200 protein-coding genes, 11 tRNA genes, 3 rRNA genes and 1 pseudogene (2 of these 215 cut by a window edge) are annotated in these 230,686 nt (G+C 35.9%); 85 read left to right on the forward strand and 130 right to left on the reverse strand.

What is annotated here, in order from left to right; translation table 11 throughout:
- From ACPF63_RS15505 to ACPF63_RS15670, 34 genes are all read right to left on the reverse strand, one after another.
- Positions 1 to 579 carry the 5' portion of a hypothetical protein gene (locus ACPF63_RS15505; RefSeq protein ID WP_426480524.1) on the reverse strand. It extends 522 nt beyond the left edge of the window, so 579 of the gene's 1,101 nt are visible here — the first part of the coding sequence; it begins with the start codon at positions 577 to 579; the stop codon falls past the left edge of the window.
- Complete coding sequence (locus ACPF63_RS15510) at positions 563 to 1,480, reverse strand: glycosyltransferase (RefSeq protein WP_426480525.1); 918 nt, start codon at positions 1,478 to 1,480, stop codon at positions 563 to 565. Before ACPF63_RS15510 ends, ACPF63_RS15505 begins: the two co-directional genes overlap by 17 nt.
- Positions 1,470 to 2,672 carry an O-antigen ligase family protein gene (locus ACPF63_RS15515; protein ID WP_426480526.1) on the reverse strand — a complete coding sequence of 401 codons (1,203 nt, stop codon included), beginning with the start codon at positions 2,670 to 2,672 and terminating at the stop codon, positions 1,470 to 1,472. Before ACPF63_RS15515 ends, ACPF63_RS15510 begins: the two co-directional genes overlap by 11 nt.
- Positions 2,669 to 3,655, reverse strand: coding sequence for a glycosyltransferase (locus tag ACPF63_RS15520; RefSeq protein WP_426480527.1), 987 nt, complete (start codon positions 3,653 to 3,655; stop codon positions 2,669 to 2,671). The genes ACPF63_RS15515 and ACPF63_RS15520 overlap by 4 nt, the downstream gene beginning before the upstream one ends.
- Positions 3,648 to 4,712 (reverse strand): polysaccharide pyruvyl transferase family protein, encoded by a 1,065-nt coding sequence (locus ACPF63_RS15525; RefSeq protein WP_426480528.1) that lies wholly within the window; start codon positions 4,710 to 4,712, stop codon positions 3,648 to 3,650. The genes ACPF63_RS15520 and ACPF63_RS15525 overlap by 8 nt, the downstream gene beginning before the upstream one ends.
- Positions 4,699 to 6,234: an oligosaccharide flippase family protein gene (locus ACPF63_RS15530; RefSeq protein ID WP_426480529.1), complete on the reverse strand. Its 1,536-nt coding sequence runs from the start codon at positions 6,232 to 6,234 to the stop codon at positions 4,699 to 4,701. Before ACPF63_RS15530 ends, ACPF63_RS15525 begins: the two co-directional genes overlap by 14 nt.
- An 11-nt stretch (positions 6,235 to 6,245) precedes the next feature.
- On the reverse strand, positions 6,246 to 7,412 hold the full coding sequence (locus ACPF63_RS15535) for a nucleotide sugar dehydrogenase (protein WP_426480530.1): 1,167 nt from the start codon (positions 7,410 to 7,412) through the stop codon (positions 6,246 to 6,248).
- 11 nt (positions 7,413 to 7,423) lie between these two features.
- On the reverse strand, positions 7,424 to 8,719 hold the full coding sequence (locus ACPF63_RS15540) for a nucleotide sugar dehydrogenase (protein ID WP_426480531.1): 1,296 nt from the start codon (positions 8,717 to 8,719) through the stop codon (positions 7,424 to 7,426).
- Positions 8,720 to 8,773: 54 nt separating this feature from the next.
- Complete coding sequence (locus ACPF63_RS15545) at positions 8,774 to 11,119, reverse strand: GumC family protein (RefSeq protein ID WP_426480532.1); 2,346 nt, start codon at positions 11,117 to 11,119, stop codon at positions 8,774 to 8,776.
- A gap of 3 nt (positions 11,120 to 11,122) precedes the next feature.
- Positions 11,123 to 11,842: a polysaccharide biosynthesis/export family protein gene (locus ACPF63_RS15550; RefSeq protein WP_426480533.1), complete on the reverse strand. Its 720-nt coding sequence runs from the start codon at positions 11,840 to 11,842 to the stop codon at positions 11,123 to 11,125.
- 287 nt (positions 11,843 to 12,129) lie between these two features.
- Entirely contained in the window at positions 12,130 to 14,031 is a 1,902-nt protein-coding gene (locus ACPF63_RS15555; RefSeq protein ID WP_426480534.1) for a polysaccharide biosynthesis protein, read from the reverse strand.
- Positions 14,032 to 14,349: 318 nt separating this feature from the next.
- A tRNA-Asp gene (locus ACPF63_RS15560) sits at positions 14,350 to 14,423 on the reverse strand.
- A 32-nt stretch (positions 14,424 to 14,455) separates the two neighbouring features.
- A tRNA-Asp gene (locus tag ACPF63_RS15565) sits at positions 14,456 to 14,529 on the reverse strand.
- A 32-nt stretch (positions 14,530 to 14,561) separates the two neighbouring features.
- Positions 14,562 to 14,635: transfer RNA gene (locus ACPF63_RS15570), tRNA-Asp, on the reverse strand.
- Between the two features lie 32 nt (positions 14,636 to 14,667).
- Positions 14,668 to 14,741: transfer RNA gene (locus ACPF63_RS15575), tRNA-Asp, on the reverse strand.
- Between the two features lie 124 nt (positions 14,742 to 14,865).
- Positions 14,866 to 15,183 carry a thioredoxin gene (trxA, locus tag ACPF63_RS15580; protein ID WP_047380983.1) on the reverse strand — a complete coding sequence of 106 codons (318 nt, stop codon included), beginning with the start codon at positions 15,181 to 15,183 and terminating at the stop codon, positions 14,866 to 14,868.
- Positions 15,184 to 15,266: 83 nt separating this feature from the next.
- Positions 15,267 to 16,442: a cysteine desulfurase family protein gene (locus ACPF63_RS15585; RefSeq protein ID WP_426480535.1), complete on the reverse strand. Its 1,176-nt coding sequence runs from the start codon at positions 16,440 to 16,442 to the stop codon at positions 15,267 to 15,269.
- 2 nt (positions 16,443 to 16,444) lie between these two features.
- Entirely contained in the window at positions 16,445 to 16,912 is a 468-nt protein-coding gene (locus ACPF63_RS15590; protein ID WP_077415685.1) for a hypothetical protein, read from the reverse strand.
- Between the two features lie 24 nt (positions 16,913 to 16,936).
- On the reverse strand, positions 16,937 to 17,524 hold the full coding sequence (locus tag ACPF63_RS15595) for an HAD family hydrolase (RefSeq protein WP_142719025.1): 588 nt from the start codon (positions 17,522 to 17,524) through the stop codon (positions 16,937 to 16,939).
- A gap of 6 nt (positions 17,525 to 17,530) precedes the next feature.
- Positions 17,531 to 18,256 (reverse strand): SDR family NAD(P)-dependent oxidoreductase, encoded by a 726-nt coding sequence (locus ACPF63_RS15600; RefSeq protein WP_077415689.1) that lies wholly within the window; start codon positions 18,254 to 18,256, stop codon positions 17,531 to 17,533.
- Positions 18,256 to 19,575, reverse strand: a complete 1,320-nt coding sequence (locus ACPF63_RS15605) for an FAD-binding oxidoreductase (protein ID WP_077415691.1) — start codon at positions 19,573 to 19,575, stop codon at positions 18,256 to 18,258. The genes ACPF63_RS15600 and ACPF63_RS15605 overlap by 1 nt, the downstream gene beginning before the upstream one ends.
- On the reverse strand, positions 19,572 to 20,459 hold the full coding sequence (locus ACPF63_RS15610) for a decaprenyl-phosphate phosphoribosyltransferase (protein ID WP_426480536.1): 888 nt from the start codon (positions 20,457 to 20,459) through the stop codon (positions 19,572 to 19,574). The genes ACPF63_RS15605 and ACPF63_RS15610 overlap by 4 nt, the downstream gene beginning before the upstream one ends.
- 107 nt (positions 20,460 to 20,566) lie before the next feature.
- Positions 20,567 to 21,256 (reverse strand): OmpA family protein, encoded by a 690-nt coding sequence (locus ACPF63_RS15615; RefSeq protein ID WP_426480537.1) that lies wholly within the window; start codon positions 21,254 to 21,256, stop codon positions 20,567 to 20,569.
- 25 nt (positions 21,257 to 21,281) lie between these two features.
- Positions 21,282 to 21,773: a hypothetical protein gene (locus tag ACPF63_RS15620; RefSeq protein WP_426480538.1), complete on the reverse strand. Its 492-nt coding sequence runs from the start codon at positions 21,771 to 21,773 to the stop codon at positions 21,282 to 21,284.
- A gap of 125 nt (positions 21,774 to 21,898) precedes the next feature.
- A complete protein-coding gene (locus ACPF63_RS15625) occupies positions 21,899 to 23,581 on the reverse strand; it encodes a S8 family serine peptidase (protein WP_426480539.1) in 1,683 nt (560 codons plus the stop codon).
- 77 nt (positions 23,582 to 23,658) lie between these two features.
- Positions 23,659 to 24,282 (reverse strand): WbqC family protein, encoded by a 624-nt coding sequence (locus tag ACPF63_RS15630; RefSeq protein WP_410493597.1) that lies wholly within the window; start codon positions 24,280 to 24,282, stop codon positions 23,659 to 23,661.
- A gap of 59 nt (positions 24,283 to 24,341) precedes the next feature.
- Complete coding sequence (gene lepB / locus ACPF63_RS15635; protein ID WP_426480540.1) at positions 24,342 to 25,988, reverse strand: signal peptidase I; 1,647 nt, start codon at positions 25,986 to 25,988, stop codon at positions 24,342 to 24,344.
- A gap of 127 nt (positions 25,989 to 26,115) precedes the next feature.
- Positions 26,116 to 26,817: a 4-hydroxy-tetrahydrodipicolinate reductase gene (gene dapB, locus ACPF63_RS15640; RefSeq protein ID WP_180565311.1), complete on the reverse strand. Its 702-nt coding sequence runs from the start codon at positions 26,815 to 26,817 to the stop codon at positions 26,116 to 26,118.
- 61 nt (positions 26,818 to 26,878) lie between these two features.
- Complete coding sequence (locus ACPF63_RS15645; RefSeq protein WP_213278357.1) at positions 26,879 to 27,517, reverse strand: DUF5683 domain-containing protein; 639 nt, start codon at positions 27,515 to 27,517, stop codon at positions 26,879 to 26,881.
- Entirely contained in the window at positions 27,517 to 28,407 is an 891-nt protein-coding gene (locus ACPF63_RS15650; protein ID WP_047380955.1) for a ParB/RepB/Spo0J family partition protein, read from the reverse strand. Before ACPF63_RS15650 ends, ACPF63_RS15645 begins: the two co-directional genes overlap by 1 nt.
- Positions 28,408 to 28,476: 69 nt before the next feature.
- Positions 28,477 to 29,250: a ParA family protein gene (locus tag ACPF63_RS15655; protein ID WP_047374161.1), complete on the reverse strand. Its 774-nt coding sequence runs from the start codon at positions 29,248 to 29,250 to the stop codon at positions 28,477 to 28,479.
- A 164-nt stretch (positions 29,251 to 29,414) separates the two neighbouring features.
- The gene (locus ACPF63_RS15660) at positions 29,415 to 30,260 is read right to left on the reverse strand and encodes an energy transducer TonB (RefSeq protein WP_426480541.1); all 846 of its coding nucleotides are present in this window, start codon (positions 30,258 to 30,260) and stop codon (positions 29,415 to 29,417) included.
- Between the two features lie 251 nt (positions 30,261 to 30,511).
- Positions 30,512 to 30,799 carry a hypothetical protein gene (locus tag ACPF63_RS15665; protein ID WP_426480542.1) on the reverse strand — a complete coding sequence of 96 codons (288 nt, stop codon included), beginning with the start codon at positions 30,797 to 30,799 and terminating at the stop codon, positions 30,512 to 30,514.
- A gap of 207 nt (positions 30,800 to 31,006) precedes the next feature.
- Positions 31,007 to 32,293 (reverse strand): adenylosuccinate synthase, encoded by a 1,287-nt coding sequence (locus tag ACPF63_RS15670; RefSeq protein ID WP_077415708.1) that lies wholly within the window; start codon positions 32,291 to 32,293, stop codon positions 31,007 to 31,009.
- Positions 32,294 to 32,478: 185 nt separating this feature from the next.
- Here ACPF63_RS15670 and ACPF63_RS15675 point away from each other — a divergent pair, with 185 nt between their 5' ends.
- From ACPF63_RS15675 to ACPF63_RS15690, 4 genes are all read left to right on the forward strand, one after another.
- Positions 32,479 to 33,261, forward strand: coding sequence for a hypothetical protein (locus tag ACPF63_RS15675; protein ID WP_426480543.1), 783 nt, complete (start codon positions 32,479 to 32,481; stop codon positions 33,259 to 33,261).
- Entirely contained in the window at positions 33,251 to 33,733 is a 483-nt protein-coding gene (locus tag ACPF63_RS15680; protein ID WP_426480544.1) for a type II toxin-antitoxin system VapC family toxin, read from the forward strand. The genes ACPF63_RS15675 and ACPF63_RS15680 overlap by 11 nt, the downstream gene beginning before the upstream one ends.
- A gap of 200 nt (positions 33,734 to 33,933) precedes the next feature.
- Positions 33,934 to 34,860, forward strand: a complete 927-nt coding sequence (locus ACPF63_RS15685; RefSeq protein ID WP_426480545.1) for an alpha/beta fold hydrolase — start codon at positions 33,934 to 33,936, stop codon at positions 34,858 to 34,860.
- Positions 34,861 to 34,911: 51 nt separating this feature from the next.
- A complete protein-coding gene (locus ACPF63_RS15690) occupies positions 34,912 to 35,469 on the forward strand; it encodes an AAA family ATPase (protein WP_426480546.1) in 558 nt (185 codons plus the stop codon).
- A gap of 183 nt (positions 35,470 to 35,652) precedes the next feature.
- On the opposite strand, the gene ACPF63_RS15695 is transcribed toward ACPF63_RS15690, so the two are convergent.
- Complete coding sequence (locus tag ACPF63_RS15695; protein ID WP_426480547.1) at positions 35,653 to 37,242, reverse strand: ABC-F family ATP-binding cassette domain-containing protein; 1,590 nt, start codon at positions 37,240 to 37,242, stop codon at positions 35,653 to 35,655.
- 400 nt (positions 37,243 to 37,642) lie between these two features.
- Here ACPF63_RS15695 and hpt point away from each other — a divergent pair, with 400 nt between their 5' ends.
- The 6 genes from hpt to ACPF63_RS15725 all read left to right on the forward strand — a co-directional run bounded on the left by hpt (position 37,643) and on the right by ACPF63_RS15725 (position 42,990).
- Positions 37,643 to 38,197, forward strand: coding sequence for a hypoxanthine phosphoribosyltransferase (gene hpt, locus ACPF63_RS15700; RefSeq protein ID WP_077415717.1), 555 nt, complete (start codon positions 37,643 to 37,645; stop codon positions 38,195 to 38,197).
- Between the two features lie 127 nt (positions 38,198 to 38,324).
- Positions 38,325 to 38,903: an adenylate kinase gene (locus ACPF63_RS15705; protein ID WP_077415719.1), complete on the forward strand. Its 579-nt coding sequence runs from the start codon at positions 38,325 to 38,327 to the stop codon at positions 38,901 to 38,903.
- A 63-nt stretch (positions 38,904 to 38,966) separates the two neighbouring features.
- Positions 38,967 to 39,950, forward strand: coding sequence for a GTPase ObgE (gene obgE, locus ACPF63_RS15710; RefSeq protein WP_077415721.1), 984 nt, complete (start codon positions 38,967 to 38,969; stop codon positions 39,948 to 39,950).
- A 332-nt stretch (positions 39,951 to 40,282) separates the two neighbouring features.
- A complete protein-coding gene (locus tag ACPF63_RS15715) occupies positions 40,283 to 40,771 on the forward strand; it encodes a DUF6438 domain-containing protein (protein WP_077415915.1) in 489 nt (162 codons plus the stop codon).
- Positions 40,772 to 40,866: 95 nt separating this feature from the next.
- On the forward strand, positions 40,867 to 41,505 hold the full coding sequence (locus ACPF63_RS15720) for a porin family protein (protein WP_426480548.1): 639 nt from the start codon (positions 40,867 to 40,869) through the stop codon (positions 41,503 to 41,505).
- Between the two features lie 177 nt (positions 41,506 to 41,682).
- Positions 41,683 to 42,990, forward strand: coding sequence for a DEAD/DEAH box helicase (locus ACPF63_RS15725; RefSeq protein ID WP_077415725.1), 1,308 nt, complete (start codon positions 41,683 to 41,685; stop codon positions 42,988 to 42,990).
- Between the two features lie 57 nt (positions 42,991 to 43,047).
- Here the strand turns inward: ACPF63_RS15725 and ACPF63_RS15730 are convergent, their stop codons facing one another.
- The 7 genes from ACPF63_RS15730 to ACPF63_RS15760 all read right to left on the reverse strand — a co-directional run bounded on the left by ACPF63_RS15730 (position 43,048) and on the right by ACPF63_RS15760 (position 50,092).
- Positions 43,048 to 43,812 (reverse strand): TatD family hydrolase, encoded by a 765-nt coding sequence (locus tag ACPF63_RS15730; RefSeq protein ID WP_077415727.1) that lies wholly within the window; start codon positions 43,810 to 43,812, stop codon positions 43,048 to 43,050.
- A gap of 5 nt (positions 43,813 to 43,817) precedes the next feature.
- The gene (locus ACPF63_RS15735) at positions 43,818 to 44,339 is read right to left on the reverse strand and encodes a DUF4269 domain-containing protein (protein WP_426480549.1); all 522 of its coding nucleotides are present in this window, start codon (positions 44,337 to 44,339) and stop codon (positions 43,818 to 43,820) included.
- Positions 44,340 to 45,290: a GSCFA domain-containing protein gene (locus ACPF63_RS15740; RefSeq protein ID WP_426480550.1), complete on the reverse strand. Its 951-nt coding sequence runs from the start codon at positions 45,288 to 45,290 to the stop codon at positions 44,340 to 44,342.
- A 69-nt stretch (positions 45,291 to 45,359) separates the two neighbouring features.
- Positions 45,360 to 46,331: a polyprenyl synthetase family protein gene (locus ACPF63_RS15745; RefSeq protein WP_077415733.1), complete on the reverse strand. Its 972-nt coding sequence runs from the start codon at positions 46,329 to 46,331 to the stop codon at positions 45,360 to 45,362.
- 101 nt (positions 46,332 to 46,432) lie between these two features.
- Positions 46,433 to 47,575: an inorganic phosphate transporter gene (locus tag ACPF63_RS15750; RefSeq protein ID WP_077415735.1), complete on the reverse strand. Its 1,143-nt coding sequence runs from the start codon at positions 47,573 to 47,575 to the stop codon at positions 46,433 to 46,435.
- A 13-nt stretch (positions 47,576 to 47,588) separates the two neighbouring features.
- Entirely contained in the window at positions 47,589 to 48,227 is a 639-nt protein-coding gene (locus ACPF63_RS15755) for a DUF47 domain-containing protein (RefSeq protein ID WP_047374124.1), read from the reverse strand.
- 152 nt (positions 48,228 to 48,379) lie between these two features.
- Positions 48,380 to 50,092: a DEAD/DEAH box helicase gene (locus ACPF63_RS15760; RefSeq protein ID WP_077415737.1), complete on the reverse strand. Its 1,713-nt coding sequence runs from the start codon at positions 50,090 to 50,092 to the stop codon at positions 48,380 to 48,382.
- 226 nt (positions 50,093 to 50,318) lie between these two features.
- Between ACPF63_RS15760 and ACPF63_RS15765 the strand changes: the two genes are divergently transcribed.
- The 7 genes from ACPF63_RS15765 (at position 50,319) to ACPF63_RS15795 (ending at position 58,271) form a co-directional block, all read left to right on the forward strand.
- Positions 50,319 to 51,629: a TolC family protein gene (locus ACPF63_RS15765; protein WP_426480551.1), complete on the forward strand. Its 1,311-nt coding sequence runs from the start codon at positions 50,319 to 50,321 to the stop codon at positions 51,627 to 51,629.
- Between the two features lie 3 nt (positions 51,630 to 51,632).
- Positions 51,633 to 52,892, forward strand: a complete 1,260-nt coding sequence (locus ACPF63_RS15770) for an efflux RND transporter periplasmic adaptor subunit (protein ID WP_426480552.1) — start codon at positions 51,633 to 51,635, stop codon at positions 52,890 to 52,892.
- Positions 52,893 to 52,941: 49 nt separating this feature from the next.
- Positions 52,942 to 53,691 carry an ABC transporter ATP-binding protein gene (locus tag ACPF63_RS15775; protein ID WP_149389340.1) on the forward strand — a complete coding sequence of 250 codons (750 nt, stop codon included), beginning with the start codon at positions 52,942 to 52,944 and terminating at the stop codon, positions 53,689 to 53,691.
- Between the two features lie 23 nt (positions 53,692 to 53,714).
- Positions 53,715 to 54,944, forward strand: a complete 1,230-nt coding sequence (locus tag ACPF63_RS15780) for an ABC transporter permease (protein ID WP_047380899.1) — start codon at positions 53,715 to 53,717, stop codon at positions 54,942 to 54,944.
- Positions 54,945 to 55,036: 92 nt separating this feature from the next.
- Positions 55,037 to 55,702 (forward strand): DUF2461 domain-containing protein, encoded by a 666-nt coding sequence (locus ACPF63_RS15785; RefSeq protein ID WP_077415745.1) that lies wholly within the window; start codon positions 55,037 to 55,039, stop codon positions 55,700 to 55,702.
- A 265-nt stretch (positions 55,703 to 55,967) separates the two neighbouring features.
- Positions 55,968 to 56,762: an FkbM family methyltransferase gene (locus tag ACPF63_RS15790; protein ID WP_426480553.1), complete on the forward strand. Its 795-nt coding sequence runs from the start codon at positions 55,968 to 55,970 to the stop codon at positions 56,760 to 56,762.
- Between the two features lie 9 nt (positions 56,763 to 56,771).
- Positions 56,772 to 58,271 carry a lipopolysaccharide biosynthesis protein gene (locus tag ACPF63_RS15795; RefSeq protein ID WP_219072320.1) on the forward strand — a complete coding sequence of 500 codons (1,500 nt, stop codon included), beginning with the start codon at positions 56,772 to 56,774 and terminating at the stop codon, positions 58,269 to 58,271.
- A 62-nt stretch (positions 58,272 to 58,333) separates the two neighbouring features.
- On the opposite strand, the gene ACPF63_RS15800 is transcribed toward ACPF63_RS15795, so the two are convergent.
- The 4 genes from ACPF63_RS15800 to ACPF63_RS15815 form a co-directional block, all read right to left on the reverse strand.
- The gene (locus ACPF63_RS15800) at positions 58,334 to 59,374 is read right to left on the reverse strand and encodes a hypothetical protein (protein WP_426480554.1); all 1,041 of its coding nucleotides are present in this window, start codon (positions 59,372 to 59,374) and stop codon (positions 58,334 to 58,336) included.
- 121 nt (positions 59,375 to 59,495) lie between these two features.
- Positions 59,496 to 60,350, reverse strand: a complete 855-nt coding sequence (locus tag ACPF63_RS15805) for a glycosyltransferase (protein WP_077415753.1) — start codon at positions 60,348 to 60,350, stop codon at positions 59,496 to 59,498.
- Positions 60,351 to 60,436: 86 nt separating this feature from the next.
- Positions 60,437 to 61,837, reverse strand: coding sequence for an aspartate ammonia-lyase (gene aspA / locus ACPF63_RS15810; RefSeq protein WP_077415755.1), 1,401 nt, complete (start codon positions 61,835 to 61,837; stop codon positions 60,437 to 60,439).
- A 72-nt stretch (positions 61,838 to 61,909) separates the two neighbouring features.
- The gene (locus tag ACPF63_RS15815) at positions 61,910 to 62,935 is read right to left on the reverse strand and encodes an N-acetylmuramoyl-L-alanine amidase (RefSeq protein WP_426480555.1); all 1,026 of its coding nucleotides are present in this window, start codon (positions 62,933 to 62,935) and stop codon (positions 61,910 to 61,912) included.
- A 135-nt stretch (positions 62,936 to 63,070) separates the two neighbouring features.
- On the opposite strand from ACPF63_RS15815, the gene ACPF63_RS15820 reads away from it, so the two are divergent.
- The 3 genes from ACPF63_RS15820 to ACPF63_RS15830 all read left to right on the forward strand — a co-directional run bounded on the left by ACPF63_RS15820 (position 63,071) and on the right by ACPF63_RS15830 (position 63,350).
- Positions 63,071 to 63,155, forward strand: a tRNA-Ser gene (locus ACPF63_RS15820).
- Positions 63,156 to 63,169: 14 nt separating this feature from the next.
- Positions 63,170 to 63,244: transfer RNA gene (locus ACPF63_RS15825), tRNA-Pro, on the forward strand.
- Between the two features lie 32 nt (positions 63,245 to 63,276).
- A tRNA-Arg gene (locus tag ACPF63_RS15830) sits at positions 63,277 to 63,350 on the forward strand.
- Between the two features lie 566 nt (positions 63,351 to 63,916).
- Here the strand turns inward: ACPF63_RS15830 and ACPF63_RS15835 are convergent.
- From ACPF63_RS15835 to ACPF63_RS15845, 3 genes are read right to left on the reverse strand one after another with little or no spacing between them, the layout of a single operon-like run.
- Complete coding sequence (locus tag ACPF63_RS15835) at positions 63,917 to 64,228, reverse strand: hypothetical protein (RefSeq protein WP_077415759.1); 312 nt, start codon at positions 64,226 to 64,228, stop codon at positions 63,917 to 63,919.
- Positions 64,229 to 64,258: 30 nt separating this feature from the next.
- On the reverse strand, positions 64,259 to 64,681 hold the full coding sequence (locus ACPF63_RS15840) for a transposase (RefSeq protein WP_426480556.1): 423 nt from the start codon (positions 64,679 to 64,681) through the stop codon (positions 64,259 to 64,261).
- Between the two features lie 40 nt (positions 64,682 to 64,721).
- Positions 64,722 to 66,149: a hypothetical protein gene (locus ACPF63_RS15845; protein WP_426480557.1), complete on the reverse strand. Its 1,428-nt coding sequence runs from the start codon at positions 66,147 to 66,149 to the stop codon at positions 64,722 to 64,724.
- A 548-nt stretch (positions 66,150 to 66,697) separates the two neighbouring features.
- On the opposite strand from ACPF63_RS15845, the gene ACPF63_RS15850 reads away from it, so the two are divergent.
- Positions 66,698 to 67,702 carry a helix-turn-helix domain-containing protein gene (locus tag ACPF63_RS15850; RefSeq protein ID WP_426480558.1) on the forward strand — a complete coding sequence of 335 codons (1,005 nt, stop codon included), beginning with the start codon at positions 66,698 to 66,700 and terminating at the stop codon, positions 67,700 to 67,702.
- 722 nt (positions 67,703 to 68,424) lie between these two features.
- Here the strand turns inward: ACPF63_RS15850 and ACPF63_RS15855 are convergent.
- The gene (locus ACPF63_RS15855; protein ID WP_426480559.1) at positions 68,425 to 69,108 is read right to left on the reverse strand and encodes an MBL fold metallo-hydrolase; all 684 of its coding nucleotides are present in this window, start codon (positions 69,106 to 69,108) and stop codon (positions 68,425 to 68,427) included.
- 54 nt (positions 69,109 to 69,162) lie between these two features.
- Complete coding sequence (locus tag ACPF63_RS15860) at positions 69,163 to 69,750, reverse strand: Crp/Fnr family transcriptional regulator (protein ID WP_426480560.1); 588 nt, start codon at positions 69,748 to 69,750, stop codon at positions 69,163 to 69,165.
- A 475-nt stretch (positions 69,751 to 70,225) separates the two neighbouring features.
- Here ACPF63_RS15860 and ACPF63_RS15865 point away from each other — a divergent pair, with 475 nt between their 5' ends.
- From ACPF63_RS15865 to ACPF63_RS15875, 3 genes are read left to right on the forward strand one after another with little or no spacing between them, the layout of a single operon-like run.
- Positions 70,226 to 71,500, forward strand: a complete 1,275-nt coding sequence (locus tag ACPF63_RS15865; RefSeq protein WP_426480561.1) for an erythromycin esterase family protein — start codon at positions 70,226 to 70,228, stop codon at positions 71,498 to 71,500.
- Positions 71,500 to 72,402 carry an ABC transporter ATP-binding protein gene (locus tag ACPF63_RS15870; protein WP_426480562.1) on the forward strand — a complete coding sequence of 301 codons (903 nt, stop codon included), beginning with the start codon at positions 71,500 to 71,502 and terminating at the stop codon, positions 72,400 to 72,402. The genes ACPF63_RS15865 and ACPF63_RS15870 overlap by 1 nt, the downstream gene beginning before the upstream one ends.
- Positions 72,395 to 73,177, forward strand: coding sequence for an ABC transporter permease (locus tag ACPF63_RS15875; protein ID WP_426480563.1), 783 nt, complete (start codon positions 72,395 to 72,397; stop codon positions 73,175 to 73,177). The genes ACPF63_RS15870 and ACPF63_RS15875 overlap by 8 nt, the downstream gene beginning before the upstream one ends.
- A 91-nt stretch (positions 73,178 to 73,268) precedes the next feature.
- On the opposite strand, the gene ACPF63_RS15880 is transcribed toward ACPF63_RS15875, so the two are convergent.
- The 13 genes from ACPF63_RS15880 to ACPF63_RS15940 form a co-directional block, all read right to left on the reverse strand.
- On the reverse strand, positions 73,269 to 73,793 hold the full coding sequence (locus ACPF63_RS15880) for a thermonuclease family protein (RefSeq protein WP_426480564.1): 525 nt from the start codon (positions 73,791 to 73,793) through the stop codon (positions 73,269 to 73,271).
- Positions 73,794 to 73,938: 145 nt separating this feature from the next.
- Positions 73,939 to 74,283 (reverse strand): hypothetical protein, encoded by a 345-nt coding sequence (locus tag ACPF63_RS15885; protein ID WP_426480565.1) that lies wholly within the window; start codon positions 74,281 to 74,283, stop codon positions 73,939 to 73,941.
- Between the two features lie 382 nt (positions 74,284 to 74,665).
- Entirely contained in the window at positions 74,666 to 75,421 is a 756-nt protein-coding gene (locus ACPF63_RS15890; RefSeq protein ID WP_219072311.1) for a hypothetical protein, read from the reverse strand.
- A 1-nt stretch (position 75,422) separates the two neighbouring features.
- Entirely contained in the window at positions 75,423 to 76,343 is a 921-nt protein-coding gene (locus tag ACPF63_RS15895; RefSeq protein WP_426480566.1) for a Hint domain-containing protein, read from the reverse strand.
- Positions 76,325 to 76,753 carry an RHS repeat-associated core domain-containing protein gene (locus ACPF63_RS15900; protein ID WP_426480567.1) on the reverse strand — a complete coding sequence of 143 codons (429 nt, stop codon included), beginning with the start codon at positions 76,751 to 76,753 and terminating at the stop codon, positions 76,325 to 76,327. The genes ACPF63_RS15895 and ACPF63_RS15900 overlap by 19 nt, the downstream gene beginning before the upstream one ends.
- A gap of 112 nt (positions 76,754 to 76,865) precedes the next feature.
- Positions 76,866 to 77,057: a hypothetical protein gene (locus ACPF63_RS15905; protein ID WP_426480568.1), complete on the reverse strand. Its 192-nt coding sequence runs from the start codon at positions 77,055 to 77,057 to the stop codon at positions 76,866 to 76,868.
- Between the two features lie 73 nt (positions 77,058 to 77,130).
- Entirely contained in the window at positions 77,131 to 77,469 is a 339-nt protein-coding gene (locus ACPF63_RS15910; RefSeq protein ID WP_426480569.1) for a hypothetical protein, read from the reverse strand.
- Positions 77,469 to 78,326, reverse strand: a complete 858-nt coding sequence (locus tag ACPF63_RS15915) for a polymorphic toxin-type HINT domain-containing protein (RefSeq protein ID WP_426480570.1) — start codon at positions 78,324 to 78,326, stop codon at positions 77,469 to 77,471. Before ACPF63_RS15915 ends, ACPF63_RS15910 begins: the two co-directional genes overlap by 1 nt.
- Complete coding sequence (locus ACPF63_RS15920) at positions 78,308 to 78,829, reverse strand: RHS repeat domain-containing protein (protein ID WP_426480571.1); 522 nt, start codon at positions 78,827 to 78,829, stop codon at positions 78,308 to 78,310. Before ACPF63_RS15920 ends, ACPF63_RS15915 begins: the two co-directional genes overlap by 19 nt.
- 105 nt (positions 78,830 to 78,934) lie before the next feature.
- Positions 78,935 to 79,057: a hypothetical protein gene (locus ACPF63_RS15925; RefSeq protein WP_426480572.1), complete on the reverse strand. Its 123-nt coding sequence runs from the start codon at positions 79,055 to 79,057 to the stop codon at positions 78,935 to 78,937.
- Between the two features lie 165 nt (positions 79,058 to 79,222).
- Positions 79,223 to 79,936, reverse strand: a complete 714-nt coding sequence (locus tag ACPF63_RS15930) for a hypothetical protein (protein WP_426480573.1) — start codon at positions 79,934 to 79,936, stop codon at positions 79,223 to 79,225.
- An 8-nt stretch (positions 79,937 to 79,944) separates the two neighbouring features.
- Entirely contained in the window at positions 79,945 to 90,639 is a 10,695-nt protein-coding gene (locus ACPF63_RS15935; protein WP_426480574.1) for a polymorphic toxin-type HINT domain-containing protein, read from the reverse strand.
- 8 nt (positions 90,640 to 90,647) lie between these two features.
- Entirely contained in the window at positions 90,648 to 91,976 is a 1,329-nt protein-coding gene (locus tag ACPF63_RS15940; RefSeq protein WP_426480575.1) for a T9SS type A sorting domain-containing protein, read from the reverse strand.
- A gap of 561 nt (positions 91,977 to 92,537) precedes the next feature.
- On the opposite strand from ACPF63_RS15940, the gene ACPF63_RS15945 reads away from it, so the two are divergent.
- Together ACPF63_RS15945 and ACPF63_RS15950 are read left to right on the forward strand one after the other, a co-directional pair.
- Positions 92,538 to 92,612, forward strand: a tRNA-Pro gene (locus ACPF63_RS15945).
- A 32-nt stretch (positions 92,613 to 92,644) separates the two neighbouring features.
- Positions 92,645 to 92,718 (forward strand) — tRNA-Arg (locus tag ACPF63_RS15950).
- A gap of 424 nt (positions 92,719 to 93,142) precedes the next feature.
- Here ACPF63_RS15950 and ACPF63_RS15955 read toward each other — a convergent pair.
- Entirely contained in the window at positions 93,143 to 94,720 is a 1,578-nt protein-coding gene (locus ACPF63_RS15955; protein ID WP_426480576.1) for a recombinase family protein, read from the reverse strand.
- Positions 94,721 to 95,078: 358 nt separating this feature from the next.
- Positions 95,079 to 96,014 carry an aromatic alcohol reductase gene (locus ACPF63_RS15960; RefSeq protein ID WP_426480577.1) on the reverse strand — a complete coding sequence of 312 codons (936 nt, stop codon included), beginning with the start codon at positions 96,012 to 96,014 and terminating at the stop codon, positions 95,079 to 95,081.
- Between the two features lie 258 nt (positions 96,015 to 96,272).
- Here ACPF63_RS15960 and ACPF63_RS15965 point away from each other — a divergent pair, with 258 nt between their 5' ends.
- Positions 96,273 to 96,677, forward strand: coding sequence for a winged helix-turn-helix transcriptional regulator (locus tag ACPF63_RS15965; RefSeq protein WP_426480578.1), 405 nt, complete (start codon positions 96,273 to 96,275; stop codon positions 96,675 to 96,677).
- 67 nt (positions 96,678 to 96,744) lie between these two features.
- On the opposite strand, the gene ACPF63_RS15970 is transcribed toward ACPF63_RS15965, so the two are convergent.
- On the reverse strand, positions 96,745 to 97,737 hold the full coding sequence (locus ACPF63_RS15970; protein ID WP_426480579.1) for a YhdH/YhfP family quinone oxidoreductase: 993 nt from the start codon (positions 97,735 to 97,737) through the stop codon (positions 96,745 to 96,747).
- Between the two features lie 110 nt (positions 97,738 to 97,847).
- Here ACPF63_RS15970 and ACPF63_RS15975 point away from each other — a divergent pair, with 110 nt between their 5' ends.
- The 10 genes and pseudogenes from ACPF63_RS15975 (at position 97,848) to ACPF63_RS16020 (ending at position 107,431) form a co-directional block, all read left to right on the forward strand.
- Entirely contained in the window at positions 97,848 to 98,234 is a 387-nt protein-coding gene (locus ACPF63_RS15975; RefSeq protein WP_426480580.1) for a winged helix-turn-helix transcriptional regulator, read from the forward strand.
- A 473-nt stretch (positions 98,235 to 98,707) separates the two neighbouring features.
- Complete coding sequence (locus ACPF63_RS15980) at positions 98,708 to 99,310, forward strand: NAD(P)H-dependent oxidoreductase (RefSeq protein ID WP_426480581.1); 603 nt, start codon at positions 98,708 to 98,710, stop codon at positions 99,308 to 99,310.
- 336 nt (positions 99,311 to 99,646) lie between these two features.
- Positions 99,647 to 100,378: a hypothetical protein gene (locus ACPF63_RS15985; RefSeq protein WP_426480582.1), complete on the forward strand. Its 732-nt coding sequence runs from the start codon at positions 99,647 to 99,649 to the stop codon at positions 100,376 to 100,378.
- A gap of 273 nt (positions 100,379 to 100,651) precedes the next feature.
- Positions 100,652 to 100,747, forward strand: a pseudogene (locus tag ACPF63_RS15990) (helix-turn-helix domain-containing protein); the annotation flags it as partial.
- Positions 100,748 to 100,847: 100 nt separating this feature from the next.
- Positions 100,848 to 102,338 carry a serine hydrolase gene (locus ACPF63_RS15995; protein WP_426480583.1) on the forward strand — a complete coding sequence of 497 codons (1,491 nt, stop codon included), beginning with the start codon at positions 100,848 to 100,850 and terminating at the stop codon, positions 102,336 to 102,338.
- Between the two features lie 65 nt (positions 102,339 to 102,403).
- Entirely contained in the window at positions 102,404 to 103,870 is a 1,467-nt protein-coding gene (locus ACPF63_RS16000) for a serine hydrolase (protein ID WP_426480584.1), read from the forward strand.
- A 142-nt stretch (positions 103,871 to 104,012) separates the two neighbouring features.
- Complete coding sequence (locus ACPF63_RS16005; RefSeq protein WP_426480585.1) at positions 104,013 to 104,651, forward strand: NAD(P)H-binding protein; 639 nt, start codon at positions 104,013 to 104,015, stop codon at positions 104,649 to 104,651.
- A gap of 279 nt (positions 104,652 to 104,930) precedes the next feature.
- Complete coding sequence (locus ACPF63_RS16010) at positions 104,931 to 105,530, forward strand: TetR/AcrR family transcriptional regulator (RefSeq protein ID WP_180565285.1); 600 nt, start codon at positions 104,931 to 104,933, stop codon at positions 105,528 to 105,530.
- 63 nt (positions 105,531 to 105,593) lie between these two features.
- Positions 105,594 to 106,874: an MFS transporter gene (locus ACPF63_RS16015; RefSeq protein WP_426480586.1), complete on the forward strand. Its 1,281-nt coding sequence runs from the start codon at positions 105,594 to 105,596 to the stop codon at positions 106,872 to 106,874.
- A gap of 5 nt (positions 106,875 to 106,879) precedes the next feature.
- On the forward strand, positions 106,880 to 107,431 hold the full coding sequence (locus ACPF63_RS16020; protein ID WP_426480587.1) for a cysteine hydrolase family protein: 552 nt from the start codon (positions 106,880 to 106,882) through the stop codon (positions 107,429 to 107,431).
- Positions 107,432 to 107,808: 377 nt separating this feature from the next.
- On the opposite strand, the gene ACPF63_RS16025 is transcribed toward ACPF63_RS16020, so the two are convergent.
- The 8 genes from ACPF63_RS16025 to ACPF63_RS16060 form a co-directional block, all read right to left on the reverse strand.
- Complete coding sequence (locus tag ACPF63_RS16025; RefSeq protein WP_426480588.1) at positions 107,809 to 108,648, reverse strand: SH3 domain-containing protein; 840 nt, start codon at positions 108,646 to 108,648, stop codon at positions 107,809 to 107,811.
- Positions 108,649 to 108,671: 23 nt separating this feature from the next.
- On the reverse strand, positions 108,672 to 109,499 hold the full coding sequence (gene prmA, locus ACPF63_RS16030; protein WP_426480589.1) for a 50S ribosomal protein L11 methyltransferase: 828 nt from the start codon (positions 109,497 to 109,499) through the stop codon (positions 108,672 to 108,674).
- Positions 109,500 to 109,803: 304 nt separating this feature from the next.
- Positions 109,804 to 110,517 (reverse strand): 3-ketoacyl-ACP reductase, encoded by a 714-nt coding sequence (locus ACPF63_RS16035; protein WP_077415804.1) that lies wholly within the window; start codon positions 110,515 to 110,517, stop codon positions 109,804 to 109,806.
- Positions 110,518 to 110,896: 379 nt separating this feature from the next.
- On the reverse strand, positions 110,897 to 112,459 hold the full coding sequence (locus tag ACPF63_RS16040) for a calcineurin-like phosphoesterase C-terminal domain-containing protein (RefSeq protein WP_426483227.1): 1,563 nt from the start codon (positions 112,457 to 112,459) through the stop codon (positions 110,897 to 110,899).
- Between the two features lie 67 nt (positions 112,460 to 112,526).
- Positions 112,527 to 113,975, reverse strand: a complete 1,449-nt coding sequence (locus ACPF63_RS16045) for a SusD/RagB family nutrient-binding outer membrane lipoprotein (RefSeq protein ID WP_077415806.1) — start codon at positions 113,973 to 113,975, stop codon at positions 112,527 to 112,529.
- An 11-nt stretch (positions 113,976 to 113,986) separates the two neighbouring features.
- Complete coding sequence (locus tag ACPF63_RS16050; RefSeq protein ID WP_426480590.1) at positions 113,987 to 116,950, reverse strand: SusC/RagA family TonB-linked outer membrane protein; 2,964 nt, start codon at positions 116,948 to 116,950, stop codon at positions 113,987 to 113,989.
- Positions 116,951 to 117,417: 467 nt separating this feature from the next.
- Positions 117,418 to 118,164, reverse strand: coding sequence for a glycerophosphodiester phosphodiesterase family protein (locus ACPF63_RS16055; RefSeq protein WP_426480591.1), 747 nt, complete (start codon positions 118,162 to 118,164; stop codon positions 117,418 to 117,420).
- Positions 118,165 to 118,320: 156 nt separating this feature from the next.
- Positions 118,321 to 121,404, reverse strand: a complete 3,084-nt coding sequence (locus ACPF63_RS16060) for a carboxypeptidase regulatory-like domain-containing protein (RefSeq protein WP_426480592.1) — start codon at positions 121,402 to 121,404, stop codon at positions 118,321 to 118,323.
- Positions 121,405 to 121,727: 323 nt separating this feature from the next.
- On the opposite strand from ACPF63_RS16060, the gene ligA reads away from it, so the two are divergent.
- Together ligA and ACPF63_RS16070 are read left to right on the forward strand one after the other, a co-directional pair.
- Complete coding sequence (ligA, locus tag ACPF63_RS16065; RefSeq protein ID WP_426480593.1) at positions 121,728 to 123,731, forward strand: NAD-dependent DNA ligase LigA; 2,004 nt, start codon at positions 121,728 to 121,730, stop codon at positions 123,729 to 123,731.
- 100 nt (positions 123,732 to 123,831) lie between these two features.
- Entirely contained in the window at positions 123,832 to 126,330 is a 2,499-nt protein-coding gene (locus tag ACPF63_RS16070) for a DUF7619 domain-containing protein (protein ID WP_426480594.1), read from the forward strand.
- A 136-nt stretch (positions 126,331 to 126,466) separates the two neighbouring features.
- On the opposite strand, the gene ACPF63_RS16075 is transcribed toward ACPF63_RS16070, so the two are convergent.
- The 16 genes from ACPF63_RS16075 to ACPF63_RS16150 form a co-directional block, all read right to left on the reverse strand.
- Entirely contained in the window at positions 126,467 to 126,703 is a 237-nt protein-coding gene (locus ACPF63_RS16075; RefSeq protein ID WP_077415818.1) for a hypothetical protein, read from the reverse strand.
- Positions 126,704 to 126,809: 106 nt separating this feature from the next.
- The gene (locus tag ACPF63_RS16080; protein ID WP_426480595.1) at positions 126,810 to 127,271 is read right to left on the reverse strand and encodes a hypothetical protein; all 462 of its coding nucleotides are present in this window, start codon (positions 127,269 to 127,271) and stop codon (positions 126,810 to 126,812) included.
- Positions 127,272 to 127,303: 32 nt separating this feature from the next.
- The gene (locus ACPF63_RS16085; protein ID WP_426480596.1) at positions 127,304 to 127,771 is read right to left on the reverse strand and encodes a hypothetical protein; all 468 of its coding nucleotides are present in this window, start codon (positions 127,769 to 127,771) and stop codon (positions 127,304 to 127,306) included.
- 74 nt (positions 127,772 to 127,845) lie between these two features.
- Positions 127,846 to 129,561: an ATP-binding protein gene (locus ACPF63_RS16090; protein ID WP_077415824.1), complete on the reverse strand. Its 1,716-nt coding sequence runs from the start codon at positions 129,559 to 129,561 to the stop codon at positions 127,846 to 127,848.
- 6 nt (positions 129,562 to 129,567) lie between these two features.
- Positions 129,568 to 130,677, reverse strand: coding sequence for a histidine kinase (locus tag ACPF63_RS16095; RefSeq protein WP_047383121.1), 1,110 nt, complete (start codon positions 130,675 to 130,677; stop codon positions 129,568 to 129,570).
- A 57-nt stretch (positions 130,678 to 130,734) separates the two neighbouring features.
- Entirely contained in the window at positions 130,735 to 131,820 is a 1,086-nt protein-coding gene (locus tag ACPF63_RS16100) for a porin (protein WP_426480597.1), read from the reverse strand.
- Positions 131,821 to 131,887: 67 nt separating this feature from the next.
- Entirely contained in the window at positions 131,888 to 132,445 is a 558-nt protein-coding gene (gene kdpC / locus ACPF63_RS16105; RefSeq protein WP_077415826.1) for a potassium-transporting ATPase subunit KdpC, read from the reverse strand.
- Between the two features lie 10 nt (positions 132,446 to 132,455).
- A complete protein-coding gene (gene kdpB, locus ACPF63_RS16110) occupies positions 132,456 to 134,495 on the reverse strand; it encodes a potassium-transporting ATPase subunit KdpB (RefSeq protein ID WP_426480598.1) in 2,040 nt (679 codons plus the stop codon).
- A gap of 174 nt (positions 134,496 to 134,669) precedes the next feature.
- A complete protein-coding gene (gene kdpA, locus ACPF63_RS16115; RefSeq protein ID WP_180565276.1) occupies positions 134,670 to 136,364 on the reverse strand; it encodes a potassium-transporting ATPase subunit KdpA in 1,695 nt (564 codons plus the stop codon).
- Between the two features lie 6 nt (positions 136,365 to 136,370).
- Positions 136,371 to 136,448, reverse strand: coding sequence for a potassium-transporting ATPase subunit F (locus ACPF63_RS16120; RefSeq protein ID WP_077415921.1), 78 nt, complete (start codon positions 136,446 to 136,448; stop codon positions 136,371 to 136,373).
- Between the two features lie 353 nt (positions 136,449 to 136,801).
- Positions 136,802 to 138,124, reverse strand: coding sequence for a sigma-54-dependent transcriptional regulator (locus tag ACPF63_RS16125; protein ID WP_426480599.1), 1,323 nt, complete (start codon positions 138,122 to 138,124; stop codon positions 136,802 to 136,804).
- 591 nt (positions 138,125 to 138,715) lie between these two features.
- A 5S ribosomal RNA gene (gene rrf, locus ACPF63_RS16130) occupies positions 138,716 to 138,823 on the reverse strand.
- Positions 138,824 to 138,966: 143 nt separating this feature from the next.
- Positions 138,967 to 141,725, reverse strand: a 23S ribosomal RNA gene (locus ACPF63_RS16135).
- Positions 141,726 to 141,928: 203 nt separating this feature from the next.
- Positions 141,929 to 142,002: transfer RNA gene (locus ACPF63_RS16140), tRNA-Ala, on the reverse strand.
- Between the two features lie 83 nt (positions 142,003 to 142,085).
- Positions 142,086 to 142,159, reverse strand: a tRNA-Ile gene (locus tag ACPF63_RS16145).
- A 197-nt stretch (positions 142,160 to 142,356) separates the two neighbouring features.
- Positions 142,357 to 143,873, reverse strand: a 16S ribosomal RNA gene (locus ACPF63_RS16150).
- The 16S, 23S and 5S rRNA genes sit together here with 2 tRNA genes alongside, the layout of an rRNA operon.
- A gap of 1,250 nt (positions 143,874 to 145,123) precedes the next feature.
- Between ACPF63_RS16150 and ACPF63_RS16155 the strand changes: the two genes are divergently transcribed.
- Positions 145,124 to 147,991, forward strand: coding sequence for a M16 family metallopeptidase (locus ACPF63_RS16155; RefSeq protein WP_426480600.1), 2,868 nt, complete (start codon positions 145,124 to 145,126; stop codon positions 147,989 to 147,991).
- Between the two features lie 93 nt (positions 147,992 to 148,084).
- Here ACPF63_RS16155 and ACPF63_RS16160 read toward each other — a convergent pair whose 3' ends face one another.
- The 3 genes from ACPF63_RS16160 to ACPF63_RS16170 all read right to left on the reverse strand — a co-directional run bounded on the left by ACPF63_RS16160 (position 148,085) and on the right by ACPF63_RS16170 (position 152,370).
- A complete protein-coding gene (locus ACPF63_RS16160; RefSeq protein WP_426480601.1) occupies positions 148,085 to 149,161 on the reverse strand; it encodes a GNAT family N-acetyltransferase in 1,077 nt (358 codons plus the stop codon).
- Positions 149,158 to 150,159, reverse strand: a complete 1,002-nt coding sequence (locus ACPF63_RS16165; protein WP_426480602.1) for a polysaccharide deacetylase family protein — start codon at positions 150,157 to 150,159, stop codon at positions 149,158 to 149,160. The genes ACPF63_RS16160 and ACPF63_RS16165 overlap by 4 nt, the downstream gene beginning before the upstream one ends.
- 72 nt (positions 150,160 to 150,231) lie before the next feature.
- A complete protein-coding gene (locus tag ACPF63_RS16170; protein ID WP_426480603.1) occupies positions 150,232 to 152,370 on the reverse strand; it encodes a S46 family peptidase in 2,139 nt (712 codons plus the stop codon).
- A gap of 263 nt (positions 152,371 to 152,633) precedes the next feature.
- On the opposite strand from ACPF63_RS16170, the gene ACPF63_RS16175 reads away from it, so the two are divergent.
- Positions 152,634 to 153,122, forward strand: a complete 489-nt coding sequence (locus ACPF63_RS16175) for a copper resistance protein NlpE (RefSeq protein WP_426480604.1) — start codon at positions 152,634 to 152,636, stop codon at positions 153,120 to 153,122.
- 41 nt (positions 153,123 to 153,163) lie between these two features.
- Here the strand turns inward: ACPF63_RS16175 and ACPF63_RS16180 are convergent, their stop codons facing one another.
- On the reverse strand, positions 153,164 to 153,811 hold the full coding sequence (locus tag ACPF63_RS16180) for an MgtC/SapB family protein (protein WP_077414199.1): 648 nt from the start codon (positions 153,809 to 153,811) through the stop codon (positions 153,164 to 153,166).
- Between the two features lie 148 nt (positions 153,812 to 153,959).
- On the opposite strand from ACPF63_RS16180, the gene ACPF63_RS16185 reads away from it, so the two are divergent.
- From ACPF63_RS16185 to ACPF63_RS16195, 3 genes are all read left to right on the forward strand, one after another.
- Positions 153,960 to 154,517 (forward strand): YdeI/OmpD-associated family protein, encoded by a 558-nt coding sequence (locus tag ACPF63_RS16185; RefSeq protein ID WP_426480605.1) that lies wholly within the window; start codon positions 153,960 to 153,962, stop codon positions 154,515 to 154,517.
- Between the two features lie 10 nt (positions 154,518 to 154,527).
- Positions 154,528 to 154,926, forward strand: a complete 399-nt coding sequence (locus ACPF63_RS16190; RefSeq protein WP_426480606.1) for an immunity 22 family protein — start codon at positions 154,528 to 154,530, stop codon at positions 154,924 to 154,926.
- A 92-nt stretch (positions 154,927 to 155,018) separates the two neighbouring features.
- Positions 155,019 to 155,753, forward strand: coding sequence for a protein phosphatase 2C domain-containing protein (locus tag ACPF63_RS16195; RefSeq protein WP_426480607.1), 735 nt, complete (start codon positions 155,019 to 155,021; stop codon positions 155,751 to 155,753).
- Between the two features lie 627 nt (positions 155,754 to 156,380).
- Here the strand turns inward: ACPF63_RS16195 and polA are convergent.
- The 15 genes from polA to tssO all read right to left on the reverse strand — a co-directional run bounded on the left by polA (position 156,381) and on the right by tssO (position 175,761).
- Positions 156,381 to 159,215 (reverse strand): DNA polymerase I, encoded by a 2,835-nt coding sequence (polA, locus tag ACPF63_RS16200; RefSeq protein ID WP_426480608.1) that lies wholly within the window; start codon positions 159,213 to 159,215, stop codon positions 156,381 to 156,383.
- Positions 159,216 to 159,495: 280 nt separating this feature from the next.
- Positions 159,496 to 159,903: a type VI secretion system tube protein TssD gene (gene tssD, locus ACPF63_RS16205; protein WP_047382792.1), complete on the reverse strand. Its 408-nt coding sequence runs from the start codon at positions 159,901 to 159,903 to the stop codon at positions 159,496 to 159,498.
- 464 nt (positions 159,904 to 160,367) lie between these two features.
- Positions 160,368 to 160,784: a type VI secretion system tube protein TssD gene (gene tssD / locus ACPF63_RS16210; RefSeq protein WP_077414280.1), complete on the reverse strand. Its 417-nt coding sequence runs from the start codon at positions 160,782 to 160,784 to the stop codon at positions 160,368 to 160,370.
- Positions 160,785 to 161,133: 349 nt separating this feature from the next.
- Positions 161,134 to 162,000: a lytic transglycosylase domain-containing protein gene (locus ACPF63_RS16215; protein WP_426480609.1), complete on the reverse strand. Its 867-nt coding sequence runs from the start codon at positions 161,998 to 162,000 to the stop codon at positions 161,134 to 161,136.
- Positions 162,001 to 162,057: 57 nt separating this feature from the next.
- Positions 162,058 to 164,553, reverse strand: a complete 2,496-nt coding sequence (locus tag ACPF63_RS16220) for an ATP-dependent Clp protease ATP-binding subunit (protein ID WP_426480610.1) — start codon at positions 164,551 to 164,553, stop codon at positions 162,058 to 162,060.
- A gap of 296 nt (positions 164,554 to 164,849) precedes the next feature.
- Positions 164,850 to 165,371 (reverse strand): hypothetical protein, encoded by a 522-nt coding sequence (locus ACPF63_RS16225; protein ID WP_426480611.1) that lies wholly within the window; start codon positions 165,369 to 165,371, stop codon positions 164,850 to 164,852.
- A gap of 159 nt (positions 165,372 to 165,530) precedes the next feature.
- Positions 165,531 to 166,211 (reverse strand): hypothetical protein, encoded by a 681-nt coding sequence (locus tag ACPF63_RS16230; RefSeq protein WP_426480612.1) that lies wholly within the window; start codon positions 166,209 to 166,211, stop codon positions 165,531 to 165,533.
- Positions 166,212 to 166,311: 100 nt separating this feature from the next.
- Positions 166,312 to 166,779, reverse strand: a complete 468-nt coding sequence (locus ACPF63_RS16235; protein ID WP_142719330.1) for a hypothetical protein — start codon at positions 166,777 to 166,779, stop codon at positions 166,312 to 166,314.
- An 86-nt stretch (positions 166,780 to 166,865) separates the two neighbouring features.
- Positions 166,866 to 168,320 (reverse strand): hypothetical protein, encoded by a 1,455-nt coding sequence (locus ACPF63_RS16240; protein WP_142719329.1) that lies wholly within the window; start codon positions 168,318 to 168,320, stop codon positions 166,866 to 166,868.
- Positions 168,321 to 168,337: 17 nt separating this feature from the next.
- Positions 168,338 to 170,272, reverse strand: a complete 1,935-nt coding sequence (locus ACPF63_RS16245; protein WP_426480613.1) for a type VI secretion system Vgr family protein — start codon at positions 170,270 to 170,272, stop codon at positions 168,338 to 168,340.
- A gap of 172 nt (positions 170,273 to 170,444) precedes the next feature.
- The gene (gene tssD, locus ACPF63_RS16250; protein WP_034697144.1) at positions 170,445 to 170,852 is read right to left on the reverse strand and encodes a type VI secretion system tube protein TssD; all 408 of its coding nucleotides are present in this window, start codon (positions 170,850 to 170,852) and stop codon (positions 170,445 to 170,447) included.
- 424 nt (positions 170,853 to 171,276) lie between these two features.
- Positions 171,277 to 173,682 carry a type VI secretion system protein TssR domain-containing protein gene (tssR, locus tag ACPF63_RS16255; RefSeq protein WP_426480614.1) on the reverse strand — a complete coding sequence of 802 codons (2,406 nt, stop codon included), beginning with the start codon at positions 173,680 to 173,682 and terminating at the stop codon, positions 171,277 to 171,279.
- Positions 173,683 to 173,728: 46 nt separating this feature from the next.
- Complete coding sequence (locus ACPF63_RS16260) at positions 173,729 to 174,640, reverse strand: PKD domain-containing protein (protein ID WP_077414173.1); 912 nt, start codon at positions 174,638 to 174,640, stop codon at positions 173,729 to 173,731.
- Positions 174,641 to 174,688: 48 nt separating this feature from the next.
- Positions 174,689 to 175,213 (reverse strand): type VI secretion system transmembrane protein TssO, encoded by a 525-nt coding sequence (locus tag ACPF63_RS16265; RefSeq protein WP_077414171.1) that lies wholly within the window; start codon positions 175,211 to 175,213, stop codon positions 174,689 to 174,691.
- A gap of 11 nt (positions 175,214 to 175,224) precedes the next feature.
- On the reverse strand, positions 175,225 to 175,761 hold the full coding sequence (tssO, locus tag ACPF63_RS16270) for a type VI secretion system TssO (protein WP_077414169.1): 537 nt from the start codon (positions 175,759 to 175,761) through the stop codon (positions 175,225 to 175,227).
- A 179-nt stretch (positions 175,762 to 175,940) separates the two neighbouring features.
- Here tssO and ACPF63_RS16275 point away from each other — a divergent pair, with 179 nt between their 5' ends.
- The 6 genes from ACPF63_RS16275 to ACPF63_RS16300 all read left to right on the forward strand — a co-directional run bounded on the left by ACPF63_RS16275 (position 175,941) and on the right by ACPF63_RS16300 (position 182,065).
- On the forward strand, positions 175,941 to 176,612 hold the full coding sequence (locus tag ACPF63_RS16275; RefSeq protein WP_077414167.1) for a response regulator transcription factor: 672 nt from the start codon (positions 175,941 to 175,943) through the stop codon (positions 176,610 to 176,612).
- A gap of 319 nt (positions 176,613 to 176,931) precedes the next feature.
- Positions 176,932 to 177,222, forward strand: a complete 291-nt coding sequence (locus ACPF63_RS16280) for an HU family DNA-binding protein (RefSeq protein ID WP_002984212.1) — start codon at positions 176,932 to 176,934, stop codon at positions 177,220 to 177,222.
- Positions 177,223 to 177,588: 366 nt separating this feature from the next.
- Positions 177,589 to 179,148 carry an Rne/Rng family ribonuclease gene (locus tag ACPF63_RS16285; protein WP_077414165.1) on the forward strand — a complete coding sequence of 520 codons (1,560 nt, stop codon included), beginning with the start codon at positions 177,589 to 177,591 and terminating at the stop codon, positions 179,146 to 179,148.
- A 75-nt stretch (positions 179,149 to 179,223) separates the two neighbouring features.
- Positions 179,224 to 180,654, forward strand: a complete 1,431-nt coding sequence (locus tag ACPF63_RS16290) for a T9SS type A sorting domain-containing protein (protein ID WP_426480615.1) — start codon at positions 179,224 to 179,226, stop codon at positions 180,652 to 180,654.
- A gap of 74 nt (positions 180,655 to 180,728) precedes the next feature.
- Entirely contained in the window at positions 180,729 to 181,199 is a 471-nt protein-coding gene (locus ACPF63_RS16295) for an OsmC family protein (RefSeq protein WP_426480616.1), read from the forward strand.
- A gap of 215 nt (positions 181,200 to 181,414) precedes the next feature.
- Positions 181,415 to 182,065: a response regulator transcription factor gene (locus ACPF63_RS16300; protein ID WP_228408650.1), complete on the forward strand. Its 651-nt coding sequence runs from the start codon at positions 181,415 to 181,417 to the stop codon at positions 182,063 to 182,065.
- A 278-nt stretch (positions 182,066 to 182,343) separates the two neighbouring features.
- On the opposite strand, the gene ACPF63_RS16305 is transcribed toward ACPF63_RS16300, so the two are convergent.
- The 6 genes from ACPF63_RS16305 to ACPF63_RS16330 all read right to left on the reverse strand — a co-directional run bounded on the left by ACPF63_RS16305 (position 182,344) and on the right by ACPF63_RS16330 (position 187,751).
- Positions 182,344 to 183,855, reverse strand: a complete 1,512-nt coding sequence (locus tag ACPF63_RS16305; protein ID WP_426480617.1) for a carboxypeptidase-like regulatory domain-containing protein — start codon at positions 183,853 to 183,855, stop codon at positions 182,344 to 182,346.
- Between the two features lie 11 nt (positions 183,856 to 183,866).
- The gene (locus ACPF63_RS16310) at positions 183,867 to 185,231 is read right to left on the reverse strand and encodes a CsgG/HfaB family protein (RefSeq protein ID WP_426480618.1); all 1,365 of its coding nucleotides are present in this window, start codon (positions 185,229 to 185,231) and stop codon (positions 183,867 to 183,869) included.
- Positions 185,232 to 185,254: 23 nt separating this feature from the next.
- Positions 185,255 to 185,665, reverse strand: a complete 411-nt coding sequence (locus ACPF63_RS16315; RefSeq protein ID WP_077414270.1) for a curli production assembly/transport component CsgF — start codon at positions 185,663 to 185,665, stop codon at positions 185,255 to 185,257.
- Positions 185,666 to 185,676: 11 nt separating this feature from the next.
- Positions 185,677 to 186,411: a CsgE family curli-type amyloid fiber assembly protein gene (locus ACPF63_RS16320; RefSeq protein WP_426480619.1), complete on the reverse strand. Its 735-nt coding sequence runs from the start codon at positions 186,409 to 186,411 to the stop codon at positions 185,677 to 185,679.
- A gap of 7 nt (positions 186,412 to 186,418) precedes the next feature.
- Complete coding sequence (locus ACPF63_RS16325) at positions 186,419 to 186,817, reverse strand: hypothetical protein (RefSeq protein WP_180565259.1); 399 nt, start codon at positions 186,815 to 186,817, stop codon at positions 186,419 to 186,421.
- Between the two features lie 115 nt (positions 186,818 to 186,932).
- Positions 186,933 to 187,751, reverse strand: coding sequence for a hypothetical protein (locus tag ACPF63_RS16330; RefSeq protein WP_426480620.1), 819 nt, complete (start codon positions 187,749 to 187,751; stop codon positions 186,933 to 186,935).
- A gap of 426 nt (positions 187,752 to 188,177) precedes the next feature.
- Here ACPF63_RS16330 and ACPF63_RS16335 point away from each other — a divergent pair, with 426 nt between their 5' ends.
- The 4 genes from ACPF63_RS16335 to ACPF63_RS16350 are packed head-to-tail and all read left to right on the forward strand — an operon-like array spanning position 188,178 to position 191,439.
- Complete coding sequence (locus ACPF63_RS16335) at positions 188,178 to 188,807, forward strand: NUDIX hydrolase (RefSeq protein WP_077414149.1); 630 nt, start codon at positions 188,178 to 188,180, stop codon at positions 188,805 to 188,807.
- A 27-nt stretch (positions 188,808 to 188,834) separates the two neighbouring features.
- Entirely contained in the window at positions 188,835 to 189,641 is an 807-nt protein-coding gene (locus ACPF63_RS16340; protein WP_047373745.1) for a lysophospholipid acyltransferase family protein, read from the forward strand.
- 16 nt (positions 189,642 to 189,657) lie between these two features.
- Positions 189,658 to 190,095, forward strand: a complete 438-nt coding sequence (locus ACPF63_RS16345; protein WP_077414268.1) for a hypothetical protein — start codon at positions 189,658 to 189,660, stop codon at positions 190,093 to 190,095.
- Between the two features lie 6 nt (positions 190,096 to 190,101).
- Entirely contained in the window at positions 190,102 to 191,439 is a 1,338-nt protein-coding gene (locus ACPF63_RS16350; protein WP_426480621.1) for a UDP-N-acetylmuramate--L-alanine ligase, read from the forward strand.
- Between the two features lie 50 nt (positions 191,440 to 191,489).
- Here the strand turns inward: ACPF63_RS16350 and ACPF63_RS16355 are convergent, their stop codons facing one another.
- The 4 genes from ACPF63_RS16355 to ACPF63_RS16370 form a co-directional block, all read right to left on the reverse strand.
- The gene (locus ACPF63_RS16355) at positions 191,490 to 192,101 is read right to left on the reverse strand and encodes a hypothetical protein (RefSeq protein WP_077414145.1); all 612 of its coding nucleotides are present in this window, start codon (positions 192,099 to 192,101) and stop codon (positions 191,490 to 191,492) included.
- 74 nt (positions 192,102 to 192,175) lie between these two features.
- Positions 192,176 to 193,234 carry an NAD(P)H-dependent flavin oxidoreductase gene (locus tag ACPF63_RS16360; protein ID WP_426480622.1) on the reverse strand — a complete coding sequence of 353 codons (1,059 nt, stop codon included), beginning with the start codon at positions 193,232 to 193,234 and terminating at the stop codon, positions 192,176 to 192,178.
- 150 nt (positions 193,235 to 193,384) lie between these two features.
- Entirely contained in the window at positions 193,385 to 194,089 is a 705-nt protein-coding gene (locus ACPF63_RS16365) for a DNA alkylation repair protein (protein WP_426480623.1), read from the reverse strand.
- Positions 194,090 to 194,190: 101 nt separating this feature from the next.
- Entirely contained in the window at positions 194,191 to 195,066 is an 876-nt protein-coding gene (locus tag ACPF63_RS16370) for an aldo/keto reductase (RefSeq protein WP_426480624.1), read from the reverse strand.
- Between the two features lie 222 nt (positions 195,067 to 195,288).
- On the opposite strand from ACPF63_RS16370, the gene ACPF63_RS16375 reads away from it, so the two are divergent.
- Both ACPF63_RS16375 and ACPF63_RS16380 read left to right on the forward strand, forming a co-directional pair.
- Positions 195,289 to 195,723 (forward strand): GNAT family N-acetyltransferase, encoded by a 435-nt coding sequence (locus ACPF63_RS16375; RefSeq protein ID WP_426480625.1) that lies wholly within the window; start codon positions 195,289 to 195,291, stop codon positions 195,721 to 195,723.
- On the forward strand, positions 195,724 to 196,191 hold the full coding sequence (locus tag ACPF63_RS16380; protein WP_426480626.1) for a GNAT family N-acetyltransferase: 468 nt from the start codon (positions 195,724 to 195,726) through the stop codon (positions 196,189 to 196,191).
- Here the strand turns inward: ACPF63_RS16380 and ACPF63_RS16385 are convergent.
- Both ACPF63_RS16385 and ACPF63_RS16390 read right to left on the reverse strand, forming a co-directional pair.
- Positions 196,168 to 197,064: a LysR family transcriptional regulator gene (locus tag ACPF63_RS16385; protein WP_426480627.1), complete on the reverse strand. Its 897-nt coding sequence runs from the start codon at positions 197,062 to 197,064 to the stop codon at positions 196,168 to 196,170. The genes ACPF63_RS16380 and ACPF63_RS16385 overlap by 24 nt on opposite strands.
- A 40-nt stretch (positions 197,065 to 197,104) precedes the next feature.
- The gene (locus tag ACPF63_RS16390; protein WP_426480628.1) at positions 197,105 to 197,851 is read right to left on the reverse strand and encodes a metallophosphoesterase family protein; all 747 of its coding nucleotides are present in this window, start codon (positions 197,849 to 197,851) and stop codon (positions 197,105 to 197,107) included.
- Positions 197,852 to 198,166: 315 nt separating this feature from the next.
- On the opposite strand from ACPF63_RS16390, the gene ACPF63_RS16395 reads away from it, so the two are divergent.
- The 7 genes from ACPF63_RS16395 to ACPF63_RS16425 all read left to right on the forward strand — a co-directional run bounded on the left by ACPF63_RS16395 (position 198,167) and on the right by ACPF63_RS16425 (position 203,090).
- On the forward strand, positions 198,167 to 198,784 hold the full coding sequence (locus tag ACPF63_RS16395; protein WP_180565252.1) for an NAD(P)H-dependent oxidoreductase: 618 nt from the start codon (positions 198,167 to 198,169) through the stop codon (positions 198,782 to 198,784).
- The gene (locus tag ACPF63_RS16400) at positions 198,781 to 199,665 is read left to right on the forward strand and encodes an NAD-dependent epimerase/dehydratase family protein (RefSeq protein WP_426480629.1); all 885 of its coding nucleotides are present in this window, start codon (positions 198,781 to 198,783) and stop codon (positions 199,663 to 199,665) included. The genes ACPF63_RS16395 and ACPF63_RS16400 overlap by 4 nt, the downstream gene beginning before the upstream one ends.
- Before the next feature lies 1 nt (position 199,666).
- A complete protein-coding gene (locus ACPF63_RS16405) occupies positions 199,667 to 199,954 on the forward strand; it encodes a putative quinol monooxygenase (protein WP_047382718.1) in 288 nt (95 codons plus the stop codon).
- A 2-nt stretch (positions 199,955 to 199,956) separates the two neighbouring features.
- Positions 199,957 to 200,133, forward strand: a complete 177-nt coding sequence (locus ACPF63_RS16410) for a hypothetical protein (RefSeq protein ID WP_426480630.1) — start codon at positions 199,957 to 199,959, stop codon at positions 200,131 to 200,133.
- Between the two features lie 27 nt (positions 200,134 to 200,160).
- Positions 200,161 to 200,709, forward strand: a complete 549-nt coding sequence (locus tag ACPF63_RS16415; protein ID WP_426483228.1) for a type 1 glutamine amidotransferase domain-containing protein — start codon at positions 200,161 to 200,163, stop codon at positions 200,707 to 200,709.
- A 215-nt stretch (positions 200,710 to 200,924) separates the two neighbouring features.
- Positions 200,925 to 201,908: an aldo/keto reductase gene (locus tag ACPF63_RS16420; protein WP_426480631.1), complete on the forward strand. Its 984-nt coding sequence runs from the start codon at positions 200,925 to 200,927 to the stop codon at positions 201,906 to 201,908.
- 213 nt (positions 201,909 to 202,121) lie between these two features.
- The gene (locus ACPF63_RS16425) at positions 202,122 to 203,090 is read left to right on the forward strand and encodes a cyclase family protein (RefSeq protein ID WP_426480632.1); all 969 of its coding nucleotides are present in this window, start codon (positions 202,122 to 202,124) and stop codon (positions 203,088 to 203,090) included.
- Positions 203,091 to 203,323: 233 nt separating this feature from the next.
- Here ACPF63_RS16425 and ACPF63_RS16430 read toward each other — a convergent pair whose 3' ends face one another.
- The 3 genes from ACPF63_RS16430 to ACPF63_RS16440 all read right to left on the reverse strand — a co-directional run bounded on the left by ACPF63_RS16430 (position 203,324) and on the right by ACPF63_RS16440 (position 204,842).
- Complete coding sequence (locus tag ACPF63_RS16430; RefSeq protein ID WP_077414119.1) at positions 203,324 to 203,767, reverse strand: carboxymuconolactone decarboxylase family protein; 444 nt, start codon at positions 203,765 to 203,767, stop codon at positions 203,324 to 203,326.
- 4 nt (positions 203,768 to 203,771) lie between these two features.
- Positions 203,772 to 204,206, reverse strand: a complete 435-nt coding sequence (locus ACPF63_RS16435) for a DoxX family protein (RefSeq protein ID WP_426480633.1) — start codon at positions 204,204 to 204,206, stop codon at positions 203,772 to 203,774.
- A 63-nt stretch (positions 204,207 to 204,269) separates the two neighbouring features.
- Entirely contained in the window at positions 204,270 to 204,842 is a 573-nt protein-coding gene (locus tag ACPF63_RS16440) for a Crp/Fnr family transcriptional regulator (protein ID WP_426480634.1), read from the reverse strand.
- 66 nt (positions 204,843 to 204,908) lie between these two features.
- Between ACPF63_RS16440 and ACPF63_RS16445 the strand changes: the two genes are divergently transcribed.
- From ACPF63_RS16445 to ACPF63_RS16460, 4 genes are all read left to right on the forward strand, one after another.
- Positions 204,909 to 205,274, forward strand: a complete 366-nt coding sequence (locus tag ACPF63_RS16445) for a DUF1304 domain-containing protein (protein WP_047382705.1) — start codon at positions 204,909 to 204,911, stop codon at positions 205,272 to 205,274.
- A gap of 544 nt (positions 205,275 to 205,818) precedes the next feature.
- Positions 205,819 to 207,069 (forward strand): quaternary amine ABC transporter ATP-binding protein, encoded by a 1,251-nt coding sequence (locus tag ACPF63_RS16450; RefSeq protein WP_077414111.1) that lies wholly within the window; start codon positions 205,819 to 205,821, stop codon positions 207,067 to 207,069.
- Position 207,070: 1 nt separating this feature from the next.
- Positions 207,071 to 207,898: an ABC transporter permease gene (locus ACPF63_RS16455; RefSeq protein ID WP_077414110.1), complete on the forward strand. Its 828-nt coding sequence runs from the start codon at positions 207,071 to 207,073 to the stop codon at positions 207,896 to 207,898.
- Position 207,899: 1 nt separating this feature from the next.
- Positions 207,900 to 208,754: a glycine betaine ABC transporter substrate-binding protein gene (locus ACPF63_RS16460; RefSeq protein WP_426480635.1), complete on the forward strand. Its 855-nt coding sequence runs from the start codon at positions 207,900 to 207,902 to the stop codon at positions 208,752 to 208,754.
- Positions 208,755 to 209,067: 313 nt separating this feature from the next.
- On the opposite strand, the gene ACPF63_RS16465 is transcribed toward ACPF63_RS16460, so the two are convergent.
- A complete protein-coding gene (locus ACPF63_RS16465) occupies positions 209,068 to 209,445 on the reverse strand; it encodes a winged helix-turn-helix transcriptional regulator (RefSeq protein WP_426483229.1) in 378 nt (125 codons plus the stop codon).
- Between the two features lie 129 nt (positions 209,446 to 209,574).
- Between ACPF63_RS16465 and ACPF63_RS16470 the strand changes: the two genes are divergently transcribed.
- Both ACPF63_RS16470 and ACPF63_RS16475 read left to right on the forward strand, forming a co-directional pair.
- Positions 209,575 to 210,564: an NADP-dependent oxidoreductase gene (locus tag ACPF63_RS16470; protein ID WP_426480636.1), complete on the forward strand. Its 990-nt coding sequence runs from the start codon at positions 209,575 to 209,577 to the stop codon at positions 210,562 to 210,564.
- A gap of 3 nt (positions 210,565 to 210,567) precedes the next feature.
- The gene (locus ACPF63_RS16475) at positions 210,568 to 211,044 is read left to right on the forward strand and encodes a cupin domain-containing protein (RefSeq protein WP_426480637.1); all 477 of its coding nucleotides are present in this window, start codon (positions 210,568 to 210,570) and stop codon (positions 211,042 to 211,044) included.
- 309 nt (positions 211,045 to 211,353) lie between these two features.
- Here ACPF63_RS16475 and ACPF63_RS16480 read toward each other — a convergent pair whose 3' ends face one another.
- Positions 211,354 to 211,815 carry a thioredoxin family protein gene (locus ACPF63_RS16480; RefSeq protein WP_426480638.1) on the reverse strand — a complete coding sequence of 154 codons (462 nt, stop codon included), beginning with the start codon at positions 211,813 to 211,815 and terminating at the stop codon, positions 211,354 to 211,356.
- On the reverse strand, positions 211,812 to 213,881 hold the full coding sequence (locus tag ACPF63_RS16485; RefSeq protein WP_426480639.1) for a TonB-dependent receptor plug domain-containing protein: 2,070 nt from the start codon (positions 213,879 to 213,881) through the stop codon (positions 211,812 to 211,814). Before ACPF63_RS16485 ends, ACPF63_RS16480 begins: the two co-directional genes overlap by 4 nt.
- A 124-nt stretch (positions 213,882 to 214,005) precedes the next feature.
- On the opposite strand from ACPF63_RS16485, the gene ACPF63_RS16490 reads away from it, so the two are divergent.
- From ACPF63_RS16490 to ACPF63_RS16540, 11 genes are all read left to right on the forward strand, one after another.
- Positions 214,006 to 215,157: a homogentisate 1,2-dioxygenase gene (locus ACPF63_RS16490; protein WP_077414097.1), complete on the forward strand. Its 1,152-nt coding sequence runs from the start codon at positions 214,006 to 214,008 to the stop codon at positions 215,155 to 215,157.
- A gap of 427 nt (positions 215,158 to 215,584) precedes the next feature.
- The gene (locus ACPF63_RS16495; protein ID WP_077414095.1) at positions 215,585 to 217,096 is read left to right on the forward strand and encodes a succinate CoA transferase; all 1,512 of its coding nucleotides are present in this window, start codon (positions 215,585 to 215,587) and stop codon (positions 217,094 to 217,096) included.
- A 219-nt stretch (positions 217,097 to 217,315) separates the two neighbouring features.
- Complete coding sequence (locus ACPF63_RS16500) at positions 217,316 to 218,590, forward strand: acetyl-CoA hydrolase/transferase family protein (RefSeq protein WP_047382678.1); 1,275 nt, start codon at positions 217,316 to 217,318, stop codon at positions 218,588 to 218,590.
- A 140-nt stretch (positions 218,591 to 218,730) separates the two neighbouring features.
- Positions 218,731 to 219,000, forward strand: a complete 270-nt coding sequence (locus ACPF63_RS16505) for a hypothetical protein (RefSeq protein WP_426480640.1) — start codon at positions 218,731 to 218,733, stop codon at positions 218,998 to 219,000.
- 110 nt (positions 219,001 to 219,110) lie between these two features.
- Positions 219,111 to 219,521 (forward strand): hypothetical protein, encoded by a 411-nt coding sequence (locus tag ACPF63_RS16510; protein ID WP_426480641.1) that lies wholly within the window; start codon positions 219,111 to 219,113, stop codon positions 219,519 to 219,521.
- 235 nt (positions 219,522 to 219,756) lie between these two features.
- A complete protein-coding gene (gene hppD / locus ACPF63_RS16515; protein WP_077414091.1) occupies positions 219,757 to 220,887 on the forward strand; it encodes a 4-hydroxyphenylpyruvate dioxygenase in 1,131 nt (376 codons plus the stop codon).
- A 70-nt stretch (positions 220,888 to 220,957) separates the two neighbouring features.
- Positions 220,958 to 221,419, forward strand: coding sequence for a hypothetical protein (locus tag ACPF63_RS16520; protein ID WP_077414259.1), 462 nt, complete (start codon positions 220,958 to 220,960; stop codon positions 221,417 to 221,419).
- Between the two features lie 52 nt (positions 221,420 to 221,471).
- Entirely contained in the window at positions 221,472 to 222,719 is a 1,248-nt protein-coding gene (gene fahA / locus ACPF63_RS16525) for a fumarylacetoacetase (RefSeq protein WP_077414089.1), read from the forward strand.
- Positions 222,720 to 222,749: 30 nt separating this feature from the next.
- Positions 222,750 to 223,157, forward strand: coding sequence for a GxxExxY protein (locus ACPF63_RS16530; RefSeq protein ID WP_426480642.1), 408 nt, complete (start codon positions 222,750 to 222,752; stop codon positions 223,155 to 223,157).
- A gap of 61 nt (positions 223,158 to 223,218) precedes the next feature.
- The gene (locus ACPF63_RS16535; RefSeq protein ID WP_426480643.1) at positions 223,219 to 224,040 is read left to right on the forward strand and encodes a flavin reductase family protein; all 822 of its coding nucleotides are present in this window, start codon (positions 223,219 to 223,221) and stop codon (positions 224,038 to 224,040) included.
- Positions 224,041 to 224,053: 13 nt separating this feature from the next.
- The gene (locus ACPF63_RS16540) at positions 224,054 to 224,653 is read left to right on the forward strand and encodes a hypothetical protein (protein WP_426480644.1); all 600 of its coding nucleotides are present in this window, start codon (positions 224,054 to 224,056) and stop codon (positions 224,651 to 224,653) included.
- A gap of 58 nt (positions 224,654 to 224,711) precedes the next feature.
- Here the strand turns inward: ACPF63_RS16540 and ACPF63_RS16545 are convergent, their stop codons facing one another.
- On the reverse strand, positions 224,712 to 225,224 hold the full coding sequence (locus tag ACPF63_RS16545) for a hypothetical protein (RefSeq protein WP_426480645.1): 513 nt from the start codon (positions 225,222 to 225,224) through the stop codon (positions 224,712 to 224,714).
- 49 nt (positions 225,225 to 225,273) lie between these two features.
- A complete protein-coding gene (locus ACPF63_RS16550; RefSeq protein ID WP_426480646.1) occupies positions 225,274 to 226,116 on the reverse strand; it encodes an alpha/beta hydrolase family protein in 843 nt (280 codons plus the stop codon).
- Between the two features lie 61 nt (positions 226,117 to 226,177).
- Here ACPF63_RS16550 and ACPF63_RS16555 point away from each other — a divergent pair, with 61 nt between their 5' ends.
- From ACPF63_RS16555 to ACPF63_RS16575, 5 genes are all read left to right on the forward strand, one after another.
- On the forward strand, positions 226,178 to 227,434 hold the full coding sequence (locus ACPF63_RS16555) for a T9SS type A sorting domain-containing protein (RefSeq protein WP_426480647.1): 1,257 nt from the start codon (positions 226,178 to 226,180) through the stop codon (positions 227,432 to 227,434).
- Positions 227,435 to 227,449: 15 nt separating this feature from the next.
- Positions 227,450 to 228,223 (forward strand): HipA family kinase, encoded by a 774-nt coding sequence (locus tag ACPF63_RS16560; RefSeq protein WP_426480648.1) that lies wholly within the window; start codon positions 227,450 to 227,452, stop codon positions 228,221 to 228,223.
- Positions 228,210 to 228,593 (forward strand): DUF3037 domain-containing protein, encoded by a 384-nt coding sequence (locus tag ACPF63_RS16565; RefSeq protein ID WP_077414077.1) that lies wholly within the window; start codon positions 228,210 to 228,212, stop codon positions 228,591 to 228,593. The genes ACPF63_RS16560 and ACPF63_RS16565 overlap by 14 nt, the downstream gene beginning before the upstream one ends.
- 119 nt (positions 228,594 to 228,712) lie before the next feature.
- A complete protein-coding gene (locus ACPF63_RS16570) occupies positions 228,713 to 229,648 on the forward strand; it encodes an alpha/beta hydrolase fold domain-containing protein (protein ID WP_426480649.1) in 936 nt (311 codons plus the stop codon).
- A gap of 194 nt (positions 229,649 to 229,842) precedes the next feature.
- On the forward strand, positions 229,843 to 230,686 hold the 5' portion of the coding sequence (locus ACPF63_RS16575) for a carbon starvation CstA family protein (protein WP_426480650.1). It continues 998 nt past the right edge of the window; only the first 844 of its 1,842 coding nucleotides appear in the window; the start codon lies at positions 229,843 to 229,845; its stop codon lies beyond the right edge, outside the window.

A 230,686-nucleotide genomic window follows, 5' to 3' on the forward strand; every position in this document is an offset into this window, starting at 1 on the left:
TGCAACAACAGCCCAGTTTGCTCCTGTATGAAGCCTTTGATGAAACAATAATGAATAATCTCCATATTGGCTGAAGCTTCTGGCTTTCCATTTATCGAAGGAGTATTTTAAACCACTTTCTATCGCCGGTTGATAATTCGTATATAATTTATTCTTGGCTAGAATATCCAAAAACTCACCGATGTATCTGAAAAAATATCCCTCTGAAATTAAATGTTCCTGCCCGTTCACTGCTGCATTCTGATTTCCTTTTGCTACATTCATCACCCAGCCATTTTTTTGGTATGAGGTATTTGAATTGGTATCAATCAGGATTGGTTTTATGACAGAAATATTAGTATCAATATATTTTTTATCTTTTGTTTTAAGATACATATTGTTATTTGCATTGATAAAATATCCTAATGCCATGAAATCGTAAGTATTTTTACTCTTCGATGACAGTTCCATTTTCTGCAAACCATAACTTTTGGATGCCTGCATATCTGCATTATACCTGCTTATTCTGTTTTGCTGAGCAAAAGAAAAGCTAAATAATAATAACGCACTAAGCTTTATAAAATCACTTAAATATTTCATAATTATTAATATTATAATTTTGAATCAGATTCTGTAACTGCTTATCATTACCTCCATCCGCCACGTTTTCCTGACTTAGCTTAAAGAGGGAATTTTTATTTTCAATGGGAATTAAGTTTGAAAAATAATTGGATTTCACGGTCTTTGTCTTATTCAACTGAGCCATCGTATTCAGCCAGACATCGTCTGCCATAAAACATAAGCTGACAAAAGCATTTTTGTTTAAAACTTCTTCACTAAAAAAGTTAGTCTTATACAAAGTTCCTCCCCCACTTGTGTGAAATAGATCAAATGCCGGTCCAAAATTTCCAAAAACTTTTTTCCAGTTGGAATATTTGCTTATTGTATTATCATCATTTCTTACGATTTTATGGGCTCTATGACAACAAATTACATCAGGAAATTTTGCATGTAAATCCATTAAGTCTTTAATGATATTTGACGGATAAAAAATATCATCATCTATTGTTATGATAACATCATTTTGATATTCCTTAAAGGCATAGTAATATTTTTTATGAGACCTTAAATCTTCATCTACAAATTTTATTTCCAATTGCTTCTTATTATAATAACCTATCAAATTATCCGGTATATCTTTTAACTCATTCGGAAACTGATCTTTTGCCAAATACAAAACAATTTTGTTTGGGAGCAGACTTTGCCGTAACATACATTCTATAACCATCCATAATTTGGATATCCTTCCTGGAAATGTTGTAAGTGACACGATAATATTTTCCGACACTTTTTCGGGTAGTACTACTTCTTTTATAGTATTTTTAAGATATATCGGGAAGACAAAATTTGAAAACTTCCTTATAGAAAATCTTGCTAAAGACTGAGCTTTAGAAATTTTTCTTAACGATGAATACTTTCTATCTATATAATCAATTAACATTTTTAGTTGTCGTTTTATAAAATGATGATATACAATAAAGACTTGCCAGCCAAATCCACATGTACGGATTATTTAAATAAACACTATTAATTGTAAATGCTAATGGCATTACTAGTAATGATCCTAATAAAATATAGTTTGGAATTTCACGCTTTTTAAAAATCTTTTTTGGATTAAAAATTTTAAATAACAATAAAAGAAATGTAAAGAATACAACAATCCCGTATTGAGAAAGTAATTCTATAAATAAATTATGGGGTACCAGGATAGGATTATTTGTCATTTTACTAGCTGTATCAGAAAAGTTTCCAGCTCCTACACCCAAAAATTTTGAGTCCACAAACATGTCGATACCCACATTAATCATTTCCTTTCTAGAATTATCTTCCAGTCCTTTTTGTTCTATTCTTGTCTTTAAATAGGAAAATGATGCATTATTCATTACATATATATACCCTGCAACAGATGCTATTATTGAAATGAATGTGTACATAATGGTTTTGCTGATTGACTTGCTGGAATAAAAAATAATATATATAATAGTAGATATTAATAAGCACAGCATAGTACCACGACTTGCATTAGTTAATACAACCCAAACAATAGCTAAAATAAAAAGGATATAAAATATTTTAAATAATTTGCTTGAAATAAATTTAAGTTTAGCTAAAATAAATGGAAATGAAATCGCCAAAAGGTGATTATACAAATTATAATTTCCAAAAGTAATAGCTGCATATTTTCTAAGAGTTCCCACACCTCCTAATACCGTATCATCTCCAAACTTTGAATTAGAAAAATGTAAATTGAAATTAATTTCTATAATTGCAATTGGAATACTTAGTAATACAAATATAACCCAGCCATTTATCAGCTTATTTAAACTTATATACTTGCTAAAATTTACTATTTCAACGAAAATGATAAAATTTATCAGCGCATATGCAAACTCTTTTAATGATTGGTCATTATTAAATGTTAAAAATAACATTGACAATACACAATACATAATAAAAGAAAAGAAAAACAATAAATACTCTTTCCCTTTAATAAGCTTTTTATTTAAATCCTGTATCAGTAATGGTAAAAATAAAATAGCAAGAAGTCTCGGTGCCTGTAGCATACCACCGTATAAACCAAATATTTGTGAAATGACTAATATTGGGGTTATATTTTTCTTTAAGTAATTCATCTATTAATCAAATTATCCAACCTTATCAGAAGGAAAATAAAATTCCAGTTCTTATAAATAAAAATCGATTGGGAAGGAAATAGTTTTCTTTTAATATATTTCACAATAAAAGAATCATACTGCCTTGTAAAAACAAAAAAGTTTTTGGTACTAATATTATTCAAGAGATCCATAATTTCATCTTTTTTCATATTACTCTTATGTAAAAAAATGAATAACAGGCTAAAATAATAGTGATGTCTATTTATTATGAACTTTTTTGGAAAAAAATCTATTATATCTTTCTTATTATAGAGTTCTAAAATTTTTAATACTGATTCTATATTTTTTATAGTTTGTTTTTTCTTCATAATTGACTCTCCCCTCTGTACATAATTTACAAAGATGTTGTCAATAACCTGCAGAACAGGATTTTTACTATATACTTGTGTATTAAATAATACATCCTCATATATTGCCCCTTTTTCAAATATAATCTGATGTTTATCTAAGAATTTTTTTGAATAGATCTGTGTCCACGCCTGAATACCATAGTTATTATATTTTAACAACAAATCGTGACCATTGATTTTTTCTTCATTTTCAAATTTTTCAAATTTGACAATTTTATTTTCATAAATTTCCTGATAATTAAATAATAAAATATCTGTTTCTGTATTAATTTTTTTTAAAAAGACGTCAATACTTTCACTTTCAATATAATCATCTCCATCCACAAACCAAATATATTCCCCTTTCGCTATTTTATATCCCGCATTTCTGGCATCAGAAAGCCCTCCGTTTTCTTTTTCCAGGACGACAATTCTTTTATCTACATTTTTATATTTATTACAAATACTGATACTATTATCTGGAGAGCCATCAATTACCAGGATCAATTCAAAATTAGCAGAAGTATTTTGCACTATACTGGCAATGCATTTTTCTATATAATTTTCAACATTATATATTGGGACAATAATTGATAAAAAAACATCATTCATTTATATTCTCTATTAATGGTAGGTAAAACTTCCTTATCTCCTGAGGATTATATTTTTCATAGTTATCATTACTTAATAACTCATCTATTGCTTTGTTTGCTTCATCTATATTTTTAACAAACTTTATATATTTTAAATACTTAATCCAATTATAAGTTCCTATAACTTTTTGATTATAATTTGAAAAAACGACGCACGGTGTTCCTGTAATGATGCAAAGAACCATTCCGTGTAATCTATCAGTGACAACTATTTTTGCCTTAGAAAATTGTAATAACTTATTAGTCAATACTTTTTTTCTCACTGACTCTATATCTAAATCTGTTATTTTATCACAATGCATATCAGATTTAATTATTTTGTCAAATTTTCCTTCTAAAATTTGGGTAATTTTATCTTTATCGTTTGCTGTTAGTATTGATTCCTGATCATTTCTGATTACTTCTAATGCGTACTCTCTTTCATTTTCAAAACTATATTCAGTGTATAGAACAATATCGGGTGTCAGAATTATTTTATTTTTTGGAAAATATTTTTGCATTAATTCAAATGACTTTTCTTCCCTTGCGGTCAAAATCAAATTTTTATGTGTTTCAAAAATATCCTGTGTTCTTTTTAATTCAGATTCACCAATCTGATCATTGGAATAATAGATTGTTTGCGGAAACAGTATAGTTTTATTTTCAGGAAAGTTTTGAATTACCATTCTTCTTAAATTTTCTTCCCTCATATATTCATTTCCAAAATTACCCCCGCCATGAATGAATATTAAATCATCAGGATGAATAGTATGTCTGTACTTTTCAATAAAATACTTCATCTGAGACTGATTGATCTCAAAAATATGATGCCCGGGTAAGTTTTCCTGAAAAAATTTTAGCTGTCCTTCAGCAATAGCATGATCTCCAATATTAGTATGGGTAGGAGTCTGAAATAAAAATAACCGCTTTGATCTGCAATTAGTAATCTCATCAGCAATTTTATCTACTCTGGCATTATTATTTATGTTATTAATAATTGAATTTGCTTTATTTTTTATTCTGTTAAATAAATCCATATTTATTTCCTATTTTTTTAATGATTTTTTTCTTAACCTGTAAATACTCTTCCCGCTTAATGCCAATAAGAATAATTAATACAAACAAAATAATCTCAGCACCAATAGTTGAAGATATTGCAAAAAAATAACTGTTAAAATGTACTTTTTTTATGAGCCATACCAGAATAAAACAAGAGAAAATAACCAGGAAGGTCTGTTTTAAATAAAGTAGTACATCTGGCAAATCATATTTCAGTTTATGATTAACATAAAGAAAACGAAACACAAAGGTGCATAAATTCAAAATAACGTTTAAACTCATAATATATACAGGAGAAAAACCTAATTTTAAGAATATATATGCCAGTGGGAGATTTAATAATAATATTAATGAAACACCCAACTGATAATTTCTAATATTTCCAATGGCATTAGCAGACATCCAAAATGGCCCAACTATAGCATTAATAATAGAGCCTATAATAACGATCTGAGTGAAACTTACAAGATATTGCGGTAAATTGACACCCAGCCATAATTTTAAAATAAATTCTGTATGTAATAAAATCGGTATTGATAAAACTAAAAATAGAAATACTGAATATTTTGAAGTATTCAATACTAATTTTTTATGTGTTTCTAAATCTTTTGATGCATAACTCTGTGTAATTTGTGGATTAAATGCTACCTGCATATTGGAAACAAAACTATACAAAACACTGTTGACCTGATTCGCAATACCTAAGGCTGCATTCACTGTAACACCGATGAATATATTCATAATCATATTCAATCCTTGTGTTGAGCTTAAAACGGCCACTTGTCCAAATAAGCTCCAGCCAGAAAAAGATAATAACTCTCTGAATAGTTTTTTGTCCGAAAAATAATGGTAAGCAGTTTCTTCCTTAAAGTTCTTATAGCAATAAATTTTATAAATTATATTAACTATAAGATTAACCAGTAATAACAAAAATGAATAAACGACCAGCTGATCATATTCAACAAAAAGCGATAATAAAAATACAATAGCTAGTTTCAGTATAGTCTCTACTATCCCAAGATAGGCATAGAATGACATCCTTTCATTCGCAAGTATGGTAGCATTGAAAGGTATTCTAATGATATTAATGATTGTTGTAATAATAGAAAACTGAAATACAAAATTCGCTGCATTAAGCCGGTTGACAGGAATATTTAATTTGTAATTTAAAAACCACAATCCAATAGTCTCCGACAAAACCAATACGATAATTGAAATAATTATATGAATATTGAGACTCATACAAAAAACTCTATTAACTTTTTCTTTACTATTTGAAGCTAATTCAATATTCAAAAATCGTTGAGTAGCACTTGTCATTGCATTATTTAAAAAAGAAAATAATACAACTACACCTGCTACTAAATTATATATTCCAAAATCCTCTACACCTAACTTCTGTAAAATAATCCGTGAAGTATATAAGGAGATCCCCATATTGATGATCATCCTTATGTAGAGTAATATTGTATTTTTTGCGATCTTTTTTGTACTTGACAATTTATTTACTTTTAATCATTACCAAATAGATCCCTTGTGTACACCTTTTCCAGTACATCAGAAAGTTCCGATGCTTTACGATTAGAAATAATTACATCGCATTCTTTCTTGAAAAGTTCTAAATCTTTTACCACTTTGGAACCGAAAAAATTATCTTCCTTAAGTGCCGGTTCAAATACTTCCACTTCCACTCCTTTAGCTTTAATCCTTTTCATTACTCCCTGTATGGCAGATGCTCTGAAGTTGTCGGAGCCTGCTTTCATGATCAGACGGTAAACACCTACCTTTTTGGGTTTTTTGGCTAATACAGAGTCTGCTATAAAATCCTTACGGGTCCTGTTTGCATCTACAATTGCCTGAATAATATTATTGGGAACAGCGTTATAATTTGCCAAAAGCTGTTTGGTATCCTTAGGTAAGCAGTATCCTCCGTATCCAAAAGATGGATTATTATAGTGAGAACCAATTCTTGGGTCCAGCCCAACACCTTCTACAATCTGGCGGGTATCCAGCTCATGAATCTGCGCATAGCTGTCTAATTCGTTGAAATAAGCAACACGCAATGCTAGGTAGGTATTTGAAAACAATTTAATTGCTTCTGCTTCGGTAGGATTTGTAAATAAAACCGGAATATCCTTTTTTACAGCACCTTCTTTCAGTAATTCTGCAAAAATCCTTGCTCTCTCGCTCTGCTCCCCAACAATAATTCGGGAAGGATATAAATTATCATATAAAGCTTTGCCTTCTCTCAAAAATTCAGGAGAAAACACAATGTTATTTACATTCAGTCTGCTTTTTAACTCTGCAGTATATCCTACAGGAACTGTAGATTTAATAATAATTACAGCTTCAGAATTATATTCTGCAATTTCCTTTATTACATTTTCAACACTGCTTGTGTCGAAGTAGTTAGTAGTAGGGTCATAATCTGTTGGAGTGGCAACAATAATATATTCGGCTTTATCATAAGCCTCTTTTTTATCTAAAGTAGCTTTGAAATTAAGTGGTTTCGTGCTTAGAAAAGTACTGATCTCTTCATCTTCAATAGGAGATTTTTTAGAATTAAGCAATTTTACTCTTTCCTGAATAATATCTAAAGCTATAACTTCATTTTTTTGGGCCAATAAGACGGCATTAGACAAACCTACATATCCTGTTCCTACTACTGCTATTTTCATTTTCTAATTTTTTATAAACGATTATCGTATTTCTCTAAAATTCCTTTAACATCATATACAACTCCATCTTCTTTCAGATAACTGGAAAGATCGATATTAAGGAATTCATCATGAGAAACCGTGAGAACAACTGCATCAAACTTCTCTTTTACATCTTCCAGAGAATTTGTAGATTTTATACCATACTCATGCTTCACTTCTTCTGGGTCTGCCCACGGATCGTAGGTTGTCACCTCGATAGAATAATCTTCCAGTGCATTGATAACATCTGCAGCTTTGGTATTTCTTACATCCGGACAGTTTTCCTTAAAGGTAATTCCAAGATTCAGCACTTTGGCATCCGTAATGTTGATTCTTTTCTTTATCATTGTTTTCACAACCTCAGAGGCTACAAACTGCCCCATAGAATCATTCAGTCTTCTTGCTGTAAGGATCAGCTCAGAGTAATATCCTACGTCCTGCGCTTTCTGCGCAAGATAGAAAGGATCTACCCCGATGCAATGCCCTCCTACCAATCCGGGCTTGAATTTCAGGAAATTCCACTTGGTTCCTGCTGCTTCCAACACTGCGTGTGTATCAATATCCAGAAGATTAAATATTTTTGCAAGCTCATTCACAAAAGCAATATTGATATCACGCTGTGAATTTTCGATCACCTTTGATGCTTCAGCTACTTTGATGGTTGGTGCCAAATGTGTACCCGCAGCAATCACAGATTTATATAATTCGTCTACTTTTTTACCAATTTCCGGTGTAGAACCTGAAGTTACCTTTAAAATCTTCTCTACAGTACGTTCTTTATCTCCCGGGTTGATTCTTTCAGGAGAATATCCTGCAAAAAAATCTTCGTTAAATTTCAATCCTGAAACTTTTTCCAGCACAGGGATACATTCTTCTTCTGTAACGCCAGGATAAACAGTAGATTCATAAATAACAATATCTCCTTTTTTCAATACTTTCCCCACTGTTTCAGACGCTTTATATAAAGGCGTTAGATCCGGACGATTATGTTTGTCTACTGGTGTAGGAACAGTTACAATATAGATGTTAGCATCTTTAATATCTTCCAGATTAGATGAGCAAAGCAATCCTTTTGATGAATTTGAAAATGGATTCTCTTTTACTAAAACCGGCTGCAATACCTCATCTTCTACCTCCAAAGTAGAGTCTTTTCCGCTATTAAGCTCTGCAATTCTGGACTTATTGATATCAAAACCAACTACGGCGTATTCTGTTGCAAATAAACGGGCAAGCGGTAATCCTACATACCCCAATCCGATTACCCCAATTTTATTCTGTATATTCATATTATATGTGATGTTCTTACTTTATTTTTTGTTTATTTTTTGAAGATAAATTGACTATTTATTAAAAAGTTTTTGCCACCATTTTTTCTTCTCATCAGCTGTATATCCGTAACCGTAACCATAGTTGTATCCATAGCCATAACCACCAACATTTTTAGAAACATCGTTGATCACGAAAGAAACGTTTGATATTTTTGATTCTTTAACCAGTTTATTTGCAAAATCTATTAATATTTTTCTTGATACTCCCGATCTCACAACGTATAAAGAAGCGTCGGCTGTATCAGAAATACTCAATGTATCTGAAACAAGCATCAGCGGAGCAGAGTCAATCACAATATATTCGTAACGGGACGACATCTCACTGATAAGCTTCTGATAACGGCCGTTGGAAAGAAGCTCCTGAGGATTTGGAGGGATAGATCCCGCATAAATTACATCACATTCAGGATTGGTATCGGAAGTATGTATAAGATCTTCTACTTCTGTCGTTTCATCATATAAATATTCCGTAAGACCAGCATTCTTAACACGCTCATCATCATATCTCTGTATCTGCGGATTTCTAACATCCGAACCAATTAGTAATGATCTTCCGTTTTTGCTGCCCAACGTCAGCGCAAGATTCACTGAAACCAATGTTTTTCCTTCTCCTTTCACTGAAGAAGTTACCAGTATGACTTTCGCCGAATCTTTCTTAGGAAGTAGAAATTTAAGATTGGAAACCAATATTCTGAATGCTTCAGCCAATTCTGAGAAATCATTTTTCTGTACAAGGTGATTCTGATTATCTTTAAGAGCAGGAATATCTGCCAGTACTCCAAGTGATGAATTTTCTGAAATATCTGTTCGATTGTAAATTTTATCATCCCACATAAAGAAAAGATAGAGCACCCCAAATGGTATCATCAATCCTAATAAAACAGCAGCCAAAAGAATAATATTCTTCTTAGGAGATACAGGTGCATCAATCGTATACGCAGGGTTTACAATCTTAGCTTTTGGTACATTAACTGAAAGGTTAATTGCATTTTCTTCTCTTTTCTGTAATAGGAAAAGGAAAAGCTGTTCTTTAAGATTCTGCTGACGTTCAATACCTCTATAAACTTTCGACTGTCCCGGAACTTTTTCTATCATTCCCGTATTAGCAGAAATCTGGTTGTTTAATTGAGCAATAGATGTCTGAATGGTTGCCTTTTGCTGGTTTATATTATCTCTTACAATTTCTTTCAGGGAAGAAATTTCCTTATTCATTTCTATTACCGCAGGGTTTTCATTAGTTGCCTGTTTTAAAGTCTTATTTCTGGTGATAACAAGAGTATTGTATTGCGAGATCGCTTGTTCCAAAGAAGGACTCAGTCCTAAATTAGAAGGCATAAGCTGATTAGCGCCCTTTGAAGCTTCAGATTGAAGAGAATTAAGAAGATCCAGCTGTGTCTGTTGCTGAAGCAATGCTTTAGTGTTATCATTCGTATTTTGAAGAGCCAGCTGTGCCTGTGCTTCTAAGTCTACAATACGATTACGGTTTTGGAAATCCTCTTTCTGATTTTCAACTCCTGAAAGATCACGAGAGATCACCTCCAATCTTTTATCAATAAACTCCTGAGTGTTCTGTGCCTGTAAATTTTTATCTTTAAGCCCGTCCAGATTATACTGTTTCGTTATTTCGTTAAGAATTGCTTCTGATTTTTCAGGTACGGTACCTATAATACTAATATCCATCAGCATTGCTTTCTGGTCAGGAAGTTCAACCAAAAGCTTTTTTTCCAAAGATTTCACTTTCTCTATAGGATTCCAGAAGACAATTTTATATTTATCTTTAAAAATATGTCCCGGAACTTTTTGAAGAACTACAGTTCCGAAATTAAGAACCAGATTTTTATTGAAACTACCTTTTACTGTTTTCTTATCTTTATCCTCTAAAACAAAATCATTTCCATTGACTTCTTTCACAAGATATTCTGATGAAACAAATTTCTTGACATCAGTTTTATAAGATATAATTTTAGCTTCAATAGGTACTTTTGTGAATAATTCAGAATCCCTGATTTCACCGGAATTATAATATTGTACGTTGAGATTAAGGTTTTCAACAACATTCATCAGAATAGGTCTTGAACTTACTACGGCAACCTCACTTTTAAGCTCATCTGCATTTCCCAAGCCAAGCCCAAGGTTGTCGAGATCAATCAAAGCACCAGTTAAATCCGATTGTTTTTTATCAAATTTTAGAGTTGTGGTAGACTGATACTGAGGTACAGCGTACCGAAGATATACCAAAGCTGCAATAATAAATAATATGACAGATGCTATAAACCAAGGCCATTTGCCTAAATATTTTCCAATGATCTTTCTTAAATTCAAAGATTCTTCATTTTCCTGAAATTCTATCTTCTGCATATTTTATCTTCGTGTTAAAGCAATAATAAGCGTACCCGCCGTTAATAATGCACCAATAATCTGGAATGTCAGCGCTCTGTTTGGATTCGAGTTGGCCTGAACCTGTTTATTTTTATCCGGCTGTACATACAATATGTCATTTTGTTTCATATAATAGTACGGAGAGCTTACAATATCAGATCTGGTAAGGTCTACATTAACAATCTGATCAGTACCATCTTCTCCTGCACGGATAAGCTTTACATTGGTACGGTCTCCGAAATCTGTCATATCACCTGCAAGACCTAGTGCCTGAAAGATGTTAATCTTTTGAGAAACACTTTCTTTCTGCCCCGGGTCTTTTACTTCACCTAAGATACTCACATTGAAATTTTTCAAAGTAATGCTCACCATAGGATCTGTAAGATATCTCTTAAGTCGAGCCTCCAGATCTTCTTTAAGCTGCACCTGCGTCATTCCTTTAGTATATACATTTCCTAAAACCGGAAAAGAGATATAACCTTCTTCATTTACAATATATTGACTTGGTTCTACATATTGGTTAATTCCCCTACTATTATCCCCCCCTACTTTGTTTGCAGTATTAAGGTTAAAAGGTTTCACAGCAATTTCATCCAGTGCAGAAACAAGAATTAAAAGTACATCCCCTTCCTGAATATGTAAGCCCTGGAACTTTGCTTTTGCAACTTCCTCTTCCATATTATGTTTTGATATATATACCATATTTTGCTTCGGTCTACATGATAATAAAGTAACCGATAACAGTATTATATACGCAATAATAGTTTTATTCATATGTTTTTTTGTTCTAGTCTACTTGAGTTAACTTCAATTTTATTTAAGATACTATGTTATAAGAAGTTTTTACTTATGTGAGGCGTATTTTAATCCCTATATTTAGATTATTTCTTTTTCTAGCAATTTTCATTCCGTTTGAAAACAAAATAACGAAAATTATTATTTTCCACTATTTTTTTTATTAATTTCATTCATATAATTCACTCATATACTTAATGTTCAGATATTTTATCTAAAACTTCAAATTCCGAATTATTGCTTATAAATTCTGGTACAATGACTTTTAATGTTTTTACAATTTGTAAACTATCCTTATTCACTGCCAACATAATAATCCGTTGACACAAAGCTTCTATATCTTCAAACTCCATCACCGGATCTCTGGATATCATAATTTTCTCATGATGCGTAGGAATAGTCGTAGAATGATCTGTTAAAAGTTCTTCATATAACTTTTCACCTGGTCGTAAGCCTATAAAATCAATTTTAATATCAATACCTGGCGTATATCCTGATAATCTAATCATTCTTTCTGCTAAATCCAATATTTTGACAGGTTTACCCATATCAAAAACATAAATCTCACCCCCTTCTCCCATTGTTGCTGCCTGAAGTACCAATTCGCAGGCTTCCGGGATAGTCATAAAATAACGAATAATATCAGGATGAGTAATTGTAACCGGACCTCCTTTTTCAATTTGTTTTTTGAAATGCGGTATTACAGAACCGTTGGAACCTAGTACATTTCCAAAACGTGTTGTAATAAATTTTGTTGTATTCTCAGAAGAATTTTGTAAAGATTGTACAAAAAGTTCAGCAGCTCTTTTAGAAGCTCCCATTACGTTAGTTGGGTTTACAGCTTTATCTGTAGATACCATCACAAAACGATTTACACTATATTTTTTTGATAAAAGAGCTAAATTTTTAGTTCCTCCGATGTTTACAAAAATAGCTTCATGCGGATTATCTTCTATTAAAGGAACATGTTTGTACGCAGCCGCATGATAGACAATTGAAAACTTATAATCTTCAAACAGTTTTTCCATCCTTGGATAGTTTGAAATATCTGCCAATACAAATTTGAATCTTTGGTTCGGGAATCTCTCTAATAATTCAAGCTGCAGTTCGTATAAAGGAGATTCCGCCTGATCAACCACCACAATAAGTGATGAATTCAATTGAGCAACCTGCCTTACAATTTCGCTTCCTATAGACCCGGCGCCTCCGGTTACTAAAATAGTTTTATTAACATGAAAACTCTTTACCTCGTCCCCTTCTATTTTAATGGCCGGACGATTAAGCAAATCTTCAATCTTAAGCGGACGGATGCCTTTTACAACATCATCTTCTTTTATTATACTGGCTACAGGTGCTTTTAATACTTTCAATCCATTATCCAATGCAAGAGCAGTCCATTCTTCCATTTCCCGCTTTGTCATCATATCTTTGATTAAAACCGCATCAAACTGTTCTCTCAGATTATTGCTTTTAAGAAACTGTTTTTTATTATAAATCTTATGACCTAGCAGCATTGCTTTCTTAGAATCTGATCTGGCACTAAGAAATCCTGCCAGCTGATAGGGATGATCAGGATGATGAATAATAGCATTCGCTAATGAAACAGAAGCATCACTTATTCCTACAACAGCAACCCTTTCCTTAGATGAAATATCCTTAACATCCATAAATATAGAAAAAAACTGTTTGGTTATCATTCTGAAAAAGAACATCAGAAAAATAGAAATAAAGAAAAATAAAAACAGAACCGGATATAAAAAAAGAGGTTTACCCAATGCCAGTCCCGATATAAAATTCAGTCCCAGTAATGCAATAAGAGCACTACCCGAAGACCACAAAATTTTACAAAAATCTAAAAAAGTAGAGTGTCTTATGATTCCTGCATATGTTTTGAACAGGAGTATAAACAGAATATTAACAATAATTACTGAAAATATTTTTTCATTTTGGTACTCAATAAAGTTCAGTTTTACCTCCAGACTTTTTAAGAACAAATATGAAACTAAAACAGAAAAGAAAATAACTGAAATGTCGATAAAAAAAACCGACCATCTGGGTATATACCTTAACTCCCTGATTTTAAAAATATCCCCCATATACAAATAAACCTAAAATATCATTTTCATTAATTCAACACTCAGTGGCTTTTATTATTGGGCGAAGGTAACAATTATTATTAATATTTTTAGTACTACATGCTAATTTTTATTTAAATTATAAATTAACATTTTGAAACAAAATTCCAAAAACAGATTATTAAAAAGACCCATAAACCCACCGAGATATACGGATATTATTTCCATCCAGCTTTTGTACCTGATCCGTTCTCATTTTTTTAAAATACACATAAAACAAAAAAAATACTGTAAAACATATATTTTACAGTATTCTATACAAATTTCATATTGTATTTGCGATCCGGACGGGACTCGAACCCGCGACCTCCGCCGTGACAGGGCGGCATTCTAACCAGCTGAACTACCGGATCAATTTTTTTAAAAGAAATTGAGAAAACTTCTGCGATCCGGACGGGACTCGAACCCGCGACCTCCGCCGTGACAGGGCGGCATTCTAACCAGCTGAACTACCGGATCAATTTTTTTAAAAGAAATTGAGAAAACTTCCGCGATCCGGACGGGACTCGAACCCGCGACCTCCGCCGTGACAGGGCGGCATTCTAACCAGCTGAACTACCGGATCAATTTTTTTAAAAGAAATTGAGAAAACTTCTGCGATCCGGACGGGACTCGAACCCGCGACCTCCGCCGTGACAGGGCGGCATTCTAACCAGCTGAACTACCGGATCATTTTTTAAAGAACGTCGTTTCTTTTTCGTGGTTGCAAAATTACACCTTTTTTTGTTATCTGCAAATTATTTTAAAAAAAATGCCTCCCAATACTGGAAGGCATTCATTATCAAACTTATTTTTTTATAAGTGAGCGCTTAATTTTTCAGCGATTACCTCTTTTGGAGCCACACCTACTAATTTATCTACCACTTCCCCATTCTTAAAAATAAGAACTGTAGGGATATTTCTGATACCATACTGCATAGAAATCTCTTGGTTGTTGTCTACATCTACTTTCCCAACGATTGCTTTACCTTCAAAATCTGATGCTACTTCTTCGATGATTGGTCCTAAAGTTCTGCATGGTCCACACCACACTGCCCAAAAGTCCACTAATACCGGTTTGTCAGATTTTAAAACCGTATCCTGAAATGAGCTGTCTGTAATTTCTAAAGCCATTTTTGTTTCTTTTATTTTAATTAATATTATTTTCTTTTAATCCTCTATCGGATGTTCAAAATTACGATTTTTAAAGCATAAGACTATCTATGCTCAACATTAGTTTTTTCTATAGTATAGTCGCTTGAAATTTCTTTCAGAGCCTTCACTAATGTATCGATATCCGCTTTGGTTGTCATATGGCTGAAAGAGATACGCAATGGTGTACAATGATCCATTTCGTCTTCAGAAAGCACCATCATCATAACCATTGAAGGTTTTGAAGCTCCTGATGAGCATGCACTTCCCTGAGAGATTGCAATTCCTTTCATATCCAACTGAAGTCCTATCAATGGATTTTTATAAGGTAGTAAAGCACTTAAAACCGTATAAAGGCTGTTTTCTTTTTCAGCACTTCTTCCGTTGAACTTAATTCCTTCAATTTCAGCAGAAAGTTTTTCAATTGCGTAATTTTTAATATCCTGCATATGGTGGGTATATTCATCCATATGATTCAGAGAAAGCTCTAACGCTTTACCCAGTCCTACGATGCCGCTAACATTTTCAGTTCCGGCTCTAAGGCTTCTTTCCTGAGGTCCTCCGGTAATAATTCCTTTTAAGCCCGTTGCTTTTCTGATAAATGCAAATCCTGCTCCTTTCGGCCCGTGAAACTTGTGGGCACTGCATGAAGCAAAATCTACAGGAATATCAGAGAAATCAAGGTTCATATGAGCCATGGTCTGTACCGTATCTGAATGGAAAAGTGTATGATGCTCTTTGCACAGCTGGGCAACATGTTTAAGATTAATGATATTTCCGATTTCGTTGTTGGCATGCATTAAGCTTACCAATGTTTTTTTATCTGAAGCTTTTAAAAGTTCTTCTAATTTTGTAAGGTCAATATCTCCTTTTTCATTCGGACGGATGTAGTTTACTTCTACTCCTTTTCTGTTTTTCATGTCCAGAATACTTTCAGAAACACATTTATGTTCCAGAGGAGAGCTGATGATTCTTTCTACTCCAAGGTGTTCTACCGAGGATTTAATGATCATATTATTGGATTCGGTTCCACAGGAAGTAAAAATGATCTCAGCAGGAGTTACATGAAGATAGTCTGCAACCTGTCTTCTTACATTTTCAATAAGGATTTTTGCTTCCTGGCCAAAGCTGTGCGTTGAAGACGGGTTTCCGAAATTCATCTTCATAGTGCCCACCATTGCATCTATAACTTCTTCTGCAAGCGGAGTGGTTGCGGCATTATCTAAATATACTTTATCCATTATTATTTTGAATATTTTAATTCTACGGAGGTAAACTTGTAATCTGTGGGAACAGTAAAAATAAACCATGGACTGGAGATCACCTGAATTTCCATTCCACCGGAAGGTTCTCCTGCCGGAACTTCTACATAGAGAATCTGATTTTTTACAGAGATACTTTTGATTTCTTCAATTTTGTGACTTCCTGATCTGAAGGTTCCCAAATTGTATATAACAACTTTTTTATTTTTCGGAAATTTCGGATAGCTGACATAAGAATCTTTTCCCAGATCTGCGGTACCAAAACTTCCACTGATAATGTTACGAAACTCTTTTTCGTCTTCAATTATCTTAAAGCCTGGTTTATCAGTTCCTCCCTGAGATTCAGAAACAAGGAGCTCAGTATTTCCCTGCATAGCAGAAGACTTCTGAGATGAAGTGCTTGCACAGCTCATCAATATTACTGTACATGCAATTATCAGGCTTTTCATTTTTTACAATTTTATCTCCCAAAATTAGTGAAAAAATTGATAATGTCCTTCATTTGCCCATTTCAACATTGCCCGATCCCCTGAAGTATCCCCAAATGCAATAATTTTATCGTATTTAGAATTGTTTATTTCTTCTTTAATTCTTACCAGTTTTTCTTTTCCATTACAGTTTTTCCCTACAAAGTTTCCTGTGAAAATCCCGTTCTTAAACTCTGCCCGCGTAGAAACAAGCTCCATTTTAAGTTCCTCAGCGAAAGGCTTTACCCAAATATCCAAGGATGCGGTCACCAATAAACTTTGTGTATTATTCCTATCGATATTTTTTATAAAGTCTAATGCATTTTCCCTTACAATTTTAGGATAGTGAAGTTCAAAAAATTGTTTAGATTTCATTTCGATCTTTTCTTGAGTCTGTCCTTTTAAAATAGACCCGATAAAACTTTTTTTCACTTTTTCCGTTTCAGCCAGTTTCAGCTTCAGCAGAATAAAGAGAGGTACATGTCTTAAAAATTGTATCCGGTATTTTGTAGAATCGTAGAATTTAAGATACATAAACATAGTATCCTTGTAGGTCAAAGTTCCGTCAAAATCAAAACAATACAATTTTTTCATTTCTCTTTAAAGCTTTAATTTTTTGAATATAAATTCAGGGATATTCCTGATAATCATCATAATAATACTCCAAACCGGCAAAACATATGCCACGTTTTTCTCCTTTTTAAAGGCTTTATAAATACAGGCAGCCGCTTGTTTCGGCGTTGCGGTCAGTTTTGGATTTAAAGGCAGACCTTCAGTCATTTTGGTTGCCATAAACCCAGGTTTTATCGTAAGAACGTGTACTTTTTTATCAAAGAGATAGTTTCTCAAACCACTCAGATAGGCTGTAAACGCAGCTTTTGCACTTCCATAGATAAAATTACTCTGTCTTCCCCTGTCTCCTGCTACTGATGAAAGCCCAATGATCGTTCCGGATCTTCTGTTTTCAAATTTATGAGCAAAATAGTTCATTACGGGAACCAGTTTTGAATAATTAATATCTATAATGCGTTCCGTATTCCTGTTATCATACAGTCCTTCTTCTGTTCCTTCTCCTAAATACCCTACGGCACAAAATAATACATTTGAATTGATATTATCAAATCTGTTGTAATCAATTTCTTTCGTCAGATCCAGTTCAATAACTTCTGCCTGCTGCAGAAATTTCACATCAATATGTCTTGCAAACCGTTCTGTAGTTTCTTTATTTGAGGTAAAAAGATAGATTTTTTCAAACTTTTCTCCTTCCTGAAGTGCTTTTTCCACAAAAGCCTGTGCCACTTCAGATGTGCTTCCCAGAACTATCATTATGAGTTGTTGTTTATGATTCTTTTGTGCTGTAAAGACACAAATTTAGGATTTTGAATATTTTTCAGATAATTGGTAAGTGATGATCTGCTCATACTGTCTTTGGTAAGGTAAATTCTTCCTCCGAACTCCTGAACAATTGCATCAAGCTGGTCTACCAGTTTTTTCAGTTTTGAATTCACTTTAAAATCCAAGGCCAGTGTATACCCTTCCACCGGAAATGAGTTATAAGCCTCCGGATTATGTTTTCCAAAAAGTTTTAAAACTGCTAAGAATGATCCATTCCCACTATTGGCAATCGTTTCAAGGATTTTTTTCATCCCTTCTTTTCCCGCTTCTTTAGGAATGACCATCTGATATTGTATAAAACCGGATTTCCCGTAGATTTTATTCCAATCATTAATAGCATCCAAAGGATAGAAAAATGTTTCGTAATCAATAAAGTTCTTGACTTCCTTCTTAGACTGTTTTTTATAATATAGCCAGTTGAATATTTTTACCGTAAGTGCATTCAGTACAAATCCCGGAAAATAAAAAGGAACTGTAGGCTGTAATTTTTTCTTTAATCTTAAAGGAGTTTTCGAAAGACTCTGGGGAAGCTCATGTTGGAAGGCATGCTCACCTCTCATCAGGATACTTCTTCCAATATTTTTTCCTTTCTGAAGGCAATCGATCCAGGCAACGGTATAAGTCCAGTTTTCACTTTCATCAAACAGTTTAAAGATTTCATCCAGGTTTTCTGCTTTGATACTTTCCTGGCGAATGTATGCAGATTCTATATTTTTAAGCTTAAATTTTGCTGTAAGAATAATCCCTGTAAGTCCCATTCCACCAATAGTAGCCCAGAATTTCTCTGAATTTTCTTCTCTGGAACAGGTAATAATTTGTCCGCTCTCAGTCATGAGCTTAAATTCAATCACGTATTCTGAAAAACATCCTTCTGCATGGTGGTTTTTCCCATGAACATCGGAAGCAATAGCTCCTCCCACCGATATAAACTTTGTCCCGGGAGTAACGTATAGAAAATATCCCTGCGGAACAGCAATTTCCAGAACATCTGAAAGCAGTACTCCGGATTCGCATTCTATCACCCCGTTTAAACGGTCAAAATTGATAAACTTATTTAATTTTTTTGTTGAAAATATAGATTCTCCCAACGAAGCATCTCCATAGCATCTTCCGTTTCCTCTGGCAATAATCTCGTTGTGATTGAGTACAAATTCTTTTATTTTTTTGAAACTGTCCTCTGATCTCATTTCTTTCTCCACTACCGGGTAATTACCCCAGTTTGTAACTTTCTGTGTGAAATTCGGCTTCATTTCTTAAAATAAATTTGAATTAAAAATGCAGCAACCCAAAGTAATAGGGTAACCTGTATATAGCGGTCCCGGTACACAATTTTTGTAGGAGATTCCGTTCTGTTGTAGACCAATGTCTGCTGAAGATATCTTAATAAGGCAAAAACCACGAAGATTACCGTATAAAAAACCCTTTCATGGAATCTTTCCTGAACTTCCGGTGACAGGGTAAACATCAGGTAACATACAATAGCCAGCGTAATAGAAATAGATAATGCAATATCTGCAAACTGAACGTTATACCCGTCCAATGCCCGTCTTGTTTTTCCTGAAACCTGTGCATTGATCAATTCTCCTCTTCTTTTTCCAATGGCAAGCACGAGTGCCAATACAAACGTTAAAAGAATCGCCCATTGTGAAATACTGATTCCAGTAATATACCCTCCAGCCAATACACGAAGTACAAATCCTATAGCAATAATAAAAATATCGATAATGGGAACATGTTTAAGTCTAAATGTATATGCCAGATTCATCACTACATAGAATCCTATTATGATCGCAAACTTCCATAGCAACTCATGGAAATAGAGCTGTGTGAAAAATACGAGAATAATATCTGTAATAACCAAACCGATAAGAATTCCTATAGCCCTTGCTTTTGAAATAGCACCACTCGCCAGAGGTCTTCTCCTTTTTTCAGGATGTTTTCTGTCTGCTTCAATATCATTATAATCATTCAGAATATATACTACGCTTGCGGCAAGCGAAAATATTACAAATGCGAAAATGCTTTTAGTAAGCAGATCTATGTTGGTAATGTTACCTGAAAAAAAGAGCGGGACAAATACAAAAAGGTTTTTCACCCATTGCTCTACGCGGAGCAGCTTTAAATATTTCTTCATTTATGTTGTTTCAAGTACAAAAGTAATCAATTCAAAATTTCTAGCATAAAAATACAAAAAAAACCGCCGGGGCGGTCTTTTACGAAAATATTTATATGTAAAATTAATTACTGCCCTTGCTTGGCATCATTAATCATTTTTTCATTTGCAGTGATCGCAAACTCAACTCTTCTGTTTTTAGCTCTTCCTTCATCAGTATCATTGCTTGCAACCGGCATATTTTTACCTTCACCTTTTGTGAACATTCTGCTTGATGCAACTCCTTTTCCTGCTAAATAAGATTTTACAGCATCCGCTCTTCTTTGAGAAAGTGCTATGTTGTAAGCGTCTTTACCTACGCTGTCTGTATGTCCGTAGATATTGATATTAGTATCAGGGTTATTCGCTAATACCTCAGCTAACTTATCCAGGTTAGTCTGTGCAACAGAAGTAAGGTTTGAAGAGTCGAATGCAAAATTAACGATGCTTTCGTTCATTGTTACTTTAATACCATCTCCTACTCTTTCTACCTGAGCTCCCGGTAAAGTTTCTTTAATATCTTTAGCCTGCTTGTCCATTTTGTTACCGATAACATTACCAGCTACACCACCGATAATACCACCTAATACAGCACCAATAGCTCCATTTCCTCCTTTTCCTACATTGTTACCCAAGATACCTCCAAGTACTGCTCCTGAAGCAACACCTACTGCTGTACCTCTTTGTTGGTGATTTGAATTCTGAACCGCCTCACAGCTTGTCAATAATAATGCTGATGACAAGAAAAGGGCTCCTACGTATGTTTTATTAAAATTCATTTTTTTGATCTTTTATGTTGATAAATTATTTCATTCCTGCTCTCTGGAAGTTGTAAACTACTTTTACATTGCCTCCTTCAAAAGGAACATCTTGCTGAAGAGAAAACTGATCTGTAGTCTGGCTGATTAACGTCATTGTATAACCGGCTGTATTTTGTTTTGCTTTAGTACCTTGAGCAATTTTTTTAAACATAAACGTGTTACCGTCTTTTACTTCAAACTTGATAGGTTGTGTAATTGCCGGGCAATCTCCACCTCCGTTCAAAGTATACGCTCCTGTCCAGTTGTTAGGAATCAGTCTCCAGTGGCTTCCTACGAAACACTGTGCATCTGCACCTTCGTCAAAAGGTTTAATTTTATAACCTTTATCATAATCTATGCTCACAATCTGCCAGTCTCCTTTCATTTTCAGGAAGTCTGCTCTTTGATTTTGAGATGTAGCTGCTTTGTTAACAGAGGAACACGACACTGCAAAAAGTGATGTTCCCAACATCCCTGCAAGTAGTAACTTTTTCATTTTGTTGTTTATTATTTTGTTATTATAAAGTTACAAAAAACCGTGCCAAAATTTAAAATAAAAAATAAAAAGTCCGAAAAAAATCCGGACTTTCTATGGTTTCTCCTTAAACACAGGGAGATAAATTATTTTTTAACAGCCTTTTTTACGGATTTCGAAGGCTTAGCAGTACTTGACGGCTTTCCTTTGTAGAAATTGGTATAGGCATATTCCGCAGCTTTTTTCAGGTCGATAACACCACCTGCCTGCGATTGATCTGTGAATCCGTTTGCAGTACTTGGATTGCTGCTTTTCACAAGCGCTTCAATAATCTGGTAAGGTTTCAGATCCGGCATATATGCTAATAAAACAGCAGCTCCTCCAGCTACTACAGGGGAAGCCATAGAAGTTCCCTGAAGGTATTTGTATTCGTTTTTAGGAACGGTAGAATAAATTTCTTCTCCAGGAGCGAAAACATTCACCATTTTTTTATTGTAATTAGAAAAGTCGGCTCTCAAAGCATTATTCTTATTGGTACTTGCTCCTACCACGAGAACATTGCTTACAAATGGTTTTTCATCAGTAACATTTTTAAAGTTGGTAGGATATGCCAGATGTTCTGCTACATCTTCATTTTCATTACCTGCAGCTTTTACCAAAAGCACCCCTTTATCTTCGGCATATTTAAAAGCATCCCAAACTACATTTTTACCTGGGGAAACAGGTTTTCCGAAGCTCATATTTAAAACTTTCGCTCCGTTATCTACTGCATATCTGATGGCATTGGCAACATCCTTATCTCTTTCATCACCATTTGGAACTGTTCTTACAGACATGATTTTAGCAACTTTTGAAGCTACCCCGTGCTGAATCTCTTTTCCCTGGGGAAGTCCTGCAATGATTCCTGCTACGTGAGTTCCATGTTCTGCATCCGGTCCTTCGTAATGATTGTTACCATAGCTTTTTTCAGAATAATCATCATAGTTATCACCTACAATCTCTTTTCTAGGATCATAGGAAAGATCATATTGTTTTGCTGCCGGAGCAAAATGGTCTATTGCCTCCTTCATCTCTTCCTTCATCTTTTTTTCAAATTCAGTGGAAGATTTTCCTTTGAATTCAGGACTTTGAGAGATTTGTCCCAAGAAATCCAGTGCGATTGCATCTTTTTGATCTGTAGGGGCTTTAATTGCTGAAAGTGTTTCAGCTGTTACAGGCTTACCTCCTAATAATTTAACCATATTAGGAATCAGCTCATTCAGCATAGAATAGGTCCTAAAATTCTGTTGAGCCTCGATACTTTTTGTATTGAACATATCTTTGGCCTTCATATACATTTCAAACTCTTCTTTCATTTGAGCCTGATTTGCTTTATTCTTAGTAGAATCACTTCCTTCAAAAACAGGTTTGTATTTGGCAACGACTCTTGTCACTTCCATATTGTCGATATCAATATCACCGTTTTTACCTCCAATGAAGTTCCAACCGTGTACATCATCAATATATCCGTTTCCGTCATCATCTTTACCATTTCCGGGAATTTCATTAGGGTTTGACCACAGGTTATTTACCAATCCGGGGTGGTCTACCTGTACTCCACTATCCAAAACTCCTACCACAACGGTTTTAGGCTTCAGTCCTTTAGATTCTAAGTATTTATAAGCATTTGCCGTATTTACCCCATATACTTTTGAAGTTATAAAATCCTTATGATACCATGTCATCAGATCTTTGTCTTCGTTTGGATCAATACTTTTAGCTTTAGATTCCTGTGCAAAAGAAAAACTAAAACCTGCTAAAAAAACTGCAGCTAATAATACCTTTTTCATATGTTGAAATTTATTTTTTAAAAAGATATACCAATCGCCTGCTGTATGCTGAAAATTCCATTAATAGCGATGGTATGCTAATATGCTTGTTTTATATTTTTTATATACATAAGCGATTCCGGACCTTTATTGCATAGAAGATCAAGAACCGACAAATCCTCCAAAAATCCGAATTTATCAGAAAACGTCTGGTAATATTCTTCCATCTGAAACTCTGAAGGAAGCTTTGCCGAAAACTTTTCTCTGAAATTAATACTCTCAGGATTTTTGATATATTCTTCATTCAAAGAGTGTGCCTTTTCTGTTTTAAGTATCTGTTGGATGACTTCTATCCCTTTAAGGTTAAAATCAAGAAGATACTTTTCCTGAAGCTCAAATATTTTTCTGAACTTATCTTCATAGTATTCAAAATAAGGAGAACTCTGATATGCTGTTTTGATTGATTTCCAATGAAGGGCTCTCCAATCTTCACGGTAAGAAATTTCAACATCTTTAAATTCTCTTTTTCCGTTATGATGGATAGGGATTATTAAAGACAGTTTTCCGTTAGCTCCATAGATGTTCGCTCTGTTTCTATAAGTCTGCTTGGGAAAGCTCTCAAATTGTTCCAATGTAATTTCATTCTCAGGATTTAATAATACTGAAAACCATGAAATTGGGGGCAAATAAAATGCCGGCAATAATACATTCTTCATATTCATAATGCAAAAATGAAGTATTTTTTCAAATACTTCATTCTATTTTAAGTTTAATTTTTCTATTAGTCGTCTTCAGTTTTTTTCTTTCTGAACAATTTCACGAAATATTCCCATCCGAAGAACAGGATCAGGATCATCGCTGCAATCCACCAGTAAGAGGTTTTATTGGCTTCTCCTGTATTGGTTGCTTTGAACATTCTTTCCCAACGGATTTTGAAAGGTGCCTGATAAGTAGAGCTGCTGTCTGCAAAAGCACCCTGAAGGCTCATCCACGTAAACATTGGCTTTCCTACGATATTTTCTTCCGGAACAAAACCAAAGAATCTTGCATCTAGTGAAGCATCTCTGTTGTCTCCCACCATCATATAATAATCCTGCTGAATGGTATACTGAGTAGCTTCTTTTCCGTTGATAAAGATTTTCCCGTTCTTTTTCTCTAAACTGTTGTGCTCATATTCAGAAATGATCCACTGATAGGTTGGAAGTGTTTCCTGGTTGATAGCTACCACATCTCCTTTTTTAGGAATTCTAAGCGGACCGTACCAATCCTGATTCCAAGGTTTGTTGATCGGGAAAATAGATTGTGTAGTATCAATCTTTGTTTTGGCTTCATCTCTGTAATATACTGCAGCTTCACCTTTTGCTGAAACTTCTTCCTTCATATCAAGAACATGAGGAAGTTCTTTAATTTCTTTAGCCGTCTTATCCGTTAACCCCTGAAAGCCATAAATAAATCCTCCGTTATCCTGTTGAAACTCCTGAACCGGTAAAAATCCATAAGCTTTATATAAGGTTGGGATATCTAATTGAGCATCGGTTGTTACAATATATCTGTGCTGTACTTCCTGATCTCCTAAAACAACTTCCGGCTTTCCGTTAACGAAAAGTCTTCCAGCTCTCATTTCAAAAGTATCACCTGCTGTAGCAACACAACGTTTTACGTAAGGATCTTTTCTGTCGATCGCTGTATGTACAGAATCCTGAGGATAGTTGAAAACCACCACGTCATTTTTCTGAGGCTTGTTGAATTGTAAAATTCTTGTGTAAGGAAGCTTTATTCCGTCTACGTAAGACTTCGGATCATCCTTCGGGTTACCTTTCTGTCCTGTATCCATAATGGTCCCCTGAAGAAAAGGTATTGCTACCGGACGCATCGGAAGTCTGTAACCATAGCTCCATTTGTTTACAAAAAGGAAGTCACCCACCAATAATGTTCTTTCCATAGATCCTGTAGGAATCCCGAAAGGCTGTGTTACAAAAACGTGGATAATGGTTGCAAAAACTACCGCGAAGGTAATAGAACCTACGAATGTATCTTTCTTTTTATCATTCTTTTCTTCGTCTGTAAGAAACAGGTCGTTTGCATTTTCATCTTCTAACTCTACATCTTTAGAATAGTTGATCACAGCCATGTAAATAAACGGCAGGATCACGGTAAGAATCTGATCTTTGAAAAGGGTTTTCCCGAACTTTTTCACCAGATAAAGGTGGAAAACAGACATCATGATTGGCCCTACAATCGGAAGATAAGACAGGATCGCCCACCATTTCGGATGTTTTGTTTCTTTCAGAATGATGAAATAGTTGTAGAAAGGGATAAAAGCAAATAAAGGGCTATAGCCCATTTTCTTGAACAGTTTCCAAGATGAAACGCCCATCAATACGGATAGTATGAGGACATATACTGTATAAGTTAAAAAATAATTCATAAATTTTTTGTGCCTATTCTTATGATAAAAATGATGAGTAATAAATGATAAAAGCAGTCCGCTGTTTACAATTCACTATTCATCATTTTCTGTTTATTTGTCTGCAATTTACAGAATTTGTTACAAATTAAAGTCCCAAAACGTCTTTCATTGCGAAGTTTCCTTTTTTATCTTTGATCCATTCGGCAGCTACTACTGCTCCCAGTGCAAAACCGTTTCTGTTGAAAGCAGTGTGCTTGATCTCGATTTCGTCTACTTCACTTCTGTAATACACGCTGTGAGTTCCCGGAACTTCATCTTCACGTACTGCAAAAATCCCTAATTGTTTACCTTCTGTTTCTTCCAGCTTCCAGGCATCAAATTTAGGATTGTTTTGGATGATTCCTTCTGCAATAGAAATAGCAGTTCCACTTGGAGCATCTTTTTTATGGATATGGTGAATCTCTTCCAACTGGCAAGAGTATTCATCTACATTTTTCATCAGATCTGCAAGCTTTTCGTTTAAAGCAAAAAATAAATTGACTCCTAAACTAAAGTTGGAACCATATAGGAATGCAGAGTCGTTTTCTACAGCCAGTTTTTCTATTTCTTCTTTTTGATCCAGCCAGCCTGTAGTTCCACAGATCACCGGAATTTTATTTTCAAGACAAGCTTTGATGTTTTCAAATGCTACTTCCGGCAATGAGAATTCAATCACAACATCCGGATTATTAAGATTCTCAGCAGTTGGGGTTTCCTTAAGACGGGCAACTACTTCATGACCTCGTTTCTGTGCGATCTCATCAATGATCTTACCCATTTTACCATAACCAACTAATGCTATTTTCATATAATCTTTTTTATTTTTAAATACTGCTTTCAACCGAAGTCTTTAGCAGATATGTTGTCTTCTAAAATCTATAACTTAAACTGAACCCTGTTTTGGGAGCACTGTACCCATACTGATCCTGAATAACCGATGGTTTAAAAACCAAATCCGGGTCATGACGGCTTTCGTAAAGGTGAGCATCTACTACGGCATCTACAATATTCAGAATATAAATAAGTCCTGTAATTGCAATAGCATAATCTCTTTGTCTCTTCGCTCTGTCCTGGGCGTTCCCCAATGCTCTTTTATCTAAAAACGGGTGGCTGTCCACAAACTCATTGGGTGTTCCATTAAGTTTCGCGATGTAGTATTCACGATATTTTTTATACTGGTTATCATTCCATACAGCAATCCCCACTCCGGCTCCTACTGCTCCCCAAACAATGGGAATTTTCCAGTATTTTTTGTTATAAAACTGTCCCAATCCCGGTAAAACAGCAGAATATAATCCTGCTCTGGTGGGATTCAATTTTATAGTTTTTACTGTGGGACCATTGGCTTTTTCCAGATCTTCAATGATCTTTGCTTCTGTTTTACCTGGTTTTACCACACGGGATTCCTCTTTCGGAGGAGTCTGCATCCGAACGGTATCAATAGGTTTTACTTGTGAATAGGCCAATGCAGCGATACACAAGAAAAATGTGAAAAATATTTTCTTCATTATTTAATATGGGATAAAATATATTCCAGCTCTTCTTCATTTTTGAAGTCCAGGACAATTTTACCTTTTTTACCATTTCCAGAAGATTTGATTTCCACTTTTACTTCCAAGATATCAGCGATTGTCTTCTGGGCTTTTTTATAGTTATTGGAAAGCTCCACTTTTGCTTTTTTTGCAGCAGGAGATTTTGGATTTTTCAATGCAGCAGCAGCCTGCTCTGCCTGACGAACGTTTAATTTTTCTTTGATAATAAGCTCGAACAAAACCTGCTGATCTTCTTCACTTTCAAGACTGATGATTGCTCTGCCGTGTCCTGCAGAAATTTCACCGCTTCTGATAGCATTCTGAATATCCGGGTTTAGTCTTAACAGCCTGATAGAATTGGTAATGGTACTTCTGTCCTTTCCTATTCTCTGGCTCAGATTTTCCTGTGTAAGTCCTATTTCCTCTAAAAGCCTATGATAAGTCAATGCAATTTCGATGGCATCAAGATCTTCTCTCTGGATATTTTCAACAAGAGCCATCTCAAGAAGTTCCTGATCATTTACTAAACGGATATAGGCAGGAATAGTCGTTAACCCTGCAATTTTAGTTGCTCTGTAACGTCTTTCCCCGGAAATGATTTCAAACTTTTCACCATCTTTTCTCAGGGTAATCGGCTGGATTACACCTAGGTTTTCAATTGACTGTGCAAGCTCGTTTAATGCTTTTTCATCAAAATAAGTTCTCGGCTGCGTCGGGTTCGGATAGATATCTTCAAGCGAAACTTCTACAATATTTCCCACAAACTTATCTGCTCCTTCATCAGTAGCTGAATTGACAGTTGCTTTAGATTCTGCACTTAAAATAGCGCCCAAACCGCGTCCCATAGCTCTTTTTTTGTCCTTCATAGATATAATTGATAAATGATGTTTAACAAGTGATGACCAGCATACACTTATTGGCCATTTATTATTAATTTAATTCTTTATTAAGTTTTCGTTCCTCAAAAGAACTTCTTCAGCTAACTGAATATACTGAACAGCTCCTTTACTTTCTGCATCATAATTCAGGATACTTTCTCCAAAACTTGGTGCTTCACTCAATCTTACGTTTCTGCTGATAATGGTTTCAAAAACCATTTCCGGGAAGTGCAGATTTACTTCTTCCACTACCTGATTGGATAATCTCAATCGGCTGTCATACATCGTAAGAAGAAGACCTTCTATCCCAAGATCTTTATTATGGATCTTCTGAACGTTTTTAACGGTATTCAAAAGTTTCCCCAGTCCTTCTAATGCAAAATACTCACACTGGATCGGAATAATTACAGAATCTGCCGCAGTAAGAGCATTTACTGTAATAAGACCTAAACTCGGTGCACAGTCGATGATGATATAGTCATAATCGTCTCTTACACTGGCCAGTGCTTTTCTCAGCATATACTCACGATCCTCCTTGTCTACCAATTCAATTTCCGCAGCTACCAGGTCGATATGCGACGGAATAATATCCAGGTTCGGAGTCGCAGTTCTTTTGATGCAAACTCTTGTTTCTGCACTATGCTCCAAAAGATTATAAGTAGAATACTGAACATCTTCAACACCCAGACCGGATGTAGCATTCGCCTGAGGATCAGCATCAATGATTAATATTCTTTTTTCCAATACTCCTAATGCTGCCGCCAAGTTGACAGCGGTGGTAGTTTTACCAACGCCTCCTTTTTGATTAGCAATACCTATGATTTTTGCCATTATTAGAACTTTAAGTTTCAAAAATACACTTTTTTCTTTGCTCTCAATGAGTGGGGAAAATCAAAATTGAGTTAAAATATTGTTAATAAGCAATTTAGCAATAAAAAAAATTATCCACAAAAAAAAATCTTTGTGGATAACTATTTGAAATGTGTTTTTCCGTATTAATTATCAAACTTCATTGAGATAGGAAATTTAAAATAACTTCTTACGAATTCTCCTTTTTTGTTTTTGGCTGGAATCCATTTTCCTTTGCTTGAGATATTTTTGATTGTTCTCATAGCTTCACTGTTAAAGTCGGCGTTGGTTCCATTAGCTTTTACCCCTGAGATGGTTCCGTCCATTTCTACAATAAAGGTAACTGTCGTTTTTACTACATCTTCTGATTCAAATCCTGAACCATCGAAGTTGTTCATTACTTTATTTCTGAAGGAGTCTATTCCTCCTGTGAAATTAGCTTCTACACCAAGTTCTCCAGATTCTGCAATTTTATTTTTATCCACCGGATCAGAAATTACCGGTGGCAGAGTATTAATTACAGGACCTGTTCCTACTGATACTGGAACATTTGGCGTGTTAGGTGCCACCGGATCTCCTTTAAAATTGTTGACAAAACCTGCTACAGCATCATCCGGTATAGGATCTTTTTTTACATCATCTTTAGCATCACTTGATGGTGTAGGCACTGTACTGTCAAACGTTTTCGTGTTTGGAGGTGCAACAGTTTTTACAATCTGGGCAGGAGGATCTTTTTCAGGTGGTTCAACAATTTTAATTATTCTTCTTTCACCATTATCCTTAATTCTATCTATCATTACATCTGATTTCATTGCAGAAATCACAAACGGAGTAATAGATACTGCGGCCATTAAACTTGCTCCGATAAAAAGCGCTTTGGTTAATATTCGATCTGATTCGTTTCTTAATGCATAGGCACCATATTCTTTATTGCGGTGCTCAAAGAGAACTTCGTTAAAACGAAATTCCTGGTTTTGATTATGTTGTTTCATCACTACTACTTTTTAAACTGTTAAAAATTTTGATTATTAGTTTGGTTAGCTCTTATCGATAAGCAATGTTGTAATATCAAAACATCTGCCAAAATTTTAGCAAAACAACATAATATTAGAAAATTTTATGATAATGTTTGAATTTTAACATTTTTAAATAGAAAGTTGCACAGAAAAACAGCTCTATTTCTCATAAAAGTAAATAAAAACAACAAGCCACAAATACCATAGCCTTAGCGTAGTAGAAAAGATTATATAAGCAGTAAAAGAAGAGTTAGCGGTATTAATAATCCCAAAGCATTAATAATAATGAGAATAACAGAACTGATCTTTGTTTTTGAATAACTTTTAGCAGCAAAATAGATTGCTCCTATGCTAAAAATCAAACTGCAGACAATAAACAGAATCAGTAAGAAATCTGAACTTATACTGAATGGTAAGCCTAAGTAAACAATAATCAAAACAGCATATGTAATGGTAAGATATAAACTGATCACAATATTATCCAGAAAACGCTGGGGTATTTTATTTTCTTCCATTAGATTAAAATTAATATTAAATATAAGAGGATTTCAATAAATGAAGATCTTAAAATCAAATATTCTCTTTTAAGCTGCACCCATGTCAAGGTTTAGAACCTTGACATGGGGTGACTAATTCAGGTAAAAAACGAAATTCATTAATTTTTAAACAAAAAAAAGAGACCATCCAATGATAGTCTCTCTGTTATTTTATAGTCTAAGAAATTAGAATAATTCTTTTCTGATGATATTCTGACTTCTTTCAGGACCTACAGAAACTAAGTATACATTGATTCCTAAGTATTTCTCAATAAACTCGATGTATTTCTGAGCAGTGTCAGGAAGTTCATCATAGCTTCTTGCTTTTGTAATATCTTCGCTCCAACCTGGTAAATCCTGATAGATTGGCTCGTAATTGTATAGCTTTTCTGTTGAAGAAGTGAAATAATCAATAATTTTCCCGTCTTCAGTTTTGTAATGTGTTACTACTTTCAGGTTTTCAATTCCTGTAAGAACGTCAAGCTTAGTGATCACAAGGTTATTGATTCCGTTGATCATACAAGCGTGCTTTAAAGAAACAAGGTCTAACCAACCTGTTCTTCTCGGTCTACCTGTAGTAGCTCCGAATTCACCACCGATCTGTCTGATTTTCTCACCTAGTTCGTTATCTAATTCAGAAGGGAAAGGTCCGTTTCCAACTCTTGTACAGTATGCTTTTGCCACACCGATTAAGTTCTGAAGCGAAGTTGGCGGAACACCAGCTCCTGTACAAACTCCTCCTGTAGACGGAGAAGATGAAGTTACATATGGATAAGTACCGAAGTCGATATCCAACATCAACGCCTGTGCTCCTTCGAATAATACGTTTTTACCGTCTCTGATCGCTTCGTTCAGCTCTAATTCAGTATCAACGATTCTGTCCTGAAGCTGTTTTCCGATTGCTAAATATTCGTTGTAGATTTCTTCAACGTCTAATGTTGGTTTTCCGTAATATTTTTCAAAAAGAGAATTCTTAACTTTTAAGTTTTTCTCAATTTTATCTCTTAAAATTTCTGGATTTAAAAGATCTACCATTCTGATCCCGATTCTTGCAATTTTATCTTCATAACAAGGTCCGATTCCTTTTTTGGTAGTTCCAATCTGAGTTCCTCCGTGTTCCTCTTCACGGTAAGTATCCAAAAGGATGTGGTAAGGCATGATCACATGCGCTCTTCTGCTGATAAAGATGTGATCTGTTCTCAAGCCTTTGCTCTCGATCTGACCAACTTCTCTAATAAAAGACTTAGGGTTTACCACTACTCCGTTCGCAATGATACATTTCCCTTTGCATTGAAGAACTCCTGAAGGAAGAAGGTGCAAAACGAATTTCTCTTCACCCACATAAACCGTGTGACCAGCGTTGTCTCCACCCTGGAAACGTACTACATAGTCCGATTTTGCTGATAAAACATCCGTGATTTTTCCTTTGCCTTCATCTCCGTACTGAAGACCTACAACTACATAAGTTGACATATTTTACTTTTGTTTTTAGATTCGTGCAAAATTACTTTTAAAAAAAATGACGACCAAATTCTAGAGGATATTTATTTTGGGTTGGGTGAAAATCATGAGGTTGAAGGTATTAAAATTATTTAGTCTAAAATAATAAAGTCATGTCGTATAATTTTTTGAAATAAAATTTTGTTTACTTTTGTTTTGTGGAAAAACATGGTCAAATAGAAATAAAAGTTTCTGGAAAAATTGGAAACGTAGATATAAATCCTGATAACTTTGATATCAAGGAAATAGTTTCTATATTAAACAATGTTGATGACTTGTTATATTCTGGAGATAAAAAAAATAGACCTTTAATTTCTTATGATATTAAAGAAGGCTCTGTTAGAAATATTTTTAAAACCGGAATACAATATATAGTTAGTTTTAATGCCATATTAGGTTTAATTTCCCAAACTAATACAATTGATTATTTGGATTTAGCAACAGCTAAAGCTATTGAAAGCCTTCAAGATTTAGCAAAGAAAAAGGATTTTGCTCTTGATATAACAACATCACTTGAAGGTTCTAATAATATTCGAATTGATAAATTTTCTGATTTTAAAAGAACAGAAGCAATTTGGGCTGAAGCAGAATTTTATTTTTATGGAAAAATAACTAATGCAGGGGGTAAAGATAAAGCTAATATTCATTTATTGACTGATGAATATGGAACAGTTAGAATTCAAACTCCAATTTCATTCTTAGAACAACAAGAAGAAAATATTCTATATAAATCTTTAGGTATAAGAGCTAAAGGTAACCAACATTCCGAAAACGGAGAAATTGATTTTACAAATTTAGAATTCATTGAGTTAATCGATTACAATCCCATTTTTGACGAAAATTATTTGAAAAAACTAAGAGATAAGGCAAAACAATCTTGGCTTTCAAATATTAATCCTGATGAATGGTTAAGACAAATAAGAGGAAGCTATGAAAGTTAATGGAGTTTTACTAGACACAAGTTTCTTTATTAGATTTTTAAATGATGCTGATCCATTATTTAGAAATGCTTTAGAATATTATAAATACTTTTTAAGCAATGATATCAAAATGTATATTTCAACAATTTCAATCGCTGAATATTGTGTTGGAGGTTCAATATCAGAATTACCTTTAAGAAATTTAGCTATTCTTCCATTTAATTTGAATCACGCTACTAAAACAGGTGAAATTGCTAAAATAGTTTTTACAAAAAAAGGAAAATTAAAACTAGCTGAAAGAAATATAATTCCAAATGACTCAAAATTATTTTCTCAAGCAGATGTAGAGAAAAATATCATTTATTATTTGTCTTCAGACACTGAGAGTATTAAAATTTATAACCTTCTCCAAGAAGAAGGACTAAAGCCTAGTTTTAATTTTATAGATTTAAATATTCCTCCTAATGAATATTTTGGTTATTTAGATTTATAAATACTTTTAAGTTTTGATTAAAACAAAGCTAAAGTATAATAATCACCAATTAACCACTCTACTCACCCTCATTTCCAACAAACATAGACACACCATCCAAAGCCGAAACCACCAACAAAGTCCCATGATAATCTTTAGTGGAATTTTTGAAATTATTAACTTTATGATATCGAGATAAATAATACAAAATAAAATTTATCATGCCATTATCCCAAAAACCAGCCTACCTCCCATCAAAAATAAACAGCAGCTCACAACTTTTCTACACTCTATTCTCTCCACAAACAGCAAAAGCCACCCTTCTCATTGTTCACGGCATGCAGGAACACAGTGGAAGGTATGCGGAAATTGCAGAATATTTTGCCAGTCATGGCATTGCTGTACTGACCTATGATCATTTGGGACACGGAAAATCTGTCAAAGAGAAAAAAGACATTGGTTTCTTTCAGCTTGAAAAACCGGATGAAAGACTTGTTGCAGATGCAGAAATGATGGCAGATTATCTCGCAGAGCAATATCCGGATGTTCCGCATTTTATTTGGGGGCATTCTATGGGATCTTTTATTACACGATGTCTTCTTCAAAAGGCAAGCAGTAAGTTTGCAGGAGCTATTATTACAGGAACCGGCGGGCCTTTACCAGGAATAGATGTATTAAGAGTTTATTTATCATTAACCAATGCCATCGCCCCTCGTCATCGTACTTTTTTGAATTCTGTTTTTACGAGTGCCAATAACAAGCATTTTAAAAACGATAAAGATTTCAGTGACACCAGCTGGCTCAGTGTAAATCCTAACAATAGAAAAGCTTTTGAACAGGACGAACTTTGTGGGATTCCGTTCACTCATAATGCTTTTTATACTTTATTTACTATTTATAAAAAGGCTACAGCGAGAAACTGGGCTGCCACTATTTCTCAGTCATTTCCTTTTCTGTTTGTAAGCGGACAGAATGATCCGATAGGTGATTTTGGAAAAGGCGTAATGCATACAGTCAACAATTTAAAAACAGATGGTTTTCAGAATGTGGAAGTAAAGATCTATCCGGAAATGCGTCATGAGATTTTAAATGAATCTATAAGAGAAGAAGTCCTGAATGAGATCTATAACTGGATTTTAAAATCGTAAAGACTCTCGCAGGTCATTCAATTTCCGCAGCTTTAATAAACTTAAAAAGTCATGAGAATACATATTTTCGGAGCTTCAGGTTCCGGGGTTACCACTTTAGGAAAAGCATTATCTGAGGAACTCAATGTTGAATACTTTGACAGTGATGATTTTTTCTGGCTTCCAACACCAATCCCTTTTACAGAAAGACAAAACCCTGAAACAAGAAATTCAATTGTTTCGGACCAACTTCATACTGCTGAAAACTGGATTTTTGGAGGCTCAATCATTCATTGGGGTGAAAATGTATTTCCTGCATTTGATCTGATTATTTTCCTCTATCTTCCTCCTGAAGTACGACTGGAAAGACTGAGAAAAAGAGAGTATGAAAGATATGGCGAAGAAATCATAATCAATCCGGAAAGAGCAGAAAAATTCCAGGAGTTTATGGATTGGGCTAAAGATTATGATCACAATACAGGTGTTGCCAACAGAACACTAAAAGCCCATCTGGAATGGCTGTCCGGGATGAATACTCCTTTGATTGAGCTTTCAGGTGATTATGACCTGCCTCAAAAGATGGATATTATTCTGAATAAAATAAAACAGGGAAATTTACAGGCTGGATAGAGATTGCTTCGCTTTGCCCGCAATAAAAAAGGTTATGTTACTTAAAATTTATATAAAGAAAACCTGGAAATTAATTTCCAGGTTTTCTTATGATAAGGTTTGGCTAAAGCCAATGGAATTGTTTTAATATTGAAGGCGGGCTAAAGCCCTATTGAATATCTCCCATGTTATACAAATAATCACTTAGCCAAGCATCAATTCCCGATCAATCCCAATCTCTTCCAGAAAAACTTCATCATGCGAGATAACTAACAGCGTTCCATGATAATCTTTAATGGAATGGGTGAGAATTTCCACATTCTGAAGATCCAGGTTATTCGTGGGTTCATCAAGAATGATCATATCCGGAGCTTTATTGCTGATGGAAAGTCCGCATAGAAGCAAGCGCAAACGCTCCCCTCCACTCAGCATCCCACATTTTTTGTCCCAGGTATCTTTACCGAATAAAAATCTGGACAGTAATGTTTTCACCTCAAATTCCTGCAGTGCATGATCATTAAAGGTCTGGACAAAATCATAAAGAGTAGAGTCATTATCAATCAGCGAATATTCCTGATCAATATAGATGCTGTTAAACTCCGCTCTGTCTATTATTCCTTCGGAAGGTTCAGTATTTCCCAACAGAAGTTTTATCAGACTTGTTTTTCCTGAGCCATTCGAACCTTTGATAGAAATTCTTTCCCCGCTTCGGATCTCAAGGTTGACATTTTCTTTCCATAAATTTCCATTTCCATAATTGAAATTAATATCTTCAGCCGTAATTAAAATCTTCCCTGAATGCAGATTGGAATCATTAAAATTCACTTTCATCTGTTCAGAATTCTTTAAGGAGGAACGCAGGTCTCTCAAACCATCTGAAATCCCGCTGATTTTCTCTGCGTGCACACTTTTCAGCTTTGAACTATTTTTTTCAGCATTATTCCGAAGCGTGTTCATCATAATTCGTGCAACACCGGATTTTTCCTGCTTTTGCTTTCCTTTTGCATCCAGTTTCTGTTTCCGTTCCAGTGTTTCCCTTTCTTTTTCTTTCGCCTTTTTCAAGGCCCGTTCTTTTGCATGGATATCATTATGTAAAGCTTCTTCCTCTACTTCTTTTTGCTCTGCAAAGAAATCATAGTTTCCTCCATACGTGGCAATTCCCTGATTGCTTAATTCAAAGATGGTATCAACAAGATTAAGCAAAGTCCGGTCGTGGCTTACAATAACTACTGTTGCATCTGTTTTATCAATAAGATCATACAGGATCTTCCTTCCATCAAGATCCAAATGGTTGGTAGGTTCATCCAATATGATGATATCAGGTTGACTGATCTGAATTCCGGCAAGAAAGACCTTGGTTTTCTGACCGCCGCTCAGGTCTTCCAGTTTTTGAGACAGTTCAAAATTGTCAAGTCCCCAATGTTCCAATGCCTGCTGACAACGCTCTTCAATATCCCAATCGTCATTGAGAATTTCAAAATAAATTTCATCCACCTCTCCATTGGTAATTTTTTGGAGCGCATTCAGTTTCTGATCTATTTTAAGACATTCAGCAATAGTAAGATGATTAAAGTTCCCAAACATCTGAGGAATATAAAAAACAGAACCTGAAATAGTAATATTTCCGCTTAAAGGCTGTATTTCACCCGCGATCATTTTCAGCAGAGTTGATTTTCCCATGCCGTTACTTCCCACCAATGCAAATTTGGTGTGAGAAGGTACCGTTAAATGGGTATAATTAAATAGAAGATCTCCTCCCGGAAACCCAAAGGATATATTTTGTAGTAAAATCATGATTTCTTTCTTAAAAAATGGTTGAACACCAGTAACATCTTCGTTACTGTTTTTATTGAATCTGAAAGAAATGATATCCTACATGTCCGTATTTTGGGTTTTGAGGGAACAAAGATACTCATTTTCCACAATATTCATTTTTTCATAAAATTACCAGGATATTTATCATCTCTTTTTTCTTCCACACTTAAACACCGGTTATTTATTCTCTTCCAAAGAATTCATTTTTCTAAGGCTATAGCTTCCTATGTTGTTCAATGACTTATACTTATTCTGATTTAAACAGGCTTCATCATAATCCCTCACTTTGTCATCCCGAAACCATCAAACTGTCAAACTAATAAAAACAGGAAAGTATTTTAATCAAAAATCCGTAACTTTGCCTCCTACTAAAAATTTTATGGAAAGCATTAAAGTTCACGACAAAACTTTCGTTCCTTATTTAAAGGATGCCGAAATTCAGGAAATTGTAAAAGAGACAGCGTTAAGAATTTATGAAGATTACAAAGATGAAGTGCCTGTTTTCATTGGCGTTTTAAATGGGGTGGTGATGTTCTTCTCAGATCTTTTAAAATATTACCCGGGGGAATGTGAAATTGCCTTCATTCAAATGAGTTCTTATGTAGGAACTGAATCTACAGGGATTGTTTATCAGAAAATGGAACTTACCAAAGATGTAAGAGACCGCCACATTATTATCGTAGAAGATATTGTAGATACAGGAAACACTGTTGAGAGTCTTTTCAAATATTTTAAGGAAACACAACGTCCTAAATCTGTAAAGCTGGCTAGTTTCTTACTGAAACCTGAGATTTACAAGAAAGATTTCAAGCTGGATTATATCGGAATGGAAATTCCAAACAAATTTGTACTTGGATATGGACTTGATTATGATGAATTGGGAAGAAACCTACCTAATTTATATCAATTGGAAGACGGACAAATCAACCATTAATTATTGTCATTAGCTACTGGCTATTGGCTGTTAGCTTTAAAACTTAATCGAAATAAAAGTAAAATATTAACTTAAAAAAGCTAAAAGCCAACAGTGTATTACTAATGGCTGGAAGCGTATCAACATTATGATAAACATTGTTCTGTTCGGCCCTCCAGGAAGTGGAAAAGGAACACAAGCTCAGAATCTAATCGAGAAATTCAATTTAAAACAGGTTTCAACAGGTGATCTTTTCAGATACAATATGAAAAATGACACTGAACTTGGAAAGCTGGCTAAGTCATACATCGATAAGGGAGAATTGGTTCCGGATCAGGTAACAACAGATATGCTGATCGATGAGATCAAAAAACCTACTGATACCAATGGTTTTATTTTTGACGGATATCCAAGAACAACTGCACAGACAGAAGCTTTGGAAACCATCGTTAAGGAAGTACTGAATGACAATATTGACATCTGTCTTTCATTGGTAGTAGAGGATAAAATTTTGGTTGAAAGACTTCTGAAAAGAGGTGAAACCAGTGGAAGATCAGACGACAGCAATGTAGAGATCATCGAAAACAGAATTAAAGAATATTATACTAAAACAGCAGAAGTTGCCGAGCTTTATAAGCAGCAGGGTAAATATGTAGAGGTAAACGGTGTTGGAGAAATTGATGAAATTTCCCAAAAACTTTTCGCTGAAGTAGAGAAAATTAAATAATCGGGATACGGGTGCGGGATAGAAAATTTCGTCCCGTAGCCTGCAACTCGCAACACAAACTATATGTCTAACTTTGTAGATTACGTAAAGATCCATTGTAAAAGCGGACACGGAGGTGCTGGTTCTGCCCACCTTCGCCGTGAAAAGTATATCCCTAAAGGTGGTCCTGACGGTGGCGACGGAGGTCGTGGCGGACACGTCATCATGAGAGGAAATGCTAATGAATGGACTTTGCTTCCACTTCGATACACCCGTCACATAAAAGCAGAACGAGGTGAAAACGGAGCGAAAAACCAGCTTACAGGAGCTGACGGTTCTGATATTTATATTGATGTTCCCATTGGGACTATCGCTAAAAATGAAGAAGGTGAAATTATCGGAGAAATCCTTGATGACAAGCAGGAAATAATTTTGATGCTGGGTGGAAAAGGAGGAAGAGGAAATGAATTTTTCAAATCTTCTACTAATCAGACTCCAAGATTTGCTCAGCCCGGAATGGATGGCGAAGAAGGCTATGTTGTCTTCGAGCTTAAAATTTTGGCCGATGTAGGACTTGTTGGATTTCCAAACGCTGGAAAATCTACACTTTTAGCATCTGTTTCTGCAGCAAAACCAAAAATTGCCAATTACGCCTTCACTACTCTGACTCCTAACCTTGGTATTGTAGATTACAGAAATTACAAATCTTTTGTAATGGCTGATATTCCGGGAATTATTGAAGGAGCAGCAGAAGGAAAAGGCTTAGGACACAGATTCCTGAGACATATTGAAAGAAACTCTATCTTGTTATTTTTAATTCCTTCTGATTCTGAAGATCACTACCAGGAATTTAAAATTCTGGAGAATGAATTAAAAGAATACAATCCTGAACTTTTAGATAAAGACTTTATTATTTCTGTATCAAAATCTGACCTTTTGGATGATGAACTGAAAAAAGAAATTGCAGCAGAGTTTCCTGAAAACAAGCAGCCTTTGTTCTTCTCAGGAGTTACCGGAGAAGGCCTTATGGAACTTAAAGACGCCATCTGGAAACAATTGCACGGATAGAAAAAACATTGATTCACCAGTTTTATTTTAGAATGGAACTGCAACATACAAAACAGCCTTAGAAAAATCTGAGGCTGTTTTTTAATAAAATTAATTCTATTTCTTTTAGACAATATTTTAAACCATTAAGAAGGATTTAAGAAATAAAGTATAGTTAAGTAAATCATTCTGATTTTTAAGCGTAAAGCGAAGCTTATCTTAACATCTTAATACAATCTTAATGGTTAAAATAAAAGGTTAAGCAGGTTTTCCATATATATTTAACATAAAAACAAAGGAAGATTTTGTCTTTTGGAACAATTATTGGGAGAATCTCCGAAATTGAAAAAACTATGAAATATTTACTGGGCCTTTGCGCATTTGTATTTTTATTTTCGTGTACTTCTCAGAAAGTAAATTCCAAATATTCTGCTATTGAATATGAGGCAACTCCCTGTTTTGGATTCTGTCCTGTTTTTAAAATGACTATCAGTCCGGACAGAACAGCAGTTTTTGAAGCAGAACATTTTAATTTTAATGATAAACCTTCAAAAGATGAATTTTCCAAGCCTCGCGAAGGAACTTTTAAAGGAACAATCAAGGAAGAGGATTACAATAAACTAATCAGTTTGCTGGATGGGCTCAATGCAAAAAGCTTAAACGACAAATATGGTGAGCGAAACATTACCGATCTTCCAACCTCGTATTTAAGAATCAAATTCGCTGACGGTACTTCAAAAAATATTGAAGACTATGGAAAACACGGAAGTGAAAAGCTTTCAGAAGTCTATCAGTTTTTTGAAAACTTAAGAAAAAACCAGGAATGGACTAAAGTGAAATAGTTTCACTAAAAAAATATTTAAATTATCTTTGTACAGTAATTCCTTCAATTGAAGGAATTATTTTTTTGTAAAATTAGTAACCATTTAAAATAAACATGAAGAAAAACTTTTTTTTCCTTGCAGTATTTGCTTTCTCAGCACTATTTAATGCACAAGAAAATACAAAAGACCAGACATCTATGAGCTTTGGTGTAAAAGGAGGATATTCCTTATCCAATATGAAATTTTTTGGAACTGGGCTGGATTCAAAATCCTATTTCTATGCAGGTATCGTAGCAGAACAACCTTTATCTTCTAAATTTGGTTTGCAGGCTGAATTGCTGTATACTCAATTGGGTGGTAAAGATGCTTATCCCTGGTATCAGTTGGTTGGCAGTGAAGTGGTAAGCATGGGTAATATGAACTTTGATTACAAATTCAATCAGATACAGGTTCCTATTTCAGTAAAATACTATATTATTCCAGAACTTTCTGCATCTGCAGGAATCAACTTAGGGTTTAACATATCATCCAAGGTAAAAATGGATAATCTCTTTGATGAGGCAGAAACCCACAATTATGAATCTTTAAAAACCTTGAATTTATTTCCTTTCCTGGGTGCAGAATATAAGATTAATGAGAAGTTTTTTGTTGATGCCAGATATAATTTCAATTTTATAGAAATGAATAAAAGCAATGCAGTTCCTATTAAAATTGGATTTCTGCAGGCTGGTGTAGGATATAGATTTAAATAAACTTCAGACATTTAATAGAAAAAATGGCGGCTCATATTTGGGTGGCCATTTCTTTTTTCCAATAGTCAATAAGTCTAAAAAAGTGGAATAAGATACTTAAAAATATTTAGACTACCTTTGTAGAATGTAATTCTTTCAGACTGAAGGAATTTTTATTTAAATTTTAAAATAATTCATTTGAATTTTACAGACTTAAACTTAATAGAACCTATTGCAAAAGCAATTCAGGAACAGGGATACACGACTCCTACTCCTATCCAGGAAAGATCGATCCCTGATATATTAGACGGCAGAGACTTTTTAGGCTGCGCGCAGACAGGAACTGGTAAAACAGCTGCTTTTTCTATTCCTATTCTACAGAATTTATCCAAAAATAAAATTCCCAATAAACATATAAAAGCATTAATCCTTACACCAACCAGAGAACTGGCCATTCAGATTGAGGAAAACATTAACGCTTATGGTAAATATCTTCCATTAAAACAACTTGTTATTTTTGGAGGGGTAAAACAAGGAAACCAGGAAGCTGCTTTGAGAAAAGGAATTGATATTCTGGTAGCAACACCAGGAAGACTTCTTGACTTTATTGCTCAAGGCATCATCAGCTTAAAAAACCTTGAGATCTTTGTTCTTGATGAAGCAGACAGAATGCTGGATATGGGATTTGTACATGATGTAAAAAGAATCATCAAACTTTTACCTCAGAGAAGACAGACTTTATTCTTTTCTGCAACAATGCCGGCTGAAATCCAGAAACTGGCTAATTCTATCCTGAATAATCCGGTAAAAGTAGAAGTAACTCCGGTTTCTTCTACAGCAGATACCATTAAACAATCTGTATATTTTGTAGAAAAAGATAACAAACTGAATTTGCTTTCTCACATTCTTCAAAATGATATTTCAGATTCTGTATTGGTATTTGCAAGAACAAAACACGGTGCAGATAAGATTTCGAGAAAACTTCAGAAAGACGATATTTCTGCTGAAGCCATTCATGGTAATAAATCTCAGAATGCGAGACAAAATGCTTTGAATAACTTTAAATCCGGAAAAACAAGAGTTCTTGTTGCCACGGATATTGCAGCAAGAGGAATTGATATTGATGAATTGAAATTCGTGATCAATTTTGAACTTTCCGATGTTTCTGAAACCTATGTACACAGAATCGGAAGAACAGGTAGAGCCGGAGCTGAAGGTAATTCTATATCTTTTGTAGACGGACTTGATCTTTTGAATTTAAAGAATACTGAAAAATTGATTGGGAAGAAAATTCCTGTGATCAAAGACCATCCGTTCCATACTGATGATTTGATTGCCCAGAAAAGGGATTCTAACAACAAACCTTTTCATGCAGGTGGTGAGAAACCTAAAACAACAGGAAACAGTAATAATTCAAGGCCAAATAATAACCGTAAGAAGCCTTCTACAGGAGCTTCAGTAGGTTTCAAAAAGCCTAAAAACAAGAATTTTACCAGAAAGAAATAAAAATAAAACCCTTTTCAAAATTGAAGAGGGTTTTGTTTATCTTAAAGTTGAGAACCTTTATGACTGAAAAAGATTCTTTGCATTTTCTGTAGTGATGCGGTCTATCTCAGAGAAATCTTTCCCATAGATATCCACCAGCTTACCGGCTACCAGATCAAGGTAGGAGCTTTCATTTCTTTTTCCTCTGTGGGGAACCGGCGCCAGATAAGGAGAGTCTGTTTCCAGAACAATCTTATCCAGTGGAATTTCATTCAGAAACTGGTCTATTTTCCCGTTTTTGAACGTTACTACTCCACCAATTCCTAAAATGAAATTAAGGTCAACAGCGTGCTGTGCCTGTTCCAGATTTCCTGAAAAGCAATGGAAAATTCCTCTCAGCTTCGGGTGTTTTTTTCTTTCCAGCACTTCAAATGTCTCATCAAAGCTTTCTCTTGTATGAATCACAATCGGAAGATCCTTTTCTATAGCCCAGTCAATCTGCTGTTCAAAAGCTTTCACCTGAATATCCAAAGTTGTTTTATCCCAATACAGATCAATCCCGATTTCCCCAATTGCAGGAAAATGTCTCTGATCGAGATAATTTTTTACAATTTCAAGTTCTTTTTCCCACGATTCCGGTTTTACATAACAAGGGTGTAACCCCATCATTGAGAAAATTTGTCCCGGATATTCTGTTTCCAGCTGCAACATCTTCCCATGAGATTCAGAATCGATAGCAGGAAGATAGAATTCTGTAATTCCTTTATCTAAAGCCCTTTGAATAGCTTCTTTTCTGTCTTCATCAAATTCTTCTGCGTATAGATGTGTATGTGTATCAATCATTTTATTTAAAATTTCAATAGATCTTCATAAGGATTTTCAAGCCCCAGCAACATTCCGAAAGCCGGCTCTGTTTTTATTCCCTGCTTTTTAAGTTCTATTATTTTTTGTTTAAATTCTTCTCCTTTTTCCTTTAATATTTTATATTCAGCCACCATATGGAGATAAGCATTTTGCTTTTTTGTTGGCTTATTCTGTCCAAAAATTTCGATGGGAAACCCTTCCAGTACAAAATTCAATGTAATGCATTTTTCGCCGTTTACAATGGGATGCTCCACGTCCACATCGTAAGGAATAAACCTGCTAACCATTAAATCATTCAGAAAGTCTTCTTCAAATCTTAAATCAATCTCAAAAATAAGATCCAGATCACTTCCTTCTATATCAATTTCAATAGGAACAGTTCCTGCTAAAATGGGTGAATAATTCTTTAATTTTTCAAAAATCTGATATTTTTCAAGAACTTCATAAGCCCTTTTCTGTCTCTCATTCCCACTTTTCAGATAGTCAATTCCAGTAAAATCAAGCATTTAAAAAATTTTATGTTTTACCTTTTTACGCTGAATTTCAATTTTTTGATCTAATTTCTCTCTGAATTCTATAAACTTAGGGTCTTTCTTATCACTGGTTTTATGTTCCAGTGCCTTAATAATCTTAAAGTTTTCTTTAATAAAATTCTGGGTATCAACTGAAAAATAGGCATTTCCAAATTTTTCAAAAATATAATTAACCGCCTGTGTGCTTGGATGAATCATATCTTCTTTATAAAAACGGTAATCCCGGAGGTCATCCATTAAAATCTCATAGACCGGCAGATAATGACAGTCTTCAAAGAGAGAAATAGACTCGTGGATGGCTGTAATTAATTTGGATTTACTTAGCTGGTTTTCTACCATTCCATCTTTAGTATGTCTTACTGGGGAAACGGTAAACAGGATCTGTATTCCCTCTTTGCAAATATCTTTAAGGTCAAGAATCGTCTGGTAAATAGAACTTGTCAGCTCCTGATGGGAAAGCAGTCTTTTCTCAAAAAACTTTTGTGGAATTTTGTGACAGTTGGCCACCAGTTTGTTCTTGGGAAGAAACTCATAGATAAATGAGGATCCGTAGGTAATGATAATCCAGTCAGCTTCCTGAAGAAAGGAATTTCCTGCTTCAATAGCTCCATTAATTTTATCTAAGGTCTGATGAATATACCGGGTATCAAAACTGGTGTGATGATCCAGAGAAATATATTCTTCATTATAGGTAATCAGTTCCTCTTCTTCATAAAACACAGAATCATGTAATCTGTTGATAGCGTTATTGATTGAAAAAGGGTTAAATATCGTCCCAAAAGGATTGTTAAGGGTCTGAAGTTGCCCATCATGGAGTAAATCAGTCATTTCAGAGGCAAAGCATGAGCCTATTGAAAATATTTTATCTTCAATCTCAATCTTCTTATCTGAGGCAGGAATATCAACTTCTGTTCTGAATTTCATTTATAAGGAATTAGGATTTAGGTATTAGGGCTCAGACTAATTCCTAAGCCCTAATTCCTATAACCTCATTTAACTTTCTCTTCTCAACAAATAATTTGCCAGTTCGATAAAAGGTTTTTTCTTTTCTTCAGGAACATCTATTTTCTGAAGATAGCTTTGTCCGATTTCATTATGTTTTTCGATCAGACGTAACGCTTTTTCATCTACTTTTGTTCTTCTGAATATCTTTTCTACGCCATAGACTTTATCAACATTTTCCGTCTTTTTAGAGTACCAGTAATCCAGCTCTTTTCTTTCTTCATCGGTAGCATGTTCTCTTGCCAACAAATACAGAACGGTTTTCTTGTTTTCGTAAATATCTCCGGCATGTTTTTTCCCAAACTGTGCCTGATCACCGAATACATCAAGATAATCATCCATAATCTGGAATGCAATTCCGATATGTTTTCCGAAATTGAAAATAGCTTTGGCATCTTTAAAATCTGCTCTTGCAATCAAAGCGCCAATCTCAAATGAAGAAGCACTCAAAACTCCTGTTTTATAAGTAATCATTCTGATGTAGTCATCAAAAGTAACGTCTTTCTGAGTTTCAAAGTTGATATCATATTGCTGCCCTTCACAAAGCAGAAGCCCGGTATGGGTAAATATTCTGATACATGCTTTAAAGATTTCAGGCTCCAGATCCTCAAAAAACTTATAGGCTTTAAGCATCAATCCGTCTCCGGAAAGAATTCCCACATTAAGACCGTGTAAAGTATGAATGGTAGGCTTATTTCTTCTTAAAGGAGCTTCATCCATAATATCATCATGGATCAGCGTGAAATTATGGAAAAACTCGATAGCCAAAGCGGGCTTAATTGCCTGCGTAAGATCTCCTCCGAACATCTCACAAGCCATCAGCACCATAATAGGACGAAGACGCTTTCCACCATGGGAAATAATATAATTCATCGGGTCATACAGCTCCGAAGGTTTATCTTTAAAAGTATATTTAGTGATGGCGTCTGCAACAATCTGCTGGTATCTGTCTAAAAATTCCATAAAATCTTTTAATTTGAACAAAAATACAATTTTTCGGGGCTTTATAAAACAAAAAACTTTGCCCAAATGGACAAAGTTTATATAATTATATGATTTGTTTTTTAGAAAAGGAAGGTTACCACAAGATAGGTAATTGCTGCCACTATTGCAGAGATTGGAATGGTAAGTACCCAAGCCCAAAGAAGACTTACTGTAATCCCCCATCTTACTGCTGAAATTCTTTTCGTTAATCCTACCCCGATGATAGAACCTGTGATCGTATGTGTAGTAGATACAGGAATACCAAAGTGATCTGTAATGAACAGGGTAATAGCCCCTGCAGTTTCTGCACTTACACCTTCTAATGAAGTTACTTTCGTAATCTTGGTACCCATTGTTTTGATGATCTTCCAACCACCACTCATTGTCCCTAAGGCAATTGCAATAAATGATACTAAAGGAACCCAAATATAATGTTGAGCAAAATAATCAAAACGTTCGGCAGAAGGAATATTCAAATATTGAGCATCCTGAAGCATGTTAACATGATAATAAATTACCGCTGCCCCAATGATTCCCATTACTTTCTGAGCATCATTCAAGCCGTGTCCTAAACTGAACAATGCTGACGATGCCAACTGTAATCTTTTGAAAGATTTGTCTGCTTTGTGCGGGTTTGATTTTTTATAAAGGTGTACAATAATCAATGTAATAATGATGGAGATAATCATCCCTATGATCGGTGCCATGAAAATGAACAGGAAGATAGGAATCACTTTGTCAAACTTCACCACACCCTGATGGGTTACCTGAACGAAAGCCTCCTTAGTGGTCTCCCATATCCCAAGCTCCGGCTGTGCTGCAGCCACGGCATGATAATCCATCATGAAAGCATGCATAAGAGCTGCCCCCAAGAAACCTCCGATCAGCGTATGTGATGATGATGAAGGGATTCCGAACCACCATGTAAGAAGGTTCCAGGCAATAGCCGCTATAAGACCGGAAAATATAACCTCAAGAGTAATAAAATTCTCATTAACTGTTTTGGCAATTGTATTACCAATTTTGAATTCTCCAATAATATAAGCAGCAATAAAGAACGCTGCAAAGTTCCAAAGTGCTGCCCAAAGTACAGCCTGGAATGGAGTTAAAACTTTTGTAGAAACAATAGTTGCAATTGAGTTGGCTGCATCATGGAAACCATTGATATAATCGAAGATCAGGGCCAACACAACAATAACTACAAGTAAAATCGGAAATTCCATTTTTTGCTATGTATTAGGCGTATTTAATCATGATGTTCTCAATTGTATTGGCAACATCTTCTGCTTTATCCGTTACAATTTCAAGGTAGTTCAATACAGATGAAACTTTAATAATGTTGATCGCATCATTGGTTTCAAATAAGTCTACCATTGAATTGGAAAGCAAATCGTCAGCAATATTCTCAATAGAGTTCACCTTAATACAAGCTTCTTTCACCTGTTCCATATTTTTGAACCCTTTAAGGTTTTTCATTGCATTCTGAATTTCAAGACATGCTTTATGGATCAATAAAGAGAAGTCTGAATAAGCCTTCATCTCAGGTGATTTGTAAAGGAAAATATATTTTGTGGAAGCGTAGATATAATCAGCGATATCATCCAGTCCTGTTGCCAATGTGTGGATATCCTCACGGTCAAAAGGTGTAATGAAGTTTTTCCCTAATTCTACGAAAATTTCGTGAGTAAGTTCATCATTCTTGTGTTCGAAGTCACTCATTTTCTTCAGCATAGAATCATCATTAAGATCGAAATCCTTGATTCCTGTGTTGAAATCTTCTGACATTGCAACTAGATTTTCAGTTACTTTTTCGAAAAGTACAAAGAAGATTTTATCTTTTGGTTGAAAAGCGTGGAAAATATTACCAATTCCCATTTTTTAGTATTTATAATTCGAGTGCAAATTTCCTAAAAAAGGATTGTACGTGAAACTATATGACATTAAGTTTTGTTAACATTCGCTTAACTCCTGATTATCAAATAAAAAAACCGGCATTAACGCCGGTTTTATATAGTAATTGATGAGATTTAGTTTGCAACTTCAGCTCTCATATCTTTTCCTTTGAACTTCATTGATTGAATATTGCTCAAGACATTGTCTTTAAACGATTTTTCAACCTCAAAGAAAGAGAATTTTTCTAAGATTTCGATATCTCCAATCTCAGCTCTTTTCTTGGATTTTCCATCACCTGTAGCCTTATTGATAATATCCAAAACATCAAGCTTCTTCAACTGGTCTTTTTTTCCAAGATTAAAGAAGAATCTTACCATATTCTCATCTCTTCTTCTTGGCTTTCCACCACGATCTCTGTCTCTTCCACCTCGATCTCTGTCTCGGCTGTTTTCTCTGTCACGGCCTCTATCTCTGTCTCTATCACGTCCACGGTCTCTTCTTGAGTAATCGTCATCTCTGCTGCTAAACTTCTGCTCAGCAAGATCGTGTTTATCTTTGTAATATAAAGCAAGATCCTTCAATTGGAACTGTAGCAGCTGGTGCACCAATTCTTCTTTTGTAAATTTGCTTAGATCAGGAATTAAGCTATCATCAAATTCGAAAAGATCCTCGTGCTCCGTCAATAATTTTTCGAATACACCTCCTACCTGAGCTTTGATAATATCTTCACCTGTAGGAATGAATTTTTCGTTGATTTCAATTTTTGTTGCAGATTTGATCTGTTTCAGTTTTCTGCTTTCTTCAGGCTTTATCAAAGCCATAGAAATACCGTCTTTTCCAGCTCTACCTGTTCTTCCGCTTCTGTGAACGAATACTTCAGGATCATCTGGTAAAGAGAAGTGAATAACGTGTGTAAGAGAGTTTACATCCAATCCTCTTGCTGCAACGTCTGTCGCTACAAGAATATCAATGTTTTTCAATCTGAATTTCTTCATTACCGTATCTCTCTGCGCCTGAGAAAGATCACCATGAAGAGCATCAGCTGCATAACCGTTCTGCATTAAGAAATCTGCTACCTCCTGAGTTTCCATTCTCGTTCTACAGAAAATAATGGAGTACTGATTAGGATTAGCATCGATCAATCTCTTCAACGCTTCTTTTTTCTGACGGTACCCTACTACATAGTATTCGTGAGTAATGTTCTTCTTCACTTCGTTGATAGAACCTACTGAAATACGGTGTGGTTTTGTAAGGTAATTTTTGGAAATTCTTTCCACCTCTTTATTCATCGTTGCAGAGAATAAGAAAGTTTGTTTAGTTTCCGGAGTTTCGCTTAGAATGGTTTCCAATTCGTCTTTGAATCCCATAGAAAGCATTTCATCAGCTTCGTCTAATACTAACCAATGAATCGCAGAAAAGTCTAATGCCTTTCTGTTGATAAGATCAATTACTCTTCCCGGAGTTCCCACAATAATCTGTGGTTTATCCTTCAAAGATCTCATCTGATCTACAATACTACTTCCACCATAAACTGCAGTAGTTTTGATGTCTTTCATGTACTTAGAGTAATTCTTTATGTCCTTCGAAATCTGAAGACATAATTCCCGTGTCGGACAAAGCACCAATAATTGGATTTTGCGACTCGTATCGTCAATCATATCCAAAATCGGAAGCGAAAACGCTGCTGTCTTGCCTGTCCCTGTTTGCGCAAGTGCGATCAAGTCGCGAATATCTGAAAGAATAAAAGGGATAGTCTGTTTTTGGATTTCTGTTGGGCTTTCGTAGCCCAGTTCGCCAATTGCCTTAAGGATATCAGGACTTAAATTGGTTTCCGTAAATAAATTCATTAACTATTTTAAAATTTTTGCAAAGATACAATAAATATTTGACTTGTTTTTGAATAAAGTTTTAAATATACAATCTTAAATTCAGAATCTTTTAATATATTTTTAATTTTTTGAAAATTAAATGTAAAAAACCAGCTTTAGGTTAAAAACTTGTTAAACATTATTTTTTTTTATTAAATTGGATTGATTTTTTCTGTGTTATTTATGAATTTTCAAAAATAAAACCATGGAACGCAAATTTTTCTTTTTGATATTCTTATGCATGGCCTTGGAAATATTTTCCCAAACACCCAATTATCCGGCCGCCTGGACTCTGGAAAACTGCATTGAATATGCAAAAGCCAATAATATTTCCATTAATTCTCTAAGACTTTCAAAAAATGCTGCCCAACAGGATCTCCTTCAGGCAAAAGATGCAAAATATCCCAATTTAAGCGGAACCGTTTCACAAGGACTTTTTGCTGTCAACGGAAGTGACGGTCTTCATATGGCAGGTGCACAATCTCAAAGTATCGGGGCCAATTCTTCCATGACCCTTTATCATGCCAATTATATTAAAAACAATGAAGCCTCAAAAAATCTGCTGGTTCAGATGGCAGACTTATCCGTCCAGGAAGCACAAAACAATATTACCCTCACGATCACCCAGGCTTATCTGAATATTCTGATGAATCAGGAAAATATCATTTCTCTTGAAAATGTTCTGAAAACAACCCAAACTCAATTGAAACAAGGTGACCAGCTGTATAAAGCCGGAAGCCTTTCCAAATTAAACTATCTACAGATCCAGTCACAACTTGCTCAGGATCAGTATAACCTGACAGCTACTCAAAACAATCTGCGCACGAATACTGTTAATTTAAAACAAATCCTGCAGCTTCCCTCAGGGTATGATTTTCAGGTTGTAAAACCCGACAGCATTATTGTAGACAATCAGCTAAAAACCTTACAGGATGTTCAAAATCTGGCACAAAATCAACGTCCGGAAATAAAATACGGGGAACTTAACGTAGAAAATTCCAATACAAATCTCAAAATGACCAAAGCTTCCATTCAGCCTACCCTGAGTCTGACAGGAAATATTTCCACCAACTATTCCAATGGAAATGGAAATTACTTTAATCAGTTGGGAAATAACTTTTATATGCCCATTGGATTAAGCCTTGGAATTCCGATTTACAACAACAGAATTTACAAAACACAGATTGAGAAGTCGAAAATAGCGATTGAACAGGCCAATCTTGATTTACTGAATACAAAAACGGTCCTTAATCAGCAGGTAGAACAATCTTACATTAATCTCCAGAATGCGCTGTCCCAGTACGACTCTGCCTACAAGCAAATGGACATCAGCAAACAGAGTTATGATATTGTGAATGCTCAGATGAAAATCGGAAGCATTGATTATGTACAGCTTCAGCAGCAAAGATTGCTTTATATACAGTCTGTCCAGAATTATCTTCAGGCAAAATACACTGCAATTCTCAATAAACAGATCTACGAATTTTACGCAGGTAACCCTATAAATCTAAAGTAAGCTATGAAAACAAAGAATAAAAAATGGTTGTACTGGGTTGTGGGCGGCATCATTGCAATAGGTGCAGCCTGGTTTTTCTTCATCAGAGAAAAAGAAATAAAAATCCAGCTGGAAACAGCAAAGCCTGAAATGGGACAAATTTCAAATTCCATTACTGCTACAGGAACCATTCAGCCTGTAGATACCGTTGCAGTAGGTACTCAGGTATCAGGAATCATTAAAAATATTTATGTTGACTTTAATTCTACAGTGAAAAAAGGCCAACTGCTGGCTACTTTAGATCCGGATCTGCTTCAGTTCCAGTCACAGCAGATCAAAGCCAACCTGCAAAATGCAAAAAGCAATCTTGCTTACAACGAAATTAACATCAACAGACAGTCACAACTGTACAAAGTGGGAGCTATCAGTAAAGCAGATTATGATAATGCAACCAATCAGTACAATGCCGCGAAAGCACAGGTAGGATCTGTAAATGCTCAGCTTTCTACTGCCAACAAAAATCTGTCTCTTACTAATATCTATTCCCCTATTGACGGAACTGTTCTCAACAGAAATGTGAGTGAGGGGCAGACCGTAGCTTCAAGCTTCAGTACTCCTACCCTGTTCAGTATTGCTAAAGATCTTACCAAAATGAGGGTACGTGCCTCTGTAGATGAAGCTGATATCGGAAATGTAAAAGTAGGTCAGAAAGCAACATTTACGGTAGATGCCTTTCCGGATGAAACCTTTGATGGTGAGGTTTCAGAAGTCCGTCTTCACCCTACCGTTTCATCAAATGTGGTGAATTATACCACCATCATCAACGCAGATAATTCGGGTTTAAAACTGAAGCCGGGAATGACGGCAAATATTACAATTTATACGCAGGTTTTAGACAATATCATGAAAATTCCGGTAGCAGCAACCAGCTTCAGACCAGACAGTTTGATTATCAAAAAATATAAAATAAATTCTCCCTTTGCCAATGGTAAAAAACATGAAAAAGGACAATGGAAGAAACAGGGTAAAGAAACAGAGAATAAAAGTGAGGCAGCTGTCTGGATCATTGCTAAAGACAGTACTATTTCCCGCAAAAAAATAAAAACCGGAATGGATAATGACACCGAAATACAGGTTGTTTCAGGGTTAAATAAAAACGACAATATCATCACCGGCTATAAAGTTCTTTCAAAAAAATCATCCGGCGGACAGGCTAAAAGTCCATTTATGCCTCAAAGAAGAGGGGGCGGAAACAATAGAAACAGTGGCGGCGGACCAAGATAATTCAACCCAAGTCTAAGCAAATCAACTAGCAAACCTAAAAACAAAAGTCATGGCAGAAAAAATTCTGGAGATCACAGATCTGAAAAGAGAATTCAAGATGGGTGAAGAAGTTGTTCATGCACTGAAAGGCGTCACATTCACAGTAGAGAAAGGTGAATTCGTTACCATTATGGGAAGCAGCGGTTCCGGAAAATCTACCCTGCTTAATATTATTGGCTGCCTGGATAAACCCTCTGGAGGTGATTATAGCCTGGATGGGGTTAATATTAAGAATCTTGACCGCGATGAGCTTGCTGTTCTCAGAAATCAAAAAATAGGTTTTGTATTTCAGTCTTACAACCTTCTTCCAAGAACCACAGCAAAAGAAAATGTAGAGCTTCCGCTTCTTTATAACTCAAAAATATCTACTGAAGAACGTCACAAAAGAGCTATACAGGCTCTGACTGCGGTAAAACTTGAAAGCAGGATTGATCATCTTCCCAATCAGATGTCCGGAGGGCAGCAGCAAAGAGTTGCCATTGCCAGAGCTTTGGTAAACGAACCTGTAATGATCCTTGCAGATGAAGCCACCGGAAATCTGGATACCAGAACTTCCTATGAAATCATGGCACTCATGCAGGATCTGCATAAACAGGGACGAACCATCGTTTTTGTAACTCATGAACCTGATATTGCCACTTTCAGCAGCAGAACAGTAACTCTTCGGGATGGAAAAGTCATTAAAGATGTCAATAATGATCACATCAAATCTGCCAGAGAAGCCCTCGAAAACCTTCCGGTAAATGATGATTACAAATAGTTTTAAACTGAAAATTTATTACAATGAACCTCTCAAACCTTTTTAGAATTGCCTGGAAAGCCCTTTTACGGAATAAACTTCGTGCATTTTTAACCATGCTCGGTATTATTATCGGTGTGGCTTCGGTAATTGCAATGACTGCCATTGGAGAAGGTTCAAAAAAAAGCATCAGTGATCAGCTTTCTTCTATGGGCTCCAATATGATTACCATACGTCCGTCCAGTAATGTGAATGTTTCCGGAGGGGCCAGAATCGGGGCTTCTGGATTACAGACACTGAGACCGCAGGATGCAGACGCTATTTCAAAAGGAGCTCCTGATGTTTCTTATGTCTCCCCTGCTGTACAAACTAATGGACAGTCTATCAACGGGCCTAATAACTGGCCTACTCAATTACAAGGTGTGAATGAAGAATATTTCAGCATCAGAGACTGGAGCATTGCGAATGGCAACTCTTTCACCAGAAAAGATGTGTCATCTTCCAATAAGGTCTGTCTTTTAGGGCAAACGGTTTACAATAATTTATTTCCCAATGGTGAAGATCCCGTAGGAGCCGTTATCAGGTTCAATAAAGTTCCCATGAAAGTTATCGGAATCCTGGCTCCAAAAGGCTCCAATGCATTTGGGCAGGATCAGGACGATGTCATTATTGCACCATTCAACACTGTTCAGAGAAGATTTTTAGGAATCACCTATGTTCAGACCATTTATGCAGCTTCTTCCAGTGAAAATACTTCACAGCAGGCTACCGATCAGGTTTCAGAAATTTTGAGAAAGCAACATAAACTTCCTGTCGACGGAAGCAATGATGATTTCAGTGTGAGAACTCAGGCTGAGCTTATCTCTACCATGAGTTCCACCAGCCAGCTTCTGACAGTTCTGTTATCTGCTATTGCCGGTATTTCGCTTATTGTAGGCGGAATCGGAATTATGAATATTATGTATGTATCCGTTACGGAACGAACCAAAGAAATCGGGCTGAGAATGTCTATTGGTGCCAGAGGAAAAGATATCCTGTACCAGTTTCTTATTGAAGCTGTGCTTATCAGTATTACCGGTGGAATTCTTGGAGTACTTTTAGGTATTCTGTCTTCAGAACTGGTTACTTTTTTCCTTTCGTGGCCTACTTTCATTACGGAATCTTCCATTATTGTTTCCTTTATCGTATGTGCCGTGACGGGAGTATTTTTCGGGTATTATCCCGCGCTGAAAGCTTCAAAACTTGATCCTATTGAGGCATTGAGATATGAATAGTTTTTGTAAATTTGAGTTGTGAGATTCGGGATTCGGGGTTGAGAAGCCTTTATAAATCTCACTTAACAACAATAAAAAACACCTAACACAATATGTCTGCAAGTATTTCTTCCAAAACATTTGATTTTTTAAACAAATTAAATAAAAACAATAACCGAGAATGGTTTAATGAAAATAAAAACCTGTATACTGAATCTCAGCAAAACGTTGTTTCATTTCTGGATGAACTGATTAAAGAGATGTCAGGTTTTGATGAAGAACTTGCTAAAATTGACAGTAAAAAAGCCCTGTTCAGAATTTACAGAGACACAAGATTTTCAAAAGACAAATCTCCTTACAAAACCAATTTCGGAGCATCTCTGGGAATGGGAAAAGGAAATCAGAAAGGAGGTTACTATCTTCATATGGAACCTGGAAAATCCTTTTTAGCCGGAGGCATCTATATGCCCGAATCTTCAGTTCTGAAAGAAGTACGTAAAGAAATATCGTTGTATGGTGATGATTTCCTTAAAATTCTCAATAATAAGGATTTTAAAAAGCACTTCCCGGAACTTGACCAGGACGACAAACTGAAAAAGATCCCGCAAGGTTTCGAGAAAGAGGATCCTATGGGAGAATATCTGAAACTTAAAAATTTCATTGTAGTATACTCTTTAAAAGATGAGGAAGTACTGGATAAAAATGCTGTGAAAAACATGAATAAAGTTTTCAAACTGATGAAACCATTCAATGATTTCCTGAACACTCCTTTTCTTTAATTTATCCTGAAACACAGATGTTTTTTACCAGCAGGTAACACAAGTTTTCACAGATAACTGGTAATAAACTTTCTATTTCTGAATCTTTTACAAACATTCAGGGTATAGAGATGTTTCTGTGACAAATTTAAAATCCATTAAAAAACAACTGATTACAAAACAGAAACAAAAGATAATTATTGAGAATCAATCTATTATATTTAACATTTTTTAAGAAAAGTTTTACATTTTTGCTTATCTTTGCTGTTCGTCAAAACGCTTACGAATGTCTTTATACCAAAAAATCGCAGAAAAACTACAGTATATAAGTCCGAATTTCTATAAAAAAAGATATTTTAAAACGTTAAATAATCTTAATAAAAATAATTTTTCGGAACGTAATGTAGAGCCGGAACTGGTATGGATCAAAGAATACCTTTCTAAGAATGCTGTTATATTGGACATTGGTGCTAATGTGGGAACTTTCCTATATCAATTGGAAAACACTTTGAACCACGATAACATTTATGGTTTTGAACCTAATAAAAAGCTTTACCGTAGATTAAAGAGACTGTTTCCTGCAATGCATATTTTTCCTCTGGCTCTTTCTGACGAAAACATAATGGCCGAGTTCAAAGTACCTATTATTAACGGAAAAACAATTGCTTCTCGCGGTACTTTAAACACTTCATACAAGGAAAAAGGAGAAGAAAAAAGCTATACGGAAAAAGTAAAAGTGATCAAACTGGATGAATGGGCTGCACTGGAACATTTCAAAAGGCTTGATTTTATCAAAATAGACGTTGAAGGAAACGAAATAAAAACACTTTTAGGAGCAAGAGAAACCATCCGACAGTTCACACCGACATTAATGGTTGAGATGGAACAAAGACACCACCAGACTCCTATATGGAATGAAATATCTGAAGTAATAAGCTGGGGATATGAAGCGAAATATCTGAACAGAAACAGCTTTACCCTGGAAAGTCTTACAGAGGATATCATAACACAAAATACAAACGACGAAAAAAATAAAACTCAGTACATCAACAATATTATTTTTATACCTAAAAACATTTAAAACAACTTTATGAGTGTAGTAGCAAGACAAGGCTTCAAATATTCCATTATCGGTTATATTGGGTTTTTGCTGGGCACAGTTTCCGCAATATTCATATTTCCGAATGATTTTGAATTTTATGGAAAGCTGCGCTACATTCTTCCTACTGCAGAAATGCTGGTTCCTTTTGTTGTCTTGGGAATTTCCTATTCAAACGTAAAATTTTTTCACACGGTAGAAAAAGACGGTAAAAAACAAAACATGCTATCATTGTCGCTGCTCACTGTTTTTATCAACTTTCTTATTTTCACGGTTGTATTTTTTATACTTCCCTATTTTTATCCAAAATTCAGGCACTCGGAAGCATGGAAAATCAAAGAAATGATTCTTCCTCTGATTTTAATCCTTTCATTTTGTGCTATTTTCAATAAATATACTTCCAATTATAAAAGAATTGTGGTTTCCAATATTTTCGACAATCTGTTTCCGAAAATTGCAAATTTGGGAGCTTTCTGCCTCTTTTTCTTTGCTTTATCACAGAATCTTACTGCTGTAACATCGCAGAAAATTGCTTTTGCATTCTTTTTTGGAATATTCTTTTTAATGCTTTTGGGGTATATCTATTATACCAATAAACTGGAGAAAATCAAACTTGATTTTAATACGGATTATTTTAAGAAAAACAATTTCTGGAAAGATTTTTTCAATTACAGTTTCTTCGGATTCCTGGGAACTTTTGGAAATTATCTGGCAATCAACAGCTTTATGATCGGGGAATTCATGGGAATGGAAGAGGTAGGAATCTATTCTGTTTTATATGCCCTGATCTCATTAATCTCTATTCCACAGCTTGGATTATTTAATATTTCTGCTCCTATCATCAACAAGACGCTGGCAGACGGAGATATGGAAGAGCTAGACAGGTTTCACAAGAAAACATCTTTAACATTATATTTCCTTGGTGCTGTTTTATTCTCGTGCATCATGGTTGGATTCCCGTATCTGACCCAATTTATGCCCAAGAACGGAACTATGCTCAGAGAATATGAACCTGTAGTCTGGATCTGGGGTTCTGCCGTGTTGATAGATCTTGCAACAGGTTTCAACGGAAACATTATTTCTCTTTCAAAATATTACAGATTTAATATTCTGGTGATGCTTTTACTGGCGGGGCTGACAATTGGGCTTAATTATTATTTCATTAAAAATACAGATCTGAAACTGATCGGAATTGCTTTATCTACAGCCATTTCTCTTACGATTTACAATGTTGTAAAAATCGTTTTCAACTATATTGTATTCAAGGTTTCACCTTTAAGCATTGAAATGATTTTTGTCTCCATTATCTGTACTTTAGCGATTACAGTAGCTATTGTTCTTCCCAACTTCAACAGCAATCTGCTTAATCTTGTTTATAAGCCGGCAGTTGTTCTGATACTGATTTATATTGGAAATTATTTCACCAAAATATTCCCGGTTGAAGACTATCTGAATATGAGGTTCATCAAGAGTGTATTTAAGATTAAATAGACTTTTTAAAGCGAAAACACGGAGAAGGTAAGGTATTATTTATTGAAGTATGTTGATTTTACTTACATCAGACTATGTAAAAATTGAAACAGTTTTTTCTGCACCACTTCTTTACTGTAAGTATTATAAAAGTCAAATGGAGTCTCTGATAAAGTCTTTAACTGATCAAGAATATTTTCTTTTTCAGGAATGATAAATTCAAGTTTTGAAGGATAATCCTCAGGGAAAACGGCCAATTTTCCGTAAGCTACTGCATCCCCAAGATTTCCTGTCATTTTAGTCACGCCATACATCTCTTTCATGCTGAAAAACTCTGTTTCCTGCTGAATAGGGCACCATAGGACATCCGCCTTCTGCATCCATTTTCCGAAATTTTCAGAAGAAACTCTTTCGGAGAAATAAGTAATACTGATATTTTCAGGCAGTCTTTGCGACAGCTGTTCAAGCTCTTTTAATTCATGATCCTTTGCTTTTCCAAGGAATACAAACTCACAATGCTTATCTGTCTTTACATTCTGAATTGTTTTAAAAATATAAGCATAATCTCTTCTCTTCTGAGAAACTCCCCCCGGAATAACCACAATAAGATTATCATTTTTAATGGTATCAAAATCTCTGGTATAAAACAGTGGCAAAAACTGATGTCTTCCTGAAACCAAAGCCTCATCAAGCACCAAAAGCGATCGGGATGTCTGATACACTTTCGAGTTATAAAATAATCCTTCTTTGAGCCACAATTTCAGTCTGAAAATAATATCTCCTTTGAAAATACTTTTAATCAGATTCAGTTTTGAAGCTTTTGCAAAATTAAGATTATGGGTAATGATTGCTGTATTGTACTTTTTTGTTATCGCCAAAAATGTATTAAAATAACGATGTACAGTTCCAATGACAACCAAATCATATCCTTTCTCTTTTAACTGATCCAGAATCATAGAACTGTCTGATAAAAAAACAGCTTCATTACGATGATTGATATGATCTTTAATCCTTTTTGAAAAATAATAATCTACCGTAAAATCCTGAGAACCTTCCATAACATCTATAAAAGCCTGAGCAATTTCTGCGTGCGTGTCTATTTCTATGTAAGCTATTTTTTTCACAGGGTTAGCGGGAGTTAAGTCTTATAAATTTTGGCTAAAGCTAGTGGATTTTTTATTTTTTTAATTAAACGGGCTAAAGCCCATTCCTATTGATCAATATTAAATTTTACAAATTATTCCCTTACATCTTCAGCCATTTCTTCTTCAGCATTCTCCAACGCTGATCATTAATTGCTTTTTGCTCTTCTTTTGTAATTTTAAGCTCCATTTTTTTTGATCTGCAATTTTCATAGGAATTTATAATATCAAAGAAAAATGATGGAGACTTGCTTTTCATCGCTTCTTTTGAGGAGGCAATATATGCCAGAAACCTGTTCAGGCCCAAGAAATAAAAGTACCTGCCATAATAATCCGCAGGCCGTATTGTGTAATCAGCTCCTTTTACTTTAATCAGCTTCACATGAAGTTCCGGAAGAACAATTTCCTTCCACCCCAGATTTTCCAACAGTATGGAATCAATATTATCCCAGCCTAAAGTTTCCCTTAAGCCTCCGATCTGAGTAAAACACTCTTTACGGTAAGCTTTCATAGGACCTCTTACGTGATGTTTATTAGAATTTCCTTCATAGATCCACTTTCCGTCTTTTTCTATGTACAAAAGACCTCCTACGAGCCCATATTCCGGATTGTTTGTAAAAGCTGTTTCTACTGCTGTCAGATAGTTTTCCGGAAGGATGATATCGGCATCAAATTTACAGATGATATCAAATTCATCCATCGATTGAGTCCGGAGGCCATTTTTAAAAGCATGAACAACTTTAGAACCGGGCTGATGTGCAGATTTCTGAAGATTGACCGTTTCAAAACGGGAATCAGTCTTTGTATATTTCCTGATGATTTCAGGGGTTCTATCTACAGAACCGTCATTCACTACCACTACTTTAAAATCTTTGCTGCTTTGCTTTTGTAAAGAATCCAGTGTAAAGGAGAGGTTGTCTTCTTCGTTATGAGCAGGAATTATAATTAAAAACCTCACGAATTATCAATGATTAATGATCAATGATCAATGATAAGAAGATTTTAGGATATCAATTATCATTGATCATTCATCGTTTATAGAATTTATTTATTATGCGGTTTCAGCATATTTTTCGGATCAAGGATTTCGTCCAGTTTCTCCTGGGAAAGAATTCCCTTTTCAAGAACAAGATTGTAAACACTTTTCCCGGTTTCCAATGCTTCTTTGGCAATCTGTGTAGACTGTTTGTACCCGATATAAGGGTTAAGCGCTGTTACAATACCGATGCTGTGCTTCACCATATTCAGACAGATCTCTTTATTGGCCGTAATTCCAACCACACATTTCTCGCGAAGGGTATCCAAAGCATTGCAAAGGAAGTTGATATTTTCCATGATTGCATGGGAAAGTACCGGCTCCATTACATTAAGCTGCAGTTGTCCTGCTTCTGCTGCAAAAGTTACGGTAAGATCATTCCCAAACACTTTGAAACAAACCTGGTTTACCACTTCGGGAATTACCGGATTTACTTTACCTGGCATGATAGAAGATCCCGGCTGCATTGGCGGAAGGTTGATTTCAAAAAGCCCAGCTCTCGGACCTGATGACAGTAATCTTAAATCGTTACAGATCTTTGATAATTTCACAGCAAGACGCTTCGTTGCTGAAGAGTAGATGACATAAGATCCTGTATCTGGTGTTGCTTCCACTAAATCCGGTGCTGAAACAATTGGGTATCCTGTAATCTGAGCCAAGTTTTTAGCACAAAGTGTAGCATAACCTACCGGAGCATTTAATCCTGTTCCGATAGCTGTTGCCCCCATGTTTACTTCAACAAAAAGATTTGCATTGTTATTCAGCTTGGAGATATCTTCTTCTAATGTAGCTGCATACGCTTCAAACTCCTGCCCCAACGTCATTGGAACGGCATCCTGAAGCTGTGTACGGCCCATTTTGATGACATCATGAAACTCCTTTCCTTTTGCACGGAATGCAGCAATAATTTTTTCAAGCTTTTCTACCAGTCCGATGTTCATCTGCAGCAATCCCATTTTGATGGCTGTAGGATAAGCATCATTGGTTGACTGGGAAAGGTTGATATGATCATTAGGTGAACAGAATTCGTATTCTCCTTTATTTTTTCCTAATTTCTCCAATACGATATTGGCAATTACTTCATTGGCATTCATGTTGATGGAGGTTCCTGCGCCACCCTGAATCATATCTACCGGAAACTGGTCATGATATTTCCCGTCTACAATTTCATCACACGCTTCTGCTATTTTAAAATAGAGGCTTTCATCTAAAAGTCCTAGTTCATAATTGGTTTTTGCTGCCGCTTTTTTTACAAAAGCCAACCCTTTTATGAAATCCGGATATGAAGACAAAAGCTGTCCTGAAATTTTAAAATTATCAATAGCTCTTTGTGTCTGAACCCCATAATAAGCATCTAAAGGCACATTCAGTTCGCCTAATAGATCACTTTCTTTCCTGAAATTTTCCATTACAGATATTTTACTGTTTTTGATCGTTTAAAGATAGCAAAAACGCATCTAACCGATGCGCTTTAATTTGAATTATTTTACTGGATATTTTTGATTTAAAGCTTGCAGTATTGCCCATGTTTCGGCATCCATGATTCCGTCATAATTCTGCGGACGGAAATGGTACTGGAATGCTTCAATTGTCTTCTTGGTGGCATCATCCCAGGTTCCGCTAGGCTCCAATCCGTATCCAAATTTCTGCAATGAAGTCTGAATAAGGAAAATAAAGCTGGATTCATTATATCTTGCCGTAATGTCTGCCTGCGCTGCCTCAAGATAAGTTTGCTTGGCTGCTTCATCATACCACATCCCAATCTGGTATTCATCATACAGTTTTTTCCATGGGAACATTGGTCCCGGATCCTGTTTTCTTGTAGGAGCAATATCTGAATGGGCAAGTACATAATTAGGCTGAATCTGATATCTTGTTACAATATCTTTAACCAATGCTGCCACTTTTTTCACCTGATCATCACTAAAAGGAGCAAATGTTCTTTTACCTGTAGCATCTGTAGTATAGCCGGCATTTACAATTTCAATCCCAATAGAAGTATCATTAAGATTTTTGTCATTTCTCCATGAACTGATTCCTGCATGGTATGCTCTTTTGTTTTCGTCTACCAACTGATAGATCTCGTTGTCTCCCGTATTGTTTACCAGATAGTGGGCACTCACCGCCTGCTGGGTAAGAACGGTAATAGATTTGTCATCTGCAAGAGCTGTATAATGTAATATTAAGTAACGTTGTCTGAAGTTTTGGGCTACTGCAGGGAAATAAGTCTTTACAACTTTATATCCTCCCGGCTTTGCAGATACAATAGAACCATAACTTATCGTATTATCATTTTTTGTTGGGTCTGCTATATTAGTAGTAAAAAAGTCAACTCCACGATCGGATACTACTTTTGGTTTCGGAGCAACCGGAGATGTTGTCTGAACCTTCGGTTTCGCCTGTGTTATTGGGGTTTTCGGTTTGTAAGTATTTTTTTTCACATTTTGCTGAGAAGTACATGAAAAAACAAAAGTGCTTAATCCGATGATATATAATGTCTTACGCATCAGTTTGGTTTTTGGATGATTTATTACTTCAAAAATACACAAAATTTTCTTGAATTTTATTTGGTAAATAAGGAAATCTGTTCTATATTTGCACTCGCAATAACGGAACAACGATCATTAAAAAATAAACAAAAAGGAGGGTTGCCAGAGTGGTTAATGGAGCAGTTTGCTAAACTGTCGACGCGAAAGTGTCGCAAGGGTTCGAATCCCTTACCCTCCGCTCTTTTATATATTCGGGGCGTAGCGTAGTCCGGTCATCGCGCCTGGTTTGGGACCAGGAGGTCGCAGGTTCGAATCCTGCCGCCCCGACTGTTTTAGTAGTTTTCTCAAAACTACTTAATGGGTGCGTAGCTCAGCTGGATAGAGCATCTGCCTTCTAAGCAGACGGTCAAAGGTTCGAATCCTTTCGCGCTCACATAAAGACTTACTGGAAACAGTAAGTCTTTTTTGTTTCTATATCACCCTGTTTATAACGCTTTGAGATACTTTGAAATAGTATTTAAGGTATTATCAAGCCTGGCTTGAATGTCATATACTTTGGTTTCTGAAACCAATTATTTCAGTTCTTCTTCCAGCTTATCAGCCTCTAATTTTCCACTGCTCTTTATTTCCCTATAATCTTCTTTAAAGGTCATATTCTTCAAAATAAACGAGCCATAGAAATACTATAAAAACTTCTAGCCTCTAAACTGAATTAGCTACGATTTAGTCTGGAAATTAGGATCAATTAACGATACTTTTAATGAGACTATTAAAACTAACAGAAACGAATATAGTAGCTATAACAAGCAAAGTAGGCCAACTCAGATTTGGCTGAAAACTTGTAACTGTACACATATAGTTAATTAATAAGACTGGATATTTTAAAACTAAAAAATCGAGGCATTTACTCCTCGATTTTTTTTATATAGATTGTTGTGAGATAGTATTAATATAATAAAACATGATTTAGAATCTATTATAGCAATTAAAAATACATTTTCACCAAACTATTCTCTTCCATTTCGTTAATGTATTTCTACTTAACTTAAAATGCCTTGCTGTTTGGGTATTGTTTAAATTATTATCTTTTTGATAATTAAGAACCATTAATATGGTTGTCTTATCATAAGATTTAAATTTTGCATTTTCATTATTGCTATCTTCCACCAGTAATTGGTTAATTTTTATAACATCTAATACCGTAAAATTCGTCTTTACGAGAGTTCCTATTGCACTTTCCATTTTATGAGGATATTTTCTAACAATCATATCGTAAAATATTTTCTTATAATTAGGTGAAGAAGCTTTCATATCTTGTTATAACAATTAAAATTACATAAACTACTGATTTACACCGTATTTAACAACCCATTTATAAAGGGTAGTCTTTGGAATATTATATTCTTCAATAATCTCATTTTTACTTTTTTCTCCAGAATTTATTAACTCTAAGAAAAAATCAATTATCTCTTTGGTATAGATATTTTTTTTAAATCTTGGAAGGGTCGTTGATGAAGCTTTAACATTACTCTCAGTAGCTGGAGAATATAAAATTAAATGTTGTGTGTATATTCTAAAAAAATCATACTCAGTTAATTTACTCCAACGAAGAATAATTTCTGAATCCATACTTTTCAGGTGATACATTCTATAGACCTCCTCAGTACTACACATAAAGAAACTACAGATTCTTTCCAAATCTAATTCACATTCCAAAACTCTTTTTTCAATTAAACGACCAATATGAATATCTTTAAATTCCATATTTCCTTAACCATTTTTACGATTTAGTTAATTAACTTAATTAATATGTAGCATATGTTAAGTTTTGAACATCTCCAGTTGCCGGAGTAGTACCTAAACTTTTAAAACCATTATATCCTGCAACCAATAATCGGCTTCCACCTTCTGTAACACCACTTCCCATCGCAATCATCACCCCATAATACCCCATATCCACAGCTGTTAATGTTACCTCACCATCAAGCAATGAAGTAGAATGCAATGTCCAGTTTACGCTTTGGCCAACACCACCATTTCCAAATCTATAATTATAAGAGAAACCTGTATACCATATAAAATGATTGGTAATCACTACAGCTCCGTCCATATCCATATCAAAATCAACAATTGTCTCACCAGAAGCTAAGGAAATACTGTCAGAAAGCAACATTAAATTACTGTTGGTGGCATTTGCATTTCCTTTACCTATCCTATATAGTGGAAATCCTTGTGCTACAGACCCCCATAATGTATTATTATCCATCAGCGCAATCAAAGAGTAATACCCAATCATTACTTTAACCACTTTAGCACCTGATGCAGTTGCCGGAGCAAAAAAACTGGTTATATCCTGAGGGGTAGAAATAAATGTTGCAGTGGCTCCCCAAGGTCCTGCATAGAAATTATATCCCCAGGCAAATACTTTACCCGTTGCATCGATAGCAGTAAACATATTGTAAGGAGTTCTTTCTTGTTCACTCCAAATAGATTTGATATTACTCAATGTTGGTATTTTAGTATAAGTTAAAGTATTTCCTACTGTAGTTCCTAGTCCGGTTTGCCCTCTTGCATTTTCACCCGCAGCATATACATTACCAAGATTTGTTAATATGATTGTATTATAAGCACTCTGCTGAACCTGAATTGGATTTTCCCCAGCTGCCAAACCTGCTATAGTAACTTTCGTCCAGCTGCTTATCACATCTCCATTACCTCCGGTGCCAAGTTTCCCACCATAATTATATCCGGTAACAAAGATATCCCCGGAAGTGGTAATGACAGTTCTAGACTCTAAACCACTATTTGTTGTAAGTGCCGATTTTGCCATCAATCTGGTAGCCGGACTTTGGGTTCCGGCAGGGGAAAGACCTAAACCATACGATGTATAACCAGCCCCCGTAAGAAAGTTCTTATCTGTAATACTATTGAAGGCACTAGTATAATATGAATAATCAAATCTTTTTTGCATAAGCGGACTAGTAGTACTAGAATATTTGCTAACCATCCAAAACCTATCTCCTAGAACAGATGTTGATATCAATCCCTCTACTGCTGACTTATCCAGAAGGCAATCTGACCATCCTGCAGATGTATTCAGTCGTAAACATTGCTTTATAGAATCATATACAACTGTAGCTTCCACTGGAACAGCACCTGCTGGAGTAACTGTTGAGGGAGCAGAATCCACAATAGGCATCACTACACCTAATTTCTTTGTTACGTTTTTCATGTGAAGTATACCCTGAGGGTTTGTTGTGTTTATACCTACTTGACAAAAAACATTCGATACTGTTAAAATGGTAATTAGTAAGGGTAATAAATTTTTTTTCATGATTGTAAATGTATTTGATTTGTTTTTTAGGGAAACTGCCTCACTTGGCACAAGACAAATGTATTTATAAACAAACAGGATATTTACAACACCATTAATTCATTTATACAATATGATTTAAAATAACCTTTTTATTATTTCAATAGATTAAAACACATTTAATATATGAATTGTTATTTACAAAGAGTAATTAAAAAACTTAATATATTGATATAAAGATTATTAACGAAGACAATATTAAAATTTACTTTAGTTTAAACACTCGCGAATGTTTTGATATAGAAATAAAATAGTAATTGATTTATTTTTTCTTTTATTTTGCTAACAGAATTTTCTTTAGAAGATTGAAAAACATATTTGATAATTGTTATAAAACTATCATTTAAAAAAGCAATTGTTTTTTAAATGGTAAAATCATAATCCTTATAATGAAAAATGTCAGTTAAATGAAACTAGTTAGGAACACCCAAAATATGACGAGTGATCAATTAAAAAGAGATCTTATAGCCAAATATGTCTTGATTATAACAATCGTTTTAAGCTTTTATTCTATTTATTTATACTTTTTTGCTTCAACAACTTTTTTCTCATATTATATTTTGGGATTTCTATTTCTTGTTTTATATACCTGGGTAATTATTCTTCCAAAATATGATATCAATAAAATTGTCCATATCTATATAATTTCTGTTTCGATATTTCTTACTTATATAATGCTTAATGTCTGGAAAAACAATACACTTGTTTCAATGTGGTTTTTACCGATAATTGTGGCCGCTGACACATTCTTTTCAAAAAAATATGTATACATATATACTATATATGTAACTCTATTAATTATTACCATATTTTTATTAAATCAAATATATAACTTCAATGAATTGACACTTGTATCTGAATCATCAAGAAAAGCATCTGAAGTGATTATATTTTTTTCAAATTTATTTATACTAATACTGTTAATGCATTATAATCGTTTGATAAAAAAAAAGGAAAGTGAAGAAAAATATAGCAGTGGTAACTTAGAAAACAAAGATAGTTTTCCCAATATCAATTCATTAGATCTCGAGAAAAAGGAAGATAAAGATATTGAAAAGTATATGATTTTATATGCTAGTATTAAAAAAATCATTGAGGATGAACGTTACTTTGCAAATTCGAATTTTAGTTTATCAGACTTATCTTCACTTATTAATTCAAATGTGATATATATATCAACAGCAATAAAATTAAATGGTTATGACAATTACACTCACTATTTAAACTTCTGCAGAATACAAAATGTAAAAAAAATGCTTAAAGAAGAAGATTTGAATAAAGTTAATTTTATGTATATTTATACCGCTTCAGGATTTTCCAACCAAGTTACGTTCAATAGAGCTTTCAAAAGAATTGAAGGAATTACACCTTCAGAATATATTAAAAATCTTAATGTTGACACTATAGATTAATCATTTATTACTAGATGGTTTTTACAGGAAATGAGGTAAAACGGCCATCTCTTTAAAACTTCTTAATCATAAATTTTTCTTTATTTAAAATTAATTATTTTTCAAGAAACATCTACTTTTAATGGATGCTATTTTCTCATCTTCGGTCACGGAAATGCTGTTGAATCAGAAGCGAAGCTTGATACTTTTGATAAGAATAGTGAACCAACTATGACCTTTTTAAATAATTCAGAAGATGCCACTAGATATCCATTTTATACCTCTATAAATGATACTCAGAAAGTAATAAAAATACATTTATCATATTCTGATAAACTCAAAAATATTGATTCTCTATATATTTCTTTCCCAATAACATCCCCCACTAGAATTCTCAAATGAACCAATAAAAACACCTGTAGTCGCTGGATTATTTTGATAATCAGCTTCATTTGAGAAACCAATCAATCCATATTACCGTCCGGTGATAAAATAAAGCCTCCATGAGTAATATTATAACTACCTCCCATTGTGTTTAATTCATCAAATAACAGACTATATCATATACCCGTTGTGCATTTTAAATTATATTTGATTTTACATTCTTGATGTTTCTGTTGAAGTAATTTTCATTGATGAACTGAACAATGAGTCTTTTTTGTTTATATTAGTTCCATGTATATAATAAAAGAAGATTTCTAAATGCGTCTTCTTTTAAACCACAATCACAGTACGATTTACCTTTAGATAGCCGTACTGCATTTAGCCACAAATTGTTCAAACTTCCGATCGGTATTTTGCATAATCGGCCCATGACCGAAACAGATAATGGCAGGGTTCAGTTCTGCTAACTTCTGGAGCGATTTGATATTACGCTTCTGATCCGAAGTGAATATGCCTGGTGGAAGCCGCAGACCAGTCGCTGTTGTGAGCAGGTTCATATTTACCGCCGCATCTCCGATGATCAGTACACCATCTCGCTCACGAAATAAAGAAATATGACCTGCCGAATGCCCGGGCGTTTCTATTACCCGAAAGTTTCCGATCTTATCGTTTTCAATGATTGTCTGTTCGACTTTATGTCCCTGACCTGCCCAGTACTTTTGCTGCAACTTTGCTACCCAATGTTGTGGAGTTGGGTAATCGTTGGTCACCATACCCGTTTCAGTCCTAAAAACTTCGTCGGGATGACAGAGCAAAGGGATTTCAAACTCAGCACAAATCTGATCACTACAGCCCTGATGGTCTGCATGCGCATGCGTCAGTACATGTTGATAAACAGGAATTTTCTGGAGAGTTTTTTTTACAGTGGTATATGAACTGCGTATTCCGGAGTCTACCAATACGCCTTCGATAATATAACAGTTGATACTATTTCGGGGCATCAGTGAAATCTGGAACACTTCAGGAGCAATTTGACGTAACATTGTTTTTTTGTGCAAATCTACTTCACTGACAAGGACTTCATAAGGACATTTGTCCTATAATACATTGGGTCTGTGTATTTGTCCTTTCGCGCGTGTAAGTGATCGCTGCGTGATACCCAGATATGATGCAAGATCCTGTGTCGTTACGCGCTGGACGAGCTTGGGTTCGTTAGACAATACATGACGGTACTTATCCAGAGCGGACCTATTATTATAGTTCAGCAGATAACGTTCCTTTTGGTTGTACTCCTGCTCCATCACCGATTTTATAACACTATTCCAGGCAGCCACCTGACAAAGCAGATGCTGATAGTCCGGATAATTTATCCTATAGATTATGCTATCTTCTATAGCTCTGATACTCCTTCTGGATTTTTCCTGGGTTATAAACTCTGAAAACGAGGTGACAAATTCATTTTCAAATTTAAAGCAGGTTATATTTTCCTTTCCTTCTTTGTCGATAGCGTATGCTTTTACAGCACCGCTAACTATAAATCCAACATAACGGCAGGATTCATCTTCGCGAATAAAAAAATCACCTTTTTTTAAGCGGACTGATTTGAAGAACTGAGCAGAAAAGTTGATTTCCCCAGCTGATAGTTCTCCTGTAGAGGATAGATAATTTTCAAATATGTCAGTCATTTCTCAATCTTTTCAGCCTTTTATTTCTTTTTAACCATCTATGGATTACATATCAAATCCAGCATCCAAATCTAAGAATTATTGTATATTCCAAACGAACGGTTATTGTATATTCAAAAAAGTTGCAGCTTTTTTCTTTTGTTCAAGTCTTAGTAAAGATACGGTATGTGAACAGTAAAGGACCTCGAATTCTCTTAATAAAATTGAAATTCCAGGTTTATAAGCATTTATTCTTATCTAAAAAAACATTGAAACTACCAGCTAAACGTGCAGCTATTTTTGAGACAGTTTTTATCCTTACCACTAAGGTATTTCCCAACATCAGGAAAAATATGACGAATTGACATTATTTTTCTCTTGGCATTATTTTCGACTAAATGATAAATAGTTTTCATAAAAGGCTTTTATTTTTTATTAAATTTAAAATCAAATAAGAAAGTGAATAGGCATTTAGCAACTGTATAATTTTAAATGGATGAAAAAAATACTTTACACTTTTATAGTTTCTGTAATTGCAGTTTTAATCCTGAATAAAATTGTTTTTAAAGATATCCCTGAAAAAGAAAAACAGGAACTCCTGAACGATGTCCAGCGGTATAAACACCCTATAAAAAGTATTTCTATGGAATATCCGGATAACAGCGACCTGAAGATTCTGGATTATGTGCTCAAAGACAACAGGATTGTAATGCTGGGAGAAAACATTCATTATGACGGCGCTACCATGAAAGCCAAAAGCAGACTCATCAAATATCTCCATGAGAATCTGGGGTATCATGTTCTATTGTATGAAGCCGGCCAGTATGATACCTGGATGATGAATGAGGAAATGAAAAACCACAGCCTTAAAATTCCCTCGGCTTCTATAGGAGGATTGGGACTTTTCGATTTCTGGTGGAACAACAGAGAAACCCAGCCTCTGATCAGCTATTATCAGAAAACGAAAGCTTCAAATCACCCCATAGAACTGGGCGGGTTTGATATACAGTTTTCCGGAGAGGAACTTTATGACAGACGCAGTAAGCTTTTGAAGGATTTTTTAAGCAAAAATTCGATTGACCTTAAGCCATTTCCTCTTTTAAATAAACACATCAATCAGATTTCCAATTTTATGTACAAGGGATTTGCCGGAAAAATTTTATCCGGAAATCAGAAAAAGGACTTTCTCAATGAAATAAGCCGACTTGAACAGATAGTTTCAAAACTGAAAAAAACACCTGAAAACAGAATATATACCCGGTATTTACATGATATGAGAAACAATTTTGATAAAATATGGAAATATGAAGCAGGATCTACGCAGAGTATGCAGTTCAGGGATTCTCTGATGGCTAAAAACCTTATTTATCAGATTGATTCTGTGTATCAGGGACAAAAAATCATTGTGTGGTGTTCAAACCTTCATACTTTTGCAAGCCGGTACAGCAAAAATTATTTACCTCTGGGCGCTCATCTCAAAAGTAAATACGGAAAGGCTTCTTATATGATTGATTTTTCATCCTATACCAAATACAATAAAACCGGAACTCCCATGGATAAGCCTGGAAAGCTCGCCATCGAAAATACATTTCATGCAACAAAGACTCCTTATTTCTTTATCAATCTCAGAAGTATCCCGGAAAGTTCTGTACTGAAGAAAGAGTTTATATCCACCATCAATCAGGGAACAGATCAGAAAAAGGTCTGGAGCCAGTTTTTTGACGGAATATTTTATATAGACACCAATACTTTTTTAACCTCTCACGAATAATGGAAAGCATTACTACTAAAAACCTCAGTTATACCATAGGTTCTAAAACCATTCTGAACAATATCAACCTCAATATTCCTGAAGGCAGTGTTTATGGCTATCTTGGAAGGAACGGAGCGGGAAAATCGACTACGATTAAACTTCTTTTAGGGCTTCTGGAATCATCGGCCGACAATATTTTCATTCAAAATAAAAGCTTACAAGAGAACCGGACAGAGATTCTTGCCAGTACAGGAAACCTGATTGAATCCCCTTGTTTTTATACAAAACTTACTGTTTTTGAAAACCTAAAGTATCTGGATATCATCTATGGCAAAGGAAATAAAAGAATTGATGAAGTTCTGGAACTGGTAGATCTGCATAACGAGAAGAAAAAAAAGGCAACAGCTCTATCCATGGGAATGAAGCAGCGCCTGGGAATTGCAATGGCTATTTTTCATGATCCGAAACTTCTGATTCTGGATGAACCTCTCAACGGACTTGATCCTCAGGGAATTTTTGAAATGAGAAAACTCTTCCAGCATCTGAATGAACAAGGGAAAACCATTTTCCTTTCGAGCCATATTTTGAGTGAGCTTGAAAAAACAGCTACCCATATCGGAATTATTGAAGGCGGGCAAATAATTTTCCAGGGAACAAAGAATGAACTTTTAAGCAAAGTCGAAAAAGAAGTTGTTTTAAAAGTCAATCCTGTTGAAAAAGCATTATCTCTACTCCAAGACACTTATTCCGCAACACTGAATAATATGAACAAAATTTCAGTGAAAATCAATGATGACAAAGAATTCAATGATCTTCTTACCATGTTAATCCAAAATGGAATTGAGATTTATGACATAGAGTCTCAAAGCACTAATCTTGAGCAGATCTTCATTAATTTAATTTCTAAAAACCATGACTAATACCAATACTTTTTTAAAGGCATTTTCATCCGAACAGTATAAACTTTCCAAAAACAAAGAAATTTTCGGAATTCTGCTCGTTCCTGTCCTGATTATCTTCGCGGTTGATCTGTATATGGTTTATGATGTACTCCGCTCCGGAATAGAAGAATCTGAGGGAACAATAAATCCATGGAAAGCTTCATTGGGAAAAATCGTATTTATGTTTTTTTATCTGTTGCTTCCTATACTCGTTTCTCTTTTTGTGCATGCCTGCTGCGATGTGGAATACAGAAATAATAATTATAAAATTCTCTTCACGCTTCCGGTTTCCAAGACTAAAATATTTTTCTCGAAAGCTATATTCATCCAGATCACTGTTTTATTCTCAGTGCTTTTCTCTTATCTGGCTTTATTGTTAAGCGGATATTTGCTAAGTATTGCTTTTCCACAGCTGGGCTTCCAGAATTATGACTTCAGAGAAGTGATATTTTATGTCTTTGTGAAATTCTTCATTACTCTTTCTGCTATTGCCATGGTGCAGCTAACTTTGAGTCTTCTTTTTAAAAACTTCATTTACCCTATCGGTTTTGGCGTATTCATGCTGCTTTTCACGACGATTATCTATCAGAAAAAATTCTCCGATTTTTTGATTTATACCGGAGGCTACAAATCAATGGATAACTTCATGAGTGAAAATATCGCTTTTGAAAGAATAGATTACTGTAATATCGCCTCCGTTTTTATCTTCATGGCTGCGAGTTTTTACCTTTTTGTAAGGAAGAAAGGGGGATAGATAAAATGTTGGAAGCAGGGAGCTTGAAGATGGGAGTTACTGTCAGCCTACATATTAATTAATTTCCAGCTTCAGGCGTTCCAACAAAGGCTTATGCTACTCCTTTTATTTTTACACTAGTTTTAGCGGCCTCGATTTTCTTATTATTTCTAAGCTCACGCTTCATTTTACGGTAATCCCAGGGTGCAACAGCATTTACATCCTTCCAGAGACCGACTTTTCTATATTGTGCATTTTCCTGAATTTTACCTAAAGAAGCATCTTTGGAGTAAGCAAAATACCACCATCCCATTCCTGCTTTGATAAGTTCTTTGGAAAGGTATTTGCCGTCATCATAATAAACCTTTGCAATAGATCTCCCATAACGGTCCGTGTTCGTCTCAACAAAGCTTACTGTTTTCCCAAATACCTGGGCAGAAGTAAACTGTTTTGCATTTTTCCCAAATGCCTGTCCACTTTCAGGACAATCGACTTCAGCCAGTCTGAGTTTTTTTTGCTGGTTCCCTTTTAACAGTAAAGTAATGGTATCTCCGTCTGAAATTTTGATCACTTTTCCGGTAGTCTGTGAGAATAAGAATACAGGGAAAAGTAAGTACGCCAACATTAATCGTTTCATGAGGCAAATATAGGGATTAGTAGAGCTTTTTAATGAAAAAACCTCGCGTTTTGCGAGGTTTTTTTTAATATTGAATTAAGTTATTTGATTTTTTTCACCTCAAAGTTGGGAGACTTTGCGAAGCGGAATATTAAACAAGAAATTATTATTTATCTAAACCAAATTTATCTTCATAATTAAATCTTTCAATTTTATCAGAATTTTTAATAACTACCTCTAAAGAGCCTTTTGATTTTAATATCGAATCTCCAACAGAAACCTTATCCCACCAGTCTCTATAAACCACTATACTATCTTTATTGCCATACACCAAGAATGGTATATTGTGATTTTCATGATTTACATACTTTTTGCTAACTCTTGATTTTATTTCCTTATCTCTAATTTCATCTAAAAAACTACCTTTGTCTTTTGACGAAAATATCAATTTATATAAAAAGACTAATACAGCAACGATTAAAATCATTAATAAATTTTTATTTCTACTCATTATTTCGAACTTTTTGTAACCTCTTTAACAAACCTTGTTTCGGTTCTTGACAATGAAACCCCAAATCACTGCCTATTTTTCTGGACAATCGACTTCAGCCAGTCTTAGCTTTTTTGATGATTGTCTTTTAAACAATAAAGGTTATCTCCCTCTGAAATTTTGATTACTTTTCCGGTAGTCTGTGAGAATAGAAATATCGGAAAAAGTACGTACAGCAGCATTAATCGTGGGGCAAATATAGGGATTAGTGGGGCTTGTTTAATTAAAAAACCTCGCGTTTTGCGAGGTTTTTTTTAAATATTGAATTAAGTTATTTGATTTTTTTCACCTCAAAGTTGGGAGACTTTGCGGAACAGAAGCAAATATTAAGTAATCTTAATTATTAAATGCTATTATTTATTTTAAAGACTAAATCATCTATATAAATATTAATACCAGTTCTTTTTAAAATTTCTAAAGACCTAAAAAAATAACTATTTCCCAATGTTTTTTCTAAAGCGTCTGCTGAATTTATATACAAATGAAATTCCTGCATATTATTATTCTTACTTACATCTATAGTATGGTCATGAAGTGAATCTAATCCCAGTCCCATAAAACCTCTTTTTCCAAAGAACAATTCACCTAAATAACAGAAAAAATCTTCTTCATCTCTAACAATATTTCCATCCATTTTCATGATGTTATTCTCAGCACTTATTTTATAAAAACCTTTATTCCAAATAAAACAAGCCAGAAGATAAGAGCTTTTGACTTCTTTATTTTCATACTTTTCCCAGCTAAAATCTGAATGATTAAACCAATCGTAAAAAATTTTAATGAGATATTGAGCATATCCTCTTCCCGTAATACTCATTTTATTAATCATAGTTCCATAAAGAATAATTCCGTCTGGCTCATTATAATCATACTCTGTTAAAACATAGTCTACAAGAAATCGGGTTTCATACAAAGCTTTTTTTATACCAGCTCTATTATCAATATTTATGACCAGTCTAATTTCAGATTTTTCTAATTCTTCTAAAATAATGAATTTAGCCTCAGGTTTAACCTTTAGCAATAATTTATCATTGATAATTTTCCTATCTCTAGTAAGATCTAAATAATCTATTTTAATATTATTTAAAAATATCTCCATTTTATTTACTCACTTGTTTTATTTCATGAATTACGTTATAATCAGATTCCATACTATATCCATATTTTACTGTACCATCTCTTTCAACCCTTCTTAAAATTCTATCATGTGCATTAGTTGATTTGGATACCTCGAATTCTTCAGCACCAATCCATTTTTTTTGAGACCCATAGCCTATTTTCCCTTGTTTATACTGATCTCCTCTAAAAATCTTAACACTTCCATCTGCTTCCAATTGTGGTTTTCCTCGGCCAGCTGCAACTTCAATTACTTCTTTATTAACAAATCCATTCTTGGTTGCCATAAACCCACAGCCATCATTGTGTACAAGAATTTTATGTTCAGAAACAAAATAATTATGATTTCCATCAATCTCTAAATTATAAACATTTTCTATCTTGTCTATAATTTTAATATCATCTACTTTTATTAAGTGCCCCTTATCATTGACAACAAGGTCTCCTCTTTTTAAATCTTTAGCATGAACCCAATTTCCTTTAATATAAAAAGGATGTTCTGGTGTGCATATAATTTTAGAGTTATTTATAGATAGTTCTAATAATTGCTTAGTAATATTACGTGAAAGTGAAAGAACTTTTTTTAACTCATTTTGCTTCTTAATTTCATCGTAAGACCACACCTTGTCTCCAATCTCAATATCTTCTATAGGTTTCAGACCATCTGAAGTATAGACCAAGGTTCCTTTCACGAAACAAAGTAACATTCTTGTATACATGCTCTTAGCGATACTACCTACAGCCGATACACCCCCAAAAATAAATAATTCTTTAGTAGCTTCTGCTCCTTCCTGTTCATATTTTTTTGCCTGAGCCTCATTGCCTTTATCTCGCCAATGAGTCTGCATCTGCATACTATGAGCTGCTTCTCCACTAGCGTAAGCAATCATAATCTTAGTTCCCAACCTCTGGTTAAGAATGTGTCTACCAACGCAAAGGAAGCCATATTAATATTTTTAGACAATTCTAGATACTCACCAGCAACCTGAGATCTTGTCTGAGGATTATCTCCATAAATATTCCAGCTTAGTGTCTGTTTACCATTAGGATCAACATATTTAATCGGATTCTGATAAGTATAAATATAAGGATTTAGGTTACCACAATAAAATACTCCTCCATTATGCTGTCCTTCACCGTAAAACTCAGTCTCCATCGCCGGATTGTAAACAGCCAACGGATCTACCCCATACCAGATACTCGCTCTCGGGTTATAATATCTCGCTCCGTAATAATACAGCCCTGTTTCTCTATCCAGTTCTTTTGCATTGAACTTGTATGGGTTATCATATACTCCTGTTCTCTGCTCCAACATCGTCTCTCCGAATGGTAAATTTAAGAAAAACTGAGACGTCTAATCACCCGTATTGTTATATAATTAACTGTTCGTAAATGATCACCAAGCAATATAATTCTAACACTCATTATTATTTTTTACGAAGCAAAGCTCCTTTTCTCTTTTCCGAACAATCGACTTCGGCCAGTCTGATTTTTTTTTGCTGATTACCTTTTAGCAATAAAGCAATGGTATCTCCGTCTGAAATTTTGATCACTTTTCCGGTAATCTGTGAGAATACGAATACAGGGAAAAGCACGTACAACACCATTAATCGTTCCATGGGGCAAATATAGGAATTAGCCGTTATTAAAAATGAAAAAACCTCGCGTTTGCGAGGTTTTTATAAGACCTACTTATATTTGCCAGTGACCAATACTTATTGGCAATGAAGGGTAAGCTTTCATAAAATTACTATACTCAAAATATTGGAAATAGAAATGTTCAATATTAATTTCAATTCTATCAATACTTATCGTAAGATTTAAAAAAAAAGTTACAAATTCTTTAATAAAATCATTAATATTAATTATAATATTTTTATCAGCATACACCCCCCCATTTATCTCATTACTACTATAACCTCCTCCCCAGTAAATAGAATGCTCTTCTACAAAAGCAATAAAACTATTTATTTCATAAGTATCAAATTTATGTCCATTAATTAAAATTTTAAATTCAAATATATCTTTCATTATTTTTTAATTTCTTTCTTAGTAACATCATCAATTATACTATTAACCTGTTTCTTGATATTTGATAGAGTGCCTTTTGGAATGTCTTTTTTACCATGGTCAGCAACAGTAACGTATAGTTCTGAACCTGGATATTTAAATTTCTTATGACTTCCTGCTTGGGCAACTTCTTCAAATCCATTTTTTTCCAATTGTTTAATAACTTCTTTAGAATTCATAACTTTTTTCCAAGCAATATCACATGGTCCACCATTATGCACTAAAATAGATGAATTAGTAACAAAATAATTATGGTTATCTTCTACTATAAAATTATAGACATAATTTAATTTTTTTACTTTTTTTATTGAAGTTACTTGAATATATTCACCTTTATAATTCGATAATAAATTGCCTGGTTTAATATCTGAAGCCTTAACCCATTTTGCTGCAATATAAAAGGGGTGTTCAGGAGTTGATAAAATTATCTCATTATGAGTAGTAATTTCCATCAAGTCACGTGATAAATTTTCACTTACTTCATTTACTTTTTTAAATTCAGTTTTCTTTGTTTGTAGATTATAAGATAGAACTTCATCTCCAATCTTTATATCTTCGATCTTTTTATATCCTCCTGACACTTTAATCAATGTTCCTTTTACAAAACATAGAATTTGTCCGAAAGACTGCATACTTTTTGCAATTTTTCCTACAGCAGATACTCCCCCAAAAACCACTAATTCTTTAGTAGCTTCTGCTCCTTCCTGTTCATATTTTTTTGCCTGAGCCTCATTGCCTTTATCTCGCCAATGAGTCTGCATCTGCATACTATGAGCTGCTTCTCCACTAGCGTAAGCAATCATAATCTTAGTTCCCAACCTCTGGTTAAAAATGTGTCTGCTAACGCAAAGGAAGCCATATTAATATTTTTAGACAATTCTAAATACTCACCAGCAACCTGAGATCTTGTCTGAGGATTATCTCCATAAATATTCCAGCTTAGTGTCTGTTTACCATTAGGATCAACATACTTAATCGGATTCTGATATGTATAAATATAAGGATTTAGGTTACCCCAATAAAATACTCCTCCATTATGCTGTCCTTCACCGTAAAACTCAGTCTCCATCGCCGGATTGTAAACAGCCAACGGATCTACCCCATACCATATACTCGCTCTCGGGTTATAATATCTCGCTCCGTAATAATACAGCCCTGTTTCTCTATCCAGTTCTTTTGCATTGAACTTGTATGGGTTATCATATACTCCTGTTCTCTGCTCCAACATCGTCTCTCCGAATGGTAAATTTAAGAAAAACTGCATACTCTGAGCACTTGAATTGGTAACAAATGTTGCTGTTCCTAAATGGTCATTATGCAAATAGTATAATCCTAATAGTCATTATTATTTTCTACAAAACATAGCATTTTTACCAAATGCCTGACCATTTTCCGGACAATCGCCTTCAGCTAACCTCAGCTTTTTTTACTGATTTCCTTTTAACAGTAAAGTAATGGTATCTTCGTCTGAAATTTTGATTACTTTTCCGGTAGTCTGTGAGAATAGAAATATAGGGAAAAGTAAGTACGCCAACATTAATCGTTTCATGCGGCAAATATAGGAATTAGTGGGGCTTTTTAATTAAAAAACCTCGCATTTTGCGAGGTTTTTTATTGAGGTTAGTTTTATTCTCAGTTTTATTTTTGCATTAAAGTTGGGAATTTACCTTAATAAAAGAAATATTACTAAAATCAAAATTATATTCAAATAATTTCAAGATATTATTTCAAACTTTATATTACGATACTCTTTTCTTATAATTTTATCAATATATAACTTGTCTTGAAACTTAATATCCAAATATTTTTTTAATTCTATTGTAATCTTTTGTTCTGAATTTCTAATAATATTATTAAAAGAGTCTTGAAAAGAATATGAATCATGTCCAATATACCCCCTATCTCCGAAAAAAGAATTTCCAACAACGTTATAAAAATCGGCGTTTGATTTTACTAATTCTAAATTAATCTCATAAAAAGTTTTATTCAATTTACTTGGAACACCGCTCCACATTAAACATGAATAATTATATGAATTTTTACATTTAGCACTTAAATCTAAAAAAGAAATTATTTCCCCATTTCCCCATTTCATAAAAAAGTCCACTACATTTTGATCATAATCCCTTGCATCAAAATCAATAATAGGAATCCCTAATAATTGGACATTTTCTTGATTAATACTGAAGTCTTCAATCCTAAAATTAAATGTATATAATATATCTTTTTCATTATATTTATTTATAATCTCAATAACAAAGTAGACAAAATCAGAATCAATAAAAATTTGCTCTATATTATTTTTAGAGTAAACACAATTTGTAAGGATAAATTTTTTTGAAAATTTATCCTTAATTGAATTCATTTTAATATTAAATGATTCCAATATTTTTATATTGTTGTTTTTAACTTGTACATTAATAAGCATTCAATTAATCATTTTGTTTTAAATTCATGTATATTTTCGTAATGATCTGTAGTATATCCATACGTTTTCGTACCGTCTGAATTTGTTCTTTCTAATATTCTCAGTTTATTTCCTGAAGGTTGATCTCGAACATTATACTCCACTGAACCAGCCCACTTTCTTTGCATTTTACTATTATCCCTATTTTGAAATATTGTTGGAAGCCCCGTTGATTCATCTATTCTTGGAATACCGCGACCTGCTGTTACTTCAGAAATTTCCTTATTTATATATTTATTACCGGTTGCCATAAATCCACAGCCATCATTATGTACAAGAATTTTATGTTCAGAAACAAAATAATTATGATTTCCATCAATTTCTAAATTATAAACATTTTCTATCTTGTCTATAATTTTAATATCATCTACTTTTATTAAGTGTCCTTTATCATTGACAACAAAATCTCCTCTTTTTAAATCTTTAGCATGAACCCAATTTCCTTTAATATAAAAAGGATGTTCTGGTGTGCATATAATTTTAGAGTTATTTATAGATAGTTCTAATAATTGCTTAGTAGTATTACGTGAAAGTGAAAGAACTTTTTTCAACTCATTTTGCTTCTCAATTTCATCGTAAGACCACACCGCATCTCCAACTTCAATGTCTTCTATAGGTTTTAAACCATCTGAAGTATAAACTAGAGTTCCTTTTACAAAGCATAACATTTTTACAAACATGTTTTTAGCAATGTTCCCCACAGCCGATACTCCCCCAAAAATCACTAATTCTTTAGTAGCTTCAGCCCCTTCTGCTTCATATTTCTGGGCTGCTGCTTCATTTCCTCTATCTCTCCAATAAGACTGCATTTCAGCACTATGATAGGCTTCTCCAGCAGTATAAGCAATCATGGCTCGGGTTGCCCACCCTTTAGTAACATAAGCATCTAAAATACCTGCGCCAACAAAACCTCCCACAATCACACCTTTTGAGTGTACCTGATTTATTCCTTGAATAACACCATTTTGTTGATTATTAGGAACTCCCATTAATGCCCCTGCCCATGATTGTTTACCGTTGGGATCTACATACATTATTGGATTTTGATAAGTATAAATATAAGGATTTAGATTTCCCCAGAAATATACACCCTCATTATGCTGCCCATCACCATAAAACTGGTTTTCCATCACAGGATTATACACTGCCAGTGGATCTACCCCATACCAGATACTCGCTCTCGGGTTATAATATCTCGCTCCGTAATAATACAGCCCTGTTTCTCTATCCAGTTCTTTTGCATTGAACTTATATGGGTTATCATATACTCCTGTTCTCTGCTCCAACATTGTCTCCCCGAATGGTAAATTTAAGAAAAACTGCGTACTCTGAGCACTTGAATTGGTAACAAATGTTGCTGTTCCTAAATGGTCATTATGTAAATAGTATAATCCTAACTGGCTGGTTGGTCCGTTTAAAGTATTCAGCTCTGCTGAAATATCGCCTACTCCTGCTTTTTCAAGATATGTTTTAAAATCAACAGAAGGATCATGTTCTCTCATTGTTGTTCCCTGATCCGATGTTCTTAGATTTAGGGGAACAAAAATATTGCTTCCATCCATCACCCTGCTGGCAAAACGGGTTGATCCTTCAAAATAATGTTTGGTATACTGCCCGTTTAAGGATACCGTTACATAAGGATTAGGATACAATGTATAATCTGTTAAACTTAAGCTCCCCGGATCTACTAACTCTCCGTTCTGATATAGCTGAGAACTTCCATGAAGATTGTACTTTATCGTTCTTTCTCCTTTGTCGTCGTATGTATAATATTGGTATACACCAGAATCATCACTGTAAAAAGCTTTTAAACGATCCTGCTCATCCCAGAACATATGCTTAGAACCAAATTCATCAACATGCTCAATAGTATTCCCATTTTCATCATAGGCGAAAAGCTGTTGTGCCCCGCTAATATTACCGTCAATAATTGACTTTACTTTATGGGTTTCCGGAATATACTTATAGTTATTAGAGTAGGTATTCAGTGGTTCCGGCTGCTGATCAATCTGATGCACCTGCTCTTTCAATACAATTCCTCCACTTTCGTTATACATTACCTTCCTAAGCTCAAAATGTGAGTTACTTTGCGCATATGGAGAAGTATTGGGTGTTGTAGGAGTTCCTCCTTTATCATTAAGTCCCATATCACTTTCTGTACCAATCAATCTGTTTAAAGTATCATACCCATATTTGAAAGCATAGGTACCTCCCATTTGATTCGGAGTTACGCCTACATCATTGGCAAGGCGGATAATATTTCCTCTCTTATCATACTCGTAGCTGTTGGATAAAAACGCATTGGAATTGCTCCATAACCCAAAGTGATCTAACCTTCTGTTGGTAGCAATATATGAATAATCTGTTCTTGTTCCATTTCCATAGTTGGCTGCTGTTCTCTGCTCATAAAGGTCATATTTGATATTCTGAATATAATTATAACTTCCGTTGGTTACCGTTTTAAGGTTTCCTCCCAGGTCATAACTGTAAGTAAGCTGCTCTCCATCAGGATATGTCAGTTTTTTAAGACGGTTCCAACTGTCATAGACATAATCCGTTTTGAACTCCATCGTTGGAATACTGTATCCGAATATCCTGCGGGTTTCCGATATTACTTCACCCAGCTTACCATAATTGTAGGTAGTATACCCTGTTCCATCTGTTTTTGTTGTAATCCTTCCTGAATTATTTCCTGAATTGGCAGGCATATAATCATAATGAACATTATTAGGGTTGACTGCTCCACTTGGAAGATTAGGAAGCGTAATATCAATAAGTCTGTTCTTATCATATCGATAATGGATAAAATGACTCTGTATATTAGGATCATTAACAAGATTTGGAGTTACAAATCTGATCAGATGTCCAGCGGCATCATATTCATAAGTAGTCTGCCCTTTATCAGGGTGCAACATTTCTGTTCTTCTTCCGGCAAGGTTATACTTATAGGTCGTCTTAATACCTTGAGGATCTGTTACCATAAGCAGTTCACCTACTGTATTGTATTCAAATTTTGTAGACAGTGGGTTACTACTCAGATAATTTATTTTCTCAACAATCTGTCCCTCTGCATTGGTGAAAGTCTCTGTCCTGGTAACATCCAATTCTTCAATACTTTTAAACAGATTCCCTTCTATCTCATAGCTAATTGATTTTTCAACGCCGTCTTCATATTTAACATTCGTAATCCTATCAGAGTGATCATACGTGTTTGACAACATAAACTGGCTGAGATTCAGATTCAGATTATTATCCTGAAGGTCTCCTTCCTGAGGCTGATATTGATATAGCTGTCTTCCGAATACATCAAATATTGGCCTTCCTGAAACTGATCTTTTTTCCACACCACTTACATCAATATCTTTCTTCACCTGTATTACTCTTCCCATAAAATCTGAATAAGAGTCTGTATTAATCAGGTTATTCGGATGGTCTGCATCATAATGAGAGGTTCTGGCACGGAATATTTTAATATTCTGATCCGAACTCGGCATACCATAATGGTCATAATAATAAGAGTGAGTTATTGTAGAAACATTTGCAGGACTATAAGGTTCAATGATGGATATAGGCCTTCCATAGTCATCATATCCATATTGTATTACATTTCCTGTTATATCTGTACTTTTTATTAAAACATCCAAATAAAGATTATACTGTCCAAAGGAAATATATCCAAATGCATCGGTTGTTCTTATTACATACTTACCTGTTTCATCATCATATTCGTAGGATATGGAATATCTGTTCTGTGATTCATCAGGTGGATAAGTTACTGTTTTAACATTACCTGATGGTTCATAAGTATAATCTGTTATGATATCCTGAGAACCATCAAATACGATATATTTTCCGACATCTCCTGTATTAACGTTTATATCCTGGGTTTTTCTCTTCCTTAAAAGAGTAGAACCTGTTCCGTCATATACATTGATCTCTTTTGGTATCTCAATCATATTTTTATTCAGCCCGGTCCAATAAGTGATGACAGATTTATAGGAATTGGTAGGGCTGGTATAGATATAATTTGAAATCAATCCGGTATTATAATCATACTCCATTTTTTCCGTAGTCTCTATTTCACCACCATTTTCAAATCTCGTATTGATCTTTGTATTCAACAGAACGGTAGCCATTCTTCTACCTTCTGTTCCTCCGGTATCAAAACTTTCCGCTAAGTAATTAGGGTCTATTTTGGTTGTATTATCTTTAAATTTATATAAACGATAGTTATAGATCACTTTGGAAATTAACTCATCATTTCCCGAAAGGATTTTACTTTGTTTAATTAATCCGTTTAAGAAATAACTTGTGTTGTAATACGTATCCTCAATTTTACGATAAGGATTTCCATCGATATTTATTTCTTCACGTGTTACTTTTCCAAAACCAAAATTATCTCTTTCTCTTCTGTCATATCTGGAATTTTCAAATTTATATTGGGTTACAATATCTTTTTCTGTACTGGAAAGCGTATAGTCTGTACTAAAGACATCCGGATTTAATATTTTAACCTCTTTAACCACCAGTTTTGCATGCGGATCCTCATAGTTCGGCTGTGTAAACTGATAGTCTATAGTGTACTTCCCTTTGGTTATGTTTTGAGTAACAGATTTCAGTTTATTGGTTTTCCCAATCAGCGAGTAATTGACTATAAATCCATTACTGTTATCTACAACAAGATCTACAAATCCATCTCCGTTCATATCTCTGAAAGCCTTTTGGGTATCAGAAACATTGATTCCCAGATTGGCAGTTGCCCCTGCTCCTACTTTTATGAAAAGATTCAGAATCGGAACAGGAGGAATAATCGGGATAGGTCCTATATTTACCATAAAGCTTCCTCCGAAAGAGAAATAGCCATTATATGAGCCACTTTCTTCAGTAAAATCTACATTTCCTACTGTTTTAAGCAATGGGACAGCTGTATCAAATTTATGTCCTAAATTATAGCGAACATTAGTCCATTTAGTACAACCTGGCAATAGATCGCAATTTTTCACCTCAAGAATATCAATTAAACCATCTCCGTTGATATCTTCATATACAACATCTGCAGTTCCCTTTGAAGCTGAACCGCCTAAGCTTGCACTGATACCAAATCCAAAGCTGCTCAAAGCACCCATATTTGCTGAAGAACCTAACCCTCCACCTATAGAAATATTTTCACTTCCTATCGGGTGAGATCTGTAAGTAAGCATATTTTCAACAGGCTTCATGCCCGATAATTTTTTTCCTAAGTTGAGCATTACTCCCATGTTTATTGCTCCTCCGTTTACCACTCTGTCAGGAAGTCCATCACCATTAATATCCATCCAAAAGTTATTTCCTGAATCAAATGAGTTAAAATATTTGGTAACTCCTGCACTAGCAGATCCGGACCCAGACCATGGCATAGAAGAATCCCCTTTTGAAGTAGTACCCAACAGACCATTTACACTAATTCTTCCGCTAGCGGAAAAAAGATTATAAGAGAATCCCAGAGAATTCATCTTCTGATAGGTATTGGAATCCGTAGGAAAACCTCCCGATGGTACCAGGTTTATATCATCTAAACTTCCGACTGAGTTTGTCATCTGAATAGACTCAGGATATACCATATCAGGATATCCGTCTCCATTTATATCAGAGAATGTCTGAGTTTCAATACTTCCTTTCCCCCAAGGTACAGTTTCTGATTCGGCTTCAGATATTCCTACACCTCCTACTGATACATTTAGTGTATTTGTTGTATTACGGGTGTAGCTGCTTTGTTTTCTACTGATAGCCTTCATTGTGGTATCCAATGAAAGAGCCCCTGTTACCAGAGTAGTAGGCGTTACCGATGGTGTATTAGGTATAGGATTATTGAAATAATTGACAGTTTCATCATCCTTGAAAGAACTTGCAGAAGCGAACTGATTCTCTCCTGCTCCCACCCAAATGCTTTTAACAGTATAGTTAGTACCTCCTGTATTTACCAGCGAACTATGTGGTTTCATTGGAGAAACAAATTGGGAAACTGTATTGTTTCCTGTGTTAGGATTCGCATTAGGTAAGTTATCAATACACTTAGCCAATTCCTCTGCAGATAAAGGAGGCTGCTGAATACATTGTGGATAAGTATTTTGAGCTACATTACCCGGAGTCATAGTTTCTGCTTCAATTGGTTTCCCATAGGTGTAACCTTCTATAATTCCCGGATTGTATAAAAATTGTCCCCAGTTATTATAGACAGCAGTTTTTGGGTTATACATTGCTGTATTTACCGAAGTTGGCGGCACAGAGGTAATCAGCTCACCACTTCCGTAAATTTTGAATGGTTTCCCCTGAAAGTATTGAGAATATTTATTGAATAAAGCGTAATCACCGTCTGTTTTACAGTATACCTGAATATTTACAAGATGGGGTTGACCAAATTCCGGTATTGTTAAATCTCCTTTATAAAAACTGATAGGACTTATTCCCGGAACATCAAATGCACCAATCATATCCTCTTCTTTAATCACGGAGTTGGCTCCGTTAGCTGCTACAGTTACTTTTCTTTTTCCCATCACTGTAGATCCGGTTTTGATTACGTAATAAAACGATCCGGTTGAAAGAGTAGAAAAGTTTGTCACACCTTTGTCTATCTGAACACCATAAGCTCTTTTCCCACTAACGATATTAGGATTATCCTGTGTACTTCTAATGTCTATCCTTGCTCTTAGTTGTGTTACTGCATATGAAGGATATTGAGCAACGGGATACAAATCTAAGTTAACTGATGCATTATTATTTGAAACAGCATTATAATGTACTTTGATTTTATCTTTCCAGTTGCTGTTGAAGAATGATGTATGAGAATCAGATTCTATAATAAATTTCAAATAAACAGGCTCACTTGAATTCACATTCAAAGTACCTGTATAAGCTTCAGTATTAAAAGGATCATATGACTGAATGTATTCAGAAGAATGAAGCACTGTAGCTGTGCCAGTATTTGCATTTTCTGCAATTACTTTAAAGGTAAAGCTATCTGTACTATTAGGAAAATTAACACTTTCCACTGTAATATTTGCTGTCCCCGTACCATCCAGATATGCTGATGATAATAAATTATTGGTAAGGAAGTTACTTCCATAATTTCCATTATTCAACTTAAACTGATCCTGAAATATAAACTTGCTTGACAAAGGGGATCCTGTTGTGGGATCAACATAAATAACTTCCGGATTAGAGTTTACCTCTAAATTCTTATTCTGGCTTTTATGCAATCTTATGTATACTTTCTCACCACTTTTTACAAAAATCCTGTTGGAACTATTAACAGCTCCTACCTGATTGGATACTGTATTATTTCCCGGTGAAATGGCATTCATTTCTGTATAATAATCATTATACTTCGAGATCGAAATATTTTTCGCAAGGCCTCCGGGGTTTAGTTCAGTAAGATAAACTCTTGTGTTAACAGAAGCACCCGAAGACGCGTAAGGAGCTTCCACCGAATAATACATTTTTATGGGTAAATCATTCGGATCTCCAGTATAAGGAGGTACGGATATATTATCTTTAATCGTGATATAACCATCCTGTGAAGCTATCCATACTTTTACAACATCAGTAATTGGTGCTGCCGGAATATCTGGAGTAACAATAGGATCGTCCGGTGGTAAGACCGGAGGTGCAATTGGCTTGTCCTTCACTACCATATTTTCTGTAAATTCAGAATGTTTGGTCATTTCAGGTTGTTGCAAACCTTTATTATACTTGTTAAACCATACCTGTCCATTATTGACAATATCAACTAATCCGTCAGAGTTAGCATCAATCAGATAGGTAGATGTGGTTCCTCTGGATGTAGATTTAATCTGGGATTTACTATATACAACAGCTCCCATATCCCATCCTGAATTGTTGGTCTTGGTTTCGGTATAGGTAAAGTTATTATTATAATTTAATAAGGGTTTGGCTGGTAAAAAAGATAAATGACCGTCCTGATCCAATTTTCCCTGACTGAATTTCAGTTCAGAAGAAGTTCTGTAGATCATATCCTGAATACCGTCTCCATTAAAATCAATAAGCTGCTGTGCATTCTTTGCTTCAGCAGTAGAATATCCAAAAGGAAATCCAAACATCAGGTGCCCATATGCATCATTGGAAGAATAAAAGAAATTCAATCCGGCAGCAGGTCTGAAGTTTAATCCATTTTCAGAGGAAATATTTCCATTGATTTTGGATGGTTTCAGAATATTTTCGATCAGTCCATTATAGACATTTTCAGAATTCTGTACCTGCACCTGAGTATCAGGTCCAAATATCTGATTATTTTCTACCTGGTTATAGTATTCAAAAGAATAGTCATCAACAATAGGAAGCGGATTCACAATCTTAATGTTGTATACCTGACTATATAATCTTTTTAACCTTGTTTTATTAAATTGTCCATCTTCGTATTCTACACCATATGTTCGTATTTTTTCTGTCTTATGTTTTATATCAATAGCTTTTAAAAGATATGATTCTACTCTTTTCAATCCTTGCTTTGCATTGATACTGATATCTTTTCTGCTAATCCCGGTTTCAGCAATAAAGTTGACACTATAATCCTGATTTTTTCCGTAAGTTATTTTTTGAATATGAAAATAAACTCCTCCGGTTAGGGCATTAGTTGATCCAAGATCCAATATATTTTTCTGATAGGTAAACATCATTTTATTACCATGACTGTCTTCTACCATTCTTAATCCCCAATGAACAATCTGGCCTTCGTCATTTTTTATAACAGAATTATCACTTCCGCCATAATAGCTTTTAGTACCATTTGTAGAAGTTACTATCCATGCATAATTAGCAGGAGTAGCTCCTTCCCTTTCTATAAGAGTAAAATCATGATTTTTTCTGAGATAAAATTGCTTTTTTCCTGTCGAATTACGAGCCTGTCTTGCTGTCGTAATATCTGTAGAGGTCTCACTTGTATTATTATGTCTGTGTGGTAGATAACCATTAGGATAAACAAGCATTTCACCATCTAAAGTATACAATTCCGTTTCCTGGCTACCGAACTTAGGCGTTCCCCATCTGGTATCCACTGTAATCGCAGATAATCCCTGAAGATCCCATCCTTCACCCATCCATCCGTTACCGACACCACTGTTGTATCCTATTGCTAAAGAAGGCTGTAATCCTCCCAATCCTGCAGGAACTTTAATAGGATAATTCATATTGGCATCTCCTTTTTGGTTTGCTGTAGGAACATTCATCAGCTGCATTCCTGCCATAGGATCTGCAGCTTTCAATCCACTGATACTTGTTGGTGAAAAAGCTGTTGTCTGAGGAGATTCAGGAGCGGAAATAATTCCGTTGATATAATCATGGTCACCATCTCCTTCTACCATTACCGTTTTATTTTTCTCATCAACAACTGATTTGTCTGCTACCCATTGTTTCTTGACATAATCAAAATGGAAAATTTTGATATCCTTAGGAGAGAACAATCCCAGTCTTTTGGTATCGTAAGGAATAGTAATCTTTGCCTTTTTCTCCAGCTTTCCGCCCGTTACTGAAAATCTGTAAGCGGCATTATTCAACGTTACATTTTTAAGTCCCTGAGATACTGCCGGTATATCTTTTTCTCTTAATTTCAGTACTTCAATGTAAGCCGATTCTGATGTTCCTTTTTCTATAGAAACATTCATATTTTCATAGCTTATACTGAATTCTTTATCTTTTGAAATTTCAACACCTTTTGGTTTTGCATAGTAATGGTCAACTACTTTAAAGGCTTTTGTTGAAGCCGGAATTTTGTAAGCATTAGTTATACCTCCTGCAATAACAGAGAATGAACCCTCTGCCTTATTTTTTTCTGAAAGTTTGACAACTTTTTCAAACTCACCATTTTTTACAGCAACAACTTCATTATTAACTACCACATCTGTTAACGATGCTGTCTTTCCTTTTACATACAACTGATCTCCTGACAGTGCAGAACTTATGATTAGATCATTATCATACTTTTTATCTTTTTCAAAAACAATACGTAAGTTTTTTACTTTGTATTTTACCCCGGCTGAAGGTGAAGTAAATAATATGGAATTAGAACCTGTTTTTATAAGTTCAGAATTGATTTCCTCTTTTTGATGGCTCCATTTTGCGCTTGGAACAATAATTCCTCCTCCTATCGCAATATTATGATTAATAGATCTGGATACTGACTCATGAGAAGCCAATCCAAACAGATCGTATTCAAGATATGCTACAGTGTTTTTTTCCGCAGATGGAATGTCAATGGTAAAGAAGTTATCAGAAACTTCATCTTCTTCCTGATCCGTGAAAGCACCAATAGTTCCTTCTTTTTCCTTTGATGGATAAAAATTCTTATTGTCGACAGCAACATCATTTTTAAACTCAGAGAATTCTAAATTTTCCTTTGCTGAATTTAAAAATACAGAATGATTTTCATCTAAAATATTCTTTTCAAGTAATTTTTCAGATTGTGTTAATTGATTAGAAGGATTTTCTTTTACATCCTGATCAATTAAATCAACTTTTTTATCAGTCCATTTACTTATCAGCTCTTTTTTGAATACCTGTAACTTCTGCCTGTCTTCTTTGGTAAAGCTCGCAAAGACAAACATCAACGCAAAGAAGCCTATCAGTAAACAAGACTTCTTGGTAACAGGAAATTGATCCGTATTTATTTTCATGGTATAGTTTAATCAACGATTAATTTGAACGTTTTTATGATTTTTTTATCTTGAATAAGATTAATAATGTAAGCACTTTGAACTTCCAACTGACCAGTGTAATGATTTGATTTTCGGTCAATATTATCAAATTTGACCAATCTTCCTGATCCATCATAAATGGAAATTCCAAGTCCTTCCATAGGAGGGAAAGTAACTGTAAAAGTTTGTCCTTTTTTAACTGGATTCGGATAAAGATTAATTTTAGTCAGATTCAGTGATAAGTCCCCGTTAATTAATAATCCGGAATCTGGATTTTGATTTGCTTGTTCATTCTTAGCACTTTTCAATGGACTTACTGCAAAAGTGAAATGAGCTGTATCACCACTATCAAAATCATTAAGGAAATCAACTTTATTAAAAATGATATAATTTGCAGCTTCAGATCCTTGAACTTTCAGAATACTTCCGTCAGGTTTTTTCAGGAACATCCAATAAGCAATAGGTAAAGACCTTGGATTCACCGTTTCTTTCAATATTCTTACACTATAATCGGTTTTAGGAACTTTATTACCTATAAAGTTGATTTCCCAGTTTTTTTGCAAAACATCAAAGGTACCATCGTTTTTTAAAGTCAGTTCATTATTATCATCAGACCAAATAACAAACTGATTATTCTCAAAAACAGATTGATTCTCAACATTTGTTCTTTCAATAGAATTTTTCCCAATTGTTAAAAATAGATCAGCCTGGTTGGACGACTGTTTTTGGTAGAGTTCATTACCATTGTCTCTTCCTAATCCAGTAGGTTTGTATCTAAATTCTTTATGTTTTTCCGGATCCCAGATTATCTTTCCATCACTGCTATAATATTTCCCCTTTTCCAGTGAAATTCCGTATTTAATAGAGAGATAGGAGTGTATTTTACCAAGATCTGAAGATTTTGCTTTTCTTGGAAAAAATATCATCTCATAAAGATTCTGATCTTCAAATTTAATTTTCAAGCTATCAGATTTATCACGGTTCGGATCTGCAACTGCTACAAACGAAAAAATACTTGGCCTTTTTCTAATTTCAACAGTTTTTTCTCCACCAGTTTTAAAGTTGTTATTTCCCAAGGAAATCTTTTTTTCAGTATTTTCCCATATCAATTCATCTTCCTTCGATCGGTGGACCGCTGTAAGAGTATGGCTCTTATTTTTACTGTATTTAATATATTTTTTGAAAAGCTTATCCTTGATACCACAATGAAAATTGAGTAAATTTTCATCTTTGCACTTTGTTACTTCGCGAAGTGTTGGATTGGCTTTTTCCCATAATTGGGCATCAGATCCCACCAGTTGAGAATAAACAGACACAGAACACGATAAACAAATTATCGCGAATGCCCTAGAATAAAAAGGGTTATACATATTAGATATTTTTTGCCAAATAAATAGTCAGCAATAGCCAACTGAAGTTTAGTTTGAAAATTAACCGAAAAAAGAAAACTATCTTAAAAATTCAGAATATAATAGTAGATAGAGATGGAAATGGCTGATTTCTTCATAGTATTATTATGGTATTAATTTTTTTTTGCAAATTTATAAAAGAAACAGATACCACAAGTTTTTTTTTAACAATTTTTAACAATGACAGAAACCTATAATTCTTTCATTTGACTGAATGATCAATGAAATCATTTATTAAAGCAGAAACCATGAACAAGCGGGTTCAAATAAAAAAGTAAAAAAAAAATGAAATTTTTTCATCTTTTTTCAAATACGATAAGTCAATGGTTATTAATCATGTAAAGTTTATAAAATCCCATTCACAAAAATTTAATTGAAAATTATTCTTCATTTTATTTTTTTATTTGAAAAAATATTATACCTTTGCAACCGCAAAAACGAAGTAAATATCGTTACTGATGACACCCTCGGGGCGTAGCGTAGTCCGGTCATCGCGCCTGGTTTGGGACCAGGAGGTCGCAGGTTCGAATCCTGCCGCCCCGACTGTTTTAGTAGTTTTCTCAAAATTACTTAATGGGTGCGTAGCTCAGCTGGATAGAGCATCTGCCTTCTAAGCAGACGGTCAAAGGTTCGAATCCTTTCGCGCTCACTTAATGACACCATTAGGACAATTTAGGCCAAATGGTGTCATTTTATTTATAAATACTTGTAATTCAGTTTATTTAGAGTATTTTTCACCCTTTTACCTTATTTTCTAAAGCAAAAATTTTTTCTTAAAAAACCAATATTTCATCTTTTTTAGTCGATTTTTCGATTAAAGCTCCATATTATTGTCACGAACCTGACAGGACTCGAACCTTATCTAAAAATTAAACAACTGAAAATCAATTAAATACCTAAAGCGTTCTTTTTATGTAGAACAAAAAGTTCGAAAAGACATGACCATCAAGTTATCTGTACAGGATTTCGAACACTTCAAAAATCATTCAAAACACTGTTTTCCAGTATTTTATATAAATATAATTTAATAAATCAGCTTTACTCTGAAAAATCAAAAACTAATCAATCAATTTTTAGATATTTTTTAAGTTTTGTTCATACCCTAAAAAATATAATTCTTTAAAAAATTCAACTATTGCTTGCTCTGTCTGCTGACCATGGATTTCTTTTATTTTCGAAGCTAAAGCAGTTAATCCAAATATAGTCTTAACACTTTCTGATAGCATTTTTTCAATATTCCCTTCTATTACTTTAACTTTCTCTGGAAAAAACAACCTGATAATTCTCTGTTTGGTTATAGTATCTGAATTTTCATAAAACTCCCCTAAGTGGTTAATTATGTAATCAGTTCCCTTTTCTGTATGTTTTTCAGCCACTATTTTTAAAGCCTGCTGTCTCAATTTATCAGTATTATCTTTTAAAGATTCTTGACAACGACTTCTTATTAGTATATAATCATCATAGTCAATATTCCCATTTGAAAATAGCTTTTGTGCATTGAATCCCCTATCAATCAATTTTTCCATTTCTTTCTTTATCTCCTCTTTTTTCTGAATATAATCATGATGTTCTTCACCGTAAATTTCCTTTGAGATACTATTGGCAAGTTCTAAAAATGGTTCTACCACTCTATTCTTCTTAAGGAATGAAAGAAAACTCAAATTGATAAGGTCGGCTCTTACCCGATACGAACAACGTCCCATACAGTGATAATAATAATATTTTTTAGTATGTCCCTGCGACCCACTTCCTGTAAGTGTATTTCCACAATTAGGACATTGTAGGACACCTCTAAAAATTAAATTTTCATTGACTATCCTTTTTGAAGTTAGTTTCATAGGATGGTTTAAATCTGCGTCTTTTATTATTCTTTGAACCTGATCAAATAAAACGACAGGTATAAGACGATCATGAGTACCTTCAACAATTTTTCCAGGTTTACCTTCAAATGCGGGAATTTTTATTTTACCACAATAAATAGGATTTCTTACCAGCCGGTAAAAAGCACTTCTACTACAATTAAGCCCATTTGATACCGCATCCTTGTATATTTCAGTTAAACAATATTTATTTTGTCTCACTATAGCTGTAAAAGCCTCACGGATAATACATGCTTCCGGTTCGTAGATGGCTATATATTTTTTCCCATCAGATGTGATTTTATTTCTATATCCTAGAGGAGCTTTATTGATCCATCTTCCTTCCAGTCTTGCTTTTTGCATTCCCAAACGTACATTACGGCTTCTTTTATCGTTTTCTACTTCAGAAGTAGCCCAATACATTGCCAACATAATTTTACTTTCCGGGATTGAGAAGTCTATCTGCTGTTCAATTGCCTGAATGGAGACTTTCATATTCTGCAATCTTTCTAACATCTTGTAAGCGTCCATAATATTGCGGCTGAATCGATCCCAATAAGTAAAGAGAATAAGTGAAGATTGGTTCTTAATGAGCTTAAGTTCAGCGAACAGCTTGTTCCACTCCGGTCGGTTAAATGTTTTTGCAGAATAGTCTTCGAAAATAGTTTTGGTAACAATAAGATTGTGATCTTTACAATAATGCACAAGTCGATCCAACTGGCTGCGTTGGGAATATCCTTTTACAGCCTGTTCATCAGTACTGACTCGTATGTACAGATAAACGGCTTGCATGGTGTAGGTATTAATTAAAGTACTTTAGTTAAAGCTACTTTATATTCAAACGAAAAATAGAACAATTTATTTGACGAGTTTATATACATGTTTTTACAAAATGGCTTTTATGCTATTTTGAAAAGACTGCTTCGGATATGCTTAGATTTCGGCACCAGGGATTTTTTTAAGGAGATTTTAATCTATACAACTCCAGTGAAAGTTGGAATCAGCCATTTATGAGTTTCAGTGAATCAATAATGTAACTTTGCATTTATTACGATACAGCATAAAAATAAATGACCGAAAAAAGTACGTATCGTCCCTTTTCGGTCATCTTTCTTTAATTATGATTATTTGATCATCTATACTCTGATTACTATCTACTGTAAGATTCCCAGTCAATATTATCTTTTGCCCATTGTTTAGCGGAGGTTGTCGGAATTCCTTTCTTGCCATTGAAGGTATTCTCCAGCGGCCAGGAAACACCTCTTCCAGCTCCGAATATAGAACGGTACTTTTTAACGAAATTGGATGGATCATTTTTAAGATCATTTGTAATCTCTTCCATATCAGAAAGCGTACGCAAATACTTCCGCCCTGATAATGATTCTGCGATATCAGCCAGATCTCGGTAGGTAATCGTATCACCGGCGATATACACGATCTCATTTTCCATCTGTGGTTCTGTAAAGAAAATCTCAGCGGTAAGCCGCCCAATATCATCCGGTGTGGTCAATGTAACTGCCGTATCCCATCCGCCAATGGCATTGACCGATCTATTTTCCAGATCTAAAATGCCGAAGAACGGTTCAAAAAGATAACTGGTAAACATACCTGTGGAAATAATAACCCATTTTGTGACACTTTGTGATCTCAAAATCTCTCTTACATCAAGCTGCTCATCAAAAAGATCCTGCGCACTTCCCCGCCCTATCACTTCAAAGTCCACTCCGAACTGCCAGGGAAAATATCTTTTGACGCCGGCTTCAATAACTGCATTGGCCAACTTCAGCTGAAAACCTCCAGCGCCTGTACCATAACCTGTACATGAAACAATAGCGTCGTAATTTCTGAAAATATCAATAAGCTCAGAAGAGGGAGCGGACAGATCACCTGCGAGCAATTCCACACCCAATTTCCGGATCTCTGTAACATTCTTTTTCTTATCCGGATCTTCAGAGTTGATCGTTGCTTCTCTCAGCAGTACGGTTACTGTGACGTTATTATAGTTTTTAGCCTTTTTTGATATATTTCGGATAACAGGCATACCTAACTCACCTGCACCCAAAATTAAAACTGATGTATTTTCCATATTAAAATAATTAAAATATGAATCCATTATCCTAATGAATTCTTTTTCATATGCAAAATTACCACCTTCAAATCCCAAAAACAATAAGACACCTCATTGTGAGCTACTTACATCGATGTTAGTTTTTTGAGTTTTAGTCACATTAATTTTAAATGAAGGTCAAATTTTATTTTCTAAATGCATCTTTATTATAAAGTTCCTTTTGGCAAAAGTTTTTTCATTAGAAAAATCTATCTTTATTAGCATTAAATATACTTTATGGAAAGACTGATGACGGACGAAGAAATCGTAAACGCCTGGGACGACATTTGCAAGGTACTGAACAAAGAACAGGATCAGCTCAAACATGATGTACTAAATCATGTCGGCAACAAATGGTCACTCTTTGTCATTCACGCGTTGGGAATAGATGGTAAAATGCGTTTTACAAACCTGGAGAACCACATTAAGGGTATCAGTCAACGGATGTTGACCAAATGCCTGCGCGAACTGGAGAGAGACGGTCTCATTTTAAGGACCGTCCATCCCGAAGTTCCGCCAAAAGTAGAATACGAATTAACAACTTTAGGTCGTGGCTTATTGGTGCAGGTTACTCCACTTTGGTTATGGATTGCCCGTAACAGCAATGAGCTAAACCAGGCAAGAGAAAACTACACGAAGTAGACTAAGCGAATCGAAATTTCTGAAACAAAGTAAACTTTAATGTATTAGCCTATGAGGATTTTATCAGTTAATGTTTTACTACAAAACGCTTTTCAGCACTTCCTTTAAGGATTATCTTCAGTGCCTCCGGCAGATTGTCAATTGAAATGACCTGTACCATTTCTGATAAAAAATCCGGTTTGAAATCATCGGCAAGAAAGCTCCATATTTCCTCTTTAAATGATAATGGCTGCTCCACGGAATCTATGCCAATCAATCTGACCCCTCTCAAAATAAAGGGATAAATGCTTGTAGCCAAGTCCCCGGATGCCACATTGCCGCAACAAGTTATTGCACCTCCGTATTTGAGAGACTTTATCATTCCAGACAGTATGTTTCCGCCAACGCAATCGATACCTCCTACGAAATCGGTGGCTGACATTGCCCGTGCATCATATTTTGAGGTAAACTCTTCCCTGGAAATCACTTCTGATGCTCCCAGTGTATTCTGTATATAATCATTATTGTTCTTTCCGGAGATTGCAACTACATCATATCCGATTTTTGAAAGGATAGCGGTAGAGATACTGCCTACACCTCCCGTAGCACCGCTCACTACGATTTTCCCCTTATCCGGAGTTAGTCCTGATTTAATCAGGTTAAATACGGAAATACCAGCGGTTAAACCCGCAGTACCGTAACACATTGCTTCAAACGACGTTAATCCCTGAGGCAATCTGATGACCCACCCGGCAGGAACACTAATATATTGTCCGAAGCCACCCCAGGTATTCATCCCAAGGTCATATCCCGTGACAATAACAGACTCTCCCTCTATGAAGAAGCCTGACTTTGAAGAAACCACTTTTCCGGCTGCATCGATTCCCGGTATATGAGGAAATTTTCTCGTTACCCCCTTGTTTCCGGAAGCAGACAAAGCATCTTTATAATTCACGGATGAATATTCCACTTCTATCAATACATCATTTTCGTTGAGTTCGCCGAATGTTACCTCTTCAACAGCGGTATTGTAAACACCTTCACTTTCTCTCACCATCAAGGCTCTGAATGTTCTGCTCATAAGAATTATTTTTAGTAAATTTGATAATTAAATTATTAATAAACAATAACTTACAAAAAATACATATACTGCATAAAAGTTTAGTTTATTGATTACCAGACGATAAAGTTATGCCAGAGATAGAAAAAACTGAAACGGTCTGCCCATCGGATGTTTTCCTGCAGGTCATCAAAGGAAAATGCAAAACAACTATTATTGTCCTGATCAAGAAAAAAAGGAACCGCTTTACTGAGATGAAAAAAACACTCCCCACCATCAGCGAGCGGACAATCGCCAAACAATTGAAAGAACTGGAAAGCGATGGCATTATTACCCGCAAGGTTTTTAATGAAGTTCCCCTGAGGGTCGAATATTATTTGACAGAATACGGGGAAAGTATTTATCCCATCGTTCGGGAAATGCGTAAATGGGGGTATATGCATCTCCAACATCTAAAGGGAGATAATGAAAAAGAGCTAAAAAGGTATTTGGCAACGGACGTAAATTCCTTTCCATAGCCATCTTTTATGCAACTGGTGCGCTTACCTGCTTTCCAGATACCTTAACCTGCATTTCAGTACGTATAACTAAAAATTGCCACGGAATAAATTTCTGGCGGCATTTTTACCGGTATCTCCCAGATCATAAGACGATTTTATATAGTCCTGATTTTCAAATCATTTACTTACCTTTCACACAGCCATCCTCAGATGGTCGCCTTGAACTCTGTTGGTCTCAGATCGGTCAGCTGCAAAAAGGTATTACTAAAGGCTGTTAAACTTTAATAGCCTACCGTATAGGAAATCTCACTCATCCCCATATCCAAATCCTTTTTGAGGTCAATCATCAATAAGGTCGTCTTCAGGCTGAGAAAATAAAACCTCCGGTTCCTTATTGATATAATTTCTTATCATAGATTAAGATGGGATTAAGTAAAAACCAAGACCTTTGCCAACAGAACGAAAATGTAATTTTAAATATTATAAACAACATGAATAATAAGAAAGTATTGTTGATCAACACCCATTTAACCTATCCGAATTGGTCTGAAGGTCAATTGAATGCAGCATTTCAACAGAAGGCCAAGTCATTTTTCCTTTCAAAAGGTTTTGAAGTTTTGGAAACAAAGGTCGAAGAGGGTTATAATGTGGAAGAAGAGGTAGAAAAGCATCTTGAAGCAGATTTCATCATCCTGCAGACCCCTATCAACTGGTTCGGTGCGCCCTGGATCTACAAGAAATATGTCGATGAGGTCTTCAATGGCGGATTTCACAACGAAACCTTCCTGAAAAGCGATGGCAGAACCCGTGAGAATCCAGATGCGCAGTACGGAACAGGCGGAAAAATGACAGCCAAGAAATTTATGGTCAGCTGTACATGGAATGCTCCGAAGGAAAGTTTTGACGATCCCGGGCAATATCTATACAGAGGCAGAAGTACGGAAGATGCATTGATTCACATCACCAGCAACTACAGATTCTGCGGAGTGGAAATCGTACCTGATCATAACTGCTTCAACATCTATAAGGGAGGAAATAATGAAGCTGTTTTGGAGGAGTATCCTGCTCACCTGGAGAAAGTATTTAAGATTTAGGTAATCGTCTGCCTATCACCCGATTAGCGGCTTCACATCATCTCCGGAAGATGTAGCCGCAGATTTTTAAAATATGCACATCGAATTCACGTTATTTTAATAATAAAAACTTGAATTCAGAAGTAGAAACATTCACTATTCTAGTCTAAAATAACCTTGTTATTAATAACTTCCGTTTTTAAGTTACCTTATAATCTTCTCCAAAAACCGGAATTTTTAAAAGCATAATTTTTCAATTTAAACCAAAAAATAAATTGATCAATGATGGCAAAAGCCAGATTGGTGATGCATCCGTTCATAATGCTCTGTACCTTTCACTTTATTTTGATAAAAAATATGCCTATTTGGCCTTGGACAATACACTCAGAGTCTCCCACAGAAGTTCCCAAGACCTTGAAACAGCAAGTAAGCAAGGGTATCCTAGAAAAGCTCTATAACGATAAATATGACAACGAACTGTATTTTTGGAATGGTGTTCTGTTCGGTCATAAAAAGCTTATATTCGAATATCCCACAAAATCCGGAACAGGTTTTGAGTTCCAGATAAGTGCCAACACAGCGTATAGTGAAATTGATGTACTGGATAGTAAGTACCGTCCTTATACTCCACAAAACTACAACGGAAAACAGACTCAATTTCGCGGAGTCCAGTTTCTGGAGCCACAGCTAATCTTTAAAAATACCTCAAGTAACAATGATTTTAGGGACTTCCATCCTATGCGCGGTCTCATCAATAACCGTCCTTATGATGTTAATATTAATGGCATTATAAATTCCAACGAGATAAATTTATCGGTGATCTGTGGCTCTAAATACGCACAGCTATTTTTTAGCTTTCTTTCGGGTTTGAATTCCAAACATCCAACCCAAGGAATTAACACAGACTATCTCATCGATTATCCCGGATTTTTCGCAGCCTACAACATCCCCATAAATATTCCCATTGCTCAGGACAGTTCATCATGGATGGACATCAACTTTGTTGGTGACAATTCAAAACAGACACATGAAAATGCGGTTGCACTGGCGCAAATAATAAAGGACCGCATTCAGAAAATATCTGCTTAAGATGTGTGGAAATTCTGGAATCGCAAGTAATAAAAAATACACATGTTGTAAAGATGTATCAGTTTCTCATTGACCTATTTAAAATAAGTAATAATCCTGATAATTTTAAAATTTATAATGATAAGCTTGAATCATTAATAAGACAGAATTAAGAAAGATGTTGCACTCTCTACTTCATAAATAAACGCAGGAGATACATAAATTATTCTTAATGTTTAGTACTCAGTTTAACCCTTTCAAGCTGACATTTTTTTATATAAAATTTAATTTGATTATCAAGTTGGTTTTAATTCTAAATCATCATTCAATACGTCTTTCAAAAAATATACAGGAAAAACACCAACAGATTTTAGAAAAAATTCATTCTAACACGAATTTTATCCGGAAAATGCGTTCGACTTTTTTTAATCGGTCGTATATGAAGACAGTTCGGAGCATCTTTGCGGAAATTTTAAAAAATCAATCATATATGAAACCTATCTTGTTTGTCTGTTCTCTGCTTTTATCAATTAGTGGCTTTTGCCAACAAAACATCCGAAAATCAGAACAGGGAAAAGTTGAAAAAATAAATTTGATCCTTGAAAAATATCATCAATTTGATCTTTTTAACGGAAGTGCGCTGGTTGCTCAAAATGGCAAGATCATTCTAAAGAAAAATTATGGAAAAGCCGATATGAGCTGGAATATTGCTGCTGCTTCTGATACTAAATTCAGAATAGGCTCCATTACAAAACAGTTCACGGGAATCCTGATTATGCAGCTCAAACAAGAAGGAAAGATTAACCTTGATGATAAAATAAGCCAGTATTTACCTTGGTATAACAAATCTGTCGGGGATAGAATTACCATTCAGCATCTTCTGACCCATACTTCAGGATTGCCCAATTACACTGATTTCCCTGATTTTAAAACAAAAATGGTTTTCGAAAACTTATCCAACAAAGACTTTGCGGTCAAATATTTCAAAGATAATCTGGGATTCGAACCAGGAACTAAACAGAACTATTGTAACACAGGCTATTATTTACTCGGTTTGATTATCGAAGAAATTACCGGAAAGCCTTATGAAGAAGTTCTCAAGGAAAGAATATTTGATGTGATTGGAATGAAAAACACAGGCATTGAAAACCCGAAAGAAATCATTTCAAATTACGCTCAAGGTTATGATTTTGATTACGATGGCTACCAAAAAACAGATTACATCAATATGAAAACTGCTGTGTTTTCTGCCGGCGGAATGTACAGTACAGCGAATGATATGAAGAAATGGGATGATGCTTTGTACACCAATATTTTATTAAATGAAGAGAACAAAAAAATCTATTTCACACCCCACACTGGTAATTATGCTTATGGCTTGAATATTGAGAAACATCAGAATTTTTTAGGTTCAGGGAAAGATATTACAGTAATGGCTCATAGTGGCGGAATCAATGGGTTTTCCTGTAATATAGCCAGAATCCCGGAGGATAGAATATATGTTGTGTTGCTGGATAATACCAGAGCAGGGAAAAGGGGTGGACAATTGGAAGCGGTTATTGATGATATTTTCGGGGTTCTTTATAATGACAAAGTGAATTTACCTAAGCCTTTGGTCATCTATGAAGTGCATAAAAAAATAAAAGCATCCTCGGTAGAGGAAGGAATTCTTTATTTAAAAGATATTAAAAAGAATAAGTTTGACTCCTACAATTTCAACGGTTTTGAAAATGAGCTGAACAAATTAGCCTATAAATTTTTAGGTGAAAACAAGACAGATTCTGCATTGAAGGTTATTGATTATGCAGTCTCAGAATTCCCGAATTCCTTTAATGTATATGATACACGTGGAGAAATTTATTATATAAGAAAAGATTACCCTGAATCGAAAAAGAATTATCACAAAACATTGGAACTAAATCCCAATAATGATAATGCGAAAGAAATGCTTTTAAAAATTGAAAAGGAAATTGGGAAATAATGCGTTCCCGAAATGTAACAAACACTTTTCTGAGTTGTCATATTAATTAGAAATCAATATCCCAAATGAAAAAACTACTTTGCATTGTCCTGCTCATCTCTGGATTTTATGCTTTTGCACAAAAAATACTAACCGAAAAGCAAATTTTTACTTCGATGGATGCTCAGGCAGAAATATTTTTAAAAGCGACAAAAGCGAATTCTTTCTCCATCGGAATCGTGAAAGATGGAAAAACCTACACCAAACATTACGGCGAAATCGACAAAGGAAAAGGGAATAAAGCCAATAATTCTACCTTATTTGAAATCGCTTCCATCACTAAATTATTTACCGGAACATTGATGGCTAAAGCTGTTTTGGATGGAAAAGTAAGTTTGGATGATGACATTAGAAAATATATCACAGGTTCTTATCCCAATCTTCAATTTAATGGAACGCCTGTAAAGATTAAAGGTTTGGTTTCATTAAAATCCGGTTTCAACAAAGATTTGCCGGACAAAAGTGAATTGTTGAAAGAAAGGAATGACAGCACTGCTTTCAAGATTGAAAAATTGGAAAAAGCATATACAAAAGAACAGTTTTTTAAGGATCTAAAATCAATAAAAGTGGAGACTTTGCCAGGGACAGTTTATAATTATAATAATGGAACTTTACAACTGACAGCACATATTCTTGAAAATGTTTATGGTAAAAGTTACGAAACTTTGCTGAAGGAAAATATCTTAATTCCATTAAAATTAAATAACACAACGCTTCATATCAATAAAAATGAAACCATCGCAAATGGTTATGATGGAAATGGCAATTTGATGCCATTTTTGCCATACTCGCTTTGGGGCTCTCAAAGTTATTTGAAATCAACCCTAACAGATTTAACCACATTTTTAAAATTTGAACTTGATAAAAAAAATTCGCTTGTTCAGGAATCACAAAGGGATTTGCTCAACAATAAAAATTACTGGAACGCTTATTTTTGGGATGAAGTGACCATAAATCACAATGGACGAAATGCCAGAAAACACGGCGGAGCTTTTGGAACACAGAATCTGTTTTGGGTTTTCCCAGATTATAACATTGGGATTTCTGTGATTACAAATCAGGGAGGAGAAAATACTTATGGGAATTTATACAATGCTGTCCAATATCTGGTAGATGATTTGAAACCGTTTGGGAAGAAATTAATAGGAAGAGAAATCGAGAAAAAATGTTTTGAAAACATCGATTCGGGAATCGCTTATTACAAAGAATTAAAGAAAAGCAAACCAGACTCTTACAACTTTTCTGATGAATCTGAATTGAATACGCTAGGTTATAAATTGATGAGAAGTGGCAACGTAATTTCTTCCATCAAACTTTTTAAACTCTATGTTTCCGAATTCCCCAACTCCGGAAATCCTTACGACAGTTTGGCAGAAGCCTATTTTAATAATGGACAATTTGAATTATCAAAACAAAATTATCAGAAATCTTTGGATTTAAATTCTAAAAATACAAACGCCAAAGAAATGCTTTTGAAATTGGATAAACATTGAAAATAAAAAGGCAACGTATACAGAAAAAGAAATCGAAGCAATGGGGTTTGTCTCTACGCAGCAGGAATATTTTACAGGAAAAGCGTGGTTAAAAAACGATGTATTTTCCAGATAAATACTATAACGAAGGCAAAACATAAAAATGAAAACAATAAAAGCATTGGTATTAGGTGCAAACGGAGCAATTGCACAACACGTTATCACATTTCTTTCCGCCAAAGAGAATATAGAATTAACCTTGTTTGCAAGAAATGCCGACCCTATAAAACATTTTGAAACATCGGCAACCATCATTGAAGGCGATGTGTTCAGTACAAATGATTTGAACGAAGCAATCAAAGGGCAGGATATTGTTTATGCCAACCTTGCGGGAGCAGTAGATAAAATGGCAGGAGAAATTGTGTCGGCAATGAATGCCAATAATGTGAAGCGTTTAATATCCGTAACCTCATTGGGCATTTATAAAGAAGTGGCTGGTAAGTTCGGTCAGTGGAATGAAAGAATGATTGGTTCTGATTTAGCTCCTTACCGAAAAGCAGCTGATATTATCGAAAAATCGGATTTAGACTATACGATTGTTCGTCCGTCTTGGCTGACCAACAATGATGAAACAGATTATGCAACCATCCTAAAAGGCGAACCATTCATAGGTACAGAAGTGGCAAGAATGGCAGTAGCAGCCTATATTACTGACATTATTGAGCATCCTGAAAAAGATATAAAATCAAGCGTGGGTGTGAATAAACCTGGTGTTTATGGTGATAAACCGGCTTTTTATTAACTTCAATATGAAGCTTGTTCAATGCCATACCACTCTAAAATACCCGTAATTTCCAATTAAGATCAGCAGCCAAAGAGTTTGAAGATCATCACAAAAAGACTTACTGGAAACAGTGAGTCCTTTTGTGTATTTATTCTTATCAAAAATTATAAGTATTCAAGAGTCATTGCGAATACAATTTACCTCAATTGATTTATCGCATTGTACGATTTGACAAAATTTGTTTTTTTGTCAAAAATATTTTATTTTTGTATTCCTATTTCAGATAATTTTCAGACAATGTCATCTCACACAGAACAAGATCAGCTTTCACAACAAATCCTGGAGACCGCTTCAGGGCTGTATTTGAAGTATGGTTTAAAGAAGGTGACAATGGATGATATTTCAAAAGCAGTTGGTAAAAGCAGAACTTCAATTTATTATTATTATAAAAATCGGGAGGAAGTATTTCAGGCGGTTTTGGAAAATCTGATCAAGGAAGTTATTTCTGAGATTGATTCCAAGATGAAGAAGAAAAGAACTTTCGAAGGAAAAATACAGGAGTTTTGTCTTGCTAAAGTAAAAACATCGGAAGAAAGATCTTCTTTTTTCAGAGCTATAGAAGCAGGAATGGACAATGAAGAGAAGTCAAAACACATCACCGATGCTCACAACAGAATGATGGAAGCGGAAAAAAATCTCCTGTTGAATTTATTTTCAACAAACATTATCAAAGGTTCAATTCCAGAAGTTGCCATTGAAGAACAGGAAACCATCATCTTTATTCTACAGAGCAGTATCAGGGGAATAAGGCGTGAGATGAGTTTAAAAAACAATTTCGAAAACTTAAACAGTACAGTAAGCACTCTAACCTCTATGGTTATTAAACATATTGGGTAAAAATTTTTTATCCAAATTTTGACACTTTTACATTATTTGTCAAATAGTCTATTTTAAAAAAAAATGAACAAACTAAGTAATATCAGTACATTCCGGGCTTTCAGAAGCACCAATTATACATTGTATTTTTTCGGGCGTTCTGTCTCTCAATTTGGGACGTGGATGCAGCGTACAGCGGTAGTATGGGTTGTATACAGCATGACAGAGTCTGCTTTTATGCTGGGGCTCACCATTTTTGCAGAACAATTCCCTTCATTTTTATTTTCAGCATTCGGCGGAGTTGCTGCAGATCGGTATAACCGGTATAAAATTATACAGATCACTCAAATTTTATCATTAATACAGGCATCTATTCTAGCTTTCCTGGTAATGACGGGACATCAGAATATATGGAGTTTCATTATACTCAGCATTTTTCTCGGCATTATCAATGCTTATGACATTCCGGCCCGTCAGGCTATGATTAATGAAGTGGTAACGGATGATGAAGACCTTCCAAGTGCTCTTTCTCTGAGTGCTGCCATGGCAAGTATCGCTAAATTGGCGGGCCCTGCCCTTTCCGGAATTATCCTCCAAAAATTCGGAGCGGGAACATGTTTTCTTATCAACGCAGCCAGTTTTGCAGCGGTAATGCTTTCGATTTCTTTGATGAAAATAAAGATCATTCCGAAAAAAACAACTAAAAAAGGAACTTTCACAGAATTGGCTGAGGGTTTCAGGTATCTGAAAAAAGAACCATCCATCAGTCTGGTTATTATTATGCTGAGTATTACAGGTTTGCTGATTTTACCTTACGATACGTTAATTCCTGTTTATGCAAAGGAAATCTTCAAAGGTGATGCTAAGACATTCGGTTATATTTCCAGTTTCATTGGGATTGGGGCGGTTCTCGGAACAGTATTTCTGGCTTCTCTGAAGAAAGGAGCATCTATGAGGAATATTCTCATCCTGAGTACAGTTATTCTGAGTATTGGATTGATATGCTTTTCATATGCCGCCAATTTCTATTGGTCTATGTTCTTTGCAGCGCTCACAGGATTGGGTGGTGTCGCGCAATTTACCACCTGTAATATTATTGTCCAGTCTGAGGTGATCCCTGAGATGCGCTCAAGAGCGATCAGTATTTTGCTAACCGCCATATTCGGGATGCTGCCTTTGGGAAGTGTACTTATTGGGTTTATCTCGGAAAAAATAGGAGCACCCAAAACCTTATTACTGGAAGGAATTGCGGGAGTTTTAGTTGCTGTTGTCTTCAGACGCTTACTATTTAAAAATAATAAGACAAAAGCAGTGAACAACCAACTTTTAGAAGAATCTGAGGAACAATTTATTAATAAAGTGTAATTAAAATGGAAAACATAAAAACAGCATTATTGGTGATGGACATGCAGTCATCAATATTAAGCAACTTACCTGACACACAAGAATTGATATCTAATGTCAACAAGGTCATTAAAGCCGCCAGAAATCGCCAAATTCCGGTTATTTATATCACAGTAGGGTTCAGACAGGGAATGCCGGAAATAAACTCTAATAACAAAGTATTTTCAGGAATTAAACAACATATGGCAGATGTCAATATGAAAGAATGGGTCGCTATTCATCCTGAGCTTAGCCCTGAAGAGGAGGACATTGTTATTACCAAAAGAAGGTTCAGTGCTTTTACAGGAAGTGATCTTGAAGTAGTTCTGCGTGGTCAGAATATTCAACATTTGGTACTGACAGGAGTATCTACAAGCGGTGTTGTTTTATCTACAGTGAGAGAAGCCTCAGATAAAGATTACAAACTCACAGTGATTGAAGATTGCTGTAAAGACGGAGATGAAGAAGTACATCATGTGCTGATGAGAAAAGTTTTCCCAAGACAGGCTGATGTCATTAAAGTAAACGACTGGACATAGTAAGGAATGAATTAGTACAACGGGAACATTATAAATCTTCAAAATACGTTTCATTTGCTGAAAATTCCGTTTCACCTATCTATTTTGCTGAATCAGTTTATCTTTTAATTTGAGAGATGGGAAGACGTATTACTTTTACATGGTAAACGTAGCCGAAAGGTCACTTAGTTAGTTTTAATTAGTATCAAGGAAACATTGATTAAGGATCAATAAAAATCTTTTTGTGCTTAATTCCTTATAGCTATTTATGGCTCAACTATACACTTAATCATGTTTGGGTAGGATTGGTTTGTTCCAGTCCTATTTTTTATACCCTTTTTATACAATAAAAAAACCGCTGCTGCTACAACGGTTTAATTTATTTTAAGGAAATAGTATTATTTTAACTTATAAGAACTTCCGTTCCAAAGATAAGTTTTAGAAGAGCTTTTCTTCTTCTCTCTGTCTTTCTCATCCACTTCCATGTCTTCCACTTTTAGGATAAATGCGTTGGAAATTCCTCCTTTATCATTAGGAAAAACATATTCTTCACTGTGATAAAAAGCTCCGGCATCACCTACATTCATTAATTGTGGAAGGGTAATCAGTTTTTTATCCTTAAAAAGAACATACTGATCATAGCTTGCGATTCCGCAGGCTTCTCCGGAAACCATTGCTTTCAGGGTAAATTCAACGTTCTGCAATTTGTGACTGCTTTCTATATTGAATGCCGCTGAACTCAACTCCTCTCCTCTTCCTGTATCAAAATATACCTCATCAATGAGTGTATTTCCTTCCATTACTTTTATTCCGGCAATGTTCTGTTTTTCGGTCTCATTGGATTCTTTATTCTTCCTGTCAATCGTTTTGGAAAGTCCAAAGAGAAAATCATATCCGTTTTTATTACGGTACCCTACACAAAGATTACCACCCCAGATATATCCTTCCAATATATTCTCTCCTTTCTGATAAGAGATTTTATACCAATTGGCCGCTCTTTCTCCCAATTTCAGGACAGTTTCTTCTTTTTTAAGAATCATCACCTGCTGATTGGTCTGCAATGAGTCTACCATCTGAGTATTGACTCCTGGATACAGCCTCACGCGGGTCCAGTCTGTAAAGATTTTTTGCGTCTTATTTTCTTCAAAACCAAAGATTCCATCTGCATATACTTCATTTTCCTGCGCTGTAAAAAACTGCAGCATCAGTAAAAATAAAGCTGTCCATAAAGTTTTCATATTCGTATTTTGTTTTTTGTGTGTTATTTTTCAAGCAGAAGACTTACCCATTCTTCACGCTGTAGCTGTTTTTTCAGTTCCAGTCCGCTTTCTTTACATACTTCAAGAATATCATCTACGTCAAAGAAACACAGTCCTGAAAGTAATAGTTTTCCACCGTCATTCAATACTGAAACATAAGTCGGGATATCTGAAATAAGGATATTTCTGTTGATATTGGCTAAAATAACATCAAAATTTTCTTTTCCTAAATTTTCAGCAGTTCCCTGTTCAATATCTAATTCAACACTGTTTCTTACTGCATTTTCTTTTGAGTTTTCTACCGACCATTCATCAATATCGATCGCTTTTGTATCTCCTGCTCCCTGCTGTTTCGCATAGATTGCCAGAACAGAAGTTCCACATCCCATATCCAATACCTTTTTACCATGGAAGTCAATATCCATCATTTGCTGGATCATCAGGTGGGTGGTAGGGTGATGTCCTGTTCCGAAAGACATTTTAGGCTGAATGATAATTTCATGCATTCCAGATACCGATTCATGGAATTCGGCTCTGATCAATACTTTATCATCAATATTGATTGGAGAGAAATTCTTTTCCCATTCTTCATTCCAGTTGATATTAGGCATTTCTTCGAAAGAATATTCGATTTTTACGTTTTCATTTTCAAAAATCGGAAGTGCTTTCAACTGCTCTTCCTGAAACAATTCTGTCTGGATATATCCTAAAATTCCGTCAATTTCTTCTGTAAAGCTGTCAAAACCTATTTCTATAAGTTCCGCCATTAAAATTTCATTCCAAGGCTGCAATGGAGAAATTTTGAAATTGAATTCTAAATAATTTTGCATGTGACTAATTTGCTGCAAAAATACTAATGTTATTACGGTTAAAAAAACGATAGCGTAATTTTTGGCTGAAACCGGAGATTTTTATGTTTTTTATCCCGCAGATGATACAGATTTTTTGAATTGCAGGGAAATTGTAAGTTTTGACTAAGGCATAAAATGGAAACGTAAAAAGAGAAAGCGGGCTCCCTTCGTCTACGCTCAGGATAATAGCCCGCTCCTATTGATTTTTATTATTCAAGGTAGACTAACAATTCTCTGCTGATAACATTAAACTCTAAACCTTGAACTTTAAATTTTTAACCTCTTATGGATTCGTAGAGAAAATTGATCCGTTTGCAATCAGTGCTCTTCTGTTCATTTTAAGAATATCTCTTACCCATTCTGCGAAGTCTTCCGGCTGTAATACTTTATCAGGATTTCCGTCTGTAAGACCTCCCTGGATGCTCATATCTGAAGCGATGGTACTTGGAGTCAAAGTGATTACACGGATGTTTTGTTTTCTCCATTCTGCCATCATAGATTGTGATAAAGATACTACTGCAGCCTTTGAAGCGGCGTATGCAGACATATTCGGACCTCCTTTCAGACCTGCTGTAGAAGCTACATTTACGATATCACCTTCTCCTTTAGCTTTCATAAACGGATGAGCTGCTTTCGCTGCGTAATATACTCCGAAAAGATTAGTTTTAATCACCTGCTCCCATGTTTCAGAAGGCATTTCTTCAATACTTCCGAAGTCTCCGATCCCTGCATTGTTGATTAGGATATCAATACCACCCAATTGTTCTGCTAAAGATTCAATTCCAGCTTTTACCTGAATTTCATTGTCTACAGAAAAAACTGCGTATGCTGAGTTTACGCCCAGTTTTTTGATTTCTTCAACCGTCATTTTTAGGTTTTCCTCATTTCTTCCTGTAATGGCAACGTTTACTCCTTCATTGGCCAAAGCAAGTGCTACAGCTTTCCCCAATCCTCTTCCACCACCTGTTACGATGGCATTTTTTCCGTTTATATTCATAGTAATAATACTTTTCTTTATACAAAGTTACGAAAGAACATTTTTATGAAATGGTTAAAACACAGATTTAATAGTTTTTTAATGGTTGGGAAGGGCAATTGAAACTTATATCTTCTTAAACCACAAAAGTCACAAATGTTTTTAGACACTTGAATTTTTTAAGCTATTAGCTTTAAGTATAAGAAGTACACTTAAGTTTTATGAAAATCTACGATTTTCATTTTATATAACTTTTATGCAGGATCATTACACTTTTAAAATATTTTATAACTAATAACCTTTTGTGACTTTTGTGGTTTCCATGAACCTCAAAAATAGAAGCCGATCTGTTGGATCGGCTTCAAAATCTAAAAAAAGGTATAGTAAAAAAAATAAAAATTTAAGGAATCTGAATTGAATTCTGAACTTCAAATTCTTCTGAAGCTGTGAATTCGTTTCCATACATATCAACAGCCTTCACCTCAACTTTATGTTTTCCTAATGATAATTTTTTAGGAAAGTCTGCTTCCCAGATGTGCTTTGACATTTCAGGATTGGAAGGTCTTCTTCCCGGAAGAATTTTCTCCGTAGAATCCCATTTGAAAACAGAAAGTGCAAAATTCGGGTCTATGGTTTCATCATATTCCATTTCTTCCCATTTTCCATTATCTATTCTGTATTCTACTTTGTCTTTCTTGCTTCCTATAAAGAAATTAGCCAACACTTTTGCAGAAGTTCTTGAGGAAGGAATCACTTTTGGGATATATAACTTAATTTGATAGTCTTCCGGTTTTCCGGCTGTTCTGTATTTAACTTTATATTGATTGTCTGTAAAACTGATGAATGAATATCCTTTTGCTGTTCCGTCTCTCATGGTAGAAGTAGGAAGGCCGGCATCATCCGGTGTTCCAGAATACCAATCGCCGCAAGTAGTTCCTACGTTATATTCATGCAATTCCTTGATTCCATTCCAGCCTGCTTTTTTCCCATAGAAAATCTGCTGTTGGATGTGCGTATGTGCTGATAGAAGCAATACATTCTGGAAAGGATTTAAGAAATCAAATAGTTTCTGACGGTCCGCATTTCTGAAGCTGTCTTCATTGCTATGTTCCAACGGAATATGGAAAGAAATGACAATCAGTTTACTTTTATCAACCAGTTTCAGATCGTTTTCAATGAACTGAAGCTGATCTTCACGGAATCCTCCCCAATATCCTTTTCCATCTCTCGGATCCGGATAAAGAATATCATCCAGAATGATGAAATGTACATTACCATAGTTGAAAGAGTAATTGGCCGGACCAAAATTCGACTCAAATGTTTCATCAGAAAGACGGTCTTCTTTCGCATCATAATTCATGTCATGATTTCCCATTACATTATACCAAGGAAGTCCGACTTCTTTCATAACGTCTGCATAAGGTTTCTGAAGACTTAAATTATCTCCTACCAAATCTCCAAGACTGATTCCCAACACTGCATTTTTCTTAGTGTTCTTCACTTCATTTACAATTCCTCTTTTGAAGTAATCCAGTTCTTTTTCTGTGTAAGGCTGTGGATCTCCAAAAACAAGGATATCAAAGTTCTTATTTTCGTTTTGTTTATAAAGTGGGAAGTTCAGTTCTTTGGGAAGATCTCCTGTAGCAGCTACTCCTTTGTATTTGAAATCTGCAGGAGAACCTTTTGGTTTATGATGGTTATAAAACTGAGGTAAGTTGTTCGCATTTAAAGCAGTCTGATACCCTGAAGGTTTGATCACAAAAATAGTCTGATCTTCCTGAACCGGCAGGCTGTATCGTCCGTTTTTATCCGTAAGAACTACCTGAACTCCGTTAGAAACGGCTACGCCTTCAATTCCTTTTTCGCGGTTTTCTTTCTTTTGATTTTTGTTACTGTCTTCGTATACATATCCGGAAACAGAAGTTTGTGAGAATGCCATTGCTGAAACCAGGATGCAAGGCATTAAAAATTTTATATTGATACTCATTATCTTTTTAATTTTTAAATTATTTTAATCTTTAAATCTCAAATTATTTATTCCACCACATTTTTACGTTGATATTGTCACCTCCCATAGATTGTACGGCTGCGTTATAATTATCCGTATTCATCACTTTTGTGGTGGTAGGGTACATAAATCTTACAGGCATCTGCCCTCCGTTCTGAAGTCCTCCGTTGTTAGGAAGTACCGGCAGTTTTGTACGTCTGTATTCGTACCATTGCTGATGGTCTACAAAAAACAGGGAAATATATTTCTGAAGCATTAGCTTTTGTAAAGAACCGTCGTAAGCTACGTTTGCATTACTGAAGTAATTGGCTGGAACTGTTGCTCCCCACTGTTCAATAATAGATTTTACTCCGGTTTCATAATAGGTCTGCTGATTTCCTGCAATAATTCCTTTGTTAACCAATTCTGCCAGAATAAACTGAACCTCAGAATAGGTCATGATTAATATTTTTAAAGGTGCTTTCGCCAGATTCTGATTAAGGTTAGAAGGCTGGTAGTTGAAAGCTGTTCCTAAAGCATATCCTGACGGAGCTCCTTTATATCCTAGATCTTCCCCGGTAGTTGCTTTCGCTTTCGTAAAAAACATACTCAGCCTTGGATCATTATTATCTTTCATAGCATTTACAAAAAACTCACCTGCTGATCTGTAAGCTGTAAAATCCTGAGGGCGGGCAATTGGCGGCAAATATGGAGATACTCCTGAAAGTGGCAGCACTGCACTATCCGTATTATTTTGAAAAACAGGATATTGTGCAGGATTATTGATAATCTCCTGAATTCTTTCATGCACATTTACTTCACCGTTTCTGCTTAAAATTCTCGTTAATAATCTCAATGAAAGAGAATTACAGAATTTCTTCCATCCTAAGATACCGGTCTGGCTGTTGGTATTGGCATTGTAAAACAAATCTGTTTCTGCTAATGCCTGGTTTGTGTTGAATAGTGAATTTGCTGTTTTCAGATCATTTAAGAGTTGAATGTAGATGTCCTTCTGCTTATCATATTTCGGTCTTAAAATATTTTCTTCAATCTTCACTGCTTCAGATAAAGGTACATCACCGAAAGCATCAGTGAGGTTGGAAGCAATCCATGCATTCAGGACCATTGATATGGCCAGATAATTATTATTCTGTTCTTTCTCAGCATATTTCCTAAGATCACTTACCTGCTTAAGCCATTTATAAGAGGTATTCCAGTATCCGTTACCACTTTTTTCGTCCATATAATATCTGCTGTAGGTATTTCCTTCATTCGGAAAGTCTAAAGCAATCTGCATGATATCAAAAGTGAAATCATCTGCTCTGTTATAGCCATAGCTTCCCATTTCATACTGGATGGGAGCAAGAAGACTTCCCACAGAAGGATCTTTTATTTTGCTGGTATCTGTATTGATTTCTTCAAATGTTCTGTCGCAGGACTGAAGCATAAAAACAGAAACAGCCAATGTCAGATTTATGATTATTTTTTTCATTTTTAACGATTTTAGAATTTAAGATTTAACTGAAACCCAACTGTTCTTGCAGTTGGAAGCTGCCCCATCTCTACTCCCGGAGTAATGGTTGCATTATCCAGCGTAGCGACTTCAGGGTCAAACAATGGGAACTTCGTCCACATCCACAGATTTTTTCCGAAAATAGCAAGAGTAAGATCATCCAGACCCAGAGATTTTATGGTCTCTTTCGGGAATGAATAGGCAATTCTTGCATCTCTCAGCTTAATAAAATCTGTGCTGAAACTGTTGGTTTCCACATTGGCTCTTCTATAGTAATCTCCATAATAAGAAGATACCAGTACTCCTTTTATATTCGGGCTGAAAGATCCGTCAGGATTCTGAACAACACCGTCTCCTACAATCATTCCACCAGGATTATCTCTTCCCGGAAGAGTAGATTTCAGTTTACCCTGTTCGGACATTTTATGATGCGACTGAGAATAAGCAATTCCACCATACTGACCGTCAAACGAGAAGCTGATCGTAAAGTTTTTGATCTTGAAATCATTCTGAAGACCGGCTCTCCATTTCGGGAATGCATTTCCTACTTTTTCAATATCTGCAGGTCTTCCCGGAAGTCCGTTGTCTCCGTAAATTACTTTTCCGTCCGGAGTTCTTAATAATTTAAATCCATACATGTCTCCAAGAGAACCACCCACTTCCATTTTATAGAAGACAACATCTCCTACGTTGGACACGATTCCGTCAAATCCTTCAGGTAAAGTCATCACCCTGTTTTCGTTGGTAGACCAGTTCCCGCCTACTTTCCATGAGAAGCTTTCACCTTTCACAGCTAAGATATCAGCTGAAAGTTCAAGTCCTCTGTTTCTGATTTTCCCTGCATTGATCACTCTTTTGGAATATCCGCTTTCAGAAGGCAGTGAAACAGGAATAATCTGGTTTTCACTCATGTTCTGATAAGCGGTAAGATTAAGATTCAACCTATTCTTGAAAAGGCTGAAATCCATACCTGCTTCAATATTGGTATTTTTTTCAGGTTTAAGGGAAGGGTTATTGAAAGTAGTAGGCGCCACCACACTTCCGGTAATATTACTTGCTGTATAGTAGTTATCCAAAAGATAAGGATCACTGTCTATCCCTACTTTCGCCCATGAAGCTCTTAGCTTCCATAAGTTCAGGTTATTACTTTTCAGGTTAAAAATATCTGATAGAATGAAACTGGTACTCACTGAAGGATAAAAGAAGGATCTGTTTTGCTTCGGAAGTGTAGAACTCCAGTCATTTCTTCCGGTAACGTCCACAAATATTTTATTGTCATATCCCAGCGTTAGTAATCCATAAACACTGTCTACATGTTTGTCTCTTGGTGCCGGATATTTAACCGGAATAGAAAGCGCATTGGTAAGGCTGTATTCGCCGGCTGTTTTCAATCCTATTGCCTGATAATCTGTCATCAGGTATTCATTATAACGGATACTTCCTCCTGCAGAGGCAGAAATACTGAATTTATTCCAATCTGCTTTGTAAGAGAATAAAAGGTCGTTGTTATATTCCTGATTTTTGATAAACTGTTCTCTATAGAACCCTTTCAGGTAATTTGCAGAACTCCATGGTCTTTTGGTTGTTCTTTTTTCATTCAGAATTTCAATACCTGACCTCAGCATTACACTGAAATTCTTATTAAACTGATAATCTGCCGTAATGTTTCCTGTAATGGTCTTTTTTCTGACCCCATTCAACATTTCGTAAGCAATCATATAAGGATTGTCAATAAATGAGCTGAAAGGATGGATTTGGTCAACCTGTTCCTGACCCGGTTTCCAGATGGGCTTATACCATTCCAGATCCACATTGGGATTTTGGAAGATCATGAAATAGGAAATCGACTGGTTGTTATATCCCGTCGCAGGAAGGTTATCACTGGAAGTAGTATTATAAGCAAATTTTGTAGAGATTTTTAATTTTTGGGTAAGCTGATGGGCAAAAGACAGGGCAAAATTGAATCTGTCAAAGCCTGTATTCGGCATCATCCACTCGTTATTAAGATAGGTAAGTGAAGATCTGAAGCTTGTTTTTTCATTTGAGCTTTCTACTGAAATACTGTTTGAGTAGGTAGAACCTGTTCTCCAGAAACCTTTAATATTATTTTCATAAGGTCTCCACAATTGTCTTTCCTTACTTTGTCCCAGTACATTGGGATCATATTGAAAATAATACTGTTCGGCGAATTTAGGTCCGAAAGCACTACTTGTACCTCCTGTACTTGGTCCGTCTGCGGAAAGGCCATAAGAATAGTAAAAATTTCCTGCTGTATTGGTTGCCAGAGTTCCCTGTCCGTATTCATACTGCCAGTCCGGCCATTTCAATACGGAATCAAAGCTTGAGGAAGAATTGAAGGTTACTCTCAGTTTTCCGTTTTTCGTTTTTCCGGATTTTGTAGTGATCATTAAGGCTCCGTTGGCGGCACGGGATCCGTATAATGCGGCGGCAGAAGCTCCTTTCAATACGGTTACAGATTCAATGTCATCCGGATTGATGCTGTTTAATCCGTTTCCAAGATCAATTGGAACATCACCTCCGGAACCTGCTCCATAGGCTGTCGTACCGGAACCTGTGGTAGAATTCCCCAATGGAACGCCATCCACTACAATAAGAGCATAGTTATGATCCATCATAATGGATTTCTCTCCTCTCAAAGTAATTCTGGAAGTTCCAAGCGGCCCTGCTCCGGCAGTCTGAATTTTAAGACCTGCCACTTTCCCTTCCATAGATTGTGCCCAGTTGTTATTTTGGGTTTCTTCAAATGTTTTGGCATCTACTTTCTCGGCAACATACCCCAAAGCTCTGTCATGTCTCTTGATTCCCAAAGCAGTTACTACTACTTCATCAAGTCCTTTAACTGTGTCTTTTTTAGCTTTCTGCTGAGCTGCCAGATTAACACTGACGAATCCCAACAGTGACAAAACTAACAGTTTTTGTGTCTCTTTACGCATTTCCTTTTTGTTTGCGCAAAATTAAAACGACATTATAAGGATGATCTTAACACAGTTTTAACGTTTCTTAAAAAAACATTAAACCATATATTAATTCAGCCTTAATAACATTACATAAGAATCTAATTAACAAACACTTAAGTAATTAAGTTTTTTTAATACCAGTTTACAAGCCTATTTACGTATCTTTATTGTCTTTCCTTGAGATAATACCACACAAAATACATATTTATTTGATTTACAATATAATAAATCAAATTTAATCATACTGTTTTTTATTTACCCCTTAAAAAAGAACAGTCTGTCTCTTTATAAGGGACAGACTGTTTAAATTGTTGATTACTGGCGAATGGTTGAGAAGGTTTTGTAAACCACCCCTTCAAAAATTCTTTGAATTTTCACCACCCCTCCGGAAGAGGGGAATATTTTGCCCTTCATTTGTACTATTTGTGAAGGATTTTCAATTACTATTTATTCTTTAACTGATCAGGAATATTGGTTGTTACAAACCCGATTCCTTGTTTTTTCAATTCATCGTATACGGCAACATCATTTACCGTCCATGAATTGGTAATTAATCCTAATGCCTTTGCTTCAACAATCCAGGTAGGGTTTTTCTGGAAAACACTATAGTGATAATCCATACCATCCAATCCTTCTTTTTTGATCTGTTCAGGAGACAGCTCACCGTTCAGGTATTGTACTTTAAAGGAAGGTGCCAGCTTTTTGATCTCTTTACAGATATTAAGGCTGAAAGAAATAAACTCACTCTGAGATTCCAGCTTCATATCCTTGATCATCTTGATTGTTTTCTGTGTGATCTCATTTTCAATTTCCGGAGTCTTGGCTGGTTTGATCTCAACGATCAGCTTCAGAGCTTTATCTTTTTTCCCCTGTTTCAAATAATCTTTTAACGTAGGAAACTTTTCTCCATTGGATAATTTCAATGCTTCCAATTCTTTGAACGTAGCTTCTGAAATTTCCATCTTACCATGATGTTCATCGTGATTGATCACCAATACACCATCTTTTGTCATTCTTACATCAAATTCAGACCCATAAATTTTTAATTTCTGAGCATTTTCCAATGATTGAAGCGAGTTCTCAGTTGTAGGAGGCTGTGTCTGGAAATATCCTCTATGGGCAATGATCTGGGTTTGTGCTTTCATCATAACTGTACTTAAAACTGCTAACCCTAAGATAAAATTTTTCATAATATAATTTAGATAATTTAAAAAAGTCCTGAAACTTTCTGATAAAGGTAGGTATTAAAATATGGAAACCACAAAGACATAAAAGATTTTAAACTAATAGTAAGAAGAGTCATTTATATTTCTTTTATGTCTTCAGTGGTTAAAAAAGATAATTGTTTAGAAGGAATACTTCGCACCAATCTGGATCTGATATGGATTTCCGGACATAGGAACCAAACCACCTCCACTTACGTTTTTGGCATACTCATACTGCATGGTATCCTTATTAAACCTGGTTACTTTATACAAAGATGTGTTTGTGTATGAATTGTTGACTCCCCATTCTTTGTTAAGTAGGTTCGCCACATTGAAGATATCTACAGAAAGTTCAAAAGCTCCTACTTTATCAAGTTTTATTTTCTTCGCTACACGAACATCCCAAACTCCATAGAAACCATTCTTACCTCCGTTACGTTCTGCAATTTTACCATTATACTCGTTGATATAATCTTTCAGAGCCTGTCCTACCTGCGGATCATCCAAAATAGATTTGGTAAGATTCGGGAAAATAAAAGCAAGGTCATTGGAATCTACAAAGTCACCATTGATATTTCCTCCTGTTGTAGCAGAAAAACGGGTACCTCCAATTCCTGAATATCTGATTCCTAATGTAAATCCGGCAATGGTAGGAGAGTTACCATAGATCACCACTTTATTACGAAACTGGTTGTCAGAATAAGTCATTCTTAAGTCTCTCGGATCACTCTGAATCATCGTAGATAATGTTGCAGAGTTCGCTACATTTCCGTTGTAAGAAGTATTGTCTTTGATGTCGGACCATGTATAACTTGCCGTGATTTCTCCATCTTTCCAGTAACGGTAACTTGTATCTATCACGAATGAGAACTGGTTTACTTTACCATCACTTGCCAATTCCAATACTCTTCCAAAGTTGTTATTGATTCTTCCTTGTTTCCAGTCGAAACTTACACTGTTATTGGCATTATTGGTAATAGCACCTGTAGGAATGAATACACCTCTTCCTCCCTCATTAGCTAATGTAAAGAACGGATTCGCCACCATGTTTCTGTCATAGTAATAGTAATTATTTCTACCTAATGCCATATATCCTGCAATTCCGGCTCTGAATCTTTCATTGAAGAAATGGGTATAAGAGATATTCGCTTTATAAACGATTGGAATTTTAGCATCTTTACCGGTATAGTTGATGGTTGGAATCTGCTTCTGAGAAAGTGAAGGCACCGAATTGTAATCGTTTCTATAACTGTTGAAATCCGGGAACGGAACATCTTTACCCGTTACATCCACTGTAGCCAAATGTTTCCCATCAAATACAAGATTGTTGATGATCATGTAATTGTTGATATCCGAAGAGAAAATTCCGGCTCCGAATTTAAGGAAGTCTTTATTTCCTTCATTGATATTCCAGTCAAACTGGAATCTTGGCTGGATTACAAATGACTTGATCTGATTATCAGTTCTGATTCCCATTTCATCAAACAGTTTCTGATTGAATTCCGCTTTCGGGTAACCTCCGTAATCTAACCTCAAACCGGCCATTAAATCAAGACCTTTTGCCACTTTCGTCTGAAACTGCCCATAGACACCAAGATTCCAGATATTTGATCTTACAGACGGATCTTCCATCAAAGGAACTTCTCTGTAGAATCGGTAAGGAGTCATCGCATCAAAGTTACCCATTCCCTGGAAATGGAATCTTCCGTTCACTTCACTTCCGTACACAGATTTTGCGGTTGTATACATCAAATCAGCTCCGAAAGTATATTTTACTTTATCTGTATTGTAGTATAAGTTGTCAACAATCTGGAATACATTATTTCTAAAGCTTTCCTGTGCAAAACGGTGCCCTCCAATCTGAATATTGGTAGATCCGGCACTTGAAGCTACACCCTCAACAATCGCCCTAGGAACAGGTTTACCCAATTGATTGTTTTGATAACTGTCCTGAAAAGTATAAAGATACTGCGCCTTTAATTCATTGGTTAAATTAGGCTGCAGGTTTGATCTTAAGGTTAATAATAAACTGTTATCAAGGTTTTTGTCGTTTCCGTAAGATTCAAAGAAATTGATATTGGTATTATCACCCAAACCATTTTTATTAAGGTCGTAGGTGAAGTTATTTCTCAGGGTTAATAAGTGCTTTTCATTGATCTGCCAGTCTAAACGTACAAATCCTGCATCCGAGTTTCTTACTTTGTCAAAACTTCCAAACTGAGGACCGCTTCCCACTCCATATTTTGCTCTTGCAATATCTACAAACTGATTAAGAGTCTGCGTTGTTGTATTGAATCTCTTCTCATCATCCGGAGATTTGATATCGGCAATTATCAAAGGTCTTGAATCCAGCTGATGATCCCAGGCTACGAAGAAATGTAATTTATTTTTAATGATCGGTCCTCCCAATGAAAATCCGAACTGAGAAGTAGAGAAATCGTTATCTCTTTTGTTTCCTCTGATGTCATATGGGCTGGAAAGCCAGTTGGTTCTTAAATATTCCCAGGCACTTCCTGAAAATTTATTGGTTCCTGATTTGGTAACAGCACTTACCGTTCCTCCTCCACTCCTTCCTAATGTCACATCATATTGGTTGGTCGTAATTTTGAATTCACGTACCGCTTCAATGGAGATCGAGAAAGGTGCACCACTTCGGCTGGTGGTAGCTCCTGCAGAAGTAGGGTTTTTCGCCGTCATCCCATCAATGGTAAAATTGGTGGAAGATCCTAGCTGTCCGGAAAGGTTTCCGCCTTTTCCGCTTAGTGGTGACAGTTCAGCAAGGTTGGTAAAGTTTCTTCCGTTCACCGGAAGCATACTGATATTTTTTGCTGAAATTGCTGTAGCGGCACCAAGGTTTCCGATCTTGTTTTTAAGATTTCCGGTAATCTTTACTTCTTCAATTTGTTTCTCGCTACCAAGATCCATATTTACGGTAACCTGATCTCCGAAGTTCACATTGTAACCTTCTTTTTTATCATCATTTACAATAACTGTATAAGGCCCACCCAAAGGAATTTCCTTAAAAATATACTCTCCTTTTGAGTTTGTTTCTGTTTCCGTTTTGAATCCTGTAGACTCATTCACGATCGTTACTTTCACTTTTTCCTGAGCTGTACTTCCCGGTCCGGTAACTTTCCCTACAATAGAAGCCTGCGTGGTCTGTGCATACGCCATTGTCCCAAGCCCTAAAAACAATAATCCCAGTACAATCTTTACTTTTTTCATTTCTTCCGAAGATCTTTATGATTAATTTTTTGATGTTCGCCAGGAAACCTCTTTGATTTTCATGTTAATAGATCACGTTGAGGTTTCTTTCAATCAGATGTGCAAAGGTATTTTGACTTTAATGGCAGGGTGTTTAAGAAAGCTTTAACATTTTTTTAATTAAATCAGAACGTTATGTTAAATTACTTTAAACAAATGTTTTATTTCCTACAAAACCAATCTGTTAAGGCATATTACGTATTTTTAATTTTCCTGTACTATTTAATTCTGTTATTTTTTAAATGCAATTACTTTAGTTATTTTTGCTCAAAAGATAGAAACCAATGTCTGAAAACATTCAACAAAAGATAGAACAGCTCCGCAAAGAGCTTCACCAGCATAACGACAACTATTATCAACTGGATACTCCTACTATTACGGATTTTGAATTCGACATGCTTCTGCAGGAACTTCAGGATCTGGAGGCCAAGTACCCGGAATTTTATGATGAGAACTCGCCTACGGTACGTGTAGGGGGTGGTGTTACCAAAGTCTTCCCTACCATTCAGCATAAATTCAGAATGTATTCTCTGGACAATTCTTATGATTTTGACGACCTGGAAGACTGGGAAAAAAGAATCATCAAAACCATTGAAGATCCGGTAGAGTTTGTTACTGAACTAAAGTATGACGGTGCATCCATTTCTATTCTTTATGAAAACGGAAAACTGTCACAGGCAGTTACCCGTGGAGATGGTTTCCAAGGGGATGAAATCACTCCGAATGTACGTACCATTTCAGACATTCCTCTGACTTTAAAAGGTGATTTTCCGGGTCAGTTTTTTATGCGCGGAGAAATTTATCTGACCAGAAAAAACTTTGATAAAATTAATAAGCTTCGTGAGGAAGAAGGTCTTGATCCTTTCATGAATCCCAGAAATACAGCCAGCGGAAGTTTGAAAATGCAGGATAGCGCTGAGGTAAGAAAGCGCGGACTTTCTTCTGTACTGTACCAGTTCATTTCTGATGAAGTTCCTGCAGAAACACATTGGGAACTCCTTCAGAAAGCACAGAGCTGGGGCTTCAAAACTTCTCAGCAGGCAAAATTATGTAAAACCATGGCTGAGGTACAGGAGTTTATCACATTCTGGGATACAGAACGTCATAATCTGCCTTTTGAAATTGATGGTATTGTTTTAAAGGTTAATTCATTACAGCAGCAAAGACAGCTTGGTTATACTGCTAAATCTCCCCGCTGGGCAATGGCTTATAAATTTAAAGCAGAAAAGGTAGAGACAGAGCTTCAAAGTGTATCTTATCAGGTGGGAAGAACGGGTGCCATTACGCCTGTTGCTAATCTTAAACCTGTTTTACTGGCCGGAACTATCGTTAAGAGAGCTTCTCTGCATAATGAGGATATCATCAAGAAACTGGATCTTCATGAACATGATTTCGTCTATGTAGAAAAAGGAGGTGAAATTATTCCAAAGATTGTAGGGATAAACACTGATAAAAGAACTGAAGATAGCAAAGAAGTTGACTACATCAAACATTGCCCGGAATGTGGAACAGAATTAGTAAAAATTGAAGATCAGGCCATCCATTTCTGTCCGAACGAACTTCACTGCCCGCCACAGGTGGTTGGAAGAATGATTCACTATGTTTCCAGAAAAGCTTTGAATATTGACAACCTTGGAAGTGAAACCATAGAACAGCTATACAGAGAAAAACTGATTGAAAATCCTGCCGATTTCTATGTTTTAACGAAAGAGCAGCTTCTTCCATTGGAAAGAATGGCTGAAAAATCTGCCCAAAATATTATTTCAGGAATTAAGAAATCTAAAGAAATTCCTTTTGAGAAAGTATTATATGGAATCGGGATCAAGCATGTGGGAGAAACAGTTGCCAAGAAACTGGTCAAAAACTTCCCAACTATTGAGGAATTAAAGAATGCAACTGTTGAAGAGCTTTGCCAGGTAGAAGATATCGGGAGCAAGATTGCAGTAAGCATTGTTGAGTTCTTCCAGAATTCTGAAAATGTACTGATGATCGAGCGTTTAAAATCTTATGGTGTGCAGCTTGTAAAAGGAGAAAGCACGAATGAAGTACTATCCAATGTTCTGGAAGGAAAAACTTTCCTTTTCACCGGAAAATTATCATTATTCACCAGAGAATCTGCTGAGGAAATGGTAGAAAAGCACGGTGGAAAAAATATTTCTGCTGTATCCAAGAACCTCAACTATCTTGTAGTAGGTGAAAAAGCCGGAAGTAAGCTGAAAAAAGCTCAGGAAATCGGAACAATTACGATTCTGGATGAGCAGCAATTTCTGGATCTGATTGAGAAATAACAATTATTTTTAATAATTATTTACTAAACCATTAAGATATTCCTCTTAATGGTTTATTTTTGTTTTCAAATCACAACAAATAACCATTAACTAATAATACATGAAAAAAATTTACCTCATCATTTCTATGATCATTTTTGCGATGTTTCAGGCACAAAATGTGAATATCCCTGATCCGGCTTTCAAAAACTTTTTATTAACGGCTGATTACAGCAATGGCTATGCAAAAGATCAGTATGGAAGCAGTATTCCCGTTGATACCAATAATGACGGTATTATACAGCAAAGTGAAGCTAATAATATTGTAAAGCTGTCTGATCTTTATTATGGAAACAGAGTATATATTCAGTCTATCGAAGGGATTAAAAGCTTTACTAATTTAACAGATCTGTATCTATTCGGGACTTCTGTATCTGCGGTTGACGTAAGTACGATGACTAATCTCATTGCTTTAGCAATTAACTATAATTCACAATTAACTTCTCTGAATATTGCAGGTTGTACATCTTTAGCAACGATGTCTTCCGAGCATAATAATATTACGAGCTACAACCTGCAGAGCAATTCATTAAAAAGTCTGCTCATTAACAATTTGAATTCTACTCAGCCTATCAATGCTATTAATGTAAGTCTTTGTCCTAATTTGAAATCTTTGGAGATCAATAAAACTAATGTTCAATCATTAGATTTTAGTAATATGAGTAATCTGGAGTGGCTTCAAATCAGAAACAGCTCTTCAACCAATAATATAAATTTGACCGGTTGTACGAATTTGAATAATCTGGGAATTTATAGCTGCAATGCTTTAACAACACTTCAGTTACATAATTTACAAAATTTAGATACGGTATATCTTTCACAAAGTCCGATTTCCACATTATCTCTGGTCGGTACAACGAACATAGAATCTCTCGGTTTACAGTCTACAGGTTTAACAGCTATAGATCTTTCCATTTTTCCGGCTTTAAGACAGTTTAGTACTTTAAATAATAGTCTTACAACACTGGATTTAAGTATGAATCCTTTATTGGAAAATATAACGATTTATGACAATTCACTTCTGAAAAATATTAACCTGAAAAGCGGAGGAACTGTACTGAACGTCACATCTTGGTTTCATATTAATAATAACAATCCTAATCTTAAATATATCTGTTGTGACAATGATGATTTAGCACCGATCAGTAATTATCTAACTTCTTATTCACTCAACAATATCAATTTGAATTCCTACTGTTCATTCACACCGGGCGGTACTTACTATAAAGTTATCGGTAATACAAAGTATGATATTAACAACAATGGCTGTGACTCCAATGATGTTAATAAACCGTTCCAAAAATTTTCAATTACAAGTGGATCTGTTTCCGGAAATATAATCGCTGATTCGTCAGGGAATTATTCTATTCCTTTACAGGCGGGTACACATACGATTACCCCTATTTCAGAAAATCCGGCCTATTGGACATTGTCTCCGAGTACTTTGACAGTCAACTTTCCGGCACAAACAAGTCCACTAACTCAAAATTTCTGTTTAACGGCCAACGGAAATCACAATGATCTTGAAGTCCTGATTATTCCTGTTACGGCTGCTATTCCGGGATTTGACACCAAATATAAAATCGTTTATAAAAACAAAGGAACGGTTGCCCAATCAGGAAATATTGCTTTCAATTTCAATGATAACCTGATGAATTTCCTGAATGCAACAGTTTCTCCCGATATACAGTCTACAGGAATGTTAACCTGGAATTTCACCAATCTTCTTCCTCTGGAAACCAGAGAAATCACTGTAAAATTGAAATTAAATACACCAACACAGGCTCCACCGTTAAACAGCGGGGACATTCTGCATTACATGGCACAAATCAACGGAGCTACTGATGAAACACCTGCTGACAATAAGTTTATGTTGAACCAATCGGCTGTGAATTCTTTTGATCCGAATGATAAGACCTGTCTTGAAGGAACTACTATTACGCAAACCCAGGTGGGAGATTATGTACATTACCTGATCAGATTTGAAAATACAGGAACCGCAAATGCACAGAATATTGTTGTAAAAGATGTTATTGATACTTCTAAATTTGATATATCAAGTTTAGTTGCATTGAACGGAAGTCACAATTTTGTAACAAGAATTACCAATCCAAATACGGTAGAATTCATCTTTGAAAATATCCAACTACCTTTTGATGATGCGAATAATGACGGATATATTTCGTTCAAAATCAAAACAAAATCTACCTTAAATCTTGGAGACAGCTTCAGTAATACAGCGAGAATCTATTTTGATTACAACCACCCTATTGTAACCAATACTTACACAACAAGCGTTCAAAATGTATTGGCAACAGCAGAAATTGATAAGGAAAACCAGAGTATTTCTGTTTATCCTAATCCTGCAAAAGATGTTTTAAATATCAGATCCAAGCAGGAAATTATCAAAGCTGAAATCTATGATGCGACTGGAAGAATTATCAGATCAACAAATGTAACTGAAAATTTAATTTCTGTTTCAGAACTTTCCAAAGGAAATTATATTCTAAAAGCTTTCACAAAGGACAAAGTACTTGTACAAAAGTTTATTAAAGATTAAGCTTATAAAAATTTCATATAAAAAGGCTGTGATCAATTTCACAGCCTTTTTTATTATCGTAAAGTTGAGCTTTTAGATTTTATTTCATAGCGTTCAAGGATATCTTTTCTTTCTTGATGGGTTTTAACAGTCCAGATTATTTTTCTTTTAGCCATTCTTCAATATCCTGGTTGGCTTCGTCTTCAGTAAGGTATGCTTTATTCTTATATTCTTTTCTTCCTTCAGCAACTCTTTCTTTTTGCTCATCATTAAGAATATATTCATTCTGGTCCAATTCAAAATCAAGAATTTTTTGAATTTCTTCAATAATTCTGGCTTCCTTTAATTGGGTGATCCTGTTGATCAAATTAATTTTTAAATCTGACGTATTCATCTTGTGCGATTTAAATTCAAATTTAGAAATTTTATTTAAAACTATTTACTCAAATCATAAAATCTACAGTCTTTGCATCATATTACTTCAGCTTATATGTGCAATCCTATTTACTTGAAAACAATAATAGTATATGAGAACTTTCTCCAGGCTTTGGCAGAATCAGCCTGATATGTTCCTTATTCCTGTAGTAGTCTCTGTATGGTTCTTTAGTAATAATCTTTCCTTTCCCGGTTTCTTTATATCCGGCTGCCAATATCAGTTTAAGGTAATGATCATATTCTTTCTTTTCTTTAAACTCAAATTCAATTCTATCTTCTGATTTTTCTTCAGTATATTCAAACTTTCCGATTTTTGAGGTATAGTCTGGGGCTTCGTATTCAGTTAAAAGAAAACCTAAACCTTCAGTTCTGTCATAAAACTTGAACTTTTGCTGTTTCATTTCCTTTTTAAACTCATCCATTGTCAGTTTGTTGAAGCCGTTAAGTTGTTCTAATGTAAATGTCTGAGCAGAGATCTGGATACTGAATAGCAGTGAAAATAACAAGAATGCTAACGTTTTTCTCATTTTTATTTTAGCGTAAATATAAGAATATCTGTTTATGCTTCCTTCAGTAAAGCTTTCCTGAACAGTAAAATTTCTTCCTTGTTTAATCCTTCCAAAGAAATTGTGCGTTTTGTATTGGGCATCCAGTCAGGATAAAGAATCAGTTCAACATAATTGTCATGTATATGAAATTCTCTCAGAACTTCTGGCTTTCTTGTATTTCTTCTATCTGATCCAAATCTCAGATTAATACACTTACCGGGAACAATGTAAAAATCTTTTGGAAACAAAAACATAGAATTCTGATTCATGAAAATTTCAAAACTACACCATCGAAATTTTTTACTATAGCTAAGACCTCCTTTAGTTACTGAAACAATGGTGCCATGGATATTTTTAAAAACTAATGCATCCGGCTGCTGATATTTTTCAATAATTTTATTTTTCTGGGTATAAAAGAAAACTCTTGAAATGATAAAAAATACTACACCTGCCAATGGCAAATAGAAAAAAGGATCCATGAATTTAAAAGAATAGAATTACAATTTTTAAGTAAGAAAATATATTTTCTGAGTCAAATATATAACAATAACTCTTATGAAACCGGCAGTCTGAAGTAAAATGTACTCCCGTTATTCAAAGAGCTCTTCACTCCTATTTCTCCATGCTGTTTTTCAATGAAATTCTTGGAGATTGCTAATCCCAGCCCTGTTCCGTTCTGATGTTCTCCGGGAACCTGGAAATAACGGTCAAAGATCTGACGGTGGTATTTTTCATCAATTCCGCTTCCGGTATCAACAATACTGAACTGAATGAACGAGTTCTGTTTTTCTACTACAATCTGAATATTTTCATCCTGAAAAGAGTGTTTCACAGCATTGGTAAGAAAGTTATTCATCACCCAGACTGTTTTATCAAAATCGGCAGTTACCGCATCACTTTCTTCTAAAAGATATTCTGTACTAATGGTGATATTTTTCTGTTCGGCAAGTTTTTCAACATTCTTTACAGCAGTCTGTACAATTTCTTTAGGAGAACATTTTTCCACGGTCAGTCTGATATTTCCCGATTCTACCTGAGAAAGATTAAGCAATTCTCCTGTGATATCCAGTAAACGCTGCCCATCTTCATTGATGCTTTTCAATAATTCCTGCTGCTGCTCATTCAGTTCCCCAAACTTTTGATTTCCAAGGAGCTGAACGCCCATTTTAATAGCAGAAATCGGAGTTTTCAATTCATGGGAAATCGTTGCAATGAAATTGGTTTTAGCAAAATCCAGTTCTTTAAAAGGGGTAATATTTCTCAGCAAAATTACCTTTCCGATATATTTTTTCTCCTTTTCACCTGTTTTTACAATATTGATGGGAACAATATCCTGTTCAAAATAGTTTTCTTTATTATCACGGACAATCTTAATCGGGTCTTTTACCGGATGGTCAATATTTTTCAGCAGTTCGCGCATCAGATCGTTGTTGATGGCTACTTCATGAGCCGTTTTACCAATGATTTCTTCTTTATGAAGATTGGTGATCTTCAATGCTTCATCATTGATCATGTAGATAAAATGATTCTCATCCAGGCCAATCACCGCATCATGCATATTGTTCACCAGTGTTTCGATCCGTTTTTTATCCATCAATTGCTTGGAAAGTGTACTGCTTTCGTACTCCTGAAGTTTCTCCGCCATCGTATTGAATGAATCTGCCAGACTGCTGAACTCTTCACTTCCTTTGAAATGCACCCTCTCATTATAGTTTTTATCAGCAATCTGTTTGATACTGAAGGTTAACTGATTGATTGGCTCTGCAATAGTTTGTGGTAAATTGAAAAGCAGAATAAAAGCAATCAGGAAGCACACTGTTCCTAAACTTACGATCCAGAACGTGGCATTTTCTGCTGTAATGATGGCGATATCACTCTTCCGTTCTATGCCTTTCATATTTAAAGACATGATCTTCGCCAGATCCTCGCGGATTAGTTTTTCTTTATGGATGTCCGGTGCTTTCAGATAGCTGCTGAAATGCATATTGAGGTTCTGGGTAGCTTCTTTTTCTCCAAATTCTGTAAGATTCTTTTCCTGTAATTTATTATTTTTCCTAAAATCTGCTATTGCAACGGTACTGTCTGTACTGATATTATCCAGGGCCAGAAGCATATTCTTGGAAAATTCCAGACTGTTGTAATTGGCAGTAAGAATCTTTTCAGTATCAGATTTTAATTTATTGATGTATACAGAACCTATCACTGAAAGCAGAACGATCAGCAGAAATAAAAGGCCAACGCCTAAGGTAAGTTTCGTTTTAAGTTTCATTATTTTTTAAGATAAAATAATAATATCTATCTGTCTCTCATTCAGCCTGTTCATAAGGGTATAGATCCAGCTGTAGCCCAGCATTCGCTGCCAGAAACTGGCATGAGGTTTACCAATGCAGACCGTTGTGATATTATGGGCAATCACATATTCCAGGATTCCGTTATGAACACTGCTTTCTTTGATCCGGACTACTTTGGCGCCTAATTCCTGTGCTAAATTAAAATTATTAATTAAATACCGCTGCTTATCGAGTGCAATTTTTTCCGGATTTTCAGAAGGTTTCTGAACGTACAAAACAGTCCATGGACTGTTATAGTAACTGGCTAATCTCGCTGTTTTCCTGATAATTGTTTTGGCAATTTTCTCGTTGCTGCTGATACAGGCAAGGAATTTTATGGGTTTAAAATTTTCAGTTTTGATTTCTGTTTCTACCTTCCTTTCCACATGGGTAGCCACTTCTTTTAAAGCCAGCTCACGAAGCTGGAGAATATGCCCACTTTGGAAGAAATTGCTCAGAGCGGTCTGAATTTTTTCCTTTTTATAGATTTTTCCTTCCTTTAAACGGGTCAGCAGTTCATCAGCTGTAAGGTCAATGTTCACCACTTCATCTGCCAATGCCAGAATTTTATCGGGAACACGTTCTGCCACTTCTACTCCTGTGATTTTCTTTACTTCTTCATTCAGGCTTTCGATATGCTGGATATTCATGGCACTAATAACGTTGATCCCATTATCAAGGATTTCCAGGACATCCTGCCATCTTTTTTTATTTTTAGATCCTTCTACATTGGTATGGGCCAGCTCGTCTACCAAAACGACTTCAGGATGTTCATTAATGATAGCCTGAAGATCCATTTCTTCAAGATTTTTTCCTTTATAAAAAACCGATTTTCTTTCAATTTCAGGAAGTCCTTCTACCAGTGCCACGGTTTCTTCCCGACCATGGGTTTCTATATAACCAACCTTTACATCAATGCCATTTCGTAAAAGAGAATGCGCTTCCTGAAGCATACGGAAAGTCTTTCCTACACCTGCACTCATCCCGATATAAATTTTGAATTTTCCTTTACGGGATTTCTGGATAAGTTCTAAAAAATCTTTTGCTGATGACATTGATTTTATTCTTTTTAATTTTATTTTAAACACGTTCAACTGTGGTTAAACTGATCACTAAAACCAGGCTGCAAGACTTGTTGTGATGAAGAAATTTCCTTTTCTAAATTCATCATTTTTTGCAAAAATGGCATCTTTAGCAGTAAAACCTCTTGCCTCTGTACGGAAAACCACATTTTTAAAGATTGCATAATCTACATTGAGAGAATATCCGAAAGTCTGAAATCCATTGGGAGTTTCTGTACTGATAATCACACCGTTTTTATCATTGTAATATTCTAACCTTCCTGCCAGTGCCCATTTGTTGTCTAATTGATATTTCATTAATACATTGGGGCTGTACCAGATATTATACTGCTCGCTTCCTTTTGACTTCTGCTCTGCTCCGATATCAAATCCTAATACCGCTGAAAACTGATCTGTCAGCTGAAAACTTCCATACAAATCATGGAAATAGCGCATTCTTTTATCATCCTTTGCTTTATCATTCCCGATGAACGAGCTGCTGTTCAGGGTAATTTTATCATTGGGTTTATAGGTCACCTGATGTCCGAAAGAAATACTCTGATTTCCTTCAGGCTTGGCAATTCTCTGCCAGCCATTCAAGACCAATCCGCTTAAAAACCATTTCCCATTATCTGAGGTAAAAGAAATTTTGGCACCCGTTTCAAAATAAGGAGAATTTTCTGCTGCAAAACTTCGGGTCAGATTAATATTATCCTTTCCTATGGCACTTTCCCAGCCGATATGAGACGGCATGATCCCTGCATCAATCCACAGGTTTTTATTTTTAGAAATTTTGATTCCGATATTCGCTTCATTTACATAGCGCAGAGCATCTTGTTCAGCTGCCATATTATCCTGGGCATAAGTTCCGGCCATTAAAGCTACATTGGCACGGAGATTTTCACTCTGATAGTTGGCTTTAACCAATCCCAGATTAAGATTTACTTCATTATGTCTGTTATATGAGTATAAAAAGTTTTGACGCATATGATTGCCCGGCTCATTAAAATCATAGGTATAAAAGAGTTCTGCATAAGCGGAAAATGTCACTTTATTCCCTGTTTTTAATGAATCTGATGATTGGGCTTTTGAGAAAAACATTCCCAATATGGCACCTATAGCTAAATATTTTTTCACTTTTATTAAGGTATGTTAATCATGTCAGGGTTTAAATCCTTGACATGATTATCGGTTATTAAATTTATTATTTTAATTGATCCAAAGCGATATTAAGCTTCAGAACATTTACTTTGGATGGTCCGAAAAGTCCTAAAAACGGCTTTTCAGTTTGATTATTGATTAAATTTTTGATCTGTTCTTCAGAAAGGCTTCTCACTTTTGCGATTCTCTTTGCCTGGTACAAAGCTCCTTCTTCAGAAATATCAGGATCCAGACCGCTACCACTTGCCGTAACAAGTTCTACAGGAACTTTAGTATTTCCCATTTCAGGGTTCTTCATTTTTAAAGTATCTATTCTTTTTTGTACAGTTTCCAGATATTCTTCATTGCTTGGCCCTTTGTTGCTGCCACCACTTCCTGCTGCATTATAATTGACAGAAGAAGGACGCCCATGAAAGTATTTTTCAGATTTGAATTCCTGTCCGATATTGGCATAAAATTTCTGCCCTTTATTGTAAACAATTTCTCCGTTTCCTTTGTTGGGAAGTATTTTAGAACCTCCGTATACAATTGCCAGATAAATACCTGTAACCACCAGCATTACAAGAGTTAATCTGAATGCTGAAACAATATGATTTTTCATTTTTAAAATTTTAATAAAATAAACTGATTACCAGATCAATCATTTTGATCCCAATGAACGGAACTATGACTCCGCCCAGACCGTAGATCAAAAGATTTCTTCTCAATAAGGCACTTGCACCAATTGGCTTATAAGCTACCCCTTTCAACGCCAGCGGGATCAGAAATGGAATGATCACAGCATTGAAAATAACCGCTGATAATATGGCTGTTTCGGGACTGTGAAGATTCATAATATTCAGCTTCTGAAGCGAAGGAATAAAAGTGATAAAGAGCGCCGGAATAATGGCAAAATACTTTGCTACATCGTTTGCAATACTGAAAGTCGTCAATGTTCCTCTTGTCATCAGCAGCTGCTTCCCGATTTCCACAATTTCGATCAGCTTTGTAGGGTCATTATCGAGATCTACCATGTTTCCGGCTTCTTTAGCTGCCTGTGTTCCGCTGTTCATTGCTACTCCTACATCGGCCTGTGCCAGTGCCGGAGCATCATTCGTACCGTCACCCATCATGGCTACCAGCTTCCCTTCCTGCTGTTCTTTTTTGATGTAATTCATCTTATCTTCAGGCTTGGCTTCAGCAATAAAGTCGTCTACTCCAGCTTTTTCTGCAATAAATTTTGCTGTTAAAGGATTATCTCCGGTTACCATTACCGTTTTTACGCCCATTTTTCTCAGTCTCTGGAAACGCTCCTGAATTCCTGTTTTGATGATATCCTGAAGTTCAATTACACCCCATACTTTTTCATTAACGGCTACCACCAGAGGAGTTCCTCCATTTTCAGAAATTTTGGTCACCGCATCCTGGGTTTCTTTTGGGAAGATATTCCCGGCTTTTTCAGTCAGTTTTTTTATGGTATCATAAGCTCCTTTACGGATTCTTGTTTCTTCAAAATCGATCCCTGAAGTTCTGGTTTCTGCTGTAAAATCAATATAAGTAGGATTAGGAACCAATAAATCTTCAGGTTTCAAAGCACTTAATTCAATGATTGATTTTCCTTCCGGTGTTTCATCAGCTACAGAACTTAGTGCAGAAGCTTTAATAAATTCTTCAAGCTGAATTCCGTTTGCAGGATGAAACTGGGTTGCTTTACGGTTTCCGATAGTAATTGTTCCTGTTTTATCCAGCAGCAGAACATCAATATCTCCCGCTGTTTCTACAGCTTTACCACTTTTGGTAATCACATTCGCTCTCAATGCTCTGTCCATCCCTGCAATCCCGATTGCAGAAAGCAGACCTCCGATTGTTGTTGGAATAAGACAAACGAAAAGAGATATAAATGCCGCAATGGTAATCGGAGTCTGCGCGTAATCTGCAAAAGGCTTTAAAGTGAGGGTAACAATAATAAATGTAAGGGTAAATCCTGCCAAAAGTATAGTTAATGCGATTTCGTTAGGTGTTTTCTGTCTTGATGCTCCTTCTACAAGAGCAATCATTTTATCAAGGAAGGATTCTCCCGGTTTTGTTGTTACTTTTACTTTAATTCTGTCTGAAAGAACTTTTGTGCCTCCTGTTACAGAGCTTTTATCTCCTCCTGATTCACGGATTACAGGCGCACTTTCCCCGGTAATGGCAGACTCATCAATGGTTGCAAGACCTTCAATAATCTCACCATCCATCGGAATCTGATCTCCGGCTTCACAAAGGAAAATATCACCTAAAGTCATTTCAGCAGACATTTTCAACACTGTTTCTACCTGAAACCCGGGTTTATTATCAACCACTAATTTGGCTGGAGTTTCTTCTCTTGTCTTTCTGAGAGTATCAGCCTGCGCTTTTCCTCTTGCTTCTGCTATAGCTTCTGCAAAATTCGCAAACAGAACGGTGAAAAATAAAATAATAAATACTAAAAAATTGTAGGAAAAACTTCCCTGGCTTTTATCACCAGTAAGACTGAACATGCTCACAATGAACATGACAACTGTTCCGACTTCCACCAGGAACATTACTGGATTTTTAAACATAATTTTCGGATTCAGCTTTACGAAGGACTGCTTGATCGCTTCATTTACCAAATCTCTCTGAAACAATGTTTGTGACTGATTTTTCATTTTTTGAAAGAGTTTATATCATTGTAAATCAATAATCACCATTAAGGTCTGCCAAATAATAAGGATAGATATGGATAATATTAAGTGAACGTTTCAGTAAGTGTCAGACTAGCTTCCTCAAACTTTTCAGCATCCTTAATGGTTAATATTGATTGTAATTTTTAATGTTCACATTTATTTTGAGAAATACTGAATCTGCTCTGCAATAGGGCCCAAGGTCAATGCAGGGAAGAAAGACAGTGCTGCAATCAGTAGAATCACTGCCAGTGTCATAAATCCGAAAGTAGCCGTATCTGTTTTCAGCGTTCCTGAGCTTTCAGGGATATATTTCTTCTGTGCCAATAGTCCTGCAATCGCTACCGGTCCTATAATCGGGATGAATCTTGATAGTAACAGCACAATTCCTGTTGAGATATTCCACCAAGGGGTATTATCTCCAAGTCCTTCGAATCCGGATCCGTTATTTGCTGCAGAAGAGGTAAATTCATAAAGCATTTCACTGAAACCATGGAAACCGGGATTATTCAATGTTTTTGTTCCAAATTCCGGTAAATAAGCCGTTAAAGCTGTTCCTGCAAGAATTAAGAAAGGATGGAATAAAGCTACAATCATCGCGATCTTCATTTCTTTGGCTTCAATCTTTTTGCCCATAAATTCCGGGGTTCGCCCTACCATCAAACCGCTTATGAATACCGCCAGAATGATAAAGATGAAATAGTTCAGAATTCCGACTCCACAGCCTCCGTAGAAACAGTTGATCATCATCGCAAGCAGCTCATTCATCCCTGAAAGCGGCATTGTACTGTCATGCATAGAATTCACAGACCCTGTGGAAATAACTGTAGTTGCGATACTCCAATAACCAGATGAAGCACTTCCGAAGCGTATTTCTTTGCCTTCCATTGCTCCCAGACTGTTGTCTGTTCCCATTTGTGTAATCAGAGGATTTCCTCCTGTTTCATTCACAACATTCGGAATGGTAAGAGCAAGAAAACCGACTGTCATTACGGTAAAGATCACCCATGAAAGCTTTCTTTTCTTCAGATAAAAACCCAGTGCAAATACCAATGCAAAAGGAATGATCATTTGAGTGACCATCTCTGTCATATTGGTTATATAATTAGGATTTTCAAGCGGATGTGCTGAGTTGGCTCCAAAAAAACCACCTCCATTAGTGCCTAAATGTTTAATGGCAACAAATGCAGATACAGGACCTCTGGAAACATCAGCCTTCTGACCTTCCAATGTAATCATATGATCCTTTCCTTCAAAAGTCATCGGACTTCCATTGATAGAAAGAATGAAAGCTACAATTATACTTATTGGAACCAGAATTCTGATCATTGATTTTGTGAAAAAATCGTAGAAATTCCCTAATTCTGTGCTTGTTTTTTCTTTAAAAGCTTTGAAAAGAACCGCCATTGCCGCCATCCCTGTTGCTGCTGTTACAAACTGTAAAAACATCAGATAAAGCTGGCTCAGATAGCTTACTCCCGTTTCTCCCGAATAATGCTGTAAATTACAATTGACTAAAAACGAAATAGTTGTATTAAAAGCCAGATCGGGTGACATATTCGGATTTCCATCAGGATTTAAAGGAAGCCAGGCCTGGTTCATTAAAAGAAGAAAACCAATGATAAACCAGATCAGATTGATCGCCAGCATGGCATACATATTCTGTTTCCAATTCATCTGACGGGAAGGATTGATTCCCGATATTTTATAAATTAACTTTTCAATGGGTTCAAAAACCGGATCAAGGAAAGTTTTTTTGTATCCATAAACATTAGCTATGTATTTACCTAAAAATATTCCGATAACTAACGTGACAGCAAACATTGCTATAATGCCTAAAATTTCTGTATTCATGACCAATTAAAATTTTTCAGGTTTAATTAAAACATAACAGATATACACAAAGGCAAGTATTGAGAGGAAAAATAAACTCCACATAATTTATATTCTATCAAAAAATTCAACTGATTTATATAAAAGCCAAAACAACACTGCAAAAAGCAGAATTAAACTTATAAGCATCATATCTTAATCATTAGGGTTAAAAGAGTCAGTAATACATACGATACAATCAGCAGACTAAAAGTTGAATGCTCCCGTTTTTTAAACGTTTTTCTTGAAATTGTCATTTTAAAATATTTTATTCAGAGACTATATGCCAAAAGAAAGTCCATTCTGGAAAACAATCGAGTAAAAATCTATATATCAATACATTAACCTAAATAACCAAACTATATAAAAACAGAAAAGCCTATCAAAATGATAGGCTCTTTATTAAAATGATAAAAGATTTATTTCAATCCATATTCTTCAAGCTTTCTGTACAGCGTAGCAATACCGATCTCTAGTAAACGGGCAGCTTCTGCTTTATTTCCTTTTGTGTACTGTAATACTTTTTGGATATGTATTTTTTCCAGTGAACGAATGCTTAGTGAATCACTTTCCGGAACTGCTTTCTCGGAATAATGAGGAAGGCTTTCAGCATCAAGAATATTGTTATCCATTAAAATCAAACTCCGCTCTACAGCGTTTCTCAACTCACGAATATTTCCTTTCCAGTCATTTATTTCTAACGCTTTATAATAGTCTGAGCTCACCTGAACAGAGGACAAGTGAAGTTTATGAGAAAAAAGATCAATGAAGTTCTTCGCAAGTACTTTCAGATCTTCTTTTCTATTGCGCAGAGACGGAAGACTGATTTCAAATACATTCAGTCTGAAATAGAGATCTTCTCTGAAGTTTCCCTGCTTTATTTCAACCTCCAGATCTCTGTTGGTAGCCGCAATCAATCTAAAATCAGACTTTGAAACTTTCGTCTCACCCATTTTGATAAATTCCCTGGTTTCCAGAACTCTGAGCAGCTTAGCCTGAAGTTCAATCGGCATCTCACCAATTTCGTCCAGAAATAATGTCCCTCCATTTGCTTCTTCAATCAACCCTTTTTTATCCTTTATCGCCCCTGTAAAAGCCCCCTGTTTATGGCCAAAAAGCTCACTTTCCAAAATCTCTTTACTAAATGCTGAACAGTTGATTGCCACAAAGCTGTTTTTATTTCTGTCACTTCCTTCATGAATAGCACTGGCAAAGACTTCCTTACCCGTTCCTGTTTCTCCTGTAAGAAGCACAGCAGCATCCGTTAAAGCCACTTTTTCTGCTAATTTCTTAGCCTGCAGAATTAAAGGTGATTTACCCAGGATCTGATCAAAACCTTTCGTAACAACCTGCTGGACCATTCTAGATTTATTATCCTTTACCTTTTCAAGGGCTTTATACACCAATGGTATAATTTTCTCATTATCATCTCCTTTCACCAGATAATCGTAAGCGCCATTCTTCATGGCTTGTACGGCATCCGTGATATTTCCAAATGCAGTCATTAGAATAATTTCCAGCTGAGGATATTTGCTTTTAATAGACTTTATCAGTTCTACTCCAAAAGCATCAGGCAGACGGACATCGCTTAAAACAACATCAAAATCATATTGCTCCAGCATTGTCATCGCTGAACGTGCTGTAGAAGCTTCTTTTACATTAAAATTTTCTTGGGAGAGGATCATTCCCAGTAACTTAAGGAGTTTGATCTCATCATCGATGATCAGAATGTTTCCTGACATTATAATTATTTTTGGAAAACTAATACAAACTTATTGAATTTATTCGAGTAAAACTGGTTTCTACAAGGAAATAGTTTAGTGAACAACTGGTGATATTTTTGGAGCCTTCTCCCGCTATCCATTCATACTCCTCGCGCCAGGCTGCCCTGCGCTGCATCCCACTGGCTCTCTCAGGCATGCTGCGGGGTAACCATTACTATCGGGGCTAGGGAGGAAGCTAATTATGAATTATAAGCTATGAATGATGAGTTGTGAGATTCGGCTCGAATTGATCAAATTTTAAACCTTGAATTGTAAATATCTACCCTATTCCAATTATGTCATTCCTTAGGAATCAAGGCTTATTTATCAGAATCTTCAGGTTTCTTGTAATTCAGACGATTTGGATTGTTGAGACTCCTGCGGAGTGACAATTGGAGTGGGTGCTGTCCATCATAAGTGATAAGTAATCAATGATAATTGATGCATTATCTGTTACTGATTATTCATCAGTATATATATATATTGATTTTCGGGATGGGGATGGGATAGGTATACAGCAAAAAAAAATCCTTTATCATAAGATAAAGGATTTTTTAAAAATAAAATAAAAACTGGCGGCGGCCTACTCTCCCGCTTTCGCAGTACCATCGGCGCTGGTGGGCTTAACTTCTGTGTTCGGAATGGGAACAGGTGAGCCCCACCGCTAAAACCACCCTAAAGAAGGTATATAAGGTTGCACGGTATAGATAAAAGGATACAGGTTTTACCTGATTCCCAATAGCTACCATCTGCTACCTGGTTATTTTCGATAAAAACTTTCACAAAGAGGTAACCTTGCTGCACTTCCGTGCGCCATATTAGGCTATAAATCTACGGGTAATTAGTACTACTCGGCTATGACATTACTGTCTTTACACCTGTAGCCTATCAACGTCGTCATCTCCAACGACCCTTAAAAGATGTCTCATCTTGAGGCGAGTTTCGCACTTATATGCTTTCAGTGCTTATCTCTTCCAAACGTAGCTACTCAGCAGTGCACCTGGCGGTACAACTGATACACCAGAGGTTTGTTCAATTCGGTCCTCTCGTACTAGAATCAAGCCCTCTCAAACATCTAACGCCCGCAATAGATAGAGACCGAACTGTCTCACGACGTTCTGAACCCAGCTCGCGTGCCACTTTAATGGGCGAACAGCCCAACCCTTGGGACCTTCTCCAGCCCCAGGATGTGACGAGCCGACATCGAGGTGCCGAACCTCCCCGTCGATGTGAGCTCTTGGGGGAGACTAGCCTGTTATCCCCGGAGTACCTTTTATCCTATGAGCGATGGCCCTTCCATACGGAACCACCGGATCACTATGTCCTGCTTTCGCACCTGATCGACTTGTAGGTCTCACAGTCAAGCACCCTTATGCCATTACACTCTACGCACGGTTACCAAGCGTGCTGAGGGTACCTTTGAAAGCCTCCGTTACTCTTTTGGAGGCGACCACCCCAGTCAAACTACCCACCACGCAATGTCCTTCCATTAAGAAGTTAGGCTCCAAGTAAGTAAAGGGTGGTATTTCAACGTTGGCTCCACCTACACTAGCGTGCAAGCTTCAAAGCCTCCCACCTATCCTACACATTACTTACTCAAAGTCAATACGAAGTTATAGTAAAGGTTCACAGGGTCTTTTCGTCCCATTGCGGGTAATCGGCATCTTCACCGATACTACAATTTCACAGAGCTCATGGTTGAGACAGTGCCCAGATCGTTACACCATTCGTGCAGGTCGGAACTTACCCGACAAGGAATTTCGCTACCTTAGGACCGTTATAGTTACGGCCGCCGTTTACTGGGGCTTCAGTCAATGCCTTCGGTTTAACCCTAAGCACCTTCCTTAACCTTCCAGCACCGGGCAGGTGTCAGACCCTATACTGCATCTTTCGATTTTGCAGAGTCCTGTGTTTTTGATAAACAGTCGCCTGGGCCTCTTTACTGCGGCCACCATTGCTGATGGCGTCTCTTCTCCCGAAGTTACGAGACTATTTTGCCTAGTTCCTTAACCATGATTCACTCTAGCACCTTAGGATTCTCTCCTCGACTACCTGTGTCGGTTTTGGTACGGGTTGCTTCACTTCGGCTTTTCTTGGAAGCACTTTCCCTACAGCAGCTTCGCCCGAAGGCTAGGCCTTGACTATTCCGTCAGTCTCCAGTAAGTACGGCACTCCGTCCCCTTTTTAGTGTGAGCAAGTATGGGAATATTAACCCATTGTCCATCCACTACCCCTTTCGGGTTCGCGTTAGGTCCCGACTAACCCTCAGCTGATTAGCATGGCTGAGGAAACCTTAGTCTTTCGGTGAGCGGGTTTCTCGCCCGCTTTATCGTTACTTATGCCTACATTTTCTTTTCTATCCGCTCCACAATACCTCACAGTACTGCTTCAGCGCAAATAGAATGCTCTCCTACCAGATGTACATAAAGTACAAATCCATAGCTTCGGTAATATGTTTATGCCCGATTATTATCCATGCCGGACCGCTCGACTAGTGAGCTGTTACGCACTCTTTAAATGAATGGCTGCTTCCAAGCCAACATCCTAGCTGTCAATGCAGTCCAACCGCGTTGCTTCAACTTAACATATATTTGGGGACCTTAGCTGTTGGTCTGGGTTCTTTCCCTCTCGGACATGGACCTTAGCACCCATGCCCTCACTGCCGTAGAACATTTATTAGCATTCGGAGTTTGTCAGGAATTGGTAGGCGATGAAACCCCCGCATCCAATCAGTAGCTCTACCTCTAATAAACTTATATACGACGCTGCACCTAAATGCATTTCGGAGAGTACGAGCTATCTCCCAGTTTGATTGGCCTTTCACCCCTACCCACAGGTCATCCGAAGACTTTTCAACGTCAACCGGTTCGGTCCTCCACTCTGTGTTACCAGAGCTTCAACCTGCCCATGGGTAGATCACAAGGTTTCGCGTCTAATCCTACTAACTATACGCCCTATTCAGACTCGCTTTCGCTCCGGCTCCGGTACTTAATACCTTAACCTCGCTAGTAAAATTAACTCGTAGGCTCATTATGCAAAAGGCACGCCGTCACAGCTTAATGCTGCTCCGACCGCTTGTAGGCGTACGGTTTCAGGTTCTATTTCACCCTTCTATTCGAAGTGCTTTTCACCTTTCCTTCACAGTACTTGTTCACTATCGGTCTTTCAGGAGTATTTAGCCTTGGAGGATGGTCCCCCCATATTCAGACAGGATTTCACGTGTCCCGCCCTACTCATTTATCACTCAAATATGCCTTTCATATACGGGGCTATCACCCTCTACGGCCGTTCTTTCCAGAACATTCTATTAAACATATATCAGCTTTTGGGCTAATCCGCTTTCGCTCGCCACTACTTACGGAATCTCTTCGATTTCTTTTCCTCCGGGTACTTAGATGTTTCAGTTCTCCGGGTTTGCTCCTCCTTAGAGGTGACTGGTCTTCAACCAGCCGGGTTGCCCCATTCGGACATCTGCGGATCAATTCGTGTGTGCCAATCCCCGCAGCTTTTCGCAGCTTACCACGTCCTTCGTCGCCTCTGAAAGCCTAGGCATCCGCCATACGCCCTTAACGATTTCTTTCCTAATAATTATATTAGTTCAGTATTTTTTGATAAATTTAATTTATCGATATTTTTATAAACTCGGCACTCGAAAGTGCTCGGTTATCTCTTTGTGATGTCTTTACCGTTAATGTCAATGATCTTAATTTCTTTTTATCCAACTGATGAACAGATATTGTTTTTGGCTCTATCCGTAACTTTTAAATCAGTCTTCTAAAACTGTGGAGAATAAGGGAGTCGAACCCTTGACCTCCTGCGTGCAAGGCAGGCGCTCTAGCCAGCTGAGCTAATTCCCCCTCTAGTTGCTGTTGGCTATTTGCTTCTGGCTTCTGGCATTTTTGCCATAAGCTATAAGCTATTTGCCAGCCGCTTTAATTAGTAGTCTCGGGCAGGCTCGAACTGCCGACCTCTACATTATCAGTGTAGCGCTCTAACCAGCTGAGCTACGAGACTTTATATGAGTTATGGGGATGAGTAAGTAAGTTATACTTTTCCTCTTCTTCATTTCTCAATCTCTTTCCCTATACTAATTTCTAGTGGGTGTTGTATTTTTAATATAACCAACCAAACAAAAAACTAAAGCTTTACTTTGAAGTAAGTGCATGGTACATTTAAGTACCTTTGTTTTTTTATCGTCTTTAGACGCTCTAAAATGAGATGTTCCAGCCGCACCTTCCGGTACGGCTACCTTGTTACGACTTAGCCCTAGTTACCTGTTTTACCCTAGGCAGCTCCTTTTACGGTCACCGACTTCAGGTACCCCAGACTTCCATGGCTTGACGGGCGGTGTGTACAAGGCCCGGGAACGTATTCACCGCGCCATGGCTGATGCGCGATTACTAGCGATTCCAGCTTCATAGAGTCGAGTTGCAGACTCCAATCCGAACTGAGACCAGCTTTCGAGATTTGCATCACGTCACCGTGTAGCTGCCCTCTGTACTGGCCATTGTATTACGTGTGTGGCCCAAGGCGTAAGGGCCGTGATGATTTGACGTCATCCCCACCTTCCTCTCTACTTGCGTAGGCAGTCTCACTAGAGTCCCCAACTTAATGATGGCAACTAGTGACAGGGGTTGCGCTCGTTGCAGGACTTAACCTAACACCTCACGGCACGAGCTGACGACAACCATGCAGCACCTTGAAAAATGTCCGAAGAAAAGTCTATTTCTAAACCTGTCATTTCCCATTTAAGCCTTGGTAAGGTTCCTCGCGTATCATCGAATTAAACCACATAATCCACCGCTTGTGCGGGCCCCCGTCAATTCCTTTGAGTTTCATTCTTGCGAACGTACTCCCCAGGTGGCTAACTTATCACTTTCGCTTAGTCTCTGAACCCGAAAGCCCAAAAACGAGTTAGCATCGTTTACGGCGTGGACTACCAGGGTATCTAATCCTGTTCGCTCCCCACGCTTTCGTCCATCAGCGTCAGTTGTTGCTTAGTAACCTGCCTTCGCAATTGGTGTTCTAAGTAATATCTATGCATTTCACCGCTACACTACTTATTCCAGCTACTTCAACAACACTCAAGACCTGCAGTATCAATGGCAGTTTCACAGTTAAGCTGTGAGATTTCACCACTGACTTACAGATCCGCCTACGGACCCTTTAAACCCAATAAATCCGGATAACGCTTGCACCCTCCGTATTACCGCGGCTGCTGGCACGGAGTTAGCCGGTGCTTATTCGTATAGTACCTTCAGCTACCCTCACGAGGGTAGGTTTATCCCTATACAAAAGAAGTTTACAACCCATAGGGCCGTCGTCCTTCACGCGGGATGGCTGGATCAGGCTCTCACCCATTGTCCAATATTCCTCACTGCTGCCTCCCGTAGGAGTCTGGTCCGTGTCTCAGTACCAGTGTGGGGGATCACCCTCTCAGGCCCCCTAAAGATCGTTGACTTGGTGAGCCGTTACCTCACCAACTATCTAATCTTGCGCGTGCCCATCTCTATCCACCGGAGTTTTCAATTTAAAATGATGCCATTCTAAATATTATGGGGTATTAATCTCCCTTTCGAAAGGCTATCCCCCAGATAAAGGCAGGTTGCACACGTGTTCCGCACCCGTACGCCGCTCTCTCATTTCCGAAGAAACAATACCGCTCGGCTTGCATGTGTTAGGCCTCCCGCTAGCGTTCATCCTGAGCCAGGATCAAACTCTCCATTGTATGTTTGTCTGACTCACTCAAAGTTTTTTTACGCTTTAGTTTTTCCTTACTTGGTTGTTATATTGTATGTCAATGATCTTTATATCTTTCGCTTTGTAACGAAACACTCTCTTCTGTCAGTGGCGCTCCGTATTTGCGAGTGCAAAAGTAAAACTTTATTTCTTAATGACCAAATGTTTTGAAAGAAAATTTTAAAGTTTTTTAAGTAACCTTAATCCCTCTCCTAAACCTTAATCACCCTACTCCTGCGCTCCCTTTATTTGGGACTGCAAAGATACAAACTCTTTTTAAACTCGCAACTTTTTTTTGATAAAAAAAATTAAAGTTTTTTGTCTGCCTCTTGTTGAAGTATCATAATGTCTATGCTTATCTAAAAGTTCTCCTGCGCTACTGTATTACTCTCGTTTTTCAGTGGGGCAAAGATAACAACTTATTGCAACGCAAAACAACTTTATTTAACATAAATTTTACACCACCGTAATATTTAACCCTAATACACTGGAACGCAGGGAGAAAAATTTTAAACATTTGTTTGGGATTCCAAGTGGAAGGTTGGAGGGTGGGAGAATTTGAGGGGTTGAGGGTTGGAGCGTGAAAGGGGAATCATGGGTAATGAGTAATGAGTAATGAGTAATGAGTAATGAGTAATGAAAGATACATTCTATTATATATAAGATAAAGGGAAGTTTGGGGGAAAGGTGCAGGGGGAAGCTTTTATAAAACAGGCTCCCTTCGTCTACGCTCAGGATAATAGTGCGTTCTTATGGAATGAGTATTGGGGTAACCACAGATCACACAGATTTGCACAGATGATGATGTATATTTAGTATAGGGTATTTCATTCGGGGGAATTCATAATTTATAATTTATAATTCATCATTAACCTCACCCCTAGCCCTGATAGGAATGGGTACCCCGCAGCATGCGTTGGAGAGCAGGCGGATTTGAGAATCGCACAGCCCGGGCGCGAGGAGTATGAATGGATAGCAGGAAATAGCTCCTGAAAAAGATCATATATAATAATGGACAGTAAAGGGTATACCTATTATTATATAGTATAAAAGATATTCTATAAAAATAAATTACCAGTAGCAGCCTTTATTTCCTTTCTACAATGGGTATTTCATTCTCATGATTTACCTTTTCAACTACAACAATAGATGTAATAGTGATAAAAAGCGGCTAACATTTTTTTTGATTTCATACATTTGTAGTGCATTCCGGATTCTAAGGAGTGAAATGAGTTTTATATGACAGACAGAAAATATAAGGAAACGGTTCATACTGATAAAAACCACTACGAATATATTACGATAACACATGACGAAAATAACGTCAGAATTTATACTTTGAAAAATGGGTTGAAAGTTTTTCTTGCTCAAAATTTTGATGCTCCGAGGATACAGACTTTTATTCCTGTAAGAACCGGAAGCAATAATGATCCGTCTGATAATACAGGACTGGCCCATTACCTTGAGCATATGATGTTTAAAGGGACTTCACAAATCGGGACTCAAAACTGGGAAAAGGAAAAAATACTTCTGGACCAGATCTCAGCGCTGTATGAAGAGCATAAAGCAGAACAGGATCCTGAAAAGAAAAAGGAGATCTATAAAAAAATTGATGAAGTTTCTCAGGAAGCCAGTCAATATGCTATTGCCAATGAATATGACAAAGCCATTTCTTCTTTGGGAGCTACCGGAACGAATGCGCATACCTGGTTTGATGAAACAGTATATAAGAACAATATCCCGAACAACGAACTTGAAAAGTGGCTGAAAATAGAAAAGGAAAGATTTTCTGAGATTGTACTTCGTCTTTTTCATACGGAACTGGAATCTGTATATGAAGAGTTCAACAGAGCTCAGGATAATGATACAAGACTTGTAAGCTATGAATTGATGGATGCTCTTTTCCCTACGCATCCTAACGGCCAACAGACAACACTTGGAAGAGCCGAGCATTTGAAAAACCCTTCTATGAAGGCTATTCACAAGTACTTTGATGAGTATTATGTTCCTAATAACTACGCTATGGTGCTGGTTGGTGATCTTGATTTTGAAGAGACCATTCAATTAGTTGATCAATATTTTGGCACCTTGCCTTATAAAGAGCTTCCGCAAAAGACACCGATTATTGAACAGCCCATTACAGAAATTGTAACAAGAACAGTGAAAAGCCCTACTACTCCACGCACTCAGTTGGCATGGAGAACAGAAAGCTATGGAACAAGGGACGCTATGCTTGCAGATGTTGTTGCCAATATCCTCAGCAACAGGGGTGAAGCAGGATTACTGGATCTGCATATCAATCAGACTCAAAAAATGCTTTGGGCTCAGGCATTTTCTGTAGGGTTAAGACAATATGGATATTTTTCTATTGTAGCTGTACCTAAGGAAAACCAAACTCTTGAGGAAGCAAAGAACATGGTGCTGGAGGAAATTGAACTGATAAAGAAAGGCGATTTCCCAGACTGGATGCTGCCAGCAATCATTAATGATTTCAAAATTCAGAGAATGAAAGGCCTTGAAACAGCAGAAGGGCTTGCTACCACCCTGTACGATTCTTATATAAAAGGGATAACGTGGGAGCAGGAACTGAATGAGATGGATGAATATACTGCTTTTACGAAGGAAGATATAGTGAATTTTGCCAAGGATTTTTTCAAAGAAAATTATGTTGTTGTCAATAAAGAAAAAGGTGTCAATGACATGTTGATCAGAGTTGAAAATCCAGGTATTACCCCTGTTAAAATCAACAGAGATACTCAGTCTGAGTTTTTAAAAGAGATTTTAATGGATAAGACAGAGGATATTAAGCCGGAATTTATCGACTATCAGAAAGAAATTGCCACTGATCAGCTTAACGGAAAGAAATTAAGTTTTGTAAAGAACAACTATAATGATATTGCACAGCTTCATTTCATTTTTCCTTTTGGAAGTGACAATGACAGAGATTTGGGAATTTCCACTCAGTTGCTGCAATACCTGGGTACGGATACTCTTTCGCCTGAAGATTTAAAAAAGGAATTTTTCAAAATCGGAATCAGCAATGATTTCAAAACCACAAATAATCAGTTGATCATTTCTCTAAGCGGATTGGAAGAAAATATAGAAAAGGGAATTGCTCTTCTGCAGCACTGGATGCATGATGTAAAACCAGACCAGGAAATCTATAATCAGTTTGTGGGAACTGTACTGGAAAACAGAGAGGCCATTAAGAAAGATAAAAACCGTATTATGACAGCGCTGACCAATTATACAAAATTGGGTGCTCACTCACGTTTTACGGATATTATTTCCCAAGAGGAACTTGAAGGCAGCAATTCTGAAGTTTTCACTGACAGAATAAAAAAGCTTTTCAAATATCCATATCAGGTATTCTTCTATGGTAAAAGCTTTGAAAATTTCAAGGGATATATTGGTCAGCATATAGAAACTGAGAGTCTTCAGATTCCGGAAGCTAAACAATATCCAGAGCCTGCCACCGGAGGAAATGTAAATTTCATCAATTATGATATGGTTCAGATGGAAATGAGCAAAATCGGAAAAGGAAATCTGGTGAATCCACTTCATTTTGGAAAGATCAATGTATTTAACGAATATTTTGGACGGGGATTATCATCAATTGTTTTCCAGGAAATCCGGGAAAGTAAGAGTCTTGCTTACTCTGCTTACGTTTCTTATGCAGCGAACTCGGAACTCAACCATCCGGATTATGTAACGACTTATATCGGAACTCAGCCTGACAAGCTTATGATTGCTGTGGATACGATGAATGAACTGATGAATGAACTTCCTGAAGTGCCTATTCAGTTTGAGAACGCCAGAAATGCTGCTCTGAAACAGATCGCCTCAACAAGGATTACCCGAAATAATATATTTTTCAATACATTAAGATTGAAGAAACTGAATATTTATCATGATTTCAGAAAAGATATTTACAAGCAGATTCAGGATCTGAAATTTGAAGATATCAGACATTTTTATCAGACAGAAGTTAAATCCATAGATTTTAACACCGCCATTATCGGTAAAAAAGAAAATCTGAATATGGAAGCCGTCAATAAAATGGGAACATTTAAAGAAGTAAGTCTGAAAGATATTTTCGGACATTAAAAAACAAACCGCCCGATAGAATTATCGGGCGGTTTGTTTTTTATAAATGATCAATGATAATTGATCAGTGATCATTTATAATTCATAATTCTATTACGTCATCATGCAATCCCCGTCCCCGTCCTGATAATTGGGATTAAAATTATTGGGAAGTAATTCCAATAGCTGTTGATGAAACAGATATTCTCTTTTAAAATCACGGTCATAGATATGGGAAAATACTTTTGACTGCTGTATTGTTTCGTTCAGCCTGGTCTGATAACTTGTAAATCCTTTTACTTTATTGGTAATTATGAAATAATTTAAAAACCTGACAACCTCAGCCAGATCAGAAGTTGAAAAAAGGTAGGGAATTTTAAGGTATCCGTCGCGGAGCTGCAACAGGAAGCAAGCCTTGAGTTGATTATTCTGATCGAAAATCTTAATCCAAAAGTATGTAAATGTATCCGCAAAACTTGAAAAGAAATATTTCACGTCTCTTTTTCCTTCCAAAATCCATGGATAATCTATAAAAGTATTGATTTCATCTGCATTCCGTACCCCGGAAAATCCAGTCATAAAATCAGCACTTTCTTTGTCAATACGAGGAAGAACCTCATATTTGAAGTCCGGTTTCTGTACCGGTAAGTTCTTTATTGAGATTAATAAATTGGCGGCAGCATCCAGAGACTGAAAAAGCGGCTTCAAAGGTTGTGTTCCCGGTTTTTTTTCAGGAATCATTTTAGCAGCATCAGTTCTGAAGTAATATCTCTTCCCTTCTTTAGGAAAGACATATTCAAAAACACCCATAATATTATAGAGGGCTTCTGCTTCTTTGGTAAATTCTGTAATGGCAATTCTGCCTTCGTATTCTTCAAAAACCTTTTTCAATAATGCTTTTGCAGGTCTTCTTTTTCTGTAATCAGGGTTTGCATATAAAGTGCTTAGCCAGGCATAGCGGATTTCCTTTCCATCAATCTCAAAGCAATCCGGGAAACACCCAACATATCCAATAAGTTTTTCTTCAAAGAATGCCAGAATAAGAAGGGTATCTTCCTCTGATGCTTTAGGATTGTGAATATGCGACAATGCACGATGTTTTGTAATAGGAAGAAAATCATACTGCAGAAATGCTCCGGATGATATAAAATCTTCCAGTTCTTTTCTGTTGAATGTTTTCAGCGCTATCATTTTCTCAGAATGGTATTTTTGTTAATCAGTCTTTTCAGTTTGAAGTAAGCCGTTTCTTTTTTCAGTATTTGTTCCCCGCTCTCACCCATTTCCATTGGAATTCTTTGAAAATTTCTCTTTACACTATCCAGTTTTACCCCTGCACATCCAAAACTACAATAGATTTCCTCATTTTTAAAGAGCTCATCAAAAAAGTTTTTCTGAACTTCAAAATCAGTAAACGGAAATGCAAAACTTTCATAGAGGAAATCATTTTCTTTCAAATAAGCAAAAGTTTTATTCGTAGTTTCCATCTGTTCTTTCAAAGATAAATCTCCATATTTAGGGTGATCCCAGCTGTGAGAAGAGATTCCGAAACCTTTCCTTGTAAGTTCTTTTAGCTCTTCTGTACTTAAATAGGGTTTACATTCTTTTGAATAAGCATTAAAATCCACTTCAAGCTTTTCAGCAAGCCCCTCCAGAATATCTTTCCCCTGATAATTAACCTGTAAAATATTCTTTTGTAAAACACCTTTGTCTGCATGGCTGTCAAGAGAAAATATACGATAAACCTCGGGATTTATAGTTTTATTCTTCTCAACTGCATCTGCAAGAAGGCTGGCTTTGCATCTGAACATCATATCTTTATTATCAATAAAAGCAGGGTTTACGAAATTGCAGGCATAAATTCCCTTTCGTTCCAAAACCGGTGCTACTATATCATAAAATTCTCTGAAACCGTCATCAAAAGTAAGCAGGGCAATTTTTTTCTTAGATTTAAAATCCCCGGACATACACTCTTTGAACTCCTGCCAGTTGACAAACCGGAAATTCTTCGCAAGATGATCAAGATCTTCTTCAAACTGTTTTGTATTCTTATAACGGATCACATGTTTTATATGGGGAAGTTCTCTGTCGGAGACACTGTGATAAAGTGGCAAACAGTAATCCAGCGGAAAAGATTTCCCGATATTACCAGATTCGAAAGCTGCCAAAACATTGATGATCCTGTCTTTCATCTTATTTAAAATAAAAAAGAATCTATTCAAAACTCAGTTTAAATAGATTCTTAAAGGTATAACTTTTAAAAATTATTTTATAATCTTCATTTCATCAACAAGCCACTTTGAGTCAGCGAACTTCTCGATGATGAAAAGGATATATTTTGTATCTACCATGATATTTCTGCTAAAGCGTGGATCATAGTTGATATCACTCATTGTTCCTTCCCACTGTCTGTCAAAATTCAATCCTACAAGATTTCCGTTGGCATCAAGAGCAGGGCTTCCAGAGTTTCCTCCTGTTGTATGGTTTGTTGCAGTGAATCCTACAGGAACATCACCTGTTTTATCTTTATAGTTTCCGAAATCTTTTTTGTTATAAAGATCAATCAGTTTCTTTGGAACATCAAATTCGTAATCTCCGGGAACATATTTTTCCATTACTCCTGTCAGGTGAGTCTGATATCCGTAAGAAACTGCATCTCTAGGTGTAGATCCTTTTACTTTACCATATGTCACACGAAGCGTTGAGTTAGCATCCGGGAAGAATTTTCTGTCTTTATCTGTCTGCATCTGCTGTGCCATGAACTTTTTCTGTAAAGCATCAATTTTTGCCTGCATTGAGGTATATTGCGGATCTGCAGTTTTCATATATGTTTCTTTCATAGAAACATACAGCTGATAAATAGGATCTTTCTTTAAAGTTTTGATCAATTTATCCTGATTAGAAAACGCTTTATCAATATCTGCAGTTAATGTTCCTCCATTCACAGCAGTTCTTCCTGTGATGATAGAGTTTTTAGACATATCTTCTATTACAGGGATATTCGGGCTTTCATCTTTGTATTTACTGAACCCTGCTGGTAAAAACTGTGGCGCTGTTTTATTAACGTATAAAGCCAATAATTTTGCGGTTACTTTAGCATCAAGCTCTGCACTGTAATCTTTGTAGAAAGAGGTTAATTTTGTTTTTAACTTTGTAAGTTCCTTTTCATCCATTCTTCCCGCCTCTACAGAAGCTACAAAGTCATAATAATCACCAGCAAGCTTCAAAGTCTCAGCATTTCTTACCACTTCTGTAAAATAAGCATTATTTAATGCATAAGGAGCCTGGTCATTGTATAGTTTATTCAACTGATCCAATGTATTTTTGATCTCAGGATTTTTAGCCACCAAAGAACCTTCATACATTACTTTCTTTTCTACAGCATTAGATTTTTTCAATCCTTCTACTTCACCGATCCATTTTTTCCAGTAGTTCGCTACAGAAGCATATTTTGAAGCATATTTGATACGTGTTTCATTGTCAGCACGCATTTTCTCGTCTAAGGTTTTTAAAGCAACATCACGTACCGCAATTCTTGCAGGATCAATATCCTTCATGATTTTCTCTACCCCTACCGCAGGAAGATATTCTGTAGTTTTTCCAGGGAAACCAAATACAAAAGTAAAATCATTTTCGTTTTTATCTTTTATAGAAACAGGTAAGTAGTGTTTCGGAACGTAAGGAACATTATCTTTTGAATATTCCGCAGGTCTGTTGTTCTTATCTGCATAGATTCTGAACATAGAGAAATCTCCGGTATGTCTAGGCCAAACCCAGTTGTCTGTATCACTTCCGAATTTTCCGATGCTTTGAGGGGGAGCCCCCACAAGACGGATATCTTTATAAGTTTCGATGGTGTAAGCATAGTATTTGTTTCCATAATACATAGGCTTTACCATGATCGATTGGTAAGATTCAATTTTCTGAGAGTTTTTGTAAACCTCAATATTGTTGTTGATCCTTTTAGTAAGTTCCGGCTCCGTTAGGTTGTCTGTACCTTCCAAAATCTGATCAGTAACTTCTTTTATATCTACAATAAAATCTACTTTTACTCCCGGATTAGGAAGTTCTCCCTGGGTATTTTTTGCCCAGAATCCGTTTGAAAGAAGGTCATTCTGAACGGTAGAATGCGCCTGAATCTGACCGAAACCACAGTGATGATTGGTTAAAAGCAGTCCTTTAGGCGAAATAATTTCTGCAGTACATCCGCCGTTAAACTGTACTACCGCATCCTTTATGCTTGGTTTCTGAGGGTTGAAAATATCTTTTGCAGAAATCTTCATTCCCAAATCCTTCATTTCCTTTTCATTCAGCTCAGTAGGAATCCACATTCCACCATATTGTTGTGCAAATGCCATTGCAGCTGGCAAAAGAAATACAGATAAAAGTATCTTTTTTGTCATAATCAAAATTTTGCCCGAATTTACAAAGAAAAATAAGAATAGGCCTTATAAAACGCGTGGAAAAGTTGTTAAGAATTAGTTTTTGCAAAATGTAAAAAATAAAATGTATTGATAACAGGGAAAGCAGGAAATTTATTTAGGAATCTATCAATTTAAACCCGGAACCATATACTGACAACTATCGGTCAGCAACATTAAACTCTCCTCCCTCTGGCTTAGTTTTTGTTGATTGGAAGTAACTCTATTACATTAAATTTATTATTATGATGAAAAGCAAAATGCTCATGTTGGGAATCGGAGCTGCTCTGTTCCTTGCCTCATGTTCTAAAAAAGAAGCAACTGAAACAACCGGTACAACCACAGATTCTGCAACAGCTGTTCAACACGTTACTACAGACAGTATCACTAAAGCTACCCCTACAGCAGCTGGTGACACTTCTGAAAATGCATTGGACTGGGCTGGTACTTATGAAGCAACAATTCCTTGCGCTGACTGTCCGGGTATCAAGACTTCCTTAACATTGAATAATGATAAAACATTCAGCATTTCTGAAGAATATCTTGATAGAAATTCAAAAAATCAGGATAAAGGATCTTTCACATGGGATGCAACAGGAAGTATGATTACTTTAAAAGGAAAAACAGCAAACTATAAATATAAAGTTGGTGAAAATATGCTGTTCCAACTGGATATGGAAGGAAAAGAAATTGACGGCCCCAACAAGGATTTGTATATATTCAAGAAAAAATAAAAATAAAGGCTCAGGCCTTTATTTTTTTACTTTCATATCTTCTAAAACTGATAGGCTCTGATTTTTGGATCGTCTACCAGACGTGTGATTAATTCTTCATGACGGGTATTCTTTCCGGTAAGCCGCCAGATAACGGTTAAACTTTCCGGTGAATACTGCTGCTTAATCATCAGATATTTCAAGTGATGTTCTTTAAATATGTTTTCACAATATTTGATATCCGCAGAACCTGTCACAGCAATTTTATATTCCCTTACTTTATTATAATTATCAATGAAATTCTGCAGGTAAGTTAAAGCACTCAAAATAATCAATACCAAAGCGGTTCCCAGCAGGGAAATATAGACATATCCGGAACCTACCGCCATTCCTATTGAAGCCGTTGCCCAAATGGTGGTTGCAGTAGTAATACCTTCAATTTTATTGTCTCCTTTGAAAATCACTCCTGCTCCCAAAAATCCTATACCGGTAATAATATTGGCTGCAAGACGGTCCGGATTGGCCACGCCTATTTTGATGGAAAGAATCGTAAACAAACAGGCTCCGAAACAGACCAGAATAAAGGTTCTGAGTCCGGCAGATTTATTACGGTATTCGCGTTCGGCACCAATGAACAGTCCTAAAATGACAGAAATAAGGATAAGCAGCAATTCATTTTTGACAGCGTAATGGTCCTGAAGAAAATCCATTTTTTATAATTTATAACCTAGAATAAAATTACAATAAAAAAATTATCTCCGGGGTTATCATTGAACTTTGTTTAGGGCAAGAAGATTTTATTTGACTGAAAACTTTCGTAATATTACAGATTAAATGTAAAAGGCAGGTAAAGGAGTTATGAAACCTACATTTTTTTCGACAAAGGAAGAATTCAGAAAGTGGCTTGAGAAGCACCACGAAGGGGAAAAAGAACTGTTGACAGGATTCTACAAAACCGGAAGTGGAAAACCTTCTATGAGCTGGTCTGAATCCGTAGATCAGGCTTTGTGCTTTGGCTGGATAGACGGCGTGAGAAAATCAATAGATCACGAAAGCTATTCTATCCGTTTTACTCCAAGAAAGCCTTCCAGTATCTGGAGCAATATCAATATAAAGAAAGTTGAAGCGCTCACCAAAGCAGGGCTGATGACTCCTGCAGGACAAAAAGCATTTGAACTCAGAAAAGAGAACAAATCCGGAATTTATTCCCATGAAAAAGCAGAAGTTGCTCTTGATCCTGTTTATCAAAAACAGTTTACAGATCATCAGGCTGCCTGGGAATTTTTTGAAAGCCAGGCTCCTTCTTATAAAAAGGTAATTATACACTGGATTATGAGTGCCAAGCAGGAAAAAACAAGGCTTTCACGGCTTGAAAAAGCTATTGATACAAGTAAACAATTAAAAAGATTAGAATAAAAAGATTATTATGGATAAAGAAATTTCACACTTCTGGTTAGGGTATTTCAAGAATGAAGAAGATTTTTATAGTTTCGTAGAAGAGGATGAAAATTATTATATAGAGGAAGAAACCGACGATCAGTATGTTTCAAAATTCGCAAAATCACAGAACATCAAATGGTTTGATGATGACTTCATAGAATATGGCTTTGAGGATGAAAGTCTTGGACTTTACGACAAGTTTGCAGAATATTCTTACGCTGACCAATGGATTCCAATCCTGGAAAGAAAACTGAATGAACTAAGTCTGGATACGCCTGTGAATGCCATCATTTTTGCAACAAGATTTGTGATTCCTAATCCTGTTTCTGTAGAGAATGACGATTATTCGCTGCATTATGTGGGTGAAATAGAATATGATATTTAAAACTGGGATTTTTCCCATTTATAACAAGTGACTTCATTTAGGTATGGAGTCACTTGTTGTTAATAAAAGAAATAGAAGTAATTTAGCATCTGATGAAATTATATTCTACCTTACAAATCGGAGATTATCATATCAACCACTGTGAAGACTATCTGCTTATTAAAAAGATCGATTCTGATAAAATAGTATGTGCTGTAATGGACGGCTGCTCTACAGCGATGGACAGTCATTTTGCTTCGGCACTTTTTGGAAAGCTTTTACGTAAAGTGATCATTGAAACAGGTTATAAATCTTTATATGAAAAAGATATTCAACGCAGTCTAGACGAAGATCTCAAAGAAATAGTTGAAGGCCTATTCAAAGGACTTGTATTTAGTAAAAATCATATGATGCTGGATGAAAAAGAGCTGTTAGCCACTCTTATCATCTTGGTTTATGACAAGGTAAAGGACGAAGGAATAATCTTAGCCATTGGTGACGGCGTTATTTGCGTCAATGGAAAGATAATGGAATTTGATCGTAATAATAAACCTGATTACCTTGCCTATCATCTTCATGAAAACTTTGAAGACTGGTATTCTAATCAATCTCAGAAAATAATTTTTAATGATCCGAATGATATTTCCATTGCAACTGATGGTATTTTGAGCTTTTCAAAAATTAAAAAAACAGATTCTGATGAAATGATCAATTTTGCAGAATATTTGATGATTGACCACCAAAATAGTGATACTGAAGAAATGCTTAACAGAAAGCTTAAACAGCTGGAGCATCAGTATGGAGTAAAACCTACAGATGACTTAGCTATCGTTAGAATCACAAAATAATTCATACATTTTGAATACTATGGAACAATCTAGACCTAATCGTTTCTACTCAGTTCTGAAGAGAATGGCCATCAGCGCTTTCCTCATTTCCGTCATCACATTTGTTCAATTTTACTGGTCAATGGGGACTTTTTCAGATCGGATGTCAAGTGGCTGTCTAGAATGTTTATTTGCTGAAGATGCATTATTCATGTCAGTAATAACTGGCATTTTCCTTTCTGTTATATTTTCTTTATTTTCCTTTATTAAAAGGATGTTGATCAAAATTGGCATTGAGTTTATATTGTTGGTTTTTGTCTGGTTATTTTGGAATTATTCCATATTTGTAGACAGAGAGTCTTCATGGAGTACTTATGATTTCAATGCTGAGATTCAATATACAATTTCACTTTCTTTTTTTCCGGTTCTCTTTCTGGGATGTTTGTGTATTTCACTTTTACATTATCAGGAAATAAAAGCTGGATTTGTATCTTATAAAAACAAACACCATTGAAAAAACTGAATGATGTTGTCAGTAATGCATATGATTCTGTAGAAAAAAAATAAATGTGTCTTAATTCTAATAAAAATAAAACTTCTGCCCAAAAGACAGAAGTTTTTTATGTAAAGCATGATTTGCAGTATTGATTAATGCGCTTCCAGCCAATTGTCTCCTACTCCAATCTCTACTAACAATGGAACCTGTGTTTTTAAGGCATTTTCCATTTCAGTTTTGATGAGTTTTGAAGCGGCTTCAATTTCATCTGCCGGTGATTCAAATATCAATTCGTCATGTACCTGAAGCAGCATTTTTGTTTTTAACTGCTTTTCCATGATTTCTCTGTCTATTTTGATCATCGCAAGCTTTACAACGTCTGCGGCACTTCCCTGAACCGGTGCATTCACAGCATTCCTTTCTGCATGACCTCTTACCACAAAATTGTTGGAATTGATATCTTTCAAGTGACGCTTTCTTCCTAATATGGTTTCTACAAAACCTAGCTGACGTGCCTTATTCACCTGTTCCGCCATGTATTCTTTCAGTTTTGGATAGGTTTCAAAATACGCTTCGATCATCTGTTTGGCTTCTGTACGGGATAATCCAGTCTGCTCTGCCAATGCAAAAGCTCCCTGTCCGTAGATAATACCAAAGTTTACAGTCTTTGCCTGGCTTCTCTGGGTTTTGGAGACTTCTTCCAAAGGAATTTTAAAGAGTTTTGCAGCTGTGGAAGCATGAATATCTTCTCCGTCCTGGAACGCTTTGATCATATTATCCTCTCCTGAAATTTCAGCGATTAAACGAAGTTCAATCTGTGAATAATCGGCAGAAATAATCTTCTTCCCTTCTCCGGAAACAAAGGCTCCACGAATCTGCTGTCCTCTCAAAGTTCGGATCGGGATATTCTGCAGGTTTGGATTTACACTCGCCAGACGGCCTGTAGCAGCTGTCGTCTGTGAGAAATTGGTATGTACTCTGTTATCTTCTTTATCAATCTGCGAAGGCAGCGCATCTACATAGGTTGATTTTAATTTCTGATAGGTTCTGTATTCCAGAATATGCTTAATGATCTCATGTTTTGAACTTAATTTCTGAAGAACATCTTCTGAAGTTGCATATTGTCCTGTCTTTGTTTTTTTGGCTTTCGGATCCAGCTGCATTTTTTCAAACAGAATTTCCCCAAGCTGTTTGGGTGAGTTCATGTTGAATTCTTCCCCTGAAAGTTCAAAAATTGTAGTTTCTAACTGCTTCAGGTCATTTTCAAGATCTATACTTTCCTGTGCCAGCCATTTTTCATCCAGAGAAATACCTGCCAGTTCCATTTTTGCCAAGACTTCCATCAGAGGCATTTCAATATTATAGAAAAGCTCTTCCAGGTTTTCTTTTTTCAGCTGTGGTGCAAAAAGCTCATACAATTGGAAAGTGATGTCTGCATCTTCTGCTGCATAATCTGTCTGCGTTCTCAGATCTGCATCTCTGAAGCTGCCCTGTTTCTTACCTTTTTTCCCGATGATGGTTTCTATGGATACCGGTTTATAGTTCAGGTATACTTCTGAAAGATAATCCATACCATGTCTTCCGTCTGGATTCAACAGGTAATGGGCGATCATGGTATCAAACATTGCCCCTTTAACAGTAATGTCGTATTGTTTTAAAACTTTATAATCGTATTTCAGATTGTGAGCAATTTTCAGCAGGTCTTCCTTTTCAAAAAACGGCCTGAAAATCTCTAACGTCTGTAACACTTCGGCTCTGTCTTCGGAAAGCGGAATATAATAGGCAAGCCCTTTTTTATAAGAGAAACTCATTCCCACCAATTCTGCTTCCAGTTCGTTTAATGAAGTAGTTTCCGTATCAAAGCAAACAACCTTTTGCTTCAACAGATTATCAACTAATTTTTTCTGGGCTTTCGGATTGTCGATAAACTGATAAAGATGATCGTTCTGCTCAATAGTAGATTTTGTAGAAGTAGCCTGTTCCAGCTCTTCAAAATTGGCAAAAAGAGCAAGCTGCATCACCTGTCCTTTCATTTCTGTACCAGCTGGAGTCTGCTTCACTTCCACCTCACTCACAACCACTGTTTCTGTTGGAGCAGGTGCAAAAGCTCTGTAAAGGTTTTCGTAAAGTCTTCTGAATTCTATTTCATCAAAAACTTCTTTTACTTTTTCAAAATCCGGCGTTTCCAGATCGTATTGTTCCTGATGGAATTCTACAGGAGCATCACAGATAATGGTTGCTAATTTTTTAGATAAAATGCCACGTTCTGCAGAAGCTTCTACTTTCTCTTTCAGTTTTCCTTTCAGTTGATCAGTATTAGCTAATAAAGTTTCTATATTTCCGAATTCTTTAAGGAACTTCATCGCAGTTTTCTCTCCTACACCTTCCAGTCCGGGGATATTATCTACCGCATCTCCCATCATGGCAAGAAAATCGATAACCTGCTTAGGATCTTCAATCTCATATTTTGCCTTTACCTCATCAACGCCCAGAATTTCAATATCACCACCTTTTAAACCTGGTTTATAAATCTTAATTTTATCTGTAACCAGCTGTGCAAAATCCTTATCCGGCGTTACCATGAAAGTGGTGTACCCTTCTTTTTCTGCTTTGCACGCAATGGTACCTATTACATCATCCGCTTCATATCCTTCTACTCCCAGGCGTGGAATATGCATGGCTTCAAGAATTCTGTGGATGTATGGAACAGCAATTTTAATCGCCTCAGGAGTTTCGCTTCTGTTGGCTTTGTAATCTGAATAGTCATCAGTTCTTACACTAGCCTGTCCTACATCAAAAACTACTGCCAGGTGGGTAGGTTTTTCTCTTCTGATCAATTCGATCAAAGAATTGGTAAAACCAAAGATAGCAGAAGTATCCAGTCCTTTGCTGGTGAGTCTCGGATTCCTGATTAATGCGTAATATCCTCTGAAAATCATCGCATAGGCATCGATGAGAAACAGCCTTTTATCTTGTGTTGCGTCCATATTTTGAATAATGAACAAATATAAGAAAATAGGCGTAAAAGTTGGTAGTCCGGGGAAGGGATTCGGGGCTCAAATGATGAATAGTGAATCGTCAATTTGCTTCGCTCGTGAATTTTTTTTAAGCGGTATTTACTTTTGAAGCAATATTCAGCATTTAGCAGGTAGAATTTGTCTGAACATTTTGCTTATTTTTTATATATGGTTATTAATTAGGTCATGGATAAAAAAGAGAAACAGCATACCAATGGTATACTGTTCCTTTTTTTTACATTGTATTGGATTATTTACCTGGCCATAATCCAGCATATTGAGAAGTACCGTAGTCAATAGTTTCGGCACTTACTACAAAACTGATCAGCATACTGTTGCTGTCTACTGCATCGAAGTCTACTTCGTGCTGGATTACGTATCCATTCTCCCAATTCAAAGTAATTAATGTTCCTTCTTCGTGAGATTTGTTGAATGTAATTTCTCCTTTTGTAGGCTTGTATTTACCGTTTAACAAGCTTTCAAGGATGTCAGATTTTTCAGTAGCTTCTACTGTAACCTTGATTAATGCGTTAGAAGGATCTGATGCTACACGTCCTGATACGTCTGTAGATCTTGATACACTGTAATTCATTTTTAACAGTTTCTGTCCTTCTCCTCCGTTGAATTTTAAAATTCCTCTTGAATTTCTTTCTGCCATGATTGTAAATTTTAATCGTTAGTAATAAATTGTTATTCAATAATTATATAACAAAGATAGCTCCCTGGGTTTTGAAAAAAAAGCATTTAAACAGAAATATGAAAAAGTGTAGTAGTTATACGATTTGGTGTAGTAGTTCTACGATTTCATGTCGTAATTCTACGACAAAAGATTTAAAATAAAACATAATATATTATAAATAAATACATTAAATATCATTGGGAAATAAGAAAATTTCACCAATTATTACACCAATAAGAGAAATAAAACGTTAAAAGGGTAACTTACAAGAATCAAAACTGTTTTATTTATTCACTATAAATTTGAATGGGTTGAGACTGGAAAGTATTTATTATTTTATTCCGTTTTTCATTAGCTTGAACTTATATAAAAAAACAGAACAGTAAACTCGATGAGTATACTGTTCTGTACCAATTTTATTTTTACTAAGATGATGAATAGGCTTAATTACTACCTGCTGAAGGCCATAGTCCAGCGTACTGAGAAGTACCGTAGTCAATGGTTTCAGCGCTGATTACGAAGCTGATCAGCATACTGTTGCTGTCTACTGCATCGAAGTCTACTTCGTGCTGGATTACGTATCCGTTTTCCCAGTTCAAAGTGATTAATGTTCCTTCTTCGTGAGACTTGTTGAATGTAATTTCTCCTTTTGTAGGCTTGTATTTACCGTTTAACAAGCTTTCAAGGATGTCAGATTTTTCAGTAGCCTCTACTGTTACTTTGATCAATGCGTTGGAAGGATCTGATGCTACACGTCCTGATACGTCTGTAGATCTGGATACACTGTAATTCATTTTTAACAGCTTTTGTCCTTCTCCTCCGTTGAATTTTAAGATTCCTCTTGAATTTCTTTCTGCCATGATTGTAAATTTTGATCGTTAATATTTTGTGATTCGGTGATTGTTTAGCAAAGATAGAGGCTCTTTATTGCTAAAAAAAACTTTTCAATATAAATCTGAGAAATTGTAGTAGTTCTACGATTTCTTGTCGTAATTCTACGACAATAGATTTAAAAAACACGCTCAAAACATCATCAGTAAAGGATTTCAACATATTGAAAAAGAACAATAAAAACAATAATTTTCCACCTAAGTGAGAAATATTAAGAATCCTTTAATATAAAATTAGCCTTTTTTAACAGATCAGTTATTGCATAAAAAAAACAACCAACTGAACGTTGATTGTTTTTTTATTTGTACTTGAGATTATTTACTGTTGAATACTTGCTCCTTCTTTGATGGAACGAACCAGTATTTTATTTTTTCTGAGCAGGAAATCCGGCATAAGGTCAACAGGAAGATAGAAAGGGCTTTCTCCTTTTCTCTGCAGTTCTTCTACAATACCAGGATTCCACGTAAGGATTTTATCCATGTCTACGTTAAGCTCATCAGCGACAACTTTCAGATTGAATCCGGCGTTGATTTCCGTTTCTGAAAGCGCAGCGGTCATCTCTCTTCTGTTTCCGTCCTCAAAGAAAATTTTGTTGATTCTTGAAGAATTATAGTTACTTAAAACACTCTGAAGTTCTCCGGTAGCATAGCATGCATTGAGGTATTTCTTCACATGATTAATGGTTTCTCCGGGAAGGTATTTAGAGAATTCGTGATATTGAGAGGAGCCTGCAGCTTCCATCGCTTTGGCAATATTTCCTTCACCGCAGTTATAGGCAGCTACAACCGTTACCCAATTGTTATATTTTTTATAAAGGTTTGCCAATGAGATAACTGCTGTTTTCGTACTTTTATAAACATCGGTACGATTCTGTTCCGTAAGTCCGTATTGGTTGGCATGTGCAGTCATCAGCTGCCATATGCCTACGGCTCCGGCTCCGGAAGTGATATTTCTGTCGAAATGGGATTCTATCAGGGCCAGGTTTCTCAAATGCTTGGGAAGTCCTTTCTGAAGGAGTAACTGTTCAATAAATTCTACAAGATCCTTATTGGCATTAATGATGCTCTTATATCTTCTCACACTGCTTTCCGAAGTATCGGAAGCGGCAAGAAACTGTCCGTTTACACTTATAACAGTTCCCAATAATAGTAAGCCTGTAAAAATATTTCTGACAATGGTTTTCATTTTTTTTGTATTTATAAGCAAAAAGGCAAATGTATTTTTTGCCCTTTCGCTTCCTAATTAATCTACTTTCCAGCTTGGTTTTTCTTCCTCTTTATTCCAATCTACATGAATGGTCTGGCCGGATTTTACTTCTTCTCTGACAATCATTTTAGAGATCGGTCTGGCAAGCTGTGCACGGATTACTCCTGAGATCTGTCTTGCTCCATATTTGCTGCTGAATCCGCCTAATGCAAGGTTTCTTACTGCATCATCACTGATCTTTAAAGTGATTCCCAGTCTTGTCAATGAGGTATGAAGTGATTTCAGCTGAATATTGAAGATTCTTTCTGCAATAGATTCTGTGATCGGTGCAAAAGGAATGATCTCTGTGATTCTTGCTAAAAACTCAGGTCTGAATCGTCCTGAATTTGACATTATCTGCATCAGTGAAGATGATTCCGGAATTTTTCCTTCTTCAAACTGTTTTACAATTTCTTCACTTCCGATATTGGAGGTAAACAGGATTAATGCATTGCTGAAATCTCCTTCTTTACCTAATTTATCGTGAACTTTTCCTTCATCCATAATCTGAAGGAACACATCAAAAACTGAGTGGTGTGCTTTTTCAATTTCGTCAAATAAAACAACGGTATAAGGTTGTTGTCTGATTTTATTGACAAGCATACCTCCTTCTTCGTATCCTACATATCCCGGAGGCGCTCCGTATAATAAGGCTGCGGAATGTTCTTCTTTAAATTCTGACATATCAAAACGTACCATTGCTTTTTCATCATTGAAAAGTAATTCTGCCATTGATTTTGCCAGCTCTGTTTTACCCGTTCCAGTAGGTCCGAGAAGGAAGAATGACCCAATTGGCTGCCCTGGTTTATTCAATCCGCTTCGGTTTTCAACAATAGCATCGGAAAGAATTTTTAATGCATGATCCTGTCCTACTACTCTGTTTAGCAGAAGAGATTCCATATTCAAAAGTTTTTCTTTTTCCTGAGCCTGGATCTTTCCGATTGGAATATTGGTTTTCGCAGCCATTACAGCGGCAAGTTCAAGTCTGTCTACTTTTTCTCTTTTTTTCGCAGCATGCCGCAGAAGTTCGGCATAGGTATCTTCAATAATCTTCTGAATCTGATCTACCGGCATAGAGTTGTCAATGGCAGGCTGCTCACTCAGCGATCCCCAAAGAATCGGGCTTATTTTATCCCTCAGGAGATTATAGGTCCAGATCAGCTCGTCTGCTTTATCTTTGCTGTCTGCATATTCTTCTTCTAAAATAGCATCATAGCTTTCTTTCCAGCTGCTCAATTCTTTTTCTGACAATTCATCAAGCATTTTGATGGCTGCCATTGTTCTGTCTAATAAATCAATAGCGGCATCGGGTAATTTTTTACCTTTTGCATATCTTTTAGCGAGACGTACACATTCCGGAATCGCAGTTTTTTCGACTTCAATACCATGGTGTTTTTTGTAGCCTTCAAGAAGAACATCAATCATTTTCACGCAGGTCTTTTCATCCGGTTCATGTACGGTTAAAACCTCAAAACGACGGTTGAAAGCCTGTTCCGGCTCTATAATTTTTCTATATTCTTCCTGGGTCGTAGCTCCAATTACGGTAATCTCCCCTCTGGCAAGCTCAGGCTTCAAAAGGTTGGCAACGTTTCCGATGCTTCCTTTCGGGTCTAAAAGGGTATGAATTTCATCAATGAAAAGAATGGCTTTTTCAATTTTCTTACATTCATTGATGACTTTTTTCAGACGGTCTTCAATTTCACCTTTATAAGAAGTTCCGGCTAGCAATGCTCCGGTGTCCAGTTCTAAAAGGGTTCCGTTTTTAAGCATTTCGGGAACATTTCCTCTGATAATTTCAGTGGCAAATCCTTCCACCAATGCAGTTTTTCCTACTCCGGGTTCCCCGATGATGATCACATTCGGTTTGCTTCTGCGGCAAAGAATTTCTACCAGCATTCTGAGTTCTTTATCTCTACCGATGATATTTTCAATTTCTCCTTTTCTTGCCTGTGCCGTCCTGTCTACACAATAGCTTTTAATGGAAGGAAAAGAAGAGTCTGAATAGTCTGAACCATTTGAAAATAATGATGAGAAATCACCATCTTCTGACACGGTAAACGGTGTATCTTTTCTATACAGATTGAATATCTCATGTTCTCTCAACGGAAGTGATTTCAATTGCTGAAGTGAGAATACAACCTGTGGTTTTACAATTGCTGTCAGGATACAGATGGGGGTAATCTCATCCAATCCTAATTTTAAACGGATATCATCAGCTTCTTCAATAAGGGTATCTATGGCATCATCCTGACCTACTTCATCGGGAAGGTGATTTGTTTTAGGATATTCTTCAATACGGACATCTGCCCATTCATAAAAATAGCCGGGATCTTTATCTATACTTTTCAGAAATTCATTGAGTCCGATATCTTTATGCATTAAAGCCTGCAGAATATGCGGCCCTCCATAGGTTCCATTATAATTTTCCTTCGCTATCGACTGAGCAATGTGAAATAGTTGCTTTACGGTTTCGTTGGTTACTAGTACTCCCATTTATAATTTTCTTATATTAATATATTTGCGTTCTGTTGTCTGTACTTCAGATTTGATGGTATTTGATCTACATTTTTCATCCCTGTCTCAAAGAGATTCAAAAGTCATTTTTTGTGTAGCTAAAATTAATTATTTTATTCTAAACGAGATAAAGATAGTTAATTCTTCAATTAGAGATGTAACAATGGTGTTTTTTTGTTTTTAATCGTAGTTCTGATGGTGACATATTGTAGTAAATTACTTTCTGTATCTCCTTCCGGTTAAATTAGAAAAAGATTAACCTTTTCAGAGATTTATTAACGGCTTATAAACGGAACCACTTTTTGCTCCAGTTCTGCACCTGATTGACCATCTAAAACAACTTTTTGAATATCTCCATTTGGGATAAGGTATTCTATTACCCAAACTTTTTTACCATTAAGAACATCTTTTCTAACCCGGGTATAAAACCCGGATTCATGATACCCTTTTGGAAGCTCAATTTTATTCTTTTCACAATACATCACTACCTTTTCAGGAGTAAAACGATATCCTTCATCTGTATTTTCTTCTTTAATAAGCTTACCTGATTTATCGAAATGATATAATATTCCTATTGGAGAACCCATATTAAATGACAATGATTTATTTTTTACGTAACCATTTTTATAATAAGATTTGTCTAATTTGTATAAAGAATTCTCATGATAAATACTTAATTTATATCCATCTTTAGAAGCAGAAAAGATTTCTTTTATTTCTTCCGGAGTTTCAATACATCTGTCATCATCTTTCTTCTTAGAGCTCTGTATAGTAATCTTTTCAAATTCATTACTCATTTTTGGAATCATTGTGTCTTGTACTTCCTGAGATTGACATTGGATAAAAAAACCCAACAAGAATACTACAAATAGTTTTATATTATACTACCCATATAATAAATGGATTATAAAAAGTTTTTTTTATACATTTCATTTCAGTCAAAATTTCAACTTTATTTATAATTCCTTAAAAAAACGATTATACCAGTCAAAATAATGTTCATTTTTTAAAACTTTTCCGGAACGGTCATCCACGAGAATTATAACTCGTTCACATTTTTTATCATCCGGATTTTCAAAATGACCTTTATTCAAACCAATCTGCCAATATTTTTTTCCATCATTTTCTTTTCTCCATATTTTTATATACTGTTTGGTCCACTGCTGGTCTGTATTAATTACAGCATTTGCTGAAGCATCAATTTTATAATTAAATTTTTGAATATATTTTTTTGCAATTTCAGTAATAGTTTCAAAAGAAGTCTTCCAACCTTCATCAAAATTAATTGTTTTAGTTAGCTTTCCATGTTCATCAAATTCATACATCAATCCATAATCTCCTTTGGAAGTTTTATTATAAATCCTTTTTAGCTTTATATTTCCGTTTGGATAGTATTCCTTATAAAGATCAAACCAGCCTTTGGGTAATAATGTTCTTTGACTGTAAACCAATCCTAGGGTTCCCATAGTTGTTTGTGTACTACCATCACTTAGAGTTTCAGTCATATCAACATCATACCTTGAAGAATAGGGTTCAACAAGACCTTGAGCTTTTTTAGTCTCTAACAATCTGGGATTATTGATGTTTAATGTTTCAGTTATTGAGTCCATAGGCATGATATATTTGTTTTTATTCAAGGTTTCTTTTTGTGCATCGCATTGATAAAATATAAAACTCAGGAAGAAACAGTATATTAATTGGGTGTGTATTCTCATTATTTATGATTTAACAAAATATTTATTTTAAAATAAATTCGTAGGTTTTTACGCTATCAATTTTTTCACCAGAAAAAAAATACTCCCTTTTTTTTCTTATTTTTTCATTCCAATTTGTTTGCATCACATATATTCTCATTTTTTTTCTACTATATGCAGAATATCTAATTTGTAATAATTCTTTTTCTCTAAGTAATCGTTGAGATTTTGTTTGACTAAAGCTGATAATATTATTCTGCATAAAATAATACACTGGGTTATAAGGTTCAGACCATAAAACCGTTATAGGTAAACCTTTTAACATCCTATTTAATTTTTTATTTTTAATTGTTTTACCATCATTAATATTTCCAAAATATGATTGATTATTTAATATTTCATGAACATCTTGCCCGCATAACAAATGAGATGTATCAAACTTCATTGTCGATTGAACAATAACAGTATCATTTTTAGATAAAATGCCAGTTCTAACTATATTTCCTTCCAATTGTTTATATGTTGAACAATTTATAGTAAAAATAAATAGAAGAAAAAAAACAGAATGTTTAGAGTATTTAATTATTTGTTCTACCATTATTCTGTTAATAAATTAAAATTTCTCAATTTATCCCACTGCCATTTCCAAGTGGAGTACTTATCTTTACTATCTAAATGAGCATAATCCATAACGTTTTCTGTCTTTTTATATTTAAAGAGATAAGGTGTTATTGCAGATATACTCTCTTGTGTCCCAAATGAATGCCCCAATGCAATAGCATGCATCGCTTCATGAGCTACATCAGCATCTGTGATTCCTGAAAACATAGTTCCTCGCCCTGCACCTATAGGAGTTCCAATTCCACCTACACCTATTGTTGCTCCATTATGAACCAGATATGCAGTTTCAGAAAAAAAATAAAGTCGTAAAAATTTATCATATTTACCTGTCCCATCTGCTTTACCATCAGTTCCAAAATTTGGAAACATAGCTTTTAACTTTTCATCTAGATAATCATATAGTGATTTACCTCTAATATTTCCACCAACATTAATTCCACTTCCATTACTTATAGAAGGTAATGATAAATCTGTATTTGGTGTACTATCAATATTTCTGAGAATATTCAAATCTTCTTCAACTATATTTGTTTTAATCAGGGATTGCTTTAAATAATTTTCTAACTCAGTTTTACCTTTTATTGAGCCTTTATTTTCTCCATTTCCTATATTAGCTTTCACCCTCACACACACTACATTTAGCCTTTTCACTTTGTTATTATATAACTTTAAATATCCTGCTTCATTCCCATCACAAAGAACTTTTAAAATTTCAGGAGTCGTAATATCTTTTATTACTTTCAATTCTATTTCGTCCTCTAATTTGTAACTTTCATTTTTTTTAATTACAATTTTTGCATAATGTGTATTTTTTGTAGGATCACTTTTTTCATTTTCAACACCTTGTCCCAAACTTGTCGTAATCTCACATAATGTCTTATCATAAGCAATTACCAATTCTGTCGGAAGTTTTTCCTTATCTTTTATATGTACTTTTAAAGATAGCTTGATTTTTTTATTTTTTTCAACACATATCCAAGAAGGATAGTAGCTAGTTGGCTTTCTATCCTTTAGCAACCAAGGTATACTGTATACAGGATTACTATACTCTCTTTTAAGATCTGTAAATAAAGTAGGTGAGGTAGTAAATCTTGCTGCAGGGTCAGCTGAAGGATATTTATCATATGTTCCTGTTAAATCTGAATATAAATCATCACCAAACAAACCTGTATCCTTGATACGCATCCAATCAAAACCATATTCTTTTCCCTTCCAATTTCTCATGGGGCGAAAATGCACTATTGCATCCGCAGCAATATTGATTTCAGCCATAGGAGGTTTTTCAGGATTCCCTCCATAAAGAATCTCAGTATCACTATTTTCACTATATATGATACTTGCGTTTTCTATAATGTCTGTTTCAGAATAATAACTAAGATTTCCTTCAACAGCCTCATATATTTTTCCTTTTACAATTCTTACCCTACTCATCTTAATTGGTTATGTAATTAATGAGCTTTTCCTTTTTCACCACTCCTATTATCAATATTACTTTTTGCATGTTTATTGATAGAAGCATTGGTACTTGTTTCAATTCCTTCCTCACCATTAATCACCGTTTTGCCTTTCTTTGTTTCGCTGTGTACATCTCCTTCAATGATCTCAGTAAGTTTCCCCGTAATAAATGTACTCACATTTCCTATAACCGAAGTAAGTTTCATAGCGCCTACGGTCTCGGTATTATTTAATCCGACACTATCAGACTTATTCATCCCCACCGTCGTAGTCATGTTTTCTCCTACATTAATATTCATATTTTTACAGTTCAGGGTCATCGTTTCCGGTGCCGTAATGTTAATATTGCTTCCCGTCGTATCCAGATGAATCTCATTACCGCTTTTATCTGTAATAATGATGCTTTCATCTTCTGTAAAAACGATTCTGTGGCCGCTTCGTGTTTGTATAGATTTTACACGGTTGTCCGCACCACCTCCAAGGCCTATTCCACCGTGAAACATTCCTCCCATGACAAAGGGTCTGTCGGGATGACTGTGAACAAAATTGACCATTACCTGATCTCCTACTTCAGGAATTGCCACATATCCACGGTTTTGAGTGATTTGATCTGTTCCCCCGGCATCAGGGCTCATTACACGGACAAAATGGGTGGTATCATTCATTTGCCAGTCAAATCTCACCTGAACTCTTCCCTGTCCTTCCGGATCAGTATTTGAAATTACGGTTGCAATCTGTGGCTGTGCGGCAGGTACATTAAATTCCGGTTTAGGTAAAAAGCCTGTATCTGCAGCAATAGATTCAAAAGTTCCTGAATAATGTCCGATGGTATCAATTTCGTGAACCGCTTCTGTTACCATCACTTTGGTAAAATAGGATGTCTCATTACTGTCCGGTTTTCTCATGTGAATATCCACAATACATCCCGGATGTAAAAACGGAACTGTTGTAGATCCGGAAACGGAAAATACATTTACCGCTTCGCTTCCTGAAGTGCTTCTTTGGGAATGTTCCACATCCAGATGGGTTGTAGCTTTAATAGGTGCAATCTGAAGCGCCGGAGTTTTATATATTTTATCATTATGGCCGTATGCTGTACGGGCAAGATCGCCCATATGACTTACAGGAGTTTCCCCGGAAGTCAGTTTTTCGTTTTTGCTGCTGTTGTAGCCATAATATTGAGGCTTTGTATGTACAGCTTTTAACTCTACTTTTACATGATCTGCATTGCTGCCATAGAGCAGTTTGATGGGCTTATTCTGTGGAGGAAGTTTTCCGAAATGCAGTACCTCTCCATCATAATAGAATTGTTCCCCATAAGCTTCTGCCATTCTTGCCAGATAATTGTAATGGGTCTCATTGTATTGGCTGCTGTAAATGATCTGAGAATAATCATTTGTGTCTACCCGTATATCAAATCGTTCTTTATCAATTCCCTGTTTGATTACTTCTTCAGCTATGATACCCATATTAACAGGTTGTCCACCGCCAAAACTTTGGATATGTGGAGCTCCATCCAGTAAAATTGTTGGACTGTATCCGGAAATCACAATATTTCCAAGACTCATTTTTTCTTGGCTGAATCCTACTTTGGTAATGATACCTACAAAGTTTCTTTCGGGGCTTTTCTCAATATCTTTGTAAGAAATAACAGCAGTAAGACGTTTTCCCAAAAATTTATTAGCTTCTTCAAGCGTGTGGCTCTGCCTGTCTCCCAATGCGTCATGGGCAAGGGTAAGACTGAATTCGTGGTGGTGGCTAGCTTTTTGTTTAAGAGTGAAATGTTTGTAGTACTTAATAATTTTACCTTCCACAACCAGCGACAATTTAACCAGCCGGTTGATTCCTGCATGATGATTCTCGGATATTCCGTCTGCATTTTGTGATGGACGGAAGGAAGATCCTTTTGTCTTTGATTCGGTTTTCATATGCTTGTGTTTGTGTTTTGTATTAAAGATAACACTATTTTATATAACAGACACTATATAAGTAGGTTATGAAGTAATATTTCCTGGTATAAGTTTTTCATTCAGGCAAAAAAAGACCGCCTTAAATAGGGACAGTCTTTTTTCTTATGAATGTTGATAATGTGTGTAAATTTTAGCTTGACGGCCATAGTCCAGCGTACTGAGAAGTACCATAGTCAATGGTTTCTGCACTGATTACAAAGCTGATAAGCATGCTATTGCTGTCTATTGCATCAAAATCAACCTGATGTTGAATTACATATCCGTTCTGCCAGTTCAAAGTAATCAATGTTCCTTCTTCGTGAGATTTATTGAATGTAATCTCTCCCACTGTAGGTTTGTATTTACCATTTAATAAACTTTCAAGAATATCAGATTTTTCAGTAGCCTCTACTGTGACTTTGATCAGTGCGTTAGAAGGATCTGATGCTACACGTCCTGATACGTCTGTAGATCTGGATACGCTGTAGTTCATTTTTAACAGCTTCTGTCCTTCACCGTTGTTGAATTTTAAGATTCCTCTTGAATTTCTTTCGGCCATGATTAGTAAATTTTAATCGTTAGTAATATTTTGTGATTCAGTGATTGTTTAGCAAATATAGAGGCTCTTTTTCGCTAAAAAAAACTTTTCAATATAAATCTGAGAAATTGTAGTAGTTCTACGATTTCTTGTCGTAATTCTACGACAATAGATTTAAACACGACATCGCAACACCCACCCATACAGCATTTTAAATTAAATCCCATTTTTAAGATAAAAAACAGTTTTACACTATAAAGAGAAATAATTGAGAAATTATAGGTAAATAATGGATGACCAATTCGCTTTACTGTGAGTTTTGGATTCAAAATTCAAGGTTTAAGGTTTAAGGTTAATACACTTCAACTTTTCGCTTCCGGTTTTTTGAACACAAAAAAAGCAGAAGTATGTACTCCTGCTTTTTGATATTATAAAAATGAATTTTTTAATGCTTTGTATATTCCGGTTGTTCCGTCGGAATTCTTGAAGGGGTAAAGTATTCATTAAGCCAGTAGAAAGTCTGCCCGTTCTGCTGAATCTTTACAGCTGGGTTATTTCTGTTGGCAAGCATTCTGTCTGCTAAATTTTTGTAGTGGTAGAAATAATTTTTCACGGTCTCACCAGGTACGACCTTTGATTTTTTCCAACCTTTCAGTTTGTACTTAGCCATCAGTTCTTCTTCAGAAAGATCAAATCCTGTACTCATTCCAATAGCATAAGACATTGGCTGCTCATAAAGAGCTCCTTTATCCAGGAATTTTATAGTCGGGTTATATTTCTTCAGCAGCTTCACATATTCTTTCACTGCTCTTGCCTGATTAAAGTCTGGACGGTCTGCCTTAGTATTCCTGTATACTTCCGTATAGAAAGCTTTTAAGTTGTCATATTCCGATTCAGAAATAAGAATTCCTTTTTCTATTCCAGGAGTATAATCTTTCAGATCTTTTGGAATGTATCCTTTTACAAGGAATGGACTTCCGTAGTTGATCAGCTGTGCCGCAATTCCTGCAGATACCGGATTGGTAAGACCCGGATACAGATATTTATATTTTACGTCAACATCTGTTTTTCCTGCTCCCACTGATGAATGGAAATATTCATTAAGTGATTTATCAATATTCTGGTTATCTAAAGTAACCTGTGAAATAAGACTGTCAACAGATTTTTTCAGGAATCCGGGAGTTGTAATATCACCTTTTTTAGGGAAGATAACAAATCCCTGAGACATACTCTGTTTAGGGTAAGCCAGTGAGAAGAATCCCGCATCACCTTCTACCAGGCTGAAGTTATTCTTAGTAAGAACATCATACTGATTGATGATCTTTTGTTTTTTAAGTTCAGCAATATTTTTGGCTGTATTGGTAACAACATTTTCAGCCATCAATACAAAATCGTTATAGGTATCAGATGATCTTGCACTTGTCTGGAACATGATCAGTCTTGCCTGAGCCTGAGTAAGTGAGCTGATCACACTGTACATATTTCCGCTTTGATTGGCAGAAGTTCCTACAGTAACTACAATATTGGTTTCATCAGATACGTTTGAAAGAAGGTTTCCTGCTGCAGTAAGAGCTTCTCCTACCGGCTGATACCCGTTATTGCTTGCGCAGTTCATCTCATTCGTTTTCTGATCAATAAACGCTGTCATTTTGCTGTAGTCTGCACTTAAGTTTGATACAGAAATGTTTTCCCCACAAGGATTATTTTTATATAAAACCACTCCATATTTAACATTGCTAAAATAAGATGGTTTTTCAAATCTAAGCTGAAGATCCTGCAATAATGATTTTACAATAGGTGCATAAGGTGCATTTCCTGCGCTTACGTCCAATGCAAAAACAATATTAATATTTTTATCTCTTTCTGTGATCTCTCTGTAACGGTCAAAATAAATAGGTTCACCCAATACGTTTGATACAAAGTTCTTGCTGTAATCTAAGATATTGGTAAAATATTTTGTTTTTGAATCCGGAGTTGGAGCCTGTTCCAATGGAAGGTTTACAGGAAAGATATTCTCAAGCTGCGTTCTTCTGTTAACATCTGTAAGAAGAACTGCTTTTTTATTTTCAGCATCTGATCCTGATCCTCCAGGATATCCTTCATAGATTCCTAATGTAGAATCGTTGATCCCTGTTGTGTTTTTCAGTTTAATTGCAGAACGCTCTCCCCAGCTGGAAATCACGTTAGAACTTACCCATCCGTAAAGTCCTTTGCCGATGCTGTCTATATCAATTGAAGGTTTTTTACCTACTAAAAATCGTTTGTTGTTTTCAGCCTGTTTGTAGACATATACAATTTGTCCGTTTGGAATCTTTACATTGGCTGTTTCAATAAGGCTTGGTGAATTGAACACCATAATAGAGTCATTCTTATAGTACCTTTCGGCATTTTTGATGACTTCGCTGTTACTTGGCACTACGGCTACTCTTACAGGATATCCTGTTTTTTCACTTTTTAATGCGTTATTCCAAAGAAGAAGGTCAGATTCCGGAATCCATCCATATGTTTTGATGGATTTTGACGAAACTTTTTTCATTAAAGCATCCGGAACATATTCCGCTACTTTTACCATTCCGTCTCTATGTTTTAAAACCATTAAAGGTTCAAGGAATTTTACTTCTTTGTAAGATTTCTCATCATCTTTATCCAGATAAGCTGTATTTCTCGATCTGTCTGAAATAACGATCCATGGCGCTGATTTTTTAGGATACCCGTTAACGACAGGGGAAGCATCCACCTGTCCATACTGTGACGGCTCCGGGGTTTTCTTTGACGGCAGTTTTACCTGGCAACTCGTCAATAATACTGATAACCCTATATAATATGCTGCTAGAGGAAATTTATTTTTCATCCTATTTTATCTTTAATGATTGGCGCATCCGTAAAACCGGATGATATTATTTGCTTTGGTTGATTTCTACTTTAGTTACACACTCCTGCTTATCATCCAGGTTCACTTTCACAGTCTGAATCACTGTGTTTTTGTCAAACTGAAGACCGGCACAATACATGTAGAAGTTGTTCACTTTACTGTCATTTACCTTTACTACTGTGTTTTCATTGTTACACAGATAGGTTCTCAACAGGTAATTGTAATGCATATTGAAACTGTTTCCATTCGCAATCTGCTGCAGGTGATATTTAAAATCACTATCTACCTTTGCGTAAGAATCTTCTACTGAAACTTCTTCTTCTGCAAGAGCATCATAAGCCGGAAGGATCTTAATATGGTGATAGATAGGCTCCTGAGATTCTTCAGTGTACAGCGTTACCACATAATCTCCGGGTTTTTTGTAAGAATAGATTGTAAACTTATCTTTAGAATCTGTATTCCCTGTTTCTCCGAATTTCCAGGCAAACACTTTTGCATCAGAAATGGCACGGAAAGATACGCTTTCATTTTGCATAGCCTGAGCTACAGCCTCAATGGTCGTTGCATTTTTTGCTGTATCTTTTGCTTTCTGAACGCCTCTTGCGCTTACCATTACAGGGAAAGATTTCGTATACTTATTGTCAACGATCAAACTCACCTGATAGTACCCCGGTTTATTATAGAAGTGAATCCCACTGTTTTTATCTGAAGTTGTACCGTCTCCGAAATTCCATCTTTTGGTTTTCGCAAACTGGGTTTTATCTTCGAATAAAAGTGTGTCTCCTACCGCCAGTGAAGACGGATAAACTACCCCAACAATATCATCGGCTGAATGGATGACTTTTTTCTGCAGCCATAGGGCAACCAATGCTGCGATAAGCAAAGTTGCAACAACACCGATAATAATGTTTTTCTTGTTCTTTTGAAAATAATTCATAGTTAGTAATTGTGATGTGTTTTATGTAAAGTTCCTGGTATTTATTACTTATTGTACTCTTGCTTTCAGATCCTGCTCACGCTGATAAAGCTTATTTTGCTTATCCTTAAATCCGATTCTGCATTCATCCACCTGCTTTTGAAAGATTTTAATGTCTTCTGAAGTAGTTGAAATAACTTTTTTGTCATCATAGTACATTTTATAGAATTTTGCAATCTGAGGATAAGCATCTTTTCTGATATCAATAACATCGGTACTGTTAAAATAGCTGTTAATGTCATTAACCCCTAATTGAATATTATTTTCTATAAATGGTTGAGGACCGTCATCGGTAAGCTTCGTGATCATCGTATAGGTACTGTCCATGATAGGAATAACAATTTTTTGATGACGCTCAAATTCGGCCTTCTGTTCAAGATTCTGAATTCCTCTTACATCTTCATCAGAAAATGGAGATACAAAACCTTTTAAAAAGATGACTCCCAAAAATAACATGGCAGTCACAAGCATCAGTATTAAATAAAAAAACTGATAATGCCTTTCTTTTTTTGATAATGTGATTTGTCCTTGCATATCTTTATTTTTTATCTTCTCCTTTTACTTCCTGTGAAATTTCTTGTAGGGTCTTTTCTAAGCTCGTTATTGGTTACTTTTATTTTACCCATACATTCATCCAGATCCCTTAGAACTGTTTTTTTCTTATACTCTACCTCAATGATCTTGGCCTTTAAGGTCATCATAGGCACAATCTGCTTCATCAGTATAGCATAATGCTTAAAGCTCTGCGCACTGTCTTTGCCCATAATATTTTTGGCATCTCTCACGTTATCCATAATACTGGTTCTAAGGAATACCTCATTCTCCACCTTATTAATACTAAGCTGGTTCATTTTGTCATAAATATCATCAATGTGATCTTTCAGAACGTCACTTCGAAGCATCAGTTCTTTATAGGCTTCAGCATCCCGGCTGATCCCCTCACGTTGTATATCATAACTCTTAAAGAAGAGAAATAAACACGTAAAAGTTACAACTGACAAAACAACAAAAGACAGAATAAACTTCCAAATGCCTATTCTTACGTCAGATTTGTTTAATTTTTTTTCCCTGTTAGAAGACATAATTTGCGATTTGTTTGGCCTGTGAAAATATAAAAAAAAAAATTCATGCACAATACGTAGTTTCCCCAGACCTGTTTCGTGAAAACCCTGATTAAATTAATATTAATTTTCACTTTGATAAGTTTTTCATAAATTAGACCTCTAAATTTTAAATATCATTCGCCAAATCGATATTAAGAATGAGTAAAATATTATCTAATACCGTACGTTTTTCTATTGCTGACAGTGATTTTTATTTTAAAAAAATAATGATCAAAACACTCATGGAGAATCCTTTCTATATGCTTCTGAATGACTGTAACAATGGACACGAGCTGGTAAACAGAATCTACAGAAGACAGGAGGATGTGTTCATCATTGAGCTATTTATGCCCGTATTAAGCGGAATTGAAGCCATTAAATACATCCGAAAAAACAACACAGAAACTCCTATTATCACCTATTCCGGTACTTACCAGGAAGATATGGCTGAAATTCTTTCAAAAATCCCTAATATCTATTATTGTCAGAAAAAAAGCACCATTATAAAGGATATTATTAAAGGAAGTATTGCTACTGAAGACTTTGATTATCAAACCTATTCCAAGGAATGGGAGCAGCAGCCCCTTGCAGTACAGGAATACATGGACAGGCAGAAAAAGGGCCAGGAAGAGCTTTCTCCGGCTGAAATACAGTTGATGAGATTCTGCTATGAGGGATTCAGCAATAAAGAAATTGCAGAAAAACTTAACCTGAGCACAAGAACTATTGACACTTATATCAACCGGCTTACAGAAAAGCTGGGACTGAAAACCAAGCTTCATCTTATACGTTTCTGCGTAGAAAACGGATATTACAATTCCAGTTTATAAAAAATTCTGATTTCAGATTTAAAATTTAAAATTCCGGATATCTGGTGGAGACTGAGGAGGGTTCACAAATACTTAATATAAAGTAAGAAAACCCTGCAGAACCTTTTGCTGCCGGCATTTATTAAATTTTGTTCATTATTTTTTTTGTACCTTTATCCCGCTAGATTATTTTATTGTTAAATTGTTATAATCCTGCCTTAATATAGCATATACATTAAAAGCTCAACGATTTGAATAAAAATATTTTGCCACTAATTTGCTAGTATTCAATTTTTTTAACTAAATTTGCACACCTAAAATTTAAAATTAAAATAAGGAAATGACAAAGGCAGAATTGGTAAACACCATCTCAAATAAGTTGGGAACAGAAAAGAATGAAACACAGAAAGTTGTAGAAGCTTTTATGCAGGAGATCAGAACTTCTATGTATAATGGGGATAATGTTTATCTAAGAGGTTTTGGATCTTTTATCATTAAAACAAGAGCTGCTAAAACAGGAAGAAATATTTCTAAAAACACTGCAATTGAGATTCCTGCTCATAACATTCCTGCTTTCAAACCTTCAAAATCTTTTGTTGAGAAAGTAAAAACTAAAGTTGCAGTAAAATAAGAACATTAACTGAATATTAACTAGTTACTAAAAAATTAAAATTATGCCAAGCGGAAAGAAAAGAAAAAGACACAAGGTTGCGACTCACAAAAGAAAGAAAAGAAGAAGAGCAAACAGACATAAGAAAAAATAATCTCCTCTTCTCGAGATTTACAATATAATAATATAGTTGGTGGATTTAAATTCTTAAAGTTCACTAACTATATTTTTGTTTGCAACTATAAGATTCCGCGGAAAGCAGATGGTTTCAAATATTATTTTAATAAACATATAATGGTTTTCATTCAAAATCCTTATATTTAATAGATGAATTAATCTAGAAAACATCCACTTCCTATAATCTTAACAATTTTATCTTATTAAAAAATGAAGAAAGAACTAATAGTTTCGCATGAAGATGATCTTACAAAGATTGCATTACTGGAAGACGGAAGACTATGTGAACTTCATGAGCAAGAGGACAAAAGCGATTTTATAGTTGGAGATCTGTTTATAGGAAAAGTAAAAAAACTGGCACCCAATCTGAATGCAGCATTCGTCAATATCGGATATGACAAAGATGCATTTCTGCACTATCAGGATCTGGGGCCTCAGTATCTTACATACAAAAAGTTTTTAAAAGATACTATTTCTAAAAAACAAAGCACTTCAAGCTTAAAGAATTTCGAGATACAACCCGAAATAGACAAAAATGGAACGGTAGATAAAGTGATCGTCAAAGACGATATAGTTCTTCTGCAAATCACTAAGGAGCCAATTTCTACAAAAGGCCCAAGAATCTCTACCCAAATCTCTCTGACAGGACGCTTTCTGGTTCTGATCCCTTTCGACAATAAAGTTTCTATTTCTAAAAAGATCAGAAGTTTTGAAGAAAAGGAAAGACTGAGAACCCTTATCGACAGTATCAAACCTGAAGGTTTCGGAGTTATCATCAGAACAGTAGCCGAAGGGAAAAAAGTAGCGGATCTTCACAATGATATGAACCAGCTGGTTCAGAAATGGGAAAGCACTTTTAAAAACATCCAGAAAAATAAAGTTCCATCCAAAGTTTTAAGCGAAGAAGACAAAGCTTCAGCTATTTTAAGAGACAATTTTAATCAGGATTTCGTAAATATCATCTGCGATGATGAGCAAATGGTAAGCGAAATGACAAATTACGTAGAAGTAATTGCCCCTGAAAAGAAAAATATTGTCCAGTTTTATGATTCCCATATTCCTCTTCTGGAATATTACAATGTTGAAAAACAGCTTAAACAGAGCTTCGGAAAACACGTTAACATTCCAAGTTCCAAAGGAGCCTATCTTGTTATTGAACACACAGAAGCACTTCACGTCGTTGACGTCAACTCCGGCAACAATATTACTACCGGAGCCGCTGTCAATAAAGAACATGCACTGAAAGTGAACAAAATGGCCGCTACTGAAATCGCAAGACAACTTCGCCTCCGCGATATGGGAGGTATCATCGTTATTGATTTCATAGACATGCCAAATTCTGATCACAGAAGAGATCTTTACGAGCATCTGAAAGAGGAAATGAAGCGCGACAAAGCACGCCACAAAATCCTTCCTCCTAGTAAATTTGGTCTGATCCAGATCACCAGACAAAGAAACCGTCCGGAAAAGCAGATCGACACCAAAGAAGAAAACCCGAACAAAGACGGAGAAATTGTAGCTCCTATTGTTATCGTGGAAAGAATGGGTGAAACCTTAAGAAACATCCTGCAGAAAGAAAAAGGAAAAATCTATCTGCATGTACACCCATTTGTGGAAGCCTACCTTACAAAAGGCATTAAAAGTATCCAGATGAAATGGTTTATCAAATACAAAAAATGGGTAACCATCGTTCCAAGAGATTCTTTTAAATATTTAGAATACAAAATCTACAATGCTAAAAAAGAAGAATTAATAGAATTCTCTAATTAAGACAAAATTCAACCTCTGGTTTTTACCGGAGGTTTTTTTTATTACTTTTGTCAGACATAAAAACTCAAACAAATAATGAAAAAAATTTTATTACTGGCTATTCTGGTGATTCAGAATATCTCTGCCCAGATTGTGTCTAAAGACAATCTTTTTGCTTCAAATGGTATCTATTCTACCCCCAACTATGATGCCTGGTCTAAAATGGTTCAAAATTCAGACGGAAACATTTATTTTACTTATACCAAGAATAATGGAATGACTCCCTCACCCTCTTTTTTATCAAAGCTAACCGCCACTGGTACAATTGATACCACTTTCGGAAACAGCGGTGAAATTCAATTACCTTACACTTCCAATGACAGCCAGCTGAAAATGCAGCAGGATGGCAAACTTTTAATTCAAGCATTTACGTCTGATGCAAATATCAACTACTCAGTGGTTATCAGAATACTTCCAAACGGACAATTAGACAATACCTTTGGCGTTAACGGAATCGCAAAAATTGCTGATATCAATCCTGATCTGAATGTTCGGGGGTACGGACTTGTCCTTCAGAATAACAAAATAATCGTTTACGGACAGAAAACAATTATTCCCTTACAAGATCCTACAGGGATTATATGCAGACTGAATGAAAACGGAAGCCTGGATACCACATTTGGAATGAATGGCTTTATCAATAATTTTTCAAACTTTAACTTAGTCGCTTTAGACAACCAATCCAATATTATCGGTTTTGGATACAACAAGGCAGATCCTACAGGTTCGGCATATGTGGGTGCTGTGGCAAAATATAACGCAGACGGACAGCTTATTACGGGTTTTGGAAACACAGGTATTGTCAATCTAACTTTCAATCCCGGATATATACAATCTGCAATCCTTGACAGCAATAACAATATTATTTTTTCAAGCTTTGATCCGAACGCAGCCGGAAGTCTTAACAAAATTAATGCAAACGGAACTTTTGACCCATCATTTACAGCTAATTTCAATTCTTCCTTTTACTCTTTGAATGATATTTTGAGTATCGTTGAAAAAAATGGCTACTACTACATCGGAGGAATGAATTATGCCCAGAACGGAGGTGAATTTTTCATTTCAAAAATTGCTCAAAACGGACAAACAGATCCTGTTTTCAATTATTTTGTGGAAACAGACCCAAACCTGACAACAGTTGGAGATATGATCATTAACGACAACAATATCATTGCTAATGGAAGCGGCTATATCGTAAAATACCTTCTTAATAGTATGACATTGGCAACCACTAATCCGGGTAAGTCTTCTTCTGCAATTGCCATTGAAAACCCCGTAAGCCAAAACCTCATCTTCACATCAAAGGATAAAGTGGCTAAAATAGAAATTTTCTCCGTTGGCGGGCAGGTAATAAAAACAATAAAAGACTCTCACTCTTCTGTTTCAGACTTATCCAAAGGGATCTATACCGCAAAGGTAACTTTCGAGAATGGTAATACGACCAGTAGAAAGCTCATCAAAAATTAATAAAAATTCATATTTTATTTTAAAAAAAAGTATTTGCTTAATTTTAGCAGATACTTTTTTTATTTCAATTCAAAATGGAAAAACATCATCGTTACAAAATCACCGTCCAATGGACAGGCAATCAGGGAACCGGAACCAGTGGATATAGAGATTACGAAAGAAGCCATACTATTTCTGCAGAAAACAAAATTATTATCGAGGGTTCATCAGATCCTGCTTTCCGTGGTGACAGAACAAAACATAATCCGGAAGAGATATTTCTATCCTCACTTTCTTCCTGTCATATGCTGTGGTATCTTCATTTCTGTTCCGAGGCTGGCATTATTGTGACAGATTACACCGATGAAGCAACAGGTATAATGGCAGAAACAGCCAGTGGAAGCGGATATTTTACAGAAGTAACTTTACACCCTGCAGTAACCGTTGCAGAAGAATCTATGAAGGAAAAAGCAGAACAGCTTCATCATAAAGCCAATGAATATTGTTTCATTGCCAACTCGGTTAATTTTCCGGTAAAGCATATCCCTACCACGTTAGTTATATGACACCACATTTGAAAACAAACTTTAAAAACAACGATGAACAATACGTTTTAACAGTAATAACTCTAAAAAACTCCACAAAAAGAGAATTATTTATTAAATAATTAATAAAAACAACATTTAACTACTAATAAAAACAACATAAATTAAAATTATTTATCAATTTTGTTTAAAATATAAAGTTTTTTTTTCATATTTTTATATAAACAAAACAGACCATGATGAAACCAAAATTGACCATTTTTGATGAGCCCATGCTTTATACCGAGGGATTATCAAGACTGCTTACACAAAGCAAAATTTTTAGCACAATTGACATTTGTAATTCTTTAGAAACCCTCTCCAAACACTTAAAAAAAGAGCCATCGGAAATGCTTGTCATGAGTTCCAACATGCTCATGCTTACAGAAATCTGCAAGTTGGTAGAAAACATTATTTCTGAACATAAAAACACAAAAATCATTGTCATAGGAAGCTCTTATGACGTGATAGATATGCGGAAGCTTTTCAACAAAGGCATCAAAGGTTATCTGGACAAGAACTGCACTTATGATGAGTTCCTGAAATCCATTAATGTTTTACTCCTCAATGAGATCTATATCTGTGATCATGCAAAGGAAAAAATGATGAATTTCATCAGCAGTGAGCAGGGAAAACAAAATCCCCACATCAAAGAACCCCTCACCCGCCGTGAAATGGAAATCCTGAAACTGATCTGCGACGGATGCAGCAGTAAAGATATCTCTGAAAAACTTTTTATCAGTATCAATACGGTAGAAACACACCGAAAAAGAATTCTTTTGAAACTCAATGCGAAAAACTCAGTCGGAATTGTAAAATATGCTATTGAGAATCATATTATCGACTGAAATTCTCCCATGAAAAACTCAAAAAATTCCAAACTTTACAGTCTGGAATTTTTTTATGCCTAATCCATTTTTATTCTAGAATCAGGGCGTAACTTATTATTAATCCTTATTCATTGTAAAACCAGAAGTGAGACATAGAGATCAGAAATTGAGCTATGAAAAAGCTTATATAACTTTGACTTATTGTTTATGTGCAAACAACCCAAATTTCTAATCCCCGCTCACAACTTGGAACTTTAAAACCTGAACTTTAAACTTTAAACTTTGAACCTTAAACATTATTCATAATCCGGCATCTCCCCGTTGCTGAAAAGCGCTGTTCGGGTAAGATCCGTCATACTGCTGTTAAGATCAATGACCATTACATTTCTTTGCGAAATATTATCATTGGAAGTGTTCATAAAAATGATCTGTGCATTATTCGGTGAGAATCTTGGGTCAAGATCATTGGTTCCCATCACTTTTTCGCTTTCAGCAGAAATATCACTTATAACATCTGTGACAAGATTATAGATGAAAATATGTGAATCCAGCTGTCGGTAATTTCCACTTCCGTCCAGATATCCCGAGACATCACGGGTAAAGAGAAGAAGCTGTCCGTCTACGGAGAAATTCAGTCCACCACTGGCTCCCGGAGAGCCGGACAATACAGTTTTAAGAACAGTTCCCGTCATATCTATAACATAAACTTTGGTATTATAGCCGTTATAATCGTTGGTTTTCAAAGCTATTTTACTACCATCATAGCTCCAGTCGCATTCGGATATCATACTTCCGTCAGGAGTGGTATACACCAGACTCAGACCGCTGCCGTCTTTATTGATCCTGTACAGTTTGTTGAAATTAGAATAAATAAGCTCCTTACCGTTTGTACTCCATGCAAAATCCATTTCATAATTATTAAAACCTGCTACAGCTACTGTTGTTACTTTAAAAGGATTGGAACCGTCAGGATTGGCTGTATAAATATGAGTACTTCCGCCTTCTGTACGAAGGAAAGCAATGAGACCTGCATTGTTGTTCTTACGTGGCCGCCAGCTGTTGTAGGAAGAATTGGTAAACTGGAAATTATTTCCCTGATCATCACTGGAGATGATCACAAAATTCCCATTCTGTTTTTGGGTATAATGATACCTGTTGGCCGGTACCGTATTGGTAGTAAATTTACTGATAGAGCTTAAAACTGGCTGGTGAATGCCGTCCGAAACAGACACCTGCCAGAAGTAACTTACACCAAACTTCAGATTTGAAAGCGTATAATGATTCGCTGTCAAATCATTAACCTGAATCACATTAGTGTCAAGATTATTTTTAATTGCCAAACTGTATTTTAAAACATCCGCTGTATCCGGATCTGTTGCGCTCCAGGTTAATTCGACGCTCAAAGGTTGATTCACTGCGTTATCTATCGGACTTAGCAACTGTGGTGTAGCGGGAGGAGAATTCAATGATGTATCATCATCCATCTCAAAAACTGCTGTTACCACTTGATTTTGATTCTGTATATTGACAGACTGAAAGCTGGTAATATATCCCGAAAGCTCTGCTTTTACAGAATAATTGCCTACCGGCATGCCTGCTATTTCAAAAGAGCCATCTGTACCAGTGAAAACTGTCTGTGTTGTAGGATTGGTAAAAATCTTCACATTGGAAAGCGGCACATTACTGCCTCTTTTTACAACTTTTCCTTTTAGTGTTCCTGTTTGAGCCTGTTCTACAAGGTCTTCATTGCATGAAAACAGACAAAAAGCAAAGATGAATATGCTGAGTATTTTAATTAAAGTTTTCATAATTCGTGTTTTTATTTGTTTCCGAAGTAAAAATTGATTCCTATACCAAAGCGTAAAGCCTGATCTTTCCTTTTCCCATTCACAAGGCCTTCCCAGTCATCTTTGAATCCCAGGTCATATTGAGCCGAAGCTCTCAGTGAAACATTCCGGCTGATCATATATTCCAGCCCTCCTCCGAACTGTGTTTTATATTGAGGTTTATATTTTGAATACATAGCCCCAGCTCCACCGTAAATGTATGGGCTGAATCTGTATTTAGGAAAAAGCACATATTCCAGATTCACTTCGGGACCGAAATAGTTTCTTTTCACAATATTTGAATTTTCCAGCGTAAAATAACTGCCATTCAATTCTATATTCAGGTAGGGAGTAAGGAAATATTTGAATCCTATTTTACCTCCAACATTCATTTTAGGGCCTACATAATCATCTTTCACTTTCTGCCCTTCAACATTGGCAAATACAGAAACTTTCTGTCTGTAGTTCTCCGGATATTTGCCGCCTACTGCTCTTCCGTCATTTTGCTCCTGCTCTCTGTTATATTCATTGATTAAAGTCTGGTATCCTCCATTGGGATCCACTGCTTTCCCCCAGATTTTATCTCTTATTCCTTCTACAATAAGAGATTTTACAGCTTTTTCAATAGCCTCTGTCACAGCAAGCTGAACGGGCTCATTCTGGGTGAGTCCTACCTCAGCTTCAAGGAGTCTTTCCGTATCAATATATCTGAAAAAACTTCCGTTGACGCTGGTTGAAAGAATAGTTTTAGAGGTATAAACTGTTTTAAGAATTTCTCCATTAAGAGTAGAGACAGCACGAAGGTAAATAGTAATTCTGTCCTGGCGGTATTGTGTGGAAGCACCGATTCCGAAATACCTCGCTCCAAGCCCTCCGGTGAGAATATTGCTGTCATAGGAGATTACGCCCCCTTCAAGAAGAATTCCGGCATATAAAAGAGGAGGAAGTGCCTGACTGTTTTTATCTGCATCCTTTATATATTCCTGTCGTGTGGAACGGATGATTTGTCTTTCATTGAGAAGATTGGCAATATTTTCCCTTTCAATAGGGATAAACCAATAGCTGTCTTCCAGTGCTTTGATAAGAATGGTGGTGGTTCCCTGAGGGACTGCCGTGCTCCAGTTGTTTCCGTTTTCGGAAGGTTTATACTGGCCGGTCTGGTCCCGGAATTTGTAGACCCCAATTACAATTTTTTCTTTGGGAAGGGGAAGGTTTTTCAGTTCTGCGGTAGAGGAAGTAACCTCACCCATTGTTGGTTTTTCGGGATCCGAAGGTAAACCAAATATTGAGCTACAAGCCTGCAGAATGCATAGCAGGAAACTACAGAAAAAGATTCTGGTGTAAGTGTAGGTTGTCATGGTAAGTTTATTTTTAGTTATTCCTATTTCGGAATTACGATCTCGGACTGATCGCCATTACTGGTATCCAAAATATTGATTAAAAGTCCCTGATTAGTATTGGTAATCTGTAAGTAAAGCGATCCGAAAAGATAATTTCCGGGCTTTATATTTCCATCACCAAACTGTTCATCAAACAGTTTTCTTGAAAGCTCACTGAGAATCTGCCTGTTGAGACTCTGGGTAAAGCTGTCAAGAGAATTTACACGATCCAGCAGATCGCTGAAATCATTTTTTTCGTCAAATTGGTTTTGTGCATTGGCAGAGCTTAAAAGCCACTGATAATTAAACGTGTCTCCTCCAAAAGCCGGATTGACCGGTTTGTAGACGAGCTGCTGAGATTTTCCGTAGAAAATACCTGCAATAAAGGTCAAAATAATGATAAAGGTTTTCATGGCGGACATTTTTAGTAGATGAATTCATTTTTAATAAGGTTTTTCTTAGCGTTAAATTCTTTGATATATTTTAAGCTGTAGACCAGCTGCTCTTTTAAATAATCTTCTGCAGGATTGGTCATAAAACTGTAAATAATCTTATCCTCAATCTGAATATTAATCTGGCCGCTTGTTCCGCGAAGGGGAAGTTCTGTAATTGTAATAGCACTGATGCTTTTATCCGGAAGCTGGCCGTATTGCATATAAAAAAGATCATAAAAATCTTTTCCAACCTTGGTTTTAGTTTCATCAATGGTCAATCCTCTCAGCTCATAAGCCGCATCTTCTTCTACCTTTGCTGTTTTCTTTTTAAAAAGATCACTGTTAAGCTCCAGACTGTCTTTGGCGACCAGCTTTTGTGTTTCTTCATCCCTGATATAAAGGAAGGCTTTCAATGCATCTTTTGATTCAAGATTGACATTGATTTCCGATAATATTTTAACTTCATTGGGATTCACAGAAAATTTACCACTCTGCTGATTGTTTGAAAGGTTCCCGCCATTTCCTTTTTTAATAGAAACTAAAAGGTAATTCAATTCCTTATAAACGATGGTATTGTTCATTACAATTGCTTTCAGTATAATCTGATTTTCAAGGAGGCTGCTCTCTATTCTTGCATTTATTTTTTTATCTTCCTGCCCATAAGTCCATACAGACAGGAAGCTAAAAAATGTGCTCAGGCTAAGGGAATATAAAAGTTTCATCATTTGTATTTTAATAGTTTCTCATGAAAACTGTTTTATTGTCTCCCTTTACATTGATCTGAACTCCATCCGAAATACTGTTGCTTCCCGTGACATCAATAATATTATTGTTTCCTTGTGCAGTAATGGCAGCTTTAGATTCTTTATCTGTAAATGAATTGATAAAATAAAGTGTATTAAAGTCTCCCAGTTGTTTTACAACAATATTAGTTCTGGCATTAAGAGAAAGCTCGGCATTGTTATAATCACCCATCTGAATGATATTAGTACCGTATGAAATCTGATCAATCTGCTGCCTGGCTATAAGATTAAAGATTGTATTGCTGTTGATCTTATCCCAGTCTATTTCCTGTGCCTGTAATGGCAATAATATGAAAAGAGCAAAAACACTCCATCTTAAAGTAAACATGGCCTCTATGTATTAAAGATACTGACGCAAACCGAAGAAAACCGGAGGTAAAAAAGGAGAAATCCTGTAGTTTCTCCTTTACAATTTCTAAGATTTACAGTATATGTTATAGGGCTTAATTGGATTGATTCACAATCATTGAGTTTCCGTTACCCATCTGAGCTCCTACGTGAATATGGCCATCACCACTCTGAGCTATCCAGGTGAAGTTACCATTACCCATCTGAAGGTCAATAGCTGTGTTGGAATCTCCTACCTGGAACTGATAAAGCTGGTTGGCATTACCGATCTGTAATCCAGCAGAGGTATTATCATCTCCTACCTGAACTGAAGCGGCAATATTACCTGTTCCTGCTTGTACGTGAGTAGCACTGTTATCATTACCATCCTGATACTGAACAAGGATATTGTTGGCTCCTACCTGAAGTCCGCTGGCATCATTTCTTCTTCCCAGCTGAACCTGGTAAGCTTCATTACCGCTACCTAACTGAATAGCTGAAGCATCATTTCTTCTTCCGTCCTGATATTGAACGACAGAGTTCCCTAATCCTACCTGTACCGAAGAAGCATCATTTCTTCTTCCTATCTGAGTTTGTTCTGTAGAGTTAAGAACTCCAAGCTGCCATGTTGAAGCAGAGTTTCTGTTTCCCATCTGCATTACTTCATTTGAGTTTCCAATACCCACCTGATCTACATCTATTGAGTTTCTGTTTCCTATACTTTGTGCAGTATTAACGTTCAAAATACCTACCTGATCAATGTCTGCAGTATTACGATTCCCTGTCTGTGTCAAAGAGTTGATGTTCAAAAGACCAGTCTGATCCACAGTAGCAACATTTAAGTTTCCTGTTTGGGTAGTTACATCAATATTGAATTGTGCAAATCCGAAACTCATGGCGAATAGTGTAAATACACCTGTAAGTAAATTTTTCATCTTAGTAAAAATTAATTGGTTAATAGTAAGGCAAAGGTAGCCTCTGAGCCAAGATGAAAAACCACCATCAAAGTGTAAATTTCAAAAGTCACTGTTTATAGTTGTAAGGGTCACTATTTGCCGTTGTACGGGTGTCATTGTTTTCAGTTACGGAAAAATACGGGAGTTATTTTAACAACTGTAAGTAGCTCATTCAGTGGTGAATATTAAATTTTCTACAGCCACGATTTTCACTCATTTTTCAAAATTCATCATGAGTAGTAAAACTTCACAGTGCCGGGTGTTAAAATCTTTACCACCCCACAATAATTCACCTTTCATTGGTGAAGCAAAATTCACAATTACTCATCTTTTCATTCTAATACGACATAGGTTAATTAATGTTAAGGCCCTTATTTCTTCAAGATATATTGTTAAATTTGAGGTATGGAAAATTTTGGAAAAGATTTATTACGAAAAATAAAAAGTGTAGAGCTTCCTGGTGAACACGCCCATGGAGTTTTCTCACCTCCCTCCCGCCCCGTTTTTACTTATGATGAAGTATTGGCAAAGAATCCCAAATTTGCCGCGGTCAACATCCTTCTGTATCTGAAAGACAATGAATGGTATTTTCCATTGATTCAAAGAACGATTAACGAACACGACAGACACAGCGGGCAGATTTCACTGCCTGGAGGAAAGCGTGAGGAGATGGACAGAGATTTTGCGGAAACTGCAGTTCGGGAAACTTCCGAAGAAATTGGAATAGACAAACATTATGTAAGGATCATCAGAGAAATGTCTCCTATTTATATTCCACCGAGCAATTTTTATGTATATCCCTATATTTCTTATACTAAAAAGAATCCCGCCTTCGTTCTTCAGCAGACGGAAGCTGTGGAAACCATAGAATTTCCCATCACTTCCTTTCTAAATCTGTCTGGTACCCCCGAAATCATGGCACTGCCTAATGCAAACGGATATGAGGTTCCTGTTATCAATTTCAACGGATACATTATCTGGGGTGCTACAGCGATGATATTAAGTGAATTCAGCCAGTTGCTGAAAAAAATGTAACTTTGCACTACCGTGTTTAATTGAGAGATGGCGAAGAAAAATATTTTCACCGATGCATTCGGAACACCTTATTTTTTGAAAAGGTTTATTATTTTTATTTTAGGAGTTGTATCATACAGAAGATTCAACGGCTTTAATAAGTTAAAGATAACCGGAACAGAACACCTTGTGGATCTTCCGGATTCTAACGTACTTTTTGTATCCAACCATCAGACCTATTTTGCAGATGTGGCAGCAATGTACCATGCTTTCTGTGCTGTAAATAACGGATATTTAAACACAATAAAAAACCCGATCTACCTATTGAACCCTAAGATCGATTTTTACTATGTAGCAGCAGAGGAAACCATGAATAAAGGTATTCTTCCCAAAATTTTCAAAATTGCGGGTGCTGTAACAGTAAAAAGAACATGGAGAGCTGAAGGGAAAAATGTCAACAGAATGGTAGACATGAGTGAGGTAGACAACATTATGAAAGCATTGGACAATGGCTGGGTAGCGACTTTCCCTCAAGGAACTACTTCCGCTTTTGCACAGGGACGAAGAGGAACTGCCAAATTGGTAAAAAATCAGCGTCCTATTGTAATTCCAATCAAAATAAACGGATTCAGAAGAGCTTTTGATAAAAAAGGACTCCGCGTAAAGGTAACCGGTGTAAAACCTACGATGGAATTCAAAGCTCCTTTGGATATTGATTATGATAATGAAAAAGCACCGGAAATTTTATTGAAAATCATGACTGCCATTGAGCAGACAGAAGATTTCAACTTATTACACAGTTATGATGAAGAACTTAAAGCTAAAAAATTAGAACAAAAGGACTCAAATAATTAAAGTAATGACAAAAATTATGAACAAAATACTTGGAATCTTATTTGCAATCATAGTATTAGTTTCATGCAACAGCCAGAAGGTATATTCGGATTTTGATATCAGCTATTCGAAAAGTGGAGGCTATGCTCCTGTATATGAAAATATGCTTATAAAAGGGAATAATGTACACTACTCTTTTGAAGGGCAGGGTAAAAAATATAAACAGGATTTTAAAATTTCTGATGAAGATTTAAAAAAACTGGATCAGGTTCTTTCTCAGAACAATTTCAGAAGAATACAGGAAGACCGCAAAAAACTGTACGATAATATTTCAACTTCCATCAACATCAAGAAAGGTCCAAATGAAGGGAGTAAATCGGATGCCAGCATGATTATTCCGAATTACCAGACCAACTGGAACAACATTCTTGAAGTTTTCCAGCAGATCATTAATACTAATGTTAAAAAACAGTAAATACAATTGAAAACCCACTTCATTGCCATTGGCGGAAGCGCCATGCATAATCTTGCGATTGCATTAAAAGACAAAGGATATCAGGTGACAGGTTCTGATGATGCTATTTTTGAGCCTTCAAAATCCCGCCTGGAAAAGAAAGGAATTCTGCCTCAGGAAATGGGATGGTTCCCGGAAAAGATCACTCCGGATATTGATGCTGTTATTCTTGGGATGCATGCCCACCAGGATAATCCTGAGCTGGCAAGAGCAAAAGAACTGGGTCTGAAAATATATTCTTATCCTGAATTCCTTTACGAACAGTCAAAAAATAAAACAAGAGTTGTCATTGCCGGATCACATGGCAAAACAACCATTACTTCAATGATCCTTCATGTTTTGAATTTCCACCAGAAAGATGTGGATTTCATGGTAGGCGCTCAGCTTGAAGGTTTCGACTGTATGGTAAAACTGACTCAGGATAATGATTTCATTGTTCTGGAAGGTGATGAATACCTTTCTTCTCCTATCGACCTTCGTTCTAAATTTTTACTGTATCAGCCGAATATCGCTTTGATGAGTGGTATTGCATGGGATCATATCAATGTTTTCAAAACATTTGATGATTATATTGATCAGTTCAGAAAGTTTGTAGCAAGCATTACACCAGGTGGAGTTCTGGTATACAATGAAGAGGATCCGGAAGTAGTGAAAGTAGTGGAAAATGCAGAAAACTATTTCAGAAAAATCCCTTACAACACTCCTGAATACGAAATCAATAGTGGTAAAGTGTATTTAAAAACTGAAATGGGAGATGTTCCGCTTTCTGTTTTTGGGGCCCACAACCTGTTGAATATGGAAGGAGCAAGACATATCTGCCGACAGCTTGGTATTATGGATGAAGACTTCTATGAGGCTATTATGAGCTTCAAAGGAGCATCCAAACGTCTTGAAAAAGTAGAAAGAGAAGATAAAGGAATACTTTATAAAGATTTCGCTCATGCACCAAGCAAGGTGAAGGCAGCTGTAAAAGCATTTACGGAGCAATTCAAAAATGATAAGAAATATGGATTTCTGGAGCTTCACACTTATTCCAGCTTAAATCCGGCCTTCCTTGAGCAGTATGATCATGCAATGGACGGCTTGAATGAAGCCATCGTTTTCTACTCTGAAGATGCTTTGAAGATCAAGAGAATGGAGCCTATATCTCCAGAATTTATCAAAGAAAAATTCAAGAATGAAAATTTAAAGGTTTTCACGAATGCTGAAGATCTTCATGCCTATTGGAATACATTGGATAAAACGAATGGTGTTTATTTAATGATGAGTTCCGGAAATTTTGGCGGTCTTGATTTAACAAAATAAATAAAAAAGCTTCAGCATATGATCTGAAGCTTTTTTATTAAGCATTATTTCTAGTTATTCAATCTTTTGTTGTTGACCAGCTCAATACTTTTGATAGATCCTACCGGTGAAATTTTTATCGTTTTGTTTCCTTTTGCCAGATAGATATAATACATACTGTTTGATCCTATCAGATGAACCAGATCAGAACTATCATCACTATAGTTTAATTTATAATCATATTTAAGTCTGTTCTCCTTTATTCTTTTCGTTAATGTCATCCCTTCTCCCATGCCTATTCCTACAAAGAAAGACAATAACATCATGGCCAGAAATCTTACAAACATATTGGTAAAATGATTCTCAATAGCCTCTTTACTCATATTTTCATGTTCTTTAAGAGAAGCCATTTTCAGTGCCCATTTTTTATTCTTATTACTTTGCTTTGATAAATAGGATGGAAAGGCAAATGAAGATACAACGATAACAAGCAGGGCAATCAGTATGACAGGATGGGCAGTTAAGGTAGCAATCGGACTTATTAAAATATCCATTATTGTTGAATATTTCAGAATATTAATGCCTATCTGATAGTAGAAGACACTCTCTTTAAGTATTCCCATTACAACAAGAAACAAGTATCCGAACGGGAGTGATTTTTGAATTCCTTCTGAAAATTTCATTTTTATTTTCGCTGATTTTAGTTTTTATATTTCACGAAAATAGAAAATTAACAGCAAATTGAAAACATATTGATCTATCTTTCACATTCTGTGATCAGATTTCTCAAAATTTCTTCTGTGGAAAGTTCACTATACTGATGAATAGACTGTCCAACCCAGATTCCAACAAATTCCGGATTTTGCAAAGATTTTGCAGCTTTACGCAGTGCATTGGTCAGCTTGTTCTGATAAGGATATGGTAAAATATATTCTGAATTTTCAACCGTTTCTATAAACTGATTTTTCACTCCTCTGGCATATCTTCCGGAAAAGCTTTTTGTTAAAACAATCTCTTCTTCCCGTACTTTTTTCAGTCTTTCTTTTTCAAAAGGCTGCAAAGCACTTTCCTGAGAAGCCAGCAGAAGATTTCCAACCTGGAATCCCTGAGCTCCTAAATCTTTAACAGCCTGTAGTGTTCTTGCTCCATAGATTCCCCCTGCATAGATCAAAGGAACATTTACATGATCATACACCTGTGACAGCAAAGATAAACCTCCGATCTGCGGAATGTGCTCCGCCTCAAAACTTCCCCTATGTCCTCCCGCCTCTATTCCCTGAACACAAATAATATCAATACCTGATTTTTCAAGCTGCAAAGCTTCATTCACAGAAGTACAGGTTCCGATAAGGGTAATTCCGTTTTCTTTTAATTTCTGAATACTCTGATCATCCAGATTTCCGAATGTAAAACTCAAGATCTTACAGTTTTCTTCGATGATGACATCCACCTGCTCATGATAAGGATGTATACTGATTGCATCAAGTCCCGGAAGCTCTACTTCAATATTATTTTCTTTCGCCAGCTGCTCAAGGAACTGCTTCGTTCTGACAAACTTTTCTTTTAAAGCGTCGGTCACTTCAGGAATGTGATGTACAAATATATTGGCTGCAAAAAGTTTATCAGTCAGTTTTTTCGTTTCCCTGATCAATTCAACAGACTGATCTGCAGAAAGATCTGCCAGCGCCAGTGATCCCAGACAACCTGCTTTTGCAGCAGCTGCCACCATCTGTACCGTACTTACTCCAAACATCGGAGCCTGAATTACAGGGTATTGTATCCCTAGTTTTCTATTGATTGTATCCGGCCAAAACATAAGAATTATTTTTATTAAAATTTACGAAGAAAGTGACAATGAAAGTCATTCAATACCATGATATTCCTCAGTGAATTTAAAGTTCAACATTTAAAGTTTAAGGTTTAGGGTTATTGAAAAACGTCTATTGCACATTGTGCAAGGCAAGATTTATTTTGCTTTCCTCAGTCCTTTATAGTGTAATTTTGATACTGGATCAAGCTTTTCTGTGGCATAAGAAAATGTAACAGCAGGCATTGTTTTAGCATAAGTAGTGAGAAAATCATGTAGTCTCTCCTGGTCTTTTTTTCCAGCCTCTCTGATCCAGCTTCCTACTGCTTTATTCACCAGTTCATTAGGATCATGAATAAGGATTTCTGCAAGGGCAAAAGTATCTTTTACATCATTTTTCCTGATAAACGCATGAGTGCTTACAATGGCTGTTCTCCTTTCCCACGGACTGTCGGAATAAGCAAGCTTATACAAAATATCTCTAGGCTTGTCAAGAAGATATTCTCCAATAATATTTCTGGCCGCCCTGTCTACAAAATCCCAGTTATTCAAACGGTCATGGCGATTCAGATACAGATCAAAGAGGTCTTTCTTCTGATCTTCAGTCGTTTTTTTATTTCTGGCCTGGAAATCCATGATACTCACTGCCCCCATTCTTACTTCATAAAAATCGCTGTCAAGGAGTTTATTGACCTCATCCAAAGGCATAGCAGAAAACTCTTTAGCCATAGTAAAGACATCTCCGAATTTCACTCCGAAACTCTTTGTAATCCCATCATTTCCTTTGAAAAACTTCTCTACTTTATTGAGTTCTTTTTCATTCCTGAATAACGAGAGTGTTTCTATGAATTCCTGTGCAGTCATGGGTTATTATTCATTTAAAATCCCGCAGGTTTCACAATAACTCAGATTCCTGATCCGTGTTCATGAAACCTGCGGGAATTATTCATTTGTCAATCTGAAGATTAAATATCCGCTACGGAATTCAGCATTTTTTGCTCCCATTCAGGATCTTTAGGATCAAAGAATAATCTTTTCCTTGTATCCAGAGAACGAACAACATTCATTTCATCTTCTGTAAGTTCAAAATCAAATACATTAAAGTTTTCTTCAATTCTTGATGGTGTCACAGATTTTGGAATCACTACAAATCCTTCCTGAAGATGCCATCTCAGAATTACCTGAGCTACGGTTTTACCATATTTTTCAGCAATTGCTTTCAGATCAGGATTACTTAAAAGCTGGGCATTCCCATTTCCAAGCGGACTCCATGGCTGTGTTATGATATTATTTTCTCTGTCATATACCTGCAATTCTTTTTGCTGGAATACAGGGTGCAGTTCAATTTGGTTGATTACCGGCAACACGGTTGAATTGGCTTTTAATTCTTCCAGTTTCTCAATCGTAAAATTACATACTCCTATAGCTTTGATCTTTCCTTCCTTGTATAATTCTTCCAAAGCTTTCCAGGTTCCTAAAAAGTCTCCATAAGGCCAGTGGATAAGGTACATATCAAGATAATCCATCTGCAGTCTGTCTAATGTTCTCTGAAAAGCACTTTTAGCTTTTTCATACCCATGATCCTGCACCCATACTTTTGATGTGATAAATAATGCTTCTCTGTCTACTCCGCTATTTTTTACCCCGGCACCTACAGCCGTTTCATTCTGATAAATAGCAGCCGTATCAATCATTCTATATCCGCTCTGAATAGCTTTTATTACTGCATTCTCACATTCTTTCAGGTCTTCCATCTGCCATACTCCAAAGCCTAAAGCAGGAATATCCACTCCGTTATTTAAGGTTACCACAGGCTGTCCTGTATAGGTTTTCTTTTGCATAAGTCTTTATTTAATTATTAATATAAAGTGATAAACAAATTTGCAACAAAATTTTGAAAATCCCGCCTACCAATTTTACTGTTTCTATTAAAAAATGGCTATGTAATGAGGTAATTCCAGCTTTCAGTTACTGATTTTTTTTTCTGATTTCTGGTTTCTAATTTACAGTCCAGCTGGCATTCCAACACTATTTTCTTTATTTTTGTTTAAATTTAAAAAATCATGTCACAAAATATCAGACTGGCTGCTGCAGAAGATTATCCAAGAATTATGGAAATCTGGGAATCGGCTGTAAAAGCAACTCACGATTTTCTTGCTGAAAAAGATTTCAATTATTTTAAAGAAGTCATTCCAAGAGATTATCTTCCTAACCTGGAAGTTTATTTAATCACTGAAGATAATGAAGCTAAAGGATTTGCCTCTGTAGCAGAAGGCAACCTCGAAATGCTTTTTATTCATAATGACACACGTGGAAAAGGCTACGGAAAAACGCTTTATCAATTCATGAAAGAGAAAACCGGATTGACCAAAGTGGATGTGAATGAACAAAATCCTCAAGCCATCGGGTTTTATGAAAAAATGGGTTTCAAAAAAATCGGAAGATCTGAGAAAGACGGTTCAGGAAAAGACTATCCACTTATTCATATGAGTCTGTAAATGGAAGATTTTACTTTTAATCTATTAAATTCTGATTCGGAAATTCCTTATCATCTCTTGCTGCTGGCAGATGAAACCAAGGAGGCGATCAATCAATATATTTTCAATTCTGACATCTATCTTCTGAATAATGGTACTGAAAATATTGCTGTGATGGCACTGTACAAGAAGAGCAATAGTGAACTGGAAATTAAAAACGTCGCAGTGACTGAAGGTTGCCGAAGTAAAGGCATCGGAGGGACCCTGATGGATAAAGCAAAAGAAATTGCAAAAGAAAATCATTATAAAACACTGACTGTCGGAACATCGGATACCGGTTTCCAACAGATCAGATTTTATGAGAAAAACGGATTCATCAAAAATGAAGTTCTGAAAGATTTCTTTATTAAAAATTATCCAGATCCTATTTATGAAAACGGTTTACAGATGAAAGATATGATTTTACTAGTTCATCACCTTACGGAATAAACCTTTAATATGTTCAATTTCAGTTTGATAATTGGTTTTCTTACGGCATCCGAAGTACAGTGTATTTTCAAATTTCTTCTTTCCTTCCCAGATTAACTGAACTTCACCGCTTTCTATATCGCTTCTGCATAGAAAATCGGGAACAACAGCTAATCCTGTTCCTCCTTTCAGACAACGGATGATGGAGTTCATGTTGGGAACAATATAATTGGGACGGAAATTGGGTTTATGACCAAAATTCAATATCCAGAACTGGAAAAGGTGTTCCATATCTCCGGTGGTTCCGTACCATTTTTCATTCTTCAGCCATCCTTCAATCTGCTCTGCATCTTTTGTTTTTAACACTTTATTGAAAGCAGCTTTATCCACATCTTTCCCTCCTACAAGAACGATCTGCTCGGAAGAAAATGCTTCATGCTCGATATTGGGTGAAGATCCTTTTTTCGGCGTAATGATAAGATCCAGAATTCCTTTGTCCAGCTGATCCAGCATTTCCGGATATTCTCCAAAACTGATAATCAGATTAAAAGGCAATGAAGAAACATACTGTTCCAAAGTAGTCTGAAACGTTTCAAAACACATTCCCACACTAATGGTAGGGGTATGTTTTTCTGTAGATTTCTGGAAGTTTTTTTCTACATCTTCCAGTTTGGTAATAGGTTCAGCAACGGCATTAAACAATACTTTCCCGCGTTCTGTAGGGATCATTTTTCTACCGGTCCTGTCGAATAGTTTGTATCCTACATAAGCTTCCAATGAGCTTAAATGCAGGCTCACTCCCGGCTGTGATATGAATAAAGCATCAGCAGCACCCGTCAATGTCCCGGTTTTATATATCGCCTTAAAAGTACGATACCATTCTAAATTGACCATGATTTAATTATTAATATTCTGATGCAAATTTACAAAATAATTATAATATTAATATATTTTCATTCTTTAAAAATGAGGCATAATAATCAGGAATCCCGCTTTCCCATATCTGACGGACCGTTTCATCAATCGGATATGGTAATTGTACAATTTCAGGGGTGATTTTTTCTTCGTCTAAAGTCAGCACCAAATAGGAAGCCAGTCTGTTTTCTTCTTTAGAACGTCCTACAGAGCCACAATTAACAGCCCAGGTATTATTTTCAAACTGTTTTTTAAAGGATAAATGGGTATGTCCCATCACCACAATATCAGCTCGGGAATCTTTTAGCATATTCTCAAAAACCTCATCATTTTCTGATTCATAAAGATAAGTATCATTACTTTCAAGACTAGAATGAACCAGTTGAATATTCCAATGCTTTTCCCCTACTTTATAATTTAATTTTAAATGAAAAGGCAGCTCTGATAAAAACTTTTTATTCTCTTCTGTAATATGTTTTTTAGAATGATCGATCGCTCTGAATCTGGCATTCGTCTCTTCTTCCGAATGCTTGGACAAAGGAACAACAGGAATATCAAAAGCAATTCTTTCATCATGATTTCCCATCAGGCAGGGAATGTTCAGGTTTCTTATTTTTTCTATCACTTCATTTCCCCAGGGTGCAAAATCCACCAGATCTCCTAAGCAGAACTTCTGCCTGGTTCCTCTCTGCTCAATATCTTTCAACACTACTTCCAGGGCAGGAAGATTTCCATGCACATCACTAAAAACTGCTATCTGTATCATTGTCCTTCAATTTGTTAAACAAATTTACATGACAGAAAGGAATTTCAGTTCAGATATGATATGACATTTTACCATTAGTGCCGTCAATGGTCAATTTTTGCTGCGCAAAGTCAATGATGAATCGGCATACTCATAAAAATTCACAAGTGAAGCGGATTGACTATTCACCATTCACTCTCGACCTTCAAGTTAAACCAAAAATCCTGAACCAATCCAACTATAATTTTAATAATACTTTCCTATAATTTATATTATTTTTATTATACAAACATCCATCCTAACTTTGCAGAGTAAAATTTAAACAATCATAAAAAAATGAAAAAAGTACTAATCATCAACGGAGGACAGAATTTCGGACATTCCGGAGGAAAATATAATCAGACTATTGCAGAAAATACATTAGCAGCCCTTAAAGAATTTGATAATGTAGAAGTGAAGATCACCAATGTAAGTGAAAATTATGATAAACATGAAGAAGTGCAAAAATTTGTCTGGGCAGATTACATTATTTACCATACTCCAATCTGGTGGTTTCAGCTTCCGAACGGATTAAAAAGATATATTGATGAAGTTTTCACAGCAGGTCATGCAAAAGGAATTTATATGAGTGATGGAAGAAAAGCTGAGAATCCTGAAATCAATTATGGTACAGGAGGAATGCTTGGTGGCAGAAAATATATGCTGACTACCAGCTGGAACGCTCCTGCAACAGCTTTTACACTTCCCGGAGAATTCTTCAGTGAAACAAGTGTAGATGATGGACCATTATTTGGTTTCCATAGAATGAATGCCTTTGTCTCGCTGGAGAAAATGGAAAGTTTCCACTTCCATGATGTGGAGAAAAATGCTAATATAGAGCGTGATATGAAGCTTTACAGAGAACATGTAAGAAATGTATTTGAAAAAGAATTAAAACCAGAATTAGTATCATGAAAAAAATATTGATAACAGGTATTACCGGCTATATAGGAGGTAGTATCGCTAAAAAACTGCTTGACAGAAATTATGAAGTAACCGGATTAGTTCGTAACGAAGCTCATGTACAGGAACTGGAATCGTTGGGCATTAAAACCATTATTGGGAATATCCACAATGAAGATTTAATAAAAACAGCCGTTGCCGGCGTTGATGCAGTAATCCATAATGCTGATTCTGCGGATGATGCTTATGCTGTGGATAATTTTATCAAAGCAATGGAAGGAAGCCATAAAACATTCATATTTACTTCCGGATCTGCTATTTTCGGAGGTAAAGAAAATGGTAAAAGAAGTGATTTTGTGTATACTGAAGATTTCCCTCTGACTCCAAGACTGGAAATGGCATCAAGGGTTCTCATTAACAATTATGTTCTTCAGTCCGTTCAAAAAGGGATAAGAAGTATCGTTATTGTTCCTACTATGGTTTATGGAGAAGGTCTTGGAATAAAAAAAGACAGTATCCAGATTCCGGCTTTGGTTAATTTTTCTCAGAAAAAAGGGCACGGTGTTTATTTTGGAGAAGGTGAAAATATCTGGTCCAACTTACATATTGAAGATTTGGCAGATCTGTATGTGCTGGCTCTGGAAAAAGCAAAGGGAGGTTCCATCTATTATGCAGAAAATGGTTCTTCTTCTTTAAAAAACATTGCAGAAGTTATCAGCAAAAAATATAGTCTTAAACCAGCACAATCTTTAAGCGTACAGGATGCTGTTGACAATTTCGGTCCTGCAGGCGGCTACTTCGGCTTTGCATCCAACAGCAGATGTAATGCAGACAAAGCCAGAACAGAACTGGAATGGAAACCTATCTATAACTCAATTGAAAATTTTATTTAATATGAAAATTCATCTTACAGCAATTATAAAAGCCAAAGAAGAACATCAGCCAGAGGTATTGGAAGTTCTTCAGAATATGGTAAAAGAGACAAGAAAAGAAGAAGCATGTGAGCTTTACAGCCTCCATCAGGGAATTGAAGACAAAAACGAATTTGTTTTCTATGAAATCTGGAAAAGTAAAGAGGGACTGGATCAGCACAATCAGCAGCCTTATATTCAGGCTTTCGGGGCTTTGGTAGATGAAAAGCTTCAGGAAAAACCACAGATTTATATTACCAATATCATTTAATAATGAAAAAATTAGCGTTTTTAATGCTGGCGATCTTCACGATAGGATTCGCTCAGGCACAAACTAAAAAATCAAAAAATATGAAAAAGAAAATCTTATTCGTCGTAACCAGCCACGATAAAAAAGGCAGTACTGGTGAAGATACAGGATATTATCTGGGTGAAGTTTCTCATCCATAGGAAGTTCTTCACAATGCAGGATATGAAATTGACTTTGTAAGTCCGAAAGGCGGAACTCCTCCGGTAGACGGATTCGATTTGAAAGATCCTGTAAACAAAGAATTCTGGGAAAACAAGGAGTACAAGAACAAAATTGACCATTCTATGACACCCTCTCAGGTAAACCCGAAAGAGTATTCAACCATCTTTTATGCAGGAGGACATGGAGCCATGTGGGATTTTGCAGACAATAAAGACCTGGCAGATATCGCTTCAAAAATCTACGAAAACGGAGGTATTGTGGCAGGAGTATGTCATGGTCCGGCAGGATTGGTAAATATCAAACTGAATAACGGGAAATATCTTGTAGACGGAAAAAAAATCAATGCTTTCACTAACGAAGAGGAAGCTGAAGTAAAATTAACAGATGTAGTTCCTTTCCTATTAGAAAACAAGTTGAAAGAAAGAGGAGCACAATTTGAAAAATCAGGGCTTTGGCAGAACCATGTAGTTGCAGATCAAAGAGTGATCACAGGACAGAATCCTCAATCTGCAAAGAGCGTTGGAGAAGCTATTTTAAAAGAATTAAATAAATAACAAATAATTTTACCACAAAAGTCACAAAAGTTTTAAATACTTAAGTAAATAAAGTTATAATACGGGCTGTTGATAAGAACACTTAAGTTTTTGAAAATCTCCGATTTTCACGAATACTACAATTGAAACATCGAGAATTCCCCTCCACTGGAGGGGTGGCGAAAATTCAAAGAATTTTTGACGGGGTGGTTTACATATAACAATTTTAAAACAAAATGGAATATAGAAAATTAGGAAATACAGATCTAGAATTATCAGCAATCACACACGGAGCTTTTGCTATCGGAGGAAATATGTGGGGAGGAAATGAAAAGCAGGACTCTATCAACTCTATACACGCATCATTGGATCATGGAGTAACTTCTATCGACACGGCACCTTTCTACGGTTTCGGATTGAGTGAAGAAATGATTGGTGAAGCAATCAAAGGAAAAGACCGTTCAAAAATTCAGCTTTTAACAAAATTCGGATTGGTCTGGGACAGAAGCAATAACGGAAAAGGAGAATTTTTCTTTGATGCTGAAGACGAAGGAAAAGTAATTCCCGTATATAAATTAGCTTCCAAAGAAAATATCATCAAAGAAGTTGAGGAAAGCTTACAAAGATTAGGGACAGATTATATTGACCTTTTACAGCTTCACTGGCCGGACAGCACCACTCCTATCGGTGAGACAATGGAAGCTATGGAATTATTAATCCAGCAGGGAAAAATCCGTACTGCAGGGGTAAGCAACTATAGTGTAGCTCAAATGAAAGAAGCTAACAGAACTTTAAAGCTTGCCAGCAACCAGGTTTCTTACAGTATGCTGAACCGTGCCATTGAAAACGACCTTGTTCCCTATTCTTTGGAAAACAATTCAGGAATTATCGTATACAGCCCAATGGAAAGAGGTCTTTTAACCGGTAAATATTTTAAAGAAACCCAATTAAAAGATAACGACCACAGAAACGGATATTTCTCGCAGTTTGATTTGAATAAAGTGAAAACTTTCTTAGAAAAAATTGAACCTATTGCGCAGGAACAAGATGCCAGCCTTTCTCAACTGGTATTAAGATGGACTACACTGCAGCCGGCAATTACAGTAGTACTGGCAGGAGCAAGAAACGCACAACAAGCTATCGAAAATGCAAAAGCTATGTCTATTGACCTTTCTCAGGAAGAATTGAACATCATCAATTCAGCTTTGAGCGAAATTTAATACAAAAGCTGGAGGCTGGAAGATAGAAGTTATTGATGCCGGATAACCAATAGATTGGTTTACAATTTAACTTCAATTGTCATTCCGACGAAGGAGAAATCTCTTTGTCACATGCAGAAAAATGCAATAAAAGCCTACTGATTATCAATACACTAATAAAACTTCCCTCTTCCAGCTTCCAACTTCTTCCCTTTAACTCTCATACCTCAAAAAATGAAAAATAATCTGATTAAAATATTCGGGTTAGTAACCCTATTGACTCTTAACAGCATTACATTCAATGCTCAGACACTTGTCAATCCGGAAGATAAATCATGGTTTCCTTCTTCTTACGGAGCGCAGGACGAAATAGGAGCTGCTAATTTATTGACTCCTGAAGTTGTAAAACAGGCTCTGGGACTGGTAAAACAGGGTAAAACCTTAGCTCTTGCAGTTCCTATTGACAAAAAACTTCCGGCTTTCAGACACAGAAGCTTCAATTTATATAATATCCAGCCCGGAGAACAGGGTGGAAAAAGCATAGGTCCCAATAAATTTACATTCAATGATGAACTTGTAAACGGATGGACCGGAGTGGGAACCCAGCTGAACGGTATCGGACACATCGGTATTGACAATACTTACTACAACGGAAATAAAGCAACAGACTTTGTGACTGTGGAAGGCGTAAAAAAACTGGGAGTTGAAAAAGTTCCTCCTTTCGTAACCCGTGGTGTAGTCCTTGATATGACTGCTCATTATGGTAAATCAATAGTACCCGGAGGAACAGAATTTACAGTAGAAGATATCAAATCTGTTTTAAAGAAACAGGGCCTTACCCTGAGAAAAGGTGATATCATTCTTTTCAATACCGGATGGCTTGAATTGATCGGTAAAAACAATCAACAATTCTTAGAAACTGAACCGGGAATCGGAATGGATGCTGCAAAATGGCTTGCCGATCAGGGAATCGTAGCTTTTGGTGGTGACACCTGGGCTTCTGAAGTCTATCCTAATCCGAAAAGTAAAGAAGAATTTCCCATCAATCAGTTTATGCTGGCTAAAAAGGGAATTTATAATCTGGAACTGATCGACAGCCGTCCTTTAGTGAAGCAAAAAGTCTGGGAATTTTTATTCGTATTGGGACAGCCTTTATATGTAGGCTCTACTCAGGTGAATGTGAATCCTGTGGCTATTTATTAATTTCTTTAAAAAACAGAGTAACAAAGTAATTCCGGTTAAAAAAATAAAGCTAACCTTAGAATTTATTTTTAGAATTAATACCACAGCCCTATTACATTGTTACTTTGAATCTTACAGAAAACGGCCTTTCAATCTTGAAAGGCCGTTTTTATAAAAAGTAAACATCTGTAAATTATGCAGGCTTCATGAGCATCCATCTTCCTGCTTCATTACTTCATTACTTCATTACTTCATTATTTTGCAACCGGAAGATGCGTGCTTATTGCAATTCTGTTCCATGCATTGATGGTTACAATCGCCATAATAATCTGAGAAATCTGGCTGTCATCAAAGAATGATTTCGCCTTTTGGAACGTTTCTTCTGTTAATCCATTTTGGCTAATCAGTGTAATTTCCTCTGTCATCTTCAAAAGCACCTGCTCTTCTTCTGTGAAAAATTCTTTTGCCTCCGTCCATCCGTTTAGAATGAAGATTCTCTGAGGTGTTTCACCATATTTAATGGCATCTTTTGTGTGCATATCAAGGCAAAAAGCACATTTATTAATCTGTGAAGCCCTGATTTTAATTAATTCTTTCTGAATGTGAGTTAAAGAAGTTGTCTGTAAATATCCTTCTAATCCCATCATCGCTTTGTAAGCTGCTGAATCTACTGTTGCAATATTTAATCTTGCGCTCATTATATTATTTTTTTTTGGTTAATTGATCTATACTTAAAGAATATTGCTGCTGAACCGCCAATAAAAGAGCTGCGGCACTTCCTACCCATACAGAATAGTTGAGTGGAGCTTTAGGTCCTGAAGTAATGGTCATGGATATGGCAAAAACCAACAGCAGAATACTGCTTCCATACGCTGCAATTCTGGTTTTAAACCCTGCAATCAGCATCAAAGGAAATAGGATCTCGAAGAAAGTAGCGGCATACGCTGAGAACGTACTCATTGTTTCCGGAAGAAAAAATGTCAGCTGTCTTGTATATTCTTTAAAACTCTCCATATTTCCCCATGATGAATTTTCTTTGCTCCACCATCCAAATCGGTCTGCCACTGCAGAAAGCATGGTTACAGCAAGAGCAAGTCTTAAAAATAACTGCGGAAATCGATTTTTGGTATCTGTCATTGTATTGGCTTTTAATAACATGACAAATTTCCGGCTTTTGATCCGTAAAAATCTTAAACTGGTTTAAGATCGTAACTTTGCCCTGATTTCACTTAAATATTCTGGGGTAAATCCTAAAAAGGAAGCAATTAAATATTGCGGAATTCTCTGTATAAACCAAGGATACAACGTGCTGAAATGTACATAATATTCTTCTTTCGTCATCTCATAAATATAACGGATTCTTTTTTCAGCGGCAGCATAAGCCGTTTGGTAGACCATTCTGAAATAACGTTCCATAACGGGATGCTTTTCCAGTAAAAGTTCCTGAGACTGAAAATCAATAACTAAAATTTTAGAATTCTCTACAGATTGAATATTAAAGTCTGACTTCATCTGTTTTTCAAAAGCAAAAGTATCAGACATCCACCAGTTTTCTATAGCAAATTCTGTGGTCTGTTCAACTCCTTTTTCGTTCACAAAAAACTTTCTCAGGCATCCTTCTAATACGAAATATTTAAATTTACAGATATCTCCTTCAAGCATCAGGTTTTCTTTCTTTTTTACTTTTAAAAGCAGAAAAAAAGAAATAATAGAAGCAAATTCCTCGTCGGTGATCGTAATGAATTTATCTAAATGTGCCTTGAAAGTTTCCATTGTAATATTTAGTAATCAAACTTAACTTTATTTTTTTAGTTTTACAATTCCAAAAAACAATAAATCATGGACATCGTTGCAAAAATTTTGATCGCCTTAGTCGCAATAGAACATATCTACATTCTGTGGATGGAAATGTTTGCCTGGGAAACAAAAGGAAAAGAAGTCTTTAAAGCAGCTTTGCCTGCAGAAATGTTTAAACCTACCAAAGGACTCGCCGCCAATCAGGGGCTCTACAATGGTTTTCTGGCTGCCGGACTGATCTGGTCGTTTTTGATCAAAGATCCGCAATGGCAGACCAATGTGGCACTATTCTTTTTAGGATGTGTAGCGGTAGCTGGAATTTACGGAGCGATTTCTGCCACAAAAAAAATATTCTTTGTACAGGCACTACCCGCGATATTGGCAATTATTGCCGTTTTACTAAAGTAATTTTCATAGCTCATATTTGGAAAGATCATCTTCGAAATCTTTACAATATCAATACGCTCTTATCTTTAATGGTAAGAGAAAAATCACTCTACATATCACCTTCCATAACCAGACTTAAAACCAGCTTCTTACGTCCAAAAAAATCCATTTAATATAAAATTCGTAAATTTGCATCGTCATAAAAAATTGATATACAGGTTTTTTATGCTGATCTGCATTTTGATGAGATGTAGAAATTCAAGTTGTTCAGTACACATATCTGTAATTACCTCATCCGTAATTTAATTGTAGAATCTATGTAAGAGATTAACCTCTTTTTACATGCTACACTCTTTTTCTAGAGTATAATCTAATTGAAATATTTAAAAATAAACATAAGGCCCAATGGTCTGTATGCTCTTATTTTTTTGTTAAAAGCTTTTATCACTATAAGCTCTGCAAATTATTTTGCACTATCGTCATCAGCAGAACAACAAAGATTAAACGTATATAATGAATTGGTGTACAATTTTTTATATCATTTATTAATTCAAAAATTCTGAATATGGAAAAAAATGAAAACAGTAGAAAAGTAAAACTTAAAGTTGAAGATCTGACTATTATTTTTGGCAAAAACAAAGAAAAAGCACAGGAACTTTTAGACAAAGGCTTTTCCAAAAAAGAAATTCTTGAAAAAACAGGCTGCACCATAGGAATCAACAAAGCAAGTTTTGAAATCTATGAGGGAGAATTTTTTGTCATCATGGGATTGTCAGGAAGCGGAAAATCTACGCTGCTGCGCTGTCTTAACAGGTTGAATGAGCCTACCTCAGGAAAAGTATATATCAATGATGATGATATTACCGGCAAAAACAATAAAGAACTTCTGGAAGTAAGAAGAACGGAAATGAGTATGGTATTTCAGAAATTCGGATTGCTTCCCCATCATACTATTTTAGACAATGCAGGTTTCGGCCTGGAAATCAGAGGAGAAGACAAAGCTTCCCGTGATGAAAAAGCACAGAAAGCCCTGGATATTGTAGGATTGAATGGTTTTGAAAACCAGTATCCTTCCCAACTTTCAGGAGGAATGCAGCAGAGAGTAGGTTTAGCAAGAGCATTGGCAAACGATCCTGAAGTTCTGCTTATGGATGAGGCTTTTTCTGCACTGGATCCTCTGATAAAATCTGAAATGCAGGATCAAATGCTTGAACTGCAGAATACGCTGCAAAAAACCATTGTCTTCATTACCCACGATCTGGACGAAGCTATTAAAATCGGAGACCGTATCGTCATTATGAAAGATGGAGTCATAGAACAGATAGGAACTGCAGAAGATATTTTAACCAATCCTGCCAGCGACTATGTAAAAGCTTTCGTAGAGAAAGTAGACCGTAAAACAATTATCACCGCCAGATCTCTGATGTTTGATAAAGCTACCGTAGTACGTTTCAGAAAAGACGGTCCGGAAGGGGCATTAAGAAAAATGAGAGCCACCGGATTAGAAAACTTACCTGTAGTAGATTTTCAAAATAAATTTCTGGGCTTTGTAACCCTTAACGATGTGGTCCGAATTGCCAAAAGAAAAGAACCTACAGTGGAATCAATTATCAACAGCAATGTTCCTTCGGTTTATCCTGAAGTCACTGTAGAAGAAATGCTGCCGTTAATTTCCGGAAGTAAATCAGCCATCGCAGTAATTGATGAAGACAATAAATTTTTAGGTCTTGTCACTCAGTTATCTCTTGTCATAGAAGCGACCAAGTTTAACGAAGAAGAAATCATTGAATTAAAAGAAATCGCAAACAATCAATAAGATGAATAAAACTATAGATATAGGTCAATATGTAGAAACTGCTATCAATTGGCTCACAGAAAATGGAAAACCTGTATTTGATGTCATAAAACACGTTGGAAATGCCTCTATTATGGGGATTGAATGGGTTTTAACAAACACACCCTTTTATGTAATCATTCTCTTCTTTACACTGCTGGCACTATGGAAAGCAGGAAAAGGTATTGCTGTGGTAACCGCAGCAGGACTGAGTTTAATATTTTTAATGGGATTATGGAAAGAAACCATGGAAACACTGGCACTTATATTTGTTTCCACCATTACAGCTCTTATCCTTTCTATCCCTCTGGGAATTTTGGCAGCTAAAAATGCAATAGCAGCAAAGGTTATCCGCCCATTACTGGATTTAATGCAGACAATGCCGGCATTTGTGTATCTGATTCCTGCTGTACTGTTTTTCAGCATTGGTAAGGTTCCAGGAGCTTTTGCAACCATTATTTTTGCGATGCCGCCTGCCGTAAGATTAACAACACTGGGAATTGAAGCTGTTCCGAAAGATATTGTGGAAGCCGCCAGAGCTTTTGGAGCCACCAACCGTCAGATTCTGTTCAAAGTAGAGCTTCCTTTAGCCATGAAAACAATTTTAACAGGAATCAATCAAACCATACTTTTATCATTATCCATGGTCGTTATTGCAGGGATGATTGCAGCAGGTGGCTTAGGAGAAAAAGTATTGGAAGGAATTAATAATCTGGATATCGGATTAGGATTTGAAAGTGGATTATCCGTTGTGATTTTAGCCATTATCCTCGACCGTATTACCCAGGGATTTGTAAAGAAAAAACAATAAGATGAAACAATTAAAATATCTGTTTTTTCCCGTTTTAATGTTGGTATTTGCTGCATTATATTCGTGTGAAAATATAAAAAACTCCAAATACATTACCATAGGAATGGTAGACGGCTGGGCGGAAGATGTTGCCATGACGCACGTTACTAAAGCTATTCTGGATCAGCAGGGCTATCATGTCATTATTCAAAAAGCTTCAACGGATATGATTCTGGCTTCTATGAATAATGAAGATACAGACCTTTTCATGGGGGTCTGGCTTCCTTACACTCACGCTAAAAAACTGGCTAAATTCCCGGGATTAACTCACCTTGGCACCAATTACAACAACGGCCGTATAGGATTGGTCGTTCCGGAATATGTTCCTGTTAACTCTATTGAAGAACTCAATCAGCATAAGGAGGAATTCAATCACAGAATCATTGGAATTGAAAAAGGAGCTGGACTAACAACCGGAACAGATAAAGCAATTATCTATTATAAACTGGATTATCAGCAGATCAACTCCTCTACCATTGCCATGATCACCGAATTACAAAATGCCATACAACGTAAACAATGGATTGTGGTAACAGGATGGCAGCCCCACTGGATGTTTGGTAAAATGAAGCTTAAGTTTCTTGATGATCCCAAAAAGATATTCGGTGAAGCAGAACAGATTAAGACTTACTCCAGGAAAAGCTTTGGAAAAGACCATCCTGAACTCGCCAAATTCTTTTCCAGACTCCATTTTGATGATGAAAATATGTCTGATCTTCTAATGAAAATGGAACAGAGTAAAAATAAAGAAGCCACCGCCAAAGAATGGGTGAAAGACCACTCTGAGCTGGTACAGTCATGGCTAGATAAAAATTAATAAACAATTTGGTATTATTTAAAATCCTCAATCCTATACGGGTCTGAGGATTTTTTATTGAGATTTATAGTTCAGAAGAATTCATAGATTCTTTGATATTTTCCCGATGAAGCAATATGTGTTAGTAATCGCAAAGGCGCAAAGAAATTTAATAATATTCTGCTTTAAGGTGCAAGAAAAATCAAAGATTTTCAGCAAGGAATAACCTATAAAGTATTAGGAATATACAATTTTATCGCAGATAAAATCCTTGCGCCTTAAGGCATGTTTAAAGGAAAATCATTGCGTCTTTGCGTTTTCCAATATCTCATAACTACCCCATTGATTCCTTGATCTTTTCTCTATGAAGTATTCCCCAGTTTACCAATGTTTCCGTCACCGGAAAAACAGACTTTCCATATTCGGTCACAGCATACGTTACAGTGATAGGTTTCGTATCCTGAATCGTTCTTGTGACCAGAAGGTTCGTTTCCAGTTCTTTTAATTCCTTACTCAGCATTTTCGCAGAGATTCCTTCAATACTGCGTTCCAGCTTTTTAAAATGAATCATCTGATCCGGTCTGTTGGTAAGATACCGTAAGATCATAAGTTTCCATTTTCCTCCCAATACGTCCAGACTGTCCCGCATCGCGAACAATTCTTCGGTACAGCTTGCCTCTCTTTCGATGCCGTTTTCTATGATTTTTGCCATAATAGTTTCGTCAAGGTAACTAGTTACCATTAGTTAACTAGTAGCAAATATAAACTATTCCCTCTTTACATTTGTGTATCAAATCAGTAATATGAAATCGCATGATTTCTCAAATACCAATACTTACCTATGAAAGCAGTTATTTTGAATAAAAATGGAAATCTGGAAGATGGTTTTACCGAACAGCCTCAACCCAAGGACCATGAAGTTTTAATCCAGATTAAAGCCAGCGGTTTTAATCCTATTGATTACCAGATGCTGGAAAATGAGCTTGAACGAAAACTGATCAGTTCTCCTATATTAGGAAGAGAATTATCCGGAATCATTGTCAGCAAAGGTCCCGAGGTTACGCAATTCAATATCGGTGATGAAGTCTATTGTGGCAGCGGCTCTATGGGAAGCAACGGCACTTATGCAGAATATATTGCCGTTCCTGAAGCTATTGTTTCTTTTAAACCAAAAAATATCTCGTTTGAGCAGGCAGCTTCCATTCCTTCTGCAGGACTTACCTCTCTGCAAATCTTTAACCGCCTGAAATTAAACCCGGAGAATACACTCCTTGTCACTGGCGCAGCCGGAGGCGTTGGTTCATTTTTAATCAAACTTTTATTAGCCCATAATATTCCACAGGTCATCGCAACTGTTGGTAGTGAAGAAAACAGGCAGATGCTTCTCAATTTAGGATTAAAAAGCCATCAGATCGTTAATTACAGAGATAAAAATCTTATTGAGAACATTTTAAAAGCCAATAACAATCAGCCCTTTGAGTTTGGAATTGATCTCGTTGGAAACTACATGTCTGAAGTGACGGCAGAAGTTTTAAAAATTAACGGAACTTATGTGGATGTGACCGCCTTAGTCACTAAAGATGCTCATGAAACATTGTTCAACAAAGGAACTTTGATTATGAATATCTCCAATTATACTTATGGAATGATTAAAAAATATGAATATTATAAAAACAGTTTACTTGAAATAAAAAAGCTCATTGAGAACGAAACAATTCTTCCGCCACAACATAAAGTAATTGGTAATCTTTCTCTGGATACTGTTCTGCAGGCACACTCTATTTTAAAAAATAATCAGACCCAAGGTCATAAACTCATCATGAAACATTAATCTATGAACACAATACCAAGACGAATCGTAACAGGAATTAAAAACGGAAAATCTATTATTATAGAAGACCAGCAGGTAGAAAACGCAGTAGAACATTTTCCGGGATTGATCATTTCTGATGTATGGAATACCCGGAAAACACCGGCAAGCCTGGACTTTGAAAACAGAATTCCGAATACCGGATTTCCACAAACGCCTAAAAATGGTACTTACTTTCGATATGTAGTTGTTCCTCCTGATAAAGATTTAGGGGTTGAATGGAAAAAGAATGAACCTCATCCGATGATGCACCAAACTCCCACATTGGATTATATCATTATCCTTTCCGGTGAACTCTACCTCATCATGGAAGAAGGTGAAACGCTTTTGAAACCGGGAGACATCGTCATTCAAAGAGGCACCAATCACGCGTGGAGCAACCGGTCTAATGAATCGTGTATTCAGCTCGCTGTGTTGATAGATGCGGAAGGGGAGAATTAAAAGATTTAATTATTTAAAAATTTAAAGATTGGGATAGTTCTCACGAATTTTAAAAGTTCAACAAGCCTAAAAATCTGTATAATCTGTGAGAAATAAACAGAAAATCTTTAAAGTTGGACAAACACAAAGGCACAAAGAAAATAAATAATAACTGTTTTTAAGCGCAAGAAAATCAAAGATTTTCAACAAGGAATGATCTATAAAGTATTAGGAATATACAATTTATCGCAGATAAAATCCTTGCGCCTTAAAACATAAGAGAAGAAAAAAACTTTGCGCCTTTGCGTTTTCCAACAAAAATCCCCCAATTTACAAAGCAGAAATCTCCAACAGCTTCTGCTTCATTTTTTCAGGTGTCATCTGTCCTTCCTGATAATATACCAGATTCTGATGCTTATCCAGAAACACCCATAAAGGATAAACAGGCTGATTTTTATTCTTAGACAAAGCCAGCGCCAACTCATGAATTCCGGAGTTTCCATTCTGCAGATACTCAAACTCCTGATTCTGAAAATGAATTTTCTCCTTCGTCTTTTCTGCCTCGAAATTGACAAAATAAAAATGATCATTGATCATATTAACCAGCTCTTTATCTTTACTCAAACGATAAGATTCAATTTTACAGACGGCACACCAATCCGTATAAAGGTGAATGACAACCGGCTTTGGATTTTCCTTCTGCTGAATCTCAAGATCAGAAAAAGTGCCTGTCTTCATCTGAGACAGATAAAAACAGGGCACTAACATTAAAAATAAAGTTATTTTTTTCATTTTAAAGTATATTTTACTCCCAGAAAACCTCTGATACGCTGCATGGGAGCATAGCCGTATGCCGTGTCAAAAGTATAATGATTAGGATTGTTGATAGGATCATCAACATGTTTATCAAATGGATCAAAAGGTCTCATCAAAGGATCTTTAGGAGTAAAGTTGAATAAATTTTTAATTCCGCAGTATACTTCAAATCCTGATTTGAAACTCTTTGATACCTGAATATTGGCCAAAGAATAGAATGGTGAGTATTCAGGGCGATAATCATTCTGCAGAACAGGAAGCCTCATCGGTCCGTAAAACTGTCCTGTAAAATCTATGGTCAGGTTACTTGGGAACTTATATGTCAGATTATATGTTCCACTCCACTTTGGAGCATGCAGCTGTTGTGTTTTTTGATTTTCATTATCAAATTTCTGGTACACATCAAGATAAGTTACTCCAAGATTGACACTTAGCGGAAACTGAAATGCAAAATCCACATTCAAAGAAGCTCCTCTTGAAATTCCGTATCCGTGAAGATTATCATAAATAATTTTATTAGGATCAGAATCAAAATCACCCACGATTTTATTGCTGAAATAAGTATAGAATGCAGAAGCATCAAGATTTACCATTCGGTTTCCTACAGGAATTTTCCATATATAATTCAGGTTTCCGTTCACCGATCTTTCCGGTTTAAGATCAGATTTTACCACCACTTCGCGGGAACCCGTCAATGCTGCATGATCTTCAGTAAATAAATTCACCACTCTAAACCCTGTTCCAAAATTGAAACGCAGGGTATGATACGGATTGGGTGAAAACTTCCATGCTAATCTCGGTGAATGTACGGAATGATGTACTTTATCATAATCATATCGGTATCCAAGCAATAAAGTATTTTTATCATTAATTTCCCATTGATCCTGGACAAAAGCTCCCCAGATCGGAGATTTCATCGGCGCATTGGTGATTCCGTCTGAGGCTAATGTTCCCGGGGTATTGTCATCATAAAAAGTTCTTTTAAAAGTAAGTCCGGCCGTGATATCATGCTTTCCGAAGCTTCTGTCCCAATACGTCTGCACAAAAGCTACTTTTTGTGTGGCATTAAAAGGATTTGATCCGTAAAATGAGTTCTGGTCATGATAGTTGTAGGAAAACTGAGTTACAATATGCTCTTGCATAGGCCATTCATACAAACCGAAAATTTCCGCTCTATTGGTATAAATACTTTCTCCATATACCTGATCACTGCCACGGTAAGATTTATTCCATTGCATTTCTCCCCCGAAACGGTCTTCATACAGATATCTCATCGCAAAACTTGCCTGTCTGTTTTCCTTTCTTTTAAAATTCCATTTGTTGAAAACCGAAATCCTGCTCTGTAGAGTAGCGTCTGTGAAATTATCTTTATTCTGGTCTATTCTTTCCTGAAAACTGAAATAATTCAAACTTAATAATGAAGCGGCATTCTTTCCTACATTGAACTTAGTTGAAATATCCAGATTATTCTCACTCCAGGTACTCGTCATCATATCTACACTCAGCTTAGGAGCGGTCAAAGCATTTTTAGTAATAATATTAATTACTCCTCCCATCGCTTCTGAACCGTAAATGGATGATGCAGGACCTTTTACCACCTCTATTCTATCCACCAGACTGTTCGGGATTCCACTCAGGCCATATACCGTAGAAAGTGAGCTTACAATAGGCATCCCGTCAATCAGAATCATCGTGTAAGGTCCTTCCAGTCCGTTGATATGGATATCTCCTGTATTACACACAGAACAATTCAGCTGAGGCTTTACTCCATTTACCATAGCAATGGCTTCAAAAATACTGGGAGTCGGATTTTTCTGAAAGAACTTCTGGCTGTAGATCTCTACTGCCACAGGACTTTTTGATCTGCTCATCGGTTTTATGGTTCCGGTAACCACTACATCTTCGATGTTACTTGTTTTGATTTCCCTCTTCATAACTTTTGCAGAATCCAGATTTTTATTGGGCTGCAAACTTAAGCTGTCTGTCTCCTGCGCAAAACAATAGGTTGATAAAAAAGTGATAGAAAATAATATTCGCTTCATGAAATTAAAATTGTTAGACAAATCTAACAATTATTTTTCAAATACAAAACTCTTGAAGAAAAATAATAGGTTGAGACAATTCATGAAAAATGATTAAATTTGAGAAACTACATAAGAAAGTAAAATGAGATATCATCTAGCGGGAAATATCCCACCAAAAAGACATACGATCTTTAAGTCACCGGAAGATAAATTTTACTATGAACAGCTCTTTGGTACAGAAGGCTTCCATGGTATTTCTTCTCTGTTATATCATATCCACCGTCCTACACAGATCAAATCTATCGGTGAGCCGAAAGATGTCACTCCAAAAATTGCCGTGGAAAAAAACATCGCTCCGAGAATGTTTAAGGGAATGAATGTCACTCCTGAAGACGATTTTATGGACAGCCGAAAAATCCTTTTAATGAACAATGATCTGAAGATGGGATTGGCTAAGCCAAGAAAATCGATGGATTATTTCTACAAAAATGCGGAATGTGATGAACTTTTATATGTTCATCAGGGAACCGGAATTTTAAAAACTTTTGTGGGAGATCTTGAATTCGTTACCGGAGATTATCTTATTATTCCGAGAGGAACGATCTATCAGGTAGAGCTGAAGTCTGATGATACTGTATTTTTTGTATTGGAGAGCCACTCTCCTATTTATACTCCGAAAAGATACAGAAATGAATTCGGACAGCTTTTGGAACATTCTCCATTCTGCGAAAGAGATATGATTGCTCCTGCTTTCAAAGAACCTATTGACGAGAAAGGAGAATTCCTGATTAAAGTAAAAAAAGAAAACCAGATTACAGATTTCATCTACGCAACACACCCGTTTGATGTAGTAGGCTGGGACGGATATTTTTATCCTTATAAATTCAATATTAAAAACTTCGAGCCTATTACCGGAAGAATTCACCAACCGCCACCGGTTCACCAGAATTTTGAGGGACACAATTTCGTAGTGTGTTCATTCTGTGCAAGAATGTATGATTACCATCCACAGGCTATTCCGGCACCTTACAATCATTCCAATATTGATTCTGATGAGGTATTGTTCTATACAGAAGGTGACTTCATGAGCCGTAATCACATTGATCTGATGGACTTTACCCTTCACCCGGGAGGAATTGTACACGGACCTCACCCAGGTGCGATGGAAAGAAGTATCGGTAAAAAATTCACAGAGGAATATGCGGTAATGGTAGATCCGTTCCGTCCTTTAAAAATTACCGAAGAAGCTTTAAAAGTAGAAGATCCTTCTTATAAAACTTCATGGTTAGAATAAAACAATAAAAATTATAACAGCTTTAAATTTTACTATCAACCACAAAAGTCACAAAAGATCTAAACACTAAAGGTTATAAGTGAATCCTTAGTGTTTATAAAGAACACTAAAGTTTTGAAAATCGAAAATTTTCTTCTGATGTGTACTTTATGTAACATTCTTATTACCTTTATCAGTGATCTAAAATACTCAAAAATAAACTTTTGTGACTTTTGTGGTTAAAAATTCTAATAGATTTATTCAACAGTAAAAAAGTCTATCAGGTTCATATAAAAAAGTATTACTGAATACATACAAAAGACGCTTTAAATCCTTTATTTAAAGCGTCTTTTTTCGTAAATTTGTGAGGTATGGTTAACATATTAGCCATCATTATTTTTCATGACGCATCCTAAGTAATGGTGGTTTAAAACAAAATCAATATTACATGTTAGAAAGAATCAGATTAGAAAGTCTACACCAAAAAGTAACCACGGCAGAAAATGCTGTAAAAATTATTAAAGACGGCATGACCATTGGGTCCAGCGGCTTTACAAAAGCAGGTGACAGCAAAGCAATTTTGCCTGCACTGGCAGAACGAGGAAAAACAGAAGACTTTAAAGTCACTTTGATGACCGGAGCTTCACTAGGCCACGGTACTGACGGAAAACTGGCAGAAGCCAATGTGCTAAAGAAAAGAATGCCTTTCCAGGTAGATCCTGTCTTAAGAAACAAAATAAACAACGGTGAAATTCTCTTCATCGATCAGCATTTGAGTGAAAGTGCTGAACTTCTTCACACCAAAAATCTTCAGAGCATAGACGTAGCCATTATCGAAGCGGCTTATATAGAAAGAGACGGAAGTATTGTTCCTACAACTTCTGTAGGTAATTCCGTGACTTTTGCTGCTTTGGCTAAAAAAGTCATCATTGAAATCAATACGGAAGTTCCGGAAGAAGTTTATGGAATTCATGACATCTACCAGGCTGAAGATTATCCTTACAGAAATGTTATTCCTATTGTCGCTCCATGGAACAAAATCGGGAGAAAAAGTATCCCTGTTGATCCTGAAAAAATTGAAGCCATTGTGTTTACCAATCGTAAAGACAGTCCGGCAGATATTGCGGAGCCGGATGAAAAGACAACAGCTATCGCCAAACATCTTCTTGCTTTTTTTGAAAATGAAGTTCTTTTGGGACGCCTTACAGACAGATTACTTCCTCTTCAGGCAGGTATCGGTAAAGTAGCGAATGCCGTTCTTACAGGATTCAAAGACAGTAATTTTTATGACCTGACCATGTTTTCCGAAGTGCTTCAGGACAGTACATTTGATCTGATAGATTCCGGGAAATTGAGTTTTGCTTCAGCATCATCCATTACTGTTTCTCAGGAATGCTATGAAAGAGTGTTAGGAAACCTGTCAAAATATAAAGACAAATTCGTTTTAAGACCTCAGAATATTTCCAATACTCCCGGACTGATCAGAAGATTGGGAGTAATTGCTATCAACACTGCTATTGAGTTTGATATCTATGGAAACGTAAACTCTACCCATATCGGAGGAACAAAAATCATGAATGGAATCGGAGGTTCCGGAGACTTTGCAAGAAATGCCTATTTAAGTATTTTCGTGACTCAGGCCGCTTCAAAAGGCAATAATATTTCTCACGTTCTTCCGATGGTCTCTCATACGGATCATACAGAACATGATGTAGATATTCTGGTAACAGATGTGGGATTGGCTGACTTAAGAGGATTAGCACCGAGAGAAAGAGCACAGAAAATAATAGACAATTGTGTTCATCCGGAATATAAAGAAGAACTGCAATCCTATTTCGACAGAGCATGTGAAAGAGGCGGACACACCCCTCATTTGTTGGAAGAATCATTCAGCTGGCATCTGCGATTCTCTGAAACCGGAAGTATGAAACAGAAAACAGCTGTTGAAACTGCCAATTAAGATTTTAAACAAAATAATAAATGATATAAAAGGACTGAATACCAATGTATTTGGTCCTTTATCTTTTAAATTGTATCTGGTTTATTTATATGACAAAAGTCTGTGCAATATCCTTAAACTATTTATATGAATATAAAATTATAAAGGTTATCTTTGAAAGAATAGAAGTGTTTTATGTAATAAATAATACTCTCAACCTCCTTTGAAAAAAGATTAAATATGAATAATTACATCAGCGCAGAAGAAGCAATATATACGATAAAAAGTGGAAACCGGGTATTTTTTCACGGCAGTGCATGTACTCCCAATTACCTGATTGATGAGCTGGCAAGACAGGCTGGCCGGCTACAAAATGTAGAAATGGTCTCCATTACCCAGCAAGGAAATGTGGAAATTGCAAAGCCGGAATACAAAGACAGTTTTTTCATCAATTCGTTATTTGTTTCCACTCCTGTGCGTGATGCCGTAAATTCTGACAGAGGAGACTTTGTGCCTGTCTTTCTAAGTGAAATTCCTATTTTATTCAGAAAAAATATTCTGCCTCTGGATGTAGCCATTGTTACGGTTTCTCCTCCGGACAGACATGGCTTCTGTACCTTGGGAACTTCTGTAGATATTGCAAGAGCGGCTGTAGATACCGCAAAAATCATTGTTGCTATTGTCAATCCCAGGATGCCAAGAACCCACGGAGACGGGATGATCCACATCAGCAGAATTCATAAACTGGTTTGGCATGAAGAGGAACTTCCAACCGTAGATTATGGTTCAAAAGTAGGTCCTGAAGAAATGCTTGTCGGAAAAAATGTGGCTGAACTTATTGAAGACAGATCTACCCTTCAAATGGGTATAGGAACCATTCCTGATGCTGTTTTGAAATGCCTTACCAACCATAAAGATCTGGGAATTCATACCGAAATGCTGAGTGATGGTGTTATTGACTTGATTCAGGATGATGTGATCAACAATAAATATAAAGGATACAACGATAATAAAACCATTACAAGCTTTTGCTTCGGAACCAGAAAACTGTATGATTATGTAGATGACAATACTGTATTTGCTTTCAGAGATGTAAGCGAAGTAAACTTTCCGATCAATATCATGAGAAACAAAAAAATGGTTGCCATCAATTCCGCCATTGAAATAGATCTGACGGGACAGGTATGCGCCGATTCTATCGGAACAATGCAATACAGTGGAATTGGAGGACAAATGGACTTTATGCGCGGTGCCGCATTAAGTGATGACGGAAAACCTATCATAGCCATTACCGCTAGAACGAAAAAAGGAATTTCCAGAATCGTTCCTTTTCTTAAACAAGGAGCTGGTGTAGTAACCACAAGAGGACATATCCATTACGTTGTTACTGAATACGGAACGGCTTACCTGTATGGGAAAAACCTTCGCCAGAGAGCACAGGAACTCATCAGCATTGCCCATCCGGACGATAGAGAAATGCTGGAGAGAGCAGCCTTTGATAGATTTAAACACTGATAATCAAATAAAAAGGATTTCCAAATTGTTTTTTTTATTTAAAATCTCAAAACATATTTTGAAACCACATCTGCAGAATCATAAAAAAGCGCTAATCTTTTGGCAGTATTTTTGATAAAACTCACTCAAAAACAAGGAAATTGAAAACTATATATAATTCGATACGAGAAGAAGTGGTAAAGCATTCTAAAGTAAGGAATTCTGTTTTGGGGAATGTGAATGAATGGAAGAGAAGCCATTATATTATTCTTTCCGAAATTATTAAAGATGAACTCTCTGAGGCTGAAGAACTGAAGGGGGGAAAAAATTTGAAATTGGAAATACCATTTCACATGTTACCCTTCAGCGTTTTTTTGAAAATGATTACCAGGATAAAACCCATAATGATCTCAGGTTTCTTAAAACATTAGATAAAATCTGTATTTTCTTAGGCTACAAAGACCTTAATGATTATATACTATCTGTAAGACATAAGAAACAGGATCATGAGGAATCTGATAACCAGTCAAATCTTACACAGATGGTTTATGATTACTGTGCTGCTGCTTTTGAATTTTACAAGCTGTTTCCCATTCACAATACTGAGCTGTTAAAAAATCTGGTATTTGATGATTCTCCGTTTCTGGAAAGAGCGTCACAATTCAGTAAAGAACTGTGTGATAAGGATTTTCATCTGGTTACTAAAAACAACCGGTCCAATTATGAAGTTTTTGATATTCACATCGTTACAGATGAGCCAGACAAAAAAATACTGGAGTCTCAGGAATTCTGGAACCTTCTTTTCAAAGTGGGAGAAACGGGAGAAGAGCATTTTGTCAACCAGCTGAGTACCCAGATCTACTTCATCCGGAAGATAAATAATACCTGGAAGATATGGGATAATTATAATCCTGATGCCGGAATGCTAAACAGAAAGATTGAAACAATATAAAAAGAAAGCCGTAGAGAATCTCTACGGCTTTCATGTTTCGAAATATTTTTTTTCACTTGTCTTTTGTATTACAAATGTAAGTAGCCGATTTCAAACGTAAGAAACTTAAATATACTTAAGTAAACTCTTCTTTAACTTTATGTTAAATATATTCAATGAATCCAAGGGAATATTTTCGCAATGTCTAAGTTTTTTGTAATTTGCATACCAATAAAATAAAAGTAAAAGAGAAAATATGTCAACACTTACATTTGCCGAGAAAATAGCTCAAGCAGAAAATTTCTTACCAATCAACGGTACAGATTACATTGAGTTTTATGTAGGAAATGCAAAACAGGCTGCCCATTATTACAAAACCGCTTTCGGTTTTCAGTCTGTAGCTTATGCGGGTCCTGAAACAGGAGTAAGAGACCGTGCATCTTATGTGCTTCAACAAGGAAAAATCAGATTGGTACTAACAACAGGACTTAAGTCTGACTCTCTTATCAGCGAACACGTAAAAAAACATGGTGACGGAGTAAAAATTTTGGCACTTTGGGTAGACGACGCTTATGCAGCTTTCGAAGAAACAACTAAAAGAGGTGGTAAACCTTATTTAGAGCCTGTAACTTTAACTGATGAGCATGGTGAGGTAAGAATGTCCGGTATCTACACGTATGGAGAAACCGTTCACATGTTTGTAGAAAGAAAAAATTACAACGGAGCTTTCATGCCTGGATATGAAAAGTGGGAAAGTAACTATAAGCCTGAAGAAGCAGGTTTATTGTATGTAGACCACTGCGTAGGAAATGTTGACTGGAACAGAATGATCCCAACAGTAGAATGGTATGAAAAGGTAATGGGATTTGTAAATATTCTTTCTTTTGACGACAAGCAGATCAATACAGAATATTCTGCATTGATGTCTAAAGTAATGTCCAACGGAAACGGATTTGCAAAATTCCCTATCAACGAACCTGCAGAGGGTAAAAAGAAATCTCAGGTAGAAGAATATCTTGATTTCTACGAAGGAGAAGGCGTACAGCACATCGCGGTTGCTACGAAAGATATCATCCATACTGTAACTGAATTGAAAAAACGTGGTGTAGAGTTTCTTTCTGCTCCACCGGAAGCTTATTACGATATGGTTCCTGAAAGAGTAGGTCATATTGATGAAGATCTTAAAAAACTTCAGGATTTAGGTATACTTATTGATCATGATGAAGAAGGGTACTTATTGCAGATCTTTACCAAGCCTGTAGAAGACCGTCCTACTCTATTCTTCGAAATTATTGAAAGACACGGTGCACAGAGTTTTGGTGCCGGAAATTTCAAAGCCTTATTCGAAGCATTAGAAAGAGAGCAGGAAAGAAGAGGTAATCTTTAATTTTACATTAAAAATATAGGTTTTGTCAGGATTCAGTATTCTGGCAAAACTTTTTTATAAAACACAGTATATGAGAAAACTTTTAATCGGGATTTCCCTTTTAGGAACTTTAGGGCTTAAAGCTCAATACGGTTCTTTGAATGAAATCCTTAACCGACTTGAACAAAGAAAAGGCATCAATCAGCATCTTGAAAATGTAAATATTGATAACAAAAAATTCGTTTTTATTAAAGATGAGGCTGATCATACGGAACGGGACTTTATTATTATCAAAGGGAACAATGCCACTTATGTAGAAGTTTTCGATGATAAAGCTACAGGAGAAAGCAGTTCTAATGTTTTCACCGGCGATATCATCAGGAAAAAAAATATTATTTCTTTAAGAGCAGATATGCTTGAAAATAAAAAAATCCCAATGCCTGTTACGAAAACGTTATTGTTGACTCAGCAGGATAATATTCTATATCTCATCGATGTCAATACCAGAGACAGGTGGATAGATGAAGCATCTTACTCAAAAAAGGCAAAATAAATATTCTTTGGAAACACTCAGCAATATTTTAATCTAACTAAAATCTAAACTTATGAAATCATTTGTAGACTATTCCTCAAACTCGGATTTTTCTATACACAATATTCCTTTCGGAGTCGCAGTTTTTAACAAAGAATATATCGGATGCTGTACAAGAATCGGAGATCAGGTAATTGATCTTGCTACCTTGTATGATCTTGGTTATTTTGAAGATATTGAAGGATTAGACGACAATGTTTTTGAAGCTTACACCATCAACGAATTTATCGAACTGGGTAAACCAATTACCAATGCTGTTCGTACCAAAATTCAAACATTATTACAGGAAGGATCAACATTATCAAAAGATCAGAAAACAATAGAAGAAGCCTTCTACGACCTTGATAAAGTAAAAATGATGATGCCTGTTCACATCCCGAACTACACGGATTTTTACAGCAGTATCGAACATGCTACCAACGTAGGAAAAATGTTCCGTGATCCGGCAAACGCTTTATTACCTAACTGGAAGCATTTACCAGTAGGTTATCATGGAAGAGCATCTTCAATTGTAGTATCCGGAACAGAAATCAACCGTCCAAAAGGACAAATGAAACCTGCTGATGCAGATACCCCTGTTTTCGGACCATGTAAACAATTGGATTTTGAATTGGAAATGGCTTTCATCATCAATAAAAATACAGAGATGGGAGAAAGTATTTCAACGAAAGAAGCAGAAGATGCCATCTTCGGAATGGTTGTTTTCAACGACTGGTCTGCAAGAGATATTCAATCTTGGGAATATGTTCCTCTAGGGCCATTCCTTGCGAAAAACTTTGGTTCTTCTATTTCTCCATGGGTAGTTACTCTTGAAGCTTTGGAGCCATTCAGAACAGCTTCTCCAGTACAGGATCCTGAAGTTTTAGAATATTTAAAATTTGAAGGAGATCAAAACTATGACATCAACCTTGAAGTCTATATTCAACCAGAAAACGGAGAACAAAACCTGATCTCCGAAAGCAACTATAAACACATGTACTGGAATATGAACCAGCAGCTGGCCCATCACACAGTAAACGGATGTAATGTAGAAGTGGGAGATCTATATGCCAGCGGTACCATTTCAGGAAGCGATCCAAAATCATTCGGTTCTATGCTTGAATTGACCTGGAGAGGACAAAATCCTTTATCATTAAGCAATGGTGAAGAAAGAAAATTCATTGAAGATAATGATACCGTTACAATGAAGGCCTGGGCTGAAAAAGATGGCGTGAGAGTAGGTTTCGGGGAAGTTTCCGGTAAAATTATTCCTACACGTTAATTTTTTACCACAAAAGTCACAAAAGAGCTTATGGTTACACAGTCATATTTAACAGATCTGACATATAAGATAAATGGAGCCTGTATAGAAGTTCACAAAGTTCTAGGCCCAGGTTTATTGGAAAGTGTATATCATAAGTGTCTGGAAGAAGAACTTAGGCTAAGAAATATTAATTTTAAATCTGAGCTGAAAGTTCCGGTACATTATAAAGGAAAAGAAATTAATTGCGATTTCTTTTGTGACTTTTTAATTGATGACTTAATTGTGGTAGAATTAAAATCAGTTGCAAAACTAAACGAGATTCATAGAGCCCAACTTTTAAATTATATTAATCTAATGAAGAAACCCAAAGGCATTCTGATAAATTTTAATGTAAAAAATCTATACCACGAAGGACAGGAAACCTTTGTGAATCAATATTATGATCTGCTTTTTTGAACTTTAAAAGCTAACACAATTTTACTTAAAACTTTTGCGCCTTTTGTGGTTAAATAAAAATATGAAAACAGTAATCCCTTCCGAGATAACTTCCGTACAATTACAGACCATCATGCAGACGGCTGTTTCACCGCGCCCGATTGCTTTGGCATCTACTGTGGATAAAGATGGTACCATCAATTTATCTCCGTTCAGTTTTTTTAATATGTTCAGCACAGTTCCTCCGATTTTGATTTTTTCACCATCGAGAAGAGTTCGTGATAATACAACCAAACATACGCTGGAAAATGTTCTTGAAGTACCGGAAGTAGTCATTGGAACAGTGAATTTTCCTATTGTACAGCAGATCTCATTAGCTTCTACAGAGTATGAAACCGGAGTCAATGAGTTTATAAAATCCGGACTTACCATGAAAGAGGCTGATCTTGTACAGCCTAAACTGATTGAAGAATGCCCTGTCAACTTTGAATGTAAAGTTTTAGAGGTAAAGCCATTGGGAGATCAGGGCGGTGCCGGGAATCTTGTGATCTGTGAAGTTCAGAAAATTCACATCAGAGAAGAATACCTGAATGAAGCAGGAAATCTGGATCAGAAAAAACTGGATATGGTAGCCCGTTTAGGCAGTAACTGGTATTCCAGAAGCAATGAGAACAGTCTTTTTGAAGTACCGAAACCTTTGGTAACAAAAGGAATCGGCTTTGATTTACTGCCTGATTCTATTAAGTACAGTAAAGTATTTACAGGAAATGACCTTGGGATGCTTGCCAACACCGAAGTATTACCTGCCGGAGAATTTCATGCCGATGAAAACATCCATCTTGATGCCCAGAAATTACTTCTGGAAAGTAAAATTGAAGAAGCATGGAAGATCTTAATTAAATAAGCTGAATTGATTGATGAAAAAATATATATTCTTCTTTTTTCTCTTAATCATACTACAGTCCTGTTATTATCCAGTAAAAAAAGATTACGGAATCTACAGTAGATCATTGGTGTTTTCGAAAGACAAAAAGTGGCTGATTAACAACATCAAAACAGATGTAGATTCGCACCACCGGGAAATGATGAGTAAAGAGGCATTTAAACTATTTCAGGATGTGAGCAATGGCAATGCCTTTGACTTGAAAACGGCAAAAGCAGAAAATATAATTCAAAATAGCATTCCTTTTGAACCGGAAACTGAAGATCTTGAGGTATTGAAAAACAACTCTGATTTTAATTTTCTGGTAAACATTTACACCATGAAAGTGCGAAACGGTTTAGACAATTCACTTGGAACGCAGTATGAATATAAAAAAAATGAAGCTTTTGCAATGATGGACATTTATGATATTGGTACGATGAAGAAAATATATTCTCTCAAAGCATATTCTGAAGTTTCGGTAGAGAAAGATCAAAAGGTAACCATCCTCGATCCTTCAACAGAAATGATGACCATGAAAAACTTTAGAAGCCTTTTAAAGGCAGTAAAAAAGAATGCAGTTAAAATCAATTAACTGAAGACATCTATTGATAATCAATAAAAAAGGAGTGAAAGTTTCACTCCTTTTTTTATTATTTGGATTTAAGCGACTCTGAAACAGTAATTTTTCCTTTTTCAGCAAATTCAGTTGCTTTACCGTTTTTATCTATAGAAACGTTCAGATTATCATTTTTAGCATCGTAGAAAATGGTTGTAGCATATCCCGGGCAGTCATGCTGCTTACATCCTGTCAGTTTATAGATTCCATTTTCTGAAGTAACAGGACTTTCTACATTGAAATTCTTTACCATCTCATCATACTGAGCACCAGTAAGTTTCTTCAGCCTTTCTGAAATGCCTTTATCTTCAAAGAATTTAATATCATGAGGATATTTGCCTACATTCTTCGTGATAATATTCTCTGGAGCAGGAGCGGAAGGAGCTGCTGCCGTTGCGGTTGAATCTGTTTTTGGGGTGGTTACGGAATCTTTAGGCATTACCGTAGCTAAAGTATCACTGCTTACAGAAGATTCTGTTTTTGTTTCTTTTTTACATGAAACAACACATAATGAAAGCGCAAATGCGCCTGCAATAATTTTTTTCATAATTATACTGATATGGTGGTTAATTTCTAATAACGTAGTTTTAAGTGTTTTATTTCAATTTTTCTTTGATAAAATCAATACATTTTTCGGTTACAGTATTCAGATCTTTGGGTAAATCTGTTTCTGTCCAGGGCTCTTTTGCTCCGAAAGTATGATTGGCATTTTCAATCAGGAAAAGTTCAGAATTCGGATGAAGAATATGAAGATGCTCTGCCTGCTTTACCTCTACAGCTTCATCACCCGTTCCATGAATAATCAGCATATGAGCTTTTGCCATCTCCGTTGCCCGTTCTACATCAAAACGGTGAACATTCTGCTCATAGTTCTCATAAAATTGATAATAGTGGGGCATTTCCTGCTTGGTACGCCCGTTCAGAGCATAATAAACTCCGCCCTTCTTCCAGTTTTCAAAAGCTTCTCCTGTGGGAAAGCGGTCTAAAGTATCCACACTGGCCAGAGTAATCAGACCATTGATTCTTTCATCTTCAAAAGTTTTAATGATAGAAATTCCTCCTCCCCTGCTGTGACCTATCAGAATGATCTTTTCTTCATCCACACGAGGATCTTTACTAAAGTGATCAATCACCACTCCAAGGTCAGAAAGCTCTTTAGAATAATTATTATGGCCAAAAGCTTCAAGATCTCCGAAGTTATGCGGATCATCCGGTGTAGTTCCGTTATGGGAAAAATTAAACTTCACGAAGAAAAAACCTGCTTCAGCAAACTTTTCCGCCATAAGATTCCACGATCCCCAATCTTTATAACCTTTATATCCATGAACAAACAGTACCAACGGAAGCTTTTTTCCAATGTCTTTATAAAAAATATCAGCAAGAAAACCTTTTGTTTCTTTATTTTCTAAATATATATTCTTTTCACTAATCAGATTCATAAAATAAATGGGTTTTATTTAATATTATTTATATTTATGGGATTAATTTAAATTGAAATTTATGAAAAAAACTCTACTTCTTTTATTTTTAATTACTTTTTCTTTTATCCTCAGCCAGACAACCAAAAGAGTGTTCTTTATCGGAAACAGTTATACTTACGTTAATGATTTGCCTAACCTCATCCAAAGTATTGCTGCTTCTAACGGCGATGTACTGGAGCATCACAGCCATACACCTGGTGGGTCTACGCTGCAGGATCACTCCAACAATCCGGATGTGATTTCAACCATCAACCAGGAAAACTGGGATTATGTCGTATTACAGGAACAGAGCCAGCTTCCGTCATTTCCGGATTCTCAGGTTCAAAATCAGGTATATCCTTATGCTCTTCAGCTTTCCAATTTGATTAAAACATCAAATCCCTGTGGAAATGTAATCTTCTATATGACCTGGGGCCGTAAAAACGGTGATGCTGCGAATTGTCCGGGACTTCCCGCTGTCTGTACCTATCAGGGAATGGACACTCAGATTTATAACCGTTATATGGAAATGGCAGCGGCCAATGAAGGTATTGTTTCTCCTGTAGGTAAAGTGTGGAGAGCAATCAGGGAGCAAAACCCGGCTATTGAATTGTATGATCAGGATGAATCACATCCGAGTTATATTGGGTCTATGGCTGCTGCGTATACATTTTACACTATTTTATTCAAGAAAGATCCTGCACAGATCCCTTTTAATGGAAATCTTAGTCCGGCACAGGCACAGCTAATCAAGGATATCGTTAAAACAGAGGTTTACAATCAGCCTGTAAAATGGTTTGTAACGAATAATGATGTTCACAGCAGATTCACCTATCAGCTTACCGGAGCAGGAACGGTTCAGTTTACCAATACAACACAGAATGCAGCTGCCTATTCATGGGATTTTGGTGACGGTACAACCTCAACTCTGGAAAATCCGGTACATACCTACCCTGCAGGAGGAACTTATACCGTAAAGCTGACAACAGCTGCCTGCGGAGCCACTACCACCAAAACAAAACTGATTGTGGTAAGTACCTTAAATACGGCAGAAACAGCTATTCAGGATCCTGTTCAGATTTATCCTAACCCTACTCAACATCATATTACCATTACTTCTAAAAAGAGAATTGAAATACTTTCACTTACCGATGCTTCCGGAAGAATTGTTCATTGTCATTTGAGTAAAACAGATTCAGGATATATTCTGCCACTTCAGCATTTGAGCAGTGGAGTTTATTTTTTACAGTATAAAGCTGATGAAAAGGAATTCACTAAAAAGATTATAAAAAAATAAGCTTATTTTTGCTTCATGCAGAATTTAAGAACTGTAACCGTGACGCGTTACATTCTGCCATTGAGAGAAGGAGGATCTCTTCCTGCTCTGGCAGAAGCTGATGATGATTTCAAATATGTATTAAAATTCCGTGGTGCAGGCCATGGGGTAAAAATGCTTATCTCTGAACTTTTGGGTGGAAAGATTACCGAAGCATTGGGACTAAAAATTCCTGAACTGGTTTTTATCAATGTTGATGCCGATTTCGGAAGAACAGAAGCCGATGAGGAAATACAGGATCTCCTAAAATTTTCTGAAGGTCTGAACCTTGGTCTGCACTATCTTTCCGGTTCTATCACTTATGATCCGGGAGTAAGTGTTGATCCCCTTCTGGCTTCAAAAATAGTATGGCTTGATGCATTTATTACTAACATTGACCGTACTTTTAGGAATACAAATATGCTGATGTGGAATAAAGAGCTTTGGCTCATCGATAATGGTGCTTCATTCTACTTCCACCATTCATGGCAGAATTTTGATACAGCGGCAAAAACACCTTTCAAATATGTGAAAGACCATGTACTTCTTCCTAAGGCAAAAATGCTTGACGAAGCAGATCAATTTGCCCATGAAGTACTGAATGATATACTTTTCAGGGAGATTGTCAATACAATTCCTGAGGACTGGCTGCACTGGAATGATGCTGATGAAACGCCTGAAGAAATTCGTGAGATCTATTTTCAGTTTCTGAAAACCAGATTAGAAAATTCTCAAATCTTTATAAACGAAGCTAAAAATGCAAGAGGATAAAATATATGAATATGCGGTAATACGCTTGGTACCTAAAGTTGAAAGAGAAGAATTTTTCAATATCGGACTGGTTATGTTTTCCAAAAGGGAAAAATTCATCAGGGTAGAATTCTATTTGTGTCCTGATAAATTTAAACTCATGCACAGTAAACTGGATTATGAAGATATTATCCAGAATCTTGAAAGTTTTCAGAAAATTGCCAATGGTGATAAAGATGGTGGTCCTATTGCACTGCTTGATATTCCTGAGCGTTTCCGCTGGCTGACAGCTGTAAGAAGTGCTGTGGTGCAGACTTCCCGACCTCATCCGGGAAAATCCAAAGATCTAAACAGTACTTTTGGTAAACTTTTTGAGGAGTTAGTAAAATAACACATCCTTAAAAATTTATTATGAATTTATCTATAAACAACATATCAATCTGCAGGTTTTTCACAAACCTGTTTTTTGTTTTATTCTTAGGTTTTTCTAATTCATTTTTTTCCCAGAACTTGTCACAAGCACAGGTTAAAACACCTCCTGTAAAAAGTACAGTACTTCCTAAGATAGCCCATCTGTCTGAGGATATTGTATATAAAACCAATAAAAAAGGGAATCCTCTTGCTCTGGATTTATATATTCCTAAAAATGTTGCCACTGAAAAAATACCTGTACTGATCTATGTTCATGGAGGCGGATGGATTGAAGGCGATAAAGTAGTTCATGCAGACAATTATCTGGAAACCACTGTTGAAAAGTTAATGGCAAAGCAATATGCCGTGATCAGCATTAATTATACGCTGCTGAATGATAGTACTCATTTTCCACTGCCTCTGGAAGATACCAAAGATGCTATCAGGTGGGTAAGAAAAAATGCAGATAAATATCATTTCGATACCAATAATATAGGTCTGTTTGGGGCTTCAGCCGGAGCTCACCTTTCCCTGATGGCGGCTTATACTCCCGACAATACTTATCTGGGAAGTCCGGAACTTTCGTCTTATTCTGCCAAAGTAAATTATGTAATTGATCATTATGGTCCTGCTGATCTTAATAAGCTTTTCCATACAAGACTAGGAACAATTCCGGTAGGAATGATCGGGTTGATGTCAAAAAAGATTGTCGGTTTACAGGAAAATCTGGTAAAAGGAATTTCCGGGTATGATATCAGAAAAGATCAGGATAGAGCCATCGATTATCTGAATACCTTATCTCCAGTTAATTTTGTTTCGGAAGGAGTTCCAACTTTAATTGTTCAGGGCAATAATGACAAAATTGTTCCTTTAAACCAATCTAAAAAACTTCACAGAAAATTAAACAGAGCCAAAATACAAAACGCTCTTATCATTGTTGATGGCGGAGTACATGGTTTTGGAACAACTGATAAAGCTTATCTGGACAAAATTACTGATGAAATGGTGGATTTTGTTCTTTCACAAAAGAAGTAATATACATTCATCTATTCAATTACAATTCAAATAACTATAAATCAATACAATAAAATACATTACAACAACAAATTTGCTAGATTGATATACATATTGATATTTTTTCATTGAGAATTAATTACCTTGGCTATTGTTTAAATTATTAACAACAAAAACACCAATCAATTAATTATTTATCAATAAAAATAAGCAATATGGAATCTTTAAACAATATCAATGCGCTTACTCTCATATTTGTATCTGTTCTTATTTTTGCGATAGCTTACCGTTTCTATGGTATTTTTATTGCCAATAAAGTCCTCCGGCTCAACGACCAGAATACCACCCCTGCCGTGGAATTTGCAGATGGTAAAGATTATGTCGCTACGAATAAAAATGTACTTTTCGGACATCATTTTGCTGCAATCGCTGCTGCAGGGCCATTAGTAGGACCTGTTCTTGCCGCCCAGTTCGGATATCTTCCGGGTGCATTATGGATTCTAATTGGATGTGTATTGGGAGGCGGAGTTCATGATATGGTTGTACTCTTTGCTTCTGTGAGACACAAAGGTCAAAGTCTTGCGACTATCGCTTCTAAAGAAATCGGAAAAGCAACCGGAACCGTAGCTGGTTTTGCAATTCTATTTATCCTGATTCTTACGCTGGCGGGTTTATCGCTGGCTTGTATCAATGCAATGCATGAAGCTTCATGGTCTCTTTTTACAGTAATCATCACAATGCCTATCGCCATCATCATGGGACTGATTATGCGTTATAAAAAGAACAGTGTTTTGTTTGCAAGTATTTTAGGCGGTATCCTTTTGATTGCCGGAATCATCGGAGGCCACACTCTGATGCAGAATCCTACCATGAACAATTTATTTTCCTGGGATATTAAAACAATTTCTATCGCGATTCCTTTGTATGGCTTTATTGCTTCTGTATTACCGGTATGGCTGCTTTTGGTTCCAAGAGATTATCTTTCCACTTATTTAAAGATAGGAACTATTATCATGCTGGCTATCGGGGTCATTGTGATTCATCCTACCATACAGATGC

Source organism: Chryseobacterium sp. R2ACT005, from assembly GCF_049949215.1.
Lineage (GTDB): Bacteria > Bacteroidota > Bacteroidia > Flavobacteriales > Weeksellaceae > Chryseobacterium.

Bases quoted from the DNA above. Each gene is read 5' to 3' on its own strand.
- ACPF63_RS15510 (WP_426480525.1), bottom strand. From the start codon at position 1,480: ATGTTAATTGATTATATAGATAGAAAGTATTCATCGTTAAGAAAAATT.
- ACPF63_RS15515 (WP_426480526.1), bottom strand. From the start codon at position 2,672: ATGAATTACTTAAAGAAAAATATAACCCCAATATTAGTCATTTCACAA.
- ACPF63_RS15520 (WP_426480527.1), bottom strand. From the start codon at position 3,655: ATGAATGATGTTTTTTTATCAATTATTGTCCCAATATATAATGTTGAA.
- ACPF63_RS15525 (WP_426480528.1), bottom strand. From the start codon at position 4,712: ATGGATTTATTTAACAGAATAAAAAATAAAGCAAATTCAATTATTAAT.
- ACPF63_RS15535 (WP_426480530.1), bottom strand. From the start codon at position 7,412: ATGAAAATAGCAGTAGTAGGAACAGGATATGTAGGTTTGTCTAATGCC.
- ACPF63_RS15540 (WP_426480531.1), bottom strand. From the start codon at position 8,719: ATGAATATACAGAATAAAATTGGGGTAATCGGATTGGGGTATGTAGGA.
- ACPF63_RS15545 (WP_426480532.1), bottom strand. From the start codon at position 11,119: ATGCAGAAGATAGAATTTCAGGAAAATGAAGAATCTTTGAATTTAAGA.
- ACPF63_RS15550 (WP_426480533.1), bottom strand. From the start codon at position 11,842: ATGGTATATATATCAAAACATAATATGGAAGAGGAAGTTGCAAAAGCA.
- ACPF63_RS15555 (WP_426480534.1), bottom strand. From the start codon at position 14,031: ATGGGGGATATTTTTAAAATCAGGGAGTTAAGGTATATACCCAGATGG.
- trxA (WP_047380983.1), bottom strand. From the start codon at position 15,183: ATGGCTTTAGAAATTACAGACAGCTCATTTCAGGATACGGTTTTAAAA.
- ACPF63_RS15585 (WP_426480535.1), bottom strand. From the start codon at position 16,442: ATGGATAAAGTATATTTAGATAATGCCGCAACCACTCCGCTTGCAGAA.
- ACPF63_RS15590 (WP_077415685.1), bottom strand. From the start codon at position 16,912: ATGAAAAGCCTGATAATTGCATGTACAGTAATATTGATGAGCTGTGCA.
- ACPF63_RS15595 (WP_142719025.1), bottom strand. From the start codon at position 17,524: ATGAAAAAATTGTATTGTTTTGATTTTGACGGAACTTTGACCTACAAG.
- ACPF63_RS15600 (WP_077415689.1), bottom strand. From the start codon at position 18,256: ATGATAGTTCTGGGAAGCACATCTGAAGTGGCACAGGCTTTTGTGGAA.
- ACPF63_RS15605 (WP_077415691.1), bottom strand. From the start codon at position 19,575: ATGAAGCCGAATTTCACACAGAAAGTTACAAACTGGGGTAATTACCCG.
- ACPF63_RS15610 (WP_426480536.1), bottom strand. From the start codon at position 20,459: ATGAAGAAATATTTAAAGCTGCTCCGCGTAGAGCAATGGGTGAAAAAC.
- ACPF63_RS15615 (WP_426480537.1), bottom strand. From the start codon at position 21,256: ATGAATTTTAATAAAACATACGTAGGAGCCCTTTTCTTGTCATCAGCA.
- ACPF63_RS15620 (WP_426480538.1), bottom strand. From the start codon at position 21,773: ATGAAAAAGTTACTACTTGCAGGGATGTTGGGAACATCACTTTTTGCA.
- ACPF63_RS15625 (WP_426480539.1), bottom strand. From the start codon at position 23,581: ATGAAAAAGGTATTATTAGCTGCAGTTTTTTTAGCAGGTTTTAGTTTT.
- ACPF63_RS15630 (WP_410493597.1), bottom strand. From the start codon at position 24,282: ATGAATATGAAGAATGTATTATTGCCGGCATTTTATTTGCCCCCAATT.
- lepB (WP_426480540.1), bottom strand. From the start codon at position 25,988: ATGAATTATTTTTTAACTTATACAGTATATGTCCTCATACTATCCGTA.
- dapB (WP_180565311.1), bottom strand. From the start codon at position 26,817: ATGAAAATAGCATTAGTTGGTTATGGTAAAATGGGTAAGATCATTGAT.
- ACPF63_RS15645 (WP_213278357.1), bottom strand. From the start codon at position 27,517: ATGAAGAAAATATTTTTCACATTTTTCTTGTGTATCGCTGCATTGGCC.
- ACPF63_RS15650 (WP_047380955.1), bottom strand. From the start codon at position 28,407: ATGAAGGACAAAAAAAGAGCTATGGGACGCGGTTTGGGCGCTATTTTA.
- ACPF63_RS15655 (WP_047374161.1), bottom strand. From the start codon at position 29,250: ATGGCAAAAATCATAGGTATTGCTAATCAAAAAGGAGGCGTTGGTAAA.
- ACPF63_RS15660 (WP_426480541.1), bottom strand. From the start codon at position 30,260: ATGAAACAACATAATCAAAACCAGGAATTTCGTTTTAACGAAGTTCTC.
- ACPF63_RS15665 (WP_426480542.1), bottom strand. From the start codon at position 30,799: ATGGAAGAAAATAAAATACCCCAGCGTTTTCTGGATAATATTGTGATC.
- ACPF63_RS15670 (WP_077415708.1), bottom strand. From the start codon at position 32,293: ATGTCAACTTATGTAGTTGTAGGTCTTCAGTACGGAGATGAAGGCAAA.
- ACPF63_RS15680 (WP_426480544.1), top strand. From the start codon at position 33,251: ATGAAAGTTAATGGAGTTTTACTAGACACAAGTTTCTTTATTAGATTT.
- ACPF63_RS15685 (WP_426480545.1), top strand. From the start codon at position 33,934: ATGCCATTATCCCAAAAACCAGCCTACCTCCCATCAAAAATAAACAGC.
- ACPF63_RS15690 (WP_426480546.1), top strand. From the start codon at position 34,912: ATGAGAATACATATTTTCGGAGCTTCAGGTTCCGGGGTTACCACTTTA.
- ACPF63_RS15695 (WP_426480547.1), bottom strand. From the start codon at position 37,242: ATGATTTTACTACAAAATATATCCTTTGGGTTTCCGGGAGGAGATCTT.
- hpt (WP_077415717.1), top strand. From the start codon at position 37,643: ATGGAAAGCATTAAAGTTCACGACAAAACTTTCGTTCCTTATTTAAAG.
- ACPF63_RS15705 (WP_077415719.1), top strand. From the start codon at position 38,325: ATGATAAACATTGTTCTGTTCGGCCCTCCAGGAAGTGGAAAAGGAACA.
- obgE (WP_077415721.1), top strand. From the start codon at position 38,967: ATGTCTAACTTTGTAGATTACGTAAAGATCCATTGTAAAAGCGGACAC.
- ACPF63_RS15715 (WP_077415915.1), top strand. From the start codon at position 40,283: ATGAAATATTTACTGGGCCTTTGCGCATTTGTATTTTTATTTTCGTGT.
- ACPF63_RS15720 (WP_426480548.1), top strand. From the start codon at position 40,867: ATGAAGAAAAACTTTTTTTTCCTTGCAGTATTTGCTTTCTCAGCACTA.
- ACPF63_RS15730 (WP_077415727.1), bottom strand. From the start codon at position 43,812: ATGATTGATACACATACACATCTATACGCAGAAGAATTTGATGAAGAC.
- ACPF63_RS15735 (WP_426480549.1), bottom strand. From the start codon at position 44,339: ATGCTTGATTTTACTGGAATTGACTATCTGAAAAGTGGGAATGAGAGA.
- ACPF63_RS15740 (WP_426480550.1), bottom strand. From the start codon at position 45,290: ATGAAATTCAGAACAGAAGTTGATATTCCTGCCTCAGATAAGAAGATT.
- ACPF63_RS15745 (WP_077415733.1), bottom strand. From the start codon at position 46,331: ATGGAATTTTTAGACAGATACCAGCAGATTGTTGCAGACGCCATCACT.
- ACPF63_RS15750 (WP_077415735.1), bottom strand. From the start codon at position 47,575: ATGGAATTTCCGATTTTACTTGTAGTTATTGTTGTGTTGGCCCTGATC.
- ACPF63_RS15755 (WP_047374124.1), bottom strand. From the start codon at position 48,227: ATGGGAATTGGTAATATTTTCCACGCTTTTCAACCAAAAGATAAAATC.
- ACPF63_RS15760 (WP_077415737.1), bottom strand. From the start codon at position 50,092: ATGAATTTATTTACGGAAACCAATTTAAGTCCTGATATCCTTAAGGCA.
- ACPF63_RS15765 (WP_426480551.1), top strand. From the start codon at position 50,319: ATGGAACGCAAATTTTTCTTTTTGATATTCTTATGCATGGCCTTGGAA.
- ACPF63_RS15770 (WP_426480552.1), top strand. From the start codon at position 51,633: ATGAAAACAAAGAATAAAAAATGGTTGTACTGGGTTGTGGGCGGCATC.
- ACPF63_RS15775 (WP_149389340.1), top strand. From the start codon at position 52,942: ATGGCAGAAAAAATTCTGGAGATCACAGATCTGAAAAGAGAATTCAAG.
- ACPF63_RS15780 (WP_047380899.1), top strand. From the start codon at position 53,715: ATGAACCTCTCAAACCTTTTTAGAATTGCCTGGAAAGCCCTTTTACGG.
- ACPF63_RS15785 (WP_077415745.1), top strand. From the start codon at position 55,037: ATGTCTGCAAGTATTTCTTCCAAAACATTTGATTTTTTAAACAAATTA.
- ACPF63_RS15790 (WP_426480553.1), top strand. From the start codon at position 55,968: ATGTCTTTATACCAAAAAATCGCAGAAAAACTACAGTATATAAGTCCG.
- ACPF63_RS15795 (WP_219072320.1), top strand. From the start codon at position 56,772: ATGAGTGTAGTAGCAAGACAAGGCTTCAAATATTCCATTATCGGTTAT.
- aspA (WP_077415755.1), bottom strand. From the start codon at position 61,837: ATGGAAAATTTCAGGAAAGAAAGTGATCTATTAGGCGAACTGAATGTG.
- ACPF63_RS15815 (WP_426480555.1), bottom strand. From the start codon at position 62,935: ATGCGTAAGACATTATATATCATCGGATTAAGCACTTTTGTTTTTTCA.
- ACPF63_RS15835 (WP_077415759.1), bottom strand. From the start codon at position 64,228: ATGAAAGCTTCTTCACCTAATTATAAGAAAATATTTTACGATATGATT.
- ACPF63_RS15840 (WP_426480556.1), bottom strand. From the start codon at position 64,681: ATGGAATTTAAAGATATTCATATTGGTCGTTTAATTGAAAAAAGAGTT.
- ACPF63_RS15845 (WP_426480557.1), bottom strand. From the start codon at position 66,149: ATGAAAAACGTAACAAAGAAATTAGGTGTAGTGATGCCTATTGTGGAT.
- ACPF63_RS15850 (WP_426480558.1), top strand. From the start codon at position 66,698: ATGAAACTAGTTAGGAACACCCAAAATATGACGAGTGATCAATTAAAA.
- ACPF63_RS15855 (WP_426480559.1), bottom strand. From the start codon at position 69,108: ATGTTACGTCAAATTGCTCCTGAAGTGTTCCAGATTTCACTGATGCCC.
- ACPF63_RS15860 (WP_426480560.1), bottom strand. From the start codon at position 69,750: ATGACTGACATATTTGAAAATTATCTATCCTCTACAGGAGAACTATCA.
- ACPF63_RS15865 (WP_426480561.1), top strand. From the start codon at position 70,226: ATGAAAAAAATACTTTACACTTTTATAGTTTCTGTAATTGCAGTTTTA.
- ACPF63_RS15870 (WP_426480562.1), top strand. From the start codon at position 71,500: ATGGAAAGCATTACTACTAAAAACCTCAGTTATACCATAGGTTCTAAA.
- ACPF63_RS15875 (WP_426480563.1), top strand. From the start codon at position 72,395: ATGACTAATACCAATACTTTTTTAAAGGCATTTTCATCCGAACAGTAT.
- ACPF63_RS15880 (WP_426480564.1), bottom strand. From the start codon at position 73,793: ATGAAACGATTAATGTTGGCGTACTTACTTTTCCCTGTATTCTTATTC.
- ACPF63_RS15885 (WP_426480565.1), bottom strand. From the start codon at position 74,283: ATGAGTAGAAATAAAAATTTATTAATGATTTTAATCGTTGCTGTATTA.
- ACPF63_RS15890 (WP_219072311.1), bottom strand. From the start codon at position 75,421: ATGGAGATATTTTTAAATAATATTAAAATAGATTATTTAGATCTTACT.
- ACPF63_RS15900 (WP_426480567.1), bottom strand. From the start codon at position 76,753: ATGTTGGAGCAGAGAACAGGAGTATATGATAACCCATACAAGTTCAAT.
- ACPF63_RS15905 (WP_426480568.1), bottom strand. From the start codon at position 77,057: ATGGAACGATTAATGGTGTTGTACGTGCTTTTCCCTGTATTCGTATTC.
- ACPF63_RS15910 (WP_426480569.1), bottom strand. From the start codon at position 77,469: ATGAAAGATATATTTGAATTTAAAATTTTAATTAATGGACATAAATTT.
- ACPF63_RS15925 (WP_426480572.1), bottom strand. From the start codon at position 79,057: ATGAAACGATTAATGTTGGCGTACTTACTTTTCCCTATATTTCTATTC.
- ACPF63_RS15930 (WP_426480573.1), bottom strand. From the start codon at position 79,936: ATGCTTATTAATGTACAAGTTAAAAACAACAATATAAAAATATTGGAA.
- ACPF63_RS15935 (WP_426480574.1), bottom strand. From the start codon at position 90,639: ATGAAAATAAATACGGATCAATTTCCTGTTACCAAGAAGTCTTGTTTA.
- ACPF63_RS15955 (WP_426480576.1), bottom strand. From the start codon at position 94,720: ATGCAAGCCGTTTATCTGTACATACGAGTCAGTACTGATGAACAGGCT.
- ACPF63_RS15960 (WP_426480577.1), bottom strand. From the start codon at position 96,014: ATGGAAAATACATCAGTTTTAATTTTGGGTGCAGGTGAGTTAGGTATG.
- ACPF63_RS15965 (WP_426480578.1), top strand. From the start codon at position 96,273: ATGGAAAGACTGATGACGGACGAAGAAATCGTAAACGCCTGGGACGAC.
- ACPF63_RS15970 (WP_426480579.1), bottom strand. From the start codon at position 97,737: ATGAGCAGAACATTCAGAGCCTTGATGGTGAGAGAAAGTGAAGGTGTT.
- ACPF63_RS15975 (WP_426480580.1), top strand. From the start codon at position 97,848: ATGCCAGAGATAGAAAAAACTGAAACGGTCTGCCCATCGGATGTTTTC.
- ACPF63_RS15980 (WP_426480581.1), top strand. From the start codon at position 98,708: ATGAATAATAAGAAAGTATTGTTGATCAACACCCATTTAACCTATCCG.
- ACPF63_RS15985 (WP_426480582.1), top strand. From the start codon at position 99,647: ATGCCTATTTGGCCTTGGACAATACACTCAGAGTCTCCCACAGAAGTT.
- ACPF63_RS15995 (WP_426480583.1), top strand. From the start codon at position 100,848: ATGAAACCTATCTTGTTTGTCTGTTCTCTGCTTTTATCAATTAGTGGC.
- ACPF63_RS16000 (WP_426480584.1), top strand. From the start codon at position 102,404: ATGAAAAAACTACTTTGCATTGTCCTGCTCATCTCTGGATTTTATGCT.
- ACPF63_RS16005 (WP_426480585.1), top strand. From the start codon at position 104,013: ATGAAAACAATAAAAGCATTGGTATTAGGTGCAAACGGAGCAATTGCA.
- ACPF63_RS16010 (WP_180565285.1), top strand. From the start codon at position 104,931: ATGTCATCTCACACAGAACAAGATCAGCTTTCACAACAAATCCTGGAG.
- ACPF63_RS16015 (WP_426480586.1), top strand. From the start codon at position 105,594: ATGAACAAACTAAGTAATATCAGTACATTCCGGGCTTTCAGAAGCACC.
- ACPF63_RS16020 (WP_426480587.1), top strand. From the start codon at position 106,880: ATGGAAAACATAAAAACAGCATTATTGGTGATGGACATGCAGTCATCA.
- ACPF63_RS16025 (WP_426480588.1), bottom strand. From the start codon at position 108,648: ATGAAAACTTTATGGACAGCTTTATTTTTACTGATGCTGCAGTTTTTT.
- prmA (WP_426480589.1), bottom strand. From the start codon at position 109,499: ATGCAAAATTATTTAGAATTCAATTTCAAAATTTCTCCATTGCAGCCT.
- ACPF63_RS16035 (WP_077415804.1), bottom strand. From the start codon at position 110,517: ATGAATATAAACGGAAAAAATGCCATCGTAACAGGTGGTGGAAGAGGA.
- ACPF63_RS16040 (WP_426483227.1), bottom strand. From the start codon at position 112,459: ATGCCTTGCATCCTGGTTTCAGCAATGGCATTCTCACAAACTTCTGTT.
- ACPF63_RS16045 (WP_077415806.1), bottom strand. From the start codon at position 113,975: ATGAAAAAAATAATCATAAATCTGACATTGGCTGTTTCTGTTTTTATG.
- ACPF63_RS16050 (WP_426480590.1), bottom strand. From the start codon at position 116,950: ATGCGTAAAGAGACACAAAAACTGTTAGTTTTGTCACTGTTGGGATTC.
- ACPF63_RS16055 (WP_426480591.1), bottom strand. From the start codon at position 118,164: ATGAAAAATTTTATCTTAGGGTTAGCAGTTTTAAGTACAGTTATGATG.
- ACPF63_RS16060 (WP_426480592.1), bottom strand. From the start codon at position 121,404: ATGAAAAAAGTAAAGATTGTACTGGGATTATTGTTTTTAGGGCTTGGG.
- ligA (WP_426480593.1), top strand. From the start codon at position 121,728: ATGTCTGAAAACATTCAACAAAAGATAGAACAGCTCCGCAAAGAGCTT.
- ACPF63_RS16070 (WP_426480594.1), top strand. From the start codon at position 123,832: ATGAAAAAAATTTACCTCATCATTTCTATGATCATTTTTGCGATGTTT.
- ACPF63_RS16075 (WP_077415818.1), bottom strand. From the start codon at position 126,703: ATGAATACGTCAGATTTAAAAATTAATTTGATCAACAGGATCACCCAA.
- ACPF63_RS16080 (WP_426480595.1), bottom strand. From the start codon at position 127,271: ATGAGAAAAACGTTAGCATTCTTGTTATTTTCACTGCTATTCAGTATC.
- ACPF63_RS16085 (WP_426480596.1), bottom strand. From the start codon at position 127,771: ATGGATCCTTTTTTCTATTTGCCATTGGCAGGTGTAGTATTTTTTATC.
- ACPF63_RS16090 (WP_077415824.1), bottom strand. From the start codon at position 129,561: ATGAAACTTAAAACGAAACTTACCTTAGGCGTTGGCCTTTTATTTCTG.
- ACPF63_RS16095 (WP_047383121.1), bottom strand. From the start codon at position 130,677: ATGTCATCAGCAAAAGATTTTTTAGAACTTATCCAGAAATCCCGTAAA.
- kdpC (WP_077415826.1), bottom strand. From the start codon at position 132,445: ATGAAAAATCATATTGTTTCAGCATTCAGATTAACTCTTGTAATGCTG.
- kdpB (WP_426480598.1), bottom strand. From the start codon at position 134,495: ATGAAAAATCAGTCACAAACATTGTTTCAGAGAGATTTGGTAAATGAA.
- kdpA (WP_180565276.1), bottom strand. From the start codon at position 136,364: ATGAATACAGAAATTTTAGGCATTATAGCAATGTTTGCTGTCACGTTA.
- ACPF63_RS16120 (WP_077415921.1), bottom strand. From the start codon at position 136,448: ATGTGGAGTTTATTTTTCCTCTCAATACTTGCCTTTGTGTATATCTGT.
- ACPF63_RS16125 (WP_426480599.1), bottom strand. From the start codon at position 138,124: ATGTCAGGAAACATTCTGATCATCGATGATGAGATCAAACTCCTTAAG.
- ACPF63_RS16155 (WP_426480600.1), top strand. From the start codon at position 145,124: ATGACAGACAGAAAATATAAGGAAACGGTTCATACTGATAAAAACCAC.
- ACPF63_RS16160 (WP_426480601.1), bottom strand. From the start codon at position 149,161: ATGATAGCGCTGAAAACATTCAACAGAAAAGAACTGGAAGATTTTATA.
- ACPF63_RS16165 (WP_426480602.1), bottom strand. From the start codon at position 150,159: ATGAAAGACAGGATCATCAATGTTTTGGCAGCTTTCGAATCTGGTAAT.
- ACPF63_RS16170 (WP_426480603.1), bottom strand. From the start codon at position 152,370: ATGACAAAAAAGATACTTTTATCTGTATTTCTTTTGCCAGCTGCAATG.
- ACPF63_RS16175 (WP_426480604.1), top strand. From the start codon at position 152,634: ATGATGAAAAGCAAAATGCTCATGTTGGGAATCGGAGCTGCTCTGTTC.
- ACPF63_RS16180 (WP_077414199.1), bottom strand. From the start codon at position 153,811: ATGGATTTTCTTCAGGACCATTACGCTGTCAAAAATGAATTGCTGCTT.
- ACPF63_RS16185 (WP_426480605.1), top strand. From the start codon at position 153,960: ATGAAACCTACATTTTTTTCGACAAAGGAAGAATTCAGAAAGTGGCTT.
- ACPF63_RS16190 (WP_426480606.1), top strand. From the start codon at position 154,528: ATGGATAAAGAAATTTCACACTTCTGGTTAGGGTATTTCAAGAATGAA.
- ACPF63_RS16195 (WP_426480607.1), top strand. From the start codon at position 155,019: ATGAAATTATATTCTACCTTACAAATCGGAGATTATCATATCAACCAC.
- polA (WP_426480608.1), bottom strand. From the start codon at position 159,215: ATGGACGCAACACAAGATAAAAGGCTGTTTCTCATCGATGCCTATGCG.
- tssD (WP_047382792.1), bottom strand. From the start codon at position 159,903: ATGGCAGAAAGAAATTCAAGAGGAATTTTAAAATTCAACGGAGGAGAA.
- tssD (WP_077414280.1), bottom strand. From the start codon at position 160,784: ATGGCAGAAAGAAATTCAAGAGGAATCTTAAAATTCAACGGAGGAGAA.
- ACPF63_RS16215 (WP_426480609.1), bottom strand. From the start codon at position 162,000: ATGAAAACCATTGTCAGAAATATTTTTACAGGCTTACTATTATTGGGA.
- ACPF63_RS16220 (WP_426480610.1), bottom strand. From the start codon at position 164,553: ATGGGAGTACTAGTAACCAACGAAACCGTAAAGCAACTATTTCACATT.
- ACPF63_RS16225 (WP_426480611.1), bottom strand. From the start codon at position 165,371: ATGAGTAATGAATTTGAAAAGATTACTATACAGAGCTCTAAGAAGAAA.
- ACPF63_RS16240 (WP_142719329.1), bottom strand. From the start codon at position 168,320: ATGAGTAGGGTAAGAATTGTAAAAGGAAAAATATATGAGGCTGTTGAA.
- ACPF63_RS16245 (WP_426480613.1), bottom strand. From the start codon at position 170,272: ATGAAAACCGAATCAAAGACAAAAGGATCTTCCTTCCGTCCATCACAA.
- tssD (WP_034697144.1), bottom strand. From the start codon at position 170,852: ATGGCCGAAAGAAATTCAAGAGGAATCTTAAAATTCAACAACGGTGAA.
- tssR (WP_426480614.1), bottom strand. From the start codon at position 173,682: ATGAAAAATAAATTTCCTCTAGCAGCATATTATATAGGGTTATCAGTA.
- ACPF63_RS16260 (WP_077414173.1), bottom strand. From the start codon at position 174,640: ATGAATTATTTTCAAAAGAACAAGAAAAACATTATTATCGGTGTTGTT.
- ACPF63_RS16265 (WP_077414171.1), bottom strand. From the start codon at position 175,213: ATGCAAGGACAAATCACATTATCAAAAAAAGAAAGGCATTATCAGTTT.
- tssO (WP_077414169.1), bottom strand. From the start codon at position 175,761: ATGTCTTCTAACAGGGAAAAAAAATTAAACAAATCTGACGTAAGAATA.
- ACPF63_RS16275 (WP_077414167.1), top strand. From the start codon at position 175,941: ATGAGTAAAATATTATCTAATACCGTACGTTTTTCTATTGCTGACAGT.
- ACPF63_RS16280 (WP_002984212.1), top strand. From the start codon at position 176,932: ATGACAAAGGCAGAATTGGTAAACACCATCTCAAATAAGTTGGGAACA.
- ACPF63_RS16285 (WP_077414165.1), top strand. From the start codon at position 177,589: ATGAAGAAAGAACTAATAGTTTCGCATGAAGATGATCTTACAAAGATT.
- ACPF63_RS16290 (WP_426480615.1), top strand. From the start codon at position 179,224: ATGAAAAAAATTTTATTACTGGCTATTCTGGTGATTCAGAATATCTCT.
- ACPF63_RS16295 (WP_426480616.1), top strand. From the start codon at position 180,729: ATGGAAAAACATCATCGTTACAAAATCACCGTCCAATGGACAGGCAAT.
- ACPF63_RS16300 (WP_228408650.1), top strand. From the start codon at position 181,415: ATGATGAAACCAAAATTGACCATTTTTGATGAGCCCATGCTTTATACC.
- ACPF63_RS16305 (WP_426480617.1), bottom strand. From the start codon at position 183,855: ATGAAAACTTTAATTAAAATACTCAGCATATTCATCTTTGCTTTTTGT.
- ACPF63_RS16310 (WP_426480618.1), bottom strand. From the start codon at position 185,231: ATGACAACCTACACTTACACCAGAATCTTTTTCTGTAGTTTCCTGCTA.
- ACPF63_RS16315 (WP_077414270.1), bottom strand. From the start codon at position 185,665: ATGAAAACCTTTATCATTATTTTGACCTTTATTGCAGGTATTTTCTAC.
- ACPF63_RS16320 (WP_426480619.1), bottom strand. From the start codon at position 186,411: ATGATGAAACTTTTATATTCCCTTAGCCTGAGCACATTTTTTAGCTTC.
- ACPF63_RS16325 (WP_180565259.1), bottom strand. From the start codon at position 186,817: ATGTTTACTTTAAGATGGAGTGTTTTTGCTCTTTTCATATTATTGCCA.
- ACPF63_RS16330 (WP_426480620.1), bottom strand. From the start codon at position 187,751: ATGAAAAATTTACTTACAGGTGTATTTACACTATTCGCCATGAGTTTC.
- ACPF63_RS16335 (WP_077414149.1), top strand. From the start codon at position 188,178: ATGGAAAATTTTGGAAAAGATTTATTACGAAAAATAAAAAGTGTAGAG.
- ACPF63_RS16340 (WP_047373745.1), top strand. From the start codon at position 188,835: ATGGCGAAGAAAAATATTTTCACCGATGCATTCGGAACACCTTATTTT.
- ACPF63_RS16345 (WP_077414268.1), top strand. From the start codon at position 189,658: ATGAACAAAATACTTGGAATCTTATTTGCAATCATAGTATTAGTTTCA.
- ACPF63_RS16355 (WP_077414145.1), bottom strand. From the start codon at position 192,101: ATGAAATTTTCAGAAGGAATTCAAAAATCACTCCCGTTCGGATACTTG.
- ACPF63_RS16360 (WP_426480622.1), bottom strand. From the start codon at position 193,234: ATGTTTTGGCCGGATACAATCAATAGAAAACTAGGGATACAATACCCT.
- ACPF63_RS16365 (WP_426480623.1), bottom strand. From the start codon at position 194,089: ATGACTGCACAGGAATTCATAGAAACACTCTCGTTATTCAGGAATGAA.
- ACPF63_RS16370 (WP_426480624.1), bottom strand. From the start codon at position 195,066: ATGCAAAAGAAAACCTATACAGGACAGCCTGTGGTAACCTTAAATAAC.
- ACPF63_RS16375 (WP_426480625.1), top strand. From the start codon at position 195,289: ATGTCACAAAATATCAGACTGGCTGCTGCAGAAGATTATCCAAGAATT.
- ACPF63_RS16380 (WP_426480626.1), top strand. From the start codon at position 195,724: ATGGAAGATTTTACTTTTAATCTATTAAATTCTGATTCGGAAATTCCT.
- ACPF63_RS16385 (WP_426480627.1), bottom strand. From the start codon at position 197,064: ATGGTCAATTTAGAATGGTATCGTACTTTTAAGGCGATATATAAAACC.
- ACPF63_RS16390 (WP_426480628.1), bottom strand. From the start codon at position 197,851: ATGATACAGATAGCAGTTTTTAGTGATGTGCATGGAAATCTTCCTGCC.
- ACPF63_RS16395 (WP_180565252.1), top strand. From the start codon at position 198,167: ATGAAAAAAGTACTAATCATCAACGGAGGACAGAATTTCGGACATTCC.
- ACPF63_RS16400 (WP_426480629.1), top strand. From the start codon at position 198,781: ATGAAAAAAATATTGATAACAGGTATTACCGGCTATATAGGAGGTAGT.
- ACPF63_RS16405 (WP_047382718.1), top strand. From the start codon at position 199,667: ATGAAAATTCATCTTACAGCAATTATAAAAGCCAAAGAAGAACATCAG.
- ACPF63_RS16410 (WP_426480630.1), top strand. From the start codon at position 199,957: ATGAAAAAATTAGCGTTTTTAATGCTGGCGATCTTCACGATAGGATTC.
- ACPF63_RS16420 (WP_426480631.1), top strand. From the start codon at position 200,925: ATGGAATATAGAAAATTAGGAAATACAGATCTAGAATTATCAGCAATC.
- ACPF63_RS16425 (WP_426480632.1), top strand. From the start codon at position 202,122: ATGAAAAATAATCTGATTAAAATATTCGGGTTAGTAACCCTATTGACT.
- ACPF63_RS16430 (WP_077414119.1), bottom strand. From the start codon at position 203,767: ATGAGCGCAAGATTAAATATTGCAACAGTAGATTCAGCAGCTTACAAA.
- ACPF63_RS16435 (WP_426480633.1), bottom strand. From the start codon at position 204,206: ATGACAGATACCAAAAATCGATTTCCGCAGTTATTTTTAAGACTTGCT.
- ACPF63_RS16440 (WP_426480634.1), bottom strand. From the start codon at position 204,842: ATGGAAACTTTCAAGGCACATTTAGATAAATTCATTACGATCACCGAC.
- ACPF63_RS16445 (WP_047382705.1), top strand. From the start codon at position 204,909: ATGGACATCGTTGCAAAAATTTTGATCGCCTTAGTCGCAATAGAACAT.
- ACPF63_RS16450 (WP_077414111.1), top strand. From the start codon at position 205,819: ATGGAAAAAAATGAAAACAGTAGAAAAGTAAAACTTAAAGTTGAAGAT.
- ACPF63_RS16455 (WP_077414110.1), top strand. From the start codon at position 207,071: ATGAATAAAACTATAGATATAGGTCAATATGTAGAAACTGCTATCAAT.
- ACPF63_RS16460 (WP_426480635.1), top strand. From the start codon at position 207,900: ATGAAACAATTAAAATATCTGTTTTTTCCCGTTTTAATGTTGGTATTT.
- ACPF63_RS16465 (WP_426483229.1), bottom strand. From the start codon at position 209,445: ATGGCAAAAATCATAGAAAACGGCATCGAAAGAGAGGCAAGCTGTACC.
- ACPF63_RS16470 (WP_426480636.1), top strand. From the start codon at position 209,575: ATGAAAGCAGTTATTTTGAATAAAAATGGAAATCTGGAAGATGGTTTT.
- ACPF63_RS16475 (WP_426480637.1), top strand. From the start codon at position 210,568: ATGAACACAATACCAAGACGAATCGTAACAGGAATTAAAAACGGAAAA.
- ACPF63_RS16480 (WP_426480638.1), bottom strand. From the start codon at position 211,815: ATGAAAAAAATAACTTTATTTTTAATGTTAGTGCCCTGTTTTTATCTG.
- ACPF63_RS16485 (WP_426480639.1), bottom strand. From the start codon at position 213,881: ATGAAGCGAATATTATTTTCTATCACTTTTTTATCAACCTATTGTTTT.
- ACPF63_RS16490 (WP_077414097.1), top strand. From the start codon at position 214,006: ATGAGATATCATCTAGCGGGAAATATCCCACCAAAAAGACATACGATC.
- ACPF63_RS16495 (WP_077414095.1), top strand. From the start codon at position 215,585: ATGTTAGAAAGAATCAGATTAGAAAGTCTACACCAAAAAGTAACCACG.
- ACPF63_RS16500 (WP_047382678.1), top strand. From the start codon at position 217,316: ATGAATAATTACATCAGCGCAGAAGAAGCAATATATACGATAAAAAGT.
- ACPF63_RS16510 (WP_426480641.1), top strand. From the start codon at position 219,111: ATGGTTTATGATTACTGTGCTGCTGCTTTTGAATTTTACAAGCTGTTT.
- hppD (WP_077414091.1), top strand. From the start codon at position 219,757: ATGTCAACACTTACATTTGCCGAGAAAATAGCTCAAGCAGAAAATTTC.
- ACPF63_RS16520 (WP_077414259.1), top strand. From the start codon at position 220,958: ATGAGAAAACTTTTAATCGGGATTTCCCTTTTAGGAACTTTAGGGCTT.
- fahA (WP_077414089.1), top strand. From the start codon at position 221,472: ATGAAATCATTTGTAGACTATTCCTCAAACTCGGATTTTTCTATACAC.
- ACPF63_RS16530 (WP_426480642.1), top strand. From the start codon at position 222,750: ATGGTTACACAGTCATATTTAACAGATCTGACATATAAGATAAATGGA.
- ACPF63_RS16535 (WP_426480643.1), top strand. From the start codon at position 223,219: ATGAAAACAGTAATCCCTTCCGAGATAACTTCCGTACAATTACAGACC.
- ACPF63_RS16540 (WP_426480644.1), top strand. From the start codon at position 224,054: ATGAAAAAATATATATTCTTCTTTTTTCTCTTAATCATACTACAGTCC.
- ACPF63_RS16545 (WP_426480645.1), bottom strand. From the start codon at position 225,224: ATGAAAAAAATTATTGCAGGCGCATTTGCGCTTTCATTATGTGTTGTT.
- ACPF63_RS16550 (WP_426480646.1), bottom strand. From the start codon at position 226,116: ATGAATCTGATTAGTGAAAAGAATATATATTTAGAAAATAAAGAAACA.
- ACPF63_RS16555 (WP_426480647.1), top strand. From the start codon at position 226,178: ATGAAAAAAACTCTACTTCTTTTATTTTTAATTACTTTTTCTTTTATC.
- ACPF63_RS16560 (WP_426480648.1), top strand. From the start codon at position 227,450: ATGCAGAATTTAAGAACTGTAACCGTGACGCGTTACATTCTGCCATTG.
- ACPF63_RS16565 (WP_077414077.1), top strand. From the start codon at position 228,210: ATGCAAGAGGATAAAATATATGAATATGCGGTAATACGCTTGGTACCT.